This is a genomic window from Aquimarina algicola, from assembly GCF_006443095.1.
In the GTDB taxonomy this organism is placed as follows: Bacteria; Bacteroidota; Bacteroidia; order Flavobacteriales; family Flavobacteriaceae; genus Aquimarina; species Aquimarina algicola.
In genome coordinates, this window is record NZ_VFWZ01000005.1 from 346,029 (window position 1) to 511,859 (window position 165,831).

General features: G+C 31.6%; 155 protein-coding genes (1 of these 155 cut by a window edge). 71 read left to right on the plus strand and 84 right to left on the minus strand.

Annotation, left to right across the window (positions count from 1 at the left end; all coding sequences use genetic code 11):
* Nucleotides 1–434, minus strand: partial view of an MDR family MFS transporter gene (locus FHK87_RS17195; protein ID WP_140594999.1) — the beginning only. 781 nt of this gene lie to the left of the window's left edge; 434 of the gene's 1,215 nt are visible here — the first part of the coding sequence; it begins with the start codon at nt 432–434; its stop codon lies beyond the left edge, outside the window.
* 132 nt (nt 435–566) lie between these two features.
* Here FHK87_RS17195 and FHK87_RS17200 point away from each other — a divergent pair, with 132 nt between their 5' ends.
* Nucleotides 567–1,181 (plus strand): DUF1684 domain-containing protein, encoded by a 615-nt coding sequence (locus tag FHK87_RS17200; protein WP_226294301.1) that lies wholly within the window; start codon nt 567–569, stop codon nt 1,179–1,181.
* A 327-nt stretch (nt 1,182–1,508) separates the two neighbouring features.
* On the opposite strand, the gene FHK87_RS17205 is transcribed toward FHK87_RS17200, so the two are convergent.
* Genes FHK87_RS17205 through FHK87_RS17215 form a run of 3 tightly spaced genes read right to left on the minus strand, consistent with a single transcriptional unit; the run spans nt 1,509 to nt 3,297 of the window.
* Nucleotides 1,509–1,847 (minus strand): P-II family nitrogen regulator, encoded by a 339-nt coding sequence (locus tag FHK87_RS17205; protein ID WP_140595001.1) that lies wholly within the window; start codon nt 1,845–1,847, stop codon nt 1,509–1,511.
* Nucleotides 1,848–1,874: 27 nt separating this feature from the next.
* A complete protein-coding gene (crcB, locus tag FHK87_RS17210; RefSeq protein ID WP_140595002.1) occupies nt 1,875–2,240 on the minus strand; it encodes a fluoride efflux transporter CrcB in 366 nt (121 codons plus the stop codon).
* A 22-nt stretch (nt 2,241–2,262) separates the two neighbouring features.
* Nucleotides 2,263–3,297: an SRPBCC family protein gene (locus FHK87_RS17215; RefSeq protein ID WP_140595003.1), complete on the minus strand. Its 1,035-nt coding sequence runs from the start codon at nt 3,295–3,297 to the stop codon at nt 2,263–2,265.
* Between the two features lie 92 nt (nt 3,298–3,389).
* On the opposite strand from FHK87_RS17215, the gene FHK87_RS17220 reads away from it, so the two are divergent.
* Both FHK87_RS17220 and FHK87_RS17230 read left to right on the plus strand, forming a co-directional pair.
* The gene (locus FHK87_RS17220; RefSeq protein WP_140595004.1) at nt 3,390–5,441 is read left to right on the plus strand and encodes a dipeptidyl-peptidase 3 family protein; all 2,052 of its coding nucleotides are present in this window, start codon (nt 3,390–3,392) and stop codon (nt 5,439–5,441) included.
* Nucleotides 5,442–5,769: 328 nt separating this feature from the next.
* Nucleotides 5,770–6,156, plus strand: a complete 387-nt coding sequence (locus tag FHK87_RS17230) for a pyrophosphohydrolase domain-containing protein (protein ID WP_140595006.1) — start codon at nt 5,770–5,772, stop codon at nt 6,154–6,156.
* A gap of 53 nt (nt 6,157–6,209) precedes the next feature.
* Here the strand turns inward: FHK87_RS17230 and FHK87_RS17235 are convergent, their stop codons facing one another.
* Nucleotides 6,210–7,277 (minus strand): branched-chain amino acid aminotransferase, encoded by a 1,068-nt coding sequence (locus tag FHK87_RS17235; protein WP_140595007.1) that lies wholly within the window; start codon nt 7,275–7,277, stop codon nt 6,210–6,212.
* A 177-nt stretch (nt 7,278–7,454) separates the two neighbouring features.
* Between FHK87_RS17235 and FHK87_RS17240 the strand changes: the two genes are divergently transcribed.
* From FHK87_RS17240 to FHK87_RS17250, 3 genes are all read left to right on the plus strand, one after another.
* Nucleotides 7,455–7,961 carry a DUF4920 domain-containing protein gene (locus FHK87_RS17240; protein ID WP_140595008.1) on the plus strand — a complete coding sequence of 169 codons (507 nt, stop codon included), beginning with the start codon at nt 7,455–7,457 and terminating at the stop codon, nt 7,959–7,961.
* Nucleotides 7,962–7,967: 6 nt separating this feature from the next.
* Entirely contained in the window at nt 7,968–8,639 is a 672-nt protein-coding gene (gene mnmD, locus FHK87_RS17245; RefSeq protein ID WP_140595009.1) for a tRNA (5-methylaminomethyl-2-thiouridine)(34)-methyltransferase MnmD, read from the plus strand.
* 177 nt (nt 8,640–8,816) lie between these two features.
* On the plus strand, nt 8,817–9,719 hold the full coding sequence (locus FHK87_RS17250; protein ID WP_140595010.1) for a TIGR01777 family oxidoreductase: 903 nt from the start codon (nt 8,817–8,819) through the stop codon (nt 9,717–9,719).
* 62 nt (nt 9,720–9,781) lie between these two features.
* Here the strand turns inward: FHK87_RS17250 and FHK87_RS17255 are convergent, their stop codons facing one another.
* Nucleotides 9,782–10,456, minus strand: coding sequence for a YceI family protein (locus FHK87_RS17255; RefSeq protein ID WP_140595011.1), 675 nt, complete (start codon nt 10,454–10,456; stop codon nt 9,782–9,784).
* Between the two features lie 168 nt (nt 10,457–10,624).
* On the opposite strand from FHK87_RS17255, the gene FHK87_RS17260 reads away from it, so the two are divergent.
* The 17 genes from FHK87_RS17260 to FHK87_RS17340 all read left to right on the plus strand — a co-directional run bounded on the left by FHK87_RS17260 (nt 10,625) and on the right by FHK87_RS17340 (nt 26,706).
* Nucleotides 10,625–11,182, plus strand: a complete 558-nt coding sequence (locus tag FHK87_RS17260; protein WP_140595012.1) for a nucleotide exchange factor GrpE — start codon at nt 10,625–10,627, stop codon at nt 11,180–11,182.
* 6 nt (nt 11,183–11,188) lie between these two features.
* Entirely contained in the window at nt 11,189–12,301 is a 1,113-nt protein-coding gene (gene dnaJ, locus FHK87_RS17265; protein ID WP_140595013.1) for a molecular chaperone DnaJ, read from the plus strand.
* Between the two features lie 292 nt (nt 12,302–12,593).
* Nucleotides 12,594–13,523: an ABC transporter ATP-binding protein gene (locus FHK87_RS17270; RefSeq protein ID WP_140595014.1), complete on the plus strand. Its 930-nt coding sequence runs from the start codon at nt 12,594–12,596 to the stop codon at nt 13,521–13,523.
* On the plus strand, nt 13,516–14,814 hold the full coding sequence (locus FHK87_RS17275; RefSeq protein WP_140595015.1) for an ABC transporter permease: 1,299 nt from the start codon (nt 13,516–13,518) through the stop codon (nt 14,812–14,814). The genes FHK87_RS17270 and FHK87_RS17275 overlap by 8 nt, the downstream gene beginning before the upstream one ends.
* 12 nt (nt 14,815–14,826) lie before the next feature.
* Nucleotides 14,827–15,714 carry a mechanosensitive ion channel family protein gene (locus FHK87_RS17280; RefSeq protein WP_317133553.1) on the plus strand — a complete coding sequence of 296 codons (888 nt, stop codon included), beginning with the start codon at nt 14,827–14,829 and terminating at the stop codon, nt 15,712–15,714.
* Nucleotides 15,715–15,748: 34 nt separating this feature from the next.
* Entirely contained in the window at nt 15,749–16,651 is a 903-nt protein-coding gene (locus FHK87_RS17285) for a DUF6268 family outer membrane beta-barrel protein (RefSeq protein WP_226294302.1), read from the plus strand.
* Nucleotides 16,651–17,814 (plus strand): sigma-54-dependent transcriptional regulator, encoded by a 1,164-nt coding sequence (locus FHK87_RS17290; RefSeq protein WP_140595016.1) that lies wholly within the window; start codon nt 16,651–16,653, stop codon nt 17,812–17,814. The genes FHK87_RS17285 and FHK87_RS17290 overlap by 1 nt, the downstream gene beginning before the upstream one ends.
* 76 nt (nt 17,815–17,890) lie before the next feature.
* Nucleotides 17,891–18,409: a hypothetical protein gene (locus FHK87_RS17295; protein ID WP_140595017.1), complete on the plus strand. Its 519-nt coding sequence runs from the start codon at nt 17,891–17,893 to the stop codon at nt 18,407–18,409.
* Nucleotides 18,410–18,563: 154 nt separating this feature from the next.
* On the plus strand, nt 18,564–19,442 hold the full coding sequence (locus FHK87_RS17300; protein WP_140595018.1) for a PPK2 family polyphosphate kinase: 879 nt from the start codon (nt 18,564–18,566) through the stop codon (nt 19,440–19,442).
* A 17-nt stretch (nt 19,443–19,459) separates the two neighbouring features.
* Nucleotides 19,460–20,848, plus strand: a complete 1,389-nt coding sequence (locus FHK87_RS17305; protein WP_140595019.1) for a M20/M25/M40 family metallo-hydrolase — start codon at nt 19,460–19,462, stop codon at nt 20,846–20,848.
* Between the two features lie 134 nt (nt 20,849–20,982).
* Entirely contained in the window at nt 20,983–21,861 is an 879-nt protein-coding gene (locus FHK87_RS17310) for a hypothetical protein (RefSeq protein WP_140595020.1), read from the plus strand.
* Between the two features lie 215 nt (nt 21,862–22,076).
* Nucleotides 22,077–22,466, plus strand: a complete 390-nt coding sequence (locus tag FHK87_RS17315; protein WP_140595021.1) for a VOC family protein — start codon at nt 22,077–22,079, stop codon at nt 22,464–22,466.
* A gap of 252 nt (nt 22,467–22,718) precedes the next feature.
* A complete protein-coding gene (locus FHK87_RS17320) occupies nt 22,719–24,089 on the plus strand; it encodes an MATE family efflux transporter (protein WP_140595022.1) in 1,371 nt (456 codons plus the stop codon).
* Between the two features lie 104 nt (nt 24,090–24,193).
* Complete coding sequence (locus FHK87_RS17325; RefSeq protein ID WP_140595023.1) at nt 24,194–25,279, plus strand: OmpA family protein; 1,086 nt, start codon at nt 24,194–24,196, stop codon at nt 25,277–25,279.
* 74 nt (nt 25,280–25,353) lie between these two features.
* Nucleotides 25,354–25,581, plus strand: coding sequence for a hypothetical protein (locus FHK87_RS17330; RefSeq protein WP_226294303.1), 228 nt, complete (start codon nt 25,354–25,356; stop codon nt 25,579–25,581).
* Nucleotides 25,582–25,597: 16 nt separating this feature from the next.
* Nucleotides 25,598–26,170 (plus strand): phosphatase PAP2 family protein, encoded by a 573-nt coding sequence (locus FHK87_RS17335; protein WP_140595025.1) that lies wholly within the window; start codon nt 25,598–25,600, stop codon nt 26,168–26,170.
* 170 nt (nt 26,171–26,340) lie between these two features.
* Complete coding sequence (locus tag FHK87_RS17340; RefSeq protein ID WP_140595026.1) at nt 26,341–26,706, plus strand: hypothetical protein; 366 nt, start codon at nt 26,341–26,343, stop codon at nt 26,704–26,706.
* A 3-nt stretch (nt 26,707–26,709) separates the two neighbouring features.
* On the opposite strand, the gene FHK87_RS17345 is transcribed toward FHK87_RS17340, so the two are convergent.
* Together FHK87_RS17345 and FHK87_RS17350 are read right to left on the minus strand one after the other, a co-directional pair.
* Nucleotides 26,710–28,956: a transglycosylase domain-containing protein gene (locus tag FHK87_RS17345; protein ID WP_140595027.1), complete on the minus strand. Its 2,247-nt coding sequence runs from the start codon at nt 28,954–28,956 to the stop codon at nt 26,710–26,712.
* A 46-nt stretch (nt 28,957–29,002) separates the two neighbouring features.
* Nucleotides 29,003–30,517 (minus strand): BCCT family transporter, encoded by a 1,515-nt coding sequence (locus FHK87_RS17350; RefSeq protein WP_140595028.1) that lies wholly within the window; start codon nt 30,515–30,517, stop codon nt 29,003–29,005.
* A 287-nt stretch (nt 30,518–30,804) separates the two neighbouring features.
* Between FHK87_RS17350 and FHK87_RS17355 the strand changes: the two genes are divergently transcribed.
* Nucleotides 30,805–31,086, plus strand: a complete 282-nt coding sequence (locus FHK87_RS17355) for a hypothetical protein (protein ID WP_140595029.1) — start codon at nt 30,805–30,807, stop codon at nt 31,084–31,086.
* Between the two features lie 25 nt (nt 31,087–31,111).
* Here the strand turns inward: FHK87_RS17355 and meaB are convergent, their stop codons facing one another.
* Both meaB and FHK87_RS17365 read right to left on the minus strand, forming a co-directional pair.
* Nucleotides 31,112–32,188 carry a methylmalonyl Co-A mutase-associated GTPase MeaB gene (gene meaB / locus FHK87_RS17360; protein WP_394344934.1) on the minus strand — a complete coding sequence of 359 codons (1,077 nt, stop codon included), beginning with the start codon at nt 32,186–32,188 and terminating at the stop codon, nt 31,112–31,114.
* 102 nt (nt 32,189–32,290) lie between these two features.
* Nucleotides 32,291–32,848, minus strand: a complete 558-nt coding sequence (locus FHK87_RS17365; RefSeq protein WP_140595031.1) for a DUF2911 domain-containing protein — start codon at nt 32,846–32,848, stop codon at nt 32,291–32,293.
* 369 nt (nt 32,849–33,217) lie between these two features.
* Here FHK87_RS17365 and FHK87_RS17370 point away from each other — a divergent pair, with 369 nt between their 5' ends.
* From FHK87_RS17370 to FHK87_RS17385, 4 genes are all read left to right on the plus strand, one after another.
* Entirely contained in the window at nt 33,218–33,709 is a 492-nt protein-coding gene (locus FHK87_RS17370; protein ID WP_140595032.1) for an RNA polymerase sigma factor, read from the plus strand.
* Nucleotides 33,693–34,307: a hypothetical protein gene (locus FHK87_RS17375; RefSeq protein ID WP_140595033.1), complete on the plus strand. Its 615-nt coding sequence runs from the start codon at nt 33,693–33,695 to the stop codon at nt 34,305–34,307. The genes FHK87_RS17370 and FHK87_RS17375 overlap by 17 nt, the downstream gene beginning before the upstream one ends.
* On the plus strand, nt 34,291–35,655 hold the full coding sequence (locus tag FHK87_RS17380) for a hypothetical protein (RefSeq protein WP_140595034.1): 1,365 nt from the start codon (nt 34,291–34,293) through the stop codon (nt 35,653–35,655). Before FHK87_RS17375 ends, FHK87_RS17380 begins: the two co-directional genes overlap by 17 nt.
* Nucleotides 35,656–36,083: 428 nt before the next feature.
* Nucleotides 36,084–36,728: a hypothetical protein gene (locus FHK87_RS17385; protein ID WP_140595035.1), complete on the plus strand. Its 645-nt coding sequence runs from the start codon at nt 36,084–36,086 to the stop codon at nt 36,726–36,728.
* Between the two features lie 66 nt (nt 36,729–36,794).
* Here FHK87_RS17385 and FHK87_RS17390 read toward each other — a convergent pair whose 3' ends face one another.
* Entirely contained in the window at nt 36,795–37,148 is a 354-nt protein-coding gene (locus FHK87_RS17390; RefSeq protein ID WP_140595036.1) for a DUF6249 domain-containing protein, read from the minus strand.
* Nucleotides 37,149–37,274: 126 nt separating this feature from the next.
* Here FHK87_RS17390 and FHK87_RS17395 point away from each other — a divergent pair, with 126 nt between their 5' ends.
* From FHK87_RS17395 to FHK87_RS17405, 3 genes are all read left to right on the plus strand, one after another.
* Nucleotides 37,275–37,862: an RNA polymerase sigma factor gene (locus FHK87_RS17395; protein WP_140595037.1), complete on the plus strand. Its 588-nt coding sequence runs from the start codon at nt 37,275–37,277 to the stop codon at nt 37,860–37,862.
* A complete protein-coding gene (locus FHK87_RS17400) occupies nt 37,846–38,241 on the plus strand; it encodes a hypothetical protein (RefSeq protein WP_140595038.1) in 396 nt (131 codons plus the stop codon). Before FHK87_RS17395 ends, FHK87_RS17400 begins: the two co-directional genes overlap by 17 nt.
* Nucleotides 38,242–38,323: 82 nt before the next feature.
* Entirely contained in the window at nt 38,324–39,013 is a 690-nt protein-coding gene (locus FHK87_RS17405; RefSeq protein WP_140595039.1) for a peptidoglycan DD-metalloendopeptidase family protein, read from the plus strand.
* Nucleotides 39,014–39,108: 95 nt separating this feature from the next.
* Here the strand turns inward: FHK87_RS17405 and FHK87_RS17410 are convergent, their stop codons facing one another.
* The 4 genes from FHK87_RS17410 to FHK87_RS17425 form a co-directional block, all read right to left on the minus strand.
* Complete coding sequence (locus FHK87_RS17410; protein WP_140595040.1) at nt 39,109–40,995, minus strand: Ig-like domain-containing protein; 1,887 nt, start codon at nt 40,993–40,995, stop codon at nt 39,109–39,111.
* A 287-nt stretch (nt 40,996–41,282) separates the two neighbouring features.
* Entirely contained in the window at nt 41,283–44,639 is a 3,357-nt protein-coding gene (gene secA, locus FHK87_RS17415) for a preprotein translocase subunit SecA (RefSeq protein ID WP_140595041.1), read from the minus strand.
* 234 nt (nt 44,640–44,873) lie between these two features.
* Nucleotides 44,874–45,095, minus strand: a complete 222-nt coding sequence (locus FHK87_RS17420) for a DUF2795 domain-containing protein (protein ID WP_008272287.1) — start codon at nt 45,093–45,095, stop codon at nt 44,874–44,876.
* Between the two features lie 137 nt (nt 45,096–45,232).
* Nucleotides 45,233–45,805 carry a cob(I)yrinic acid a,c-diamide adenosyltransferase gene (locus FHK87_RS17425; RefSeq protein WP_140595042.1) on the minus strand — a complete coding sequence of 191 codons (573 nt, stop codon included), beginning with the start codon at nt 45,803–45,805 and terminating at the stop codon, nt 45,233–45,235.
* Nucleotides 45,806–46,332: 527 nt separating this feature from the next.
* On the opposite strand from FHK87_RS17425, the gene recR reads away from it, so the two are divergent.
* Both recR and FHK87_RS17435 read left to right on the plus strand, forming a co-directional pair.
* Nucleotides 46,333–46,953, plus strand: a complete 621-nt coding sequence (gene recR, locus FHK87_RS17430; RefSeq protein WP_140595043.1) for a recombination mediator RecR — start codon at nt 46,333–46,335, stop codon at nt 46,951–46,953.
* A gap of 139 nt (nt 46,954–47,092) precedes the next feature.
* Entirely contained in the window at nt 47,093–48,442 is a 1,350-nt protein-coding gene (locus FHK87_RS17435) for a dihydrolipoamide acetyltransferase family protein (protein ID WP_140595044.1), read from the plus strand.
* A gap of 183 nt (nt 48,443–48,625) precedes the next feature.
* Here the strand turns inward: FHK87_RS17435 and FHK87_RS17440 are convergent, their stop codons facing one another.
* From FHK87_RS17440 to FHK87_RS17470, 7 genes are all read right to left on the minus strand, one after another.
* Complete coding sequence (locus tag FHK87_RS17440) at nt 48,626–48,982, minus strand: hypothetical protein (protein ID WP_140595045.1); 357 nt, start codon at nt 48,980–48,982, stop codon at nt 48,626–48,628.
* Between the two features lie 135 nt (nt 48,983–49,117).
* Nucleotides 49,118–49,987, minus strand: a complete 870-nt coding sequence (locus FHK87_RS17445) for an HAEPLYID family protein (RefSeq protein WP_394344935.1) — start codon at nt 49,985–49,987, stop codon at nt 49,118–49,120.
* 96 nt (nt 49,988–50,083) lie between these two features.
* Nucleotides 50,084–50,473 carry a hypothetical protein gene (locus FHK87_RS17450; RefSeq protein WP_226294305.1) on the minus strand — a complete coding sequence of 130 codons (390 nt, stop codon included), beginning with the start codon at nt 50,471–50,473 and terminating at the stop codon, nt 50,084–50,086.
* Between the two features lie 103 nt (nt 50,474–50,576).
* Nucleotides 50,577–51,737 (minus strand): metal ABC transporter permease, encoded by a 1,161-nt coding sequence (locus tag FHK87_RS17455; protein WP_140595048.1) that lies wholly within the window; start codon nt 51,735–51,737, stop codon nt 50,577–50,579.
* On the minus strand, nt 51,730–52,860 hold the full coding sequence (locus tag FHK87_RS17460) for a metal ABC transporter permease (protein WP_140595049.1): 1,131 nt from the start codon (nt 52,858–52,860) through the stop codon (nt 51,730–51,732). Before FHK87_RS17460 ends, FHK87_RS17455 begins: the two co-directional genes overlap by 8 nt.
* 67 nt (nt 52,861–52,927) lie before the next feature.
* Nucleotides 52,928–53,665: a metal ABC transporter ATP-binding protein gene (locus FHK87_RS17465; RefSeq protein WP_140595050.1), complete on the minus strand. Its 738-nt coding sequence runs from the start codon at nt 53,663–53,665 to the stop codon at nt 52,928–52,930.
* A gap of 35 nt (nt 53,666–53,700) precedes the next feature.
* A complete protein-coding gene (locus FHK87_RS17470; RefSeq protein ID WP_140595051.1) occupies nt 53,701–54,615 on the minus strand; it encodes a metal ABC transporter solute-binding protein, Zn/Mn family in 915 nt (304 codons plus the stop codon).
* Nucleotides 54,616–54,836: 221 nt separating this feature from the next.
* Here FHK87_RS17470 and FHK87_RS17475 point away from each other — a divergent pair, with 221 nt between their 5' ends.
* The 3 genes from FHK87_RS17475 (at nt 54,837) to FHK87_RS17485 (ending at nt 57,006) form a co-directional block, all read left to right on the plus strand.
* Nucleotides 54,837–55,523 carry a metal-dependent transcriptional regulator gene (locus FHK87_RS17475; RefSeq protein WP_140595052.1) on the plus strand — a complete coding sequence of 229 codons (687 nt, stop codon included), beginning with the start codon at nt 54,837–54,839 and terminating at the stop codon, nt 55,521–55,523.
* A gap of 80 nt (nt 55,524–55,603) precedes the next feature.
* Complete coding sequence (locus FHK87_RS17480; RefSeq protein WP_140595053.1) at nt 55,604–56,383, plus strand: 3'-5' exonuclease; 780 nt, start codon at nt 55,604–55,606, stop codon at nt 56,381–56,383.
* Between the two features lie 11 nt (nt 56,384–56,394).
* The gene (locus FHK87_RS17485; protein WP_140595054.1) at nt 56,395–57,006 is read left to right on the plus strand and encodes a fumarylacetoacetate hydrolase family protein; all 612 of its coding nucleotides are present in this window, start codon (nt 56,395–56,397) and stop codon (nt 57,004–57,006) included.
* A 7-nt stretch (nt 57,007–57,013) separates the two neighbouring features.
* Here FHK87_RS17485 and FHK87_RS17490 read toward each other — a convergent pair whose 3' ends face one another.
* Together FHK87_RS17490 and FHK87_RS17495 are read right to left on the minus strand one after the other, a co-directional pair.
* Complete coding sequence (locus FHK87_RS17490; protein WP_140595055.1) at nt 57,014–57,484, minus strand: thioredoxin family protein; 471 nt, start codon at nt 57,482–57,484, stop codon at nt 57,014–57,016.
* 2 nt (nt 57,485–57,486) lie between these two features.
* Complete coding sequence (locus FHK87_RS17495) at nt 57,487–59,850, minus strand: TonB-dependent receptor (RefSeq protein WP_140595056.1); 2,364 nt, start codon at nt 59,848–59,850, stop codon at nt 57,487–57,489.
* A gap of 437 nt (nt 59,851–60,287) precedes the next feature.
* On the opposite strand from FHK87_RS17495, the gene FHK87_RS17500 reads away from it, so the two are divergent.
* Together FHK87_RS17500 and FHK87_RS17505 are read left to right on the plus strand one after the other, a co-directional pair.
* Nucleotides 60,288–60,626, plus strand: a complete 339-nt coding sequence (locus FHK87_RS17500) for an Hpt domain-containing protein (RefSeq protein WP_140595057.1) — start codon at nt 60,288–60,290, stop codon at nt 60,624–60,626.
* A gap of 1 nt (nt 60,627) precedes the next feature.
* On the plus strand, nt 60,628–61,869 hold the full coding sequence (locus FHK87_RS17505; RefSeq protein WP_140595058.1) for a CinA family nicotinamide mononucleotide deamidase-related protein: 1,242 nt from the start codon (nt 60,628–60,630) through the stop codon (nt 61,867–61,869).
* Nucleotides 61,870–61,892: 23 nt separating this feature from the next.
* Here FHK87_RS17505 and FHK87_RS17510 read toward each other — a convergent pair whose 3' ends face one another.
* Nucleotides 61,893–62,294 (minus strand): hypothetical protein, encoded by a 402-nt coding sequence (locus FHK87_RS17510; protein WP_140595059.1) that lies wholly within the window; start codon nt 62,292–62,294, stop codon nt 61,893–61,895.
* A gap of 187 nt (nt 62,295–62,481) precedes the next feature.
* On the opposite strand from FHK87_RS17510, the gene rpmB reads away from it, so the two are divergent.
* From rpmB to FHK87_RS17535, 5 genes are all read left to right on the plus strand, one after another.
* On the plus strand, nt 62,482–62,721 hold the full coding sequence (gene rpmB, locus FHK87_RS17515) for a 50S ribosomal protein L28 (RefSeq protein WP_140595060.1): 240 nt from the start codon (nt 62,482–62,484) through the stop codon (nt 62,719–62,721).
* 25 nt (nt 62,722–62,746) lie between these two features.
* Nucleotides 62,747–62,929, plus strand: coding sequence for a 50S ribosomal protein L33 (gene rpmG / locus FHK87_RS17520; protein WP_140595061.1), 183 nt, complete (start codon nt 62,747–62,749; stop codon nt 62,927–62,929).
* 7 nt (nt 62,930–62,936) lie between these two features.
* Nucleotides 62,937–63,089, plus strand: a complete 153-nt coding sequence (locus FHK87_RS17525) for a DUF4295 domain-containing protein (protein WP_140595062.1) — start codon at nt 62,937–62,939, stop codon at nt 63,087–63,089.
* A gap of 125 nt (nt 63,090–63,214) precedes the next feature.
* A complete protein-coding gene (gene ftsY, locus FHK87_RS17530) occupies nt 63,215–64,168 on the plus strand; it encodes a signal recognition particle-docking protein FtsY (protein ID WP_140595063.1) in 954 nt (317 codons plus the stop codon).
* A gap of 116 nt (nt 64,169–64,284) precedes the next feature.
* Complete coding sequence (locus FHK87_RS17535; protein WP_140595064.1) at nt 64,285–65,958, plus strand: amidase family protein; 1,674 nt, start codon at nt 64,285–64,287, stop codon at nt 65,956–65,958.
* Nucleotides 65,959–65,963: 5 nt separating this feature from the next.
* Here FHK87_RS17535 and FHK87_RS17540 read toward each other — a convergent pair whose 3' ends face one another.
* Nucleotides 65,964–67,097 (minus strand): serine hydrolase domain-containing protein, encoded by a 1,134-nt coding sequence (locus FHK87_RS17540; RefSeq protein WP_140595065.1) that lies wholly within the window; start codon nt 67,095–67,097, stop codon nt 65,964–65,966.
* A gap of 129 nt (nt 67,098–67,226) precedes the next feature.
* On the opposite strand from FHK87_RS17540, the gene rimO reads away from it, so the two are divergent.
* Nucleotides 67,227–68,534 carry a 30S ribosomal protein S12 methylthiotransferase RimO gene (rimO, locus tag FHK87_RS17545; protein WP_140595066.1) on the plus strand — a complete coding sequence of 436 codons (1,308 nt, stop codon included), beginning with the start codon at nt 67,227–67,229 and terminating at the stop codon, nt 68,532–68,534.
* Between the two features lie 57 nt (nt 68,535–68,591).
* Nucleotides 68,592–69,254 carry a DUF2625 domain-containing protein gene (locus FHK87_RS17550; RefSeq protein WP_140595067.1) on the plus strand — a complete coding sequence of 221 codons (663 nt, stop codon included), beginning with the start codon at nt 68,592–68,594 and terminating at the stop codon, nt 69,252–69,254.
* A 704-nt stretch (nt 69,255–69,958) separates the two neighbouring features.
* On the opposite strand, the gene FHK87_RS17555 is transcribed toward FHK87_RS17550, so the two are convergent.
* The 12 genes from FHK87_RS17555 to FHK87_RS26330 all read right to left on the minus strand — a co-directional run bounded on the left by FHK87_RS17555 (nt 69,959) and on the right by FHK87_RS26330 (nt 79,281).
* Nucleotides 69,959–70,588, minus strand: coding sequence for an NAD(P)H-dependent oxidoreductase (locus FHK87_RS17555; protein ID WP_140595068.1), 630 nt, complete (start codon nt 70,586–70,588; stop codon nt 69,959–69,961).
* Between the two features lie 12 nt (nt 70,589–70,600).
* Entirely contained in the window at nt 70,601–71,314 is a 714-nt protein-coding gene (locus tag FHK87_RS17560) for a pirin family protein (RefSeq protein ID WP_140595069.1), read from the minus strand.
* A gap of 91 nt (nt 71,315–71,405) precedes the next feature.
* Complete coding sequence (locus FHK87_RS17565) at nt 71,406–72,281, minus strand: AraC family transcriptional regulator (RefSeq protein WP_140595070.1); 876 nt, start codon at nt 72,279–72,281, stop codon at nt 71,406–71,408.
* A 116-nt stretch (nt 72,282–72,397) separates the two neighbouring features.
* Complete coding sequence (locus FHK87_RS17570) at nt 72,398–73,471, minus strand: serine hydrolase domain-containing protein (protein ID WP_140595071.1); 1,074 nt, start codon at nt 73,469–73,471, stop codon at nt 72,398–72,400.
* A 144-nt stretch (nt 73,472–73,615) separates the two neighbouring features.
* Nucleotides 73,616–74,194 (minus strand): hypothetical protein, encoded by a 579-nt coding sequence (locus FHK87_RS17575; protein ID WP_140595072.1) that lies wholly within the window; start codon nt 74,192–74,194, stop codon nt 73,616–73,618.
* Nucleotides 74,195–74,287: 93 nt separating this feature from the next.
* Nucleotides 74,288–74,680, minus strand: a complete 393-nt coding sequence (locus FHK87_RS17580) for a DoxX family protein (RefSeq protein ID WP_140595073.1) — start codon at nt 74,678–74,680, stop codon at nt 74,288–74,290.
* A 12-nt stretch (nt 74,681–74,692) separates the two neighbouring features.
* Nucleotides 74,693–75,358, minus strand: coding sequence for a peroxiredoxin-like family protein (locus tag FHK87_RS17585; protein ID WP_140595074.1), 666 nt, complete (start codon nt 75,356–75,358; stop codon nt 74,693–74,695).
* 102 nt (nt 75,359–75,460) lie between these two features.
* Complete coding sequence (locus FHK87_RS17590; protein WP_140595075.1) at nt 75,461–76,324, minus strand: helix-turn-helix domain-containing protein; 864 nt, start codon at nt 76,322–76,324, stop codon at nt 75,461–75,463.
* Between the two features lie 49 nt (nt 76,325–76,373).
* The gene (locus FHK87_RS17595) at nt 76,374–76,709 is read right to left on the minus strand and encodes a hypothetical protein (RefSeq protein WP_140595076.1); all 336 of its coding nucleotides are present in this window, start codon (nt 76,707–76,709) and stop codon (nt 76,374–76,376) included.
* A 186-nt stretch (nt 76,710–76,895) separates the two neighbouring features.
* A complete protein-coding gene (locus FHK87_RS17600; protein WP_140595077.1) occupies nt 76,896–77,786 on the minus strand; it encodes a DUF1963 domain-containing protein in 891 nt (296 codons plus the stop codon).
* 191 nt (nt 77,787–77,977) lie between these two features.
* Nucleotides 77,978–78,634: a DUF2459 domain-containing protein gene (locus FHK87_RS17605; RefSeq protein WP_140595078.1), complete on the minus strand. Its 657-nt coding sequence runs from the start codon at nt 78,632–78,634 to the stop codon at nt 77,978–77,980.
* 485 nt (nt 78,635–79,119) lie between these two features.
* Nucleotides 79,120–79,281 (minus strand): membrane lipoprotein lipid attachment site-containing protein, encoded by a 162-nt coding sequence (locus tag FHK87_RS26330; RefSeq protein ID WP_226294306.1) that lies wholly within the window; start codon nt 79,279–79,281, stop codon nt 79,120–79,122.
* A 574-nt stretch (nt 79,282–79,855) separates the two neighbouring features.
* On the opposite strand from FHK87_RS26330, the gene FHK87_RS17610 reads away from it, so the two are divergent.
* Both FHK87_RS17610 and FHK87_RS17615 read left to right on the plus strand, forming a co-directional pair.
* Nucleotides 79,856–80,203, plus strand: coding sequence for a hypothetical protein (locus FHK87_RS17610; protein WP_140595079.1), 348 nt, complete (start codon nt 79,856–79,858; stop codon nt 80,201–80,203).
* 26 nt (nt 80,204–80,229) lie between these two features.
* Nucleotides 80,230–80,802 carry an SMI1/KNR4 family protein gene (locus tag FHK87_RS17615; RefSeq protein WP_140595080.1) on the plus strand — a complete coding sequence of 191 codons (573 nt, stop codon included), beginning with the start codon at nt 80,230–80,232 and terminating at the stop codon, nt 80,800–80,802.
* A 60-nt stretch (nt 80,803–80,862) separates the two neighbouring features.
* Here FHK87_RS17615 and FHK87_RS17620 read toward each other — a convergent pair whose 3' ends face one another.
* Together FHK87_RS17620 and FHK87_RS17625 are read right to left on the minus strand one after the other, a co-directional pair.
* Entirely contained in the window at nt 80,863–83,031 is a 2,169-nt protein-coding gene (locus FHK87_RS17620) for a M3 family metallopeptidase (protein ID WP_140595081.1), read from the minus strand.
* Between the two features lie 12 nt (nt 83,032–83,043).
* Nucleotides 83,044–85,524: a M14 metallopeptidase family protein gene (locus tag FHK87_RS17625; RefSeq protein ID WP_140595082.1), complete on the minus strand. Its 2,481-nt coding sequence runs from the start codon at nt 85,522–85,524 to the stop codon at nt 83,044–83,046.
* A gap of 278 nt (nt 85,525–85,802) precedes the next feature.
* Between FHK87_RS17625 and bshC the strand changes: the two genes are divergently transcribed.
* The gene (bshC, locus tag FHK87_RS17630) at nt 85,803–87,401 is read left to right on the plus strand and encodes a bacillithiol biosynthesis cysteine-adding enzyme BshC (RefSeq protein ID WP_140595083.1); all 1,599 of its coding nucleotides are present in this window, start codon (nt 85,803–85,805) and stop codon (nt 87,399–87,401) included.
* Here bshC and FHK87_RS17635 read toward each other — a convergent pair.
* On the minus strand, nt 87,398–87,943 hold the full coding sequence (locus FHK87_RS17635; RefSeq protein ID WP_140595084.1) for a pyridoxamine 5'-phosphate oxidase family protein: 546 nt from the start codon (nt 87,941–87,943) through the stop codon (nt 87,398–87,400). The genes bshC and FHK87_RS17635 overlap by 4 nt on opposite strands.
* A gap of 341 nt (nt 87,944–88,284) precedes the next feature.
* Here FHK87_RS17635 and guaA point away from each other — a divergent pair, with 341 nt between their 5' ends.
* The 4 genes from guaA to FHK87_RS17655 all read left to right on the plus strand — a co-directional run bounded on the left by guaA (nt 88,285) and on the right by FHK87_RS17655 (nt 93,221).
* Nucleotides 88,285–89,814, plus strand: a complete 1,530-nt coding sequence (guaA, locus tag FHK87_RS17640; RefSeq protein WP_140595085.1) for a glutamine-hydrolyzing GMP synthase — start codon at nt 88,285–88,287, stop codon at nt 89,812–89,814.
* 60 nt (nt 89,815–89,874) lie between these two features.
* On the plus strand, nt 89,875–92,037 hold the full coding sequence (locus FHK87_RS17645) for a LysM peptidoglycan-binding domain-containing protein (RefSeq protein WP_140595086.1): 2,163 nt from the start codon (nt 89,875–89,877) through the stop codon (nt 92,035–92,037).
* A gap of 398 nt (nt 92,038–92,435) precedes the next feature.
* Nucleotides 92,436–92,972, plus strand: a complete 537-nt coding sequence (locus tag FHK87_RS17650) for a DUF922 domain-containing protein (RefSeq protein WP_140595087.1) — start codon at nt 92,436–92,438, stop codon at nt 92,970–92,972.
* 24 nt (nt 92,973–92,996) lie between these two features.
* Nucleotides 92,997–93,221, plus strand: coding sequence for a DUF3820 family protein (locus FHK87_RS17655; RefSeq protein ID WP_140595088.1), 225 nt, complete (start codon nt 92,997–92,999; stop codon nt 93,219–93,221).
* A 131-nt stretch (nt 93,222–93,352) separates the two neighbouring features.
* On the opposite strand, the gene lysA is transcribed toward FHK87_RS17655, so the two are convergent.
* Entirely contained in the window at nt 93,353–94,585 is a 1,233-nt protein-coding gene (gene lysA, locus FHK87_RS17660) for a diaminopimelate decarboxylase (RefSeq protein ID WP_140595089.1), read from the minus strand.
* A 155-nt stretch (nt 94,586–94,740) separates the two neighbouring features.
* On the opposite strand from lysA, the gene FHK87_RS17665 reads away from it, so the two are divergent.
* The 3 genes from FHK87_RS17665 (at nt 94,741) to FHK87_RS17675 (ending at nt 97,299) form a co-directional block, all read left to right on the plus strand.
* Nucleotides 94,741–95,376 (plus strand): LON peptidase substrate-binding domain-containing protein, encoded by a 636-nt coding sequence (locus tag FHK87_RS17665; protein ID WP_140595090.1) that lies wholly within the window; start codon nt 94,741–94,743, stop codon nt 95,374–95,376.
* Between the two features lie 137 nt (nt 95,377–95,513).
* The gene (sucC, locus tag FHK87_RS17670) at nt 95,514–96,707 is read left to right on the plus strand and encodes an ADP-forming succinate--CoA ligase subunit beta (RefSeq protein WP_140595091.1); all 1,194 of its coding nucleotides are present in this window, start codon (nt 95,514–95,516) and stop codon (nt 96,705–96,707) included.
* A gap of 85 nt (nt 96,708–96,792) precedes the next feature.
* Entirely contained in the window at nt 96,793–97,299 is a 507-nt protein-coding gene (locus FHK87_RS17675; protein ID WP_140595092.1) for a cupin domain-containing protein, read from the plus strand.
* 42 nt (nt 97,300–97,341) lie between these two features.
* Here the strand turns inward: FHK87_RS17675 and FHK87_RS17680 are convergent, their stop codons facing one another.
* Nucleotides 97,342–100,605: a S41 family peptidase gene (locus FHK87_RS17680; RefSeq protein ID WP_140595093.1), complete on the minus strand. Its 3,264-nt coding sequence runs from the start codon at nt 100,603–100,605 to the stop codon at nt 97,342–97,344.
* A 210-nt stretch (nt 100,606–100,815) separates the two neighbouring features.
* The gene (locus FHK87_RS17685; RefSeq protein WP_140595094.1) at nt 100,816–101,082 is read right to left on the minus strand and encodes a DUF1456 family protein; all 267 of its coding nucleotides are present in this window, start codon (nt 101,080–101,082) and stop codon (nt 100,816–100,818) included.
* A gap of 117 nt (nt 101,083–101,199) precedes the next feature.
* Here FHK87_RS17685 and FHK87_RS17690 point away from each other — a divergent pair, with 117 nt between their 5' ends.
* From FHK87_RS17690 to FHK87_RS17705, 4 genes are all read left to right on the plus strand, one after another.
* A complete protein-coding gene (locus tag FHK87_RS17690; RefSeq protein WP_140595095.1) occupies nt 101,200–101,601 on the plus strand; it encodes a TerB family tellurite resistance protein in 402 nt (133 codons plus the stop codon).
* 232 nt (nt 101,602–101,833) lie between these two features.
* Nucleotides 101,834–102,268, plus strand: coding sequence for an Hsp20/alpha crystallin family protein (locus tag FHK87_RS17695; protein WP_140595096.1), 435 nt, complete (start codon nt 101,834–101,836; stop codon nt 102,266–102,268).
* A gap of 146 nt (nt 102,269–102,414) precedes the next feature.
* Complete coding sequence (locus FHK87_RS17700) at nt 102,415–103,269, plus strand: SPFH domain-containing protein (protein WP_140595097.1); 855 nt, start codon at nt 102,415–102,417, stop codon at nt 103,267–103,269.
* Nucleotides 103,270–103,272: 3 nt separating this feature from the next.
* Nucleotides 103,273–103,458 carry an Arc family DNA binding domain-containing protein gene (locus FHK87_RS17705; protein WP_140595098.1) on the plus strand — a complete coding sequence of 62 codons (186 nt, stop codon included), beginning with the start codon at nt 103,273–103,275 and terminating at the stop codon, nt 103,456–103,458.
* Nucleotides 103,459–103,518: 60 nt separating this feature from the next.
* On the opposite strand, the gene FHK87_RS17710 is transcribed toward FHK87_RS17705, so the two are convergent.
* The 8 genes from FHK87_RS17710 to FHK87_RS17745 all read right to left on the minus strand — a co-directional run bounded on the left by FHK87_RS17710 (nt 103,519) and on the right by FHK87_RS17745 (nt 111,706).
* Nucleotides 103,519–103,854 (minus strand): hypothetical protein, encoded by a 336-nt coding sequence (locus tag FHK87_RS17710; protein ID WP_140595099.1) that lies wholly within the window; start codon nt 103,852–103,854, stop codon nt 103,519–103,521.
* A 20-nt stretch (nt 103,855–103,874) separates the two neighbouring features.
* On the minus strand, nt 103,875–105,011 hold the full coding sequence (locus FHK87_RS17715) for an alpha/beta hydrolase-fold protein (RefSeq protein WP_140595100.1): 1,137 nt from the start codon (nt 105,009–105,011) through the stop codon (nt 103,875–103,877).
* Between the two features lie 175 nt (nt 105,012–105,186).
* A complete protein-coding gene (locus FHK87_RS17720; RefSeq protein WP_140595101.1) occupies nt 105,187–106,566 on the minus strand; it encodes a S41 family peptidase in 1,380 nt (459 codons plus the stop codon).
* Nucleotides 106,567–106,774: 208 nt separating this feature from the next.
* Nucleotides 106,775–107,260 (minus strand): ribonuclease E activity regulator RraA, encoded by a 486-nt coding sequence (gene rraA / locus FHK87_RS17725; protein ID WP_140595102.1) that lies wholly within the window; start codon nt 107,258–107,260, stop codon nt 106,775–106,777.
* A 98-nt stretch (nt 107,261–107,358) separates the two neighbouring features.
* The gene (locus FHK87_RS17730) at nt 107,359–107,703 is read right to left on the minus strand and encodes a 5-carboxymethyl-2-hydroxymuconate Delta-isomerase (protein ID WP_140595103.1); all 345 of its coding nucleotides are present in this window, start codon (nt 107,701–107,703) and stop codon (nt 107,359–107,361) included.
* 48 nt (nt 107,704–107,751) lie between these two features.
* On the minus strand, nt 107,752–109,758 hold the full coding sequence (uvrB, locus tag FHK87_RS17735) for an excinuclease ABC subunit UvrB (protein ID WP_140595104.1): 2,007 nt from the start codon (nt 109,756–109,758) through the stop codon (nt 107,752–107,754).
* 207 nt (nt 109,759–109,965) lie between these two features.
* On the minus strand, nt 109,966–110,802 hold the full coding sequence (locus tag FHK87_RS17740) for an ABC transporter permease (RefSeq protein ID WP_140595105.1): 837 nt from the start codon (nt 110,800–110,802) through the stop codon (nt 109,966–109,968).
* A 4-nt stretch (nt 110,803–110,806) separates the two neighbouring features.
* Nucleotides 110,807–111,706 carry an ABC transporter ATP-binding protein gene (locus tag FHK87_RS17745; RefSeq protein WP_140595106.1) on the minus strand — a complete coding sequence of 300 codons (900 nt, stop codon included), beginning with the start codon at nt 111,704–111,706 and terminating at the stop codon, nt 110,807–110,809.
* A 229-nt stretch (nt 111,707–111,935) separates the two neighbouring features.
* On the opposite strand from FHK87_RS17745, the gene FHK87_RS17750 reads away from it, so the two are divergent.
* Nucleotides 111,936–113,003: a hypothetical protein gene (locus tag FHK87_RS17750; RefSeq protein WP_140595107.1), complete on the plus strand. Its 1,068-nt coding sequence runs from the start codon at nt 111,936–111,938 to the stop codon at nt 113,001–113,003.
* A gap of 250 nt (nt 113,004–113,253) precedes the next feature.
* Here the strand turns inward: FHK87_RS17750 and FHK87_RS17755 are convergent, their stop codons facing one another.
* The 9 genes from FHK87_RS17755 to FHK87_RS17795 form a co-directional block, all read right to left on the minus strand.
* Nucleotides 113,254–114,246, minus strand: coding sequence for a hypothetical protein (locus FHK87_RS17755; protein WP_140595108.1), 993 nt, complete (start codon nt 114,244–114,246; stop codon nt 113,254–113,256).
* A 557-nt stretch (nt 114,247–114,803) separates the two neighbouring features.
* Entirely contained in the window at nt 114,804–115,862 is a 1,059-nt protein-coding gene (locus FHK87_RS17760) for a nucleoid-associated protein (protein WP_140595109.1), read from the minus strand.
* Nucleotides 115,863–115,937: 75 nt separating this feature from the next.
* Nucleotides 115,938–116,453 carry a plasmid pRiA4b ORF-3 family protein gene (locus tag FHK87_RS17765; RefSeq protein WP_140595110.1) on the minus strand — a complete coding sequence of 172 codons (516 nt, stop codon included), beginning with the start codon at nt 116,451–116,453 and terminating at the stop codon, nt 115,938–115,940.
* Nucleotides 116,454–116,496: 43 nt separating this feature from the next.
* The gene (locus tag FHK87_RS17770) at nt 116,497–117,513 is read right to left on the minus strand and encodes a COX15/CtaA family protein (RefSeq protein WP_140595111.1); all 1,017 of its coding nucleotides are present in this window, start codon (nt 117,511–117,513) and stop codon (nt 116,497–116,499) included.
* A 175-nt stretch (nt 117,514–117,688) separates the two neighbouring features.
* Nucleotides 117,689–119,113: a CCA tRNA nucleotidyltransferase gene (locus FHK87_RS17775; RefSeq protein WP_140595112.1), complete on the minus strand. Its 1,425-nt coding sequence runs from the start codon at nt 119,111–119,113 to the stop codon at nt 117,689–117,691.
* A gap of 8 nt (nt 119,114–119,121) precedes the next feature.
* Nucleotides 119,122–119,691: an L-threonylcarbamoyladenylate synthase gene (locus tag FHK87_RS17780; protein ID WP_140595113.1), complete on the minus strand. Its 570-nt coding sequence runs from the start codon at nt 119,689–119,691 to the stop codon at nt 119,122–119,124.
* On the minus strand, nt 119,684–120,868 hold the full coding sequence (locus tag FHK87_RS17785) for a glycosyltransferase family 4 protein (protein WP_140595114.1): 1,185 nt from the start codon (nt 120,866–120,868) through the stop codon (nt 119,684–119,686). The genes FHK87_RS17780 and FHK87_RS17785 overlap by 8 nt, the downstream gene beginning before the upstream one ends.
* A 142-nt stretch (nt 120,869–121,010) precedes the next feature.
* Complete coding sequence (locus FHK87_RS17790; protein WP_140595115.1) at nt 121,011–121,790, minus strand: hypothetical protein; 780 nt, start codon at nt 121,788–121,790, stop codon at nt 121,011–121,013.
* Nucleotides 121,791–121,878: 88 nt separating this feature from the next.
* Nucleotides 121,879–122,823 carry a glycosyltransferase family 2 protein gene (locus FHK87_RS17795; RefSeq protein ID WP_140595116.1) on the minus strand — a complete coding sequence of 315 codons (945 nt, stop codon included), beginning with the start codon at nt 122,821–122,823 and terminating at the stop codon, nt 121,879–121,881.
* Between the two features lie 237 nt (nt 122,824–123,060).
* Between FHK87_RS17795 and FHK87_RS17800 the strand changes: the two genes are divergently transcribed.
* The gene (locus FHK87_RS17800; RefSeq protein WP_140595117.1) at nt 123,061–123,858 is read left to right on the plus strand and encodes a lipopolysaccharide kinase InaA family protein; all 798 of its coding nucleotides are present in this window, start codon (nt 123,061–123,063) and stop codon (nt 123,856–123,858) included.
* Here FHK87_RS17800 and FHK87_RS17805 read toward each other — a convergent pair.
* The 3 genes from FHK87_RS17805 to FHK87_RS17815 form a co-directional block, all read right to left on the minus strand.
* Nucleotides 123,833–124,633, minus strand: a complete 801-nt coding sequence (locus FHK87_RS17805) for a glycosyltransferase family 2 protein (RefSeq protein WP_226294307.1) — start codon at nt 124,631–124,633, stop codon at nt 123,833–123,835. The two genes, FHK87_RS17800 and FHK87_RS17805, sit on opposite strands and share 26 nt — an antisense overlap.
* Nucleotides 124,634–124,730: 97 nt before the next feature.
* Nucleotides 124,731–125,795 carry a glycosyltransferase family 9 protein gene (locus FHK87_RS17810; RefSeq protein ID WP_140595119.1) on the minus strand — a complete coding sequence of 355 codons (1,065 nt, stop codon included), beginning with the start codon at nt 125,793–125,795 and terminating at the stop codon, nt 124,731–124,733.
* A 77-nt stretch (nt 125,796–125,872) separates the two neighbouring features.
* A complete protein-coding gene (locus tag FHK87_RS17815) occupies nt 125,873–126,688 on the minus strand; it encodes a 2,3,4,5-tetrahydropyridine-2,6-dicarboxylate N-succinyltransferase (protein ID WP_140595120.1) in 816 nt (271 codons plus the stop codon).
* A gap of 132 nt (nt 126,689–126,820) precedes the next feature.
* Here FHK87_RS17815 and ruvX point away from each other — a divergent pair, with 132 nt between their 5' ends.
* The 9 genes from ruvX (at nt 126,821) to mazG (ending at nt 136,177) form a co-directional block, all read left to right on the plus strand.
* Entirely contained in the window at nt 126,821–127,231 is a 411-nt protein-coding gene (ruvX, locus tag FHK87_RS17820; RefSeq protein WP_140595121.1) for a Holliday junction resolvase RuvX, read from the plus strand.
* Between the two features lie 32 nt (nt 127,232–127,263).
* Entirely contained in the window at nt 127,264–127,854 is a 591-nt protein-coding gene (gene def, locus FHK87_RS17825) for a peptide deformylase (protein ID WP_140595122.1), read from the plus strand.
* Between the two features lie 89 nt (nt 127,855–127,943).
* Nucleotides 127,944–128,366 carry a DUF5606 family protein gene (locus FHK87_RS17830; RefSeq protein WP_140595123.1) on the plus strand — a complete coding sequence of 141 codons (423 nt, stop codon included), beginning with the start codon at nt 127,944–127,946 and terminating at the stop codon, nt 128,364–128,366.
* A 166-nt stretch (nt 128,367–128,532) separates the two neighbouring features.
* Entirely contained in the window at nt 128,533–130,173 is a 1,641-nt protein-coding gene (locus tag FHK87_RS17835; RefSeq protein WP_140595124.1) for a CTP synthase, read from the plus strand.
* Nucleotides 130,174–130,262: 89 nt separating this feature from the next.
* Nucleotides 130,263–132,152 carry a membrane protein insertase YidC gene (yidC, locus tag FHK87_RS17840; RefSeq protein ID WP_140595125.1) on the plus strand — a complete coding sequence of 630 codons (1,890 nt, stop codon included), beginning with the start codon at nt 130,263–130,265 and terminating at the stop codon, nt 132,150–132,152.
* Nucleotides 132,153–132,343: 191 nt separating this feature from the next.
* Nucleotides 132,344–132,979 carry a toxin-antitoxin system YwqK family antitoxin gene (locus FHK87_RS17845; RefSeq protein ID WP_226294308.1) on the plus strand — a complete coding sequence of 212 codons (636 nt, stop codon included), beginning with the start codon at nt 132,344–132,346 and terminating at the stop codon, nt 132,977–132,979.
* 122 nt (nt 132,980–133,101) lie between these two features.
* The gene (mnmA, locus tag FHK87_RS17850; RefSeq protein WP_140595127.1) at nt 133,102–134,289 is read left to right on the plus strand and encodes a tRNA 2-thiouridine(34) synthase MnmA; all 1,188 of its coding nucleotides are present in this window, start codon (nt 133,102–133,104) and stop codon (nt 134,287–134,289) included.
* Nucleotides 134,290–134,446: 157 nt separating this feature from the next.
* Nucleotides 134,447–135,391 (plus strand): NAD(P)H-dependent flavin oxidoreductase, encoded by a 945-nt coding sequence (locus tag FHK87_RS17855; RefSeq protein WP_140595128.1) that lies wholly within the window; start codon nt 134,447–134,449, stop codon nt 135,389–135,391.
* 12 nt (nt 135,392–135,403) lie between these two features.
* Entirely contained in the window at nt 135,404–136,177 is a 774-nt protein-coding gene (gene mazG / locus FHK87_RS17860; protein WP_140595129.1) for a nucleoside triphosphate pyrophosphohydrolase, read from the plus strand.
* A 71-nt stretch (nt 136,178–136,248) separates the two neighbouring features.
* Here mazG and FHK87_RS17865 read toward each other — a convergent pair whose 3' ends face one another.
* From FHK87_RS17865 to FHK87_RS17905, 9 genes are all read right to left on the minus strand, one after another.
* Complete coding sequence (locus FHK87_RS17865; RefSeq protein WP_140595130.1) at nt 136,249–139,707, minus strand: starch-binding protein; 3,459 nt, start codon at nt 139,705–139,707, stop codon at nt 136,249–136,251.
* Between the two features lie 248 nt (nt 139,708–139,955).
* Nucleotides 139,956–140,585, minus strand: a complete 630-nt coding sequence (locus FHK87_RS17870) for a methyltransferase domain-containing protein (protein ID WP_140595131.1) — start codon at nt 140,583–140,585, stop codon at nt 139,956–139,958.
* 6 nt (nt 140,586–140,591) lie between these two features.
* Complete coding sequence (locus FHK87_RS17875) at nt 140,592–142,754, minus strand: DUF349 domain-containing protein (protein ID WP_140595132.1); 2,163 nt, start codon at nt 142,752–142,754, stop codon at nt 140,592–140,594.
* A gap of 141 nt (nt 142,755–142,895) precedes the next feature.
* Nucleotides 142,896–143,630, minus strand: coding sequence for a shikimate dehydrogenase family protein (locus FHK87_RS17880; RefSeq protein ID WP_140595133.1), 735 nt, complete (start codon nt 143,628–143,630; stop codon nt 142,896–142,898).
* Between the two features lie 7 nt (nt 143,631–143,637).
* Complete coding sequence (locus tag FHK87_RS17885; RefSeq protein WP_140595134.1) at nt 143,638–144,663, minus strand: DUF368 domain-containing protein; 1,026 nt, start codon at nt 144,661–144,663, stop codon at nt 143,638–143,640.
* Between the two features lie 6 nt (nt 144,664–144,669).
* Nucleotides 144,670–145,635 carry a DUF368 domain-containing protein gene (locus FHK87_RS17890; RefSeq protein ID WP_140595135.1) on the minus strand — a complete coding sequence of 322 codons (966 nt, stop codon included), beginning with the start codon at nt 145,633–145,635 and terminating at the stop codon, nt 144,670–144,672.
* A gap of 91 nt (nt 145,636–145,726) precedes the next feature.
* On the minus strand, nt 145,727–147,121 hold the full coding sequence (locus tag FHK87_RS17895; protein ID WP_140595136.1) for a tetratricopeptide repeat protein: 1,395 nt from the start codon (nt 147,119–147,121) through the stop codon (nt 145,727–145,729).
* Between the two features lie 433 nt (nt 147,122–147,554).
* The gene (locus FHK87_RS17900; protein WP_140595137.1) at nt 147,555–148,739 is read right to left on the minus strand and encodes an aspartate aminotransferase family protein; all 1,185 of its coding nucleotides are present in this window, start codon (nt 148,737–148,739) and stop codon (nt 147,555–147,557) included.
* 53 nt (nt 148,740–148,792) lie between these two features.
* The gene (locus tag FHK87_RS17905) at nt 148,793–150,688 is read right to left on the minus strand and encodes an OstA-like protein (RefSeq protein ID WP_140595138.1); all 1,896 of its coding nucleotides are present in this window, start codon (nt 150,686–150,688) and stop codon (nt 148,793–148,795) included.
* Between the two features lie 409 nt (nt 150,689–151,097).
* Between FHK87_RS17905 and FHK87_RS17910 the strand changes: the two genes are divergently transcribed.
* Entirely contained in the window at nt 151,098–152,456 is a 1,359-nt protein-coding gene (locus tag FHK87_RS17910) for a PD40 domain-containing protein (protein ID WP_140595139.1), read from the plus strand.
* An 80-nt stretch (nt 152,457–152,536) separates the two neighbouring features.
* On the opposite strand, the gene FHK87_RS17915 is transcribed toward FHK87_RS17910, so the two are convergent.
* The 11 genes from FHK87_RS17915 to thrS all read right to left on the minus strand — a co-directional run bounded on the left by FHK87_RS17915 (nt 152,537) and on the right by thrS (nt 165,553).
* Nucleotides 152,537–153,808: an adenylosuccinate synthase gene (locus FHK87_RS17915; protein ID WP_140595140.1), complete on the minus strand. Its 1,272-nt coding sequence runs from the start codon at nt 153,806–153,808 to the stop codon at nt 152,537–152,539.
* A 12-nt stretch (nt 153,809–153,820) separates the two neighbouring features.
* Nucleotides 153,821–154,279, minus strand: coding sequence for a Fur family transcriptional regulator (locus FHK87_RS17920; RefSeq protein ID WP_140595141.1), 459 nt, complete (start codon nt 154,277–154,279; stop codon nt 153,821–153,823).
* A 103-nt stretch (nt 154,280–154,382) separates the two neighbouring features.
* The gene (locus tag FHK87_RS17925) at nt 154,383–156,587 is read right to left on the minus strand and encodes a RelA/SpoT family protein (protein WP_140595142.1); all 2,205 of its coding nucleotides are present in this window, start codon (nt 156,585–156,587) and stop codon (nt 154,383–154,385) included.
* Nucleotides 156,588–156,782: 195 nt separating this feature from the next.
* Nucleotides 156,783–158,015 carry a M48 family metallopeptidase gene (locus tag FHK87_RS17930; RefSeq protein WP_140595143.1) on the minus strand — a complete coding sequence of 411 codons (1,233 nt, stop codon included), beginning with the start codon at nt 158,013–158,015 and terminating at the stop codon, nt 156,783–156,785.
* A 91-nt stretch (nt 158,016–158,106) separates the two neighbouring features.
* Nucleotides 158,107–158,916: a TrmH family RNA methyltransferase gene (locus tag FHK87_RS17935; RefSeq protein ID WP_140595144.1), complete on the minus strand. Its 810-nt coding sequence runs from the start codon at nt 158,914–158,916 to the stop codon at nt 158,107–158,109.
* A gap of 34 nt (nt 158,917–158,950) precedes the next feature.
* Nucleotides 158,951–161,710, minus strand: a complete 2,760-nt coding sequence (locus FHK87_RS17940) for a PAS domain-containing hybrid sensor histidine kinase/response regulator (protein WP_140595145.1) — start codon at nt 161,708–161,710, stop codon at nt 158,951–158,953.
* A 9-nt stretch (nt 161,711–161,719) separates the two neighbouring features.
* On the minus strand, nt 161,720–162,130 hold the full coding sequence (locus FHK87_RS17945; protein WP_140595146.1) for a hypothetical protein: 411 nt from the start codon (nt 162,128–162,130) through the stop codon (nt 161,720–161,722).
* Between the two features lie 173 nt (nt 162,131–162,303).
* On the minus strand, nt 162,304–162,648 hold the full coding sequence (rplT, locus tag FHK87_RS17950) for a 50S ribosomal protein L20 (protein ID WP_140595147.1): 345 nt from the start codon (nt 162,646–162,648) through the stop codon (nt 162,304–162,306).
* A 98-nt stretch (nt 162,649–162,746) separates the two neighbouring features.
* A complete protein-coding gene (gene rpmI, locus FHK87_RS17955) occupies nt 162,747–162,944 on the minus strand; it encodes a 50S ribosomal protein L35 (RefSeq protein WP_027394180.1) in 198 nt (65 codons plus the stop codon).
* A 71-nt stretch (nt 162,945–163,015) separates the two neighbouring features.
* Complete coding sequence (gene infC, locus FHK87_RS17960; protein WP_140595148.1) at nt 163,016–163,525, minus strand: translation initiation factor IF-3; 510 nt, start codon at nt 163,523–163,525, stop codon at nt 163,016–163,018.
* An 81-nt stretch (nt 163,526–163,606) separates the two neighbouring features.
* Entirely contained in the window at nt 163,607–165,553 is a 1,947-nt protein-coding gene (thrS, locus tag FHK87_RS17965) for a threonine--tRNA ligase (protein WP_140595149.1), read from the minus strand.
* Nucleotides 165,554–165,831: the final 278 nt, after the last annotated feature.

The following is a 165,831-nucleotide window of genomic DNA, read 5'->3' on the forward strand; positions in this document are numbered from 1 at the left end:
AAGGTTAAAGATCTGGTTTTATTTTGAGGTTTACTATAAGCGCTTAAAGCAACAAAAAATGCTGGTCTTGCGGTATCAGCAATAGCAATTAGAACAAAAAAACTGAGGCAAAGACTCCAAAAACTTGTAAAGTATTGTATGATAATAAAAGATATTCCTGTTAAGAATAAAGATCCCATTATTACTCTATAGTATCCGATTTGATCACTTAGTTTTCCGCCAAGCCATGCACCAAAGAAAGAGCCCAATCCATAACTTGTCATAATCCAACCAATCTGCTCAAGAGAAAAATTGAGATTATCAGTCAGATATAATGATAGAAATGGTATTACCATAGCTCCGGCTCTGTTAATCAATGTAATGAGAGCCAACCACCATACTTCTTTAGATAAGCCAGAGAAAGAATCTTTATAATGATTTAATACTTTGTACAATTAAAAATGATTTGTAGTGTTTTCTAAAATAGGCGTAAAAGTAACTTTTTATTCATGATTCTTGTATAAAATTTATAAAATTACTGGGTTAACTAATTGTAAATCGTACTTTTGCAAAAAAATAAGGGGAAAGTGCTTAGATTATTATTTGTATTTATATTTTCTATCAGTAGAATTATAGCTCAAGATTCTACTGAAATAAAAAGAATAATTACTTTTCAAGAGAAACTTAATAAAAAGTTTTCGATAGAGGATACTTCTCCTTTATTACCAAATGATCTTAAAAAATTTAAGTCGTTAGACTTTTTCGAGATTGATACAACATTTATTGTAAAAGCAAAATTTGTTAGAACTCCTTATGAAACTCCTTTTATCATGAAAACAACAACGGGTAATGAACCGTTATATGTTAAATATGGAGAAGCGCATTTTACTCTTGATGAAAAATCATATATCTTAAATATTTATCAAAATCAAGGACTCAAAACTAATCCTGAATATCAAAATTATCTTTTCTTACCTTTTACAGATTTAACTAATGGTTTTTCTACCTACAAAGGTGGGCGATATATAGATTTGGTTATCCCTGAAAATGAGTCAATACTAATTGATTTTAATACGGCATATAATCCTTTTTGTTCTTATAACGAAAGCTACTCTTGCCCGATCCCTCCCAAAGAAAATGATTTGGATTTAAAAATCCCTGTAGGAGTGAAAGTGTTTAAAAAAAAACAAGAGAATGAATAAAAAAAGCCCATTTTCATGGACTTTTTCATTTTAAACAAACAATATATAAACTTTTACAGTAATATATTCAATTTTATAGATTACTCTTAATTCAAAAAATATTTTAATCACACTCAAATGATTCTTCAATCAGTAAAGCGTCTTTTTTAAGAGAATCGATTATTATTTACTTATAGTTAAGTCGTTACAAAAACGATTTCCTGTCAAAAAAAATCATGATTATATTTTTTAAAATATTATCTGTAATAAAATATTACTAAATACAGAATATCATTTTTATTGAAGTGCAGTAATTGTTTAGCCAGAAACAAGAAATTGATTTTACTTTTAATTTATAGCTTCGCTACCTGTTTCTTCTGTTCGTATTCTATACGTTTCTTCAATATTAGAAACAAAAATTTTACCATCTCCTACATCTCCTGTTTTTGCAGCATCGATAATAGCTTGTATGGTTCTTTCTTCAAATTCATCAGATACTACAATAGACAGGTATCTTCTTTGTATATCTGATGTGCTATAAGAAATTCCTCGATATACATTTCCTTTTTTTTCATTACCAACTCCTGTAACATCCCAGTATGTAAAAAAATTTACTTCTATATTGTGTAATGCTTCTTTTACATCTTTAAATTTAGATTTGCGTATAATAGCTTCAATTTTTTTCATAGATAGTTACATTTATTTTATGTATTTCTAGAGCTTATTAGAAATAAACACTCCTAAAAATACAAAAAGAAGTCCAATTGTAAATGAACCAATAGAGTAGATAAAAAAGTTTAAAATATCCCCTGATTTCAAAAATGTATGATTTTCATAAGCAAATGTAGAAAATGTCGTAAACCCTCCGCAGAAACCAGTGGCTAAAAAAGCGACAGTATTTTGAGAGAGTGTATTGTTTTTGAGAGAGATTCCTAAAATTATACCAATAAAAAGAGAACCAAGAATATTAGCCGTAAAAGTTCCGTATGGTATAGAAGAGGTATTGAGATATTTACTTATTATGTATCTGGCAACACTACCAGCGCCCCCTCCTACAAATACCAAAAACAGTTGTTTCATTTAGATTGAAATTATATAGCTGTTATTTGATTGGGATATAAATTTCTGTAATCCATTCTGCCGGATTTGGGTTAGATTTTCCATCTGTAATATATACTTCAAAGCCTGGCGAATCTATGTTAGGTTCCAAATTGTTTTCTGAGATATATTTATATGTATTTTCCCAAGCTTCTTTCAGATTAGTGTGATGACCTTTTACAATAGTTTTTACTACTTTTTGTGAAGGAAGAACATCACAAAGTACAGTATTCTCTTTAGGAGTTTCTACTTTGTCTTGTGTAGGGACTGCTACAGAAAAAATTGAGGTTCCTAACTCTTCATTATATTCATTATACAATACAAAAGGAGTTCCTGTTTGAGGTAAACTATTTTGATCCATGTAGGTAGTAACTACTGGTAACATTTGTGTAATTTTTTCAGGTATCTCAGGTATCGAAGAAGTTGTTGCACTATACATATAGAATCCACCTTTGTGTTCGGTCACGCCTTCTATTTTGATAGTATATTTTTTCATTTCTTCGTTTACAAAAGCTTCAATTTTTTCAAGACCTCTTGCGTACATAGGTTTCACCATTTGTGATAATGTACTGTCTTGAGTAGCCCAAAATGCTTTTTCCATAAAAGATTGCTCGCCCTTCATACCCCACGTTACTTTTGTTTTTTTGGCATCAATTTTTTCAAATTTCCAATATACATCACTAAAACTTTCACCCATAGGGGAGATGATAGTCATTTTTTGATCAATACTTTTGTTTTTAGCAACTTTTTCGGTGAGCATTTTACCATCGCCCTGTATCTCACTAGTCCATGAATATGAGGCACCTCTACCACTGGTTAGCGTAGCATATTGCAATTGTAAGTCATCTGATTCATCCATCCATGGACCCCATTTCTCCCATGTTTTATATTCGTTTATAGTACTAAAAACAAGTTTATCGGGGGCATTTATTATTTTACTTTCTTCTATCTGATATGCACCATCAATAGTAGAAACATAAACAGCTCCTGCGATAATAGCAATCAATAACAGAAAAAACAGATATTTAACTATTTTCATGGTAGTTAATTTTGAATGTTTGATTAGCTAATATAATCAATTTTGGCATCCTTTTATTTTGTTACATTTGTCAAAACTATAAATTAAGATAAATGAAGTTAAATAAAGTATTGTTTTTTATGGCTGTTGCAGGAATGGCAATAGCATGTAAAAATGATCCAAAGGTTACTGAACAAGTTGATCAACAAGAAGAACAGAAACCTGTAGAAACAGAAAAGTTTGATCATACTGTAGAGCAATTTGCTGATCTTAAAATATTAAGATATCAAATCCCCGGATGGGATAACCTTACGCTAAAAGAGCAGAAACTAGTATACTATCTTACACAAGCAGGATTAAGTGGTAGAGATATTATGTGGGATCAAAATTATCGTCACAATTTAACGATAAGAAAAACTCTTGAGAAAGTTTATACTTCATATAATGGCGATAAAAATACAAACGACTGGAAAGCTTTTGAAACGTATCTAAAACGAGTGTGGTTTTCTAATGGAATTCACCACCATTATAGTAATGATAAAATCAAGGCAGAATTTAGTAAGGAGTATTTTGATTCACTTTTAAAGGATACCCAGACAGAGATTTCTCAAGAAGCAAAAGAAGTAATTTTTAATGATCAGGATATTAAAAAGGTAAATCAAGCAAAAGGCATTGATAATGTTGCCCTATCTGCAGTTAACTTCTATGGTCCCGGAGTTACAAATGAAGATGTAACTACATTTTATGGAAAAATGAAATCTCCAAATACTGATAAACCGTTATCGTTTGGATTGAACTCTCAATTAGTAAAAGAAAATGGAGAATTAAAAGAAAGAGTCTACAAATCCGGAGGGCTTTATGGAGCGGCAATCGATGAAATTATAAAATGGTTAGAAAAAGCAAAAGATGTTGCAGAAAATAAAGCACAAGGAGATGCTTTAGGTTTACTTATAGAATATTACAAAACAGGGGATTTGCAAACCTGGGATGATTATAATGTAGCATGGACTGCTGCTACAGAAGGAAACATAGATTACATCAACAGTTTTATCGAAGTGTATAACGACCCATTAGGATATAGAGGATCTTATGAAACCATTGTACAAATCAAAGATTTTGATATGTCAAAAAAAATGGCTGTACTTTCAGAAAATGCACAATGGTTCGAAGATAATTCACCACTTATGGATGAGCATAAAAAAGATAGTGTAGTGGGAGTTACCTACAAAGTGGTTACTGTTGCAGGAGAAGCAGGAGACGCTTCGCCAAGTACTCCTATTGGAGTAAATCTTCCTAATGCAAACTGGATCAGAGCTGCTGTGGGGTCTAAATCTGTTTCTTTAGGAAACATTATTAATGCATATAATAATGCAGGTGGATCAGGTAGATTAAAAGAATTTGTTCATGACGATGAAGAATTTGAATTAGAAGAAAAATATGGGCAACTAGCAGACAAATTGCATACAGCATTGCATGAAGTAATTGGTCATGCTTCTGGACAACTAAATCCAGGTGTAGGAGAAACCAAAGAAACGTTGAAAAATTATGCTTCTACTATGGAAGAAGGACGTGCTGATTTGGTAGGATTATACTACTTGATGGATCCAAAATTACAAGAATTAGGATTAGTAGAAGATTGGGAAAAAGTAGGTAAAGCTGCTTATGATGGATATATCAGAAACGGATTGATGACTCAATTAATTCGTCTAAATCTTGGTGATGATGTTGAAGAAGCTCATATGAGAAATAGGCAATGGGTAAGTGCTTGGGCTTTTGAGCAAGGAAAAAAAGATAACGTAATAGAAAAAGTAACCAAAGAGGGTAAAACTTATTATAATATAAATGATTATACAAAATTACGTGAAATATTTGGTCGTTTATTGCGAGAAACACAACGCATCAAATCTGAAGGAGATTATAAAGCTGCCGAAGCTTTAGTAGAAGGATACGGAGTAAAAGTTGACCAAGCAGTACATGCAGAAGTTCTAAAACGTAATGAACAATTTACATCAGCTCCTTATAGCGGTTTTGTAAACCCTGTTTTGGTTCCTGAAATGGATGCCAACGGAGAAATTACTAAAATAGAAGTGACGCAACCTAAAGATTTTGTTACTCAAATGCTAGAGTATAGCAAGAATTACAATTTCTTACCAGAGGTAAATTAAGAAGTATAAAATAAATATTCATAAACACCATTTCTTTAATAAGGAATGGTGTTTTTATTTATAATAGTGTAGCTTACAAGAAAGAAATATATTCTACTCCGGTTGTAAATAGACTTTTAAAGCGAATAATATAACTATAAAAATAATAAACCCAAGTAAAATAAAAAGACTGCCACGGTAATACTTGCGATGTAAGACAATGTCTTTGCGATAACTAAAAATCATTAAAAGTATAAAAGCTACTACAAAGAACCCTGCAAATATCAACTGACCTTGACTAAACATAAATTGCTATTTTTACTGCAAAGATAACTTATAAAAAATATTGATGAAAGACAAAATTGCCGCCGTACAAGAATTTCATACAGCTTTTAAGCTTGGTTATAAAAATGAACCTGTAGCAGATTTAGGAGAAGCAAAAAACACATTGCGATTCAATCTGATGAAAGAAGAAAACGAAGAATATTTTGAAGCTGCACAAAATAATGACCTTGTTGAGGTAGCTGATGCGTTAGGCGATATGCTATACATTTTATGTGGTACTATCATCGAGCATGGAATGCAACACAAAATTGAAGAAGTATTCAATGAAATTCAGCGTAGTAATATGAGTAAACTTGGTGATGATGGTCAACCGATCTATCGAGAAGATGGCAAAGTACTTAAAGGCCCTAATTATTTTAAACCAAATATTAAAGAAATACTAGACAAGTAAATAGTCAAAACCCCAAAAGATATTCTTCTGGGGTTTTGTTTATATTGTAATAATTATATTTTATAACGCCATCCAAAAGAATCCTCAGCTTTATTATATTGTATATCCATCAAGGCACTTTTAAAGTGAGAAGCATAAGAATTATCCTGTTTTTCTAATTCATAATGTTCACCTTTATATCCAAAAGCTTTTACAGGGCTTACTACTGCAGCAGTACCTGCTCCAAAAATTTCTTTAAGGCTTCCATTTTTGACAGCCTCTACAATTTCTGAAACTTTTATAGGCCTTACTTCAACCTTAATTCCTTGTTTTTCCGCTAAAGCTATTAGACTTTTTCTTGTAACTCCATCTAGAATTCGATCGCTAATAGGTGCAGTAAGTAAAGTATCATTAATTCTAAAAAACACATTCATAGTACCTGCTTCCTCAACATATTCATGAGCATTAGAATCGGTCCATATGATCTGTTGATATCCTTGATCTTTAGCTAATTTTGTTGGGTAAAATTGCCCCGCATAATTCCCCGCAGCTTTTGCATATCCAAAACCACCACTTGCAGAACGACTAAATTTTTCTGCTACCAAAACGCTAACATCTCCACTATAGTAGGATTGCGCAGGCGAACAAATAATCATAAATTTATATTCATTAGCTTCAGAAGCTGAAACACTAGCTTGTGTAGCAATTACAAAAGGTCTTATGTACAAAGAGTTTCCTACACCGGGTTTGATCCATGCATCTTCTAGTTTTAGCAAAGTATTTAATCCTTCAAAAAAATAGTCTTCTGGAAATTCTGGAATTGCTAAACGTTCTGATGATTTATTAATACGCTTAAAGTTTTCATCAGGTCTAAATAAATAAGTGTCTCCATGATCATCTTTGTACGCCTTCATACCTTCAAAAACAGCCTGTCCATAATGAAAAACTCGTGCAGAAGGATCTAATGTAAGAGGACCGTAAGGAACTATTTTGGGAGTTTGCCATGCTCCGTTTTTATAATCGCAAACAAACATATGATCAGTAAAAACACTTCCAAAGTTAAGGTTGTCAAAATCTACCTGATCAATTTTAGAAGTACTTACTTTATTAATTTCTAATAATCCTGATATCGTGTTTTTCATTCTTTTTGTTTTTAATAAGGCAAGAATGGTAAAATTATTCTTTGTCTTAGCGTATTAAACTCTTTAATAGCGATATGTGTAGTCTTTTTGCTATTAGACCACAAAAATACTTTTTTCTTACAAAATAAGAATTCTAAAATTGCTTAATTTTACAGAACTTGATGATAATAAGGGATTATGAAAAAAAATGTATTTTTTATTGCGGTTTTAGTAACGATAATGAGTTGTAATATGGCAACTAAAAAACAAAACTCGTTTTCTATAACAGATCCTTCAAAAAATGAATATAAAAGTTTTGGAGAAGGGGTTTCTGCAAGTGAAATCTTGTACCATAATAATATGATGGATACATATCAGAATTTGAAAGAGGGAGATACTGTTAATATAGCTTTTTCGAGTACTGTCAATAACGTTTGTCAGGTAAAAGGGTGTTGGATGAAAATTGCGCTAACCAAAGAAAAAGAAGCGATGATCAAATTCAAAGATTACGGCTTTTTTATGCCAAAAGATATCAAAAACGATACTGTAATTGTACAAGGTAAGGCTTTTGTAAATGAGGTTTCGGTTGAAGAGCAAAAGCATTATGCAAAAGACGCGGGAAAAACCGAAGAAGAGATAGCAGCAATAGTAAGTCCTAAAAAAACATATTCTTTTATAGCAGATGGTGTTTTAATAAAAGAATAATACTAGATGAAAAGAGAGATTATTACTACAGGAGATGGTTCTATGACCATACATCTACCCGAGTTAAATGAACAATATCACTCCAAGCATGGTGCTATTAACGAAGCTAATCATGTTTTTATTACGAATGGATTGCATCATATTTTAGAAAATAAGAGAAAAGACCCTATTGATATTCTTGAAATAGGATTTGGGACTGGTTTAAACGCTTTTATTACTTATATTGAATCAAAAAAGATAAATCAAATTATTAATTATGTTGGTGTTGAGGCATACCCTGTTTCTATAGAAGAAGCCAAATTGATGAATTATCCTGTAACGTTGAATGCAGAAAACATAAAACATGTGTTTGAACAATTACATCAAGTAGATTGGGAGATAAGTAATAAGATTTCTAATTTTTTTTCAATAACTAAAAAGAAACAATTTTTTTCAGAGATAAATGATAAAGATAGTTTTGAGCTTATATATTTTGATGCATTTGGAGCAAGAGTACAACCGGAACTGTGGACAGTTTCAATTTTTGAACGCATGTATAATGCTCTAAAACCTAATGGCGTTTTGGTTACGTATTCTGCAAAAGGAAGTGTAAGACGTGCAATGCAAGAGGTCGGTTTTACTGTAGAAAGGTTACCGGGACCACCTGGCAAAAGAGAAATGTTGAGAGCAACAAAATGATTGAATATCTATATTTTTAATGATATTTATATAGTCAACGACTGTTAAACCTGTAATAAAGAGGTAGGTTTTGTTATATAGTGACAGTACTTTATTGTATTTTTTCGAAATCAAAACTATATCTGAGATAGATATGTAATGAATAATTGTTTTGAGTTTAATTATAAATAAAAACTTGTGAAAGTCCTAATTACCGGAGCCACAGGCCTTATAGGTCAAGAGATTGTTTCTTTATGTCATAAATCTAATATTTATGTGAATTATCTTACCACTAGTAAAAGCAAAATAGTTTCTTCTGATCAATATCAAGGATATCATTGGGATCCTAAAAAAGGTATAATAGACAAGAATTGTTTTATTGATGTAGAAGTTATAATTCACCTGGTTGGAGCTACTGTAGCAAAAAGATGGACACCTTCTTACAAAAGAGAAATTTTAGACAGTAGAACAATTACAACAACTCTTCTTTTTGAAACGCTAAAAAACAATAAGCATTCTGTTCGTCATATTATTTCAGCAAGTGCTATAGGGATATATCCTGATTCTTTTCAAAATTATTATATGGAGGATTCAGAAGAAAGAGACCAAGGCTTCTTAGGACAAGTAGTATCAAAATGGGAATCCGGAGTCAATACATTTGAAAATCTTGATATTGATGTAAGTCTATTACGCATTGGGCTCGTATTGTCTCAAAAAGGAGGAGCATTCCCTAAAATTGCAAAACCAATTAAGTTAGGTTTAGGAGCTTGTTTTGGAAATGGTAAACAATGGCAAAGCTGGATTCATGTAAACGATCTTGCAAATATGTTTCTATGGGTTGCCAAAGAAGGGCATATAGGCATATTCAATGCTGTTGCACCGAATCCCGTTTCGAATAAAAAAATGACTTCTATCATCGCAAAAAAAATGAATAAAAAAATACTTCTTCCGGGGATTCCTCGTTTTATGATGCGATTAATTTTGGGAGAAATGCATATGCTACTTTTTTCTAGCCAAAGGGTTTGCTGTGATAAGATTTCAAAATCAGGTTTCGAGTTTGAATATGATAACATAAATTTGGCTGTAGATGACCTTGTATAAAAATAAAAACCGATACCTCAAATAAAAAGATATCGGTTATTGCTAAACTTTATTTTTAACAATTAAGCCTTATTAGCTTTAATAGAAATTTTTAATTCAATATCATCATTAATAAATTTATCTCCTAAGTTTTCAAAAACTGATTTAGAAGCATAATTTACTCCCCACTCTGTACGGTTAATTGTAAAAGACTCTGTTGTTAATATCATTACATCACCTTCTATAGCGGTTGTAGCAGGAAAAGAAATATTCTTTTTAATTCCTTTAATTGTAAGATTACCATCGATAAATGTTTTTCCTTCTTTTTCGCTTACACTGGTAACTTCAAAAGAAGCAGTAGGATATTTGGCAACATTAAAGAAATGATCTTCTTTTCCTTCTCCTTCTCCCTTAAGGTGAGCTTCTAGACTAGCTTTTTGGTCACCTTCTAAGTCTGTTACCTCGATAGAGGTCATATCTACCTCAAAAGTTGCACTTTCTATATTTCCTTCTAAAGTTTTTACACTACCACTAGCAATTTTGATAGTACCTGTGTGATTCTCTGTAGGTTTTGAACCAATCCAGTCCAATGTACTTGATGCAGGATCTACATTAAAAGTAATAGCTGTAACAGGTGCTTTCTTTACTTCTTCAGCAGCTCCGGCTTCAGTTTCATTTTGTTTTTCCCCTTTACAAGAATATAAAGCCGTACAAACAATGGCTACAGCAATACAGATATTAATAAATCTTAGTTTCATAAGTTATGAATTTATATGAGTTAAAAATGATCTCAAAAGTACTTTTTTTGAATTGAAATATTCCTAAATGTATTTAAAAAAACCTTGTGACATTATGACATTTATTCAAAAATGGCAGTACTTTTGCTTCGTCAAAACTGAAAAACGTATTAAAAAGGTACAGGTTACATGAGTAAGAAAAGTAAAAACGCTGAAGATGTAAAGGATCAAGTCGAAGAAGTACTTGAAACTACTATTGAATCAGAAGATCAAGAAAAAGCAGAAGACAAAGAAGTTGATATAGAAACACAATTGAAAGAAGAATTAAGTAAAGAAAAGGATAAATTTCTAAGACTTTTTGCAGAATTTGAAAATTATAAAAAACGTACTTCAAAAGAGAGATTAGAATTATTTAAGACAGCAAGTCAGGATGTAATGCAATCGATGTTGCCGGTTTTAGATGATTTTGACAGAGCTTCTAAAGAAATAGAAAAATCAGAAGATAAAAACCTTACCAAGGGAGTTGAGTTGATTCATAATAAATTAAAAGAAACACTTAAGAACAAGGGGTTGGCAGAAGTAGAAGTTAATGTTGGAGATGCTTTTAATGCAGATGATCATGAAGCTATTACTCAAATTCCTGCTCCTAGTGAAGATTTGAAAGGTAAGATTGTTGATATTATCGAAAAGGGATATAAACTAGGTGATAAGGTTATCCGTTTTCCAAAAGTTGTAACGGGTCAATAAAAGATTATGAAGGAAGATTTTTACGACATACTAGGGATTAGCAAAAATGCTACTGCATCTGAAATTAAAAAAGCGTATCGCAAAAAAGCGATAGAATATCACCCTGATAAAAATCCGGGAGATAAATCTGCTGAAGAAAAATTTAAGAAGGCTGCAGAAGCATACGAGATATTAAGCGATCCAGATAAGAAAGCACGTTATGATCAATTTGGTCACCAAGCATTTGAAGGTGGCGGATTTGGTGGCGGTGGCGGTATGAATATGGATGACATATTCAGCCAGTTTGGTGATATATTCGGCGGCGGATTTAGTGGATTTGGAGGATTCGGCGGTGGCGGAGGTCGCCAGCGTAGAGCCAAAGGAAGTAATCTGCGTATTCGGGTTCGACTTACTTTAGAAGAAATTGCTAATGGAGTCGAAAAAAAGATAAAAGTAAAACGTAAAATTCAAGCTCCCGGAACTACTTACAAAACATGTTCTACCTGTAATGGTACCGGGCAAGTAACCAGGATTACGAATACGATTTTAGGAAGAATGCAAACTTCTTCTCCATGTACTACTTGTGGAGGATCAGGGCAAATGATTGATCATAGGCCTAGTGATGCAGATGCTCAGGGATTAAAAGTGACAGAAGAAACAGTAAGTATTAAGATACCACCAGGAGTAGAAGATGGAATGCAATTAAAGGTGTCCGGAAAAGGAAATGAAGCACCGGGCCAGGGAATTGCAGGAGACCTTTTAGTCGCTATAGAAGAACTAGAACATGTAGAGTTACAGAGAGAAGGAAATAACCTGCATTATGATTTATACATTAGTTTTTCTGAAGCTGCTCTTGGTACATCTAGAGAAATTGATACAGTATCCGGAAAAGTTCGGATTAAAATAGAAGAAGGTGTACAAAGTGGTAAAATTTTAAGACTTAGAGGTAAAGGGATACCAAGTCTTAATGGATATGGTAAAGGAGACTTATTAGTTCATGTAAATGTATGGACCCCCAAAACCCTAAACAAAGAACAACGAGAGTTCTTTGAAAAAATGTCACAAAATGACCATTTTAAACCAAATCCTGATAGTGGTGAAAAATCATTTTTTGAAAAAGTAAAAGATATGTTCTCTTAATCCAAAGAGATATGATTTTTATCATAATAATCATATAAATTCTATAATCTTTTGATTAAGAAAAATTCGTATATTTGGATCATCACTACATTTAGTGATAATTTTTCTTTTTCATAGCAATTTTTTTCCCATCCTTATTTTTGTAAGGGTGGGTTTTGTTTTTTGAAATATATCATGATGTTTTAAAAAACAGTATTAAACTATATGTTTAAGAATTATTTTGCTAGATTGAGCATCTAAATTTAGATTTATTTATTATCAATAGTATGGATCGTAACTATATTTTCGAGATATGTCAAATCTTCTAGAGGTACAAGGAGCGACAAAGCAATTTGGAAACTTTACAGCACTCCAAAATGTATCTATAGAAGTGCCTCAAGGAAGCATTTTTGGTTTACTTGGTCCCAATGGAGCCGGTAAAACTACTTTGATTAGAATTATAAACCAAATTACACTGCCGGATCATGGAAGTGTCTATTTAGATGGGCAAGCTTTACAACCAATACATATTAAGGATATAGGATATTTGCCAGAAGAAAGAGGTCTGTATAAATCAATGAGAGTAGGAGAACAAGCACTTTATCTTGCCCAACTTAAAGGGTTGAGTAAGGCAGAAGCAAAAAAACGATTACAATACTGGTTTGATAAATTCGATATTACGCATTGGTGGAACAAAAAAATTCAAGAGTTATCAAAAGGAATGGCTCAAAAAGTACAGTTTATCGTTACAGTACTACACAACCCTAAATTATTGATATTTGATGAACCATTCAGCGGTTTTGATCCTATAAATGCAAATATAATTAAAGACGAAATTTTACAACTAAGAGAACAAGGAGCAACGATTATATTTTCTACTCATAGAATGGAAAGTGTAGAAGAATTATGTGATCATATTGCTCTGATTAATAAATCAAAAAAGATACTTGAAGGAAAAGTAACAAATATAAAAAGACAATATAAATCAAATACTTTTGAGATTGGACTTTTGACAGATGACAATGATACAACCCTTTCTGTTCTAAAAGAGAAATTTGAAACTAATATAGCAGACTTCAAGGCAATTGATGATCAGTTAAAAGTTAGGATCACACTAGATAACCAAACATCACCAAATCAACTACTACAATATTTAACTCAAAAAGGTCAAGTGTTACGGTTTAATGAAGTTATCCCGGGAATAAACGAAATATTTATCAAAACTATCAAAGATAATGAGTAATCTAAGGTTGATAATTAAGAGAGAATTTATAGCTCGCGTACGTAACAGAACCTTTATAGTTATGACATTTTTAAGTCCTTTGATTGTTATTGGGATGGTTTCATTAATAGCATGGTTAGCTACTATAAATAGTGAAGGAGTTTATAAAGTAGCATTTGTAGATGAGACAGGTGCTTTTTATAAAGACTTTGTGAATTCTGAAACTACATACTATATCAATTATAGTGACTTATCTTTAGATAAAGCAAAAGATTCTGTTATCATCAAAGAATTTAATGGGTTACTATATATTCCTAATAAAAAAAATAACAGTGAGATTGCTAAGTCAGTTCAGTTCTATGTAGATGAATCTCCAAATATTTCTATTCTAAATGATATCGAAAAGATCATTGCCAATAAATTGACTACTAATAATTTCAAAGAAAAAGGTTTAGATCTTAACGCAATAAGAAGCTCTGAAGCATTGGTAAATATAGAAATAGAAAATTTCTCTGGAGAGAAAACTTCAAAAATGTCGGGGTATATAAAAATGATTTTTGGAGGAGCTGCCGGGTACTTTTTAATGATGTTTATTATCATTTATGGTAATATGGTGATGAGGTCTGTGATTGAAGAAAAATCAAATAGAATTATTGAAATCATTATATCTTCTGTCAAACCCATGCAATTAATGCTGGGCAAGATTTTTGGAACTTCCTTTGCAGGGATTCTACAATTTATCATTTGGGTAATTTTGGGAGGAACTTTGTTATTTACTATTTCCTTTATTTTTGGTGCAGACCCTCAACCATTGTCAATAGAGCCTTCGATTACTGTTCAAGATGATTATCAACAAGACATTCAGTTAATTATTCAAGATATTTTTAAACTTCCATTAGGAATTTTGTTGTCATCATTTCTTGTCTATTTTCTAGGAGGCTACTTTTTATATAGTGCAATATATGCAGCAATAGGAGCAGCAGTTGATAGTGAGACGGATTCTCAACAATTTATGTTACCAGTTATTTTACCACTTATGCTGGGCATTTATGTAGGGTTCTTTTCTGTGATAGAGAATCCACACGGTACAATATCTACTGTTTTTTCTATGATACCTTTGACTTCACCAATTGTAATGTTAATGCGTATTCCATTTGGAGTGCCATGGTGGGAGATATTGATTTCAATTTTATTATTGATAGGAAGTATTATCTTTATTATTTGGTTAGCTGGTAAAATATATAAAGTAGGTATATTAATGTATGGTAAGAAACCCACGTATAAAGAGATATTTAAGTGGATTAAATACTAAAGTAGAGATCTAATGATGCAGGAAGAGATAACAGAACAAGTAAAAACAGTCATCCAAAAAAATGTTTGGGGAACGATACAAGAATTTTTAAGTTATGAGATTTTTCATTTTGGAGATGAGCATCCTATAGTACTGACCGTTGGTTTGTTATTATTTGTAGTCTTTACGCTCTTAATTACTTCTATTCTCCTCAAATTTTTTAGAAAAATTATAACCAAAAAACTCCGTCAGGAAGATCAGAGAAAATTTGAATCTGTTTTTTCGTTTTTAAAATACTTTGTTTATTTTATTGTTTTTTTTGGAACTTTAGACGGAATTGGCTTTAATATCAACGCAATATTTGCCGCGTCAGCTGCTTTGTTGGTTGGTGTTGGTTTAGCACTACAAACCTTTATTCAAGATATTTTATCAGGAATATTTATTTTTTTAGACAAAACAGTTCATGTAGGTGATATTATAGAACTTGAGGATAAAGTAGGTAGAGTAGAAGAAATAAAACTTAGAACAACACGGGCTGTAACTATAGATAACAAAGTATTGATCATTCCCAATCATAAATATATGTCGTCTTCTCTTTATAATTGGACCCAAAATGGTACAATAACAAGAGAATCTGTTAGTGTAGGAGTTGCTTATGGTAGTGATACACAATTAGTAAAAGAACTATTGATCAAAGCAGCATTATCAAATGAACACGTTTTAAAAATACCTGAACCATTAGTGCTTTTTACTGATTTTGCAGATAGTTCCTTAAATTTTAAACTTATTTTTAGCATCAATGACAGCTTTCAGGGGGCTATACCGAAAAGTGAAATTCGATTTGAAATTGATCGTCTATTTAGAGAACACAATATTAATATTCCTTTCCCACAAAGGGTAGTTACTATGACAAAAGAATAATATAAATATGTAGAAAAGGAATAATATCCCCCAAATGATGAAGAAAAAAAACGTAATCTTAATATGTATCTTACTTTGTATTTTTTTTAAAATAAGGTCTCAGGATACAGATTTAGCAAGGATAGAATACGCATACATCCCCCAGTCAGGCAGCGACAATGTATATAGCCGTTTTAGGGCATCGTTTAATTATCCAATAAAATTGAAGGAAGAAGGATCTTATTTGGTGATTTCTCCACAATATAGATATAATAATCTGAAAATTGAAGATGGTTTATTATTTGAAGAGTCAGGAGATCTTAATGCTTTTCATACAATAGGTCTAGAATTAGGATATACGTTCAAATTAAAAAACAATTGGCGGTTTGGAGCAAAGTTAGGAGGAGCAATATCTTCAAATTTTGAAGGGTCAGGTCTAGAAGCAGATGATCTTAGATATGCAGGGTCATTATATTTTGTAAAAAGTTATAAAGGTAAAAACTTACCAAAAACATCACGTCTAGTCATAGGTTTGCGATATGCAATACCGGCAAGTATTAATTTTCCGCTCCCAATTATAAACTATTATAAACGATTTCATCCAAGTTGGTCATACTCTGTAGGTACACCAAAATCAAGTATTAAATATTTTTTTAACGAAAAAAATACAATACAGACATTCGTTAGTTTAGATAATTTTTATGGTAATTTACAGAATAACAGAACATTTATAGATAGAGATGGGCAAACAAAAATAGCAGAAAATGCATCAATGCTTACTATTAATGCAGCAGTAGGATATGAATATTATTTTACGGAACACTTATTGCTCTATACATATGCAGGATATACGTTAAGTAATGAAATTCGATTACGAGATAATAATCAAGAGAATGTATTGATCATAAATGATAATAATACATTTTATTTTCGTAGCGGAATAAAACTAAAGATATAATGGCAAAAATATTAGTAATAGAAGACGAATCAGCAATTCGAAGAGTATTAGTCAAAATTCTATCAGAAGAAAATAGTAAATATGAAGTTTTTGAAGCCGAAGATGGCTTGGTTGGTATAGAAAAGATAAAATCTGATGATTTTGATCTTATATTATGCGATATCAAAATGCCAAAAATGGATGGGGTAGAAGTATTAGAAGCAGTAAAAAAACTAAAACCAGAAATTCCAATCGTTATGATATCTGGTCATGGTGATCTCGATACTGCTGTAAATACAATGCGATTAGGAGCTTTTGATTATATCTCAAAACCACCGGATTTAAATCGTTTGTTGAATACTGTTCGTAATGCCTTGGATCGAAAAGAATTGGTAGTAGAAAACAAAATGCTTAAGAAAAAAGTCTCAAAAAACTATGAGATGATCGGTGAGTCTAAAGCAATTACGGATATAAAATCTATTATCGAAAAAGTAGCAGCAACAGATGCAAGAGTTCTAATTACCGGACCTAATGGAACGGGTAAAGAGTTAGTGGCACACTGGATACATCAAAAAAGTGATCGCTCAAAAGGAGCTATGATAGAGGTCAATTGTGCTGCTATCCCCAGTGAATTAATAGAAAGTGAACTTTTTGGGCATGTAAAAGGAGCTTTTACATCTGCTAATAAAGATAGAGCAGGAAAATTTGAAGCAGCCAACGGTGGAACAATTTTTTTAGATGAAATTGGAGATATGAGTCTTTCTGCCCAAGCAAAAGTTTTGAGAGCTTTGCAAGAAAATAAAATTCAGCGAGTAGGAAGCGATAAAGATATAAAAGTAGATGTTAGAGTTGTAGCAGCGACCAATAAAGACCTGAAAAAAGAAATTGCAGACAATAAATTTAGAGAAGATTTGTATCATAGATTGGCTGTAATACTCGTCAAAGTTCCACCTCTTAATGATAGAAGAGGAGATATCCCAATGTTGATAGAATATTTTGCTAAGAAAATTTCGGATGAACAAGGTTCGCCAACCAAAAAATTCTCTGCTAAAGCAGTCAAACAATTACAACAATATGATTGGACCGGTAATATTAGAGAGTTGCGTAATGTTGTTGAAAGACTTATAATTTTAGGTGGTAAAGAGGTAAGTGAAGAAGATGTTAAACTTTTTGCAGCAAAATAATATTCGCTACGAATACTACCTTATTTGTAATCGATAGGTGCTACTTTGCGACAAAGTTGTTATATCCTTTTATGTAATGAAAAAACTTTTATTTCTATTCTTATTGTCATATTCTATTTTTTCTTCTGCTCAATATGATCCCGGAGCGACCAATTATGGTTTGGTAGCCATCAAAAGTTTTGGTTTGGATAGCGAGGTAGGACTAGGGGCAAGAGTAGAATATGCATTTAATTGTTATACGACTTTTATGGGTGAGTATAATCGTGCATTTGCTGTCGAAAGCAATGATGATTATAAAGGATTTAATGAACTAGCTTTGGGAGTAAATCTAATTCTCTTTAATTGGTATCCAACAACAATTACTGCCGGGATGGGGTATATCGGTAATGATTCTGATTTTTTTGAAGAAATAGAAGACGATGCCTTTTTAGGCATCAGATCAGGAAACTTTAATCATGGCGCGCAAATAAAAATCAGAGCATTACATCAAGTATCTATTCCGATACATATTTTTGCAGAGCTCAATCTAAAAAGCCTAGGAAGAAGATACGATACTTTTTTAATTGGATTTAGCTATGATTTTTATGCTAGATAGGTACAATAACTTTTATCTTTTTTTAGAAAAAAAACAGTTCATACTCTCAAAAACCTCCTTTTTTTAAAGGATAATATTTTTTGATAGATACTACTTTTATGCAACCTCTAAGTAAAACTTTAGTATCTTTCAGAAGATAACACAAATCTTAGTCATGAAAAAAATAGACTACAAAGACTTCAGGGTAAAAGAAAATATAGATTTATCAAAAATTCCAACAAAAATTGATCTCGACGCAAGCGAAAAAAAGATAGAAAAAGAGTTAGAAGAGGTTAGAGAAAAATTAGGAAAACTTCAAGATACCCTATATGCACATGGTAAATACGCTGTTTTGGTCTGTTTACAAGGTATGGATACAGCAGGCAAAGATAGCTTGATCAGAGAAGTATTCAAGGATTTTAATACCAGAGGGATTATCGTTCATAGTTTTAAAGTACCCACTCCTCTTGAGCTTGGCCATGATTATCTATGGCGTCATTATATAGCATTGCCACAACGTGGTAAATTTGGAGTATTTAATAGAACTCATTACGAAAATGTTTTAGTCACAAGAGTACATCCACAATATATTATGGGCGAGAATATTCCCGCAATACATACAGTAGATGATATTAATGACGCATTTTGGGAAAAAAGATTTGAACAAATACGTAATTTTGAACAACATATTGCTGATAATGGTACATTGATCTATAAATTCTATTTGCATTTATCCAAAGAAGAACAAAAATATAGATTATTAAGAAGATTAGAGAATAAAGAAAAAAATTGGAAGTTCTCGGCTGGTGATCTCAAAGAACGAAAACTCTGGTCAAAATATCAGGAATGCTATCAAGATGCGATCAACAAAACGTCGTTGCCTCATGCGCCTTGGTATGTTATTCCGGCAGATGATAAACCTACTGCCAGATATATTGTGGCAAGAACATTGTATGATACATTAAAAGAGTACAAGGATATAGAAGAACCAGAATTAGATGAAGAAACCAAAGCAAATTTAGATTTATACAAACAACAATTAGAAAGCGAGTAAAAAGAATTCATATTATAATGATAAGAAACATATTCATCATTTTTTTTGTAGCAATATCGATTAGTTGTGTTGCGCAAAACTCTCAAAAAGAAGATTCGACTGTATTGAAGAAGATATATAATGCTTCTTTGCTAAAAGGTAAAAGTTATGAATGGTTAGACTACCTTTCAAATCAGATAGGAGGCAGATTATCAGGTTCTATAAATGCTCAAAAGGCTGTAGAATGGGCAGAAAAAGAGTTAAAAAAGCTTGAACTTGATCGTGTAAAACTACAATCGGTAATGGTTCCCAAATGGACTAGGGGAGTAACTGAATTTGCATATATAGAAACCGAACCAGGCAATACTACCAATGTGCCAATTTGTGCTTTAGGAGGTTCTGTACCCACTCCCATAGGAGGTATCAAAGCTCCTGTGATAGAAGTAAAATCACTAGACGAACTTAAGGATATCGAAGCGGATAAAATCAAAGGCAAGATTATATTTTATAATCGACCTATGCAAGCTGATCTCATTAATACTTTTGAAGCGTATGGCGGATGTGTAGATCAAAGATACTCTGGGGCAGCAGAAGCTGCAAAATATGGTGCTGTTGGGGTAATAGTGCGTTCTATGAATCTAAGGTTAGATGATTTACCGCATACAGGAGCGATGAGTTATGGTAATTTAAAAGATAAAGATAAAATACCTGCAGCTGCTATAAGTACAAACGGAGCAGACTTATTAAGTTCTATGTTAACGTTAAATCCTGATATCAAATTTCACATTAATATGAACTGCCGTACATGGAAAGACGTAAAATCATATAACGTTATTGGTGAGATCAAAGGGAGTACATATCCAAATGAATATATGATTGTTGGTGGGCATCTAGATTCGTGGGATTTAGGAGATGGTGCACATGATGATGGGGCGGGAGTTGTACAATCCATGGAAGTTTTGAGACTTTTTAAAGAAATAGGATACAAGCCCAAAAGATCTATTAGAGTAGTACTCTTTATGAACGAAGAGAATGGTTTACGAGGAGGTAAAAAATATGCAAAAGTAGCTAGAGAAAAAGGAGAAAACCACATTTTTGCATTAGAAAGCGATGCAGGAGGATTTACTCCAAGAGGTTTTTCTTTTGACTGTAGTGATGCCAATTTTAATCAAGTGCAAAGTTGGAAAACTCTTTTTGAACCCTATTTGATACATCAATTTATCAAAGGAGGAAGCGGAGCAGATATAAGTCCTCTTAAAAAGAATAATATTGTTTTGGCTGGACTAAGACCAGATTCACAACGATATTTTGTTCATCATCACGCCAAAAATGACACTTTTGATGCCATAAACAAGAGAGAACTAGAACTTGGTGCTGCTACTATGGCTAGTTTGGTATATCTTTTTGATAAATATGGAGTAAAGTAGAATTTAAAATACGTACATAGATAATAACCAAAGTATTCCAAAATCAATTGAAATTGAATAATTTCTACAGAAAATAGTGGAAACTATTTTGTATATAAGACATAGTTTTGATCGTAATTAAACAAACCAAAATTATGATCTTAACAGTGCAATTTGACCGTTTTAAAGAGAAGTTATTTTTTTTGACATTTATCCTATTAGTCATGTTCATGTCCGTAGGTTGTGATAATCTAGAGGATAGAACAAAATACCTAACAGGATCAGATGTTATAATTTGGCAAGATAACTCTAGCTTTCATATCAAAGACAATGAAGATATGACAGGGCGAATAAACCTGTCTCAAGGCCAATTGAGTATTACCGTATGGGGATTTCCTCCTAAATCAACTATTAATATTGGTACAGAAACAGGTATTGTTAATGCAGAAGGTTATGCGAGCATCGAAACAATGGTAGATGAGTTTTACGGTGTAATCTCTACTAAGAATCTTAATTCGCCAAAACTAGATGATTTATTTTTTTATATTAAAACTCAGAAAGAAGAAGATATCAAAGTAAAACTTCCTGCAACATCGGTATATGGTATTGATAAATATTTAGCACAAATTGTAAATGGTCCCATTCTATTTGAGGGAGAAGAACCAAAAGAATCTTCTATTCAAAGTATTTATTGTCATTTGGGTATAAGTAGTAATAGCATATTTGGTAATGCACCTACTTTAAAAGATATTGATGCTATAGCTGTGTTAGAGCAAAAAAGAAGTACCATAAATCGTGTCTGTGATGGTTATGTTGATAAAGCCGGAAAAAACAACACACTCATTATTTTTTTAAATGAAATTACGATCAAAGTTTTCAATAGAAGAACTGGTAAATTAATCACTTCGAAACGTTTTGAATCTTTTGATGATTGTCCCAGTAGTTACTTTGCTATGAATTCTAATGATAATAAAAGAGATTCTTCAATACCAAAAAAGGAAATTTCAAGATGGTTGAATAGTCTAAGAAAATAAGTAATGCTATATTAGTTTTTGTTCAATAATCGAGATTTTGATATTATTAAAAGAGAATACATTAGATTGTGGTGGTGCTATTATGGTTAATTTGATATATCTTTTTGGTAGATACGTAGTAAAATGAAATTATATTACATACTTTAGTTACAAGAATTTTTATTCTATATTTTTTGTTTTACAATTTTTTAAAAGTATTTAATCAAATATAAATTATGAAAAAGATTACTCGAATGCTGACAAATATTTGTTCTAATGATCTCATTAAGAGTAAAGATTTTTATACAAAATTATTCGATTTTGAAGTTGGTTATGATAGTGATTGGTTCATTCATCTTGTTTCAAAAGATAAAAAAATAGAACTAGGAATTATTGATCAAACTAATGAAATAGTACCAAAAGATTTTCAAAATCCTCCACAGGGGTTTTATATTACTTTTGTCGTTGATAACGTTGATGAGGTATTTGAAATTGCAACATCAGAGAATTTTGATATTGTTAGAGAGCCCGAAGATACGTTCTATGGACAACGTAGATTATTACTCAAAGACCCAAATGGAGCTTTAGTCGATATTTCTTCACCAATTCAAGGATTTACTTCTTAAAAGAATAGTGATGTATGAATACATTACTATGAACTGCTTTTCAATAAAAATGCACCAAATCATATGACAAGAATATCCAATCATATGAAAATGAACTAAATCATGTAAAATGGGCGAAATCATATAATTCTAGACACTGTTGTTTAGAACAAATTATTTTGATTTCAAAAAATTAAAATCCATATTTATATTGTACCGGATATTTTTTAGTTTGTTTGGGTTCTAATACCTTTGCGTCTTCAACTTTATAAAATGATCAACCAATACACCAAAGAATTTCAGTATAATCTAAAGCTGGCAGCACCTGTTATGATGGGTATGATAGGGCATACGCTGGTTGCTCTTGTAGATAATATTATGGTGGGGCAGTTAGGTACAGCAGAGTTGGCAGCAGTATCGCTTGGTAACAGTTTTATGTTTATTGCAATGTCTCTAGGGATCGGTTTTTCTACGGCCATAACACCTCTGGTTGCAGAAGCAGATGGTGAAAATAATTTTGAGAGTGGAAAATCATCGTTCAAACATGGACTATTTTTATGCACAACCCTTGGGATTTTATTGTTTCTGATCATTCTATTGGCAAAACCTTTGATGTATTTTATGCAGCAACCTGTTGAGGTTGTAGAATTAGCCATGCCCTATTTGGATTTGGTTGCTTTTTCTTTAATACCATTGATTATTTTTCAAGCTTTTAAGCAGTTTTCAGATGGGTTATCTATGACAAAATATCCGATGTATGCAACATTGATAGCAAATGTGGTTAATGTCATCTTAAATTACCTTTTAATTTTTGGGAAATTCGGTTTCCCACAAATGGGTATTGTAGGAGCTGCTGTAGGTACTTTGGCCTCAAGATTTGTAATGGTCATATTTTTATGGATACTATTGAAAAAAAATAATAAGTCAACAGCATACGTGACAAAAATTAAACTTTTTGTATTAGAAAATAAGATGTTGAAAAAAATCATCGCTTTGGGTTTTCCTTCTGCATTACAAATGTTTTTTGAGGTAGCTATTTTTACAGCAGCGATATGGTTATCAGGTATTTTAGGAAAAAATCCACAAGCGGCTAACCAAATAGCATTGAATCTTTCTTCTATGACCTTTATGGTAGCAATGGGATTAAGTGTCGCTGCAATGGTTCGGGTAGGAAACCAAAAAGGGCTTCAAAAATTTAAAGATTTAAGAAGAATAGCGCAATCAATCTTTTTGCTGTCTTTTTTAATAGCAACTGTATTCGCATTGATATTTATTTTGTGTAATCAATTACTTCCTAAAATTTATTTGGATGTAGATGATGTAGAAAACCTTGTGGATAACTCTGAGGTTATCAGTATTGCAGCCAAATTGCTTATTATAGCCGCATTGTTTCAAGTATCGGATGCAGTACAGGTAACAGTTTTAGGAGCTTTAAGAGGGTTGCAAGATGTCAAAATCCCAACATTGATTACATTTTTTGCCTATTGGATCATAGGTTTTCCTATTAGTTATTATTTAGGATTATATACAGAGTATAAGAGTTCTGGTATTTGGATTGGACTGTTGGCGGGACTTACTGCCTCGGCTTTACTATTGTATCTTAGATTTAATAAATTGACGAAAGAATTGATTAATAAAAATTAAACTTTTCAATAAAAAAGCAGCTCAAGAATACGTTTGCAAGCCCAAATTCGTTAATTGGGTATTAACTAATAATTAACTATCTTTCCAAAAAAACAAATTACAAAATGAAAGTCCCAAATTCTAAATTTTGTGTTTTGCTATTGTTTTTATGTGTAGCAATTGTACAAAATAGTAACAGTCAGGATTTTACTCATAGTAGAACACAAAATCTGATTCCTAATCCAAGTTTTGAAAATGTAAATGCGAGTATAAAACGCTTAGATATGGAAATGCAGAATTTTGGAATCATCAAAGACTGGAAACCTGCAATCAATACTCCTGATGTTTATCACCCTGCATTAGATAATATAAGATTTATTCATAGATCACCTAATTTTCTAAAACAGTTCGGGCAACAAACCCCTAAAACAGGAGAAGGTAAAGTTGGAATGTATATTGCTGGAGGCGCCTACAAAGAAGGTATAACAGCGCAACTGAAAAATCCTTTGAAAGCAGGAAGATATTATTATTTTCATATGTATGTTTCATTAGGTGAAGGGATATCTAATTCTTGTACCTCCTCTATAGGTTCATATTTTAGTGCGAGAAACCCAAAATTTACAATTACATCAAAATATCCGTTACATATCTCGTCGACCAAAATGGTTTGTGATACTAAACAGTGGGTAAAAGTTTGTGGTGTTTATAAAGCAAGAGGAACAGAAAAGTATATTTCTTTAGGTTATTTTGGAGATAGCCCAAGAGGAAAATCTGTAAAAGGCGGCGGCTTTGATACAGCCTATTATTTTGTAGATGATGTTTTGTTGATGGAAATGAGAGACCCAAAAAACCTTGTAGCTGATCAAGTATGTAATATGGCATTAAAATTTTCTCCGGTAGAGTTTCTAATTGGAGAAAGTGAAGCATACAAAGAAATCCAGAAGATATTAGACTCTTATATTCAATATGTAAAAATATTTAAGGTAAATAAAGTTAAAATTATTGGGCATGCCGATGATGCCGGTTCCGCTTTTGAAAATGAAATTATGTCTTCTATGCGCGCTATTAATGTTAAAAATTATTTTATAGAGCAAGGTATAGATGAATCTTTGATCGAGATTGAAGCAGTTGGAGATACAGAGCCTATTGTTACCAAAGATTCTGATCTTGATCCAGATTCTAATAATAGAGTAGAAATCAAAATAGAATAAAAGGAAGATATTAATGTTCTGATTTACTCTAAAAAGATAGTATCTTTGAGGCTTTGTAATTTTAAGCGTTAATTATGAGTTTTCCTAAATTTTTATTAGGTGATAACACAGACTACCCAGATGCCATATTTGTTATCCATACAGAGTTTCCGAGATGTATTATAAATCTGGCAAATGATGATGTAGAATGGTTAGAAGAATTTGATAAAAATGAAGAGAACGAATTATTAGAAGAAACGAAACAATTGTTTGAAGCTGCTAATGATTTTTATGATAGAGAGATCGAACGTTATGAAGCGTAAATAGAACAAAAAACGTATGGAAGAAATCATACAATTAGATAAAGAACTTTTTTTATATCTGAATAATCTTGGGAATTCTTCCTGGGATGGATTTTGGTTATTTATGACCGAAAAATTCTATCAAATACCTTTATACCTTATACTTCTTATCTTTTTTTATAAACATTTTGGCATCAGAGGGACTATAATAACTTTGATTACCGTGGCGTTATTAATAACAGCTACTGATCAATTATCAAATTTGTTTAAAAATGTACTTTTTATGAGGCCAAGGCCTTGTAGAGCAGATGGTGTAGCAGAGTTTACACGTTTTATTGCAGAGCGTTGTGGTAGACATGGCTATTTTTCAGGGCATGCAGCAAGTTCTATGGCGTTGGCATTTTTTACAGGATTATCCTTGCAAAAACACCTGAAGTATATTTTTCCTTTCATGGTAGTTTGGTCAATAATAGTAAGCTATAGTAGGATTTATGTTGGGGTTCATTATCCGGGAGATGTTATTACCGGTATGGCTTTTGGGATTCTTCTTGGAACATTAGCGTATAAACTTCATGGGGTTTTAGTCAAAAAGTATGGCAAAGTTGTTTAAAAATCGTTCTTGATTTTACTCATCTATTTTGTCTTTTGAAACCTGCATAAGATATTATTTTTTGTTAAAACATGATAAATATCATTTTCTACTAGAAACAGTGTTATTATTATTATAAAATATATCGCATATTTTTTGATATGTTTAAGTTTTATTCCAAAATGAACCAAATGATTAAAAATATATATATACTATTTATATTCATATTTATAAGTCAATTTTATGAAGAATGTTATAGTCAAACAACTATTAGTACTATTGTTGATATCGAAAAAGTTATAGAATTGAAAGCGAATGACAAAGAACAGCAAGAAATGCTTATTAATTTTAAAAATAAATATAAAGCAGACAAACGCATTTCAGTAGAGGAGTTTCAAAATCACTATGAACTAATAGTGAGTCATGAAGGAAAAAGCGGTTATACAGGAGGAGCAGAAGGATATACAATGGACAAAAAAACTGGAAAAATAGAAATGATATGGCATGAGTCTCCTATGAAATTACCAGAAAAGAAAATTAGAAAAATACATCTCTAGGTTTTATTTATTTTTTCCAAATCGTTTCTTTTTTTTCTTTTTGCTAAAAAGCCTTTTTAAAAAACCATCTCTCTTTTCGGGTTTGCAGTTTAGATCTGCCAAAACATTTTCAGGTGTTTTTTCAAATGTACTTTTAGTAATAGGATCAAAAGTGGTATCCTGATTCATTTTTTGATATAACTTAGCAAAAATAGGTAATGCAGTATTTGCTCCTTGTCCCAGAGCGGTAGTTTTAAATCCAATGTTATAATTATCGTTACCCACCCAAGTCACTGTAACTAGTTTTGGAGTAATGCCTATAAACCAACCATCTTTATTGTCTTGAGTTGTTCCTGTTTTTCCTGCAATATCATTTGTAAGCTTATAGGTAGTCCTTAATCTAGCAGCTGTACCTGTATTGATAGTTGATTTCATCATTTCTAAAAGAACCTGTCTTGTGTAATCACTAAATGCTGCTTGATCTGATATTTGAGGTGTAAAAGAGGCTATAATATTTCCTTTTTTATCTTCGATCTTTGAAATGTAATATGGCGCTACGCTTTTTCCCAGATTTACATAACTTGCATAAGCTCCTGCAAGCTCTTTAATCTTTATTCCATCGGTTCCAAGAGCCATAGCTGGTTTTTCAGAAAGCGTAGCAGTTATTCCTAACTTTTTTACTTGATCTACAACTTTTGGAATTCCAACTTTATTAAGCACTTTTACAGCAATGGTATTTACAGAAGAACTTAAAGCTTTTTCCAAAGTATAATTTAGGTGCGGATCTTCTTCTTTTGATGAGTTTTTTGGAGTCCAGTTATTTAAATCGGTATAGGTTATCTCTTTTGTAGAGAAATATGAGCATGGCTTGATACCATTTTCAATAGCGGTGGTATATACAAAAGGTTTGAAGGTAGATCCTACTTGTCTTGTGCTTTGCGATACGTGATCGTATTTAAAATAACGATAGTCGATGCCTCCCAAATAAGCTTTTACAGCGCCCGAAGAGGGTTCTATGGCAATCATTCCCATATTTAAAAATTTGAGGTAGTGCTGTAAACTATCGATAGAAGACATTTTTTTAGAAATGTTCTTATTCCATCCAAATACTTCTGTGTCTTTTTTCTTGTTAAGAGAGTCTTTGATTTGATCTTCTGTTAATCCTTCTGAGATATATTTTTTATAGATATCGAGTTCTTTAATGGCTTTATCAATAAGCTCTAGATTATTTTTCCATGGAGTATTAGTTCCAAAAGATCTCTCATATTCCTTTTGTAACGCCTTCATCTGTTCTTTCATCGCTTCTTCTGCCAGAGATTGCATTTTGTGGTCTAAAGTGGTATGAATAATTAAACCGTCTTTATAGATATCATAAGGACTACCGTCTGGTTTTGAATATTTTTTTAGAATTTGATTTAATTCTTTTTTTACCTCTTCTCTAAAATAGGGAGCTAATCCTTGGTCATGATTAAAATATTGATAATCTAACTGAATACTTTGATTCATAGTTTGATTCGCTTTATGATCACTTATATACTCATATTTTGCCATTTGTTTTAATACTACATCTCTCCTTAGTTGGCTTCTTTCAGGAAATAATCTTGGATTATAACTATGGTTAGCTTTTAGAGTTCCAATAAGTGTTGCGGCTTCGGATAGTGTAAGTTGACTAGTTGATGTATTGAAAAATTTCTGAGCTGCACTTTCTATTCCGTAGGTATTATCAGAAAAAGGTACTGTATTAAGATACAGCACAAGAATATCTTTTTTAGAATAAATATCTTCAATTCTTTCAGCAACAAAGGATTCTTTAAGTTTATTGATAACTGTGCTCAATATGGGATATTTTTTTCTTCCGAAGAGATTTTTGGCTAATTGCAATGTAATTGTACTGCCTCCTCCCGAGGATTTGTCCTGCAAAAGAATCGTTTTGAAAAATACACGTAATAAACTTGTGTTATCTACTCCATCATGTTCATAAAACCTAACATCTTCTGTGGCGATAAGAGCATCAATGAGATGCTGGGGTAAGTCATTATAAGTAATGGGTTGTCTGTCATAGATATAATATTTTCCTATCAGATGACCACTATCGTCTAATAGTTGAGTCGCTTCAGCTTGTTTTAGGGCACTTAATTCTTCTTTTGTCGGTAATTTCCCCCAAAAACCTAAATAAATGCTTGCATAAAAGCCAAGCCCCCAACAAAAAAATATTAGTAAACCTAAAAGTGGCCATTTGACCCACCATTTTCGTATTATTTGCTTTATCATAGTCCCAATCTTGACATGATAACGTCTTAAACGTAAAAATATTAAGTTATTTATGTTTAATGTTGTTTTTGAAGTCTCTTATAAATAAAATGATCATAACCACCATAAGTAATGAGAATGGAAGCGAAGTAATGATCAATAATTTTTGCATGGCAATCAGTACATTAATATCTTCTTTTGCATTTCCTAACAGAATGATACCTATAGAAAAGATAAGTAAAATAATACTCCATAAAATACGATGTTTTTTTGAAGGAATTTGTTTTCCATTATCTGTAAACATACTCAATACAAAAATTGCTGAATCTAATGAAGTGACCAAAAAACTAATCAATAATATGATCGTTAATGTATTAATGAATCCTTGTATGGGATAATTTTCAAAAAATATAAATATAGAAGTGAATACATTATCAAACTGATCTTGATAAGTACCTAAATCATTAATGATGTCAAAGGCAGATTGTCCAAATGTGGTAAACCAAAAGAATGTTCCCAATGATGGAACAAGCAGTACTCCTATTATAATTTCTCGTAGTGTTCTACCTTTAGAAATACGGGCAATAAAGATTCCGGTAAAGGGAGCCCAGGCTAACCAGAATGCCCAATAATAATATGTCCAATCGGTTAAAAAAGTTTCTCCCGGATTATAAGCTCCATAAGCAATACTCAACGGAATAAAATCAATGATATAATGATAGGTAGCAGTAAAGAACTGTGTGAATATAGCTGGGATATTACTTTGAAAAAGTACAAACAAAAGTAAACCGATCGTAATGTATATATTCCAGGTAGAGATAATTTTGATTCCTTTATTAACACCTCTATAAACAGATATAAATGCTAAAAATGATATTAAAGTTAATATCAAAATTATTCCTGTGATGCCAAAGTCTATTTTTAGGACATGATTAAGTCCTCCTTCTATTTGAGTTGTACCTAATCCTATCGCGGCTACCAAACCGAAAACGGTAGTTAAAATAGCTAAAATATCGATTCCTCCAAAGATTATCTTTTTGGCTTTTGTAGACGGAATAAAGTTTTCTAAAGAAGAGAAAGCACTGCTAGAGAGTACCTTTTTTGATTTTACAAATAAGTAATATCCTATTGTTATTGCAAATATGGCATAAAAAGCCCATGCAGTAAATCCCCATTGATAGAAAGTGTATTCTAGAGCAATAGTAGTATTATCAATTGAGGTTTGTATGGGAGGATTACGCATCATAAAAACAGGCTCTTGCACAGCTCTTAACAATATTCCTGCTCCCATCCCTGCACTGTATAGCATTGATATCCATGCTAATCTTGAAAAATCAGGTCTATCTGTTACTTTTCCTAATTTGAGCTTACCCCATTTTGATATTGCAAGAATGATGAGTAATAAAACACAGATTAAGCCTAACCATAAGTAAAATCTACCAAATTTTTGACGAATAAATACTGAAAACTCTTCTATTTGAGTATAGGTTTGGAGGGTAAAGAGATATAAAAAAAAGGAGAAAAAAAGTAATATTCCAAGAGAGAAGGATAGTAAAGCGTTTTTCTTATTGAAGAACTTCATAACATCAGTTTGATTATAAATGTCTTAAAAACTTTCGAATAATGATACCTAAAGAAAGCAAAAAATTAATTGATTTTTTAAGGTTGATTTTTCAAAAGTTTCATTTTTTTTAGCTAGACTTGTAATAACAAATTACTCAGTGAAATTATACTTTATCTAAATTAATAATGAATAGATATGATGTTTAGAACTAATATCTAATACCTTAATAAATAGAGCTAAACCGGTCGATTTTTCAAGACTTTGGAGAACGTATTAACACAACTAAACACTAAACTTATATTCTTATGAAAAGAGTAATTGTTGACTACAAAAAGCTTAATAAAGATATTTTGAATCTACTCGTAGAAAAATTTCCTGATGGTTATGCAGATAAAGACATAATTACATTCAAGAATCAACACAACGAGATAATTGAGGCGGTAGAAGTCAGAACTGAAGAAACTATTTACTTGGTTAAAATAAGTAAAAGACTTGCTGACACAATGCAGAATTTTGAAGATGATAACTCAAATGACGATGTGCCTGCGGGAGTGAGTCAAGATCAGATAGGAAATATCGAAGAATAATGATAAGACAGAGTTATTAATGATTTTACTGATCTTTCTGTAAGTTCAGAAGGTATCTTGCTGCCGTAAAAGGTGTTATCTTATGTTGTTGTACAGCTTCTATTTGCTCGTCTAGGGTACTTTTTACCTTTGGGTGATTGTAGAAGTTACTTTTTAGTTGTTCTTCTATAGTTTGTAATAACCAATATTGATTTTGTTGAATCCTGTTCTTTTCAAAAAAGCCACTTTTTGAAGTAATGTCTACATATTTTAAAATAATATTCCATATTTCTTGGATACCTTTATTTTCTAGAGCACTACATGTAAGCACTTCTGGAGACCAATTATTTTGACCCAGTGGATAAAGGTGTAATGCTTTTTGAAATTGGTTTTTGGCTTTTCTGGCACGTATTTCGTTATCTCCATCTGCTTTATTAATAACAATAGCATCTGCCATTTCAATGATCCCTCTTTTTATACCTTGTAACTCGTCTCCTGCACCTGCTAGTTTTAATAATAAAAAGAAATCTACCATGCTATGTACAGCGGTTTCACTTTGTCCTACTCCAACAGTTTCTATAATAATAACATCATATCCAGCGGCTTCACAAAGTATAATAGACTCTCTTGTTTTTTGAGCTACCCCTCCAAGAGATTTGCCGGATGGAGATGGGCGTATAAAAGCTTTTGGAGATTTTACCAGAGACTCCATACGAGTTTTATCCCCCAAAATACTTCCTTTTGAAATGGTGCTGCTAGGATCTACAGCCAATACAGCAACCTTTTTACCCTTTTCTATTAAGGTATTTCCTAATGCTTCGATGAATGTACTTTTACCAACTCCTGGTACACCTGTTATACCGATGCGAAGTGATTGATTTGCATGAGGCAGGCATTTTTCGACAAGTTGTTGTGATTTTTGAATATGATTAGGTTGGGTACTTTCTATCAAAGTAATTCCTTTACTTAAGGATGTAGTATCAGAAGTCAATATGGATTCAAATAATTTCTCAACATTTATATTTTTTTGTTGTAATTGTTTAAACCGATTAATTGCTTTATGGTTTGTACTCAAAGGTACTTTTATAGAATCTTTGTTATTATTTTTCAAATCCTTGGACACAATAATGCTTTATGACAAATTTAGGTATTACTTTTAAGGGAGATATCATGTTTGTATATCAAAATAAAAACATGAATGCTTCAATACAATTCATAGTTGACCTTATTGTATTTTGATAGGAATAGCTATTGCTGTTCTATCCCAAGAGAGGTACATAATGGTAAAATCTTTTGCATTTTCAAAATATATAGAAAATTGTTCTTTTTCATTAAGTAAAGGCATAGTAGGAACTTCTATTGTGAGAACATCATATTGATCGTCTTTTTTTGGAGAGCCATCCATATTAACTCCCCATCCATATGTTTTGCTGTTAAAAATAACCTTCCAGGAATTGGGATTTGGGATTGTCCAAAGTGTATAAGTTCCTGCTTTAAGTTTGGTACCATCGATAAGTAAATCCTTATTTGTAGTAAATGTAGTCGCTTCATTAGCTCCAGTCCTCCAAACTTTGTTATAAGGGACAAGTTTACCAAAGATTTCTCTTCCTTTTTTGTACGGACGATTATAAAAGACTGAAAAAGTAGCTTCGTTTGAAGTGTGTGTTATTGTTTCTTCAGGACTATGTCTTTTGGTAAGTTGTTTTAAAATAAATGTTCCTGTAAAACCAATAACTATCAATCCGATGATGATAATTATAATTCTTTTCAAAAGTTTAGGCATATCCTGAGGTTTTTGAGATCAATAAATTTTGTTTAGAAATTCTAAAGGTAAAGCTACTACTTTTTTATGCTATTTGTTTGTAATTTTTTGATTGTTCATATAGACAAAGTAAATGATATTCAATTATAAGTCGATGGATCTGTGTATATACTTAAAGTTTATATAAATTAATTGTTTCAAATATTTGTATTTCAGTGTTTTATTGTTTTGTTATAATTTTTATCAATAATTTTGCAACAGCAAAATTGTATTCACGTCTTTATAGACAAATACTTAAATTAATTTAATATCACTAACCATAAAGTATAAGGGAGTTTGTTACAAAGCGAGCTAATAGAACAGTGTAGGACTAATGATCGTAGAGCACAGATGAAGCTTTATAATAAGTACTGTGATGCTATGTATTACGTTGCGTTGAGGTTTCTTAAGGACCCTTTTGAGGCAGAAGAAGCTATGCAAGAATCTTTTATTAAAGCCTTTACTAGACTTCATCAGTTTACAGGAGATGTAACATTTGGAGCTTGGCTTAAACGCATCGTTATTAATAAAAGTATTGATATGCTTAAAGCAAAAAAAATGAATATGGTTGCTATAAATGAACAGGTATTGACTACAGTAGAAGAGCAAAATGACTGGTCTGTATCTGATTCTGTAACCGTAGAAGAAGTAAAGAAAGCAATTGAAAAATTACCTGAAAAATATAGATATGCAGTCATGTTATTTTTGATAGAAGGATATGATCATAATGAGATTAGCGAAGTATTAGGGATAACACCTGTTTCCTCAAGAACTTTAGTACATAGAGGGAAAAAACAACTGCAAGAACAATTAAAACATTTGAGAGATGGCACAGGATATTAGAGAGCTTCTTAAACAAGACAAGCAATTACCTTCTGAAAGAATCAGAGAAGGGCATGAGGCTCGTTTTATGGCCAGATTGGAGCAAGATCTACCAGACAAGCCTAAGAGAATTTTTAATTACAAATGGCTCAAAGTAGCAGCAAGTATTGTTGTAATATTCTCGGTTTCTATGCTCGCTTTTAATCAGTTTAATGCAAACTCTGATCCAGCGATAGTTGATGTTGTGAAAGATGAACTTCCTGTAAAAAATTCTTCGGTAATTTTAGAAAAACAATCTTCTCCTTTGGCAGAAATTTCTCCGGAGTATGAACAATATGAAAGTAGTATTCTAACAAGTATCAAATTTCAATTATCTCAAATCACTATAGATGATACCAACAAAGAACTGGTTGAAAGTTTTATGAGTAGATTGGATAATCTTGATAAGGAGTACCAAAAACTTAATAAAGAATTGATAGAAGTAGGGCCTAATGTACAAAGTGTAGAAGCTATGATGGAGAACCTGACGATGAGGCTATCACTTCTAAATAGATTAAAAGACAAACTAAAAGAATTGGAAAGTATTGAAAATGAAAATTATCATGAGATACAAGCATAATATTGCTGTATATAGCTTATTTCTAAGTTGTGCAAGTCTCTTTGCTCAGGAAAAACATTTTAAGCTCAATGAAAAGCTAGATGTTGATGATGAAGTCACTGTAAATTTGAATACAAGTCATACCAACATTGTTTTTGAAACTTGGAATAAGAATACAATACAAGTAGAAGCATATCTCGAAGGAGACCTGTCAGATGAAAATAGTAAACTGGTTTTAGATAGTTGGCAAGTCAATATATCTGGAGATGATCAGCAAATTACAATTAATTCGAGAGCTGGTAACTTATGGAAAAAAAGTATATCTGTAAACAAAAATATAGACATACAACAACTTAGAATGTTAAGTCCTATGATAAGTGATATGTTAGGGCCTATGATGGAAAATATAGCAAAAAATCCAATGCCAAGCGCACTATCAAAGCAACAATCTAATGTAAACTATGGAAAGAATAGTTCCTCTAATGGAGAAGAAAAGTATGTACAACAATGGGAGAATCAAATTAGAGAAAAATTTGGAAATGGAACTACAGACCAAAAATGGAATAAAGAATTAAATAACAGTCAACAAATAAAACCATCGAATACTGCTGAAGTTAATTTGAATACTTGGGCAAGACAGCAATATGGTAAAGAAATGCATGCTTGGGCATCACAATTAATTAGTGACTTTCAAAAACAACAAGGTCAGGGAACAGCCGATGTTACAGTATATCAATATACATCTACCAGAACAAATACTGGTAATACCAGTAAAGTCATAAAGGTAAAAATGCCTAAAAAAGCAAAGCTAAGACTTAATATACGTCATGGGGATGTAAAACTGCCTGATTATGCAAATAATGTAATAGCTTCTTTATCGCATACAAAACTTTCTGCCAATACTATCGAAGGAAATCAAACCTTTATTAAAGTATCTTATTCACCAGTATTTGTAAAGCAATGGAATAATGGGAGATTGGTGGTGAATTATGTGAAAAATTGTAGAATTCAAAATGCAGATAACCTACTGGTTAATGCAGACTCTAGTAATATTTTTGTGCAACAACTCAATAAAAACGGTGCAATATCAGGAAGCTTCGGAATGATAACAATAGCCAATTTAGGAGAGTCATTCTCTACTTTAGATCTGGCAGTTAAGAATAGTGATTTTAAATTAAAATTGCCCAAAACAGCTCTGAACCTTTCTTATAGTGGAGCTCAAAGTATTATTTCGTTACCGAAAACATTAAAAATAAATACAAGAAAGAATTTTGGAAATGTATTTGTTAATGGTTTCCAATATACGCGCAGTACAGATAAAATGATAACGATAAATGCCAAGTTTAGTGAAGTTGTACTTGATAATTAATTAAAAATAAAAAGAAAAAGATAGTTTTTTTCATAGTAATGTAGTGTTAATTATAAGAAAGCTCTATTAGTTTACAAAATGCTAATAGGGCTTTTTTAGTATCATATTATTGTCAATTTACAGACAAAATCTAACTAAAAATTTTCAAAATAATTATTCTAAAGTTTAAAAGACATCTTCTTTTGGTCTGATAAACTATGTTGTTTGTCTATGATTTTCAATGTTTTAAGTTTTTAAATAATTAAAAATCAGTTGTTTAACATTAAATATAGATAAATTTAACATTTTTTGTGTCATTTGTCGAAAATCGGCTTCATTTGATCTAAAAGTCTGATTTTTACTTTGTTCGGTATAAATTTAGTAATATCATTGTATGGTAAAACCGTAGGAAGTAAGGAGTAAATTATTACCATAAAAACATAATTAAAATGAAGTCAATCATTTATATTTTCATCTTTTTAATATTTTTAGATATCAATGCTAATGATGCAAACGATCAGCTTAATGTTGAAATGGAAGGATTGGTTGTTGTAGTACTTGATTTTGAAGAGGGAGACAAAATCAAATTGTTTGAAGTAGAAACAGGAGATCATATTTTATCAAAAACACATGGTGAGGTTGATTTAAGTCAATTGCCTGTAGGATCTTATTTATTAGAAAATAGTCAAGGACAATCTATTATAATCGATCGATTAGAAGAAGAAATTAATATTGAAGGTATCTCAGAAGAGTTAGTAAACAACGAATTTATCGTACAACATGATAGTAAAAGAGTATACTTAAATAACGAGATTGATGTTAATCAAGAGTTTGCAAGTTATTATCAAAACTCTGAAACTAACCTTCTACAAATAGAAAGAAACGGTAATATTGTTACTGTTAGCAATTTTGAAGAAGGAGATAAGATTAAATTATTTGAAATTAAAAATACAGTTCATATCCTTTCTAAAACATCAAATTATGTAGACCTGAGTCAATTACCAATAGGAGTTTATGTTTTAGAAAATAATAAAGGAGAGTCAGTAGTTATAGAAAAGTTTGCTGATGATAATGACCTTATTGCTGATATGTAAGAACCAATAATGTATAGAATATAGTAAATTGCCTTTTGAGGATTCTCAAAAGGCAATTTTATTTAATTAAGGATTTTTATCCAGATTTTTTGTCATATAAAAACCTGTAAATAATCCTGCTCCAGCCATTAAAAATATTGTGCCAGGATAGGCAACTTCTTCATCAACTCCAATAACTCGATCTAATATCCCCGCAAGAAATATTCCGATACCTATACCCATCAATACCAATGAAAGGTTTAAAATAAGAACTTTCCATATGGGAGTGACTTTTCTATTCTTATTACTATAAAAAATAGAGGCGTCTGCTCCTTTCTCAATTAGAGCCATTCGTTCTTTATTTCTTGCTGAAATATATAAATAATAAATGCCAAAGAACATTCCGAATATGGCTGGAATAACAATTACTTCTGATCCCATTTTTTAATTTTTAATGATTAATACTGTTCGTTTTTTAGTTAAGACGATGATCTTTTTACTCCGGTTACAAAAAAGAGTAAAAAATAATATGTAACCGAAATAATAAAGATGTCGTCTAATTGATAAATGGATCATCAAACCGACCAATATTATATTACAAAAACACTTAAAGGTGAAATAAATGCTTTTTCTACTCTTGTAGAACGGTATCAAACGTTTGTATATACAATTGCCTATAGAGTTGTTAAGAATAAAGAAATAGCCGAAGAAGTTGCTCAAGATAGCTTTGTGAAAGCTTATGAGTCCCTAAATACATATAGAGAAGAAGCTAAGTTTTCTACATGGTTATATACTATTGTTTATAGAAAAAGTCTAGATATAATTAAAGCCGGAAAAAAGAAAATGATTTTTGAAAGTCTAGGAGAAATACAAGAAAATAAAATTTCGTTCATTGATGATGCACTATATCAACTTCAAGTAAAAGAAAGAAAAAAAGTAATCTCAGATAGTATCATGAAGCTTCAAGAAGATGAAGCAATCATAATTACGTTATATTATTTCGAAGAAAAAAATATAAGAGAAATAGCCGCTATAATTGATTTAACATTAGATAATGTAAAAATAAAGCTATATAGAAGTAGAAAAAAGTTATATTCAATATTGAAACATTATCTCTCGCCAGAAATTTGTGATAAAAATGGAAGAGCAATATAAAAACATTAAACGCCTTATAAGAGAAACAGGTCTAGAGACACCCTCATATAATTTTACAAATAAGGTAATGAATAAGATCGCCGTATTAGAAACTCATAAACAATCAAAACCTACGGCCTTAATATCAAGACAAAAATGGGTAGTTATTATTTTAATTTTTATAGCCTTGTTTTTTGGTGCATTACTAGTACCAAATACAAGTAATAAAATTTTTAGTATGATTGACTTTTCATTTTTTAATATAATACGAATCAAAAACGTATTTCCAAAATTGATTTTTTCTCATACAACCATTTACGGAATTTCATTTTTATGCATTTTATTCTTTGTTCAATTAATTATGTTAAAGAGAAGAATAGATAAAAGATTTTCAGTCTGAAAATATGAGATTCAAAAAATATTAGTTAGATTTTTTTAGGATATAAGGTTTTTAGAATATAAAATTGTAGTAAAAATATCTAATGAACAATATTCAATTTCCTGAATTTATATCTAGCTTATCTACCGACTTTGTGCCAATTGTACAAAGTGAATTTTCTAAAGAAGATTACGTTGATATTGACTTATCAGAAAATAACGAAGCACTTAATCATATAGATGTAACTTCATCTTTAGCATTTGAGCATTATATTACAGCTTATTTGAGCAATAATAAAGCAAAGGTGGCTTATGGTGGATATAATGAAAATAGAGGCATCTATAGAAGAAGCACACATTTTAATCAACAAGATCCGGAAACAGAAAGAAATATTCATTTAGGCTTAGATCTTTGGTGTGCAGCTGGTACCTCTGTACATACACCATTAGATGGAGTAATACATAGTTTTAAAAACAATAATAATTTTGGAGATTATGGACCAACGATAATTTTGACTCATACGTTTAATGAAACTACTTTTTATACTTTATATGGACATTTAACATTAGAGTCGATTTCTAAAATCAAAATAGGGCAGGAGGTAAAAGCAGGAGAAAAAATTGCTATACTTGGTGACGCTACTGTAAATGGGGATTATGCCCCTCATTTACATTTCCAAATTATTAATGATATAGAAGAAAAATTTGGAGATTATCCCGGTGTGTCAAATAAAAGAGATTTAGATTTTTATCTCAAAAATTGTCCTGATCCAAATCTTTTATTAAAAATATAGTACTAAATACTAGATATCCTATTCTAAAGTATAGCTTATAACTAAAAAAGTGTTGGTTTTGCCAGCACTTTTTTAGTTATAATTGTAAGATGAAATCAATTCAAAATAATAGTTTCTACAGGAATATCAAGATTCTTAATAGGTCCTTGATTGTTATTAATATCAAGACTTAACAGGCTAATTGAAAAATCTTGACTATCAAAGAGAGTGATTTCCTCTAATGTAATAGTTACCTCTCCATCTGCAGGCATTTGAAATTTTATTGGAAAAGTAACTAAATCTGCAAATTTTTCTCCATCAATATTTTCAAAAACAGTAACTTGTTCTAACTGAGGTTGATTATAATTCTGGTCTAATAATTCTTGACCAGAACTATCAGTAACAGAATATCTCAAGGATATAGATGTACCTTCAATATTAGATTGCGGATTTACATCCAAAAAACCAAATAATTGCATGGTTACTTCAGAATTTGCCGGGGCAGTATATAAACCTGTATCTTGATTTAATGTAATAGGATCAGAAATAGCACTAAAATCTCTGGTTTCTGAAACAGAATTATCAGCTACAGATGTTACGATTACGCTTGCGTTTCCTGGGCTCACAGCTTTGGCAGAACCATTTTTCACTTCTATAATACTAGGATTTGTTGAGGTAAATATAAGATCTTGATTTGTTGCATCTATTGGTAATATTTTAGGGTATAAACCCTGTGATTGTCCTACAAATAAAGAGCGTGGATTTTCATAGTAAAAAATAAATTCTTTGATTGGTATTGGATTTTCTACCACACGTAACATTACAGTGTCTGTTAAATCTGGATTACTGGCAGAAGTTGTTGTAATAGCTACTGTTCCTATAGCAATTCCAGTTACATTACCCTCGCTATCGACAGTAGCAATACTAGTATCACTAGAGGTAAATACGAAATCCCGTGTATCATCTAATCTTCTATTAAAATCATTGATCTGAATTTTTTGCGTTGCTCCGATTAAAATAGACGATCGCCTTGGTTGTGTAGAAATAAATCGCTCGTTACTCATTCTTCTTTCAGTAACTGTGATTTCTATTGCTTTGGATATCTGTGGATCATCTACAGATGTTGCTGTTATAGTAACTACTCCTATTCCTTTTGTGTTTAAATAGCCAGATTCATCTACAATAGCTATTGATTCATCACTACTTGTCCAGTTAAGATCTACTGCATTTGCATTTACAGGGGAAAATATAGGAATTAATTGCGCCCAATCAGACGCAGGAAAACTTGCAGAAGTACCTCTATAAAAGGAAAAACCAGTTAATGCCACTTCATCAGAGCTAGGCAATGTAGTAAATTCAAAATCAAGTGCAGTAGATTTTTGATTAGTACTAATAGCTAAAAGGACTCCTTTGTAAAGAGTTTTAGGTTCTAGGTTTTCAAAGGTAAAAGAAGTGTTTTTAAGATTGCTTTCAATTAAATCTCCTTCTAAATAAACATTATAAGAAATTTCAGATCCGTCACTAATAGTAGCTGTATTCCAAGTTAGCGTTCCTTGTGTGCCTGTTATGTTGTTGACACTAATACCAGATACTTCTGGGGTTGGTGCATTAGGATTTGAGAACTGTTTTGTTTTGAAAGAGAATGATATTGGCGATAATTTGGCTATAGCTTTAGATTTTGTATTCTTGGGCAGTGCCTTTGGTACGATGCGACCAGAATATTCTGTATCTGCCTCTAATTTTGTTAATGTATAATCTGTATCCTTATTACTGTCTTTGATTTTGATGTCTTCTAAATAGATATCATATACGATAGTACTGTTGTCTGATGCAGAAACTGTCTCCCATTTTAAGTTTACTAGATTAAATGAAATGTCATTGTCTTCTGGTTGAATGATAACAGAATTTTGATCGTCAGCATCTTGAACGCCTGAGTCATCATCATTACAGCCCACAATTAGTAATATAAGTAGTAAAGTAATAGATTGAGTGATGTATTTCATATTGATAAGTTTTATATCCTAAATATTTTTTGAAAATAGATAGATTAAATTATGATCAGCATTATAGTAGTTTATTATTGGTTTCTTTAATCATAGAGGACTAATGCTTAAAAAATGAGGGGGTATGTTGAAAATAAGTTTCCTAACATTTATAAATGTTTGTAAAGAACAATTTTATATTGATTGTTTATAATTCAAATTTTATTCAAAAATTAAGGTGATTGTAAATAAAAACGCCTGAAGCATTGCTTCAGGCGTTTTTAAATTTTTTGTATTAAAATATAGTATTATTCATTAACAAGAACCCATTCTCCTTTTTCAATTAGAGGGATAGCTTGTTTGTATTTCAAAGTTTTATTTTCGCCACTCATTACATGTTTGATTGTGACTTTGTCATTTCTTCCAATCTTTGGTTGTTCTCTTACAATAGTTTCTGTGACTTGAGGACGCTGTTGTGTTTGCCCTACGGCTCTATTTTGCTCTGCACGCTCATCCATATTAGGGATTTCTTCTTTGGTAGTCTCCAAATTTTCTCTTCTGCGTACTTTTCGAGCTTCAGAAATATCTTGAGTATTTCCTGTCGGAAGTTCTCCCTTAAACAAGAAAGAAATTACATCTTTGTTAACATCTTCTATCATTGCTTTAAACAATTCGAAGGCTTCGAATTTATAAATTAGCAATGGATCTTTTTGTTCATGAACAGCTAATTGTACACTCTGTTTTAATTCATCCATCTTACGAAGATGCGTTTTCCAAGCATCGTCGATAATAGCAAGTGTTATATTTTTTTCAAAATCAGTAATTAACTGTTTACCTTCTGTTTGATATGCTTTTTCTAGATTGGTTGCAACATTAAGGCTTTTTACACCATCTGTAAAAGGCACTAAAATTCTTTCGTAATTGCTAGCAGGATCTTCGTATACTTGTTTAATAACAGGAAAAGCAGTTTCTGCATTACGTTTCATTTTATCCTGATAATGCTCATATGCAGCTTTGTAAACTTCTCCTGCAATTTTTTGAACATCTTTTTTCTCAAAATCTTCTACAGTAACTGGACTACTCATAGAGAAGTAACGGATTAATTCGAATTCAAAATTCTTAAAATCCTGAGCCAGTTTATTAGATTCTGTGATAACTTCTACAGTATCATATATCATATTGGCAATATCAACACGCAGTCTCTCTCCAAATAAAGCATGATAACGTCTCTTATAAACAACTTCACGTTGCGCATTCATTACATCATCATATTCTAGTAGTCGTTTACGAACTCCAAAGTTGTTTTCTTCAACTTTTTTCTGAGCTCTTTCTATAGATTTGGAAATCATAGAATGTTGTATTACTTCTCCTTCTTTCAATCCCATTCTATCCATCATTTTTGCGATTCGTTCCGAACCAAAAAGACGCATAAGGTTATCTTCTAAAGATACATAGAATTGTGAACTTCCCGGATCTCCCTGTCGACCAGCACGACCACGTAACTGCCTATCTACACGACGCGAATCATGACGTTCTGTACCTACAATAGCGAGACCTCCGGCAGCCTTAACTTCGTCTGATAATTTAATATCAGTACCACGACCTGCCATATTGGTTGCTATAGTTACCATTCCGGTGTTACCTGCTTCTGCAACAATATCTGCTTCTTTTTTATGAAGTTTAGCATTCAAAACGTTATGAGGAATCTTTCTTATGGTAAGCATTCGACTTAAAAGTTCTGAAATTTCTACCGAAGTAGTACCAATTAGAACAGGTCTTCCTGCTTTTGATAACTCGGTAACCTCTTCTATAACAGCGTTATATTTTTCACGCTTAGTTTTGTAAACCAAATCTTCTCTGTCATGTCTTGCAATAGGTCGGTTTGTTGGAATTTCAACAACATCTAGTTTATAGATTTCCCAAAGTTCTCCCGCCTCTGTCACAGCAGTACCGGTCATACCTGATAACTTGCCATACATACGGAAATAATTTTGCAATGTTACAGTTGCAAAAGTTTGTGTAGCATCTTCGATCTTTACATTTTCTTTTGCTTCTATTGCTTGATGTAATCCATCACTGTATCGACGACCATCCATGATACGTCCTGTTTGCTCGTCAACTATTTTTACTTTATTATCGATAACTACATATTCTACATCTTTTTCAAATAAAGAATACGCTTTTAATAATTGGCGTAAGGTGTGAATTCGTTCACTTTTTATACTATAATCTCTAAAGAGTTCTTCTTTCTTTTCTGCTTCTTCCTCTTTGGATAACTCTAGTTTTTCAATTTTAGCGATTTCCATACCTATTTGTGGCAGAACAAAGAAATCAGGATCATCTTTACCAGAAAGGTACTCTACACCCTTGTCGGTAAGATCAATTTGATTATTTTTTTCTTCTATAACGTAGTATAAATCAGCATCAATTTTATGCATTTCGCGGTTATTATCCTGCATATAGAAGTTTTCTGTTTTTTGAAGTAGCTGTTTTACTCCTTCTTCACTTAAAAACTTAATAAGTGCTTTGTTTTTTGGTATACCGCGATACACTTGTAATAATTTGAATCCTCCCTCTTTATTATCTCCTTCTTTGATTAATTTCTTGGCTTCTGCAAGTACAGTGGTAAGGTATTTTTGTTGTACAGAAACTACATCAGAAATTTTAGGCTTCAGCATATCAAATTCATGTATGTCACCTTTAGGAATTGGGCCCGAAATAATTAGAGGTGTTCTGGCATCATCTATCAATACAGAGTCTACTTCATCTATAATTGCATAATTGTGCTTTTTTTGTACAAGGTCTTCAGGTGCATGAGACATATTATCACGCAAGTAATCAAAACCAAATTCGTTATTTGTACCATAAGTAATATCAGCATTATATGCAGCTCTTCGCTCTTCTGAATTAGGCCTATGATTATCGATACAATCTACGGTAAGCCCATGAAATTGAAATAAAGGTGCCATCCACTCGCTATCTCGACGTGCCAGATAATCATTTACAGTTACAAGATGTACTCCATTACCAGATAAGGCGTTAAGATATACAGGTAGTGTGGCAACCAGAGTTTTACCTTCACCTGTTTGCATTTCTGCAATTTTACCTTGATGTAAGGAAATACCACCTATAAGTTGTACATCATAGTGTACCATATCCCATTTTACTTCTTTACCCGCAGCATCCCAACTCGTAGACCATATTGCTTGATCATTATCTAATGTTATATAATCTTTTGAGCCTGAGAGCTCACGATCATAAGCAGATGCAGTTACTGTTATAGTATCATTATTAGCGAATCGTTTTGCTGTCTCTTTTACCACTGCAAACGCTTCGGGAAGTATTTCTTCTAATGTCTTTTCTGTAATAGAATACGCTTCGTCTTTTAGTTTATCAATCTCACCATAGATATCTTCTTTTTGATCGATATCGTCGGTGTTATTAGCCTCTTCATTAAGTTTATCTATTTTGGTATTAATTTCGGCACGAGCGTCATTAATTTTATTCTTAAACTCAATGGTTTTATTACGTAACTCGTCATCAGACAGTTTTTCTAAAGTCTTTTCGGCTTTTTTGATGAGTTCAACTTTGGGTTGAATCTCTTTGATATCCTTTTTGGATTTATCTCCGACAAAGACTTTGAGTACAGAATCTAGAATTCCCATAATTTATGGTATGTGTTTAAATGAGATGTTGGTTTCAAAAAAACTAACTTAAATGACAAGGTAAATATTGTCAAGATTACGTTAATTGTTATTGTAAATGAAGCCAAAGCTTTCTCGAGACCTCATTTTAAGGTCTGTATTATACAATTGTTTTTTATTATAAATTGATCAAAAGCTTACCAATTTACACAAAAAAAAGCCTCTTTCGAGACTTTCTACTATTTCTTCGTTTTGTTAGTATTCATCCTCATTCCAAAGATAATCTTCGTCTGTAGGATAATCAGGCCAAATTTCCTCTATAGAATCATAAGAATCTCCTTCATCTTCAATAGCTTGTAAGTTTTCTACAACTTCTAGAGGTGCTCCTGTACGAATTGCATAATCGATCAATTCGTCTTTTGTAGCAGGCCAAGGCGCATCGCTCAAATATGATGCTAGTTCTAAAGTCCAATACATATTTCTTACTGGTTTATTTTTTGCAAAAATAATTTTTTAGTTTAAAAAGTCAAGTAAAAAATTAATTATTTAAACAATAATTATAAGAACGTAATCGCAAAAAGAGTTTTGTTAATGATTTAACAGTTTATTTGGAATCAACTTTTTGAAGGAATCCATTTTATCTCTTCTGCTTTTAGATCATGTGACAACTTTCGTGCCAGCACAAAAAGATAGTCAGATAGTCTATTTAAATACTGTAACGTAGATGCTTCAAAGGGTTCTAAATCGTATAAGGCGGTTGCTAAACGTTCAGCTCTTCTACATACGCATCGAGTTATATGACAGAATGACACAGTTTGATGACCGCCTGGTAAAACAAAATGCGTCATTGGAGGTAATGCATCATTCATAGTATCGATCTCTTTTTCTAGCAATTCGATATGATCGTTACTGATTGTGGCAATATTTAACCTTTTTTGACCGCTTTTTAAAATTGCTTTTTCAGGATCTGTCGCCAAAACAGCACCAACTGTAAAGAGTTTGTCTTGAATATTCATCAAAATATCTTTATGATGTTGATCAATGTCTTGATCTCTAATAAGGCCAATATAAGAGTTGAGTTCATCAACAGTGCCATAGCTGTCTATTCTAATATGATGTTTTGGTACTCTTGTACCTCCAAATAAAGCTGTGGTACCTTTATCACCTGTTTTTGTATATATTTTCATTAAAAATTCGTTTTTGACTCCTTATTTTTTGTCTTTCTTTTTCAAGTAATTTTTTCTGAAATTTCGCTGATCCCGATGATACAATTTGTTTTTATTGCGTTTGTTATTCCATGATACCAAAAAGAACAACACAGCAATTATAATGATAAGTATGATAAGCTGTATTTCTTCAGAAAGCGCATCGAGCATAATAAATTTCTTTTAGGGTAAAATTAGAAAAATTATTATTGAAGTCGTCTTGACTTTTTGTTTTTAACCGAAAATGAGATAAAATTTGTACAGATGAGGCTCTTTTTGAAGTGTATAGTTGCGATAAAGACAAAAAAGTAACGATATATGGGCAGATTTTAACCGTTTTTTAGGAAATAGAAAAAGTCAGGGTGACTTCATTGTTCCTTTATTTTTAAGATGATAAGTTAACGCAACTTAAATATTAATTCTTAAGAATCAGGAAGAAAAAACTACTTTAATCAAAAAAGTTTACTGTAGGTTTTTAACAAATTAAAAAACCTTAAATTTGTAGTGTGATGGAATTTTCTTCAAAATTATTAGAAAATGCGGTGTATGAGATGTCTCAATTGCCCGGGATAGGAAAACGAACTGCATTACGACTGGTTTTACATTTATTAAGACAGCCAAAAAACCAAACGGCACAATTGGTTAACGCATTAGAAACTTTGCGTGAGGATATTAAGTTTTGTAGTAATTGTCATAGTATTAGCGATACAGAAATATGTGATATCTGTAGCAATCCGGCTCGTAATAAAAATATAATTTGTGTTGTCGAAGATATACGTGATGTGATGGCTATAGAAAGTACAGGACAATACAGAGGATTGTATCATGTACTGGGAGGAAAAATAAGTCCACTTGATGGAATAGGCCCACAAGAACTTACGATTAATTCTCTAGTAGAAAAAGTAAAATCAGGTAAAGTAGAAGAATTAATATTTGCGCTCAGTGCAACTATGGAAGGCGATACCACTAATTTTTATATTTATAAACAATTAGAAGGGATTGAAGTAAAAACCTCTACCATAGCAAGAGGAATTGGAGTAAATGATGAACTCGAATATGCTGATGAAGTTACTTTGGGGAGAAGTATTCTTAATAGAATTCCATTTGAAAATGCATTGAAGAGTTCGTAGTTTTTGATGTGTAATTACTATTGAATAATTACATAGAAAATGCTTTTAAATAAATTTTAATAAAGAAAAAATAATTAAAAAGTATAATTTTAATTAAATTCGCAAAAAACATAATATTTAAACACTTTTTATTAAGGATATGGCAAAATTTGAGCTTAAACTTCCAAAAATGGGTGAGAGTGTTGCAGAGGCAACAATTACAACTTGGTTAAAAGAAGTTGGAGATACTATCGAGATTGATGATGCGATTGTAGAGATTGCAACAGACAAAGTCGATAGTGAGGTGCCTAGTGAGGTAGAAGGTGTCTTGGTTGAAAAACTTTTTGATGTTGATGATGTAGTACAAGTAGGACAAGCAATTGCTGTGATAGAGACTGATGGTGAAAGTGCAGATGTGGTGAATGAAGAATCATCGGTAGTAGAAGCAGAAACAGCTCCCGAAGAAGCAAAAATTTTAGAAACAGAAATAGAAGAGACCGTAGTTTCTACCTCTGGAAAAACTATAGATTTCTCAGAAGGAAGCAAATTTTATTCTCCATTGGTTAAGAATATAGCTTCTGCTGAAGGAGTATCTTTAGAAACACTAGAAACTATTCCGGGAACAGGAAAAGACGGTCGTGTTACTAAAAATGATATTCTGAAATATGTTGAGAACCGTAATAATGGTACTGTTCAGGAAACAGTTCAGACAACCAAAAAAGAAGTAGCGCAACCCGAAAAAGTTGCTCCTGTTGCCAAAAAAGAAGAAGTTTCAAAAGCAACACCTATTACTGCATCTGGAGAAGATGAAATCATAGAGATGACTCGTATGGGGAAACTTATTTCTCATCATATGATTGATTCTGTGCAAACGTCTGCTCATGTGCAATCTTTTATAGAAGCAGATGTTACTAATATTTGGAACTGGAGAAAGAAAGTAAAAGCTGATTTTATGAAGAGAGAAGGAGAAAATCTTACATTCACTCCAATCTTTATGGAAGCTGTTGCCAAAGCAATAAAAGATTTTCCTATGATTAATATTTCTGTTTCCGGAGATACTATCATCAAAAAGAAAAATATTAATCTTGGTATGGCTGCCGCTCTACCTGACGGAAATTTAATTGTTCCTGTTATCAAAAATGCAGATCAGTTAAATTTGGTAGGAATGACAAAATCTGTAAATGATCTTGCAAATCGTGCCAGAAACAACCAGTTAAAACCTGATGATATTCAAGGTGGGACGTATACTGTAACCAATGTTGGTACATTTGGTAGTATTATGGGAACACCTATTATTAATCAACCACAGGTAGGGATTTTAGCACTTGGAGCTATTAGAAAAGTTCCTGCAGTAATTGAAACTCCAGATGGCGATTTTATAGGTATCCGATATAAAATGTTCTTATCTCATTCTTATGATCACAGAGTTGTAAATGGAGCACTTGGAGGACAATTTGTACAGCGAGTAAAAGACTATTTGGAAGCTTTTGATGTAAATCGAGGATTTTAAAAGAAACTAAATATTAAATTATAGAAGCCATGATAGAAGTATCGTGGCTTTTTATTTTACTTATATTTTAACCTGATAATCATCGAGGTTTAAATAATACCTCCTAAGCTTCTTAAAAGTTTAAAATATATTAGTTTGATGATAGTACTTCATAAGTTTTACCCCTTGAAAGAATTAACTTTTTCAAAAAACACTATCTCTTTTTCTAGATGCTTTATTATGATTAACATCTATTGTCTCTAATTCATCATTAACAATTAGATCATAAGTATACTTTGATTCTACATCAGACAAAGGGATAAGAATCAACATTTGTACTGTATCATTGGGAGGTATTTTTTTTATAATAGGCCTTTGTGCGCTTCTTCGATAGCCAGTAGGATTTACCTTCAAAAATACGCTTTTGCTAGTGTTTGTATTATTTTGAACGTATAAAACAGTGCGCTTTTTTTGCTTTTTCTCTATTAATACTACTTCTTTTTGTTGTGCATAAGAAAAATATGAAATCATTAACAGTATTGCCCACAGTACCCTTTTCATTATTGTATGATTTTCGTTTTTATAAAGATAACCCAATAATTATTAGCGATGATAAAATGATCAAAAAAGCTTACTAGAAGATGACAATTTTCAAAATATTTCTTCTAGCAAGCTATTCTATAATTTATGAATTATTTACTTTTTAGATTTTGTATGTTTTTGATGCCCAGGTTCATAAATGAGTCTTAAAAAACTACTTAATCTTTCGTTTTCTCTGCTGATTGGTATTCCGGTAACTATACCGATCAGCAAATTTTCTGCTATTGCTACTCTCATTTGTGGTCTAATAACCATATCAAAATTATTTTTTTCTATGGCTTTATTTACCTCAATACCAATAAAATTTTTTGTGCCAGAAATCATGTAATGAATGTTACTATTGATTTGCCAACTTGTATCTGTTGTATTGCTTTCAAAATGATGAGAAATTGCAGGTCCTGTATATAATAATGAATGAAAATTATTTCCTAAGCGTTTTGCTGTTATAAAAAATGGATTATATACATTACCTTGTATTAGTGTTTGATCATCATAGAATCTAAATTCTGCAAGTTCAAATTCATGTATGTATCCTAAAGCCATACTCATTCCATATTTTTTGGATACATAAAAAGAATATTGTGCAGCCAATTTTAAGCTATTTAAATTGTTCCCTGGAGCAGCTCCATTATGATTTGAGGGATAAAAAGAAAATGGTAGTTCTACTTCTAGACCTAATCTGTCAGCAGGAGCCCATTCATATTCAATTAATGCAGAGTATTCATCATAATCGCTATTATCTGTAAGTCCTAAGCCTATATTCCATTCTTTTTCACCTTTACGAGCTCCAAGGTCACGAATCAAATCAATGAATAAAGGTTCTGCATGTAGTACCTTTTCTGGTTCGTTTTGGTTTTTATTTTCTTTGTTATTTAAACTGTTATTTTCAATGTTTTGTTCACTTTTTTGAGCAAAAGAATTCGTAAGGCATATCAATACAAAGATTGATGTCCTTATAATATTTATAGTCATTTTAATTTGTTTTTTGAAAAGATATTTTGAATAAAGCCTTGCTCGGATATCTTTGTGAAATCCGAATGCAAAGAATACTGTAAAAACAAATTAAACTTCTGGTGGAGGGAAATCTACTTCTTGATAAATCAGATATAGGTGATCTAAGTAGAATGAATTTTTAGGTTTTTTAATACTGCGAAAAGAAAAAAGATTTTCTGTCTCGCAAAGATTAATGATAAAATGATCAATTGTTTTATGCTGTTTTAGCATACTTTGCTTTTCACTATCACTTTCTTCATATTCTGGTATAGCATGTTCATATCCTAAAATCTTTTCTACAAAAATCTCAATAATACTCTCTTGGTCATTGAAATTTAAATTTTCAGGAACAGCATCTGATACAATATCAGGAGCATCAACACATATATTAAGCATATAGAAAGCCATAAGGCTCCAGAAAAATTTGAGATATTTACTTTTCTTTATGTGCAAATACATGTGATTAAATATACCATTAATTTCTTATCATGGATTATGGTAAATATGAATATTATCTTAATTTTTAATTAACTGAATCACTAATATGACATGTGTTTTTTGATCATCCCCTAAATAAGAAGAAGCGATCTTTCATGTTTTCTATTTCAGCATTTTTATTGGTAATAATATAGTCAATTGCCTCAGAAGTAAAGTTTTTACCCTTCTTGGTCAAAGATACGATGTCATTATCGATGGTAATCATGTTGTTTTTGAGTGCTAGATTCAAAACAGATTTTGATTGTACTTTTTGCCAGTTGATGTGTTCATTAAGATGCTTTACATGGCGCTCTTTTTCGTCTTCGTGATTACCTAAGTGAAGTAAAAAAGTAAGAAGTGATACTTCTATACGTTGCTGTTTTTGTCGGTACAAAACCGAAAATAACCCTTTGTTGGGAGCAAAGAGATAGACAATTAAAAAGATTAATCCAAGTACTGTTGTCATAGACCCAGAAATTGAAGAGTCTAAAAGATTAGCCGTCCAATATCCTACAATAGCACTTATAACGCCAAATAAAATAGCAAGAATAAGCATTTTTTTAAGGTTGTTTGTAAGTAGATAAGCAGTTGCGGCAGGGGCTATCATTAATGCAATAACTAGGATAGCACCAACTGCATCAAATGCACCTACAGTAGTAATTGAGGAAACAGTCATTAGCCCATAATGCATTACTACAGGAGATAAACCTAATGCTGAGGCAAGACCTGCATCAAAAGTACTTACCTTAAGTTCTTTAAAAAAAGAAAAAAGAAGGATAATAGTTATTAATAGTATAATACTAATGACCCAAAGTGATTTTGGTCCTATATCAGTATTGTACATCATAAGTCTATCAAACGGAGCAAAAGCGAGTTCTCCTAATAGTACGGCATCTATATCGAGATGTACATCATTTGCATTCTGCGCTATGAGAATAATCCCAATACTAAACAAAGAGGGAAATACAAGTCCAATTGCAGTATCCTCTTTGACGAGGCCTGTTTTTTGTATAAATTCCACTAGTACAACTGTAAGTACTCCACTTACTGCTGCTAAAATGATTAAGAGAGGAGATGATAGGTCTTGTGTAATGAAAAATCCTATAACAATCCCCGGTAATATCGAATGACTTATAGCGTCTGTAATCAAAGCCATTTTACGTAAAACCAAAAAGGTACCGGGAATGGCGCATGCAATGGCTACCAAACTTGCGATAAGCTGTATTTCTATCTGTGCGCTACTCATCTTTGCTATTTGTTAATTGATTATAGAGATTAGCGGCTGTTTTGTACCCTATTTCAGTCATAGACCACATGTTACCATCTATTTTGACATAATTTTTATCTTCTAGTTCTTGTAAGGATTTTTTGGTAAACCCTTGAAAATTATTTAAGATTCGTATGGCATGGGGATGTGTGATGTTTTCATGAGTACTCGCAATATCGTACATAAAGGATAGTGTTTTATGTAATTTTAAATCACGTCTATTTTTTCTAAATCTAATTTCTCTAAAAAGTAATCCTCTTTGAGGAGAAAAAATAAAGGAAAATAATACAAATACTCCTGCTACCAAAACTATCACAGGTCCTGTTGATAGGTTATTATAGCTGGCACTTATAGCGGTACCGAATACTCCTGATAATGCTCCAAATAATGCTGCTAAAATTACCATAACTGAGAGGCTGTTTGTCCATTGTCTTGCAGCTGCTGCCGGAGCTAATAGCATTGCGCTCATTAATACAACTCCTACAGTTTGTAACCCCAATACTATTGCTATAACAATAAATGTAGTGATTAAAATATCCAAAAATTTGGTGTTAAAGCCAAGTGTTTTTGTGTAATCCGAATCGAATAGTAAAAGTTTAAGTTCTTTCCAGAAAATTAGTAAAATAAGTAAACTTATACTTGTTACGATGACCATAATCCAAACGTCGTTTTCTAATAATGTTGCTGCTTGACCAAATAAATAGCTCTCTAATCCTGCTTGATTAGCATTGGGTCTTTTTTGAATGTAGGTAAGGAGCAACATTCCGAAACCAAAAAAGAGTGACAAGATCAGGCCTAGAGCTGTATCAGATTTAAGGTGGGTTTTGCGAATGATCCCTCTAATCCAAAAAGTGCCGACCAAACCACTTATTAAAGCACCTATCAAAAAAACAGAGCTGTTTTTTGTTCCAATAATCAAAAAAGCAATAGCAATACCCGGTAATGAAGCATGTGAAATAGCGTCGCCAAGTAAACTTTGTTTTCGTAATACGGCAAAACTACCCAACATTCCGCAAATAGCACCAAGAACTGCTGTTCCTAATGTTATTGTACGTAATGTGTAATCCGTAAAAACAAGCTCTATATATTCTTTTAGATTCATTTTCTATTAATGATAAAGGATATAGTTTTGGTCCCTTAGTTATAAGATTATTTTTGAGATTAAATGATTATTTATTGATTGCGACCTTATAATTAATTCCGTACGTTTTTGTTAAATTATCATCATTAAAAATATCTTTAACAGGCCCTGTCGCAATTTTTTTTACATTCAAAAATGTGACCCAGTCAAAATATTCTGGTACTGTCTGTAAGTCATGATGTACTACGATAACAGTTTTACCGGCTTTTCTTAGTTCTTTTAAGATATTTATAATTGCCTTTTCTGTGGTAGCATCTACACCTTGAAAAGGTTCATCCATAAAATAAATAGATGCGTTTTGAACTAAGGCCCGAGCAAGAAAAATGCGTTGTTGTTGTCCTCCTGATAACTGGCTGATTTGTCTGTTTTTAAAACCCAACATTCCAACTTTTTCCAAAGCTTCTAGTGAGGCTTTCTTTTCTTTTTGCCCTGGTCTTTTGATCCATCCTAAGCTTCCATAGGTTCCCATCATGACTACATCGAGAGCTGTGGTAGGAAAATCCCAGTCAACACTTCCTTTTTGAGGTACATATGCTACTAAAGATCGTTGCTTTTTATATGGTTTTTTATATATCTGGATACTACCCGCAATGGGTTTAATAATACCTAAAATTGATTTTATTAAGGTAGACTTACCTGCGCCATTAGGCCCTACTATCGCCATAAGAACACCCTCTGGTATAGAAAGATCTATATCCCATAATACTGGCTTGTAATTATAAGCAACAGTTAGATCATCGACTTGTACTGCAATTGCTGTATCCATTTAATTATTTCTTATCAGGCATAAAATGTTTATTATTATTTCAAGGCATTAATGATAGTATCCACATTATATGTAAACATACCTATATATGTACCTTCTTTGGTACCGGGATTTCCTAAAGCATCAGAAAATAGAGTTCCTCCTATGATAACATTATGTTTTTTTGAACGTACAGCAGCTTGTAAAGCTTCGATAGTGCGTTTTGGAACAGAACTCTCTACAAAAATGGCTTTGACCTTTTTTTCGATAATAAAATTCGCTAATTTTTGAACATCTTGAACCCCGGCTTCTGTAGCAGTAGATAATCCTTGTAGCCCAACCACATTAAAATCAAAAGCATTACCAAAATAGTTAAAAGCGTCATGAGCAGTAACAAGAATTCTTTTTTCTTTTGGTAGCGTACTAATGATATTATCAAGTTTTATCTGCAAATCATCTAGTTGAAATAAATATTCCTGGCCGTTTTTCTTGAAAGCATCAGCATTTTTAGGATCTAAAGCACAAAGTTGTTCTATAACATACTCAGTGATGATTTTCCAATTTTGTATATCAAACCAAATATGGGGATCGTAATTGGATGCAAAATATTCTGAACCGATAAGTGTTTTTTTATCAAGGCTTTCTCCAATGGCAATAGTTTTACTGTTTTGATGTTGCATCTTTTCGAATACTTCAACTAATTTACCTTCTAGATGTAATCCATTATAAAAGATAACATCGGCATTCAATAGTTTAGAAACATCTCCTTCGCTGGCTTTATACAAATGTGGATCTACACCACTTCCCATTAATCCTTCTACTTCTATAAGATCTTTTCCAATATTTTGAACAAGATCTGTAACCATAGATGTAGTTGTTACTACTTTTAATTTCTGATTTTTACTTTTGTTTTGCTCTTTACAAGAAGCCAAAATCAAGATTGAAAGTAGTATTATCGTTATTTTCCTCATTTTAAATTTTAATTTCTATAATATTATTAGACAATATTGAATACTTAGTTTTATTACTATTCATAATATGCTAATATGTTGCGTATGTCGTTTGACTTTTTGAAATGAATAGTTGTTAAAACCTTAATAAGACCAAAAAGTAAACAAAATAGATTCTTTGTAATTGTATTAGGTTTAGTAATTTTGTTTTAATTTATAAAGCAAAACTAAAAAAGTTAGCTATGACTAACAAACCAAATTTGTATAATTTAACAAAAAGTGAAGAGGATTACCTAAAAGCTTTATTTCAATTGCTTATTGTAGATAGTTCTGTCAAAGTAGGAAACAATCAGTTGGCAGAATATCTAAAAGTGTCTCCTGCATCTACTAACAATATGGTAAAAAAGCTAAAAGCTAAAGATTATATTGTAAGTGAAAAATATGGTAAGTTGGATCTAACAGATGAGGGTAGGGCTATCGCGGTAAGACTTATTAGAAAGCATAGATTATGGGAAACTTTTTTGTATAATTATTTGAATTTTAGCTGGGATGAAGTACATGATGTGGCAGAACAATTAGAGCATATTAAATCATATAAACTTATAGACGAATTAGATCGTTTTATGGATTTTCCTAAAAGAGATCCTCATGGCGAGGTTATTCCTGATGCAGATGGAGAATATTTTGTTCTTCCAAAAACAAGGTTGTCTTCTTTGTCAGAAGGAGATGTTTGTCAATTAATCTCTGTAGATGATGGGTCCGTACAATTCTTAAAGTATGTTTCTAAAATAGGTCTTGCACTAAGCAGTAGAATTAAAATTCTTGAAATTAGAGAATTTGATAATTCTATTAGAATCGAGTTTGATAATACTATCGAAACGATCACAAGAAAATTTGCAGATCATGTTTTTGTGAAAAAAGTAGTATAAATTCTACAAATGTTAAAATAGAGTTTGGTTAGAATATGTTACAGAATAGCTATTATCTTTGAGTATCACACAATCAATTTATGGAGCTTAATTTAAAAAAGCCTATATGTTTCTTTGATCTGGAAACTACAGGTGTCAATATTTCTAAAGATCGAATTGTAGAAATTTCTATTCTTAAAATATTTCCGAATGGGAATAAAGAAAGTAAAACATGGCTGGTAAACCCCGAGATGCCTATTCCACCAGAAACTACAGCTGTACATGGAATAACGAATGAAAAAGTTGCAAATGAGCCTACTTTTAAACAACTAGCAAGCAAAATCAGTGAAATGATCAAAGGTTGTGATCTTGGCGGTTTTAATTCTAATCGATTTGATATCCCGCTTTTGGCCGAAGAATTATTGCGCACTGGTTATGATTTTGATATGAAAAATACTGTAGCAGTAGATGTACAAACGATCTATCACAAAATGGAAAAGAGAACTTTGTCGGCTGCATACAAATTTTATTGCGATAAAAATTTGGAAGATGCTCACTCTGCCGAAGCAGATACACTAGCTACATACGAAGTATTAAAAGCGCAATTGGATAAATATTCAGAATTAGAAAATGATATTAAATATTTAGCTGAATTCAGTTCGAGAAAACAGTTTGCTGATTTTGCCGGATTTATAGCTTTTGATGAAAACAAAAAAGAGATTTTCACCTTCGGAAAACATAAAGGAAAACTTGTTGAACAAGTAATGGAAGAAGAACCGGGGTATTTTGGATGGTTGCAAAATGCTGATTTCCCCCTTTATACAAAAAAAGTTTTAACAGCAGTAAGACTTCGCAAATTGAATAATAGGTTAAAATTATAAATATAGCTTTTATGAAACTAATTTGTATTGGTCGTAATTATACTGCTCATATCGAAGAGTTAGAAAACGAAAAGCCTACAGATCCTGTTGTTTTTATCAAACCTGATACCTCTATCTTACTAAAAAAACAACCCTTTTTTATACCTGATTTTTCTAATGATATACATTATGAAGTTGAAATTTTAGTAAAAATCAATAAAGTTGGTAAACATATCGATAGAAAATTTGCGCATAAATATTATGACGAGATAGGTCTTGGTATTGATTTTACTGCGCGTGATTTACAGTCTCAATTAAAAAGTAAAGGTTTGCCATGGGAAAAAGCAAAATCTTTTGATGGAGCAGCAGTGGTAGGAGAGTGGTTACCCAAAGAAAAGTTTGATAATGTCGATGATATTAATTTTTGCCTCAAAAAAAATGATGAAATTGTTCAAGAAGGCAATACACAATTAATGCTTTGGAAAATTGATGAGATTATTGAATATGTTTCAAAATTTTTCACATTAAAAATAGGAGATATTATTTTTACGGGTACTCCTGCAGGAGTTGGACCTGTACAAGCAGAAGATCGTTTAGTAGGATTTGTAGAAGATGAACAGCTCTTCTCGATAAAAGTGAAATAAATCTTTTTTACAGTGTTGATAATAGTTTTTTAGGACTCATATATTCAAAGCATCTTTTTCTAACTTTAAAGTTTTTATCAAGAAATATAGTTGCAGGTAATGAAAAAGGTTGCCCTTGCCTAGAAGCTAATAGAAGAGCAATGTCATGGATTGAGTTTCTGGATGTTAAATGATCTCTATTTACAAAAGCCGTATTTTCAAATACGATTGTATCTTTTGTCTCTGCATTCATCTTAACCGCATAGTATTCATCTTTAATTTTTTTTACAATATCTGATTTTGTAAAAACAGCACGATCCATTTTTTTACAATAGGCACACCAATCTGCATAGAAACTGATAATTACCTTTTTAGGTTTAATGTTAAGAGAATCTTCTAATTGTTCAAAAGTGATCCACTGTATAGCATCTTTTTGCTGAGCAGATACCGAGCAAAAAGATGCTATGCATAAGATTAATATTATTTTGAATTGTTTCATTGTTAATGAAATTTACCAAACTTTATACCAATAAAAAATGTTCTAGGTGTTCCCGGACCATAAATATAATCAGAATCACGAAGTGGTCCTACATCAAAATCGTCTTGATAGCTGTTGAATATATTTTTTACTCCTCCACTAAAAGTAATTTGAAAATTTTCTGAAATATCTGTGTGATATTCTAATTTTAGATTTACATCATAAAAAGAATCGCTTTCGATTAGATCAAGAAAACCGGTTTCACTTACAACTCTTGGTACTGTCATTTTTCCGGTATATGTACCTGTTAGATCCATATTGAATGTTTCTCCTGGGATCCATGAGACATTTAGATATCCATACGAATTAGGGTTTCTTACAAACTCATCAACAATTACATCTCCTTCATCGGGAACGGTACCATCTGATTCAAATAGAATTTGTTCTTCATCATATTCAGCTTTCTGTATGGTTCCTCCAAATTGAAATTGCCATTTCTGAGAAGGTGAGATACCGACTTCAAAATTTGCACCATACACTTTAGCACCAGATCCATTTCTTACCTCTTCTAATATTGATCCGTTTTCTAAAACAGCTCCTGTACTCACTAGTGTAAAAGGGTCTTCTAGATCTGTAAAAAAACCTTCTAATAGAAAGTCCGTTTGGATTTTGTTGATGTTTTTTGAATAATTTAAAGATGCTGTGAAGGCATTAGAGAATTCTGTATCGAGATTTTCTGATAAAATTACGAATTGAGGTTCTCCTCCTACAGAAGAAATATGCAAATCCTCATTAAATGCTTGTGGAGCTCTAAACCCTCTGGCATAACCTCCTCGAAATTTTAATAGCTCATTAATTTTATAAGAAAGAGTAAGTCTAGGACTAAGAACTGTTTTTTCTAAGGAAACATCTCTAAAAATACCACCAATATTATAATCTCCATCTACATCTACATGATCTAGTCTTGTGCCGATTAGAGCGGTAAATTTATCTGTTGGTTTCCATTCGTATTGAATGTAAGATCCTATTGTATTTACTTGCTGATCAATCAATCTATTGTATCCTGCAATGATATCTTCTGTGTCACTCAAATTATATTCTACTCCTGCGGTAATAATATCATTGTTTTTGAGGTTTTGAGTGAATTGCGCTCCCGATAAGAGTGCTAAATCTTTTGTTATTCCATAAGCATTAAGGGCTAAAGTACTATCTTGCGCTGTTCTTGCGCCACCCAAACCACCATAATAACTGTCTCTTTTTGTATATTGTCCTGATGTGTAAACCGAAAAATTATTGGTTTCTTTTTTATTTTTTACTTCATAAGTAATTCCTCCTAGAAAGGTATCATGATCTAGTTCTTCTGTGATATCTGTAAAATGTGGAGCTAATTCAAGCCTGTCACCACCTCTTCGGTATTCTTTTATTGTTGTTGCATCGAGAGATATTTTACTTCTTTCATTAGGCTTAAAGAAAGTTTTTACCCCAAATGTTGTGTTTTGTATTGTTGTTAATTCTGTAAAACCATCACCATTTGCATCAAATTCATCTCGATCACGATTAAGCCCAAATACTGTAAAACCAGACATTAGATCATCACTTACAATAGAAGTATTGAAGTTAAGTAATCGATCTGGCGTATCCCCATCAATAAGTCCGAAATAGCTGCCTAACTCCCACGTATTTAATACAGGATCTTTTGTAATGATATTAATGGTTCCAGCTATGGCATTAGATCCATATAATGCCGAACCACCACTTCTTACGATTTCTATACGATCAACAATATTTGTAGGGATTTGTTCTAGACCATAAACACTGTTTAATGCACTGAATACAGCTCTGCTATTAATCAGAACTTGCGTGTAACTCCCGTCTAACCCATTAAGACGAACTTGGGTAAAACCGCAATTTTGACAATTGTTTTCTACTCTTACTCCGGGAGAATAATTAAGTCCCTCTGATACAGATATTGATTGAGTTGCTCCAAGAAGTTTAGGGCTTAATACATTAACAACTACAGGTGCTTTTTTACGATTTACTCGATTTCTTGTAGCGCTTACAACTACTTGATCTAGATTTAATCGATCTTCATCAAGTACAAAATCTTTAATAGTAATATCATTAGTCTTGACCGTGATTTTTTCTTCTTGATTGTAATATCCTAAAGAGCTAACTTTTATAATATAGTCTCCGGCAGGTATTTCATTAACTTCATAGATACCATTAGTATCTGATGATGTAGTGGTTCTAAAAGTAGTATTTGAGATTTCAATATTGGCAAAAGGTAATGGTGTATTATTAGTTTTGATATTGCCTTGTAGTTTTCCTGTTTGGCAAAATACAAAAGTTGCTTGTAATAAAGCTAAAAGAAATAAGTATGATTTCATGCTTAAAGTTTAAAATACTTTTTGTTAGTTTTGGCAAAACTAAAAAGTTAGCTTAAACTAACAAATTATTTTAACTGTTTTTGTGAATAATTTATTTTTTGGATAACTAAAGATTAGCTTTTCCTAATTTATGTGGAGTTTCTGTCATGTTAGAATTCAATAAAAAACCTTAACGACCTACATGAATAAAAACTGAATTAGAAAAACATTTGTTAGGCCATATCTTTCTCAAATAAGTTGCTCATAATGAGATTGCTTTTTTAATAATCGAGTTTATTTCGTTACAAAAAAGCGATTCTCATTACAGAATAAGAGGTAAATATTTTAGTTTGTAATGATGAGGTGTTATATTTACAGAAATACTTTTGGCTAAAAATTGTAAATTTAATACAGTAATTTATGTGCAATTAGCTTTTAAAAGAGTAAAAATAAATTAGATGAGCAAGAATTATAGTTTAAAAAGTGTAAATGAATTATCCGGTGGTGATGATGAGTTTATAGCTGTTCTAGTGCAAACTTTCTTAGAAGAGATTCCTCCTGATCTAGATAGTATGGTACAAGCTGTAGATGCTGGAAATCCCCAAATGGCATATCAATATGCTCACAAAATGAAGCCAAACCTTCAACTATTTGACATCGATCTTTTATCACAGATTAAGCAAATAGAGGCATGGTCAAAAACGAATAAATCAAAAGAAGAAGTCAAACCTATTCTTGACCAAATCGTTTCTACGGTTAATGATGCAATTGATGACTTAAAAGCTGATTTTAACTAATATGTTTGCAGAAATCATTACGATTGGTGATGAGATTTTGATAGGTCAAATCATAGATTCTAATTCTGCTTTTATGGGTAAAGAACTCAATAAAATCGGGATTGACGTTTATCAAATTACTTCTATTAGAGATGATAAACAACATATTCTAGATGCATTAGAAGAAGCAAAAAATAGAGCAGATGTAGTTTTGATTACAGGAGGTTTAGGTCCGACAAAAGATGATATCACAAAACATACTCTTTGTGAATATTTTAATGATACTTTACAACAAGATGAAAATGTTCTAGCTCATGTAGAATATTTATTCAAGAAGTATATCGATACTCCTATTTCTGAAGTTAATCGTCAACAAGCACTTGTACCTAGCAAGGCTAAAGTACTAATGAACCAATATGGTACGGCGCCCGGCATGTGGTTAGAAAAAGATGATACTGTTTTTGTTTCTATGCCCGGTGTACCTTATGAAATGAAAGGACTTATGAGTAATGAGGTTTTACCAAGATTGCAAAAACGATTTGAAAGACCTTATATTATTCATAAAACAATTCTTACTTATGGATTAGGAGAAAGTGCGATCGCAGAACGAATAGAAATATGGGAAAATGAGCTGCCATCTTTTATAAAATTAGCATATCTGCCAAATTTGGGCAGAGTCAGGTTACGCCTTTCGGCAAGAGGAATAAATAAAAAGAAATTACTGGATACGATTGAAGAAAAAGTAACTTCTTTACATACCATTATTGGGGACATTATTGTAGGATACGAAGAAGATGAAACAATAGAAGTAAGAATAGGGAAACTGTTGGTGAATCAGGGTAAAACTCTTTCTGTTGCAGAAAGTTGTACAGGTGGTAAAATTGCTCAAAGTTTTACAGGCAATAGTGGAGCATCGTCTTTTTTTAATGGAGGAGCTGTAACCTATGCGACGCAATCCAAAATAGATATTTTAGGAGTATCAGAAAATCTTATAAAGAAATATTCTGTTACTAGTACTCAAGTAGCTGAAGCTATGGCATTAGGAGTCAAGAATAAGTTCAAATCTGATTATGCAATAGCAACTACTGGTAATGCGGGACCAAATAAAGGAGATGGAGATGTAGAAGTTGGTACGGTATTTATAGCTATAGCTACTCCCGATACTGTTTTTTCAAAAAAATATGTGTTTAGTAACTTAAGAGAGCGTACAATAGGAAAAACAGCTAATAAAGCATTCGAGCTTTTATTAGGGGAGCTTCTTTGATTTGAAAGAAAAGATATTAAATGTCAATCAGATATAATAATCTCGTTTACCCACTCAATTGCTTCGTCAAGACTATGAAAAATCTGCGCTGGTTTGTCTAGAAAAGCCTGTTCTAGTCTTGCAACATTTTCATTAACAGCGTTGTATGTTACTACAGCAACACCTTTTAAATTAGGGAATAATTCGGCGGATTTAAAATGAGAAGTAGGTTCAAAAGAATAAGAATTAATTCTATTAGAGATATAAACAAAGGGCGTTTTATTACCATAATATTGCTTGCCCAACATAAATAGAGGTGCTGCTTTTTCAAAATTTAAGACAATCCCTTTTTTAATCTCAACGATTACATAGTTGTTATAAAAGTAGACAGTGCCAATGTCTAATTCATGTTTTTGTAGCAATGTATCGTTTGTATTCTTCCCCATATCCTGAAAATCATTCTCTAAGATACTAAAATTTTAATTGTTAATCTTTTTGAATAATATATTGTTTTTCTGTGTTTTGTATAAAAGTTTATTGATAGATAAAAATAACTAAATTATTTATTGGTCGTTAGGTAAATTATTCGTTAATTTGCACCCTGTTTTGAAATAATACCAAAATTAAGAAGAGATGTCAAGAGTTTGCGAGCTTACAGGTAAAAGAGCAATGGTAGGAAATAACGTTTCCCACGCTATGAATAAAACAAAACGTAAATTTAATGCAAATTTAATTAAGAAGCGTTTTTATATTCCGGAAGAAGACCGTTGGATAACATTAAAAGTGTCTACTGCCGCATTGAAAAATATAAATAAAAATGGTATCTCTGCTGTTTTAAAAGAAGCAAGAGCAAAAGGTTTTTTAAAGAAATAATTTCCTTTTTTAATAATATATAACAATGGCAAAGAAAGGCAATAGAGTACAAGTAATCTTAGAATGTACAGAGCATAAAGCTTCTGGTCAACCAGGTACATCAAGATATATTACAACTAAGAACAAAAAAAACACTCCTGATAGAATAGAATTAAAGAAATTTAATCCTATCCTAAAGAAGATGACTGTTCATAAAGAAATAAAATAATTAGACAATGGCAAAGAAATCAGTAGCATCGTTACAAACAGGTTCTAAGAGGTTAACAAAAGCCATAAAAATGGTAAAATCTCCTAAGACAGGAGCATATACATTTGTAGAATCTATAATGGCACCAGACGCTGTAAATGACTTTTTAAAGCAAAAGTAATTTTCAGACATAAAAATATTTTGAAAAGAAGCCGTTTCAATTCTGTTGAAATGGCTCTTTCTTTTTATATTTAACTGATAAATAAAATATTTTAGTTTTAATTTTGAGTATACCAAGTAATATCAATGGGGCTTTTTAAAAATATATTCTCATCAGAGAAAAAAAAGACGCTAGACAAAGGACTCGAAAAGTCTAAAACAAGCTTTTTTTCTAAGCTTAGTAAAGCGGTTGCAGGTAAATCTAAAGTAGATGATGACGTACTCGATACTTTAGAAGAAGTATTGGTTACTAGTGATGTTGGCGTAAAGACAACTATCAAAATTATAGATCGAATTGAAGATCGTGTTGCGAGGGATAAATATCTTGGAACAGAAGAATTAAATCAAATCCTGAGAGAGGAAATAGCAGGATTATTATCAGAGACCAATACGGGAGAAGCTACCGATTTTGAGATTCCTAAAGACAAGAAACCATATGTTCTAATGGTTGTGGGTGTCAATGGGGTTGGAAAAACAACTACTATTGGTAAACTGGCACATCAATTTAAAAATAAAGGACTGAATGTTGTTCTTGGTGCGGCCGACACCTTTAGAGCAGCAGCCATCGACCAGCTACAAGTTTGGGCAGATCGTGTTGATGTTCCTATTGTTAAGCAAGATATGGGGAGTGACCCTGCATCTGTTGCTTTTGATACGTTGCAATCTGGCGTTAGTCAAAATGCAGATGTTATTATCATAGACACTGCGGGGAGATTGCATAATAAAGTCAACTTAATGAATGAACTTACCAAAGTAAAAAGGGTAATGCAAAAAGTAATTGGCGATGCCCCTCATGAGGTGTTACTCGTTCTTGATGGTTCTACTGGTCAAAATGCGTTTGAACAAGCAAAACAGTTTACAGCAGCAACAGAAGTTACTTCTCTTGCAGTTACCAAACTAGATGGTACAGCAAAAGGAGGAGTGGTAATAGGTATTAGTGATCAATTCCAGATTCCTGTAAAGTATATTGGAGTAGGAGAAGGGATAGAAGATCTTCAGGTATTCAACAAATATGAATTTGTAGATTCGTTTTTTAAATAACAATTCTTAGAAAAGAGTTAAAAAAAGACATTGAAATTTTATATCAATGTCTTTTTTTTATTTTGGAGGTATATTGAAGTCATCACAAAACAAAAATTGTATATCACGAATTTCCTATGAAAAAGATACTTTGTCTACTAATTTTCATCCTAATTACTGTTTCCTGTAAACAAGAAAAAAAAGAAGAACCCCAATTAGAAAAACAACCCAAAGTTGTTTGGGAGCCTTATGACGAGGCTCAAGATATTGCTGCTACACAAAATTTGGAACAAGATAGAATGCACCTAAAACTTGTTAATTCTAAAGTTCTGGATAAAAATAATATATGGAAACCTCTTGAAAACGAGCTTAACTATTTTTCAGCGGATCAATATAACGCTCTCAAACCTTATATTTTAAATCAAAATATTCCTGTTATTCAAAAAAATATAAAAGAAGGTAAACTTACTTACGAAGATTTAACCCTTTTTTATATTTATCGTATTCGAAAATATGAAAGTGATAATGCAAATGCTCTCAATTCCGTTATTTCTTTAAATCCCAAAGTAGTAGAACAAGCAAGAGCTTTAGATAAAATAGATAAAAAGCAAATAGATATAAATTCTGTTTTTGGAATGCCGATTTTATTAAAGGATAATATCAATACAGAAGATATGCCAACTACTGCAGGAGCAATTGCCTTAGAAAATAACAAGACAGCCAATGCTTTTATTACAAATAAGTTACTAGAGAAAAACGCACTGATTTTAGGAAAAGCAAATTTAAGCGAATGGGCCTATTTTTTATGTTCCGGTTGTCCTGTTGGATACAGTGCTATAGGTGGACAAACACTTAATCCGTATGGTAGATTAATATTTGAAACAGGTGGGTCAAGTTCAGGAAGTGGAGTAGCAGTAGCCGCAGATTTTTGTGTAGCTGCAGTAGGTACAGAAACTAGTGGTTCTATTTTATCTCCATCAAGTCAAAATTCTGTTGTAGGACTTAAACCTACTATTGGTGTTCTAAGTAGAACAGGTATTGTGCCTATTTCGAGTACACTAGATACTCCAGGGCCGATGACAAAAAGTATAATTGATAATGCAATTCTTTTTAATGCACTTATTGGAAAAGATAATAATGATAATGTTTCTGTAGAAACAAAGGTGGACTTTGTACAAACAATAAAAGAGGCTTCATTAAAAGATAAACGATTTGGAGTAATCAAAGAACTTCTAGAAGATTCACTCTATAGTAAGGCAGTTCGAGAAATAGAAACTGCCGGAGGAATACTTGTTGAAGTTACTACCGAAGAAACCCCGCTACCTGGATTTTTAACCATTTTGAATATTGATATGAAAAATGATTTACCTAATTACCTAAAATCATATGGGGGGCAAGAAGTAACTATACAAACTATTGATGATGCAATTACTTTTAATAATGAAGATACTTTGATACGAGTTCCTTATGGTCAACAATTATTTGAAGGTATAGTAAATGATAGTACGTCAAATGCAGAACTAGAGGATATAAAAAATACACTTGAAAAAACGGCAAGAAATTATTTTGATACTCATATTACCAAACATAAATTGGACGCAGTATTGTCAATTAATAATTATCATGCAGGATATGCTGCTGTTGCAAAATACCCGGCACTAACTGTACCTATGGGATATACAGAAAAAGGAGAGCCCAAAGGACTTACTTTTATAGCGCCATCTTATGAAGAAGGAAAATTATTGCAATTAGGATCAGCTTATGAAGTTGTGTCCCAAAAACGTGTTCCACCAAAAAACTATAGTAAGTAAAAGAATCAATGTTTATTGATAAGTAGATTTATCTGTTCCCATAATTCATTATCAAAGCTAGAAGGACCTAATAAAGTATTGTTTGTCTCATTTCCCATTCTTACAATTACAAGATTTTGACTTGGAACAATGTATAACTTTTGATCATTTTTACCTAAACCAGCGATAAGGTCGTTAGGAGCATTTGGGATTAATTTGCCATTAAATTGATTTTCTGATGAAGGCAATCTATACGTTGATTTGCCATTTAACCACCACAAATACCCATATGCTTGGTTAAATGATTGTGAAGTATTGGTCATTTCACTGAAATACTCTTGATCATCCAGGATTTTGGTTTTATTCCATGTGCCTTTGTTGAGATTTAACAAACCAAAACGGGCCATGCTTCTAGCTGTACTGTAATAGACATATGAAAAGCCAATCTTAATCCAGGATCCATTCATACCAATTTTGCTTTTTAGTTTTGAATCAAAATATTGATCAAATTCTTGGTTGGTTGCTCCGGATACGATATCTCTAATCAATGTATATGGGGCATTGTGATAATACCAAAAGTTATCTGGCGTATTAAGAAAAGTTAAGCAAGTTGTTGAGGTACAGTTTGGATTTAATATGTTATAATCCAATCCAGTTGTCATGGTTAGGTGATTTTTGATTGTAATGGATTGTTCTTGTGTTGCGGTAATATTTGCCCACCCCGAACCTAAGTATGTAGAAGAAGCCTCTTCAATATCTAATAAAGCTTCTTGCTGTACAATTCCCGTCATAAAAGCAGTAAGCGTTTTTCCGGCAGAATACCAAGGGAGATTTTCAGAGGCGGTAGTATTGCCAAAATATTTTTCTATAACCATTTTTCCATCTTTTAAGATAATAAAAGCCTTGGTTTCTTTTTCTTCAAGAAAGTCATACAGCGATTTTTCAAAATCAATATTCCAACCTAAGGAAGCTATAGACTGTGTTTTCCATTCTTCAGAACTGTCAGGAGGAAAGTATAAAACTTCTGTATCTTGTGTTTCTGTGGTAGGATTACTATTAACTACTTCTGTATCGGGACTATCAATGGTTTCTGCATCCGACGAACAAGAAATCACAATACTGCACAAACATAATGCACCTAGCAAAGTACTTTTTTTCATGATATTGAAGATTTTATAGATTTGGACACTTAAATATATAAAAGGTTTAATGAAAATATTGATCCCTTTAGATTTATAACCATAACTTTAGTTATAACTCGTATCTTTGCACACCTTTATTTTAAATATATGAGAACAAAGACTTTAAAAAAAAATAAGATTAATGTAGTTACTTTAGGATGCAGTAAAAATGTATATGACAGTGAGGTATTGATGGGACAACTACGCGCTAATAATAAAGAAGTTGTTCATGAAGAAGAGGGTAATATTGTGGTTATTAATACTTGTGGTTTTATAGCAAATGCTAAAGAAGAGTCTGTAAATACAATTTTAGAATATGTTCAAAAGAAGGAAGAAGGAGCGGTAGATAAAGTATTTGTTACCGGATGTCTGTCAGAACGTTATAAACCGGATTTGCAAGAAGAAATTCCAGATGTTGATCAATATTTTGGTACTACTGAGCTTCCTGGGTTATTAAAAGCGCTTGGAGCAGATTATAAGCATGAGCTTATAGGGGAGCGTCTAACAACTACTCCAAAAAATTATGCTTATCTTAAAATAGCTGAAGGTTGTGATCGTCCTTGTTCATTTTGTGCAATTCCACTAATGAGGGGTAAACACAAATCTACTCCGATTGAAGAACTTGTTATAGAAGCAGAAAAACTAGCAGCAAGCGGTGTAAAGGAGTTAATATTGATTGCTCAAGATCTTACGTATTATGGACTGGATTTATACAAAGAACGTAGATTGGCAGATTTACTTAAGGCTCTTGTAAAAGTTGACGGGATAGAATGGATTCGTTTACATTATGCTTTTCCTACAGGTTTTCCGATGGATGTTTTAGAAGTAATGAAAGAAGAACCTAAAATTTGTAATTATATAGATATTCCTCTGCAACATATATCAGATGCTGTATTAAAATCTATGCGAAGAGGGACAACCAAAGCAAAAACAACTAAATTGTTGAAAGAGTTTAGAAATGCTGTGCCCGAAATGGCAATTCGTACTACTCTCATTGTTGGTTATCCCGGAGAAACGCAAGAGGATTTTGAAACCTTGCGAGATTGGGTAAAAGAGATGCGTTTTGAGCGATTAGGATGTTTTACGTATTCTCATGAAGAAAATACACATGCCTTTAACTTAGAAGATGATGTCCCAGAAGAGGTGAAAGTAGAGAGAGCTAATGAAATTATGGAAATTCAATCTCAAATTTCTTGGGAGCTAAATCAACAAAAGATAGGGAAAGAATTCAAAGTTGTTATCGATCGTAAAGAAGGAAATTATTTTATTGGTAGAACAGAATTTGATTCTCCTGATGTAGATAATGAAGTGCTTATTGATGCTTCAAAACATTATTTGAAAACGGGAGATTTTACCAGAGTAAAAATATATGAGGCAGAAGATTTTGATCTATATGGAGAACCAGTTTTAGCATAAACCTTAATTGAATTGATTAAGTATATAAGTTGTATGTAAACGAAAAAATGGTCTAAAATGAAACAACTTAATGAATTGATCAATCATGATGAACCCGGGTGGGAATTAGTGTCTGAATGGATCAAAGAAGCCATAAACAAAATTCAAGTACTACCAAAAGATAAAAAGAGCGCAGAACTTACTTTATATAATAGCCAGGTGACTACCCGTTCTCCTATGGGAGCTATTATTTATGAAACTGGAGGAATTCTGGTAGACAATGGATGGATTCGAATTCTTGGTTCTGGTCATACAAAACTAAACCGTAGTATCACTGATTGGAATAAAGGCAAATCGATTACCGAATTTGGACAACAAGCACCATATTTTCTTGTTGCTGATGATATTATAGGAGGTTTTTTTGCTGTAAATGGAGGAGCATTTGGTAAAGATCTAGGAAAAATGTATTATTTCGCACCGGATAGCCTCGAATGGGAAGCTATGGATATCGGATACTCTGATTTTATAAATTGGACATGTATTGGTAATTTAGAACAGTTTTATCAAGGTTTTAGATGGAAAAATTGGAGAGAAGAAGTAAAACAAATAGACGGAACGAGAGGTATAGCATTTTATCCTTTTTTGTGGACTCAATACAATGATATAAATGATTTAAGCCGTAAGTCTATTTCAATTGAAGAAATTTGGAATGTGCAGATTGATTTTAGAAAACAACTTTAATGTACATACTATTAAATAGTATTTTTCTTAATAAAAAAAGAAGCCTTTATTAAGGCTTCTTTTGATATAAGAAAATAGATTCTCTTTTTATTTTTTGGCTAACTAAATAAATTGATTTAATAAACTATTTCTTACAATATTTTTTCTCTATCTATTTTAAAATAAAGGTGTTAACACTTAAATGATGCCGCAAAAGTATTCAAAAAAAAGAAGTATTATCTTAAAATTTTTCTAATGAATTTTAAAAAAGGGTAACCTTGATTCATATATAAAATATTAAGTGTTCAATGATAATCGCATAGCTATTATAAACTATATAATATTAATATAAAACAGTTAAGGTTTAATGATTTTTTTAGCAGTTTTGTTGTATTATCTGTGGTCTTAAATTTGTCGTAAAATCCTCGATAATTAACATTTTGATAATATTGGGGTCTTTTTTGAAGTGGTAGTTGTGTAATCTTTAGTGTTATTTAAGTTTTATTACGATTATTTTAAATAATAGAATGTGTAATTGATGTTAAGAAAATTATTATTGGATACCAATGATATTATCTCAGTTTTTTAATTAAAAAATAGGATGTACAAAAAGTTTTATCTGATAAATACCAAATAAAATTGATATGATGAGAGTCACTTTTTATACATCCTAATTAGGATTGTTGTACAAATTTTGCTTAACACAATATTTCAACAACAAAGAATTATATTATTTCAAATAATTCTGAGATCGGTTTGCGAACTTTTTTATCATTTTGAGTTGCATCTTCTGTTGATCTGTACCCAATAGTTGCGACAACAGTAGCTGTTAGTCCTTTATCGGATAATCCTAAAATAGTATTGTATTGATCAGGCTCAAAACCTTCCATTGGGCAAGCATCAATTTTTAATTCTGCGCAAGCAGCAAGTAAATTTCCTAAACCGATATAGACCTGTCTAGCAGTCCAGTTTTTCATACTTTCATCAGAATGCTCTCCAATTTTAGACTTCATAAAATCACCATAACCTGTTAGGTTTTCAGGATCGACACCTTGTGTTTTAGCTTTCAAATTTAGATAGCTATCAATCATTTCTGGCCCTACTTGAGTATAACTACAAAATACAATCAGTTGCGAAGCGTCTACAATTTGAGATTGTCCCCAAGATACAGGCTGTAATTGCTTACGAATTTCTGGATCTTCTACAATTAATACTTTGTAAGCCTGTAAGCCATAAGATGATGCTGATAGCGAAACGGCTTCTTTGATCTTATTAAGATCTGTTTCTGATATTTTTTTTGTTGCATCAAATTTTTTTGTGGCGTAGCGCCATTTTAAATGTTCTAATAATTGCATTATTATATGATTTTAGATTAACATTGGTACTTCTATTATTAAGAGTTTGGCAGTACTATCGGCATGTATGTCTATACTTTTAGCCTCTATAATGCCTAAACCATCTCTTTTATGTAGTTTTTGTGTCGCAATGGTCATTTCCCCTTCTAAGACAAAAGCGTATACCCCATTATCTAGATTTTTTGGTGTATACGAACTCGTATATCCTTTCTCAAAAGTTCCTAGATGAAACCATGCATTCTGATGTATCCATACTCCCTGATCTTCTGGAGAAGGAGAAACTATTTGATATAGAGTATTGTTCAAATGTTGAGCATCGAGCGTAATTTGATCATACCGCGGCGTTACATTTTTTTGATTTGGGATTACCCATATCTGAAGGAATTTCACAGATTGATCCTTGTTCTTATTGTATTCACTATGAAAAACTCCTGTTCCTGCACTCATTACCTGTATATCACCTTGTTTGATTACAGTGGTATTACCCATACTATCACTGTGTTCAAGATCACCTTCTAATGGAATAGAAATAATCTCCATATTATCATGAGGATGTTTACCAAATCCCATTCCCGGAGCAACAATATCATCATTTAATACTCGTAAAGCTCCAAAATTCATTCTCTTGGGATCGTAGTAGTTGGCAAAGCTAAAAGAGTGTCTTGATTGTAACCACCCATGATCTGCTTGACCCCTTGTTTCTGCTTTGTGAATTATTGTTTTCATGATTTTATTTCTTTTACAGTACAAATTTCTTATATAAATAAGAATGTCACCATATCATAATACGCAGATAGTATATAAAAATCCGATGTGATCACTCGCGCTTTTTATTTTTGAATTTTGATGGAGATATACCAGTACATTTTTTGAAAAAATTACTAAAATTAGAAGGCTCAGAAAATCCAAGAGTATATCCTATTTCTTTAGTCGTTTGATCAGTAAAAAATAATAAACGTTTTGCAGCTACTATAATTCGAGATTGTAAATATTCTTTTGCCGTTTTACCAATTAAAGTTTTTATAGTTCTATTAAGGTGATCAGATGTTACATGCAATGCCTCTGCATATTGTTGAACAAGATGCCATTCTGAGAAATGATACTCTACAAGACGTTTATATTCTTTTAGAATTGTCGACCCGGCATGCAACTGTTGTGTATTTTGTTGTTGCGGAGTGTAGAAATTATTGCAAGCTATCAAAAAGAGTTTTAGCAATGACGATAAGGCCTCTTCTTTGAATTGCATTTGAGAGTGAACAGTATCATATAACTGAGAACTATATTGATGCAAAATTTTATACTGTTTGCTGTCTAATAATAAAGGAGGTGATTGCCCATAATCGGTAAATAAATTGATATTTTCTATAAAGCATGAGTCTATCACATTGTTAATCAAAAACTGATTAGAAAATGTAATTACCCATCCATATGGCTTTTGTTTTTCTATGATTTGATGTACCTGCCCGGGACTGATGAAGTATATTTGCTTATCACCTAAGGAATACTCATTGAAGTCAATAACATGAGTGCCAATCGCTTTTTTTACAATAATAATAGTGAAAAAATTATGTCGGTGTGGAGGATCGACTTTACCATTTTTTGCTACACTTACTTCTTCTGTTCTTTTAACATCAAAAGTGATTTGATTATTAGTAGTATCGACATGCTCATATGTCATTACAGGAAAATCCATATACCGTGTTTATATTTTGTATCAAAATAATAGGTAAGATATAGTATTTTATTTTCTAAAATTTCTTTTTAGCACTGTTTTAAGAAGAGTTTTTCAGATTGTTGACACTAATTTTATTATAGTTCGTCTAGGATTGCAGGGATTAATTCTTGAAAAAATATATTATTATAATGCCTACCACTGCAATTCGTAAATATGCTTAATGTTGTTTGATTTTTGGGGTTAAAAAGAATGAGAGACTGATATTTTAAAGTCCCTCCAAAATGTCCTATATATTCTTGATCGTTGTAGGTTAACTTCATGATACCGTATCCATATTGATTGATGATCCCTTTGCCAATTGGAATCGTCATGGGTTTCATAGCAATCCATTCTTGCATTGCAAAAAATGTTTCTGGTTTTATTATAGAGGATTCGATCATTAGCTTTTGTAAAAAACGATTAGTTGTTTTTGCATTGCTATAAATTCCTCCATCATATCCGTAATGTTCTTCCCATTTTGATACATCTGCATTTGACTCTGCTGTTTGAGCAAAAAACGACTGCAAACCATTTTTGGGAATATCCATTGTGATGTCAGAAAAACCAATGTCTGTATAGAATTGATTTAAGGCTAGTGCAGCAGTTGTATTAGTAACCGATTCTATAATTTGTTCTAAGATTAGATAATTTGTATTACTATATACAAATGTTCCGGCGTTTGTTATTTTTTTTTGCACTAGTGCTGCTTTTTCTTCGAATGTTGTAGGAGTTTTATGATTCGTAACGCTTGTGATCCACTCCGGATGCTTTGTATAATCAGCCAATCCACTAGTATGATTTAATAGGTTTTTTATGATGATTTGGTCAAACCCTTCAATATCCTTTATAGGAGGGATGTATTGTACAACTTTGTCATTGATATCTAGCTTTTTTTCTTCTACAAGTTTAAAAATATATACAGCAACTAATAGTTTGGTAACACTACCAATACCATAGATACTTTGTTGATTGACAGCTTTGTTACAGTAATCAAATGATAGTTTATCGTCTTGAGTTTGTATGGCAACCTGTAAAGTTGGAATATTTTTGTTTTTTGCAATTCGGATAACTTTTTTTTCTATTCCTTTTAATGGATTTGTGGAAGGGGTATTGATGTGAAAAATATTAAAAAATAAATGACTTATGAGAATTAAAATATAAGACTTCATATGATTAATGATGATATTTTGATTGATAAAATTATTTTGATGCAATCAAAGTAATCATTTTACAGAGAAAACTTTCATAGTATTTTTATAAAAGTTAATCCATATAATACTTCGTTTTTTGGAATAGTATATTGCCTTAATTTTTTAAAAAGATAGAGAATCAATTTTTTGTAGTTCATTATATAGACTGTCTAGAAACGACTGTTGATTTTTATCGTCTTTAAAATATCTTTGATAGAGTACACTACAACTTTGTACATCCAAAATATTTTTTGTGTTGAAAGACCAATCATCTGTGTTTTTGACCGCTATCCCTAGATCATCACTACAGCTTTGCCACATTTGAGAAAATTTGGTTTTTTTATCATCGTTGAGTTGGCTGAAATCAGCATAAACTGTAAATCCACGCATTTCCCGATTAAAGAATTTTACAATCATAGTGATTGGAACACCTCCCCAATCTATCGGTTTTCCTGTTGGTAATTCTATAGTACTAAGTTTTTCTTCACTCATCATTTTCTCTTGTTTTCCTTTTTTAAACAAGTGTTTTTCATAAGTGAGTTTTGTGCCTTTTGGTAATTTAATATTTTTTATTGCAATAGGTTCTGTAGTCCCAAAATAAGGGTAATTAGGAGGAGCAGGACCATTCGGATTCATATTACCAATACATCCTGTCAAAGAGAATATACCTAACAAATAGGAAGAAAATTTAAAAAAATCCATAGGCTTTTTTAACAAAAAAACTATTATTCTATGTACAATGGTATAGTTTTTTATTGTTCTTACCAAGTTTTTCTCAGTTCAATAGGTCTTTTACTATGATTTGTTTGTAGACAATTTTGTTTGTGTATATTTTCCAAATACTTTTCTATCATATATCCAAGAAAGAGTAAGTAAAACAATAGATATAATAGCAGGTAGATATTCTCCATCTTTTACCATAATATGGGCTGCCAAAGCCAAAATAGCGTCATATAGAAACCCTGCATAAGCCAATTCTTTGAGAAAGTTTGATTTTTTAATCAAAATGACGAGTACTCCTAGGACCTTTAGAATTGCTAATGGGTATATAATCCATGTCGGAAAACCAAGACTTGTAAAAAAACCTGAAGCTCTCTCATAGTTAAAAAAGTACATCATGGCTCCAGAAAAGAATAACAAACAAAGTAAACTTGTCGTAATCCAATAAATGATTTTATTTTTTTTCATGTTCATGTGATTTTATAATGTTTCGTTTAGATATGATTTGTTTTTTAAAATAGTCAATATCTGTTTGGGTTCAATCCTTGTCATATAGTCAGCTTCAAAATGAACGAAAACAATTTCTCTGTTTTTATCAATTACATATACGGCAGGAACCGGTAATTCATAATTTTCATTTCCATGGATTTTTGTGAAGTCCATACCAAAACCGGCGTAATCTTTTTTGGTTTGTTCATTTAATTGAAATACGATTCCGATTGCTTTCATAAATTGTGCATCTTTATCTGTTAATACAGGAAATGAAAGGCTATTCTTTTGTGTGGTTTGTGTAGCGAATTCTTCTACTTCGGCACTTATTGCAATAATGTCAGCTCCAGCTTTTTTAAAATCATCCTTTAATCTTTCATATTCCTGAAGTTCCAGGTTACAATAAGGGCACCAGCCACCACGATAAAAATTGAGTATTAGAAATTCTGATTGAACCATTTCTCTCAATAGAATTTTGTTTCCTTGGTTATCTGTAAGTGAAAAATCAGGAATGATGTCACCTTTTTGTAAAGCATTTTCTTTTAAACGACTAGCATTAATTTCTTTAATATCATTTTTAAAAGTTTGAATGATCGATTTTGGCATGCGTGTCATAGTTGCATCCCGAAATTGTTGTAACTGTTCTGTAAGTGTCATATCGTTCTCTTTTTGTTGGGTACAAAACTAGAAGGGCACGATATGTTTTCAATTATCTATCTCGAAATAAAAATAGTCAATATGTAACTGATGAGAGTAAGGTCACATTTCTTTTTGGAAATGCTTCGGAGTGACACCAGTAAATTTTTTGAAAAACCGGATAAAGTTAGAGGGTTCATTAAACCCCATTTTAAAAGCAATTTCTTGAGAAGTATACTTTTTTTCTGAAATGTTTCTTTTGATTTCTAAAAGTAACCAATTATCGATAAAAGATTTTGCTGTTTGATTACATATTTCTTTACAAATATCGTTTAGGTACTTGTAAGAAAAGGATAATTCTTTTGCATAATCTTTAGCATTGTGGCTTTGATTATACTTTTTAAGTAATAGTTGTTTGAAAGCTAAAAAATCTTTGAACCGTTGACTTTCAAAAATATCATGTTGATAGATAGAATGTCGTTTTATCTGAAATAATAAACCCATAAAAGTAGTATTGATGAGTTCGGATTTGAGATTAACATTTGTATCAATGTGAATATTTTGTAATAAATCAAAAAAGGGAATTAATTTCTTTATATTTTCTTCACCTATTAGAATCACAGGATTATGAAATAATTGAAAAAAATGAAACAAATTCTGTTCGCTAATTTTACTGGTAATAAAATGCTCTTCGAACGAAATGACAAAACCTTCTACTTGTAAAGGTTTTTCAAAGTGATGTACTTGTTCCTTTGTTAATGGAATGATAACACCAGGATACAGCTTTTGTGGGATAAAATCAATTGTGTGTTCTCCTTGACCTTTTGTAATGATGAGTAAAGAGTGAAACTTTATTCGATGGGGTTTTGATAAATCATATGCACTTTTTTCACATCTAGCATATAATTCTTTTATTGAAATAAATTCAAAAGGAACGGTTTGTTTTACAAATCGAGAAAAAACGATATTTTCTATTTCTATGGGCATATTTATAATACGTTTTATTGCAATCGAAATTGTTTGTGCTTTAAGTCGATTAATTTATGTTTTTAATCATAGGTTTTGAGATGTCTACTCTAATTTTATTTAGAATACATTTATTATTTTTTGATTCAGTGATACATTTGTATATATATTCTTGTCCGGATTTATCTCTGCAATTATACCCGGTAATTCCTCCAATATTAGTATCAACACAGAACCAATCCTTAATGTCTACCATTTTCACAAGCTTTTTATCAAACTTTTTTTTAGTTACTCTTACGTTATTAATGTAGTATTTTGTTGGAGTATCTTGCTCAATTGATTTTATAGAAACAGTAAATAAAGGAGAAAATAACATAAGAGAAATAAAGATAGCCATTATTTTCATGTGACCTCTGTTTTTTATTATTAGCTCTATGGAACTAATACACAAAATGTAGTGTTTAAAAAGAAATTAAATTTTATAGGTATTTATAATAGATGATAGTTTTTGGATTATTGAAAATTAATTTCCTGGAGAAAAGTTGTTTTTATATTTTGTATTTGAACTTGGCTAAATAAAATACTTTTTAAATTACGTACCTTGCATCACAAAAATACATTCCTCAAACTTTTTATTTGCTAAATCATCCTTTCTGATTCCAAAATACCCCTGTGCATCACCAATTTTATTAAAAATAGGCATAGATAATATATTCACAAATTCAGTAGCTAATAATTCTTGTTCATCAATTTCAGGTTCCTCTTCGTACTCATCATCGAGTTCGAGTTCGTCTTGATTTATATATGCATATGCCCAATCGCAAGCTACATTATCCTGAAGTGGTCTTGGGATACCTAATATCTGAGAAGTATCTAAACTTTTTAGTATTGAGTAATGAAATTCTATTATATTATCATGATCATTATCCGAAAGTTCTTCCCATTCAGCATACTCATAAATATTATTTGGGATTTCAAAAAAGGATTCAAATACCATTGCTGATTCTTCGAAATGGTAATCGGGTATCATTGTTTTTGGAAAAGGTGTAATTTTTAATTGATCACTATCTCCATCATAAAAGAGGATTTTGTATTTTTTCTTGGATTGGATAAAATTAAACTCTGCACCAAACTTATTTATGGGATCTTCGAAATAAGCAAAAAAATATAAGATACCACTTTTAGGCAAATGATCCTCAATTTGATAAGGTGCTATTTCCGATAGATTTAATTGTGCTAGAAAAACCATAGGTTTATTTTCAAACTCGGGCCATTTCATATTAGATCCTAGATGAGGAGTACCTCCTTTTTTTGACATTCCTAAAGTTACTTTTTTAGATATTTCATCTTTAATTTTTATGGCAGGGACTGTTCCTGATTTGATAAAATCAAAATAAGATTTCTTTACACTATTGATATTTTCCCATGTGATGGTGTGGAATTTATTTTCAAGTATTTTTAAGTGTTCTACCTTACTAATCATTATATTATGGATGTTTTAGATAAGTGTAGATAAAAATACCTTTTTACGAGAGTGTAAAATCCCCTATTTCTAGTGAAAATACTATTTTAAATAATGGACAGCTTTATGATATTTTTTTAGGATATTCAAGAGAGTAGCAAATATCACATCAAATTTATTTTGTACTTGTTGTAAATTCCAATTTATAGAGCTTACTCATATTTATTCAGCAATCCAAAGTCAAAAGGAGTCCATAAACAAGCTTTAAGACCACTTTGTTTAAAAGCGCTATTTACCCATGTATTACAGGTTTTATAAAAAGTATACGAACCTTTGGCATGGTAAAAATCATCACGTACTGTATATCCACTATTAGGCAAAATTATTTTTGTACTATTATTATTTTGAGCAAAAGTGTTGGTTATATATAGTTGTAATGCTTCTAATTCTTCTGGAGTTACAAAAATCTTAATCCATTTAGAACGCTTTTGTCTATATCGCTTTACTTGTATTAGGGTTTTACTTTTTAAGAAAAGTGCAGAAAAGGCATTCCTAAACGTAAGATCTTTCCACTCTGGTGTATTGAGATAAAAATCTGCATCACCCCACCCAAAAGATAAATATCGATCATGGTTATCAAACTGTAAATCTTTGGTTAATGCCGGGGTAATATTTTTTATAGGCATGATAATACTGAGATGCACACCATTTGTACTTAAATATACTACTTGTGTATCAGTATCGCTCTGTGGGGTTTTGTTTACAGTAATAAGCATACTAATCATTGCAATTATAATGTAGACTATGGGCAATAGCAAAATAATTCCAATGCCTTTGGCAATTCTTTTTAGAATGTTTCTGTATTTCATTTGTAAAAAAATAGACAAGTTAATTATTTTTTTTATTCTCATATCTATTCTGAATGGTATGAGTATAGAATTTTCTTTAGAATACGATAGTAAAAAATAATCCTGATAAAAATTATGATTTGTCGAGTTCGTTTCATGAATAGAAACAGTTTTTTTGCAGACATTCATACACTATGAAAGATAAACAAACATATTAAGTTATATATATCTGTCATGATGAAATCAACTTTTTCAATAACTTGATACAGTTCTGTACAAGTATTAGTTCCAAATCATGTGTTGATTATCTTTGCAAATATTAAATGTATACTTACTTTCGATCTGTCAACATATAATCATATACTAACTATGAAGACGTGATAACATTTTTGTATCACTATAATCAAAAACACAAAAAGAGCTGATCAAAGATCAGCTCTTTTTGTATGAATAATTTTTCAATTCAAAACTATTAAGATTCAGGATGTTTTTTTATGTTAAATTTTTTAGATGTCTTTTTCATTTTCAATGACTTCATCTATTACAGGGTCTGGATCTGGATTTGTTGTTGGGTTATTTTCTTGTGGTAAAGTTGCATCCTCAAAAGATTCAGATTCACAAGAAGAAAGGATAGCAATAAGGCTAAAGAATAATAATAATTTTTTCATAACTGTAGATTTAGGTGTTTTTTGTTTTGTTAATTTTCGGCGGCAAAAATATTTAAAAAAACAACATGAAATATTAAATTTTTCTTAATGGAATTGTGTTGATTTAACATTTTTTTTTAAATAGTATTATCAAGTTTTCAAAAGAAATAAGTGCAATATTTTCAATAACATAATGGGTAAAAGAATCTATAGCGATTTTACAAGAATTTTAACTGATTTCATTGTGAAATTATTAGCTGTTTTCTTGTATTGGAATTGTTAAAAATTAACAATTTGATAATATAAGAATGCTATAAAGGTATTTTTTTATTAAAAAATCAAAATACATGTGTTTTTAATGATAAAAGCTTAAAATTAGAGAGAGGTTTTCTATATCTTAATAAAGATTAATATGATCTAAAATTAATATGATAATTTTCACCTCTTTTTAGGTGTAGAAATTATTTTTTTATAATGATTTAGGACAAATTGATTAAATCTATATAGTGTATTGATTGGATTCAAACATTTTTCACTGCAAACAGTGGTTTAAGTATCAAATGATGACATTATTTTTATATCAAATATTTTGAACATGAAAAAAACAGTCTTTTTGGTAATGCTTCTGGCAGTTTTAATAGGAACTACTTCATGCGGTACTTCAGATTATAAGATCATAAATTCTAGTGATGTCAAACATACATTTATATTAAATTCATCAAAGAGTTTTCGAGGATATTTTTACAAAGGCTCAGATCAAGATTATCATTATTTTGCAAGTAAATGGGATTTTGAAAGCGATAATCTTTTTAAGATGAAAAAAGAAGATTTAAAAATAGAAAGTACATATCAATTTGGCAAAAAAGAAACAGAAATAGATATTATTGCTACAGATAAACTATTTGCTAAAAATGAATTTTATCAACTATACTATATCCAATAATAAAACTCTCAAAATATCTCTAATAAATGATTAAAAGTGAACTAAATAAGCTGGATGAAAATCTAAAAGAAAAACGTCCTGAATATTATAAAACATTACAACTACCATTATCGGATGATGCAATATCAAACTTAGAACAGACATATAAAGTCGTTTTGCCAAATGATCTAAAAGAGTTATATCAATGGAAAAATGGTCAACAATATGATTGCTACGCATCATTTGTTAACAACGCTATGTTTCAACCATTAGAAGAGGTGTTGCAAATTAGTAAAGAATTCAATGAAATGATTGGATATGATTTTCAAATTAAGAATTGGTGGAATGAAAATTGGTTACCGATATTTTCTAATGGAGGAGGCAGTTATTTATGTTATGATATCAAAGGAGTTTTTACAAATAAAGTAGGGCAATTGATTGAATTTTGGAAAGGCGACAATGATAGAAATGTAATCGCACCAAATTTAAGTGAGTTTTTAGGAGCATTAAATACATATTTAGTAGAAACACCTGCTACAGAATATGATTCTTATTTTGATGTATCAGATAGAATAGGGCAGTGGCGTACAACATTTATTGTTGATCAACCATTATCATAAATAAAAAGCACATGTTGGTCAAAACCTTACATGTGCTTTTTGTTTTTTAGCGAATATATATTATTGTACTGGGAATCCTCTATCTCTCATCAACGCTTCTATTTTTGCATCACGTCCTCTGAATTGCTTGTACGCCTCTGCCGGATCTATGGCATTACGAGGAGCAAAAAGATACTTAACCAATTTTTGAGCGACATCTTTATCATAAAACCCTCCCGGAGCTTCGGCAAAAGCCTCTGATGCATCCGAAGTCAATACATCTGCCCACATGTATCCGTAATATGCCGTAGCATATCCTTCTCCAGAGAATACATGTCCAAAATGAGGAGTACGGTGACGCATTACAAGTTCTTTTGGCATTTTGAGAGCAGCAAGCGTTTCTTTCTCAAAAGTATCTACATCAAGATTGGTAGGGTCAGCCAAATGTAATTTCATGTCCATAAGAGCAGAAGCTAAATACTCTGTAGTTGCAAATCCCTGATTAAAGGTAGCAGCTTTTTTAATTTTATCTACTAATGCTTGTGGCATTGGCTCTCCGGTTTTGTAATGTACCAGATAATTTTTGATCACTGGATCTGTAGATAACCAACGTTCTAATAATTGAGACTGAAATTCTGTATAATCACGCACCCCGCCATTTAATGTTGGATATTTTACTTCAGAAGCAAAGAAATGTAAGGCATGACCAAATTCGTGAAAGAATGTAGTAGCGTCATCCCAAGATACCAATACAGGTTCTCCTGGTGCAGGTTTTACAAAGTTAGAGTTATTTGAGGCTAATACTGTTTTTTTGCCTTCAAAAGTAGTGTGACTTCTATAGGTAGTAGCCCAAGCTCCAGAACGTTTTCCTGTACGTGAAAATGGGTCGAGATACCATAATCCAATATGTTCACCAGACGTTTTATCATTCACTTCCCAAACTTTTACATCTTCTTGAAAAACAGCTACTTTGCCTTCTTTTACAGGCGTAAATTTATAGTTGAATAATTCACCAGCCACAAAAAACATAGCTTCTCTTAGTTTATCTAATTGAAGATATTGTTTTACTTCATCAGAATCCAGATCATATTTCTTTTTTCGTACTTTCTCAGCATAAAATCTATAATCCCAAGGTTCTATAGTGATTTTATCGCCATTTGCATCTGCTACAGCTTGCATATCTGCAACTTCTTCTTGTACTCTGGCAATAGCAGCAGGCCATACAGCTTCCATAAGTTTCATAGCATTTTCAGGCTTTTTTGCCATACGATCTTGTAATCTCCAATCTGCATAATTATCAAACCCTAATAATCCTACTCGTTCTTTTCTAAGTTGTAAGATTTTTGCAATATTCTTGTTGTTATCTTTGTCATCACCATTGTCTCCACGAGAATAATAATTTTCCCAAACTTTTTTGCGTAGCTCACGTTCTGTAGAGTATGTTAAAAAAGGATCCATAGATGATCTGGTATTGGTAATGGCGTATTTGCCTTCTTGCCCTCTGTCTGAAGCTGCTTTTGCATATGCTTTGATCAAAGGTTCTGATAAACCATTTAATTGTTCTTTGGTCAGATAGGTTACATATCCTTCTTCATCTGCTAATACATTGTTGGAGAAACTTGTGTATAATTCAGAAAGCTCCTTGTTTATAGCAGCGTAGCGTTTCTTTTTTTCTTTATCTAATTCAGCACCATCCATAGCAAACTGGTTATAAATAAGTTCAACTACGCGTTGTTGATCAGCTTCAAGAGGTGTTTTTATAGCGTTATCATATACAGTTTTGATACGCTGAAATAGTTTTTCATTTTGTGATATTTTAGATCGAAATTCAGAGAGTTTAGGTGCCATTTCTTTTTGAATTTCTCTGAACTCAGGAGAAGACATATTTGCACTTAAGATACGGTAATAGGTAAAAACTCTATCGAGTTCTTTACCTGATTTTTCCATAGCTTCGATGGTATTTTCAAAAGTTGGTGCTTCTGTGGCATTAGCTATAGCATCAATCTCTTTAAGCCTTAGCTCCATTCCTTTTTCAATCGCCGGTTTTATGTCTGAGATATTCATCTGATCAAAAGCAGGAACTCCACCATAAGGCCCTGTCCATTCTGCTAATAATACATTAGAAGTGTCTTTTTCGGCTTTTGTCGTCATTTCTTCTTTCGTTTTTTTTGTTTCGTTACAACTAGATAAAACCACTATTGCCGATAGTGCTAATGTTTTGAATGATGTAAATTGAGGTATGGTAATCATGTATATTTGAATTTAAATTCTAAACTTGTTATTATTGACAAAAAAGATAGCATTTACAAAAAATAGCTTTCCATTTTCCCAGAAGGATCTGAATAATGGATTATCAATCATATAAACGATACTTCCGTTTCCTATTCGTGTTTCACCAAAAACCAGTGAGTTTTTTAGCTGTTTTAAGGCGTCTTCTCCAGCAAATCCTGATACATTTTCTGGTGTTTCGATTCGAGCAATATTGTATCCTTCATTAAGCAATGCAAACGAATCGTCTCCAATTTTGAGACTGAAATATGTATCGTCATACCCAAAAGCCATAGGGTGAGAAGCATCTACTTTAGTTTTAAAAATACCTCCGGTAATAAGGCTTTTAAGATTTTCGCGTTCTCTTTGATCGTATGGAGTAAGATTTCCTATAGAATCATTTTCTTGCTTTTGAGTTGTATTCTTTTTAATATCAAATCCTTTTTTACCAGCAAATACCTTTGTAGCACCCGCAAGAGTAATAATTTTTCCTCCTTTTTTGACCCAATTTGTTAGTTTTGATATGGTTTTTTGATCAAAATAACTATTGTAATACCCATCGGGTATAATAAGTACATCATAATAAGTAAGATCAATATGTTTAAAAGCATCTGTATCTATTGATGTGATAGGGAAATGAAGTTGTTGTTCAAAGAAATGCCAAATTGCTCCATAACTCAAAGAAGAAGTATAATTACCTTTGAGTACTGCAATTTTTTGATTGTTGATGAGCTTAATATCTGGAGATCCAAAATCTACTCCTCTTGTGGCAAAACTAGTATTAGCGACATATAATTTACGTTGATATTTGTTTGCTATTTTAGTAACTATCTGATCATAATTAGGGTTACTTTTATTATCACTTTTAGTAATAATTAAGCTTCCCTTTTTAAAGCGCTCATTAGTATGGCTAAAATCTTTTTCGCTAAATCGTACTTTGATGTTGTTTTGTAGCAACTCTGCCATAAAGGAAGCATCTTTGATATCATTCCATTTTGCAATATATCCAGCGGCTTTTGGATCAGGTGTATTTGTAATGGTGCCGATTTGTTTTGTATGATTTGCAGGAACTAAAGTAGTTGATGCAATCGCATCTAACCCATAGGCATAAGGAATACTCCATGCAGTAATATCATAAGTAAGGGGTTCACTTAGCTTGGCATTAGGTTCAAATAATACTTTGACCATTTTGCCTTTGGGCTGATTTGTACTTACTACAAGTGCTCCTTTGGCATTTATACTTCCGTTTTTGGAAGTTTTAAAATTGAATCCTGAAACTTTTGTAGCGTCTGTAAAGCCATATTTGATGTCGTGTTTGTCAAGAAGAGAAATAAGAGAATTGATTTTGTCAGAAGACCCTTTTAATACATAACTTTTGTATTTGAGATCGTTGTTAATAAAGAATTTTTTGAACTCACTATTCAGCTCTTCAGCTTGCTTTGATGATATTTCTACGGTTGATAATCCTGTGGTGGTATGATGTGATACTCTGTCTTTAAGTGTAAGTACATAACCCTCATCGGTTTGTATGGCTAATCCTGATCTACCATGACCGGCTTGCTCATAAGTCATTCCTATAGCTCCCATAAAAGTAGGATAGGTATCGCCATAACTTGGGTATAAGAGATCAAAACGTTCTCGAGTAAAGAACAACCAACCATTTTGATCAAAATATCTGGCATGGTTTTTACCGATTTGAGTTTGAAAATCTCTCTGCCATGGAGTAATAATCTCATGAAAAGGTTCTGCCGCCGGTGCAAAATAGTAAGGTTCGTTGATTCCTTGTTCATGAAAATCTACGTGTACGTGTGGTAACCATTTATTATAAACATCAAGGCGTTGTTGTGTTTCTACTTGTGTTGCCCATGCCCAATCTCGGTTGAGGTCAAAAAGGTAATGATTGGGCCTTCCGCCAGGCCAGGGTTCATTATGTTCTGTAGCATTTTGATCTGTATTAAAGGGAGTTGCCTTAACTTGATTATACCAGTTAGCATAACGGTCACGACCATCTGGATTGACACAAGGGTCTATAATAACGATTGTATTTTGTAACCATTCAGATTTTTGAGTAATTAATTCATAAACGGTTTGCATGGCAGCTTCTGTACTAGAAGCTTCATTACCATGTACATTGTAGCTTAACCACACAACTGCAACTTTTGGATTTGCTGTACCCTCTATGATACCTGTATTTTTCAGGTGTTCTATTCTAATGTTCTCTATGTTTTTGATATTTTCTTCAGAAGATATAATGGCATAAGTGAGTGGTCGCCGTTCATTGGTTTTGCCATATGTATGATAGGTCACTTTTTTGGAGTATTTGGCAATATGATCAAAATATCTAACTACATCAGCATGACGTGTAAATTGCGCTCCAATTGAGTAGCCTAAAAAGTCCGTGGGGGATTGTAATGAGTTTTGAGAAAAGGTTAAAGAAGTAATTCCGACAAAAAGTATGAACACTATTTTTTTCATAGAAATAATTAATTGTAATGTTGAAAGTTTCTCCTTATTGATATCATTCTATTGGAGAAGTCGTAAAATACCGAGTAATATTTAGCTGATATGGTTTATTAACTAAAATTTAAGATTTAGAAAGCTTTAAAATTTAATTACTAAAGATTGATATGATAACAGTGATAAAAATGATGCGAAATTAAAACTCAAAACCATAATTTGTTAAAGAAAAAACAAAAAGCTACACATGAACTTACAATCTGATGTATATTTAACCTTTCAAAAAACATATATTTATGCCTAGTGACTGTATTCCGTTTCGTGATACGAACTACTTTTCATCTCTTATTTGTGATTATTTAGAACAAAAAGAAGTTTTACACCCTTTTTATAATCGTTTTCCTGATTTAGAAAATTTTGAAGCTCAAATCGAAGAGAAAAAGCAGTCTTTTACTTTAGAAACTCGAAAAGTATTAGTAGAAGCACTGCAGCAACAATATAAAGATGTAACAACAACAGAAGCTACTTTGCAACATATAGAAAGCTTAGAAGATTCTAATACATTTACAATAGTAACAGGGCATCAACTTAATCTTTTCACCGGGCCATTATATTTTTTATATAAAATTATTTCTACAATTAATCTGACCAAAATATTAAAGGAGAAATACTCAGATCATAATTTTGTTCCGATATATTGGATGGCGACAGAAGATCATGATTTTGATGAGATTAATTACTTTAACCTTTTTGGAAAAAAGGTTCAGTGGAATCGTCATGACGGAGGAGCAGTAGGGGTTTTTGATACAGAAGGGTTGGATAAAGTTTTTAAAGTATTTGCAGATATGATTGGTTCTAGTCGTAATGCGGAAACATTAAAAGCAATGTTTAAAAAAGCATACCTAGAGCATGATACACTTACGGCAGCGACACGATATCTTGCAAATGAATTATTTGGAACATATGGTTTAGTAATTATTGATGGAGATGATCATAAACTAAAACGTCTTTTTATACCATATGTAGAAAAGGAGATTGTATCACAAACAAGTCATACACATGTCCTGCCAAAAGCAAATGAACTACAAAGTACAGGGTATAAGGTACAGGTGAACCCGAGAGAAATCAACTTGTTTTATCTTGCAGAAGGGTTAAGAGAAAGAATCATAGAAGAAGAAGGTAGATATCATGTAAATGATACTGATATTTCTTGGGATAAAGAAGAATTGATAAAACATTTACATCAAGCACCAGAAAAATTTAGTCCTAATGTAATGATGCGTCCTTTGTACCAAGAAGTAATTTTACCTAATCTATGTTATATAGGCGGTGGTGGAGAATTGGCATACTGGCTAGAATTAAAAGAATATTTCAAGGCTGTAGAAGTGATATTTCCGATGTTATTATTACGCAATTCAGTATTGATACAAACAGAAAAGCAAGCAGAAAAAATAAAGAAATTAAATGTTTCTGATACAGAATTATTCTTAAAACAACATGAACTCATCAATAGAAAAGTTCGTCAGATTTCTAATATAGATATCAATTTTGATCCACAACGTAAATACCTCAAAGAACAATTTGAAGCAATGTATACAGTTGCTGAACAGACTGATGTCACTTTTGGTAATGCTGTAAAAGCACAAGAAATCAAGCAATTAAAAGGATTGGATGTGCTTGAGAAAAGATTATTAAAAGCACAACGACGTAAATTGAGTGATCATGTAAAGCGATTAACAAGTATACAGAATGAATTATTCCCTAATCAGAGTTTACAAGAGCGTAACAAAAACTTTTCTGAATTATATTTAGAATATGGAGAAGAATTGATTCCTGTATTGATAAATACTTTGAATCCTCTAAAAGGAGAATTTACAATTTTAAAGCTACCTTAGGGAACCAAAAAAGTATGTTTCCAGCTTCTGTTTTCTTTATTAAAGAGTAACCGAATATGATTAGGCCTTTTTAAGCGTAAATACTCAATACGATTTGGTTCAAGCTGTATTGCAGAAAAGAAATGCTTACTTTCTAGAAAATCTATCTCATTTGGATTTTTGATTTGCTCTCCCGGCGCTAATCGAGAAGTATAGTCTTTTCTCGATTTTTGAGGAATATTCTTCCAGATGTTTCTCAGTGTAAAATCATCTGTAATAATAGAAGCTTTTGCCTGTATAGAAATCTGTAGTAAGCGCTCAGTATCCATAAACAAAAGACTTACATTGTTATTATCTTGAATATGTGTTATTTTTTTTGATCTTTTGTCGGTATATATAGTAAACTGTAATTCGTCGTTAGCTTCTCTTAATACGACTGTTCTCATTCTTGGAATACCATTATAGTCTGAAGTAGCCAATGTAAAATATCGAAAAGGGTGCCTACTGGTTTTGGTAGCATTTTTAAGGTCATTGACCATAGAAGAGAAAATAATATTATTCATAGAGGATAAGAGTTTTTTTAGTGTATTATAAAGTTAGTTATTTTGGAAGCTACAATCAAAAAGAGGGTTAAATTTTTAGATACCTTTTTGATAATTTGATCAATTTTTTCATTTAGGACACCTAAATTGAGTAAAGGATTAATGTCTATTGTAATGACATCTCTATTTTTACATTCATGATTTGGGTTATTTTTTGATCACATTGAGATTAAAGCAGAAAAAAAGCGATCAACAGGAGAAAAAATACCTGAAATTAGTGTTGCTTTTTTAAAATTAACGTCCTTGTTGAAAATTATCTAATTTAGGATTTCAGGGTTATCAATTTAATTTTATTTTTGCCTATGCAAAACAACGTACTTATTTTAGATTTTGGATCGCAATATACTCAGCTTATTGCACGAAGAGTAAGAGAATTAAATATTTATTGCGAAATTCACCCTTATAACAAATTACCAGAGCATGTTTCAGATTTTAAGGCTGTGATCTTATCAGGATCTCCTTTTTCTGTAAGAAGTGAAGATGCTCCTCATCCGGACCTTTCAGAAATAAGAGGTAAGAAGCCGCTATTGGCAGTCTGTTACGGAGCACAATACTTAGCCCATTTTAGTGGAGGAGAAGTTGCACCGTCTAATACAAGAGAATATGGGAGAGCAAATCTATCTTTCGTTAAAGAAAATGAACAGTTTTTTGCAGGAATTGATATAGGGTCTCAAGTATGGATGAGTCATAGCGATACAATAAAACAGTTACCATCTGGAGCTGTAAAACTGGCAAGTACCAGTGATGTAGAGAATGCAGCGTATAGAATCGAAGATGAAGATACTTATGCTATTCAGTTTCATCCCGAAGTGTACCATTCTACAGATGGAAAAAAATTGCTGGAAAACTTTTTGTTACAAATAGCAGGGGTGCAACCTGATTGGACTCCTAACTCTTTTGTGGATGTTACAGTAGCCGAATTAAAGGAGAAATTGGGTAATGACAAAGTTGTATTAGGATTAAGTGGCGGTGTGGACTCCACAGTAGCAGCGGTTTTATTACACAAAGCAATAGGAGCAAACTTACATTGTATATTTGTTAATAATGGATTATTACGTAAAAATGAGTTTTCTGCGGTACTTAATCGTTATGAAGGTATGGGGCTCAATGTAAAAGGAGTAGATGCTTCGGCACGTTTTTTGGAAGCCTTAGCCGGAGAAAGTGATCCTGAAAAAAAACGTAAAATTATAGGAAATATCTTTATTGATGTTTTTGATGATGAAGCACATAAAATTGAAGACGCTAAATGGTTAGGACAAGGTACTATTTATCCTGATGTAATAGAATCTATTTCTGTAAATGGTCCTTCTGCTACTATCAAATCGCATCATAATGTTGGAGGTTTACCTGATTTTATGAAACTTAAAGTAGTAGAGCCTTTACGAATGTTATTTAAAGATGAAGTGCGTAGAGTAGGAGCATCTATGGGACTTGATCCGGAACTATTAGGAAGACATCCTTTTCCCGGACCCGGACTTGCAATTAGGATTCTAGGAGATATTACTTCAGAAAAAGTAAATATTTTGCAAGAAGTAGATGCTATTTTTATTAATGGTTTAAAAGAAAATGGCTTGTATGATAAAGTTTGGCAGGCAGGAGCTATTTTATTACCTGTACAGAGTGTCGGAGTAATGGGAGATGAAAGAACATACGAGAATTGTGTGGCACTTAGAGCCGTAGAAAGTACGGATGGGATGACAGCAGATTGGGTGAATTTGCCTTATGAGTTTTTACAAAAAACTTCTAATGCAATAATAAACAGGGTAAAAGGCGTTAATAGAGTAGTATATGATATTAGCTCTAAACCGCCTGCAACGATTGAGTGGGAATAGGCAAGACCAATTTTTGCCAGATTAAAGGGATTTTAAAAAAAGTAAATAATACTACAGTACATGAAAAAGTTTTTAGTGGTCTTTCTATTGTTTTTTGTATATGTTTCAACATACGCTCAACAATATAAGAGTCATAAAGTAGCCAAAGGTGAAAATGTATATAGAATTGCAAAACGATACAATACAACGCCCGAAGCCATATATAAAATCAATCCTACTGCAAAAGATGGGATTAAAGAAGGACAAATTCTTGCGATACCGGTTGCCAATAATGAAGAGTACAAAACCCATACAGTAGCAAAAGGTGATACGGTTTATAGTTTAGCTAAACAATATGGAATTACTGTAGAAAATATATATCTCCTTAATCCCGAAGCCGCAAATGGAATCAATATAGGGCAAGTACTTAATGTAGGTAAAATAGAAGAAAAAAATAATCAAGATACTGTTGAAAGTACTCCTGATGATAATAAAGATAGTGTTTTAGAAAATCTAAAAGCAACTTCAAATGAGCCTATTCGTTTTATAACTCATAAGGTAAAAAGAAAAGAAACTCTATATGGGATTTCTAGAAAATATAAAATTACTGTAGAAGATATTAAGAAATATAATAAGAGATTATATTCTGAGCAGATCAAAAAGAAGGACAAAATTAGAATACCAGTTTATGCTGATGATAGAATAGAAAACCCAATACAAATAGATAGTACAGATTCTAGAGTTACCACTACTACAAAGTATAAAATACAACCTAAGGATACAAAGTATAGTATTGCTAGAAGACATGGTATTACAGTTGAAGAACTAGAACAGTTAAATCCTGATTTGGGTGAAGGTTTTCCTGTTGGGAAAGAAATTATTGTACCGACATCTGTTTTTGTTTCTCTCAAAGAAACATTACGACCAGGTTTTGAACTTTATAAAGTAAAACCCAAAGAAACAATTTTTGGTATTTTAAAGCGTACAGGCCTATCTTCTGATTCATTATTTAAAATGAATCCATATCTCAAAGATGGTCTCAAAGAAGGAATGGTTATAACAATACCAAAAGATACCTTATCGATAACTATTGAAGAAGGAACATATCTTAATCTTGAGAAAAATCTGTATAACTTTAAACCAAAAAAACTAGCAGTAATGCTCCCTTTTTCATTAGATACGTTAAACCTAAATGCTAGAAAGAATGTAGAAGGGTATCTAAAAAGAAAAGAAAGTTTGAGAATTGCGTTAGACCTATATAGTGGTATTCTAATAGCTGCAGATTCTGCAAAAACCAAAGGAATAACAACAGAGCTTAATATTTTTGATACCAAAAAGAATAATAATAAAAAGCTGATCAAACAATTAATGGATCAGCAAGATTTTGAAAATACTGATGCGATAATTGGTCCTCTCTATCAAAGTAATTTGGAGGTTGTTGCATCAGAGCTCAAAAAGTATAATATACCTGTTTTTTCGCCGGCTTCCAGAAGAGAGTCAAAACAATATGATAACTTTTTTCAGACACGACCCACGAATACAATGCTTCAAGACAAAATAATTTCTTTTGTAAAAAAGGATTCTACTAACAAAAATATTGTGATCATTGTACAAAAGGGTAAAAAGCATGAAGAAGTTAAATCCAAACTGGTAAGTGCGTTTCCAAATGCAAAGATTCCTAGAATTGAAGAAGGTAATTATGTGTATGAGGTTAGATTAAATAGAGTTCTTGATAGAAATAAACCAAACTGGGTGTTTTTAGAATCTGATGATGTAGCTATGATAAGTAATGTTATTCCTTTACTAAATGCAAAAGCAGAAAGTCATAAGATAACATTATTTACAACGAATAAAAATGGGGCATATGATAATGACAATATAAAAAACGAACATTTATCAAGAGTTCATTTGCATTACCCTTCTGTAAATAAGGAATTTAATAATAATGAGCTTAAAGTTAAAGAAGGAGAAGAAATAGAGCTTACACCATTTGTAAAAAGATATAAAAAGCAATACGGTATTAAACCTAATAAATGGGTAGTACGAGGATTTGATATTGCATATGATATTTTGATGCGATTAGGAACTGCAGACGATGTATATCATTCTGCTTCTATAAACGGAACAACAGAATATGTAGAAAATAAGTTTAATTATTCTAAGAAGCCGCAAGGTGGTTATCAAAATAATGCAGCGTATCTGATTAAGTTTGATAATGATCTAGAACTTAAACTTGTGGAATAAATACTGTTTTTATTTGAGGTATATTTTAAGGTAAAATATACCTCAAATAGTTTACAAGTAATAATCAAGAAATTTATTTATTGCTTAAAATAAATTATATTTTCATATTCAAAAAAAAAATATTTTTATATATCTTTGAATATGTTGAAGTTATGTTTTTGTGAAAAAAATGCCATCTTTCAACAGAATACAAGTATTACAAAATACTTAGGGAAATAATAACAAAATAAATTGATTTCTAAATATTGTAATTTTTTTAAAATACATGTATATTTAGAAAATATTAAGTAATAAATTGTTTATAGTATACTAACAATATTTGCCCCATATTGTTTACTCCTAGTATATCTATAGACTAATAAAATATAACTTTTAGTTGGGCATAATTGGTTGCAATTATGGGTAAATATCTTACTATTGTTTTAATTTTATTTTTTTCCAACAATAATGGATATGTAGGAAAATTCTCTTATACAGAAAGAAGCGAGTTAGCTTGGTCTGATTTTAGAGGTAGACCTGATATAGGGAGCCATTTTGATGCAAGCGTTAATACTGGCATTACTTATCAATGGTCATATGGTAAAGATAAGGGTGCGATAGAATTAAATTATCAAGTAGACAGTTTCTGTTATCCTTCATTATCTTGGGTCAAAAAAGGACAAATGTCTGATGACCTGTTATCCCATGAACAACTTCATTTTGATATCTCTGAATTACATGCTCGTATTATGAGAAAGAGATTAAAAGAATATAAAGCAGGAAAAAACATTAGAAGAGATCTCAATAAAATGTATAAACTTGTAGAAAGAATGAGAATAATAATGCAAGAAAGATATGATGAAGAGACAGATCATTCTAAAAATAAAGAAGGACAAAAAAAATGGGAAAAGAAAGTAGAAACATTAATGTGGTATTATAGAGATTATGCTAATTAATATCCTTTCTCTTATACTTTAGAAATGGAAATTGGACTTCAAAGAGATTTTTTAGTTAAGCTTGCCCATACAAAAATGCCTTTTGGCAAATACAAAGACAGATACCTTATAGACTTACCAGAATATTACTTAGTTTGGTATCATAACAAAGGTTTTCCGAAAGGAACACTTGGACAACAGTTACAAACGGTATACGAACTAAAGATTAATGGTTTAGAACATCTGATTAGAAATATTAAAGAATTTTAATTAATTTTTATTCACTATATATTATATAATGATATGAGATTATACCAAAAAAAGAAAGAGGTATATGCCATATACCTCTTTCTTTTTTTATAAGTATAAATGAATCTAATGATTCTGTTATAAGACTAGACTTAAGATATCGATTCTTCGATTTCGTTAAAGATGTCGAGATCTACTTGGTTTTTTATCAAGTCTTCAAAAGTTTCGCGTTTACGAATTAGATGAGCTTTTCCCTCATGCCACAGCACTTCTGCCGGACGATACCTTGAGTTGTAATTACTAGTCATAGAAAAACAATAAGCACCAGCATTTTTAAAAGCTAAAATATCACTTTCCTTGATTTCAGAAATTCTTCGATTAGTTGCAAAAGTATCCGTTTCGCAAATATAACCTACTACAGAATAAAAACGTTCTTTACCATTAGGATTAGAGATATTTATAATTTCATGATGAGAATTATAGAACATAGGTCGGATAAGATGATTAAAGCCTGTATCGATACCAGCAAAAACAGTAGAAGTTGTTTGTTTTACTACATTTACTTTTGCTAAGAAATATCCAGCATCACTTACCAAAAACTTACCTGGTTCAAAACCAAGAGTAAGTTCTTTTCCGTATTCTTTACAAAAATCATTGAATCTCTTTGTAAGTTTTGTTCCAAATTCTTCAATATTAGTTTCAATATCGCCTGCTTTATAAGGGACTTTAAAACCACTTCCAAAGTCAATAAAGTCTAAATTCTTAAAATGCTTTGCGGTATCAAAAAGTATTTCACTAGCATATAGAAAAACTTCAATATCGAGAATATCACTTCCTGTATGCATGTGGATACCATTGATATTCATTCCTGTATTTTCTACAATCCTAAGGATATGAGGTATTTGATGTATAGAGATACCGAATTTACTATCGATATGTCCTACAGAAATTTTACTATTACCTCCAGCCAGTACATGAGGATTGATTCTTATACATACTGGTACATTAGGATGCTTAGTCCCAAACTGTTCCAGTATTGATAGATTATCAATATTAATTTGTACGCCTAATGCAGAGACACTCTCAATTTCTTCAAGAGATACACCATTTGGAGTAAAAATAATATCGTTGGGATTAACCCCTGCTTTAAGCCCTAATTGTACCTCTTGTATAGAAACAGTATCCAAACCTGCACCTAAAGAATTCATTAGCTTTAATATGGCAATATTGGATAAAGCCTTAACTGCATAATTGAGTTTTAACCGTTTGACCTTTTGAAAAGCTTTTGATAAACGATTATATTGAGAGATGATTTTTGAAGAATCATAAACATATACAGGACTCCCATACTCTTTTGCAATAGCTAATAAATTTTCATTTTCCATTTTGTTTCTAATTTAAGCCCACGAAATTATTAATAAATTAGAAATTCTAACAGCTTCAAAAGAAAAAAATCCATTAGAATACTCTTTTTTTCTAGTTTTTTAACTTGTGTTTATGCGATAAGAATCATGTTAATTAGTATTTTTAATAAAAAATTATGCTACCTCTATTTCCTTTACAAACAGTAGTTTTTCCAGGAGAACACTTGTCCTTACATATCTTTGAAGAAAGATATCAGCAATTAATCAATGATTGTGAAGAAAATCATATTTCGTTTGGGATTCCTACTTTTATTAATAACAAAATCGATTATGGAACAGAAGTACGGCTAGAAAAAATAGTAAAAAGATATCCTAATGGTGAAAGTGATATTATTTGTTTGGGGACACGAATTTTTAGAGTTACTAATTTTTACCAGCAATACCCAGGTAAATTATATGCCGGAGGAGAAGTAGAGTTTTTAGGTGATGATGATAATACTGCAGAAGAATTACAGAAAGAGTTATTGCGTAATATAACTATTCTTTATGTAGAATTGACGATAGAAAACCCTCCTGTATTTGATATCCCCTTTGTAAGTTATCAAGTTGCTCATAAGATAGGATTAGCTTTACATCAAGAATATCATTTGTTAACACTTCGAAATGAATTGGAAAGACTTAATTATCTTATTGCCCATCTTAAAACAACAATCCCAGTTGTTAGAGAAATGAATAGAGCAAAAGAAGTTATTAAAATGAATGGTCATTTTAAAAATTTTGACCCTTTAGATTTCAAAGATTTTACAGTATAATTTTCAAAACCACTTAAGAATTTGATACTACAATTTTTGACATGATTTGTTAATAGTTTTTTATTTTAAAAGATTGGCACAGTACCTACACTTTTCCTATTTTTGAAATTCCTATAAAAAAGGCAAAATAAAACATTATGAATTTACACGAATATCAGGGTAAAGAAATATTAAGCAGCTTTGGCGTGCGTATTCAGCGAGGTATTGTTGCACAAAATGCAAAAGAAGCCGTTGCAGCCGCTAAACAGCTTACAGAAGAAACCGGTACAGGTTGGCATGTAATTAAAGCACAAGTTCATGCAGGAGGAAGAGGAAAAGGCGGAGGAGTAAAACTAGCTAAAAACTTGCAAGAAGTAGAATCTATAGCAGAGCAAATCATTGGTATGAATTTGATTACTCCTCAAACATCTGCAGAGGGTAAAAAAGTGCATCAAGTATTGGTTGCAGAAGATGTTTATTATCCAGGAGATAGCGAGCCAGACGAATTTTATATGTCTGTATTGCTTAATAGATCTACTGGTCGTAACATGATTATGTATTCTACAGAAGGAGGTATGGATATAGAAACTGTTGCAGAAGAAACACCTCATTTAATTTTTACAGAAGAAGTTGATCCTGCTGTTGGTTTATTACCTTTTCAGGCTAGAAGAGTTGCCTTTAATTTAGGGTTAAGTGGTGCCGCTTTCAAAGAAATGACAAAATTTGTAATGGCTTTATACACAGCATATGTTAAATCTGATGCTTCTTTATTTGAGATCAATCCTGTTCTTAAAACAAGCGATGAGAAAATTATGGCTGTAGATGCAAAAGTTACTCTTGACGATAATGCATTATATCGACATAAAAACTATGTTGATATGAGAGATATTAGAGAAGAAAACCCAATTGAAGTAGAAGCGAAAGAAGTAGGGCTTAACTATGTTGACCTAGATGGTAATGTTGGTTGTATGGTGAATGGTGCCGGTCTTGCTATGGCTACAATGGATTTAATTAAGCAAGCAGGTGGAGAGCCAGCTAACTTTCTTGATGTAGGAGGAACAGCAGATGCAAAACGTGTAGAAACCGCTTTTAGAATTATTTTAAAAGATCCAAATGTAAAAGCTATTTTGATTAATATCTTTGGGGGTATTGTTCGTTGTGATAGAGTAGCACAAGGAGTTGTAGATGCTTATAAAAATATGGGAGATGCGATTAATGTTCCTATTATTGTTCGTCTACAAGGAACTAATGCTGATATCGCCAAAGAACTTATTGATAATAGTGGATTGGATGTTCAGAGTGCTGTATTATTCCAAGAAGCTGCAGATAAAGTTCAAGCAGTATTATCATAGTAAATAAGAATTGTAAATTTCTTTTATTATATACGAAAGCGATCTTTATTAGATCGCTTTTTGTGTTAAAAATAGTTATGATTAGATGTCTTTAGATTTAAAAAACATTATCGATCGATTAGATTTGAGCCCCCATCCGGAAGGAGGATTTTATAAAGAAACGTATCGAAGCAAAGGGGATATACCTCAAAGTGTTCTTGGAGCTAATTTTACGGGAGAAAGAAGTTATTGTACAGGAATTTATTTTCTTTTGACTTCGGATAATTTTTCTGCATTTCATAGAATAAAACAAGACGAAATATGGCATTATTATAAAGGTTCTTCATTATATGTGCATGTCATTACTCCTAAAGGGGTGTATAAAAAATATGCAGTTGGAACCAATTTTGACGAAGGAGAGGTTCCACAATTAGTTGTGCCGGCAGGATATTGGTTTGCTTCTAGTGTAAAAGATGAATCGAGTTATTCACTGGTTGGATGTACAGTATCTCCTGGTTTTGATTTTGAAGATTTTGAAATGGCAAGTAGAGATCAACTTATCAATCAGTATCCGGATCATCAAAAAGTCATTACACAATATACAAGAATGTAAAAAAAATCCCCTATCTGCATTGATAGGGCACTTTTTTATAGCTTAGTGAGCTGCTCTTTTTGGGTATGGAGGTCTTTTGTATTCTTTAGGAGGGTTTTGTTCTAACTCTTTTAGAATGATTTCTATAGCTTTTTCTAGCTGAGGATCCTTACCTTGTATAACTTCTGAGGGGAGTTGTTCTACTTCTATATCTGGTGCTACTCCTACATTTTCAACAATAAAACCATCTTCTGTCCATATAGCTACATTAGGAGCTGTTACACTGCCTCCATCAATAAATTCAGGGAAGCCTAATACTCCTACGAGACCACCCCAGGTTCTTTTTCCTACCAATTGACCTACTTTAAACTTTCTAAACATCCATGGTAGCATATCTCCACCAGATCCTGCAGTTTCATCGATGAGCATCACTTTTGGTCCTTGTATAGATGCACTAGGTGTTTTTAAATCTCTACCATACCTAAAATTCCAGTGGGATTGATAAGGGTTCATTAATAAATTAATATAGTAATCCGCTATCTGTCCACCACCATTAAATCTTTCATCAATTATTATTGCTTTTTTATGTGCTTGAGGAAAAAAGTATCTCTTAAAGTACTCATGACCCGCTCCTGCAGTATTTGGGACATATACATAAGCCACTTGATTGTTGGTAGCTTTATTCACTTTTTTAAGATTTCCTTCAATCCAATCCCGGTTTCTTAAACGAGATTCGTTTGCTATAGGTGTTACTCTAATTGTTCTAGAATTTTTGTAATTAGGGTTGGGACCTACAGTGATTTCTGTAATTTTGTCTGCGGTGTTTTCAAAATAGCTGAATATGTTATCAGAACTTTTTAGATCTTTTCCATTTACCGCTAATAAGTATTCTCCAATATTTATATTGATACCGGGTTCTGTTAAAGGTGACCTGAGTTCAGGGTTCCAGTTAAGCCCTCCAAATATTTTTTTGAATTGATATCGATCATTTTTAATAGTATAATCTGTACCTAAAAGGCCTCCTGGAATTCTTTTAGGAATGTTTAATTGTTCTCCTCTTCCTTGTAACCTATGGTGACCCACTGATAACTCACTACACATCCATTGGATTAATCGATTTAAATCATTTCTGGTAGTTAAATGAGGTAGAAATGCAGCATATTTTTCTTTCATCCCTTTCCAATCAGAACCATGCATGCCTGGATCATAAAAATAATCTCTGTTTATTCTCCATGCCTCTTCAAAAATATTTTTCCATTCTTTGGTAGGACTTATTTTAACCTGAATATCTTTTATTTTTAAAATGCCTTTTCCATTTTCCGGTTTTTTTCCTGTATCAGTAATCCCCCATGTATTCTTATTGCGATACAACATTTTTTTGCGATCAGAAGACACAAAAAAATCATCTGCCTTCATGATCTCTTTCCCTTCTCTTTTTTTGATGTCGTATTGATGTAGGGTAGAGGTATTTCCGTTACTAGAATTTGAAGATAAGTATAATAGTTTTCCTGCTTCACCAGCCTGTAAATTATAGTATTCACCAACTTTTATAGGAAAATCAATAATTCTATTTTGAATATTGTCAATATCGATGGTAAAAGGCGGCTTGGAGTCTTCTTTTTCTTTTTTGTTGTCGCTCTCAGGATCTTTCTTTGTTGTCGTATTATCAACTTCATCACTCTCTTTTTTGAAAGGAGAGATAACTTCTTTTTGTAGTGTAACCAAGTAAATAGAATTGGTTATTGACATATCTTGATTAGATTGATCAAACCAATTTACTATAGGACCTGCATCAGTTGAAGCTGAAAAATAGAGGTATTTCCCTTCTGGATCAAATACAGGATCACTAGCATTACTTAATCCGTCTGAAACTGCAAAAGATTTGTTTTGTTTGATGGAGTATAGGAATATTTGTTCAAAATTGTTTTCAATTATTTTTGTGTATACAATCCAGTTCGAATCTGATGACCAATCCCCAAAAAGATTTCTAAAAGGCCCCGGAACATAATATTCATCTTGATCTATTTTTGTAATTTTTCCTGAAGGAATATCTAGTAGATATACATTTCTTCCATTATCAGAGAAGCTAATTTTTTTACTATCAGGAGACCAGCTTGTGTAAGCATAAAAACCTGTGCCTGGGATTTTAAATTTTTTAGAAACTCCTTTTCCATCTTGCGATTTAATGTGTAATTCATATTCTCCTGATGCATCAGAAAAGAAAGCAATTTGTTTTCCGTCTGGTGACCAGGAGGGATATTTTTCGTGAGCTCCAGGAGTTAATGTTATGTTTCTAGGATCTCCTTTTTCTTTGGGAACGGTTATAATTTCTCCTCTGTAATCAAAAACAGCCCTATTGCCAGAAGGTGATATATGTGCAGAGCGAATATGTTGATGACCACTAACAAAACGATCACGTAATTCTAATAGATCGGTGGCAATACCAATGTTAAGTTTTTTAGTTGTTTTGTCATTAGTATTGTATATGTGTAGATGTCCAGCTTGTTCAAAGATAATGTTGTCACCTCCTAAATTCGCATTTAATATAGGAAATTCAGAATATTGAGTGAGTTGTTGTACCGTTTTTGAACTGGTATTATATGAAAATAAATTAAACTCTCCGTTTCTGTCACTTAAGAAAAACACATCTTCGTTCTTCCACATAGGTTGTGTGTCATTGCTTCCTCCGGCAGGTTGAGGGATTTTTACAATTGATTTGTCAGCAAAAGAAAATAACCAAATATTTGCTGTTGTACCTCCGCGATAATTTTTCCATTGTCTGGATCTTTCTGCAATTGGCGTGTATGCCATTTGTTTTGCATCTGAAGAATAAGTTGCATACCATGCATTAGGAATTTCTAATTCTGAAGGATATCCGCCTGTAATAGAAACCTGATATAATTTTGTATATCTACGTGTATGTACAGCTCTTCTAGAATTGAATAAGACATGTTTTCCATCAGGAGAAAACCCAAGTGTAATGTCCATTCCCGGGTGCCAGGTGAGTCTTTTGGGAACACCTCCATTTACTGGTACAATAAATACATCAGTATTGCCATCGTAATCTGCACTAAAAGCAATGCTTTTACCATCCGGAGAAAATACAGGATTAGATTCAATCCCTTTATCTATAGTGAGTCGTCTTGGCTGAGAGCCATCTAAGTTGGCTACCCATAAATCTTCTGCATAAATAAAAGCAATATGAGATTGACTGATAGTAGGTTGTTGCATCATTTTTGTATCAGAGGGATCGATCGCAAATGATTGTAATGTGATAAAAATTGAAAAAAAAGCAAGTTTTATCACCAAAGAGTTGATTTTTATCATAATGTTTGATGAATTGGATTATAGTTTTGACGATATGTCAAAAATCTTTGAAAATTAGTGTATTTTGATCTAGTATATTGTTAATCATTTTCTAAAATGTTTGAATATAATTTTAGAGCAATGTATTAAAAGGATAGATCGGTATACAATTCATCAAAATAGTTTTTAACTATAGAGTAAAATCAAATCTTTTTAAAGGATGCTACTGACTTATTTTTTATTGGCAGTAGTTTTAGAATTATCCTTTTTTTCAGGCATAGGCCCTCTAAGGTGGATGATAAGCCCATTTAAGAAGTTACGTAAAATTTGATCACCACATTCCATATATTTAGGATGATTTTCATTTCTAAAAAATGCTCCAAGCTCACTTTTAGAAACTTTAAAATCGACAAGAGCACATATTTTTACAATATCATCATCGCGTAACTTGTGAGCGACTCTTAATTTTTTGAAAATATCATTGTTTGTTAAACCCATGTTGCAAATTTATAGGTTTTCTACAAAATGAATTTAAAATGCAGTATGTTTCTTTCATTATAAAGTAATTGATTTGATATAATTTTCTTATTTTTCGATAAAAAGTAAAGGTTTTTTATGTATAATAAAGAAGAGAAACTAAGTCTGCTTTCCGAAATGATTCAATTTGCAAAAGCCGACAAAGAAATCAAAGAGCAAGAGTATAATTTTATCATAGCTGTAGGAGCACAATTAGGAGTTAATGAAGAAGAAATTAAAAAATTAATTAAAGAAAGAGCAGAAAAAAAGAACCTACAGCCCGAGTCACAACGTATTCTTCAGTTTCATCGATTGGTATTGTTGATGAATATTGATCAGGAAATTTCACCAGAAGAACTTTATCAAATCAAAGATATTGGATTGAAAATGGGGTTGAGACCAGAAGCTATTGATACTGTGTTAGAGAGAATGCATGACTATCCAAATAAAGTTATTCCTCCACAAGAATTGATGGCTATTTTTAGTCGATTTTATAACTAGTCGATATCGTTTGTTTGAACTGTTTTATATTCTATCGTTAGATTTGATTCTCAATTTATCTAACGATATCATTTTTTACGCATAATTGTCATCTATTTTCTAACAAATAAGACATTTTGTCATTTTTATATACTATGAAAATGACAAAATGTCTTATTTTTTCTATTGGAACTCTATTTGTAATACACTCATTGAATTTAAAATTTGAAAATAACTTTTAAAAAATAATAAAATGAGTGTAGTAAAAAGAACAAACAGATTACCTTTTCTTTTCGATGATTTTTTTAATACAGATTGGCTAGGGGGAACGATAAATACAAGTCGAATAGGTTTTAATACACCTGCTGTAAATGTAAAAGAGACAGATGACAAATTTGTTTTAGAACTTGCGGCTCCGGGGCTAAATAAAGAAGACTTTATCATTGAGTTGGATAACGACATTCTTGTTATTTCTTCTCAAATTGAGGCTGAAAATGAAACCAAAGAGGAAACAGGATATACTAGAAAAGAGTTTAACTATAATTCTTTTAAAAAATCCTTTAATCTCCCAGATACTGTTAATAGCAGTAGTATTAATGCGATGTATAACAATGGTGTGCTTTTAGTTGAATTGCCAAAGAGAGAAGAAGCAAAAGTACAGCCCAAAAGAAATATTGAGATATCATAATTTGATTTGAGATGTTTAGTTAGTTAATGTTATGTAAAAACGCCCTTGTAAAGAGGGCGTTTTTCGTTTGATACTCATTTGATGACATTTTGATTTTTATAATTCTAAATTTTTTAGTAGTATTGTGATATCAAAATAATATCATAATGAAAAACGAAAAAAATATAAAAGTAAGTAATGGGTATATGATGCTGTTTCTGTTATTAGCAGTCATTATAATAATGTTTGCAGGTATTATTCTCTTCAGAACTCCTTTGTTTTTAGTTCTTGTTATTGCCGTTTTATTTATTGTGAAAGGTTTTTTTATTGTAAACCCTAACAATTCAAAAGTGCTAGTATTGTTTGGAGCATATAAAGGAACAGTGAGAGAAAACGGTTTCTTTTGGGCAAATCCATTTTATTCAAAACAAAGAATTTCTCTTAGAGCAAGAAATTTTGACAGCGAACGAGTTAAAGTAAACGATAAAATAGGTAATCCTATCTTAATAAATGTAATTTTGGTGTGGAAGGTTGAAGATACGTATAAGGCAGCATTTGATGTAGATCAATATGAAGAGTTTGTGAGAATACAAACTGATGCTGCTGTACGAAAATTAGCGGGTTCATATTCTTATGATAATTTTGATGATGCTCAAGAAGAGATTACTTTAAGATCTGGAATGGACGAGGTAAACGAAGCGTTAGAAAATGAAATAACTGAACGATTAGCAATTGCCGGGATTAAAGTAATGGAAGCTAGAATTGGATATTTGGCTTATGCTCCCGAAATTGCAAATTCTATGTTGAAGAGACAACAAGCAGTAGCTATAGTAGCTGCCAGAAAAAAAATAGTGGAAGGTGCTGTAGGTATGGTAGAAGATGCTTTATTAAAATTATCTCAAGATAATATTATAGATTTTGATGATGATAAGAAAGCGTCTATGGTGAGCAACCTTATGGTTGTATTGTGTGGAGATAAAGAGGCAACCCCTGTAATTAATACAGGAACTTTACATTCTTAATTTATGAGTAAAAAAAAGTCATTTGTACTTAGAATAGATCCCAAAACTTTTAAGTTAATAGAACAATGGGCAGACGACGAATTTCGAAGTGTAAATGGACAAATAGAATGGATGATTCATAAAAGCTTAAAGGAGGCTAAGCGATTAAAACTTTCTAAAAACGAAAACGAATCAAAAGAAAAAGAATAGAAAACCTGTTGTTTTGTTTGAATTAGAGAAAGAATAAATTATTATCGTTATATGTAATTTTTATTCTATCTCAACATATTCTGATTTTCCGTCTGATAGATCTCCATTTAGCCAACTCCAATTAAATTTTAATGCTAGTTTTCCGCTTTGGTCTTTTGTAATCAAGCCTTTTGATTGGCCAACCTTTAATTCACCATCTTTAGTTAAACATTGAAATAAAAGTTCGATTTGAGAATCAGATGTTTGTTTACCAATAATAGACCCTTCTAATATAGCTCCGCCATTATATTTTCCTGTAATAGTGCTTCCTTTTTGGAAATAACAAAAAATAGTTTCGTTTGAGGATAATCCATTTTTATTTTCTACAGCTACAAATTTTCTGTTATTTAAATTCATGTGGATCAGTTATTTTAGATTTATTTTGGTTTATCCTTGCTACTTTTTGCCAAAGCAATACCCTGTTGCATTTTTTCTTCATATTCAGAATTGGGATACTTAGCAAGGCCTATATTGAAGTATTTTATAGCGTTTTGGTAATCTTTATGTTTCAAATAAAATTGTCCAAAACGATTCTGCCAATATGCGGAGTCGTATCTTTTTGTTGTTAGAACATCTTCGAATTCAGTCATGAATATATTAAAATATTTAAAATCATTTCTGTTCCAGGCTAACCAAATTAATCTATTTTTTGTCTTGTCGGTTATTTGCCCATCACCACCAAATCGTTTTGCTCGTTCTTTAAAATAGGTATTCAGATAGCTCATTTCTCCTGATTCGATATATTGTTGGATGCTTTCAAAAATAGGGGAGTCATAATTGTGATAATAATATCGCAATCCTTTATATAGTGACAGATGTGGTAAGCTTACATGCATTTCATCATTAAACAACTCGTATTTCCAAATTAGATTTTTAGGATTGTTCTTTTTTAATAATTCATAGAATGCTTCAGTTTCGTTGATGTTATAAATATCTTTTTTGGAGTTAGCCATAAATAGGTAAATCTCTTTTTCAGATGTAAACGTTTTAATTAAATCTTCAGAAGCAGATCCGCCATTAGTTATGATTGCTCCTGTAAAAACTTGATTATTTTTCAAAATTAGTTTACTTATATAATAAGCTGCATTTTCCCATCCAAAAATAATACGTTCTCTATTGGTTCTATAATTCGAATCAATATATTGTATTACTTCGCTAGTTAAGAAATCAGTAAATTTTTTGTTTTCATCTCCAAACAATGTTCTTCTTAATGGGTTACTATTATTGATACCAACAACAATCATTTCTGGGATTGTACTTGGGGTTCGCAATGCTTTTTGAATTGATACACCACTTGAGAAATACCATTGTCCGTCTAAAATATAGAGTACAGGGTATTTTTGCTCTGAGCTTGAATAACTATTTGGAGTGTAAATTTGAATTGTTCTATCTTGATCTAAGATAGAGGATTTAATTGTATGAGTAACACCTATGGTAACCTGAGAATTATCTTGTTGAGCAATACAAGTAATAGTTATAAAAAAGTATATACTGAAGATGAATAGTGGTTTCATAGAATTATCTTTTTACTTTATCTTTTTGAACTGATTATGAAAATTAATATATAAACACTGTTATACAAAGAGGTGTTTGTAATATAATTATTTTTTGCATCTTTTTCAGTTCATGAATAGTTAAGTAATAATAATCTCAAAAAAACATACTTTATCAAACCACAAGTGTATCCAATCAATATGCTAATCGTTGTAATGGTATATTTACTTCTATACCAGAGTTAGGAAGCTTAAGGTTGATGTAGTTTCCTGCACAATAATGTTCTAAACTTCCTCCGATTTCATCTCCCGTAATTTTGACTTCACGATTTTTTTTAAGAATCGCTACAACATCAGTACTTACCGAAAGAGAGTATTTGTCCACAAGTATTTCGACACTTCCTGAAAAACTATCGAGTTGAGGCAAAATTGTAGGGAGTAGTTCTTTTTTGAAAAAATATGAACCTTCAACTTTAGTAATTAATTTTTTAGAATCTTCAGATTCATAAAATGCAACAAGTTCCTTGTTTGTAATATGCTTCTTTGTTGGGAAAGAGTCTGACGAAACTTTTATTTGGTTATAGTATGCAAAAGGTTTATTAATCAAATATCTTAAGAGAATAGCAGCAGGACCGCTTTTTCCTCCTTTGTTTCCCCTTAAATCAATGATTAAATGTTTGGTTTGAGCTTTTATTGTTGTTTCTAATGATTTCTTGATAAATTTTCCGAGAGTAGAATTTTTTGCCATTTCATCAAGGTTTCTATTAAAAGATGTGGCTGTTTCATCTTCCCAAGAAGGAATTTTGAGAATAGCATTATTACCATTTACACTAAAAGATGGTCTTGATTGTTTGTTTCTTAATCCACTTTTGAAAAAAGATTTTCCCTCTAATGTTCTTGTTTTGCCATTTGCTAAGACAACTTCGAAGGTTTGAGAATTATCTATGAATGTGAAATATTTGATAGGGAATTCCATTTCTATAAAAGCATTTTTATAGGGAATTGTATTGCCATCACTATTAGAAAATGCTTGTAATCGATTCAATATTTCTTCTTCTTGATATCCATTGATCGATTTTAATCGCTCCCCATCAATCAAAATTTTATTATTATCAACTTTTGGAATGATTGGAAATAGTAATTCTTCCTGTAAGATATTCTGATAATAAGGATTCATAACATAAGTGTGCGCATCACTTACAGAAGAAATGAGTTTACTCATAATTTTATATTCATCCAACACATTTTTTGCAGATGGGATTTGTGCCTTAAGAGATGTAATGGTTTGATTAAAATCATTTTCACTTTGATAATCATAAATGCCTGGATGATTATTTTTTAAAGTTGTTATCAAGACAGTAAAATCTTCTGTGATCTGATCTTTTGTCAGTGTCTTATTATATGTTCCTTTTTCAACCAATTCCATTTTGCAGGTGGAGCAAGGTCCGTTATGGTCAAAAATTTCTAAATCACAAGAATCCTTACAGGGAAGACATATGTACTCTTTCTTTTTTTCTTGTTTACTCCCATATAATGTTATCGATAAAAGAAGAAGTATAAAGGTTAAATTTTTCATTTTTAAGACAGTGTTTAATTAAATAAAAAACAAACCTAATATTAACATTGACTATAGGAAAGGACAAAAATGCTAAGAATAGAGACATTTTGAAAGCAAATAAAAGCTTCTGCAGCTTTAGGAATGTATTCTTAAGATTTTTGGTGTGTATATTGAAATTTAAAGGAAATATTTAGAATGATTTGATAGAAAAGAAGTCTATTGTATTCTAGATACTATCGCATTTTCTTTTTGATAATAAAACACCATCTTCATCAGAATATACATATTCTCCCTGGTTGATTTGAGTTCCTTCTATTATGAGCATTTCTCCTGATACTCCTACATTTCTCTTACTACTTTTAGCAGGGCATGTTCCTATAGCTTTAATGCTTACATTCATTTCGTTGATTACTTTTGAGTCTCTGATACAACCGTATACAATAATTCCTTCCCAGTTATTATCATTGGCTAATTTTGCTATGTTGTCTCCTATTAATGCACATCGTTTTGAGCCTCCTCCATCAATAATTAGGACTTTTCCTTTTCCCGAATCTTCTAATGTTTTCCTTACAAAGGAGTTATCTTCAAATACTTTAAGCGTAACAACTTCTCCGCAAAAAGCTGTTTTCTTACCATAACTTTTTAGCTCTAAGTTCAATATTTTTAACTCTTTTGAGTATTGATCCCATAAATCTGCAGTTACTACTTTCATGGCGTTATTATTATAATTAATGTATTCTTGAACAGGATAAGTTTTTGAAAAATCAATACACGATATAACTATTTTGGTTTTGTATTGATATCATTATATTAAACCATGTCCTTTTTGACGTAAGAAGCTTTTTCAAAATCTCTAATATTCATAGATATTATAGGTACACTAGGAAACATATTTTTAAGAGAACTTACAATACTTTGAGAAAGAACTGCTTTTTGTTCATCTGTTCTACCTTGCATTATATTTCCGAATACATGAATAAAATTATCTTGTGTATTGCCGACAGTATAGTGTATAAAAGGGTTTATTCTCACCTTGATATCACCTTTGGCAAATAAACCTGTAGCATCTGCAGTGTTGTAAACTGTTTGTATAATTTCTTCAGGAGTTTTGATTTCAAGAATTTGGGCTGAACAATCTAAGATAAAATGTGGCATTATATGTTTTTGATTTATAAAGTTGTTTGATAATAGTGGTAATAAGACTTATACTTTTTGATCTTGTATTTTGTTTTGTAACATTTTTATTTCATCACGTAAACGGGCAGCAGTCATAAAATCAAGTTCTTTGGCTGCTTTTTCCATTTCTTTGCGAACATTCCTGATACGTGCTTCCAATTGCTCTTTTGTGAAATATGTCACTTCTTCTTCTGCTGCTTGTAATGTTGGAGCTGTTTCAAAGGTGTAAGGTTCTGCTTTTTTACCTGCAAGCGCATTATCAAGCGATTTTTTAATAGCTTTTGGTTTTAATCCATGTTTGGTGTTATAAGCAATTTGTTTTGCTCTTCGATATTCTGTAGCATCAATAGTTTTTTGCATACTATCGGTTATTTTATCAGCATACATGATTGCTTTTCCATTTACATTTCGTGCAGCTCTACCTACAGTTTGTACTAAGGATCTATTATTTCTTAAAAAACCTTCTTTATCTGCGTCAAGAATTGCAACTAGTGATACTTCGGGTAAGTCTAATCCTTCTCTTAATAGGTTAACACCTATAAGTACATCAAAAATCCCTTTTCTCAGGTCTTGCATGATCTCTACACGTTCTAAAGTATCTACATCACTATGAATGTATCTACATCGAATATTGATTCTTGTTAGATATTTGGCTAATTCTTCTGCCATTCTTTTTGTAAGTGTAGTGACTAGAATACGTTCATCCACATCGATTCGTTTTTGCATTTCTTCGATGAGATCATCAATTTGGTTCAAACTGGGGCGTACTTCTATTTCTGGGTCTAATAAGCCTGTTGGTCTTATGATTTGTTCTACATAAGTTCCTTCGCTTTTTTGTAATTCGTAGTCTGCTGGTGTTGCACTGATATAGATCACTTGATTTTGTAATGCTTCAAACTCTTCAAATTTTAGAGGACGATTATCCAAAGCAGCAGGAAGTCTAAAACCATATTCAACAAGATTTTCCTTTCTAGAGCGGTCACCACCATACATCGCATGTGTTTGCGGAATGGTTACATGACTTTCGTCGACAAGCATCAAATAATCATCTGGAAAATAGTCTAGCAAGCAGAAAGGCCTTGTTCCTGGCTGTCGCCCATCAAGGTATCTTGAATAATTTTCAATACCAGAGCAATACCCAAGTTCTTTAATCATTTCGAGATCAAAATTTGTACGTTCTTCCAGACGTTTGGCTTCTAGTGGTTTTCCGATTTCTCTAAAATATTCTACCTGTTTTCCAAGATCTAAAGCAATTTGATCAATGGCATTATTGAGTACTTCTGGTGAAGTCACAAACATATTTGCCGGGTAGATATTGAGTCTGTCATATTTTTCTATGATTTTATTGGTTTGCACATCAAATGCCTCAATTTCTTCAATTTCATCTCCAAAAAAATGTACTCTAAAAGCATCATCGGCATATCCCGGAAAAATATCTACTGTATCTCCTTTGATTCTAAAGTTACCGTGTTTGAATTCTCCTTCAGTTCTTGAGTATAGACTTTGTACTAATCGATGTAATAATGCTGTTCTGGATACAAATTGACCATTTGCAATAGAAATCACATTTTTTTGAAATTCAATAGGGTTACCAATACCATATAAACAAGATACAGAGGCTACGACTAATACATCTCTTCTTCCTGATAATAATGATGAGGTAGTGCTCAATCTCATTTTTTCGATCTCTTCATTAATAGAAAGATCTTTTTCTATATAGGTACCAGAAGTAGGAATATAGGCTTCTGGTTGATAATAGTCATAATAAGAAACGAAATACTCTATTGCATTTTTTGGAAAAAACTGTTTAAACTCAGAGTACAACTGTGCAGCAAGGGTTTTGTTATGGGCAAGTACAAGAGTAGGGCGCTGTACGCTTTCGATTACATTTGCAGCAGTAAATGTTTTTCCTGATCCTGTTACTCCTAATAATGTTTGATATTTTTCATCAGTTTTTATACCATCAACAAGCTGTCGAATAGCTTCTGGCTGATCTCCTGTAGGTTTAAATTCAGCTTCAATTTCAAACTTCATATTTTCGTTTTCTTTTTCAGAATAAAGATAGGAAATTTAGCTTTTGCTAAGTGTTGTTGTACTTATAAATTATGGAGATTTTAAAAGTTAGAAGTTAATACGTATAAAGTTAGAAGTAAATACGAAATAAAAAGTAAATCGTACTTTTTGTCCCATAATCCGTACTTCTCAATTGTACTCATTATTAGTAATTCAGTACCAATTAAATTACAAATCTCTCTTTTTGAGTAATGCATAGGATAGATATACAAATATGATAGTCCAAATGATAACGATTAGAATTTGATACCAATGTATTGAATAATCTTTATCAAACCCTTCTCCTAATTGATTAGCTGCCGACTGTATAAAATTCAACCTTGAAAAAGGTTCACTAATAAGGTTATCCATTGATTCTAATGGAAAAAACTGAGATACTTTCTCTGCTACATCCGTTCCTTTGAAAATTTGAAATTTTAATAGGGCATATACAATATTCTCAAATAACCACCATATAAATAGAAAACCTAATGCAAAGGCAGATCTTTTTACAAAAACTCCTAAGAACATGCAGAACGAAAAGAAACCGGTGAGTTTTATAAAATATGCTAATATATATTCTAAATCAGTAGTGATAATTCCAAATTCATTATAATCAGAAAAACTTAATCCTAAAATCATTGAAACGATAGACAAAAATAGAGTAGAGGCTAAAGCAAATACAATAACGATTATAAATTTTGATCCTATGAATTCTTTTTTGCTTAAGCCATCAATAAGGTTTTGTTTTAATGTTCGATAACTATATTCGTTTGCCATCATAGAAACAATCACAATGGCTAAAAATAGTTTGGCAAGTGCTGCTATATATGTATTAAAATGCCAGATATACGGAAAGTTAAAGATTCCTTGATCTGCGATTCTGAACCGTGCTCCCAAAAAATTAAATTCTATGGATGCAATTAATGCTATAAAAGTGAATAATATAAAGTAAGTGATTGTAATTACTTTGGCTGCTTTATTATAACGTAATTTCTGAAATTCTATATTGAGTAATCTAAGCATGATTCTATTTTTGGTTACCGGTTAGTTGTAAGAATTGTTCTTCGAGGCTTTCTTTTCTTTTTACGAGGTGAGTAAGTACAACTCCTTCTTTAAATAATTGTTGGTTTAAACTTTCTGCATCCAGTTCGTGTGCTAAAAATGCAATAATTTTATCCTCTTCTTCCTTATAATTTTTGAACTTTTGATTTTCAGAAAGCCATTTTTTTAATATAGAATTTTGATTACTTTTTAATTCAAAAAAACCATGACTGGCATTCATTTCATCTACCCTCCCGGCATATAATTTTACTCCTTGTCTTATGATAACGACATGGCTACACACTTTTTCAACTTCGTCAAGTAGATGAGATGCAAGTAATATAGTAGTGCCTCGAGCAGCAATTTTTTTTATGATCTCTCTAATTTGATGAATCCCTTGTGGGTCAAGACCGTTAGTAGGCTCGTCCAGGATAAGGATTTCAGGATCATTGAGTAGGGCAGAAGCAATTGCTAATCGTTGTTTCATTCCTAATGAAAAGGTTCTGAATTTACTGTCTTTACGATCTAATAATCCTACAAGTTCTAGTTTTTCATCGATTTTTGCACCAGAAACTCCTTTGATTTGGCAAACCAATTTCAAGTTTTGTGAGGCGGTCATGTATGGATAAAAATTAGGGCGTTCAATAATGGCTCCAACTTTTTTCAACGCTTCGTGAGTAGAGGTGTTGCCATCAAACCAGGTAAAATCTCCAGAGGTTTTATTCACTACATTTAATACGATCCCAAGAGTTGTAGATTTTCCACTTCCGTTTGGACCCAGAATTCCGTAGACATTTCCTTTTTTTATCGTAAAGGATAAGTTTTTGACTGCTGTAAGAGCACCAAACTTTTTTGTGAGGTTATTAATCGTAAGAATGTTTTCCAATTGCAATTGTTTTTGGTTGTTATATTATACAAGACGATAGTCTCCATTTTTTGTTACAAACTATTTATTTCCTATAGTTAAGAATTTGAAAGATAGTAGAATAAATTTTAAATACACGAATAAAAATAAGTTTGTTGCATTTGAATACTGATGATCTCAAAAGACATAATGCTCTTCTTTTTAATTTAGGGATTAGAATTTGTAACTTGCTATACATAAAGCATGATGTATGGAAGAAAAATTAATGTCAAAAAAGAAACCGACGTATCCTATTAATGATCAGTTAGATGCTTACTTGAAGGAGTGTAATAGAAAAATAAAAATACCGGTTTCGTATGATGATTTACTTAGATTCTCAGGATCTATAGTGGTATATGATAGTAATGACGAAGATACATTGTGGGTACGAGTTTATTATGAAGAACATGAACGGCCAGAGATAGAATCCAGTCTAAAAAAAGTATATACAATATTACATTCTGACGGTAATGAGGATGCTATAGAGTTTTTGAATATAGATGCTATCGATTATTGCACCTTTGGAAATTCTAAACCTTTTAGAATCAAAGTCAGAAATATCCTGAATGATAACTACACCTATATTTATGTGAAAAAAGCAGATGCTTCCAGAATTTATGGTTTAGAATTAGAGCACATGTTTTCTCCGAACAGGATTAATTTTTTGGTATATAAAAATACATTGATAGAAGAACATATTGCAGGAATTCCTGGTGACGTATTTATCAAAGATTTTTTACCTGATTTAAGTGACCAAGCCAAATCACAGATTGCAAAAGAGTTTGTGAAGTTTAATGAACGTTGCCAGATGAGATTGTTGGGGGATATGCGTTCATATAATTATGTGATTATTCCTATACATGATTTTGACCATGTAGAATATAAAATTAGAGCTATTGATTTTGATCAGCAGTGTTATGAAGGCAAACTAAAAGTATATCAACCTCAGTTTTTTAAAGAGAATTTTGATATGGTTGCTATTGTGATGAAGAAACTACAGCCTAATTCGATTGAACAATACAAAAAAGAAGAGCGATCCATTTTGGCAAAACGAATTCTCAATTCTAGATCGAGATATGAAACATTGATTAATTGTATGTGTCGAGATCGTATTTCTACCACAAAGAATCTAAAAGAACTAAGAGAACATTTATATAATTTTACATTGGACCTTAATTTTAGACGCAGCGAATCTATGGGAGAAGTATTGAAAACAGCAATGGATTTTGTGCGAAGAAATTATGAAAATGTAAATATGAAACGTTTAATGGAAGGGTGATTTGATTTTAGTCATTACAAACAAAATCTAGAGGATGACTATTTCTTTCAGAAAAATATGGAAGCTACTGCAACTGCATACAGAATTTGGGGAATGAAAAAGGTTGTCAAATACAAACGTACAAGTTTGATATGGGGTTTAATTCTGATTTCAAAACAAATTTACCAGAAAACTAGTAACAAATTGGATTTAGATAAATAAAAAATTGGAGGTGAAGCCTCCAATTTTTTATAATACTCATAAACTAGTTTTATAGTTTTTTATAAACAAATTCTTTGACTTGCTCATTAGAATTACTGTCGTTAAATGTATATACAAGCTTAATGGTGTTATTATCTTCTAATATAAGTCTGATTCCAGGGATATTTTTTAGAACTACGGTTTTTTCGTCTTTTACAACATATTCTAGATTACTCGTTTTGATAAATTGACATTCGGCATTAGTATCAAAAACCACTATATCACTTCCTTTAGTAACTTCTGCTTCAATATTTTCTGGTAAAGGATAACTCATACCTATATTATAATTTAACAAATCTCTTCTTGTAAATGTTTTCTTATGTTGGATAAATTCAAAAGCATTTTGGAGTTTAAACTCTATTGTATTTTTTTGAAAGCAATCTTGGTTGGATTCAATTTTCCACTTTCCTAATATATTTTTAATTACTTCTGTTCCATCAAAAGTATTATTCTCTTCATTATTATCATCTGTTTCTGATTCATCTGTTTCAAGATCATTTGTTTCTTCTGCTGATGATTCCTCTAGTTCTGTATTGTCACTTCTGATAAAAATATCGATTTGATCTTTTTCCTCATTATCATCGGTAATTTTGGAAGTAATTTGTAAGGTGTTGTCAATTAACTTGATTTCAGAAGTAGAGTTAAAAAAAGTAACACTATTTAACCCAATAACGGTATAGGTTCCGGATTGAATACTGGTTTGAGAACAAAGATTTGTAGAATTATTTCCTAGTTTTAAAAAAGTTAATTCATAAGTGTCATCTTGAGTAAAAGTAGCTATTGAATTTTTTAAACATTCAAACTCAGATGGTGAAATATTTTTATTGTCAATAGTACTGCTTATTAACTTCCACTCTCCAACTAATCTTTCTTTGGTAGTTATTGTTTCTTGAGAAGTTTGGTCGTTGCCTTCTGAAACAGAGTTGTCATCAGAATTACAAGAGGAAAGTATTGAAATAAACAAGATAAATAAAAGTGATTTAAAGGCTTTAATACGTGTCATTTTTATTGATTTTAATTTTTATCAACCGCTATATCATTTAATGAGGCTGAAAATAAATACTTTAAAAGTAAACCCATTTACTATATATAAAACGATCTTGTTACTTTAGACCCTACCACAACAATTCTTAAAAATTTATTTTATTGATCATTTAAAAATGATTCAATTCTTTCCTAATAAATACGGTTACAAATTAGCTTTAAATTTTACTTTTGAAGTGATTCAATTTTTAGTAGGCCTGTAGTAACAAAATGTGAAAATAATAACCTGATTCATAGCAAATCTTATATGCTACAGATTTTCTTCTGAATTTGTTATGTCGGTTTTTTACGCAATTATTTTTACATAAAATGATAAATATACCTTTATTGGGGTTGCTGTATTTAATTTAGTTGATTTTCCGAGAAAGGTCACCAAAATCTATTTTGGTATTCATTGTAAACAGTAATTGTAACATTTTAGTTGTTTTCTGAAAGGAAATCAGATTAAAACATATATGGATTACAGTGTTATTATGTATAATCTTGAAACAATGATTTTATCTATTTTTAATGAGTTTAGTCTTTCTGTTCTTTATTAAAATAGACAAGATAGTAATACATTTGCTTTTCTTCGTCCCAACCTTTTTCTACGAATTTTTCGGCAGACTCCGGATTGATAAAATCCATTTTGATTTGCACATTAGTATCAAGACTAATTACATTTTTTATTTTTTTGCGAGCAGCTGTCACAGCTCCATTTGCAATAGGAAAATTAGTAAGATCTTCTATTTGATATTTAGGAGCTTTTTCTTCTTTATAATGTTTAAATTCGGGAATTAAATCAGGATTATCAATTACATCGTTTAGAAAAGCCGTTTCTTCAAATTCATCATTTTTGGCAAAGTGATTTACAGCACGGTTCATAAACATCACTTCCTCTTTCTTGTCTTCTGCAGGCAGAACCACGTCTTTTGCAAAGTCCTGACAGAACTTCATGTATTTTTTGGTATAAAAATTTTCGTCAGCAAAAGCTTCAACACCTAAAAAATGTTCCAACCAATATTTAGTATCATATTTATTAGAATCTACAGAGAGCACTTTGTAACCTTCTTCTTTTTTATGATTAAAGACTAAACATCCTTTATCTAATTTGTTGAGGTTGATTCCTTGTTGTACTAAGAGTTCCAAAATAGTTCCATTTTCTTCAAATTGAAGAAAGTCATGCTTTAATTCAGATTTGAATATCCCGATAGCATCTACTTTTTCATTATCTATGGTTACGTTATCCAGATAAGTCACATACACTTCTCCACTTTTGATATGTGGGTGTTGTGATTGTTCATATAATAATGAAGCAATTCGTTTTGATTTTTCATGTATAGAAGCCGGATGATCAAAAATTTCGGTAACAATTTTATACAGAGGATTAAATTCTACATCTACCTCGTTTGCAAACTGAAAGTAATTTTCTTCTTTTTCTCTAAAGGGCTTAAAGAAAAATTCTTTTAATAATGCTGTAAGTTCATCATTAAGTGTATATGGAGCGTCTGATAAAAATATGTTTTCATTTCTACTCTTATTACCGATTTTATGAACAGATAATGATTCTATCTGAGTGCTGTATAAATTGATCATGATTTTTTTGTTTCAAAAGCTGTTAAATAACTAATTTGTAGGTGTTAGTAAAGGTTAGGCTTCTAGTGATTTATCTTAATTCCAGTTTTCATTAAATCCAAGATCGTCATATTCATCAAGACCCATGAAGTCATCATTTGGATCTTTGGAATAGTCGTCTAAGTCATCTGCTTTAAATTCTTTATTTGGAGCTTCATCCGGTAATTGCCCATGCACGTACATCACATTTGGATATTCTCTGCCATTTTCATAGTCTGCTATTTCTGCAAGCTCAACAAGAAATGTCCACATATTTAAAAAGTCATATACATAAATGAGCTTTGGAGATGCTTCATGCACAACATCATTTAATCTTGTTTCTGTCATGAGTCTAACAGGTTGACTGCCATCACTCATATCAAACAAAGAAATTTCTTCGCCTTGATTCCACTGATCATCACTTATGTAAAATGAGGCCATCTCAGTGCCATCAAAACCGAAAGATTGTGTAATCACATTATGAAACTGCTCTAAAGTAGCTTCTTGTTCTATCTCTATATCTCTAAATACGTCTTCTTCTGTATCTAAAATGATTCTAAAACGGTAAATCATATATGGTATTTTTGTAAGAGCAAAGTTACTATAAAATCGATTGTTATTTGCTAAAACGGTGTAGCGAAAATGTCATTGCTCCCAAAAGGATGAATGCTACAACCTGATGTAATACTCCTAAGGTAATGGGAACTCGATAAATTAAAGTGAAAATCCCTAATAAAAACTGAATAAAAACTATAGTAATAAGAATATTCAGAGAGTTCAATTGTAATGCATTAGTAACTAATTTTCGACCTTTGTACCAGATAAAAATGATGACTCCGACTACTATATAGGCAAGGTATCTATGTACAAATTGTACACCACTTTTACCTTCAATAAAATTTTTGATTATCGGGGATTGCTCGATGTATACAGATTCGTGTACGAGAGCTCCGTCATTCATCAATGGCCAATGATTATGTAAAAAACCGGCATCTAATCCCGCTACAAACGCACCATAAATAATTTGAAAAATTAATATCACAATCCCCCATCGCATAAGATTTCTAAATTTGATATTCACTTGATGTCTATTTGGATATATTAAATCTAAAGCTACCCAAAATGTATAAGCAAAGGTGATAAATGCGGTAGTGAGATGCATCGCTAACCGATAGTGACTTACATCTGGTCTGTCAACTAATCCACTTTTTACCATAAACCAACCTAGAAAGCCTTGAAAGCTACCCATGAACATAAGAATGATGCATTTTTTGATTGTCTCTTTGGTGAGTTGTTTTCTAATCAAAAAATAAATAAAGGGAATGATGAATACAATACCGATAAACCGTCCTATTACTCGATGTATCCACTCCCAGAAATAAATATCTTTAAAATCTTCTAAGGTAAACTGATTATTTATTTTTTGGTATTCGGGATATTGTTTATACAGATCAAAAGCTTCATTCCATTCTTGCTCATTCATAGGAGGAATGGTTCCTGATATGAGTTTGTAATTGGAAATTGATAAACCCGAATGCGTTAGCCTTGTAATTCCACCGACAATAACCATTATAAAAATAAGCGCACAACCTGTAAGCAGCCAATAGACCACTTTTTTATTATCCTTTTTCATACAATTTTTATTTAAATGTAAATACTAACTCAAAAAATCGTACACTAACGAATTTTTAAGTTTTGATCAGCAATTTTTCTTTTTTTGGTGTTACTATACTGTATTAAAGTAGCATAATTTTTTAGCTTATTTATGTTCGAAGTTTGAATCCGACAAATGCTTTAACTATAATACATTAGTTATTTTTTAATCCTAATTCTTTTCCTTTTTTTATCATAAAATCGTAAGCAGCTTCGTGTTCGTTTGGGATTTCTCCTTCTAAAATAGCCTCTTTTATTGCTTCTTTAATGATTCCGATTTCTCTAGAAGGCTGAATATTAAAAGTATTCATGATTTCTTCTCCCGTTACAGGAGGCTGAAAGTTGCGAATTTTGTCTCTTTCTTCTACTTCGACCATTTTTTGTCTAACAATTTTAAAATTGTTATGATATTTTTTAAAGCGCTTTGGATTTTTTGTAGTAATATCGGCTTCGCATAGTGTCATTAACTCTTCAATAAAATCTCCTGCATCAAACACTAATCTTCGTACTGCTGAGTCTGTAACGTCTGATGCTATGACAATAGGGCGGGAACTCATGAGTACCATTTTTTGAACAAATTTCATTTTTTCGTTCAAAGGCATCTTTAAGCGTTTAAAAAGTTTAAAAACCATTTTAGAGCCTACAAACTCGTGTCCATGAAAGGTCCAACCTACTTTTTTACTAAAACGTTTGGTTGGTGCTTTTCCAATATCATGCAATAAGGCTGCCCATCTGAGCCATAGATCGTCTGTGTTTTCAGCAATATTATCTACCACTTCTAGAGTGTGATAGAAGTTATCTTTATGTCTTTGCCCTTCGACTTCATCAATACCTTTTAATGCGATCAGTTCGGGCAATATATGTTGTAATAAGTCGGTTGTTTCTAAAAGTTTGAATCCAATAGATGGTGTATCGCTTAGTAGAATTTTATGAAGTTCTTCTACGATTCGTTCTTTGGTGATAATCTTAATACGATCTCGATGTTCTGCAATAGCTTTTAGGGATGAAGTTTCTATTTTAAATCCTAATTGCGTGGCAAATCGTATCGCTCTCATCATTCTCAAAGGATCATCAGAATATGTGATACCAGGAGACAGAGGAGTTTTTATAATTTTTGATTTGAGATCTTCTAGACCATTAAAAGGGTCTAACAAATTACCAAGAGTATCTTCTGACAGAGAAAGTGCTAAAGCATTGATCGTAAAATCTCTTCTGTTTTGATCATCTTCTAGTGTTCCATTTTCTACAATGGGGTTTCTACTATCTCTGGTATATGATTCTTTACGAGCTCCTACAAATTCTACTTCGATAGTTTCTGTCTTAAGCATTGCTGTGCCATAGGTTTTAAATACCTGCACTTTTGGATTATTGGGAAGAAGTCTTGAAACTTCTTTGGCAAGCTCGATACCACTGCCTACGGCAACGATATCAATGTCTTTTGCGTTTCCTCTATTTAAAATATGATCTCTTACGAAGCCACCAATTACATAACACTCCAGTTGAAGATTCTGAGATGCTTTTGTTATGGTTTTAAAAATGGGGTGTTGTAGTGCTTCTTTGTAATTTTTTGCTTCAGACATGTATTGATTTACTTCCTTATAATCTTAACGGTACTATCTGATCCAATCTTAATTATTGATGATGGTTTTGTACCTTTATTATATGAATGCAAATTTACGACATAGTCTACGCCTTCCAAAATGGGTTGCGTAATTTCTTTAAAGTTTTTTGGGGTTGGCATTCCACTAATATTTGCAGAAGTTGAAACTATTGGTCTTTTGAATTTTCTGATAAGTTTTCCACAAAAAGGGTCTCTGGCAACTCGTATTCCTAATGTATTATCTTCGGCTATTATATTTTCTGCAACCCTTAGTGGCCTATCGTAGATAATAGTAGTTGGTTTATTGGCGTATTTCAAAATATCATAAGCAACCTCAGGAACTTCTTCTACATACTGTTGAAGCATTTTAAAATCACTTACCAGACATATCATCGATTTGCTTTCGTGACGTTTTTTGAGTTGAAATATTTTGTCAATCGCATCTGCATTAGTAGCATCACAACCGATGCCCCAAACAGTATCTGTAGGATAAAGGATAATTCCTCCTTTTTTTAGTACATCCAGTGTTTTATTGATTTCTACATCTTCATTAGGCATATGATTCCTTTTTTTTATTCTTTAAATGTTGACTGTCTAAAACAAAGTTTTCAAATAACTTTTTCATTTTTGAGCCCCAAATATCCCAATTTAATTCCTTTTCAAATTGATTTCGAGAAGAAATTGATAATTTTTTAAGAGTTTCTACATTGTTTAGAAGATAACTTATTTTTTCGGCATATTCTTCGGCTTCGGCATCTTTAGGCAATGCATACCCATTTACTCCTTGTTCAATAACAGAAGTGACACCACCTGTATCGGTTGTAATTACCGGCATTCCATATGCATTTGCTTCACAAAAAACTATTGGTGTGCAATCTGCCCGTGTAGGAACAAATAAAATATGGCTCTCGGATAATAATTGATTAAAAACGGTGCGATCCTCTTTTTTATTTTTATTCAAAAAAGGAATTACAGTCATTTTAGGGTGTTTCTCAGGGGGAGTACACCCGCATACAGTAAGATGAAAATTATGATGTTTCTTTTCTAATTTTTTGATTGTATCCAAAACAATATCACCTCCTTTTCTTTCCCAATCTACACCTAGAAAAAGAATATTGATGTTACCATTATAATCTTTGACAATATCTTGTTTTGGAGGAGGAGCGTCAATATTAGCACCAAATTTTATTACGATAGGCTTTTTTGCTTTATAGTATTCTTTGGCATAATTTGCAGCCCAATCTGACGAAAAAACCTGTACATGTGAGTTGTCTATAGATCTTTGTTCTATAAGGTTAGCTTCTTCAATTGATTTTTGAGAAATTCCTGAAAAAGAGCCATAATATCCTTTTATTTGATTAAAAGTAGTATCAGATAGATAGCATATAGGAATGTCGGTTTCTAAATAGGCTATTTCTACACATCCAACAGGAGCAAAAAGCACATCAATATTTTTTCCTTTTATGCGTTTACTTATAATATTTGCATAATATTTACTTCTCAGTTTGCAATGTGCTTTATTGTACTTTTTTTTATATAAGATTTTATTTCCAAAATTTTTCAGTTTAAGAAAAAAGCTTAGCGAAAAATGTAATCGAAGAGGTGCTATAATTTCGATATTATCAAATTCCTTTTCTAAAGCACAAAGCATTCTATAGTGAGTACCCGACCAAGATCTTCTGTCTTTAGGGTTTTTAGAAGATAAATAACCTACGGTTATATTTTCTTTTTTCATTAATTGGGGTATTTGTTGCAAAAATATGTTAAAGTTATTTAAATATAACGTAGTGATCAAAAAAAATTATGTAAAGGCTTTTTTTTGACCTTTATTTAATAAAAGATTAATTTTTACAATTGTAGAATGTTAATGATTAGTGTTATTTTTTAAATATTCTTTTAAGGAATGAAGTTTTTGGTTCCTCTATGTCATACATATATTCTGTTATAACTTCGCTAAATAATTGGGCAACAAAATTAAATGATATTTGGTCATTGATACCACATTCTTTGATATGTTTATGCCATGTTTCTTGTATCTGCATAGTGTCTGGATGATTCATGTTATAAAGTAAATACCCACATTGAAAATGATTATGATGTTCGGCAGATAACCCTTGTGATACATTTTTCTCAATATACTTGAGATAACTTTCTTTGTCAATTATATATCTTTCTTGATACATAGACTCTTTAAATTCTCCATTGATGTTGTTTACAAAAGGATGCCTATGGAGCATCATGGCAATTTTTGAATCCCAATTTTTTATTGTCTGTATAGTTCCTTTTGTATTTATATTAAATTTATTATCGAACCATACAACATAATCATATGATTTTTGGATGAATTTTTGAGGGTATAATTTTAATGGTTTACATGCTGTCGTAAACACATATTGTTTTGTGATTTTGTCAGCGTTTTTTATGTTTTTAAAGGTTTTGACTAAATCTTCTGATGGAGCATAGAATAATTTTTCTATTGTGTTGTCAATAAATATGGGAGTCCAGTTCGTTAATTTGAGTCTGTTGTATACCCATTTATTATTTGTGATAAAATAGCCGTCATAATGAGGTGGTTTTTTAGGAATAGGCGCGCTAAATTTTAATCCAACATAACCAGTAACAAATGCAATCTTTGGAGAATTATTTGGGCTATTCATTTTGTGTTTTTATTTTGATAGATCATTGATTTAATAAAAGTATAATAGTACGTTTTGTTATCTGTCTTTAAGTTTTACAATCGAATGTTTATATAGTTTCCGACTGTAATTGATTAATCTTTTGTCTTTGTTTTAAAGATTTAGATATAGGCGCACCTCCTAAAAGAATGAAGAAGAGTTTCCAGTATTTTGGTTTTATAATAGAGGTAAAGAAATATCTAAAAATATAATAGAATAGCAATATTTTATGTTGAAACCATCCATAATGTTTACGAATGTAATATAACAGAGATAGTTTTTGCTCTATCTTTATTAAAATATTTTTTGAAGTACTTGCACCTTTATAATGTATATATTCTAATTCAGGAATCAAATAAGTGTATTTTTTCTTTTCTTTTAAGAGTCTTCTACAAACATCCGATTCTTCGTAATACAAAAATAAATTTGTGTCAAAACCTCCAATTTGATTAAAATCTTTTGCGTCTATAAACATAAACGACCCTTGAATGTAATGTACTTTTGTAGGGGTGTCATAACGTTTTTTTCTATCTAAATATGTTTTAGGGAATAAAAATTCTAAAAGAGGTCGTCGTAGTATCTCTCTCTGTATAGAAGAAAAATGATCAATAGTCACTCTAAAATTTTTGTCTTCATCCAACATTTGAGGAGAACATACTGCTACATCTGGATGATTTTCCATAAAAGATTTTAATTCATAAAGACAATTATCACTTACTTGCAATGTGTCGTTATTTATAAAAGCATAATATTTGCAGGCTTCGCAATACTGAACACCAAGCATGTTTCCTGCTCCGAATCCGATATTTTGTTTACTTCTAACCAGTCTAACTTGACCATTTAAATCATTTATATGACGTTTCAGATTTTTGAAATCATTAATTTCTGAAGCATTGTCTACAACAACAATTTCTATAGAAAGTTGTTTTGTTGAATTTTTAAGTATAGAGTCAATACAATCAATTGTATATTTTGAAGTGTTGAAGTTAATAATAATACAACTTACATCTACCATATTGTTTGATTATTAGGGTCCAGTGTTGAGATTCGCAACAATTTTTTATCTAGTTATTTTTGCGAAACATCAATTTTTAAAATTACGTATAGTAAAAGAATTAAATCCTAGATTTTCTTTATTTTACTATAATTAATAATGTTGCAAAGTAACGGATTTCTAATTAAAGAATTTTACAGAAAAGATACTACCTTAGAAAATCTCAAATACTTACCTTTGTCTATTATTTTTTGATTTATGTCAAATCAGTTTATTATACACCCCTCTTATGCCTCAATCGCATCTCAGATTAAGAAAGCGATAGCTAATTTTGAAGAAATTCCTGAGATTTTAGGTGATGCAGAGCGCAATGTGATCAAAATTATAGAGATTGAAGATAAGAAGTATGCCATTAAGTCCTTTAAAATTCCTAATATCATCAATCAAATTGCATATCGCTTTTTTAGAAAATCAAAGGCAGAGCGTTCGTATATATATGCAAATAAGCTTATAGATTTGGGAATAGGAACTCCATTTCCTGTTGCTTATGAGTTGAATACTACCTCCTTTTTATTTAAAAAAAGCTATTACATAAGTGAGCTTGTAGATTGTGACCTTACCTATAGAGAACTTACTACTGACTTTAGTATTAAAGATCATGAGGATATTTTAAGGGCCTTTACGAGGTTTACCTATACGTTACATAGAAATGGTGTTAATTTTTTAGATCATTCTCCTGGCAATACTTTAATTAAAAGAAGAGAAGAAGGTTATGATTTTTATCTGGTAGATCTTAATCGCATGGAATTTGGTGAGCTTAGTTTTGAAAAGCGAGTTAAGAATTTTTCTCGGTTAACTATCCATGAGTCTATGATTAGAGTAATGAGTAGTGAATATGCGAGGTGTACGACAGAAAGCGAAAAGAAGATTTTTACTCTTATGTGGGAGTCAACTAAGAAGTTTCAACATAAATATTATAGAAAAATAAGAGTTAAGAAAAGAATATTCTTTTGGAAAAAGAAATATAAGACTATGATTTCTGATTCTCCGATTTAATTAATTCTCTTAATTTTATATACTTTAAGAAAGTTAGGTTAGCAGTTTGAAGACAGATAATAAACCCATTTAATCCATCTAGAAAACCTAATCTCAAAAAATAAGCTTTAAAGAATGCCCATGAGGGATTAAATAAAATTTTCCACAAAGTAGCTTTTTTGCCAAGTTCAAAGTAAGATTTGGCAGATATGGAAGAAAATTTTTCGATTTGTGAGTTATATGCGCTATAGGTAGGGTAATTCCAGTGTAAAATATCCCCTTTGATTCTTTTATAGTTTTTAGAATCGTAAAGTTTGTAAGAGTCATGAGGGTTTATACCTCTCCATTCACCTTTACCTTTAATAAAAGCTCTTAGTTTCTTGTCTGGATACCAATCAGAATGTTTGATCCATTGACCGCAAAAATTATTGTAACGGTTCATGTAATACCCGTCATGTTTCCAATTTGATTTAAGCTTAATCAGCGATTCTTGTAATTCAGGAGATAAGGCTTCATCTCCATCCAAAGAAATGATGTGATCATATGTTGCCTGAGTAATAGCAAAGTTTTTTTGTTCTCTGTAACCAAGAAATTCTTGCTGTACAAATTTTACGTTATATTTTTTGCAAATCTCTTCTGTGCGATCAGTAGAGTAAGAATCGACAACGACAATCTCATCAACAACACCCTTGAGAGATGCTAAGCATGTTTCAATTTTTCGTTCTTCGTTAAAAGTGATGATAACTCCAGAGAGCTTTACCATTGTTGATTGTGTTTTAAGCTTAACTTTGCGCAAAAATAACTATTTTTTATAGTTTTCTTAAACTAATATAGTTGCGGTTAGTTAAATAAATGTTTAAAGTTTTAATTGGTTTAATGAATTCTAAAATTCATTATTGTAAAAGTTGATTCAAGTAACTTTTAAGTTTTGGAATAATTAACTCCGAAGAAAATTCTTGGTATAATTTAATAGATTTTTCTTTTATTTCTTTTATTGATTTTGATTTATATAATTCTGGTTTGACATCAGCTAAATGAATTGAGTCGTTTTTAATACCATCCTCAAACATATTCCAATCTTTTTTGATAATCCAAGGAGAGAAAATAGTAAATGTAGGAATATCCAAGGCTTTTGCCATATTTACGGCTCCTCCTTCATTACCAATTAAAATATCGCAATGATGTAAAGTAGCAATAAACCCCCGGAGACTTTTTGCAAAAACATCAAAATGAATGTTTCTTTGTGTTTTAGGTATTGTTAAATTATAAATAGCCCTAGCGTCCTTTTCTTGATTAGGAATATAATTAAAGAGAATTTCTGCGTCTGTCAACGTAACAATTTCATCGATTAACTTTGCCATATAATCAAACGGAAGTGTTTTTCTCATTTCACTTCCAAGTACACTAATCATTATTAATGGTTTTTTAGAAGTGATTCCATTTGATTCTAAAAATTCTTTGGCTTTCGCTTTTTCTTCTTTTGTTAGATATATTTTCGGTTTACGAATTTCTGACGCAATTCTATGTTCGGGCAAAATCAGGCGTAAACGATTTTCTATTGCAGTACTGGCATTAGTAATGGGATCAGAATGTCTTTTAATAGTTTTTGTATATGCAAATTGAGTATACCATTTATAAAAAGATACTCTTTTCTTTGCTCCAGAAAACAAAGAGATAAGGTTACTTTCTAATTTGCCATAGACATCTATAACATAGTCATATTTTGTATTTCGGATTTGTAAAAGAAATTTGAATAAAGACTTTTTGCTATCTCGATGTTCATTTTTGAATTCTATGATGCGATCAAAAAATGGATTTTCAAGAATAACGGGTTTGGTATTAGAATTCACCAAAAAATCTATAGTAGCATTGGGGTATTCTTTGCGCAATACCTCACAAATGACAGTACTTGTAAGTACATCACCAATCATTTTTTGTTGAATTACTAGAATTTTCATAGTTGCTAGAATAATAAATACTAAGCCTACTTATTTATGTAAAAGTAAGCTTAGTTCTTCTTTAGCTTTTGTAAATCTTAAACAGCAACATCATATTCTCTAAGAGCATCGTTAAGAGAAGTCTTCTTATCAGTACTTTCTTTACGTTTCCCTATGATCAATGCACATGGAACATTATAAGCTCCCGCTGAAAATTGTTTTGTATAGCTTCCCGGAATAACAACAGATCCTGCCGGTACAACGCCTTTTCTTTCTACAGGGGTATCTCCTGTAACATCTATAATCTTAGTTGAGGCTGTCAGTACAACATTAGCGCCTAAAACAGCTTCTTTTTCAACACGAACTCCTTCAACTACAATACATCTAGAACCAATAAATGCATTATCTTCTATAATAACAGGCGCTGCTTGTAATGGTTCAAGTACTCCACCAATACCAACACCTCCGCTTAGATGAACATTTTTTCCTATTTGTGCACAACTACCTACAGTAGCCCAGGTATCTACCATAGTTCCTTCATCAACATAAGCTCCTATATTTACATAGCTAGGCATTAATATAGTGCCTGGCGAGATATACGCACCATGTCTTGCAACTGCGTTCGGAACTACTCTGATTCCTTTTTCTTCATATCCTTTTTTTAATGGAATTTTATCATGATATTCAAATATTCCTGCTTCTAAAGTTTCCATTTTCTGAATAGGAAAATACAAAACAACTCCTTTTTTTACCCATTCATTTACCTGCCACCCATCTGATAGAGGTTCTGCTACTCTTAATTCGCCAACATCTAGTAGGTTTACAACTTCACGTATTGCATTTTGAGTATCAGTTTCTTTTAAAAGGCTTCTGTCTTTCCATGCCTTTTCTATGATTTCTTTTAGCTGGTTCATCAAATTAAATTTTTTTCAAATATAATAGCTTCCATATTAAAAAGAATAAAGAATATGGATAAATCCTGTTTTAGTAAACCTTTAATAAATATGTTCGTTTTATAATATTGTCATATTTTTGCAAAAAAATATATGGCACGTATTTTAGCAATAGATTATGGAGGTAAGCGATGTGGGATTGCAGTTACAGACGAATCTCAAATCATTGCTTCTGGATTAACCACTATTGATACTCAAAAATTATTAGAGTGGTTAAAAGCTTATGTTTCAGAAGAAGAAGTAGAATTGTTCATTATTGGTGAACCCAAAAGATTACATGGCGAATCTTCAGAAAGCGAAAAGTTAATTCAGCTTTTTCTGGAAAAACTTGGTAAAACGATTCCTGATATTCCTGTAAAAAGAATTGATGAGCGTTTTACTTCAAAAATAGCTTTTAATACGATGATTGCCAGCGGTATTTCAAAAAAGAAAAGACAAAATAAAGCATTGGTAGATCAAATCAGTGCTACGATTATACTACAAGATTATTTGTATAATCGATAAAAAATAACAATTAAGTAATAAAAAATCATTTCATGATATTTCCCATTGTAGCATACGGAGATCCGGTATTAAAAAAGAAAGCAAAAAATATAGATAAAGAATATAAAAACTTATCTGAGCTGATAGAGAATATGTTTGAAACTATGTATAATGCTCATGGTGTTGGTTTGGCTGCTCCACAAATTGGTCTTCCGATTCGATTGTTCATAGTAGATGCAGAGCCTTTTTCTGAAGATGAAGAGTTATCAGAAGAAGAGCAACAAAAGCTTAAAGGATTTAAAAAAGTTTTTATTAATCCTACCATTGTAGAAGAGACTGGAGAAGAATGGGCTTTTACAGAAGGTTGTTTAAGTATTCCTGATATTAGAGAAGATGTATTCAGAAATGAAACAATCAAAATCCATTATTTTGATGAAAACTTTGAAGAATATACAGAAGTATATGATGGTTTATCAGCTAGAGTTATTCAACATGAATATGATCATATAGAAGGTATTTTATTTACAGATAAACTATCTAGTCTTAAAAAACGTTTAATCAAAGGAAAATTAGCAAACATATCAAAAGGTAAGATCAATCCTGATTATAGAATGCGTTTTCCTTTACAGAAAAAAACAAGATAAGTCGATTTTTGAACAAAATAATTTGTGCAAATTAATGTTTGATTTTTAAAACGAACTGTAGATATTTGCCAACTTTGAAATTAAAATATATGAGTTTAGATAAAATACTTGCAATTTCAGGTAAACCGGGTTTATACGAGCTGAAAACACAAACTAGAAGTGGGTTTTTAGCAGAATCTTTATTAGATGGAAAAAAACTATCGGTAAGCATGAGGCATAATGTTAGTGTACTTAGTGAAATTGCTATTTATACATTTTCAGAAGAAGTTCCTTTACGAGAAATATTCAGTAAAATATTCGAAAAAGAAAATGGAGGACAAGCTATTAATCACAAAGAATCTAAAAATAAACTAGAATCTTATTTTAGTGAGATATTACCTGATTATGATGAAGATCGAGTATATGTGAGTGATATGAAAAAAGTTTTTCAGTGGTACAATATTTTACAATCCAAAGGATTAACAGACTTCTCTGATCCAAAAGATCAAGAAGCAGGAGAGGAAGAAGAATAAAGAGTACAGTATTGTCTGTTTTTCAAAACATTAGCTCTGAGTTTTTTAAGGATAAAAAATACTATTCTAAAATCTCAGATTAATTTTAATTTGATGACTATACTTATGACTTGTTTTGTACTTTTGCGCAAAATTTAGAATACAATCTTACTAATACTTAGTGTACATGGCTAATACCAAATATGTTTTTGTAACCGGAGGTGTGTCTTCTTCTTTAGGAAAAGGGATTATCGCTGCCTCTTTGGCTAAACTACTACAAGCGCGAGGATATAGAGTTACAATTCAAAAACTGGATCCTTATATTAATGTAGATCCGGGAACTTTAAATCCTTATGAACATGGAGAATGCTATGTAACCGATGATGGGGCAGAGACAGACCTTGATCTTGGTCATTACGAACGTTTTTTAAACACAAATACCTCTCAAGCAAATAACGTTACAACAGGACGTATATATAAGAGTGTAATCGAAAAAGAACGTAGAGGAGAGTTTTTAGGAAAAACAGTTCAAGTAGTTCCTCACATCACAAATGAAATAAAAGAACGAATACAAATCCTTGGAAAAAGCGGTAATTACGATATTGTAATTACTGAAATTGGAGGAACAGTAGGAGATATAGAATCATTACCCTACATAGAAGCTGTTCGTCAATTAAAATGGGAACTTGGAGATACCAATGCACTGGTAATTCATCTTACTCTTATTCCTTACCTGTCTGCAGCAGGAGAATTAAAAACAAAACCGACTCAACATAGTGTTAAAACATTGATGGAAAGTGGTATCAAAGCAGATATTCTTGTTTGTAGAACAGAGCATGAATTATCTGATGATTTGAGACGAAAACTAGCATTATTTTGTAATGTTAAACAAGAAGCTGTGATTCAGTCTATTGATGCATCTACTATTTATGATGTTCCAAATCTCATGTTAGAAGAAGGGTTAGATCGAGTGGTTTTACAACAATTAGTGCTGAGGATGGATAATGTTCCTGATCTGGAAAAATGGAACGATTTTTTACAAAGACATAGAAATCCCAAACATCAAGTTACTATTGGACTTATTGGTAAATATGTAGAATTACAAGATTCTTATAAATCAATATTAGAAGCGTTTATTCATGCTGGAGCAGAAAATGAAGTAAAAGTTAATGTAGTAAGCATTCATTCAGAATTCATTACAAATGAGACTATTGCAAAACAGATTGCACATTTAGATGGTATTTTGGTAGCTCCCGGTTTTGGAGAAAGAGGTATAGAAGGAAAAATAAAAGCAGTACAGTTTGCCCGAGAAAATAATCTTCCGTTTTTTGGAATTTGTCTGGGAATGCAAATGGCTGTGATAGAATACTCTCGCAATGTATTAGGTCTTGAAGATGCATGTTCTCTAGAAGTAAACGAGAATGCCTCTCATCCTGTAATTAATTTGATGGAAGAGCAAAAAAATATTACAGATATGGGTGGAACGATGAGATTAGGATCTTGGGATTGTGAGTTGAGTGAAGGAAGTAAGGTTTTTGATGCTTATGGAAAAAGACTTATAGCGGAGCGTCATCGTCATCGCTATGAATATAATAATAAGTACAAAGAGCAGTTAGAAAATGCAGGTCTCAAAACGACAGGAATCAATCCCAAAACCGGTTTGGTAGAAATCATAGAGATCCCTGATCATCCTTGGTTTGTTGGGGTACAATATCATCCAGAATATAAGAGTACTGTTGCGAATCCACATCCTTTATTTATCGCCTTTGTAAAAGCAGCTGTAGAATACTCAAAAAACAATAAAAGTGCCAAAGTGTCACAAGGATGATGATTGGCTAGATAATTGACAATTAAATAAAAAATAACTTTAAAAGCCTTTCTAATACATTTAAGATAAGGCTTTTTATACATAAATACATGGAAGAAAAAAAATTTGATCTCAATTCGATAATAGGGTTTGCGCTTATTTTTGGAATTATTGTTTGGATGTTTTATTTAAATCAGCCAACTCCTGAAGAAATAGAAGCAGAAAAAGCCAAAAAAGAACAAGCTGAAGCTCAAGAGAAAAAAGAAAATAAAGAGAACAAAGATTTTATTGTTGATGAAAATAATGTTACTGCTGTAAATCCTCAAGATTCGTTAGCATTACAAAAAGCAAAATCTCAACTAGGAGCATTTGCGTATTCATCTAGTTTGTCATCGGCAAAAGAAGGAACTACGACTATAGAGAATGAGGTGTTACGCTTAAAAGTAAGTAATAGAGGAGGACATGTTGTTGAAGCGCAGCTAAAAAATTTCAAAACATATGACTCTATTCCAATGTATTTAATAAAAGATGGTAAAAATTCATCTTTTAACCTGAATTTTGGTACTACAGATAACAGGACCATTAATACTAAAGATTTATTTTTTGAGCCTACTGTTTCCAAAAATGGAGAGAACACTGTTTTGTCGATGAAGTTAAAAACGTCTTCTTCTCAGTTCTTAGAATACAGATATGAAATGAAACCTAATGATTATATGGTAGATTTTACGATTAGGTCTCAAGGTTTACAACAAGTATTTAGTGCCAATCATGCACCAACATTAGATTGGAAATTACAAGGAATAAGACATGCCAAAAGTGCTGCTTACGAAAACAGATATACAGAACTGTCTTTTGAATATGAAGGAGGTAAAGATGATTATTTGGGACAAGGAGATTTTACAGATGATGAGGCAGAAGATGTAACTTGGATTGCTTTTGAACAACACTTTTTTACATCAATATTACTAACAGATACTCCTTTTAAAACAGCTTCACTTACATCTAAAAATGTAGCCAATTCAAGTGATCTTGCTGATAAGGATATAAAAGTGACCAAAGAGTTTTCTGCTACGATACCTTTAGCATTGCAAGGAGGAGAACTTAGTTATGCAATGGATTGGTATTATGGTCCAACAGATTATAAAATTCTGAACTCTTATAAGCGAAATCTTGATGAAATAGTGCCGCTAGGATGGGGAATCTTTGGATGGATAAACAGATATTTATTTATTCCTTTCTTTGGTTTCTTAAGTGGCTTTTTGCCATACGGTATTGCAATTATTGTTATGACGATAATAGTACGTATTGTACTTTCTCCTGTTACTTATAAATCTTACGTATCTCAAGCAAAAATGAAAGTTTTGCGCCCCGAGATTACAGAAATCAATGAAAAATATAAGGATAATGCAATGAAGAGACAGCAAGAAACAATGGCTCTTTATGGTAAGGCTGGAGTAAATCCTATGAGTGGTTGTCTACCGGCATTAATGCAAATTCCGGTGTTTTATGCTTTATTCAATTTCTTCCCAAGTGCTTTTGAGTTAAGACAAAAAAGTTTTTTATGGGCAGATGATTTGTCAAGTTATGATACTATAGCACAGTTACCTTTTGAAATCCCATTTTATGGAGATCATATCAGTCTGTTTCCAATATTAGCTTCTGTAGCAATATTCATTTACATGACAATGACAACAGGACAAACAATGCAGGCTCCACAACCGGGAATGCCTAATATGAAGTTTATCATGTACTTGTCGCCATTAATGATGCTCTTTTTCTTCAACAACTATGCTAGTGGATTATCGCTCTATTATTTTATCTCTAATTTAATTACGATAGGAATAATGTTAGTTATTAAAAAAGTAATTATTAATGAAGATAAAATTCATGCAAAAATTCAAGAGAATAAGAAAAAACCTAAAAAACAAGGTAAATTTCAAAAGAAAATGAAAGAGCTCATGGAGCAGGCAGAGCAACAACAAAAAGCTAAAAAGAAGTAATTCACAAAAAATAATGAGCCCCTTTTTAGGGGCTTTTTTTGTGATATTAGTAACTTTTTTTAGATTTGATTATCTTTTAATTGGTATAATTTTTGAAAATAACATACGTTGAAATAATACCCTAAATTATTATTATTTAAATTACTATGCGTAGTTTCTCTTTATTCTTTGTTCTGTTTTACACATGTTTTTTGGCAACGGCACAAAAATATAATCAATTTGATGCCAATGGTAAAAGACATGGTAAATGGCAAAAAAAATATGAAGATACCGATCAACTTCGTTATGAAGGAACTTTTGATCATGGCAAAGAAGTAGGAGAATTTAAATTTTATAAACCCAATAGCGATAAATTTCCTACGGCAATAAAAACTTTTTCAAAACAAAATGATACTGTTCGTTTGAAGTATTTTACACAGAAAGGAAAAGTAATCAGTGAAGGAAAGATGGTCGGTAGAGATCGTGTTGGATTGTGGAAATACTATCATAAGGGTTCTAATAAAATAATGATGACAGAAAACTATGAAGCGGGTAAATTGAATGGCGAACAGCTTACTTATTTTCAGAATGGACAACTGACAGAAAAGAATAATTACATCAATGGGAAACGTAATGGAAAACGATTCATATACTCAGAGACAGGTGTAGTTATGAAAGAGTTTTTGTATGAAAATGGAGTCTTGCATGGTCCTGTCAAATATTTTGATCCTGAAGGTAAATTATTGATAGAAGGTAATTATAAGAGAGATAGAAAAGATGGGCTTTGGAAATATTACAAAGATGGAAAATTATCAGAACAAAAAATATTCCCATTAAATAATGGGTAAACTATAGTATCAATTAATACAATATCACAATAAGTAAAACTCATAAAGCAATACATTAGTGTTGCTTTTTTTATTTAGTATTTTTGCAAAAGAATTACAAAATTTAAAAGAAAGGATTTTTGATGAAAAGAGTAATTGTAGGATTGTCTGGAGGAGTAGATTCTAGCGTAGCTGCATATTTACTCAAAGAACAAGGGTATGAAGTAATTGGATTATTTATGAAGAATTGGCATGATGATTCGGTTACTATTTCTGATGAATGCCCTTGGCTTGATGATAGTAATGATGCATTATTGGTTGCAGAAAAATTAGGAATACCATTTCAAACTGTTGATCTTAGTGAGCAATATAAAGAACGTATTGTAGATTACATGTTTAACGAATATGAGAAAGGTAGAACACCTAATCCTGATGTATTGTGTAATCGAGAGATTAAATTTGATGTGTTTTTAAAAATTGCGCTGTCACTTGGTGCAGATTATGTTGCTACTGGGCATTATTGTAGAAAAGAGACAATAATCGAAGATGGCAAAGAAATACATAGATTATTGGCGGGTAAGGATCAAAATAAAGATCAATCATATTTTTTATGTCAATTGTCACAAGAACAATTGGCAAAAACATTATTTCCGGTTGGTGAATTATTAAAACCTGAAGTTAGAGAAATTGCTGCAAAGCAAAATCTTGTTACCGCAGACAAAAAGGATTCTCAAGGATTATGTTTTATTGGAAAAGTTCGTTTGCCAGAGTTTCTTCAACAGAAATTACAACCAAAGGAAGGAGATATTATAGAAATACCATCTTCTGAAGAAATGTATCTGCGTGAAATACCCAATTTTAGTTCTAAACAAGAAGAATTAGAATTTTTGTCTACAAAATATAAATATGCAGTAGAGTATGGTAAAGTAGTAGGAAAACATCAGGGAGCACACTACTATACCAAAGGACAACGAAAAGGCCTAGCGGTTGGTGGAACACCAGAACCTTTGTTTGTGATCGAAACAGATGTTGAAACCAACACAATTTATACAGGGCAAGGTAAACATCACCCTGGTTTATATAGAAAAGCGTTATTCATAACAAATGAAGAGCTACATTGGGTAAGAGATGACCTCAAAATTGAGATAGATGAAGAACTTGAAGTGATGGCAAGAATTCGTTATCGCCAGCCTTTAGAAAAGGCAAAATTGTATCAAATCGATTCAGGTATATATGTAGTTTTTGAAAACGATCAAAGTGCAATCACAGAAGGACAATTTGTAGCTTGGTATCAGGATGATGAATTAATCGGTTCCGGAGTGATTTCTTAGAAGTCATGTAAATAATGACATAACTTTATTCATATACTCCTGCTGTTCAGCAGGAGTGTTTTTTTGATAAGATTAGTACATTGATCAGATTTATATTTTAATTTAGATTAGCTTTGTGAAGCGTTATATATTTACTTACGAACAAAGAAATAAACGAATGAATACAGTTAAAACTTTATTTAATATAAAATACCCAATAATACAAGGTGGAATGATATGGGCTAGTGGTTGGAAACTTGCTAGTGCTGTCAGTAATGCAGGTGGGTTAGGACTTATCGGATCAGGATCAATGTATCCCGATGTGTTAAGAGAACATATACAAAAATGTAAAAAAGCTACAGACAAACCATTTGGAGTAAATATACCAATGTTGTATCCCAACCTGGAAGAAATTATAAAAATTATAATAGAAGAAGAAGTAAAGATCGTATTTACATCGGCTGGAAATCCAAAAACATATACAAAGTACCTAAAAGAGCGAGGGATTACTGTAGTTCATGTAGTAAGTAGTCTTAAGTTTGCTTTGAAAGCTCAAGATGCCGGAGTAGATGCTATTGTTGCAGAGGGATTTGAAGCAGGAGGTCATAACGGTAGAGATGAAACCACGACGCTGGCTTTAATTCCAATGGTAAAAGAACATATAAAAATACCACTTATCGCAGCAGGAGGCATAGCAACAGGCTCAGCAATGTATGCGGTAATGGCATTGGGAGCAGATGGTGTACAGGTAGGAAGCCGTTTTGTAGCTAGTGAAGAGGCTTCTTCTCATATCGATTTCAAAAATATGGTAGTACAAGCAAAAGAAGGAGATACGCAGCTTACTCTCAAAGAATTAGCACCAGTGCGAATGCTCAAAAATAAATTTTATAATGATGTTGCAAATCTGTATACTCAAAGCCCTACCATTGATGATTTAAAGGAGTTATTAGGAAGAGCAAGGGCAAAACGAGGCATGTTTGAAGGTGATCTTGAAGAAGGAGAGTTAGAAATCGGACAAGTATCCGGATTAATACATGATATTAAACCGGCAGCTGTGATTGTAAAAGATATGATAGATGAGTTTGTAGTAACCAAAAGTAAAATGGAACAACTCTCGATATAATAATCTCAAATTATGAATTCAAGAAAGGATCAACTCAAGGCGTTTGATAGATTGCTAACTATTATGGACGAACTTCGAGAGCAATGTCCCTGGGATAGAAAACAAACCTTGCAATCATTAAGGCATCTCACCATCGAAGAGACGTATGAGCTTGGTGATGCAATATTAGATAATGACCTGGTTGAAGTAAAAAAAGAATTAGGAGATTTACTTCTACATATTGTTTTTTATGCAAAGATAGGGAGCGAAACCAATGATTTTGATATGGCAGATGTTGCTAATGAGATATGTGAAAAACTTATTAATCGACACCCTCATATTTATGGTGATGTAGAAGTAAATGATGAAGAAGATGTAAAACGCAATTGGGAAAACTTGAAACTTAAAGAAGGAAAAAAGAGTGTTTTAGAAGGTGTCCCAAAATCATTGCCGTCGCTAGTCAAAGCAAGTAGAATTCAGGACAAAGTAGCTGGAGTGGGATTTGATTGGGAAGAGCCTCATCAGGTTTTTGAAAAATTAAAAGAGGAACTTGAAGAGTTGCAACATGAAGTTAATGTACAGGATCAAGATAAGATAGAGTCAGAATTTGGAGATGTACTTTTTTCAATGATTAATTATGCTCGATTTCTGAATGTTAATCCCGAAGATGCTCTTGAACGAACTAATAAAAAATTCATTAAGCGATTTCAGTATTTAGAAGCAAAAGCAAGAGAAAATAATAAAAGTCTAAAAGATATGACACTTTCAGAAATGGATGTTTTTTGGGAAGAAGCCAAAAAATTATAAATTTCTTGTCATAATAAATACCCTACTTATGTTCGTAAATATAAGTAGAGTATTTGCTAAAAAGATATTCTTTAATTTCTTTCCTTTTTTAATAATTTTTTAATGTGAGTGGTATTATCAATACTGATTTTACAGAAATATATCCCAGGTGCTTTCATTTTATATTTTGTATCTAAGGAAAATTGATGCCTGCCTTGATCAACTACGTCTTCGTAAATTACACCTTGAACTCCGTATACGTTGATAATTTCTATTTTTACTTTGCTATTATTCTTGGTTACGTACCATGAAATCGTAGATGCTTCAGAAATGGGGTTTGGCGAAACATATATATTTGAATTAATAGAATTGGCTTCAGCACCTTTTGATAATATAGGTTTGTTATCATACCAAACGCCATTATAGTACCAACCGTTTTTGCACCTGTTTAGATCAGAAGTTTGAGAAGAACCACTATTACTAAAAATCAGATTAGCGCAAGTTATTTCAGGAAAAGTGTAGCGATACCAACCATCTGCGTCAGAAATCATTGATTCACCTGGCCAGTTAATCGACATTGTTGGAGGACTAGTATTCCAATAGTATACTGTTGGCGATGCATAAGAGTCTGATTTGAAATATACAGTTAGCTCTTCGGGTTGTGACTGTTCATTTGGGTTACTGTCATACCAAGTGCCATTATAATACCAGCCATCTCCACAACGATTAAGGTCTGCCGTTTGATTTACTCCATTATCACTAAAGATTAGATTGGTACATGATATTTGATCTAAAGTATACAAATACCAACCGTTTCCTATATCGGTCATAGATTCTCCAGGCCAATTGGTATCAACATTTATAGGATTAGTATTCCAAAAGTAAATGCTTGGGTTAGACAATGAGCCTTTGTAATACAGTTTTAGCTGATCTGTTGAAGTCGAAGAAAAAGTAAATTCATGACTAATTATTTCAGAACTTAATCCTCCTGTATCGTATGCAATAGCTCTTATGGTTGTATTACTTGTTAGTGGTATTGGATTCGTGTATACATTTGAATATACTGTTGGCTGATCCCCATTGAGTGTATAATAGATGTTAACTTCATCAGAATTATCATCATTTGCACTAAGTGTTACTAAAACTGTTTCTCCATCAGAAAAAACTCCACCTTCTGGTGTCATTGTTAATTTAGGGGGCATGTTGACGTCACCATCTGGCCTTGTGTCGTACCAAACGCCATTGTCATACCAGCCGTCTTTATCTCTAAAAAGATCAGGTGTTTTATTATTGGCATTATCACTAAATAATAAATTAGTACTTTCGATTCCTTCAAATATATATTCATACCAATCAGAATTATCAATTCTTGTCATTTGAGGTCCTGGCCATACACTAGGGGATAATATATCAGGAACTTCATTCCAATAATGAATATTAACTTGTGACCAATTTGCAGGTTTTTTTATATAAATACGTAGTCCTTCAAGAGTACCTATTGTATAGTTCTTTGTAATAATATCTGATGGTTCATTGTTTTTGTCGTATGCTATTGCCTTTATTGTTGAAGATGTTGTTATCGTAAATCGACTTGTATATTTGTTACTTAAGGTATTGGGTGTTGTACCATCTGTAGTATAGTAAATTGCATAAGGTGCTCCTGCACCACCAACAGCATCTAATGTAATTTGAATAGGGTTTTCTGATCTTGTAAGTTGAGGGTCTATGGTTACTACAGGTTTTGATGGACCATTAACACAGTTTTCAAAAAAACCACCTCCGCAACCTCCGATAAGCCCGGGACCATTATGTACATAAATTCCTGCAGAACCAGATGTCACATTAAAATTTAAGGTACCATTAGAAGCTTGGATTTCACGTCCGGTAACAGCATCTCTATAGATTCCGTCTGTCATTCCTGAAATAGAAAAGGAGGCATCACCATCTTTGGCTAGACCTACTGCAACTTCACTATTTTGATAAATTCTACGATAAGCAACTGCATTTCCTGGTGCATCTTTCCAGTTCCATGCTCCTTTTTGAAGAGCAGGAACTGCTTTTCGGATAGCATTCAATTTTTTTATGTGTTGATAAATCTTATGATTAGGAGCTTGATCAATCACATTCCCATAATATGCTCTTCCAGTTTCATCAATAGATTTTTGAATACCGGATGCGTCATGAATGTCAGCAAATTCTCCAGACTTAAATCGCATTTCAGTTCCATAATAGACTACAGGTATTCCCCGCCAGGTGAACATAAAATTCATGCATGCTGCCAGGTTTTCATCAGAACCTCCATAGCGTCTGTTCCAATCATTGTTAGGACCAAAATCATGATTATCTAACCATGTAACCAGAGTAGAAGTATCACTGTAAAGGTGATCATATCTTGAAGCTGCTTTTACAGTAGAGAAGGATTGACCTTCTTCAAAAGTGCCATGAAATGTAGCTTCTGCAAAAAAATCAATCACGGCTAAATCTATGGGTTCTGAATTGTTTACAGCCCCTCTCCAGGTGTAGTAGTGAGGGTTTATTTTGTCTACCGGGTGTAGTTCATGACGTTTTTGTGCCACTTCTCCAAAAATAAATAAGTCTGGATTTACTTTTTTAAACGCATCATAAAAATATAAAATGTCTTCTTTGCTCATATGTTTGACGGTATCCCATCTAAATGCATCAACTCCCATATTAATAAAGGTTGTATAGGCATTAACTAAATAGTCACGTACTACTTGGCTTCCGGTGTTAAGGTCTGGTGTATCTCCTGCAAGTGCTCTATTTTGTAAGTTTTCTATATCATCAAAACCCTGAGCAAATCCATTTCCTGAGTGATGATACCAATTAGGGTCAGTAGTGTCAACATAGTTTTCTTTACTGGGAAAATTGAATGCAGCCAAATTTTGATTGTATGGAGGAGGCATTTTCGCAAGATTAGCTCTGCTCCAAATCAACCCATCTTCTGGATTGGGAGTTAAACCATCATACTCCCAGTTCGAATTGTCAGGAGCGTACCAAGAAGCATTGGGATCTGTATTATACTTTATTTCTGCGACATCTTTAATACCAAATCGACCTGAATGGTTAGTTACGATATCCAAAACAATTTTCATATCTCGAGCGTGAATCTCGTTTATTAAATCTTGAAAAGTAGCATCAGGAGATTCTAATCTAGGATCTACTTTTGTAAAGTCCCAGGCGTGATAACCATGATAATCTAATGGGCTTCGATTATGAACAATAGGAGTGATCCATATTGCTGTAAATCCAAGATCCTTGATATAGTCTAATTTCTGGATTAATCCTTTGAAGTCTCCTCTCCAAGTAACATCATTAGGGTCTGTTATTGTTGGATTTATTGTGGGGTCAGGGTTATAGGATGACCATTCTGTAGGAGCATTATTTGAAGAATCACCATCAAAAAAACGAGAGGTCATCAAAAAATAAATTGTTTCTTCTCGGAAATCTATTTGGCTATTTGCTGATAATGGAGCAATAAACATAATTCCTATGTTTATCATGTAAAACAGGTTGGATAATAATGTTTTCATTTGTGTGAGTTTGTAATTAGAAAAATTCAGTGTAATTGCTATATGTGTTATATGGGTGTTAATTTTTTGTGTAATATTTGTTTATTTGTGATTTTATGTGTTGATATTGTAATTTATAAAAAATAGTCATCTGTCTAGACTTCAATAATTTACTACAACGTTTTCGTGTTGATAAGTTGCTGAATTTCTTGGTTTTAGAAGAGTTGATTGCCAAGTTTGTTCGCTAATTAGAAAAAATGATATCGTTTTTATTTTTGAAAAATAATTACATCTTTTGCAACTTCTACATGGCCAAAATTGAATTTGTTTTTAATCCAGTTGATGCTTTTTGGAGTATAAAAAAACACATGTGTAGGATCATTTTTGTACCACCAGGTATCAAAATTGATATTTTCTGTAAATAGTTTTGTTTTACAATAAAGTGTTCCGTTTGGTTTTAAAAGACGTGATAATAACTGAAATTCTTGTATTGGACGATAAAAATGTTCTACTACTTCGCAGCATATTATATAATCATAATTACTATCCAAAAGAACATCATTTTTATTTTTAAAAATAGGATCGTATTCTAGAATGTCATAGTTCTTATTTTTCAATAGATAAGAGACCACAGAATTTGTACCTGAACCAAAGTCAAGCCCTTTATCGTGCTTAGAATGGTTGTTAACAACTTTTTCTATGATGGTAGATACAGAATTTTGATATCCTAAATTATAAACATCGTTTTGATGCAGGTTATATCTTTCTCTTTCTTGATTTTTAGAAAGAAAAAACGAATGATCAAGCATTACGCTATTACATTCGTTACATTGTAAATATTTTTTATGCTGAACTTCAGAAAACACATTTGTTTTTGAAGCACATAGTGAGCAAAGCATGAATTATTATAGCTGTTTGATCTTCTTTAATTTAGCTTTCCAAACGTCTAAATTCTCTTTGTGCTTTTCAATATTCTTTAGTACATCTATAACTAATGGATTATCGTCTTTTGCATTTTTAAAGAATTGAAGATTGTTCTCTAATTGACGAATTTCGGCATTAACTTCATCAATTTTCTTGCGAATAAAACTTTGTTCATTTCTAATAGCACGATCATCAGTTTGATTAGAAAGTGTGTTTAGCTTATTATCGTATTTAATTAGTTCTGTCTCTTTACGACTTAAGTTAAGTTGTTGGAAAAGATTATCTAAAATTTTATTGTATTCTGCTTCGATATTTTTCTTTTTGTAAGGAACTCGTCCTATGCCTTTCCAAGTAGCTATGTTTTCTTTAATTGTAGCTAGATCGGCTTCAGGGTCACCTGATAACTCCAAGGATTTTAGCGATTCAATGTGCTCTTGTTTTTTCTCAAGAGCAACTACTTCTTCTTTATTGGCTTCATTTCTTTCGGCATGTAATCTATCAAAATAAAAATTACAAGCGTCTTTAAATCGTTTCCATATTTTGTCACTATCCTTTCTAGGAACGTGACCAATCTTTTTCCAATCTGATTGAATTTTTTTCATTAGAGGAGTGGTGACACTAAAATCATCACTATCCTTATTGTCCTCTGCAATTTGAATTAGTTCCATTTTTTTGTTTAGATTTTCAAATTGCTCCTTCTTCAATCCTTTGTAGAAAGCATTCTTGTTTCGGTTAAAGTCTCTTACGGCAGATTTAAATTCACTCCAGGTTTGCTCATTTACATTAGAAGGAACTTTACCGGCTTTAAAAAACTGCTCTCGTAATGCTTCGATTTCTTTGATTTTTTGTTGCCAACCATTATGACTTTTAGGCTGATCTTGACCAACTTCTGTTATATTAGCTATGATCTCTCTTTTGACCTCTAGGTTCTTTTCGTATACTTTGTCTAGTTCTTTAAAATAAAGTTGTCTGTTTTCGTGGATTTGTTTGGTTAGCAAGCTAAATTTTTCCCAAATTGGTTCTCTATATTCTTTACTAACCGGACCGAGGTCTTCTTTCCACATTTTATGCAGAAGTTGTAATTCTCTAAAAGCTCTATTTACATCTGTTTCTTGTGCAAGCTCTGTTGCGCGTTCTATAATTTTGAGCTTTTGTTCTAAATTATGTTTGAAATCTAAATCTCTAAATTCTCTGTTTAGATGTAAAAAATCATAAAAATTTTCTGTGTGATGATGATAAGTATTCCAAACAGTATTGTATTTATCTCGGGGAATAGGTCCGGCATTACGCCATCTTTCCTGTATACTTTTAAAATGATTATATGTAGTATTAATATTCTCGTCTACGTTTAAAAGTCCTTTTAATTCTTCGATAAGTTCAAGTCTTCTATTAAAGTTTTCCTGAAGATCTTTTTTCAGATTTTGGTAATAAGCATTACGTTTTTCTTTATAATCAAAATATGCAGAATTAAATTCTTTTTTGATAGGAGTAGAGTAATAAAAATCAATAATATCTCCACCATTAGCCAAAAACTCCTCTTTCTTCTGTTCTACTTCTTCATTAAATTTATTATTGAATTCTGTTTTGATCTCTTCAACGTGCTCTTTTATGGTTTGAACTTTTTCATTTTTAATTAAAATGCGTAGTTCTTTGACCAACTCTTCTTTACTCATTGCATGATAATCTTTTTTCTCGATTTCATGACTTTCCATAGTTGTTTCATCTTCACTATGAGCAGCAACAGCCTCGTTCATTTGGTCATGTATATGATCTGAAGTTGAAGATGCTAACTCTTGAGGAATTTCAGCATTTTGATCTGTAGTATTTTCAGAAGTATTTTGTTGAGATTCAACTTGGGTATTAGCATTACTATCTTCAGTATTTTCTACATCAGAAGATTGTTTTTCAGCAGTATTTGTAGTATCACTATTAGCAATATCACTTTCAGTAATTGAAGTATCAATTACTTCATCAGCTTCTTTTTTTTCAGCATCATCGATAGTGTTTTCCTCTAGATTTTGATTTTCTGAAGCTTGTAAATCATCATCTTTAGATGTTTGATGTTCATCAGAGTGATTCTCTAGAGTTTCTATCTTATTTTCTTCATTTCCATCTGCTTTTGGCAGGTTATCGCTTGTGGACATTGTGTGAACTTTTTAGTGTGTCTAAACTTTAAGTATTGACTAAGATACTAACATATTAGAAAACCTCAAAGTTATTATAAGGTTTTAAGATTACTTAAATAGTATTTATGTAAGAATTAGATCACAAAAAAGGGTAAGTTTTTACGTATTCCAAATTTCCCATGATCTTTCGGCTTGCAGAATTAACATTTGTAATCCATTAGATATTAGTGCTCCTTTTTCTTTTCCTTTACGTAAAAAAGTAGTTTCTGATGGATTGTATATCAAGTCGTATAAAATGTGATTTTCAGAAAGATATTCATATGGTATGTTCGGATAATTTTGAACATTAGGATGGGTGCCTAAAGGAGTACAATTTATGATTAGTTTATTTGAATTGATGATATTCTGATCGAGTTGATTATAGCTCAATTCTTGGGTGTTAGGGGTACGAGATACAAATGTATACTCAATATTTAGTTTTTTTAAAGCATATGCTATTGCTTTTGAAGCCCCACCCGTACCGAGTATTAATGCTTTTTGTACTGGTCTTTTTTGCAAAAGAGGTTTTAGAGACTCTGTAAAACCATAGTAGTCACTATTATACCCAATCAATTTTTTATTCTTATCGAATTTTATCACATTCACAGCACCAATTTCTTTGGCAGTAGGGTCTAATTCGTTAAGGTAGGATATAATCTCTTCTTTGTAGGGAATCGTTACATTGAGCCCTTGAACGGTTTCATTTTTAATTACTTCTTCAACAGCTGTAATATCTTTAAGGTCAAAATTGGTATAACTACAATCTTTATTTTCTTTTTCAAATTTTTTAGAAAAGAAAGATTCTGAAAAAGAGTAACTTATGTTTTTGCCCAAGAGACCATAAATTTTTGTCATGTTTATTTTATTTTGAAGATTTTGAGGTACGATTTCCATACCATTCTAACCATAAAACAATACCAATACCAACACATATATAAAAAATACTGATATACGTTTCTAGTATAGTAAAGTTTGGAAAATAACGATCGTAATTATCAAGTATAGGATTGCCTAAAGCGTCGATTTGTATATTTCCGAGAGAATCTAATTTGTATACTTTGTTTTTCCAGGGCCACACAACACCTAAAGAACCGGTAATAAAACCAATAATAATTGCAAAAGTAGCATTTTTGAAATGCTTCAGAACATATCCAAGTATATGTGATAGCGTTACTAATCCGGTAACAGAGCCTAGACTAAATATGGTAAGTACTTTTAATAACCGAATTCTTTTAACATCTTCTACAAAAGAAAAGTCCCAACGAATAATATCTGCAATGGTATCATATAGAGCATTGACTGAGTCTACAAGTAGCAGTACATAATTACCAAGTAATATTAATATGAATGATCCGGATAGTCCTGGTAATGTCATGCCCGAAACACCAATGATTCCACAGAAAAAAACAAACCATAGATTATCATTTTCTTTTGCGGGGTCCATTAAACTTATCCCGACTCCAATAATGGTACCTGTTATAATGAGAAAAATATTTTTGGGACTCCAATCACTAAAATCTTTAACGATATAATAAATAGACCCTATGATCATACCAAAAAAAGAAGCCCATACATATAATTCATAATGAATAATAAGATAGTCAAGTATTTTTGAAACGCTAAAATAGCTTATCAACATTCCCAGAATAAGTAATCCTAAGAATTTACCATTAATATATCTCCAAAAACTTTTGAACCTGAAATTAGTAAAAAGCTTGAATGCTTTGAAGTTTATTTTTTGTAACGAGTAGATAAATTCTTCATAAAAACCGGCTACAAAGGCTACAACTCCACCAGATACTCCTGGAACTTTGTTAGCAGCACCCATGGCAAGACCTTTGATGATCAAAAAAAATCTATCTGTAAAGGTTCGAGTGCTTTGTTGCATGAATGATTAATTTGCTTTTTTGGTAGAAAGTCGCTCTAAAATAAGAATAATCAGAAAGCCTATCGTTGTAAATGCTAACACCCATATAATTTTACTATCCCCTTCAAATTGTGTAGGGAGTATACTTTTTTCTATAAATGGAATCTCTACTCCTTCTGAGTTAGTTCGCCAAGAAAGTACTTTTTTCCATGGCCAAAGTTTGTTTAGAGATCCGATCATAAAACCTGTGAGTATAGCCAACGTTGTATTTTTATGGTTTAGGAACATCCAATTTAATACTTTGGAGAAAATTTTAAGCCCCGTAATTGCACCAATAGCAATAAGTAATAGCTTAGAGATAGCTTGCCATAAGATGTCAAAATCAAATTGCAAGAGCCCATTTCTTAATTGATTTAAAATGTCTATAAATGTTTGATATGCACCCAATATTAATAGAATGAATGCTCCCGAAACACCTGGCAGTATCATAGCAATTATAGCGATAAACCCACAAAATATAAGATACCAATGACTCTCGGGAGAAGAAAATGGTTCTGCTATTGTGATTAAATATGAAAGTATAGCAGAGATGATTATAGCAATAATAACAACTAATTTCCAACGAGTGATTTGTTTGGCAATATAAAATATACTAGCCAAGACTAATCCAAAGAAAAATGCCCACAACAATAAAGGTTCATTATGCATGAGCCATTTTATAAGTTTTGCCAATGATAATATACTTATTGCGATCCCGGTAAATAATGCAGTCAAAAATGAAAGATTGTATTTTTTCCAGGAGGCTAAAAAGCCATCTTTTTTCCAAGAAGAAAAAAACGAAAAGTCTAAGTTATTTATAGTTTCAATTAATTCTTGATATATACCTGATATAAAAGCTATCGTTCCTCCTGAGACACCAGGCACAACATCTGCTGCACCCATGGCTAGTCCTTTAAGAGAAATAATAAGGTAGTCCTTAAGACTTCTTCGCATTAGTTTTTGATTTTAAATTTTGTTAATCAAAACAAATGTATGGATTTTTGCAATGCGGTCAACTTGGAAAAAAAGCACTCTTTTAGAAAGATTACTTTTGATATTCTGAAATTATTTTTTTGACAATTGTAAGGTTAAAAATGTTTTCAAAAAGCTCCTCTAATATGATATGAAATTCAAAATCAACTTTGAGTGCTTTTCTTAGATGTAATTCACCATTATTATACTCTTGTTTCTGATAATATAAACCAGCTAACCTGTATTGAATTTCAGCATTATCCGGGTAGAATTCTATTGCTTGTTTCAGGCATTGAATTGACGCATCTTCTTCTCCTAAAAATTTTAGAATATCAGATCTGTTTAACCAGGTTTCTAACTCATAATTTCCTAATTCTAATGCTTTTCTGTAGCCTCTTTCTGCCTCTTCAAAAAAAGCGAGTCGGTTATTTATTTTGGCATATCGTTTCCAGTATAATACATTCTCTGCATCAATACTGATAGCTTTATTAATGTAATATAATGCTTTTTGATAATCACGCTTACGCATATAAAAATCAGTAATAGCAATCCATCCTTTGTCTAAAAGAGGGTCTTCATGTACTGTTTTTGAATAATGCTGTATCGCTAGCTCTTTATTACCCAATTTTTCATGACATTTACCTATACGTAATAAGGCAAAAGAGGTAGGGTCATCTAACTCTAATGTTATTTTATAATTTTCAATCGCTTCATTATATCTTCCTAACTTTTCGAGTACTTTTCCTTTTTCTAAATAAGCACCAATGAAGTATTCATCACTTATTATCGCAAAATCAAATGCTGCGAGTGCTTTTTCATATTCTTTTAAATCGAAGTATTGTTTACCTACTTGGTGCCATGCTACTTCACAATACGGATTTTTATCCAGAAATAAATTTAAATATTCTATGGCTTCAGTATGTTGATCAAGAAAGTCAAAACAATAAATAACATTGTATAAAGCAGAATAATCTTCATCATCTGCTTCGAGACATCTCATGAAATTTGTTTTGGCATTTTCAAAATCATCCATAAACAAATACTCCATACCTATTAATGAGTACACATCGGCAGGATCATCTGTATATTCTAATGCCATCATTAAAAGCTCTATTGCTTTTACATGTTTGTTTTGTTTTGATAATATATTAGCCTTTTGAATATAAACTTCTTCATTTTCTGGCTCAATAGCATGCAATTGTGCTAGTAGAGTATCTGCTTTATCCAAGCGATTTTCAAAAACTAATACTTCGACCTTTAATAATTTTAGATTTACAGACGATGGATGCTGTGATAAACCTAATGCGATTGCTTTTTTTGCTTTTGCAATTTTTCCGTTCTCTAAATAATGATGTATAATAGATTCGAACTCGTCCGAATCAAAAAACTTTACATCATTAGATCTCAACATAGATTCATATCTAGTAATTGAGAAATTATTTTCTTCTTCTTCGTGGTTAAACTTCATCCGGTAGCGTTTACTTTATACATTTATCAGATGGAATTCATTTTGTAGATTATTTATTGTTTTAAAATAAATTTTTAAATCATACAAAACTCATTTCATACACGTTGATTAAAGATGTTTTAAAAATCATAGAAAATTGGATAAATGTTTTTTGTCTTCCTTTTACATCTGTTAAGCATCATAACATGAAACTTAACTTACTTCCTGTTTCTTTGATTTGTTTAGTATTAAAATTACAAATGATATTGAATCATTATACTTATTCAACCAATTGTTTTTAACAAACTAATTAACAAAACGTGTACCATTTCTTTAGTTTGCTGAACTTTAATTTTATAGAGGCTGTAATAAAAAATATTTGAATCTTTGTGGAAAGTTATATCTCTAATCAATATAAGTCTTTTTATGGAAAAAATAAAGTAATACGGATACTTTAACTATTTTGGATTTCGTCTAGAACATCAAGAATTATTTTACATCCTTCTTTGATCTCTTCGATAGAGATAGTTAACGGAGGTGTTATCCGAACAGCTAAAGGCTCATATAATAGCCAAAATAAAATCAATCCTCTTTCTTGGCATTTTAAGACGATTTGATTAGTGATTTCTGCTGATGGTGTTATAAAAGCAAGCATAAGTCCAATACCCCTAATTTCTTTGATTAAAGGATGAATGAGAAGAGATCTAAATATTTTTTCTTTTTCTAAGGAAGCTGCCATTACGTCACTTTCTGTAATCTCTCGTAATGTTGCCAAAGCGGCAGCCGCAATTACAGGATTGCCTCCAAATGTTGTAATGTGCCCTAGTTTTGGGTTGTCTTGTAATTGATCCATCACAGCAGTAGAAGCAGTAAAGGCTCCTATTGGTAATCCACCTCCCATACCTTTGCCCATAGCTATAATATCAGGAACGATATTATAATTTTGGAAACCAAATAGTTTTCCGGTTCTTCCAAAGCCAGGTTGTATCTCATCCAAAATTAGCATTGCACCAACTTCTTTACAACGTTGACTAACTTTTTCTAAATAATTTTTTTTGGGAACAATGAATCCTGCGCCACCTTGGATTGTTTCTAAAATTATTCCTGCAGTTTTTGTAGTGATGTTTTTTAGTTCTTCTTCATTATTAAAATTTATAAATGAAACATCAGGGATAAGAGGTCTAAACGCTTGTTTACGTTCTTCGTAACCCATTACACTCATAGATCCCATAGTATTACCATGATAGGCAAGCTTTGCAGCAATAATTTGACTTCGTCCTGTTACTCTTCTAGCTAGTTTTAAAGATCCTTCTATTGCCTCTGTTCCAGAATTGGTTAAATAGGTTTTTTCTAAAGGTTTGGGTAGGAGAGAGGCCAGTAGTTTTGTGAGTTCTACAGCAGGTTTTTGGATATATTCTCCATATACCATTACATGTAGATACTTATCAAGTTGCTCTTTTACAGCTTTGATTATTTTGGGGTGGCGATGCCCCAAACTACAAGCAGAGACTCCGGCAACAAAATCCAGATATTTTTTGCCATCGGTGCTATAAATATAGCTTCCATTTGCATGAGATATTTCTATTGCTAATGGGTGTGGAGTCGTTTGCGCTTGATATGTAAAGAAGTCTTCTTTCAATATTGGGTGGTTTTTTAATTTATATTTAAAAAAATATCTTTTAAAAAAGGTGTTTATTGTTTCTGTAGACTATCGATTACTTTATTGTTTTCTTCTTCTTTATATTGTAATGTTGTTACAGTAATACTATCTCGCTCTTTTGCTGTGCGAGACATATCTAAATCGATCATAGATGTTTTTTTCTGATCTTTTCTTGTTTCTTTTTCTACATCTTCTTTAATTTCTGTTTTTGGAGTGATAGTATCCAGATTTTGCAAAGAGTCTAGTTTTTCGTTGGTTTCTTTTAATTCTGCATCTTTAAGCTCTTGTTCTAATAATCTTGATCCTTCTGATTTATTATCTTCAAGACGTTTTACAGTATCTTCATCAAAAAAGTCATCTTCTACTTTTGGCAAGGGGATTCCTTTTATTTTGATTAATTCTAAAGGTGCTTCTCCTCTAAATAAATCTGCTTTGCTTTTGATTTGTTCCTCTCCCCGCCAATTAAGCCCGGATAATTCTCGAGCATTTTCTGGCAGATCGATTTCTCTATATAATGTACCGTCAATATTTTGGTAATAATAAACATCTTCAATCTCCCGGTTACTCATTAGCATTCGTATGGAACTTGAGAGTACTTTATTGATCCCGATAAGTTTAAGTTCGCCTTCGCTTTCTCTTTGAAAAAATATGGTTTCTGTATTTTTATCTATATCTACTTGATAGAGTTCATTATCTTTAAATAATCCATAAAGAATTTGACCTTTTACCTGGTTATAGCCGGCTTTAAGTGTATCTTCTTGTGCTAGAAATGCGTTTTCGTAGACTTTTAAAGAATCCAGTTTTTCTGTTTTGGTATTTGATATAAGAATTATGGTGTCGCCGGTCATTTGATTTCGTTGCGACCATAATATAGGATTGCCAAGCATTCGGGTATAACCTGTAGTTTGGTTTACATTAATAGAATCACTTTTACCACTCATGGTACTTTTATAAATTCTTACATCATAAAAACCATTCATAATTCGATGATTCGGTTTTCCTGTTATCATAAGTGTATCGCTATGAATAAAGATGGAATCATTTTCTTGTAAGGTAGCAGCAAGTGCTCTCTTTGTTATAAAGACAGAGTCTTTGTCTTTGAAAACTTCTGCATAATGACCTGTTATTACAGATTGATTGGCAGTATCTAATACTTTAATATTATTTGTTGCAGATGCAAATTGAATGGCACTATTATAAAAGATACTATCTCCAAAAACGGTACGTTCATCATAATCAATTTTTGCATTTTGTATTGCATATCCTGTTTTTACTTTTGTGTCATAGAATCCTCTTTCACAATATAAAGTACTTTCTTTACCTTTTACGGTTGATGGACCATATAGATATGCATGGCCGTTTTCTGTAAAATAGTCTAATCGATCAGAATCTACTGTATTTTCAGGATTTACAATTTTTACATCTGTATTAAATGAATATTGTTTTCTATCCATAAAATACCTACCTATTTTACTGGTCAATGTATTAGAAGAATCTTTAACAGTACCTCCGCTTCTGTAATAGGCTTGTTGTTTTAGACGATCAAAAAATAAAGTATCTGTGCTCAAAGTATTAGAAGGGGTTTCCATAAACACTTGATCGCGAGCATATGCAAATTGAGTGTTGCCATTATATTCTGCATATTTACTGGTCATAGTTAACGTATCTCCTTGTTTGATGATAACATTACCTAGCGCCTTTACAAATCTATCTTCTCCATAGTGAACAGCTTGATCGCACCATATTTCGATACCTTCATGCTGCATATAGACTTGTTTATCAACTTTGGCAAGTATTGTAGCACCAGGAAATCGATTTTGATCTTTTATTGTACGGTCAGATTGTACTTTGATTTGTTTCCCTTCTTGTGCAAATACTGTTATCGAAAGAAAAAAGATAATCAAGGTATAGAAAAATGTATTCTTCAAATGTCTAAAATTTGTATGCAAAATAACGAAAATTGTAGCTAATGATTGTAGTATAATACTTTAAATAAAAACCACATCTACATTTAAAATACATAAAAAATGAAAATTTGTTGCAAGATAATAGTAAACCTGGATTTTTGTGAGTACGTATATACTTAGGGATTCAAGACTTTAACGTTTTTGTTTCTATGATTTTTAGATTTTATTAACACTTTATGTGCTTAAGCATCAGTAAATTGCTGAAGGAAAACAACAAGAATTAAAGACCTGTAGCTATGGGGATAGCTCGGTTTTACAGTCAATTTTTATCGATAGATAGATACATACTCATTTTTTTGTATTCACAAATTGGTATTTCAATTTAATTGTAAAAACTCAGGTTGTATTATTAATAACAAAAGAGTAATAGATGGTTTTTATAAAAAACTTTGGGGCTCTATTATTTTTGTTTTTTTGGGGGACAATTATTTCGCAAGAAAAACAGCTACAAAGAGCAAATCAGGCTTTTGAAGAACATGGACATTCTAAAGCTAGAAATATTTACAAAAAAATTCTAAGAAAAGGATATCATGATAAAGAACTATATGAAAAAATAGGGGATTCATATTACTTTGATGGTAAATTAGAAAAAGCTGCACATTGGTATGAAGAATTGGTAAAACGACATCCTTCGCAAATTAAATATGAACATTTAAAACGATATGCTCATTGCCTTAAACATATTGGAAGTTATATAGATCAAGATGTGACTCTTCAGAAATTATTTATAAACAAAATTCAAAATCTTGATAATGATTTAGCAAGTATAGTGCCTGTTAATTATTTGCAATCAGAAAATCTATCTATGAGATTTGTTGTAAATGCTCTGTCAATTAATTCTAAATATTCTGAATATTCACCTAGTTTTTATAATAATGAATTAGTCTTTGCATCTTCTAGGAGCTCAAAAAGCTTTTCTTCTGTAGTAAACGACTGGAATAATCAACCCTTTTTAGATCTTTATTATACTACAAAAGGTCAAAAGAAAATAACAAGACTAAAAGGGGATATTAATACAAAATTTCATGAATCTTCTGCTGTTTTTAGTAAAGACGGAAAAACAGTTTATTTTACTAGAAATAATTATTCAAAAGGAAAATTGAAAAAGAGTACAGGTGGTACCACATTATTAAAAATCTATAAAGGAGAATATAGTAAAGGAAAATGGATAAATATTGAAGAATTACCTTTCAACAGTAACGAATATTCTATTGCACATCCTGCGCTTTCGCCAGATGGCCGGTTATTATATTTTGCAAGTGACATGCCGGGTAGTTTAGGAGAGTCTGATCTTTATGTTTGTAGCATAAATGAAGATGGAAGTTTTGGAAAACCAAAGAACTTAGGTAGTAGCATTAACACCTCTGGAAGAGAAACTTTTCCATATATCAGCGATAAAGGTAATTTGTTTTTTGCAAGTGATGGTCACAAAGGATTAGGAGGATTGGATATATTTATGGCAACCCAGAATGATACAGGTAATTTTGATATATATAATCTAGGAGAACCTATTAATAGTAATAAGGATGATTTTACTTTTATTATTGATGAAAGTAATCATAGGGGATATTTTGCCAGTAATAGAAAAGGGGGTATGGGTGATGATGATATTTATGGCTTTAAACAGATTATATCATTTCCGGATCAAAAGCTGAGATCTAAACCGGTTAAGAAGTTAGAAAGAATCTTTAGACTTCAACCTGTTAAAGTTGAAACTACATCTTTGTAATTTCTTAGGAGATTAAATCAAAAACACCGTTTAAGATCGAAGTCTAAACGGTGTTTTTTTAGTACAATATTTTATGTTTATTACCTATGTATTGTTTGTTTTCTATCTGGTCCAACGGATACTATGGTAATAGGTGTTTCAAGTTCTTTTTCTAAAAATGCTATATAATCATTTAGCTCTTTTGGTAATTGAGAAGCTTCTGTCATTTGTGTCAGATCTTCAGACCAACCTTTTACTTCAGTATAGATAGGGGTAACATTTTCTGCCTCGATATTATATGGTAAATGAGTGATAGTCTCTCCTTTATACTTGTATGCGGTACATACTTTTAAGGTATCAAAGCCGCTTAAAACATCGCCTTTCATCATCATTAGTTTAGTTACTCCGTTGACATGAACGGCATATTTAAGAGCAACAAGATCTAACCATCCACATCTTCTGGGTCTTCCTGTTGTAGCTCCAAATTCGTGCCCTACTTTTGCCATTGTTTCTCCATCTTTATCAAAAAGTTCAGTAGGGAAAGGGCCGCTACCTACACGTGTGGTATATGCTTTAAAAATTCCAAATACATCTTTAATTTTGTTTGGGGCAATACCCAAACCGGTACAAGCACCAGCAGCAGTAGTATTAGAAGAGGTTACAAATGGATATGTTCCAAAATCGATATCTAATAAAGATCCTTGTGCTCCTTCTGCTAGTATCGTTTTTCCTTCTTTTTGGGCTTGATGAAGATATTCTTCGCTATCGATAAAAGTGAGTGTTTTTAACGTTTCAATGGCTTCAAAAAACTCTTGTTCTAGTTCTTTTAAATCATATTCGATTTTTGCGTCATAAAAATCGATCATGGCTTCATGCTTATTGGCCAGATTTCTATATCGATCTTTCCAATCTTCGAGTTCCAGATCACCAACTCTTATACCATTTCTTCCGGTTTTGTCCATATATGTAGGGCCAATTCCTTTTAAAGTTGATCCTATTTTTGCTTTTCCTTTTGAAGCTTCGGAAGCAGCATCAAGAATTCTATGCGTTGGTAATATCAGGTGTGCTTTTCTAGAAATGAGTAGTTTTGATTTGTAATCAAGATTAAATTTATTGAGGTTATCTAATTCTTTTTTGAAGATTACCGGGTCTATAACTACACCATTTCCTACGAGGTTAATAGCTTTATCATGAAAAATACCGCTTGGAATCGTATGTAAAACATGTTTTATGCCATCAAACTCGAGCGTATGTCCGGCATTAGGACCGCCTTGAAATCGAGCTATTATATCGTAATCTTTTGTTAGAACATCTACAATTTTTCCTTTACCTTCATCTCCCCATTGAAGACCAAGTAATAAGTTTACCGCCATTAGTTTTTTTGATTAATTGATTGGATTTTTTTTGGTGCCATAGAAATACAAAGAATGATTTGTAATATCTACATCAAAAATTTCTTCTATAGTTTTTTTAATAGACTGGATTCTAGGATCACAGAACTCTAAAACATCACCAGTGTCGGTAAGTATAAGGTGGTCATGTTGTCTATCAAAATAAGATTTTTCGTATTGTGCTTGATTTTGCCCAAATTGATGTTTTCTTACTAGTTTACATTCAAGCAAAAGCTCTATAGTATTGTAAAGAGTAGCACGGCTTACTCTATAATTTTTATTTTTCATTTTGATATATAGAGATTCTATGTCAAAATGTTCGTCACTTTCGTAAATTTCTTGAAGTATGGCATATCTCTCAGGTGTTTTTCTATGACCATTTTCTTCAAGGAAGCTGGTAAACACATTTTTAACTATTGCCTGATCGTTTTCTGTAGTTGCTTTAGTACTCATACATTTAAAAAAACAAAGTTACATTATTTTTTTATAGCTCCCTAACCAATATAGAGGTAATTAAGTTTCTTTTATGTATTTGAAGATAAATTTGGTTTTGAATTTATTCTCTGAATACTTTGTCAATACCATTTATTTTTGCAAGATTTTTGATTACTGTTTTGAGTGTGTTTTTATTTTTTACACCTACTGTAATTTTTCCGGTAAATACTCCATCGTTTGTATCAAATTGCATATTGTAGATTGCCAAATGCATGTTGTTTGAAATAATTTGGGTAACTTCATTTACAACACCAATATTATCAATACCATTTAACTTAATAACAGCTTTGAATTCTTCCTGACTAGAATCTATCCACTTGGCAGGAATGATTCTATAGGCGTAATTACTTTGTAATTGTAAAGCGTTTGGACAATCATTTTTATGAACTTTGATTCCTTCATTTACAGTAATAAAACCAAAAACATCATCTCCTGGTATAGGATTACAACAATTTGATAATTTGTATTCTAATTTTTCAGAATCTTTTCCGAAGACAAGAAGATCAAACTTTGATGTGATTTCTTCTTTATCAACATCTTTTATGTTACCACGTCGAATTCTATTTTTAATAAAATTCATGAAGACATTACTACGTGTTGTAGCAAAATCTTTAATTTTTTGATTATCTATGGTTCCGATACCAACTCTATAAAAAAGATCCAGACTGGTTTTTAACTTAAAATAGAGGACAAGTTCGTTGACTACTTTTTCGCTCATTGTGATTTTCTGTGAGCGAAGTTTTCTTTTTAGAATAACTTTGCCATCTTCTGCAATTTGCTTTTTTTCATCACGTAAAGCAGATTTGATTTTTGATCTGGCTCTTGCAGTCGTTGCATAATCTAGCCAGTTAGAAGATGGTTTAGCTTTGCTGGAAGTAATGATTTCGACCTGGTCGCCATTTTTTAATTCGTGACTTAAGGGAACAAGTTTTCCGTTTACTCGAGTTCCTCTTGTCTTTAATCCTACTTCTGTATGAACACTAAATCCAAAGTCTAATGCAGTAGCTCCTTTTGGTAATGATTTGAGATCACCTTCTGGTGTAAAAACAAAAATTTCTTTTGCATACAAATTGAGTTTGAACTCTTCAACAAAATCTACAGCATTAGCCTCAGAGTTTTCTAAAGCTTCTTGTAATCTGTTGAGCCAGCCATCTAATCCTTGATCTTGTTTTTCTTCGGTATTTTTGTATTTGTAGTGAGCAGCGTATCCTTTTTCTGCAATTTCATGCATACGTTCACTACGAATTTGAACTTCTACCCATTTGCTGTCAGGACCGATAACGGTTATATGTAGTGCTTCATAACCTGTAGATTTAGGTTGTGATATCCAATCTCTAAGTCGTATAGGATTCGGACGATAATAATCTGTAACAACCGTATATATTTTCCAGGCGATAAATTTTTCGTTCTCCAGATCAGATTTATAGATAATGCGTATGGCAAACTTGTCATAAACTTCATCAAACGTGATGTTTTGTTTTACCATTTTTCTTCTGATAGAAAAAATAGATTTTGGTCTTCCTTTAATATCATAATTAAGTCCTTCTCTATCTAATCCTTCTTTAATACGATCAGAAAACCTTTTTATATATTCATCCTGTTCTTCTTTACTTTCTGTTATTTTCTCTAGTATATCTTTATATACTTCGGGTTCAGTATATTTTAGTCCTAGATCTTCTAATTCTGTTTTTATATTGTATAAGCCGATTCGATGGGCTAGGGGAGCGTAGATATAAAGTGTTTCTGAAGCAATTTTGACCTGTTTATCAGGGCGCATAGAATCCATAGTTTGCATATTGTGCAAACGATCTGCAATCTTAATAATGATTACTCTAACATCATCATTAAGGGTTAAAAGCATTTTTCTAAAGTTCTCTGCTTGTAAAGAGATGTCTTTATCTTTTTTTAATGACGATATCTTTGTAAGTCCATCAACAATACGAGCAACAGTTTCTCCAAACATTTGCTCGATATCTACCAAAGTATATTCCGTATCTTCTACAACATCATGTAAGAGAGCAGCGGCAATTGAAGTGGCATCTAACCCAATCTCACTCGCAACAATCTTAGCAACCGCGATAGGGTGAAAAATATATGCTTCTCCACTTTTTCTTCTTTGGTCTTTGTGCGCATCTACAGCTACATCAAAGGCTTGTCTAATTAGTATCTTATCTTCTTTTGAAAGATTTCTATAGCTTATACGAAGCAATTCTTTATATTGCTTAGCTATTTTTTTGTTTTCTTCATCTATAGCAGCTTCAGTCATAACAAAATGTTTTTATAAAAAGCCCTATTAATTGTAATGTGTGATACCCCAAAGCCCGTTTACTTTAATATAAATATAGACAAAAATTGTACCTAAAAACTATAGAATACCATAATTTTTATTTATACAATAATTCTAATCATTATCAATAAAGGTCAAAATTCTAATCATTATCAATAAAGGTCAATAATTCTTTTATTTTCTTAAGTTTTTGATCCTTTGTGCTAAAGTGGGATGAGAATAATGTATAAATACCATTGCGGGATGAGGTGTCAAATTACTAAGGTTATTTTTTGATAGTTTTTTTAGACTACTGATCAATGCTTCACCATTATATGTAGCCTTTGCATAATTATCTGCTTGATACTCAAATATTCTTGAGACAATATTGATAACTAAACCTGTAATTTCAGAAATCGGACTATATAAAATACCAAAAGCGATTAACCCAATGTGAAACGAAGGTTGTTCTACTTTTAACGCTTCAGAAAGTATAGGATTAGCGATAAGAAGCGATAAAAACCATAATGTAAGGCCAGTAAGTAATATTGATAATACAAGATTAAAAATAATGTGTTTTTTCTTATAGTGTCCAACCTCATGAGCCAATACCGCTACAATTTCTTCATTATCCAAATCCTTGATAAGTGTATCATATAATGTAACTCGTTTTTCAGAACCTAATCCTGAAAAGTATGCATTTGCTTTTGTACTTCTTTTAGAACCGTCTATTACAAAAATATCTTTTAATTGAAACCCAACTTTTTTTGAATAAGCCTCTATAGTATCTCTTAATTCTCCTGGTTCTAAAGGAATTTGCTTATTGAAGATAGGAACAATAAGTTTCGCATAAAACATATTCATTATAAGTGTAAATATCGATATTAATGCCCATGCATATATCCAAAATGAGTTTCCTGTAATTTGATAGAACCAAATGATCAAAGATAAAAGACCGCCTCCTACAATAACCATCATGATCAAGCTTTTAATTTTATCTACAAAAAAAGTCTTGATTGTTGTTTTATTAAAACCGAATTTTTCTTCGATAACAAATATTTTGTAATACGATACAGGTGTAGAAAGAATATCACTTCCAATCATTATGATCCCAAAAAAAATAAGACCTACAACTATAGGATTACTAGAAAAGCCTCTTGCAATATGATCAACCCATGCAAAACCATCTAAAAAGAAAAAGAGGAGCATTATTGATAAAGAAATAGTAGATGAAACTATCTTAAATTTATAGTTAACTTTTTTATATTCAATAGATTTTTGATACTCATCTTTTGGATAAACATCCTGAAGTTCATTTGGGATATCATCATTATAATGTCTGGCATTAAGAAAGTCTAATAAAGTATCTATTAGAAAAACTATTATAATAATTGATATCAATAGGTAAAAAAGAGAATTGGGGGTCATTGAATTTTAGCAATTAAGTCGTTCAAAATTTGGGGTTTGTAGGAAAGCGTAAGGTAATGATTTTAATTTGTTTTTACGATAGTTTTATCTTTTAATCATCAAATCCCCTTTGCCGTTTAGCTTCAAAAATAAGAATACCAGCAGCTACAGATACATTCATAGAATCAATAACACCATTCATTGGGATTTTAATATTTTGAGTTGTATGCGCTAAGATATAATCGCTTAGCCCTGTGGCTTCGGTTCCTACTATAATAGCAGAAGGTTTTGTATAATCTTGTCGTGTATAATTTGTTGAGGAATCTAATGCCGCACCATACATATTGATATTGTGACTTTTTAGAAATTGTATAACTTCTGTCATAGTACCGGTAGCTACATTATTTGTAAATACACAACCTACACTTGATCGAATAATATTAGGATTGTAAATATCGGTCTTTGGATTAGCAATAATAACAGCATCTAATTGCGCGGCATCTGCCGTTCTTAATAGAGCTCCTATATTTCCAGGTTTTTCAGGAGCTTCTGCAACGAGTATTAGTGGATTTTTATTTGGAATTAACAGATTTTCTATTGTAGTACTTTTATATTTTGCTAATGCAATAATACCTTCTGTTGTTGATCTATATGCAAGCTTTTGATAGATCTCTGTAGTTACTTCAAAAAAATCAATGTGCTGATGTATATTTGAAGTCAACTTACTCGCCTGCTCATAGGTGCAAATATCATGGCAATAATATATTTGAGTAATAGTATATCCTCCCTCTAAAGCTAATGAGATCTCTCTTTTGCCTTCAATAATGAAACACTTTTCTTTTTTACGAACTTTTGATTTTTCCTTTAATTGTAATAGAAGTTTAATTTTATTGTTTTGTAAACTTTGTATTTTATTTTGCATAGCTACAAAGATACTAAGAGTTAAAAAAAAGAAACTAGGATAAGTCGAAAGAGTTGAGTTCTTTTATAATTGATTTTAATTCCTTTATAATATCGAGGTAACGATTATTAATAAAGGTAAAAGAATTCAAAATAATATTAAAATCGGTATTTTCTCTTGCAGCTTTTTCAATTTTTACTAGCGCATTGGTTTCATCATGTAAACCTATAGTTCTAAAACTAGATTTAAGCTTATGAGCTATTTCTCTTATAAAATCAATATCCTTACTCTGTATTGCTTTTTCTAGTTTTTTATAATCTAAAGTAGTTTCGTCAACAAAGATTTGTAGAACATTTATGATAATATCGCTATCATTATGAAATGTTTTTTGTAGGAAAGAAAGATCACAAAATTTTGTTTTTTTCTGTTGAACAGGCTGATTTTGTTCTGTATTATTTTCTCTGTGAGTCAAACTCAAAAGAATTTCTCTTAATTCATTTTCTCCTAGAGGTTTAGTCAGGTAAAAATCCATTCCAGCTTCAAATGCCTTTTTTTTAGATTCTGGAAACACATCAGCAGAGCAGGCTACTATAGGAATTTTGCTTACTTTCGGATCTTGCATTTTTCGTATTTGAATAGTTGTTTCTGCTCCATCCATTACTGGCATATGCATATCCATAAGAATGAGGTCAAATACATTATTTTCTAATTTTTCTAAAGCAATTTTACCATGATCTGCTATTTGTACGTCAATATTCCAGTTCGATAATAGTTGTTTTATAAAAAATTGATTCATTTTATTATCCTCTACGACTAATACTTTGATCTGGGATAAAATTTGATCTTCTTGTTCAGAAATTATACCTGTTTTAGTTGACTCGGAGTATTTAAAATTACTTTTATCATAATTGATAGAAAAATTAAAAGTAGAACCAAAATCTAATCGGCTTTCTGCATGAAGCGTTCCTCCTTGTAGTTCTATAAGCTGTTTTGATATTGCAAGTCCTAGTCCGGTTCCTTCTATTTTATTTTTTCCAGGCTTATGTATTTGGTAAAAACTTTCAAAAATGTTTTTAAGTTTATTTTGAGGGATACCTACTCCGGTGTCACGTACTGAAAAATCGATTGAGATTTTATTATTTGTTGTTTCTTTAGCAATAACACTAATAGAAATCTCTCCTTTGTGAGTAAACTTTATAGCATTGCCAAGAAGATTTAAAAGTATTTGATTTAACCTTAATTGATCTCCAATAATAAATTTAGGAACAGATGTATCAATAGCCATCTTGTACGTTAACCCTTTTTCTTCTGCCTTAATTTTGAAGCCTCTTGAAATATTGCTTATCAACTCTCTTAGATTAAAGTCGGTTTTATGTAACGCAAGTTTTCCAGCTTCAATTTTAGAAAAATCTAAAATATCATTGATAAGAGTCAGAAGGTTTTCGGCAGAGAATTGTATGCCATCAAGATTTTTTTTGTCAATTTCGAGATTGCTAAAATCGCTTTTTTGAAGAATACTCGTTAAGCCAAGAATTACATTAAGTGGAGTTCTGATTTCATGACTCATGTTTGATAAAAATATAGATTTTGCCTTCGCAGATTTTTCTGCAATTACTTTAGCTTCCCTAATTTCATTATCAATAATTTTTTTGTTGGTGATGTCTCTAAAAAATGCATGGAATAAATAATCATTTTTTGATTTAATAGCAATTATCGTAAGTTCAATATATACAACTGATCCATCCTTTTTTTGTATTGAAGTTTCAACCCGTTTATTGATTAATTCATTATTTCCAGTTTTTATATAATTATGGATACTACTTTTCAATACACGTCTTAGTTTAGAAGGAACCAAAGAAAAAATATTTTTGCCAATAGTATCCTCTCTTTTTAGTCCTAGTATATTTTCGGCTTGTTTATTCCAATTCAAAACAGTGCCTTTACTATTAGCAAGTATGATACCATCCATAGCAGTTTCGAGAACAGTAGTATTTAAGTGTTCGCTATATTTTAATTCTTCTTCTACTTTTTTTCGTTCAATGATTTCCTCTGTAAGTTTGGTATTAATTTCTTCTAAATTGTACAGCTGTTTTTGAAGCATTTTATGCATTTGTTGCTTACTGGGAAGGTTGATGAGGTCTTCTGCTAGAATCTCTTCTGGGATAACATTCAAAATAGAAGTAAATGATTCTAATAAATAATAAGATTGAAAATGCTCTTTGTATATTACTAAGTAAATATTCGTGACTGCATTAATCCCTAGACTGTTTCTTAATTTTAAGAAAATTTGATTCGAAAAATCTAAAAGCTTCTTTCTCTCTTTGATAAGTTCTAAAGTATTCAGATCATAAGGAGTATCAAGTTGTTTTTTTATGACGAGAATTTGATTGTCATTGTAATCACCAATTAATTCTGAAGATTTTTGTAAAATATTTATGAGAAATGATTTACAAAGAATTAATTCCTGCTCATTCAAAGGATTAAAAATAAGCTTAAAACTTTTATACTTAAACAGGTGTTGAAATTTATTAGAGACGTTATCTCTGATTGAATTTTTGGAAATATGTTTAGTGTAATTTTTTTCTATTATCAATTCTTCAAGAACCAGATAAGTTTGTGGTAATAAAGAGATTTTTTTTGCAAGCGATGCAGATTGAAACTCTTTTATTCTGTGATTCAAATTAATGGTAATAGATTGTTTGTCAATTTTCCTTATCAAAAAGTCAATAAGATCAATAATCTCTTGTTCTTCATGCTTTTTTGGAGGAAAAGTTATTTTTGGAGATATTATTTTATGGAACCAATTTTTAATCATTTAATAAAATTATATTTTACTGGCTTTATATATTTTATAAAATCCTAAAGCTGATAATCCCCAGGTAAGAATTAAAGCAAAAAACCAAATATAATTTCCTAGTGTGTTGCCAAAAATATTTTTGAAAAAGTTATAATTAAATATATGAGCTATTTGCATATGCAAATGCCCCAAAGCCATAACTACAAATCCCCAGGCAAGTAACTTCATGCCAGCTCCAAATTTTCCTCCTTTTAATTTAGAAGCAGTAAGAAAACTGAATACGAGAGCAATAGCTAAGAATGGTATTTCTAACAATCCAAAGATTACTTCTGTACTTACGTGATTTGAATGTTGTGTATGTTGGGTTTGAGAAAAAAGTAGAGAATGATTGAGGAACACTACAAATAAGATAAGGAGATAATAGTACTTTTTCTTCATAGCTTTTTAAGCTAAAATAATGAAAAATATTGAATTTAACATTTTTTAACAGATTAAAAGATTGTTTTTGTCGACAAAAAGCGCAAAAGATGTGTTGTTAAAATAGAAAAGCCCGTTGATCAACGGGCTTTTCTTATAGATAAATGAGATTGTTTATTTTATTAAAAGATTACTTATTTTACTTTTTCTACAATTGCTTTAAAAGCTTCTGGGTGATTCATAGCTAAATCTGCAAGAACCTTACGGTTTAATTCGATATTATTAGCTTTTACTTTTCCCATAAATTGAGAGTAAGACATACCGTGAATACGAGCACCTGCATTAATACGAGTGATCCATAACGCACGGAAAGTTCTCTTTTTGTTTTTACGGTCTCTGTACGAATATAACATCGCTTTATCAACCGCGTTTTTTGCTACTGTCCAAACGTTCTTACGTCTTCCGAAGTAACCTTTTGCCTGCTTAAGAACCTTTTTTCTACGAGCTCTTTTTGCAACTGAATTTACTGATCTTGGCATAATTTAAATTTTTTAGTAGTAGGCGATCTATTGAATAGATACTTTGTAATGGCCTAACTCCTGGGTTTATACTAATTTTAACCTGACTAAAGAATAAATTACTTTAAACGTAATTGTTCTTTAATACTATTTTCATCGCTTTTGTGCACTAATGTTGAGTGCGTCAAAGCTAGCTTACGCTTTTTAGATTTCTTTGTCAGTATATGACTCTTAAAAGCGTGCTTTCTTTTGATTTTACCAGTGCCAGTAAGCTTAAAACGCTTCTTTGCACTAGATTTTGTTTTCATTTTAGGCATTGTATCCTTGTTTTTATAATCTCATTTATTTATTGTAAAAATTTTCTAATACTAGAAAATTGATAGTATCATTATTTTTTAGGAGCGATAAACATTATCATACGTTTACCTTCTAATTTTGGCATTTGCTCAACTTTACCATATTCTTCTAATTCTTGTGCCAATCTTAGGAGTAATATTTGTCCTTGATCCTTATAAATTATAGAACGCCCTTTAAAAAATACGTAAGCTTTTAGTTTTGAACCTTCAGTCAAAAATTTGATAGCATGCTTTTTCTTAAATTCATAATCATGCTCATCTGTATTAGGTCCAAATCTAATTTCTTTTATAACAACTTTAGTTGCTTTTGATTTAAGAGCTTTATCTCTTTTCTTCTGTTCATAAAGGAATTTTTTATAATCCATTATTTTACAAACAGGAGGTACTGCTTTGGGTGAAATTTCTACAAGATCTAATTCTTGCTCTTCAGCAAGTTGTAGTGCTTTTTTTGTAGGATAAACACCTACTTCTACATTATCACCTACAAGACGCACTTCGTCAACACGAATTTTTTGGTTAATTCTGTGTGCATCTTCTTTAATGACTCTTGTTGGTTTTTGAGACCTTCTTCTTCTTATTGCTATGGCTTAAAAATTTTAAATTAAACTTATATACTAAAATAATTATATGTCAAAAGACTTCAATGTTTTGTTAATTTCTTGTTCTACAATCTTAGAAAAATCTTCTATAGAAATAGATCCCAAATCTTCTCCTCCATGTTTACGTACTGAAATAGTTTCAGTATTTTCTTCTTGTTCTCCGATGACTATAATATACGGAAATTTATTCATTTCCGCCTCTCGAATCTTTTTTCCTATAGTTTCGTTTCTATGATCCGCAAGGGCGCGAATTTCGTTATTTTCTAACAAATTTAAAACTTTTTCTGAGTATTTTTTATATTTCTCACTGATAGAGAGTATGATAGCCTGTTCTGGCATAAGCCATAACGGGAAGTTTCCTCCAGTATGTTCCAGTAGTATCGCAATAAATCTTTCTAAGCTTCCAAAAGGAGCTCTGTGGATCATAATAGGTCTATGTAGTTCATTATCACTTCCCTTATATGTTAAATCAAAACGCTCGGGCAAGTTATAATCAACTTGTATTGTTCCTAATTGCCAACTTCTCCCTAAGGCATCTTTGACCATAAAATCAAGTTTAGGTCCATAAAAGGCAGCTTCACCAGTTTCAATAACATAATTTAGACCTTTTTCTTTGGTAGCATTTAGAATTGCATCTTCAGCCTTTTTCCAGCTTTCGTCATTACCGATATATTTATCAGGATTTTCAGGATCTCTTAATGATACTTGTGCTGTAAAATTTTCAAACCCAAGAGAACTGAAAACATATAACACAAGATCTATTACGTTTTTAAACTCTTTATCTAACTGATCAGGAGTACAGAAAATATGAGCATCATCTTGAGTAAAACCTCTTACTCTTGTTAGTCCATGTAATTCACCACTTTGTTCATATCTGTAAACAGTACCAAACTCTGCATATCTTTTAGGAAGGTCTCTATAAGACCAAGGTTCACTATTATATATCTCACAATGATGAGGACAATTCATAGGTTTCAATAAAAACTCTTCACCTTCAGCAGGAGTGTTAATAGGTTGAAAACTGTCTTCTCCATATTTAGCATAATGACCAGACGTCACATAAAGATCTTTTTGACCAATATGAGGAGTCGCTACCATCTCATAGCCTGCTTTTTTCTGAGCTTTCTTTAAGAATTGTTCCAAACGATCTCTTAAAGCAGCTCCTTTTGGCAACCAAAGCGGTAATCCTTGACCTACTCTTTGTGAAAAAGTAAATAGTCCTAATTCTTTACCTAATTTTCGATGGTCTCTTTTCTTGGCTTCCTCTAATAATTCTAAATATTGAGTCAGTTCTTTTTGTTTAGGAAAAGAGGTGCCATATACTCTGGTAAGTTGTTTGTTATTTTCATCTCCCCGCCAATATGCTCCTGCAACACTCATAATCTTTACAGCTTTTATAAGACCTGTGTTAGGGATATGTCCTCCTCTGCATAAGTCGGTAAATGTATCATGGTCACAAAAAGTGATTGTTCCATCTTCAAGATTTTCAATTAATTCAACCTTATATTCATTACCTTCTTTTTTATATTTTTCCAAAGCTTCGGCTTTAGAGACAGATCTCATTTTAAAATCATGCTTTCCTCTAGCTATTTCTAGCATTTTGGTTTCGATAGTCTTAAAATCTTTTTCAGAAATAGTTTTGTCACCGAGATCTACATCATAATAGAATCCGTTTTCGATAGCAGGACCTATAGATAACTTTACGCCGGGATATAATTCCTCTAATGCCTGAGCTAATACATGTGACGAAGAATGTCTGAATGCATTTTTACCTTCGTCATCTTTCCAAGTATATAAGACAAGATTACCATCTGTGGTCAATTGAGTAGATGTCTCTATAGTATTATCATTAAATTTTGCAGAAATTACGTTTCTTGCAAAACCTTCACTAATATCTTTGGCAACATCCATTGCAGTAATACCACTTTGGTATTCTCTAACCGAACCATCCGGTAATGTAATCTTGATCATTATTTCTATAATTTGGTCGACAAAGATAATACCTTAATAAAATTCATACAATAGATAATGACAATATTAATTTTGAAGTAATATATAGAACATAAAAAGCATTCAAAACGACCTGAAGCTAATATATATGATAGGAGTTTTTTTTATTTTGAGGATTATTTTTATTGTAAAGCTAAGGTTACTAGAGTGTTAAGATTTTTGTTATTTTTTTTGGTTAAAAAAAGGTAATTTTTTTGTTGTTGATTTAAAAAAGGGTTGTATGTTTGCACCCGCAAAAC

Excerpts from the sequence above, each read along its gene's own strand:
- FHK87_RS17205 (WP_140595001.1), bottom strand. The coding sequence starts at position 1,847 with ATGAAAAAAATTGAAGCTATTATACGCAAATCTAAATTTAAAGATGTA.
- crcB (WP_140595002.1), bottom strand. The coding sequence starts at position 2,240 with ATGAAACAACTGTTTTTGGTATTTGTAGGAGGGGGCGCTGGTAGTGTT.
- FHK87_RS17215 (WP_140595003.1), bottom strand. The coding sequence starts at position 3,297 with ATGAAAATAGTTAAATATCTGTTTTTTCTGTTATTGATTGCTATTATC.
- FHK87_RS17220 (WP_140595004.1), top strand. The coding sequence starts at position 3,390 with ATGAAGTTAAATAAAGTATTGTTTTTTATGGCTGTTGCAGGAATGGCA.
- FHK87_RS17230 (WP_140595006.1), top strand. The coding sequence starts at position 5,770 with ATGAAAGACAAAATTGCCGCCGTACAAGAATTTCATACAGCTTTTAAG.
- FHK87_RS17235 (WP_140595007.1), bottom strand. The coding sequence starts at position 7,277 with ATGAAAAACACGATATCAGGATTATTAGAAATTAATAAAGTAAGTACT.
- FHK87_RS17240 (WP_140595008.1), top strand. The coding sequence starts at position 7,455 with ATGAAAAAAAATGTATTTTTTATTGCGGTTTTAGTAACGATAATGAGT.
- mnmD (WP_140595009.1), top strand. The coding sequence starts at position 7,968 with ATGAAAAGAGAGATTATTACTACAGGAGATGGTTCTATGACCATACAT.
- FHK87_RS17255 (WP_140595011.1), bottom strand. The coding sequence starts at position 10,456 with ATGAAACTAAGATTTATTAATATCTGTATTGCTGTAGCCATTGTTTGT.
- FHK87_RS17260 (WP_140595012.1), top strand. The coding sequence starts at position 10,625 with ATGAGTAAGAAAAGTAAAAACGCTGAAGATGTAAAGGATCAAGTCGAA.
- dnaJ (WP_140595013.1), top strand. The coding sequence starts at position 11,189 with ATGAAGGAAGATTTTTACGACATACTAGGGATTAGCAAAAATGCTACT.
- FHK87_RS17270 (WP_140595014.1), top strand. The coding sequence starts at position 12,594 with ATGTCAAATCTTCTAGAGGTACAAGGAGCGACAAAGCAATTTGGAAAC.
- FHK87_RS17275 (WP_140595015.1), top strand. The coding sequence starts at position 13,516 with ATGAGTAATCTAAGGTTGATAATTAAGAGAGAATTTATAGCTCGCGTA.
- FHK87_RS17280 (WP_317133553.1), top strand. The coding sequence starts at position 14,827 with ATGATGCAGGAAGAGATAACAGAACAAGTAAAAACAGTCATCCAAAAA.
- FHK87_RS17285 (WP_226294302.1), top strand. The coding sequence starts at position 15,749 with ATGATGAAGAAAAAAAACGTAATCTTAATATGTATCTTACTTTGTATT.
- FHK87_RS17290 (WP_140595016.1), top strand. The coding sequence starts at position 16,651 with ATGGCAAAAATATTAGTAATAGAAGACGAATCAGCAATTCGAAGAGTA.
- FHK87_RS17295 (WP_140595017.1), top strand. The coding sequence starts at position 17,891 with ATGAAAAAACTTTTATTTCTATTCTTATTGTCATATTCTATTTTTTCT.
- FHK87_RS17300 (WP_140595018.1), top strand. The coding sequence starts at position 18,564 with ATGAAAAAAATAGACTACAAAGACTTCAGGGTAAAAGAAAATATAGAT.
- FHK87_RS17305 (WP_140595019.1), top strand. The coding sequence starts at position 19,460 with ATGATAAGAAACATATTCATCATTTTTTTTGTAGCAATATCGATTAGT.
- FHK87_RS17310 (WP_140595020.1), top strand. The coding sequence starts at position 20,983 with ATGATCTTAACAGTGCAATTTGACCGTTTTAAAGAGAAGTTATTTTTT.
- FHK87_RS17315 (WP_140595021.1), top strand. The coding sequence starts at position 22,077 with ATGAAAAAGATTACTCGAATGCTGACAAATATTTGTTCTAATGATCTC.
- FHK87_RS17320 (WP_140595022.1), top strand. The coding sequence starts at position 22,719 with ATGATCAACCAATACACCAAAGAATTTCAGTATAATCTAAAGCTGGCA.
- FHK87_RS17325 (WP_140595023.1), top strand. The coding sequence starts at position 24,194 with ATGAAAGTCCCAAATTCTAAATTTTGTGTTTTGCTATTGTTTTTATGT.
- FHK87_RS17330 (WP_226294303.1), top strand. The coding sequence starts at position 25,354 with ATGAGTTTTCCTAAATTTTTATTAGGTGATAACACAGACTACCCAGAT.
- FHK87_RS17335 (WP_140595025.1), top strand. The coding sequence starts at position 25,598 with ATGGAAGAAATCATACAATTAGATAAAGAACTTTTTTTATATCTGAAT.
- FHK87_RS17340 (WP_140595026.1), top strand. The coding sequence starts at position 26,341 with ATGATTAAAAATATATATATACTATTTATATTCATATTTATAAGTCAA.
- FHK87_RS17345 (WP_140595027.1), bottom strand. The coding sequence starts at position 28,956 with ATGATAAAGCAAATAATACGAAAATGGTGGGTCAAATGGCCACTTTTA.
- FHK87_RS17350 (WP_140595028.1), bottom strand. The coding sequence starts at position 30,517 with ATGAAGTTCTTCAATAAGAAAAACGCTTTACTATCCTTCTCTCTTGGA.
- FHK87_RS17355 (WP_140595029.1), top strand. The coding sequence starts at position 30,805 with ATGAAAAGAGTAATTGTTGACTACAAAAAGCTTAATAAAGATATTTTG.
- FHK87_RS17365 (WP_140595031.1), bottom strand. The coding sequence starts at position 32,848 with ATGCCTAAACTTTTGAAAAGAATTATAATTATCATCATCGGATTGATA.
- FHK87_RS17370 (WP_140595032.1), top strand. The coding sequence starts at position 33,218 with ATGAAGCTTTATAATAAGTACTGTGATGCTATGTATTACGTTGCGTTG.
- FHK87_RS17375 (WP_140595033.1), top strand. The coding sequence starts at position 33,693 with ATGGCACAGGATATTAGAGAGCTTCTTAAACAAGACAAGCAATTACCT.
- FHK87_RS17380 (WP_140595034.1), top strand. The coding sequence starts at position 34,291 with ATGAGATACAAGCATAATATTGCTGTATATAGCTTATTTCTAAGTTGT.
- FHK87_RS17385 (WP_140595035.1), top strand. The coding sequence starts at position 36,084 with ATGAAGTCAATCATTTATATTTTCATCTTTTTAATATTTTTAGATATC.
- FHK87_RS17390 (WP_140595036.1), bottom strand. The coding sequence starts at position 37,148 with ATGGGATCAGAAGTAATTGTTATTCCAGCCATATTCGGAATGTTCTTT.
- FHK87_RS17395 (WP_140595037.1), top strand. The coding sequence starts at position 37,275 with ATGGATCATCAAACCGACCAATATTATATTACAAAAACACTTAAAGGT.
- FHK87_RS17400 (WP_140595038.1), top strand. The coding sequence starts at position 37,846 with ATGGAAGAGCAATATAAAAACATTAAACGCCTTATAAGAGAAACAGGT.
- FHK87_RS17405 (WP_140595039.1), top strand. The coding sequence starts at position 38,324 with ATGAACAATATTCAATTTCCTGAATTTATATCTAGCTTATCTACCGAC.
- FHK87_RS17410 (WP_140595040.1), bottom strand. The coding sequence starts at position 40,995 with ATGAAATACATCACTCAATCTATTACTTTACTACTTATATTACTAATT.
- secA (WP_140595041.1), bottom strand. The coding sequence starts at position 44,639 with ATGGGAATTCTAGATTCTGTACTCAAAGTCTTTGTCGGAGATAAATCC.
- FHK87_RS17420 (WP_008272287.1), bottom strand. The coding sequence starts at position 45,095 with ATGTATTGGACTTTAGAACTAGCATCATATTTGAGCGATGCGCCTTGG.
- FHK87_RS17425 (WP_140595042.1), bottom strand. The coding sequence starts at position 45,805 with ATGAAAATATATACAAAAACAGGTGATAAAGGTACCACAGCTTTATTT.
- recR (WP_140595043.1), top strand. The coding sequence starts at position 46,333 with ATGGAATTTTCTTCAAAATTATTAGAAAATGCGGTGTATGAGATGTCT.
- FHK87_RS17435 (WP_140595044.1), top strand. The coding sequence starts at position 47,093 with ATGGCAAAATTTGAGCTTAAACTTCCAAAAATGGGTGAGAGTGTTGCA.
- FHK87_RS17440 (WP_140595045.1), bottom strand. The coding sequence starts at position 48,982 with ATGAAAAGGGTACTGTGGGCAATACTGTTAATGATTTCATATTTTTCT.
- FHK87_RS17450 (WP_226294305.1), bottom strand. The coding sequence starts at position 50,473 with ATGTATTTGCACATAAAGAAAAGTAAATATCTCAAATTTTTCTGGAGC.
- FHK87_RS17455 (WP_140595048.1), bottom strand. The coding sequence starts at position 51,737 with ATGAGTAGCGCACAGATAGAAATACAGCTTATCGCAAGTTTGGTAGCC.
- FHK87_RS17460 (WP_140595049.1), bottom strand. The coding sequence starts at position 52,860 with ATGAATCTAAAAGAATATATAGAGCTTGTTTTTACGGATTACACATTA.
- FHK87_RS17465 (WP_140595050.1), bottom strand. The coding sequence starts at position 53,665 with ATGGATACAGCAATTGCAGTACAAGTCGATGATCTAACTGTTGCTTAT.
- FHK87_RS17470 (WP_140595051.1), bottom strand. The coding sequence starts at position 54,615 with ATGAGGAAAATAACGATAATACTACTTTCAATCTTGATTTTGGCTTCT.
- FHK87_RS17475 (WP_140595052.1), top strand. The coding sequence starts at position 54,837 with ATGACTAACAAACCAAATTTGTATAATTTAACAAAAAGTGAAGAGGAT.
- FHK87_RS17480 (WP_140595053.1), top strand. The coding sequence starts at position 55,604 with ATGGAGCTTAATTTAAAAAAGCCTATATGTTTCTTTGATCTGGAAACT.
- FHK87_RS17485 (WP_140595054.1), top strand. The coding sequence starts at position 56,395 with ATGAAACTAATTTGTATTGGTCGTAATTATACTGCTCATATCGAAGAG.
- FHK87_RS17490 (WP_140595055.1), bottom strand. The coding sequence starts at position 57,484 with ATGAAACAATTCAAAATAATATTAATCTTATGCATAGCATCTTTTTGC.
- FHK87_RS17495 (WP_140595056.1), bottom strand. The coding sequence starts at position 59,850 with ATGAAATCATACTTATTTCTTTTAGCTTTATTACAAGCAACTTTTGTA.
- FHK87_RS17500 (WP_140595057.1), top strand. The coding sequence starts at position 60,288 with ATGAGCAAGAATTATAGTTTAAAAAGTGTAAATGAATTATCCGGTGGT.
- FHK87_RS17505 (WP_140595058.1), top strand. The coding sequence starts at position 60,628 with ATGTTTGCAGAAATCATTACGATTGGTGATGAGATTTTGATAGGTCAA.
- FHK87_RS17510 (WP_140595059.1), bottom strand. The coding sequence starts at position 62,294 with ATGGGGAAGAATACAAACGATACATTGCTACAAAAACATGAATTAGAC.
- rpmB (WP_140595060.1), top strand. The coding sequence starts at position 62,482 with ATGTCAAGAGTTTGCGAGCTTACAGGTAAAAGAGCAATGGTAGGAAAT.
- rpmG (WP_140595061.1), top strand. The coding sequence starts at position 62,747 with ATGGCAAAGAAAGGCAATAGAGTACAAGTAATCTTAGAATGTACAGAG.
- FHK87_RS17525 (WP_140595062.1), top strand. The coding sequence starts at position 62,937 with ATGGCAAAGAAATCAGTAGCATCGTTACAAACAGGTTCTAAGAGGTTA.
- ftsY (WP_140595063.1), top strand. The coding sequence starts at position 63,215 with ATGGGGCTTTTTAAAAATATATTCTCATCAGAGAAAAAAAAGACGCTA.
- FHK87_RS17535 (WP_140595064.1), top strand. The coding sequence starts at position 64,285 with ATGAAAAAGATACTTTGTCTACTAATTTTCATCCTAATTACTGTTTCC.
- FHK87_RS17540 (WP_140595065.1), bottom strand. The coding sequence starts at position 67,097 with ATGAAAAAAAGTACTTTGCTAGGTGCATTATGTTTGTGCAGTATTGTG.
- rimO (WP_140595066.1), top strand. The coding sequence starts at position 67,227 with ATGAGAACAAAGACTTTAAAAAAAAATAAGATTAATGTAGTTACTTTA.
- FHK87_RS17550 (WP_140595067.1), top strand. The coding sequence starts at position 68,592 with ATGAAACAACTTAATGAATTGATCAATCATGATGAACCCGGGTGGGAA.
- FHK87_RS17555 (WP_140595068.1), bottom strand. The coding sequence starts at position 70,588 with ATGCAATTATTAGAACATTTAAAATGGCGCTACGCCACAAAAAAATTT.
- FHK87_RS17560 (WP_140595069.1), bottom strand. The coding sequence starts at position 71,314 with ATGAAAACAATAATTCACAAAGCAGAAACAAGGGGTCAAGCAGATCAT.
- FHK87_RS17565 (WP_140595070.1), bottom strand. The coding sequence starts at position 72,281 with ATGGATTTTCCTGTAATGACATATGAGCATGTCGATACTACTAATAAT.
- FHK87_RS17570 (WP_140595071.1), bottom strand. The coding sequence starts at position 73,471 with ATGAAGTCTTATATTTTAATTCTCATAAGTCATTTATTTTTTAATATT.
- FHK87_RS17575 (WP_140595072.1), bottom strand. The coding sequence starts at position 74,194 with ATGGATTTTTTTAAATTTTCTTCCTATTTGTTAGGTATATTCTCTTTG.
- FHK87_RS17580 (WP_140595073.1), bottom strand. The coding sequence starts at position 74,680 with ATGAAAAAAAATAAAATCATTTATTGGATTACGACAAGTTTACTTTGT.
- FHK87_RS17585 (WP_140595074.1), bottom strand. The coding sequence starts at position 75,358 with ATGACACTTACAGAACAGTTACAACAATTTCGGGATGCAACTATGACA.
- FHK87_RS17590 (WP_140595075.1), bottom strand. The coding sequence starts at position 76,324 with ATGCCCATAGAAATAGAAAATATCGTTTTTTCTCGATTTGTAAAACAA.
- FHK87_RS17595 (WP_140595076.1), bottom strand. The coding sequence starts at position 76,709 with ATGAAAATAATGGCTATCTTTATTTCTCTTATGTTATTTTCTCCTTTA.
- FHK87_RS17600 (WP_140595077.1), bottom strand. The coding sequence starts at position 77,786 with ATGATTAGTAAGGTAGAACACTTAAAAATACTTGAAAATAAATTCCAC.
- FHK87_RS17605 (WP_140595078.1), bottom strand. The coding sequence starts at position 78,634 with ATGAAATACAGAAACATTCTAAAAAGAATTGCCAAAGGCATTGGAATT.
- FHK87_RS26330 (WP_226294306.1), bottom strand. The coding sequence starts at position 79,281 with ATGAAAAAATTATTATTATTCTTTAGCCTTATTGCTATCCTTTCTTCT.
- FHK87_RS17610 (WP_140595079.1), top strand. The coding sequence starts at position 79,856 with ATGAAAAAAACAGTCTTTTTGGTAATGCTTCTGGCAGTTTTAATAGGA.
- FHK87_RS17615 (WP_140595080.1), top strand. The coding sequence starts at position 80,230 with ATGATTAAAAGTGAACTAAATAAGCTGGATGAAAATCTAAAAGAAAAA.
- FHK87_RS17620 (WP_140595081.1), bottom strand. The coding sequence starts at position 83,031 with ATGATTACCATACCTCAATTTACATCATTCAAAACATTAGCACTATCG.
- FHK87_RS17625 (WP_140595082.1), bottom strand. The coding sequence starts at position 85,524 with ATGAAAAAAATAGTGTTCATACTTTTTGTCGGAATTACTTCTTTAACC.
- bshC (WP_140595083.1), top strand. The coding sequence starts at position 85,803 with ATGCCTAGTGACTGTATTCCGTTTCGTGATACGAACTACTTTTCATCT.
- FHK87_RS17635 (WP_140595084.1), bottom strand. The coding sequence starts at position 87,943 with ATGAATAATATTATTTTCTCTTCTATGGTCAATGACCTTAAAAATGCT.
- guaA (WP_140595085.1), top strand. The coding sequence starts at position 88,285 with ATGCAAAACAACGTACTTATTTTAGATTTTGGATCGCAATATACTCAG.
- FHK87_RS17645 (WP_140595086.1), top strand. The coding sequence starts at position 89,875 with ATGAAAAAGTTTTTAGTGGTCTTTCTATTGTTTTTTGTATATGTTTCA.
- FHK87_RS17650 (WP_140595087.1), top strand. The coding sequence starts at position 92,436 with ATGGGTAAATATCTTACTATTGTTTTAATTTTATTTTTTTCCAACAAT.
- FHK87_RS17655 (WP_140595088.1), top strand. The coding sequence starts at position 92,997 with ATGGAAATTGGACTTCAAAGAGATTTTTTAGTTAAGCTTGCCCATACA.
- lysA (WP_140595089.1), bottom strand. The coding sequence starts at position 94,585 with ATGGAAAATGAAAATTTATTAGCTATTGCAAAAGAGTATGGGAGTCCT.
- FHK87_RS17665 (WP_140595090.1), top strand. The coding sequence starts at position 94,741 with ATGCTACCTCTATTTCCTTTACAAACAGTAGTTTTTCCAGGAGAACAC.
- sucC (WP_140595091.1), top strand. The coding sequence starts at position 95,514 with ATGAATTTACACGAATATCAGGGTAAAGAAATATTAAGCAGCTTTGGC.
- FHK87_RS17675 (WP_140595092.1), top strand. The coding sequence starts at position 96,793 with ATGTCTTTAGATTTAAAAAACATTATCGATCGATTAGATTTGAGCCCC.
- FHK87_RS17680 (WP_140595093.1), bottom strand. The coding sequence starts at position 100,605 with ATGATAAAAATCAACTCTTTGGTGATAAAACTTGCTTTTTTTTCAATT.
- FHK87_RS17685 (WP_140595094.1), bottom strand. The coding sequence starts at position 101,082 with ATGGGTTTAACAAACAATGATATTTTCAAAAAATTAAGAGTCGCTCAC.
- FHK87_RS17690 (WP_140595095.1), top strand. The coding sequence starts at position 101,200 with ATGTATAATAAAGAAGAGAAACTAAGTCTGCTTTCCGAAATGATTCAA.
- FHK87_RS17695 (WP_140595096.1), top strand. The coding sequence starts at position 101,834 with ATGAGTGTAGTAAAAAGAACAAACAGATTACCTTTTCTTTTCGATGAT.
- FHK87_RS17700 (WP_140595097.1), top strand. The coding sequence starts at position 102,415 with ATGAAAAACGAAAAAAATATAAAAGTAAGTAATGGGTATATGATGCTG.
- FHK87_RS17705 (WP_140595098.1), top strand. The coding sequence starts at position 103,273 with ATGAGTAAAAAAAAGTCATTTGTACTTAGAATAGATCCCAAAACTTTT.
- FHK87_RS17710 (WP_140595099.1), bottom strand. The coding sequence starts at position 103,854 with ATGAATTTAAATAACAGAAAATTTGTAGCTGTAGAAAATAAAAATGGA.
- FHK87_RS17715 (WP_140595100.1), bottom strand. The coding sequence starts at position 105,011 with ATGAAACCACTATTCATCTTCAGTATATACTTTTTTATAACTATTACT.
- FHK87_RS17720 (WP_140595101.1), bottom strand. The coding sequence starts at position 106,566 with ATGAAAAATTTAACCTTTATACTTCTTCTTTTATCGATAACATTATAT.
- rraA (WP_140595102.1), bottom strand. The coding sequence starts at position 107,260 with ATGAAAGTAGTAACTGCAGATTTATGGGATCAATACTCAAAAGAGTTA.
- FHK87_RS17730 (WP_140595103.1), bottom strand. The coding sequence starts at position 107,703 with ATGCCACATTTTATCTTAGATTGTTCAGCCCAAATTCTTGAAATCAAA.
- uvrB (WP_140595104.1), bottom strand. The coding sequence starts at position 109,758 with ATGAAGTTTGAAATTGAAGCTGAATTTAAACCTACAGGAGATCAGCCA.
- FHK87_RS17740 (WP_140595105.1), bottom strand. The coding sequence starts at position 110,802 with ATGCTTAGATTACTCAATATAGAATTTCAGAAATTACGTTATAATAAA.
- FHK87_RS17750 (WP_140595107.1), top strand. The coding sequence starts at position 111,936 with ATGGAAGAAAAATTAATGTCAAAAAAGAAACCGACGTATCCTATTAAT.
- FHK87_RS17755 (WP_140595108.1), bottom strand. The coding sequence starts at position 114,246 with ATGACACGTATTAAAGCCTTTAAATCACTTTTATTTATCTTGTTTATT.
- FHK87_RS17760 (WP_140595109.1), bottom strand. The coding sequence starts at position 115,862 with ATGATCAATTTATACAGCACTCAGATAGAATCATTATCTGTTCATAAA.
- FHK87_RS17765 (WP_140595110.1), bottom strand. The coding sequence starts at position 116,453 with ATGATTTACCGTTTTAGAATCATTTTAGATACAGAAGAAGACGTATTT.
- FHK87_RS17770 (WP_140595111.1), bottom strand. The coding sequence starts at position 117,513 with ATGAAAAAGGATAATAAAAAAGTGGTCTATTGGCTGCTTACAGGTTGT.
- FHK87_RS17775 (WP_140595112.1), bottom strand. The coding sequence starts at position 119,113 with ATGTCTGAAGCAAAAAATTACAAAGAAGCACTACAACACCCCATTTTT.
- FHK87_RS17780 (WP_140595113.1), bottom strand. The coding sequence starts at position 119,691 with ATGCCTAATGAAGATGTAGAAATCAATAAAACACTGGATGTACTAAAA.
- FHK87_RS17785 (WP_140595114.1), bottom strand. The coding sequence starts at position 120,868 with ATGAAAAAAGAAAATATAACCGTAGGTTATTTATCTTCTAAAAACCCT.
- FHK87_RS17790 (WP_140595115.1), bottom strand. The coding sequence starts at position 121,790 with ATGAATAGCCCAAATAATTCTCCAAAGATTGCATTTGTTACTGGTTAT.
- FHK87_RS17795 (WP_140595116.1), bottom strand. The coding sequence starts at position 122,823 with ATGGTAGATGTAAGTTGTATTATTATTAACTTCAACACTTCAAAATAT.
- FHK87_RS17800 (WP_140595117.1), top strand. The coding sequence starts at position 123,061 with ATGTCAAATCAGTTTATTATACACCCCTCTTATGCCTCAATCGCATCT.
- FHK87_RS17810 (WP_140595119.1), bottom strand. The coding sequence starts at position 125,795 with ATGAAAATTCTAGTAATTCAACAAAAAATGATTGGTGATGTACTTACA.
- FHK87_RS17815 (WP_140595120.1), bottom strand. The coding sequence starts at position 126,688 with ATGAACCAGCTAAAAGAAATCATAGAAAAGGCATGGAAAGACAGAAGC.
- ruvX (WP_140595121.1), top strand. The coding sequence starts at position 126,821 with ATGGCACGTATTTTAGCAATAGATTATGGAGGTAAGCGATGTGGGATT.
- def (WP_140595122.1), top strand. The coding sequence starts at position 127,264 with ATGATATTTCCCATTGTAGCATACGGAGATCCGGTATTAAAAAAGAAA.
- FHK87_RS17830 (WP_140595123.1), top strand. The coding sequence starts at position 127,944 with ATGAGTTTAGATAAAATACTTGCAATTTCAGGTAAACCGGGTTTATAC.
- FHK87_RS17835 (WP_140595124.1), top strand. The coding sequence starts at position 128,533 with ATGGCTAATACCAAATATGTTTTTGTAACCGGAGGTGTGTCTTCTTCT.
- yidC (WP_140595125.1), top strand. The coding sequence starts at position 130,263 with ATGGAAGAAAAAAAATTTGATCTCAATTCGATAATAGGGTTTGCGCTT.
- mnmA (WP_140595127.1), top strand. The coding sequence starts at position 133,102 with ATGAAAAGAGTAATTGTAGGATTGTCTGGAGGAGTAGATTCTAGCGTA.
- FHK87_RS17855 (WP_140595128.1), top strand. The coding sequence starts at position 134,447 with ATGAATACAGTTAAAACTTTATTTAATATAAAATACCCAATAATACAA.
- mazG (WP_140595129.1), top strand. The coding sequence starts at position 135,404 with ATGAATTCAAGAAAGGATCAACTCAAGGCGTTTGATAGATTGCTAACT.
- FHK87_RS17865 (WP_140595130.1), bottom strand. The coding sequence starts at position 139,707 with ATGAAAACATTATTATCCAACCTGTTTTACATGATAAACATAGGAATT.
- FHK87_RS17870 (WP_140595131.1), bottom strand. The coding sequence starts at position 140,585 with ATGCTTTGCTCACTATGTGCTTCAAAAACAAATGTGTTTTCTGAAGTT.
- FHK87_RS17875 (WP_140595132.1), bottom strand. The coding sequence starts at position 142,754 with ATGTCCACAAGCGATAACCTGCCAAAAGCAGATGGAAATGAAGAAAAT.
- FHK87_RS17880 (WP_140595133.1), bottom strand. The coding sequence starts at position 143,630 with ATGACAAAAATTTATGGTCTCTTGGGCAAAAACATAAGTTACTCTTTT.
- FHK87_RS17885 (WP_140595134.1), bottom strand. The coding sequence starts at position 144,663 with ATGCAACAAAGCACTCGAACCTTTACAGATAGATTTTTTTTGATCATC.
- FHK87_RS17890 (WP_140595135.1), bottom strand. The coding sequence starts at position 145,635 with ATGCGAAGAAGTCTTAAGGACTACCTTATTATTTCTCTTAAAGGACTA.
- FHK87_RS17895 (WP_140595136.1), bottom strand. The coding sequence starts at position 147,121 with ATGAAGTTTAACCACGAAGAAGAAGAAAATAATTTCTCAATTACTAGA.
- FHK87_RS17910 (WP_140595139.1), top strand. The coding sequence starts at position 151,098 with ATGGTTTTTATAAAAAACTTTGGGGCTCTATTATTTTTGTTTTTTTGG.
- FHK87_RS17915 (WP_140595140.1), bottom strand. The coding sequence starts at position 153,808 with ATGGCGGTAAACTTATTACTTGGTCTTCAATGGGGAGATGAAGGTAAA.
- FHK87_RS17920 (WP_140595141.1), bottom strand. The coding sequence starts at position 154,279 with ATGAGTACTAAAGCAACTACAGAAAACGATCAGGCAATAGTTAAAAAT.
- FHK87_RS17925 (WP_140595142.1), bottom strand. The coding sequence starts at position 156,587 with ATGACTGAAGCTGCTATAGATGAAGAAAACAAAAAAATAGCTAAGCAA.
- FHK87_RS17930 (WP_140595143.1), bottom strand. The coding sequence starts at position 158,015 with ATGACCCCCAATTCTCTTTTTTACCTATTGATATCAATTATTATAATA.
- FHK87_RS17935 (WP_140595144.1), bottom strand. The coding sequence starts at position 158,916 with ATGCAAAATAAAATACAAAGTTTACAAAACAATAAAATTAAACTTCTA.
- FHK87_RS17940 (WP_140595145.1), bottom strand. The coding sequence starts at position 161,710 with ATGATTAAAAATTGGTTCCATAAAATAATATCTCCAAAAATAACTTTT.
- FHK87_RS17945 (WP_140595146.1), bottom strand. The coding sequence starts at position 162,130 with ATGAAGAAAAAGTACTATTATCTCCTTATCTTATTTGTAGTGTTCCTC.
- rplT (WP_140595147.1), bottom strand. The coding sequence starts at position 162,648 with ATGCCAAGATCAGTAAATTCAGTTGCAAAAAGAGCTCGTAGAAAAAAG.
- rpmI (WP_027394180.1), bottom strand. The coding sequence starts at position 162,944 with ATGCCTAAAATGAAAACAAAATCTAGTGCAAAGAAGCGTTTTAAGCTT.
- thrS (WP_140595149.1), bottom strand. The coding sequence starts at position 165,553 with ATGATCAAGATTACATTACCGGATGGTTCGGTTAGAGAATACCAAAGT.